203 protein-coding genes, 1 tRNA gene, 1 other RNA gene, 6 pseudogenes and 1 riboswitch (1 of these 212 cut by a window edge) are annotated in these 230686 nt (G+C 70.5%); of the genes and pseudogenes, 96 read left to right on the top strand and 115 right to left on the bottom strand.

From position 1 onward, the window contains the following. The 4 genes from IE262_RS08270 to IE262_RS08255 form a co-directional block, all read left to right on the top strand. Positions 1-430 carry the end of a glycosyltransferase gene (locus IE262_RS08270; RefSeq protein ID WP_189872410.1) on the top strand. 806 nt of this gene lie to the left of the window's left edge, so only the last 430 of its 1236 coding nucleotides appear in the window; its start codon lies beyond the left edge, outside the window; the stop codon is at positions 428-430. Between the two features lie 122 nt (positions 431-552). Continuing rightward, positions 553-981, top strand: coding sequence for a hypothetical protein (locus IE262_RS08265; protein WP_229877152.1), 429 nt, complete (start codon positions 553-555; stop codon positions 979-981). Between the two features lie 148 nt (positions 982-1129). Beyond that, positions 1130-1903, top strand: a complete 774-nt coding sequence (locus IE262_RS08260) for an IclR family transcriptional regulator (protein ID WP_134039917.1) — start codon at positions 1130-1132, stop codon at positions 1901-1903. Beyond that, positions 1900-2784: an SMP-30/gluconolactonase/LRE family protein gene (locus IE262_RS08255; RefSeq protein WP_189872409.1), complete on the top strand. Its 885-nt coding sequence runs from the start codon at positions 1900-1902 to the stop codon at positions 2782-2784. Before IE262_RS08260 ends, IE262_RS08255 begins: the two co-directional genes overlap by 4 nt. A 33-nt stretch (positions 2785-2817) precedes the next feature. Here the strand turns inward: IE262_RS08255 and IE262_RS08250 are convergent, their stop codons facing one another. The 4 genes from IE262_RS08250 to IE262_RS40170 all read right to left on the bottom strand — a co-directional run bounded on the left by IE262_RS08250 (position 2818) and on the right by IE262_RS40170 (position 6314). Next, a complete protein-coding gene (locus tag IE262_RS08250) occupies positions 2818-4218 on the bottom strand; it encodes an NAD(P)/FAD-dependent oxidoreductase (protein ID WP_189872407.1) in 1401 nt (466 codons plus the stop codon). Next, positions 4211-5512, bottom strand: coding sequence for an MAB_1171c family putative transporter (locus tag IE262_RS08245; protein ID WP_189872405.1), 1302 nt, complete (start codon positions 5510-5512; stop codon positions 4211-4213). Before IE262_RS08245 ends, IE262_RS08250 begins: the two co-directional genes overlap by 8 nt. Beyond that, complete coding sequence (locus IE262_RS08240; protein WP_373305008.1) at positions 5509-6072, bottom strand: toxin-antitoxin system, toxin component family protein; 564 nt, start codon at positions 6070-6072, stop codon at positions 5509-5511. The genes IE262_RS08245 and IE262_RS08240 overlap by 4 nt, the downstream gene beginning before the upstream one ends. Positions 6073-6191: 119 nt before the next feature. Beyond that, positions 6192-6314 carry a hypothetical protein gene (locus tag IE262_RS40170; RefSeq protein ID WP_268249563.1) on the bottom strand — a complete coding sequence of 41 codons (123 nt, stop codon included), beginning with the start codon at positions 6312-6314 and terminating at the stop codon, positions 6192-6194. Positions 6315-6634: 320 nt separating this feature from the next. Between IE262_RS40170 and arfA the strand changes: the two genes are divergently transcribed. Both arfA and IE262_RS08230 read left to right on the top strand, forming a co-directional pair. Further along, complete coding sequence (arfA, locus tag IE262_RS08235) at positions 6635-8149, top strand: arabinosylfuranosidase ArfA (protein WP_134039920.1); 1515 nt, start codon at positions 6635-6637, stop codon at positions 8147-8149. 185 nt (positions 8150-8334) lie between these two features. Continuing rightward, positions 8335-9249: a sulfite exporter TauE/SafE family protein gene (locus IE262_RS08230; RefSeq protein ID WP_189872401.1), complete on the top strand. Its 915-nt coding sequence runs from the start codon at positions 8335-8337 to the stop codon at positions 9247-9249. A 93-nt stretch (positions 9250-9342) separates the two neighbouring features. On the opposite strand, the gene IE262_RS08225 is transcribed toward IE262_RS08230, so the two are convergent. Next, entirely contained in the window at positions 9343-9753 is a 411-nt protein-coding gene (locus IE262_RS08225) for an ATP-binding protein (RefSeq protein WP_134039922.1), read from the bottom strand. Positions 9754-10050: 297 nt separating this feature from the next. On the opposite strand from IE262_RS08225, the gene IE262_RS08220 reads away from it, so the two are divergent. Then, a complete protein-coding gene (locus tag IE262_RS08220) occupies positions 10051-11052 on the top strand; it encodes an arabinan endo-1,5-alpha-L-arabinosidase (protein WP_189872399.1) in 1002 nt (333 codons plus the stop codon). Positions 11053-11072: 20 nt separating this feature from the next. On the opposite strand, the gene IE262_RS08215 is transcribed toward IE262_RS08220, so the two are convergent. From IE262_RS08215 to IE262_RS08180, 8 genes are all read right to left on the bottom strand, one after another. Continuing rightward, complete coding sequence (locus IE262_RS08215; protein WP_189872396.1) at positions 11073-12704, bottom strand: pyridoxal phosphate-dependent aminotransferase; 1632 nt, start codon at positions 12702-12704, stop codon at positions 11073-11075. Between the two features lie 162 nt (positions 12705-12866). Next, the gene (locus tag IE262_RS08210) at positions 12867-14024 is read right to left on the bottom strand and encodes an aldose epimerase family protein (protein ID WP_189872394.1); all 1158 of its coding nucleotides are present in this window, start codon (positions 14022-14024) and stop codon (positions 12867-12869) included. Positions 14025-14109: 85 nt separating this feature from the next. Further along, on the bottom strand, positions 14110-15354 hold the full coding sequence (gene mmsB / locus IE262_RS08205) for a multiple monosaccharide ABC transporter permease (protein ID WP_134039926.1): 1245 nt from the start codon (positions 15352-15354) through the stop codon (positions 14110-14112). Then, positions 15351-16901: a multiple monosaccharide ABC transporter ATP-binding protein gene (gene mmsA / locus IE262_RS08200; protein ID WP_134039927.1), complete on the bottom strand. Its 1551-nt coding sequence runs from the start codon at positions 16899-16901 to the stop codon at positions 15351-15353. Before mmsA ends, mmsB begins: the two co-directional genes overlap by 4 nt. Positions 16902-16959: 58 nt before the next feature. Beyond that, a complete protein-coding gene (gene chvE / locus IE262_RS08195; protein ID WP_189872392.1) occupies positions 16960-18072 on the bottom strand; it encodes a multiple monosaccharide ABC transporter substrate-binding protein in 1113 nt (370 codons plus the stop codon). Positions 18073-18214: 142 nt separating this feature from the next. Further along, positions 18215-19183, bottom strand: a complete 969-nt coding sequence (locus tag IE262_RS08190; RefSeq protein ID WP_134039929.1) for a glycosyltransferase family protein — start codon at positions 19181-19183, stop codon at positions 18215-18217. A 109-nt stretch (positions 19184-19292) separates the two neighbouring features. After that, a complete protein-coding gene (locus IE262_RS08185; protein ID WP_189872390.1) occupies positions 19293-20306 on the bottom strand; it encodes a zinc-dependent alcohol dehydrogenase in 1014 nt (337 codons plus the stop codon). Positions 20307-20337: 31 nt separating this feature from the next. Beyond that, positions 20338-21501 carry a mandelate racemase/muconate lactonizing enzyme family protein gene (locus tag IE262_RS08180; RefSeq protein WP_134039931.1) on the bottom strand — a complete coding sequence of 388 codons (1164 nt, stop codon included), beginning with the start codon at positions 21499-21501 and terminating at the stop codon, positions 20338-20340. A 300-nt stretch (positions 21502-21801) separates the two neighbouring features. Between IE262_RS08180 and IE262_RS08175 the strand changes: the two genes are divergently transcribed. After that, on the top strand, positions 21802-22563 hold the full coding sequence (locus IE262_RS08175; RefSeq protein WP_189872387.1) for an SCO2400 family protein: 762 nt from the start codon (positions 21802-21804) through the stop codon (positions 22561-22563). Between the two features lie 58 nt (positions 22564-22621). On the opposite strand, the gene IE262_RS08170 is transcribed toward IE262_RS08175, so the two are convergent. Continuing rightward, entirely contained in the window at positions 22622-23059 is a 438-nt protein-coding gene (locus tag IE262_RS08170) for a MarR family winged helix-turn-helix transcriptional regulator (RefSeq protein WP_134039934.1), read from the bottom strand. A gap of 104 nt (positions 23060-23163) precedes the next feature. Between IE262_RS08170 and IE262_RS08165 the strand changes: the two genes are divergently transcribed. Beyond that, positions 23164-24186: an NADP-dependent oxidoreductase gene (locus IE262_RS08165; protein WP_189872384.1), complete on the top strand. Its 1023-nt coding sequence runs from the start codon at positions 23164-23166 to the stop codon at positions 24184-24186. Positions 24187-24304: 118 nt separating this feature from the next. On the opposite strand, the gene IE262_RS08160 is transcribed toward IE262_RS08165, so the two are convergent. Further along, positions 24305-26833: a M14 family zinc carboxypeptidase gene (locus tag IE262_RS08160; protein WP_373305007.1), complete on the bottom strand. Its 2529-nt coding sequence runs from the start codon at positions 26831-26833 to the stop codon at positions 24305-24307. Positions 26834-27115: 282 nt separating this feature from the next. Here IE262_RS08160 and IE262_RS08155 point away from each other — a divergent pair, with 282 nt between their 5' ends. Next, the gene (locus IE262_RS08155; RefSeq protein WP_189872382.1) at positions 27116-27922 is read left to right on the top strand and encodes an EI24 domain-containing protein; all 807 of its coding nucleotides are present in this window, start codon (positions 27116-27118) and stop codon (positions 27920-27922) included. Here IE262_RS08155 and IE262_RS08150 read toward each other — a convergent pair. After that, entirely contained in the window at positions 27898-29205 is a 1308-nt protein-coding gene (locus tag IE262_RS08150) for a pyroglutamyl-peptidase I (protein ID WP_189872379.1), read from the bottom strand. The genes IE262_RS08155 and IE262_RS08150 overlap by 25 nt on opposite strands. 102 nt (positions 29206-29307) lie before the next feature. Next, positions 29308-30204, bottom strand: coding sequence for an SGNH/GDSL hydrolase family protein (locus IE262_RS08145; RefSeq protein ID WP_134039937.1), 897 nt, complete (start codon positions 30202-30204; stop codon positions 29308-29310). Positions 30205-30649: 445 nt separating this feature from the next. On the opposite strand from IE262_RS08145, the gene IE262_RS08140 reads away from it, so the two are divergent. Further along, positions 30650-31144 carry a DUF3145 domain-containing protein gene (locus IE262_RS08140; RefSeq protein WP_134039938.1) on the top strand — a complete coding sequence of 165 codons (495 nt, stop codon included), beginning with the start codon at positions 30650-30652 and terminating at the stop codon, positions 31142-31144. Between the two features lie 88 nt (positions 31145-31232). Here IE262_RS08140 and fabF read toward each other — a convergent pair whose 3' ends face one another. The 5 genes from fabF to IE262_RS08115 form a co-directional block, all read right to left on the bottom strand. Next, complete coding sequence (fabF, locus tag IE262_RS08135) at positions 31233-32507, bottom strand: beta-ketoacyl-ACP synthase II (protein WP_134039939.1); 1275 nt, start codon at positions 32505-32507, stop codon at positions 31233-31235. Positions 32508-32645: 138 nt separating this feature from the next. Beyond that, on the bottom strand, positions 32646-32894 hold the full coding sequence (locus IE262_RS08130; RefSeq protein WP_045557916.1) for an acyl carrier protein: 249 nt from the start codon (positions 32892-32894) through the stop codon (positions 32646-32648). A gap of 102 nt (positions 32895-32996) precedes the next feature. Then, positions 32997-34028: a ketoacyl-ACP synthase III gene (locus tag IE262_RS08125; RefSeq protein WP_189872377.1), complete on the bottom strand. Its 1032-nt coding sequence runs from the start codon at positions 34026-34028 to the stop codon at positions 32997-32999. Positions 34029-34042: 14 nt separating this feature from the next. Beyond that, positions 34043-34993 (bottom strand): ACP S-malonyltransferase, encoded by a 951-nt coding sequence (locus IE262_RS08120; protein ID WP_134039941.1) that lies wholly within the window; start codon positions 34991-34993, stop codon positions 34043-34045. Positions 34994-35082: 89 nt separating this feature from the next. Beyond that, positions 35083-36285: a PucR family transcriptional regulator gene (locus IE262_RS08115; protein WP_134039942.1), complete on the bottom strand. Its 1203-nt coding sequence runs from the start codon at positions 36283-36285 to the stop codon at positions 35083-35085. Between the two features lie 63 nt (positions 36286-36348). Here IE262_RS08115 and IE262_RS08110 point away from each other — a divergent pair, with 63 nt between their 5' ends. Next, positions 36349-37005, top strand: a complete 657-nt coding sequence (locus IE262_RS08110; protein ID WP_189872375.1) for a pirin family protein — start codon at positions 36349-36351, stop codon at positions 37003-37005. A 41-nt stretch (positions 37006-37046) separates the two neighbouring features. Here the strand turns inward: IE262_RS08110 and IE262_RS08105 are convergent, their stop codons facing one another. Beyond that, positions 37047-37907: an AAA family ATPase gene (locus IE262_RS08105; protein WP_229877151.1), complete on the bottom strand. Its 861-nt coding sequence runs from the start codon at positions 37905-37907 to the stop codon at positions 37047-37049. A gap of 296 nt (positions 37908-38203) precedes the next feature. After that, the gene (locus IE262_RS08100) at positions 38204-38815 is read right to left on the bottom strand and encodes a TetR/AcrR family transcriptional regulator (RefSeq protein WP_189872373.1); all 612 of its coding nucleotides are present in this window, start codon (positions 38813-38815) and stop codon (positions 38204-38206) included. Between the two features lie 142 nt (positions 38816-38957). On the opposite strand from IE262_RS08100, the gene IE262_RS08095 reads away from it, so the two are divergent. Beyond that, complete coding sequence (locus IE262_RS08095) at positions 38958-39644, top strand: SDR family oxidoreductase (protein ID WP_134039945.1); 687 nt, start codon at positions 38958-38960, stop codon at positions 39642-39644. A 27-nt stretch (positions 39645-39671) separates the two neighbouring features. On the opposite strand, the gene IE262_RS08090 is transcribed toward IE262_RS08095, so the two are convergent. Both IE262_RS08090 and IE262_RS08085 read right to left on the bottom strand, forming a co-directional pair. Further along, on the bottom strand, positions 39672-40493 hold the full coding sequence (locus IE262_RS08090; protein WP_189872370.1) for a serine hydrolase domain-containing protein: 822 nt from the start codon (positions 40491-40493) through the stop codon (positions 39672-39674). A gap of 19 nt (positions 40494-40512) precedes the next feature. Further along, the gene (locus IE262_RS08085) at positions 40513-40983 is read right to left on the bottom strand and encodes a GNAT family N-acetyltransferase (RefSeq protein WP_134039947.1); all 471 of its coding nucleotides are present in this window, start codon (positions 40981-40983) and stop codon (positions 40513-40515) included. Between the two features lie 107 nt (positions 40984-41090). Between IE262_RS08085 and IE262_RS08080 the strand changes: the two genes are divergently transcribed. After that, on the top strand, positions 41091-41555 hold the full coding sequence (locus IE262_RS08080; RefSeq protein WP_134039948.1) for a MerR family transcriptional regulator: 465 nt from the start codon (positions 41091-41093) through the stop codon (positions 41553-41555). Continuing rightward, complete coding sequence (locus IE262_RS08075) at positions 41552-42568, top strand: aldo/keto reductase (RefSeq protein ID WP_134039949.1); 1017 nt, start codon at positions 41552-41554, stop codon at positions 42566-42568. The genes IE262_RS08080 and IE262_RS08075 overlap by 4 nt, the downstream gene beginning before the upstream one ends. A 36-nt stretch (positions 42569-42604) precedes the next feature. Here the strand turns inward: IE262_RS08075 and IE262_RS08070 are convergent, their stop codons facing one another. The 5 genes and pseudogenes from IE262_RS08070 to IE262_RS08055 all read right to left on the bottom strand — a co-directional run bounded on the left by IE262_RS08070 (position 42605) and on the right by IE262_RS08055 (position 46583). Next, positions 42605-43303: a response regulator gene (locus IE262_RS08070; protein WP_134039950.1), complete on the bottom strand. Its 699-nt coding sequence runs from the start codon at positions 43301-43303 to the stop codon at positions 42605-42607. An 85-nt stretch (positions 43304-43388) separates the two neighbouring features. Continuing rightward, a pseudogene (locus tag IE262_RS39395) lies at positions 43389-43580 on the bottom strand (sensor histidine kinase); the annotation flags it as partial. Between the two features lie 96 nt (positions 43581-43676). Further along, positions 43677-44540 carry a DUF4429 domain-containing protein gene (locus IE262_RS08065; protein WP_189872368.1) on the bottom strand — a complete coding sequence of 288 codons (864 nt, stop codon included), beginning with the start codon at positions 44538-44540 and terminating at the stop codon, positions 43677-43679. A 67-nt stretch (positions 44541-44607) separates the two neighbouring features. Further along, positions 44608-45825: an alpha/beta hydrolase gene (locus IE262_RS08060; RefSeq protein WP_189872366.1), complete on the bottom strand. Its 1218-nt coding sequence runs from the start codon at positions 45823-45825 to the stop codon at positions 44608-44610. 116 nt (positions 45826-45941) lie between these two features. Beyond that, positions 45942-46583: a TetR/AcrR family transcriptional regulator gene (locus tag IE262_RS08055; RefSeq protein WP_134039953.1), complete on the bottom strand. Its 642-nt coding sequence runs from the start codon at positions 46581-46583 to the stop codon at positions 45942-45944. Between the two features lie 277 nt (positions 46584-46860). Between IE262_RS08055 and IE262_RS08050 the strand changes: the two genes are divergently transcribed. Next, complete coding sequence (locus IE262_RS08050) at positions 46861-48348, top strand: MFS transporter (RefSeq protein ID WP_373305006.1); 1488 nt, start codon at positions 46861-46863, stop codon at positions 48346-48348. 312 nt (positions 48349-48660) lie between these two features. Continuing rightward, on the top strand, positions 48661-48969 hold the full coding sequence (locus IE262_RS08045) for a small hydrophobic protein (RefSeq protein WP_134039976.1): 309 nt from the start codon (positions 48661-48663) through the stop codon (positions 48967-48969). 121 nt (positions 48970-49090) lie between these two features. Here IE262_RS08045 and aceE read toward each other — a convergent pair whose 3' ends face one another. Beyond that, the gene (gene aceE, locus IE262_RS08040) at positions 49091-51838 is read right to left on the bottom strand and encodes a pyruvate dehydrogenase (acetyl-transferring), homodimeric type (RefSeq protein ID WP_189872361.1); all 2748 of its coding nucleotides are present in this window, start codon (positions 51836-51838) and stop codon (positions 49091-49093) included. 438 nt (positions 51839-52276) lie between these two features. Between aceE and IE262_RS08035 the strand changes: the two genes are divergently transcribed. From IE262_RS08035 to IE262_RS08010, 6 genes are all read left to right on the top strand, one after another. After that, the gene (locus tag IE262_RS08035; RefSeq protein WP_166681740.1) at positions 52277-52714 is read left to right on the top strand and encodes a DUF3052 domain-containing protein; all 438 of its coding nucleotides are present in this window, start codon (positions 52277-52279) and stop codon (positions 52712-52714) included. Positions 52715-53263: 549 nt separating this feature from the next. Further along, complete coding sequence (locus IE262_RS08030) at positions 53264-53722, top strand: peroxiredoxin (protein WP_134039957.1); 459 nt, start codon at positions 53264-53266, stop codon at positions 53720-53722. A 113-nt stretch (positions 53723-53835) separates the two neighbouring features. Continuing rightward, on the top strand, positions 53836-54411 hold the full coding sequence (locus tag IE262_RS08025) for a TerD family protein (protein WP_134039958.1): 576 nt from the start codon (positions 53836-53838) through the stop codon (positions 54409-54411). 180 nt (positions 54412-54591) lie between these two features. Continuing rightward, entirely contained in the window at positions 54592-55167 is a 576-nt protein-coding gene (locus IE262_RS08020) for a TerD family protein (protein ID WP_134039959.1), read from the top strand. Between the two features lie 139 nt (positions 55168-55306). Continuing rightward, positions 55307-56455 carry a DUF475 domain-containing protein gene (locus tag IE262_RS08015; protein WP_134039960.1) on the top strand — a complete coding sequence of 383 codons (1149 nt, stop codon included), beginning with the start codon at positions 55307-55309 and terminating at the stop codon, positions 56453-56455. A 185-nt stretch (positions 56456-56640) separates the two neighbouring features. After that, the gene (locus tag IE262_RS08010; protein ID WP_134039977.1) at positions 56641-57375 is read left to right on the top strand and encodes a TerD family protein; all 735 of its coding nucleotides are present in this window, start codon (positions 56641-56643) and stop codon (positions 57373-57375) included. A gap of 247 nt (positions 57376-57622) precedes the next feature. On the opposite strand, the gene IE262_RS08005 is transcribed toward IE262_RS08010, so the two are convergent. Further along, complete coding sequence (locus tag IE262_RS08005; RefSeq protein ID WP_189872358.1) at positions 57623-58477, bottom strand: TerD family protein; 855 nt, start codon at positions 58475-58477, stop codon at positions 57623-57625. 190 nt (positions 58478-58667) lie between these two features. Between IE262_RS08005 and IE262_RS08000 the strand changes: the two genes are divergently transcribed. The 3 genes from IE262_RS08000 to IE262_RS07990 all read left to right on the top strand — a co-directional run bounded on the left by IE262_RS08000 (position 58668) and on the right by IE262_RS07990 (position 63212). Then, positions 58668-59834 (top strand): HpcH/HpaI aldolase/citrate lyase family protein, encoded by a 1167-nt coding sequence (locus IE262_RS08000; protein ID WP_134031704.1) that lies wholly within the window; start codon positions 58668-58670, stop codon positions 59832-59834. Between the two features lie 79 nt (positions 59835-59913). Continuing rightward, positions 59914-62409, top strand: coding sequence for a phosphoribosyltransferase (locus IE262_RS07995; RefSeq protein WP_189872355.1), 2496 nt, complete (start codon positions 59914-59916; stop codon positions 62407-62409). Next, positions 62409-63212, top strand: a complete 804-nt coding sequence (locus IE262_RS07990; RefSeq protein WP_189872352.1) for an HAD family hydrolase — start codon at positions 62409-62411, stop codon at positions 63210-63212. The genes IE262_RS07995 and IE262_RS07990 overlap by 1 nt, the downstream gene beginning before the upstream one ends. A gap of 59 nt (positions 63213-63271) precedes the next feature. Here the strand turns inward: IE262_RS07990 and IE262_RS07985 are convergent, their stop codons facing one another. Next, complete coding sequence (locus IE262_RS07985) at positions 63272-63487, bottom strand: FmdB family zinc ribbon protein (protein WP_189872349.1); 216 nt, start codon at positions 63485-63487, stop codon at positions 63272-63274. 300 nt (positions 63488-63787) lie between these two features. On the opposite strand from IE262_RS07985, the gene IE262_RS07980 reads away from it, so the two are divergent. The 3 genes from IE262_RS07980 (at position 63788) to IE262_RS07970 (ending at position 68769) form a co-directional block, all read left to right on the top strand. Continuing rightward, positions 63788-66040 carry a transglycosylase domain-containing protein gene (locus IE262_RS07980; protein ID WP_189872347.1) on the top strand — a complete coding sequence of 751 codons (2253 nt, stop codon included), beginning with the start codon at positions 63788-63790 and terminating at the stop codon, positions 66038-66040. Positions 66041-66253: 213 nt separating this feature from the next. Beyond that, on the top strand, positions 66254-67474 hold the full coding sequence (locus tag IE262_RS07975; RefSeq protein ID WP_229877190.1) for a polysaccharide deacetylase family protein: 1221 nt from the start codon (positions 66254-66256) through the stop codon (positions 67472-67474). Positions 67475-67566: 92 nt separating this feature from the next. Further along, positions 67567-68769 carry an amidase domain-containing protein gene (locus IE262_RS07970; protein ID WP_229877149.1) on the top strand — a complete coding sequence of 401 codons (1203 nt, stop codon included), beginning with the start codon at positions 67567-67569 and terminating at the stop codon, positions 68767-68769. Between the two features lies 1 nt (position 68770). Here the strand turns inward: IE262_RS07970 and IE262_RS07965 are convergent, their stop codons facing one another. Both IE262_RS07965 and IE262_RS07960 read right to left on the bottom strand, forming a co-directional pair. Then, positions 68771-69334 carry a DUF4383 domain-containing protein gene (locus IE262_RS07965; protein WP_134031723.1) on the bottom strand — a complete coding sequence of 188 codons (564 nt, stop codon included), beginning with the start codon at positions 69332-69334 and terminating at the stop codon, positions 68771-68773. 147 nt (positions 69335-69481) lie between these two features. Beyond that, positions 69482-70936, bottom strand: a complete 1455-nt coding sequence (locus IE262_RS07960) for a coiled-coil domain-containing protein (RefSeq protein WP_189872341.1) — start codon at positions 70934-70936, stop codon at positions 69482-69484. A 235-nt stretch (positions 70937-71171) separates the two neighbouring features. On the opposite strand from IE262_RS07960, the pseudogene IE262_RS07955 reads away from it, so the two are divergent. Both IE262_RS07955 and IE262_RS07950 read left to right on the top strand, forming a co-directional pair. Next, a pseudogene (locus IE262_RS07955) lies at positions 71172-72705 on the top strand (transposase family protein); the annotation flags it as partial. Between the two features lie 73 nt (positions 72706-72778). After that, positions 72779-72850: transfer RNA gene (locus IE262_RS07950), tRNA-Val, on the top strand. Between the two features lie 307 nt (positions 72851-73157). Here IE262_RS07950 and IE262_RS07945 read toward each other — a convergent pair. Both IE262_RS07945 and IE262_RS07940 read right to left on the bottom strand, forming a co-directional pair. Further along, entirely contained in the window at positions 73158-73385 is a 228-nt protein-coding gene (locus IE262_RS07945; RefSeq protein ID WP_189872339.1) for a hypothetical protein, read from the bottom strand. Positions 73386-73613: 228 nt separating this feature from the next. Next, a complete protein-coding gene (locus IE262_RS07940; protein WP_189872337.1) occupies positions 73614-73973 on the bottom strand; it encodes a DUF8825 domain-containing protein in 360 nt (119 codons plus the stop codon). Positions 73974-74145: 172 nt separating this feature from the next. Between IE262_RS07940 and IE262_RS07935 the strand changes: the two genes are divergently transcribed. Further along, entirely contained in the window at positions 74146-74844 is a 699-nt protein-coding gene (locus tag IE262_RS07935; RefSeq protein WP_189872867.1) for a class I SAM-dependent methyltransferase, read from the top strand. Between the two features lie 34 nt (positions 74845-74878). Continuing rightward, positions 74879-75109: a DUF2277 domain-containing protein gene (locus IE262_RS07930; RefSeq protein WP_134031735.1), complete on the top strand. Its 231-nt coding sequence runs from the start codon at positions 74879-74881 to the stop codon at positions 75107-75109. Between the two features lie 156 nt (positions 75110-75265). On the opposite strand, the gene IE262_RS07925 is transcribed toward IE262_RS07930, so the two are convergent. The 5 genes from IE262_RS07925 to IE262_RS07905 all read right to left on the bottom strand — a co-directional run bounded on the left by IE262_RS07925 (position 75266) and on the right by IE262_RS07905 (position 81397). After that, a complete protein-coding gene (locus IE262_RS07925; RefSeq protein ID WP_134031738.1) occupies positions 75266-75874 on the bottom strand; it encodes a DedA family protein in 609 nt (202 codons plus the stop codon). Between the two features lie 325 nt (positions 75875-76199). Next, complete coding sequence (locus tag IE262_RS07920) at positions 76200-76655, bottom strand: DoxX family protein (protein WP_134031741.1); 456 nt, start codon at positions 76653-76655, stop codon at positions 76200-76202. Between the two features lie 89 nt (positions 76656-76744). Further along, the gene (locus tag IE262_RS07915; protein ID WP_189872334.1) at positions 76745-78691 is read right to left on the bottom strand and encodes an FAD/NAD(P)-binding protein; all 1947 of its coding nucleotides are present in this window, start codon (positions 78689-78691) and stop codon (positions 76745-76747) included. Between the two features lie 218 nt (positions 78692-78909). Further along, positions 78910-80577, bottom strand: a complete 1668-nt coding sequence (locus tag IE262_RS07910) for an alkaline phosphatase D family protein (RefSeq protein ID WP_189872332.1) — start codon at positions 80575-80577, stop codon at positions 78910-78912. Positions 80578-80752: 175 nt separating this feature from the next. Continuing rightward, the gene (locus IE262_RS07905; protein WP_189872330.1) at positions 80753-81397 is read right to left on the bottom strand and encodes an HNH endonuclease family protein; all 645 of its coding nucleotides are present in this window, start codon (positions 81395-81397) and stop codon (positions 80753-80755) included. Between the two features lie 520 nt (positions 81398-81917). Here IE262_RS07905 and IE262_RS07900 point away from each other — a divergent pair. Beyond that, the gene (locus IE262_RS07900) at positions 81918-82577 is read left to right on the top strand and encodes an HAD family hydrolase (protein ID WP_189872328.1); all 660 of its coding nucleotides are present in this window, start codon (positions 81918-81920) and stop codon (positions 82575-82577) included. Between the two features lie 7 nt (positions 82578-82584). On the opposite strand, the gene IE262_RS39390 is transcribed toward IE262_RS07900, so the two are convergent. Beyond that, on the bottom strand, positions 82585-83172 hold the full coding sequence (locus IE262_RS39390) for a peptidoglycan-binding domain-containing protein (protein ID WP_229877148.1): 588 nt from the start codon (positions 83170-83172) through the stop codon (positions 82585-82587). Between the two features lie 634 nt (positions 83173-83806). Here IE262_RS39390 and IE262_RS07890 point away from each other — a divergent pair. Beyond that, positions 83807-86011, top strand: a complete 2205-nt coding sequence (locus IE262_RS07890; protein ID WP_229877147.1) for an MDR family MFS transporter — start codon at positions 83807-83809, stop codon at positions 86009-86011. Here IE262_RS07890 and IE262_RS07885 read toward each other — a convergent pair. Next, a complete protein-coding gene (locus IE262_RS07885) occupies positions 86008-86553 on the bottom strand; it encodes a GNAT family N-acetyltransferase (protein ID WP_373304988.1) in 546 nt (181 codons plus the stop codon). The two genes, IE262_RS07890 and IE262_RS07885, sit on opposite strands and share 4 nt — an antisense overlap. A gap of 74 nt (positions 86554-86627) precedes the next feature. Further along, complete coding sequence (locus IE262_RS07880) at positions 86628-87044, bottom strand: DnaJ family domain-containing protein (protein ID WP_189872323.1); 417 nt, start codon at positions 87042-87044, stop codon at positions 86628-86630. Between the two features lie 175 nt (positions 87045-87219). Here IE262_RS07880 and IE262_RS07875 point away from each other — a divergent pair, with 175 nt between their 5' ends. Next, complete coding sequence (locus IE262_RS07875) at positions 87220-87615, top strand: FHA domain-containing protein (RefSeq protein ID WP_134031771.1); 396 nt, start codon at positions 87220-87222, stop codon at positions 87613-87615. A 40-nt stretch (positions 87616-87655) separates the two neighbouring features. On the opposite strand, the gene IE262_RS07870 is transcribed toward IE262_RS07875, so the two are convergent. Next, positions 87656-88333, bottom strand: coding sequence for an O-methyltransferase (locus tag IE262_RS07870; RefSeq protein ID WP_134031774.1), 678 nt, complete (start codon positions 88331-88333; stop codon positions 87656-87658). Positions 88334-88609: 276 nt separating this feature from the next. Here IE262_RS07870 and IE262_RS07865 point away from each other — a divergent pair, with 276 nt between their 5' ends. Next, a complete protein-coding gene (locus IE262_RS07865) occupies positions 88610-90631 on the top strand; it encodes a bifunctional glycosyltransferase 87/phosphatase PAP2 family protein (protein ID WP_189872320.1) in 2022 nt (673 codons plus the stop codon). Here the strand turns inward: IE262_RS07865 and IE262_RS07860 are convergent. Together IE262_RS07860 and IE262_RS07855 are read right to left on the bottom strand one after the other, a co-directional pair. After that, positions 90588-92204 carry a DUF8823 domain-containing protein gene (locus tag IE262_RS07860; protein ID WP_189872318.1) on the bottom strand — a complete coding sequence of 539 codons (1617 nt, stop codon included), beginning with the start codon at positions 92202-92204 and terminating at the stop codon, positions 90588-90590. The genes IE262_RS07865 and IE262_RS07860 overlap by 44 nt on opposite strands. Positions 92205-92399: 195 nt before the next feature. Then, positions 92400-93635 carry a cytochrome P450 gene (locus tag IE262_RS07855; RefSeq protein ID WP_189872315.1) on the bottom strand — a complete coding sequence of 412 codons (1236 nt, stop codon included), beginning with the start codon at positions 93633-93635 and terminating at the stop codon, positions 92400-92402. Positions 93636-93920: 285 nt separating this feature from the next. On the opposite strand from IE262_RS07855, the gene IE262_RS07850 reads away from it, so the two are divergent. Then, positions 93921-95090 (top strand): steroid 3-ketoacyl-CoA thiolase, encoded by a 1170-nt coding sequence (locus tag IE262_RS07850; protein ID WP_134031786.1) that lies wholly within the window; start codon positions 93921-93923, stop codon positions 95088-95090. A 71-nt stretch (positions 95091-95161) separates the two neighbouring features. Here the strand turns inward: IE262_RS07850 and IE262_RS07845 are convergent, their stop codons facing one another. The 8 genes from IE262_RS07845 to IE262_RS07810 all read right to left on the bottom strand — a co-directional run bounded on the left by IE262_RS07845 (position 95162) and on the right by IE262_RS07810 (position 103735). Continuing rightward, positions 95162-95794 (bottom strand): hypothetical protein, encoded by a 633-nt coding sequence (locus IE262_RS07845; RefSeq protein WP_189872312.1) that lies wholly within the window; start codon positions 95792-95794, stop codon positions 95162-95164. A gap of 49 nt (positions 95795-95843) precedes the next feature. Then, on the bottom strand, positions 95844-96263 hold the full coding sequence (locus IE262_RS07840; protein ID WP_134032883.1) for an aggregation-promoting factor C-terminal-like domain-containing protein: 420 nt from the start codon (positions 96261-96263) through the stop codon (positions 95844-95846). Between the two features lie 317 nt (positions 96264-96580). Next, a complete protein-coding gene (locus IE262_RS07835) occupies positions 96581-97456 on the bottom strand; it encodes an ECF transporter S component (RefSeq protein ID WP_134031792.1) in 876 nt (291 codons plus the stop codon). Beyond that, positions 97453-99243, bottom strand: coding sequence for an ABC transporter ATP-binding protein (locus tag IE262_RS07830; RefSeq protein ID WP_189872309.1), 1791 nt, complete (start codon positions 99241-99243; stop codon positions 97453-97455). The genes IE262_RS07835 and IE262_RS07830 overlap by 4 nt, the downstream gene beginning before the upstream one ends. Further along, positions 99240-100358 (bottom strand): CbiQ family ECF transporter T component, encoded by a 1119-nt coding sequence (locus IE262_RS07825; RefSeq protein WP_189872306.1) that lies wholly within the window; start codon positions 100356-100358, stop codon positions 99240-99242. Before IE262_RS07825 ends, IE262_RS07830 begins: the two co-directional genes overlap by 4 nt. A 5-nt stretch (positions 100359-100363) precedes the next feature. Then, on the bottom strand, positions 100364-101089 hold the full coding sequence (locus tag IE262_RS07820; RefSeq protein WP_229877146.1) for an SCO2322 family protein: 726 nt from the start codon (positions 101087-101089) through the stop codon (positions 100364-100366). Beyond that, a complete protein-coding gene (locus IE262_RS07815; RefSeq protein WP_189872303.1) occupies positions 101086-102336 on the bottom strand; it encodes an SCO2321 family membrane protein in 1251 nt (416 codons plus the stop codon). Before IE262_RS07815 ends, IE262_RS07820 begins: the two co-directional genes overlap by 4 nt. 127 nt (positions 102337-102463) lie before the next feature. After that, a riboswitch (cobalamin riboswitch) is annotated at positions 102464-102544 on the bottom strand. A gap of 156 nt (positions 102545-102700) precedes the next feature. Continuing rightward, positions 102701-103735 (bottom strand): Strvi_7410 family MBL fold metallo-hydrolase, encoded by a 1035-nt coding sequence (locus IE262_RS07810; RefSeq protein ID WP_189872300.1) that lies wholly within the window; start codon positions 103733-103735, stop codon positions 102701-102703. A 259-nt stretch (positions 103736-103994) separates the two neighbouring features. Between IE262_RS07810 and IE262_RS07805 the strand changes: the two genes are divergently transcribed. Together IE262_RS07805 and IE262_RS07800 are read left to right on the top strand one after the other, a co-directional pair. Next, the gene (locus IE262_RS07805) at positions 103995-105452 is read left to right on the top strand and encodes an aldehyde dehydrogenase (protein ID WP_189872297.1); all 1458 of its coding nucleotides are present in this window, start codon (positions 103995-103997) and stop codon (positions 105450-105452) included. 2 nt (positions 105453-105454) lie between these two features. Then, positions 105455-105688: a ferredoxin gene (locus IE262_RS07800; RefSeq protein WP_189872294.1), complete on the top strand. Its 234-nt coding sequence runs from the start codon at positions 105455-105457 to the stop codon at positions 105686-105688. Positions 105689-105711: 23 nt separating this feature from the next. Here IE262_RS07800 and IE262_RS07795 read toward each other — a convergent pair whose 3' ends face one another. The 3 genes from IE262_RS07795 to IE262_RS07785 are packed head-to-tail and all read right to left on the bottom strand — an operon-like array spanning position 105712 to position 106827. Continuing rightward, positions 105712-105981, bottom strand: a complete 270-nt coding sequence (locus IE262_RS07795; protein WP_134031810.1) for a PIN domain-containing protein — start codon at positions 105979-105981, stop codon at positions 105712-105714. Then, positions 105978-106139 (bottom strand): hypothetical protein, encoded by a 162-nt coding sequence (locus tag IE262_RS07790; protein ID WP_166681562.1) that lies wholly within the window; start codon positions 106137-106139, stop codon positions 105978-105980. The genes IE262_RS07795 and IE262_RS07790 overlap by 4 nt, the downstream gene beginning before the upstream one ends. Before the next feature lie 40 nt (positions 106140-106179). Beyond that, a complete protein-coding gene (locus IE262_RS07785; RefSeq protein ID WP_134031813.1) occupies positions 106180-106827 on the bottom strand; it encodes a TetR family transcriptional regulator in 648 nt (215 codons plus the stop codon). Positions 106828-107091: 264 nt separating this feature from the next. On the opposite strand from IE262_RS07785, the gene IE262_RS07780 reads away from it, so the two are divergent. The 3 genes from IE262_RS07780 to IE262_RS07770 are packed head-to-tail and all read left to right on the top strand — an operon-like array spanning position 107092 to position 110428. Next, the gene (locus tag IE262_RS07780) at positions 107092-108603 is read left to right on the top strand and encodes a glycosyltransferase family 4 protein (RefSeq protein ID WP_189872291.1); all 1512 of its coding nucleotides are present in this window, start codon (positions 107092-107094) and stop codon (positions 108601-108603) included. Next, on the top strand, positions 108597-109364 hold the full coding sequence (locus IE262_RS07775) for a class I SAM-dependent methyltransferase (RefSeq protein WP_134031816.1): 768 nt from the start codon (positions 108597-108599) through the stop codon (positions 109362-109364). The genes IE262_RS07780 and IE262_RS07775 overlap by 7 nt, the downstream gene beginning before the upstream one ends. Then, positions 109361-110428 (top strand): prenyltransferase/squalene oxidase repeat-containing protein, encoded by a 1068-nt coding sequence (locus IE262_RS07770; protein ID WP_134031819.1) that lies wholly within the window; start codon positions 109361-109363, stop codon positions 110426-110428. Before IE262_RS07775 ends, IE262_RS07770 begins: the two co-directional genes overlap by 4 nt. Before the next feature lie 34 nt (positions 110429-110462). On the opposite strand, the gene IE262_RS07765 is transcribed toward IE262_RS07770, so the two are convergent. The 6 genes from IE262_RS07765 to IE262_RS07740 all read right to left on the bottom strand — a co-directional run bounded on the left by IE262_RS07765 (position 110463) and on the right by IE262_RS07740 (position 116542). Then, a complete protein-coding gene (locus IE262_RS07765) occupies positions 110463-110750 on the bottom strand; it encodes a hypothetical protein (protein WP_134031822.1) in 288 nt (95 codons plus the stop codon). Positions 110751-110846: 96 nt separating this feature from the next. After that, positions 110847-111857 (bottom strand): LLM class F420-dependent oxidoreductase, encoded by a 1011-nt coding sequence (locus IE262_RS07760; protein WP_189872288.1) that lies wholly within the window; start codon positions 111855-111857, stop codon positions 110847-110849. A 109-nt stretch (positions 111858-111966) separates the two neighbouring features. Continuing rightward, positions 111967-112785 carry a hypothetical protein gene (locus IE262_RS07755; RefSeq protein ID WP_134031828.1) on the bottom strand — a complete coding sequence of 273 codons (819 nt, stop codon included), beginning with the start codon at positions 112783-112785 and terminating at the stop codon, positions 111967-111969. A gap of 171 nt (positions 112786-112956) precedes the next feature. Further along, positions 112957-113919, bottom strand: a complete 963-nt coding sequence (locus IE262_RS07750) for an N-acetylmuramoyl-L-alanine amidase (RefSeq protein ID WP_189872285.1) — start codon at positions 113917-113919, stop codon at positions 112957-112959. A 135-nt stretch (positions 113920-114054) separates the two neighbouring features. Then, positions 114055-114705 carry a class I SAM-dependent methyltransferase gene (locus IE262_RS07745; protein WP_189872282.1) on the bottom strand — a complete coding sequence of 217 codons (651 nt, stop codon included), beginning with the start codon at positions 114703-114705 and terminating at the stop codon, positions 114055-114057. A 97-nt stretch (positions 114706-114802) separates the two neighbouring features. Then, entirely contained in the window at positions 114803-116542 is a 1740-nt protein-coding gene (locus IE262_RS07740) for an MFS transporter (protein WP_189872279.1), read from the bottom strand. A gap of 366 nt (positions 116543-116908) precedes the next feature. On the opposite strand from IE262_RS07740, the gene chsH3 reads away from it, so the two are divergent. The 4 genes from chsH3 to IE262_RS07720 all read left to right on the top strand — a co-directional run bounded on the left by chsH3 (position 116909) and on the right by IE262_RS07720 (position 120279). After that, the gene (gene chsH3, locus IE262_RS07735) at positions 116909-117802 is read left to right on the top strand and encodes an enoyl-CoA hydratase ChsH3 (RefSeq protein WP_189872276.1); all 894 of its coding nucleotides are present in this window, start codon (positions 116909-116911) and stop codon (positions 117800-117802) included. Positions 117803-117835: 33 nt separating this feature from the next. Then, positions 117836-118912 carry a Zn-dependent alcohol dehydrogenase gene (locus IE262_RS07730; RefSeq protein ID WP_189872274.1) on the top strand — a complete coding sequence of 359 codons (1077 nt, stop codon included), beginning with the start codon at positions 117836-117838 and terminating at the stop codon, positions 118910-118912. Between the two features lie 36 nt (positions 118913-118948). Then, positions 118949-119911, top strand: coding sequence for a 3-oxoacyl-ACP reductase (locus IE262_RS07725; RefSeq protein ID WP_189872271.1), 963 nt, complete (start codon positions 118949-118951; stop codon positions 119909-119911). 140 nt (positions 119912-120051) lie between these two features. Further along, positions 120052-120279, top strand: coding sequence for a hypothetical protein (locus tag IE262_RS07720; RefSeq protein ID WP_229877145.1), 228 nt, complete (start codon positions 120052-120054; stop codon positions 120277-120279). Between the two features lie 107 nt (positions 120280-120386). Here the strand turns inward: IE262_RS07720 and IE262_RS07715 are convergent, their stop codons facing one another. Further along, positions 120387-120965: a hypothetical protein gene (locus IE262_RS07715; protein ID WP_189872265.1), complete on the bottom strand. Its 579-nt coding sequence runs from the start codon at positions 120963-120965 to the stop codon at positions 120387-120389. Positions 120966-120977: 12 nt separating this feature from the next. Between IE262_RS07715 and IE262_RS07710 the strand changes: the two genes are divergently transcribed. From IE262_RS07710 to IE262_RS07700, 3 genes are all read left to right on the top strand, one after another. Beyond that, positions 120978-122582 carry a hypothetical protein gene (locus tag IE262_RS07710; RefSeq protein ID WP_189872262.1) on the top strand — a complete coding sequence of 535 codons (1605 nt, stop codon included), beginning with the start codon at positions 120978-120980 and terminating at the stop codon, positions 122580-122582. Then, positions 122579-123295: a hypothetical protein gene (locus IE262_RS07705; RefSeq protein ID WP_189872259.1), complete on the top strand. Its 717-nt coding sequence runs from the start codon at positions 122579-122581 to the stop codon at positions 123293-123295. The genes IE262_RS07710 and IE262_RS07705 overlap by 4 nt, the downstream gene beginning before the upstream one ends. A gap of 257 nt (positions 123296-123552) precedes the next feature. Next, positions 123553-123828 (top strand): hypothetical protein, encoded by a 276-nt coding sequence (locus IE262_RS07700; RefSeq protein WP_189872939.1) that lies wholly within the window; start codon positions 123553-123555, stop codon positions 123826-123828. Positions 123829-124022: 194 nt separating this feature from the next. Here the strand turns inward: IE262_RS07700 and IE262_RS07695 are convergent, their stop codons facing one another. Next, the gene (locus IE262_RS07695) at positions 124023-124181 is read right to left on the bottom strand and encodes a hypothetical protein (protein ID WP_189872256.1); all 159 of its coding nucleotides are present in this window, start codon (positions 124179-124181) and stop codon (positions 124023-124025) included. Positions 124182-124228: 47 nt separating this feature from the next. Then, entirely contained in the window at positions 124229-125533 is a 1305-nt protein-coding gene (locus tag IE262_RS07690; protein WP_229877144.1) for a hypothetical protein, read from the bottom strand. 230 nt (positions 125534-125763) lie between these two features. On the opposite strand from IE262_RS07690, the gene IE262_RS07685 reads away from it, so the two are divergent. The 4 genes from IE262_RS07685 (at position 125764) to IE262_RS07670 (ending at position 129893) form a co-directional block, all read left to right on the top strand. Further along, the gene (locus IE262_RS07685) at positions 125764-126828 is read left to right on the top strand and encodes an ABC transporter substrate-binding protein (protein ID WP_189872243.1); all 1065 of its coding nucleotides are present in this window, start codon (positions 125764-125766) and stop codon (positions 126826-126828) included. 134 nt (positions 126829-126962) lie between these two features. Then, complete coding sequence (locus tag IE262_RS07680; RefSeq protein ID WP_189872240.1) at positions 126963-127844, top strand: Nif3-like dinuclear metal center hexameric protein; 882 nt, start codon at positions 126963-126965, stop codon at positions 127842-127844. Continuing rightward, entirely contained in the window at positions 127841-128584 is a 744-nt protein-coding gene (locus tag IE262_RS07675) for a zinc ribbon domain-containing protein (RefSeq protein ID WP_189872861.1), read from the top strand. The genes IE262_RS07680 and IE262_RS07675 overlap by 4 nt, the downstream gene beginning before the upstream one ends. A 100-nt stretch (positions 128585-128684) precedes the next feature. Continuing rightward, positions 128685-129893 carry a bifunctional RNase H/acid phosphatase gene (locus tag IE262_RS07670; protein WP_189872230.1) on the top strand — a complete coding sequence of 403 codons (1209 nt, stop codon included), beginning with the start codon at positions 128685-128687 and terminating at the stop codon, positions 129891-129893. 79 nt (positions 129894-129972) lie between these two features. Here IE262_RS07670 and IE262_RS07665 read toward each other — a convergent pair whose 3' ends face one another. Together IE262_RS07665 and yaaA are read right to left on the bottom strand one after the other, a co-directional pair. Continuing rightward, on the bottom strand, positions 129973-130635 hold the full coding sequence (locus IE262_RS07665; protein ID WP_189872228.1) for a bifunctional 4-hydroxy-2-oxoglutarate aldolase/2-dehydro-3-deoxy-phosphogluconate aldolase: 663 nt from the start codon (positions 130633-130635) through the stop codon (positions 129973-129975). A gap of 174 nt (positions 130636-130809) precedes the next feature. After that, positions 130810-131625 (bottom strand): peroxide stress protein YaaA, encoded by an 816-nt coding sequence (gene yaaA, locus IE262_RS07660; RefSeq protein ID WP_189872226.1) that lies wholly within the window; start codon positions 131623-131625, stop codon positions 130810-130812. Between the two features lie 114 nt (positions 131626-131739). Between yaaA and IE262_RS07655 the strand changes: the two genes are divergently transcribed. Further along, positions 131740-133230 (top strand): RNB domain-containing ribonuclease, encoded by a 1491-nt coding sequence (locus IE262_RS07655; protein WP_189872224.1) that lies wholly within the window; start codon positions 131740-131742, stop codon positions 133228-133230. Here the strand turns inward: IE262_RS07655 and IE262_RS07650 are convergent. Both IE262_RS07650 and IE262_RS07645 read right to left on the bottom strand, forming a co-directional pair. After that, positions 133181-133822 carry a hypothetical protein gene (locus IE262_RS07650; protein ID WP_189872222.1) on the bottom strand — a complete coding sequence of 214 codons (642 nt, stop codon included), beginning with the start codon at positions 133820-133822 and terminating at the stop codon, positions 133181-133183. The genes IE262_RS07655 and IE262_RS07650 overlap by 50 nt on opposite strands. Beyond that, positions 133819-134601, bottom strand: a complete 783-nt coding sequence (locus tag IE262_RS07645) for a MerR family transcriptional regulator (protein ID WP_134031885.1) — start codon at positions 134599-134601, stop codon at positions 133819-133821. The genes IE262_RS07650 and IE262_RS07645 overlap by 4 nt, the downstream gene beginning before the upstream one ends. A 171-nt stretch (positions 134602-134772) precedes the next feature. On the opposite strand from IE262_RS07645, the gene IE262_RS07640 reads away from it, so the two are divergent. From IE262_RS07640 to IE262_RS07615, 6 genes and pseudogenes are all read left to right on the top strand, one after another. After that, complete coding sequence (locus tag IE262_RS07640; protein WP_189872213.1) at positions 134773-135351, top strand: Uma2 family endonuclease; 579 nt, start codon at positions 134773-134775, stop codon at positions 135349-135351. 70 nt (positions 135352-135421) lie between these two features. Beyond that, positions 135422-136252: an AraC family transcriptional regulator gene (locus IE262_RS07635; protein WP_189872211.1), complete on the top strand. Its 831-nt coding sequence runs from the start codon at positions 135422-135424 to the stop codon at positions 136250-136252. Positions 136253-136333: 81 nt separating this feature from the next. Then, a pseudogene (locus IE262_RS40520) lies at positions 136334-137113 on the top strand (DMT family transporter); the annotation flags it as partial. Positions 137114-137231: 118 nt separating this feature from the next. After that, an RNA gene (gene rnpB, locus IE262_RS07625) (RNase P RNA component class A) lies at positions 137232-137639 on the top strand. Between the two features lie 464 nt (positions 137640-138103). Further along, a complete protein-coding gene (locus IE262_RS07620) occupies positions 138104-139537 on the top strand; it encodes an ATP-binding protein (RefSeq protein WP_189872209.1) in 1434 nt (477 codons plus the stop codon). A gap of 635 nt (positions 139538-140172) precedes the next feature. Continuing rightward, on the top strand, positions 140173-141849 hold the full coding sequence (locus IE262_RS07615) for an SWIM zinc finger family protein (protein ID WP_189872207.1): 1677 nt from the start codon (positions 140173-140175) through the stop codon (positions 141847-141849). Between the two features lie 1020 nt (positions 141850-142869). On the opposite strand, the gene IE262_RS07610 is transcribed toward IE262_RS07615, so the two are convergent. From IE262_RS07610 to IE262_RS07585, 6 genes are all read right to left on the bottom strand, one after another. Further along, a complete protein-coding gene (locus IE262_RS07610; RefSeq protein ID WP_134031902.1) occupies positions 142870-143892 on the bottom strand; it encodes a LacI family DNA-binding transcriptional regulator in 1023 nt (340 codons plus the stop codon). A 63-nt stretch (positions 143893-143955) separates the two neighbouring features. Continuing rightward, positions 143956-144792 carry an ATP-binding cassette domain-containing protein gene (locus tag IE262_RS07605; protein ID WP_134031905.1) on the bottom strand — a complete coding sequence of 279 codons (837 nt, stop codon included), beginning with the start codon at positions 144790-144792 and terminating at the stop codon, positions 143956-143958. Next, entirely contained in the window at positions 144789-145784 is a 996-nt protein-coding gene (locus IE262_RS07600; RefSeq protein ID WP_189872205.1) for an ABC transporter permease, read from the bottom strand. The genes IE262_RS07605 and IE262_RS07600 overlap by 4 nt, the downstream gene beginning before the upstream one ends. 181 nt (positions 145785-145965) lie before the next feature. Then, positions 145966-146988, bottom strand: a complete 1023-nt coding sequence (locus IE262_RS07595) for a sugar ABC transporter substrate-binding protein (protein WP_189872203.1) — start codon at positions 146986-146988, stop codon at positions 145966-145968. A gap of 528 nt (positions 146989-147516) precedes the next feature. Beyond that, on the bottom strand, positions 147517-148449 hold the full coding sequence (locus IE262_RS07590; RefSeq protein ID WP_189872201.1) for an aminoglycoside phosphotransferase family protein: 933 nt from the start codon (positions 148447-148449) through the stop codon (positions 147517-147519). Positions 148450-148633: 184 nt separating this feature from the next. Beyond that, the gene (locus IE262_RS07585; protein WP_189872199.1) at positions 148634-151192 is read right to left on the bottom strand and encodes a glycoside hydrolase family 32 protein; all 2559 of its coding nucleotides are present in this window, start codon (positions 151190-151192) and stop codon (positions 148634-148636) included. 525 nt (positions 151193-151717) lie between these two features. Here IE262_RS07585 and IE262_RS07580 point away from each other — a divergent pair. The 7 genes from IE262_RS07580 to IE262_RS07550 all read left to right on the top strand — a co-directional run bounded on the left by IE262_RS07580 (position 151718) and on the right by IE262_RS07550 (position 163325). After that, a complete protein-coding gene (locus IE262_RS07580; RefSeq protein WP_189872197.1) occupies positions 151718-152725 on the top strand; it encodes a LacI family DNA-binding transcriptional regulator in 1008 nt (335 codons plus the stop codon). Positions 152726-153120: 395 nt separating this feature from the next. After that, on the top strand, positions 153121-154419 hold the full coding sequence (locus IE262_RS07575; RefSeq protein WP_189872195.1) for an extracellular solute-binding protein: 1299 nt from the start codon (positions 153121-153123) through the stop codon (positions 154417-154419). A 34-nt stretch (positions 154420-154453) separates the two neighbouring features. Then, positions 154454-155440, top strand: a complete 987-nt coding sequence (locus tag IE262_RS07570; protein ID WP_189872193.1) for a carbohydrate ABC transporter permease — start codon at positions 154454-154456, stop codon at positions 155438-155440. A gap of 6 nt (positions 155441-155446) precedes the next feature. After that, complete coding sequence (locus IE262_RS07565) at positions 155447-156334, top strand: carbohydrate ABC transporter permease (protein ID WP_134031929.1); 888 nt, start codon at positions 155447-155449, stop codon at positions 156332-156334. Between the two features lie 198 nt (positions 156335-156532). After that, on the top strand, positions 156533-158749 hold the full coding sequence (locus tag IE262_RS07560) for a glycoside hydrolase family 3 N-terminal domain-containing protein (protein ID WP_229877139.1): 2217 nt from the start codon (positions 156533-156535) through the stop codon (positions 158747-158749). A gap of 102 nt (positions 158750-158851) precedes the next feature. Next, positions 158852-160324 carry a glycoside hydrolase family 32 protein gene (locus IE262_RS07555; protein WP_189872190.1) on the top strand — a complete coding sequence of 491 codons (1473 nt, stop codon included), beginning with the start codon at positions 158852-158854 and terminating at the stop codon, positions 160322-160324. A 64-nt stretch (positions 160325-160388) separates the two neighbouring features. After that, positions 160389-163325, top strand: coding sequence for a discoidin domain-containing protein (locus tag IE262_RS07550; protein ID WP_189872188.1), 2937 nt, complete (start codon positions 160389-160391; stop codon positions 163323-163325). A gap of 187 nt (positions 163326-163512) precedes the next feature. Here the strand turns inward: IE262_RS07550 and IE262_RS07545 are convergent, their stop codons facing one another. From IE262_RS07545 to IE262_RS07520, 6 genes are all read right to left on the bottom strand, one after another. Then, positions 163513-164511, bottom strand: a complete 999-nt coding sequence (locus IE262_RS07545) for an NADP-dependent oxidoreductase (RefSeq protein ID WP_189872186.1) — start codon at positions 164509-164511, stop codon at positions 163513-163515. A 1072-nt stretch (positions 164512-165583) separates the two neighbouring features. Next, the gene (locus IE262_RS07540) at positions 165584-166156 is read right to left on the bottom strand and encodes a TetR/AcrR family transcriptional regulator (RefSeq protein ID WP_189872184.1); all 573 of its coding nucleotides are present in this window, start codon (positions 166154-166156) and stop codon (positions 165584-165586) included. Positions 166157-166586: 430 nt separating this feature from the next. Further along, positions 166587-167654 (bottom strand): alkene reductase, encoded by a 1068-nt coding sequence (locus IE262_RS07535; protein ID WP_134031944.1) that lies wholly within the window; start codon positions 167652-167654, stop codon positions 166587-166589. A gap of 605 nt (positions 167655-168259) precedes the next feature. After that, a complete protein-coding gene (locus IE262_RS07530) occupies positions 168260-168838 on the bottom strand; it encodes a TetR/AcrR family transcriptional regulator (RefSeq protein ID WP_229877138.1) in 579 nt (192 codons plus the stop codon). Positions 168839-168888: 50 nt separating this feature from the next. Then, on the bottom strand, positions 168889-169209 hold the full coding sequence (locus tag IE262_RS07525; protein WP_189872182.1) for a hypothetical protein: 321 nt from the start codon (positions 169207-169209) through the stop codon (positions 168889-168891). Between the two features lie 36 nt (positions 169210-169245). Next, positions 169246-170061 carry an oxidoreductase gene (locus IE262_RS07520; RefSeq protein ID WP_134031953.1) on the bottom strand — a complete coding sequence of 272 codons (816 nt, stop codon included), beginning with the start codon at positions 170059-170061 and terminating at the stop codon, positions 169246-169248. Positions 170062-170515: 454 nt separating this feature from the next. On the opposite strand from IE262_RS07520, the gene IE262_RS40165 reads away from it, so the two are divergent. Then, positions 170516-170641: a hypothetical protein gene (locus tag IE262_RS40165; RefSeq protein ID WP_268249562.1), complete on the top strand. Its 126-nt coding sequence runs from the start codon at positions 170516-170518 to the stop codon at positions 170639-170641. A 620-nt stretch (positions 170642-171261) separates the two neighbouring features. Beyond that, complete coding sequence (locus IE262_RS07510) at positions 171262-172008, top strand: dienelactone hydrolase family protein (RefSeq protein WP_189872180.1); 747 nt, start codon at positions 171262-171264, stop codon at positions 172006-172008. 681 nt (positions 172009-172689) lie between these two features. On the opposite strand, the gene IE262_RS07505 is transcribed toward IE262_RS07510, so the two are convergent. Continuing rightward, positions 172690-173388, bottom strand: a complete 699-nt coding sequence (locus IE262_RS07505; protein WP_189872178.1) for an SDR family oxidoreductase — start codon at positions 173386-173388, stop codon at positions 172690-172692. A gap of 620 nt (positions 173389-174008) precedes the next feature. On the opposite strand from IE262_RS07505, the pseudogene IE262_RS39375 reads away from it, so the two are divergent. Further along, positions 174009-174098 (top strand): annotated as a pseudogene (locus IE262_RS39375) (hypothetical protein); the annotation flags it as partial. On the opposite strand, the gene IE262_RS07495 reads toward IE262_RS39375, so the two are convergent. From IE262_RS07495 to IE262_RS07485, 3 genes are all read right to left on the bottom strand, one after another. After that, complete coding sequence (locus IE262_RS07495) at positions 174091-174909, bottom strand: TIGR01458 family HAD-type hydrolase (protein ID WP_189872176.1); 819 nt, start codon at positions 174907-174909, stop codon at positions 174091-174093. The pseudogene IE262_RS39375 and the gene IE262_RS07495 sit on opposite strands and share 8 nt — an antisense overlap. Positions 174910-174912: 3 nt before the next feature. Beyond that, positions 174913-175269, bottom strand: a complete 357-nt coding sequence (locus IE262_RS07490) for a MazG-like family protein (protein ID WP_134031965.1) — start codon at positions 175267-175269, stop codon at positions 174913-174915. Between the two features lie 69 nt (positions 175270-175338). Further along, positions 175339-175896: a DoxX family protein gene (locus tag IE262_RS07485; RefSeq protein WP_189872857.1), complete on the bottom strand. Its 558-nt coding sequence runs from the start codon at positions 175894-175896 to the stop codon at positions 175339-175341. A gap of 158 nt (positions 175897-176054) precedes the next feature. Between IE262_RS07485 and IE262_RS07480 the strand changes: the two genes are divergently transcribed. The 3 genes from IE262_RS07480 to IE262_RS07470 all read left to right on the top strand — a co-directional run bounded on the left by IE262_RS07480 (position 176055) and on the right by IE262_RS07470 (position 178823). Then, entirely contained in the window at positions 176055-176381 is a 327-nt protein-coding gene (locus IE262_RS07480; protein WP_134031968.1) for a nuclear transport factor 2 family protein, read from the top strand. A gap of 61 nt (positions 176382-176442) precedes the next feature. Beyond that, positions 176443-177444 (top strand): aldo/keto reductase, encoded by a 1002-nt coding sequence (locus tag IE262_RS07475; RefSeq protein ID WP_189872175.1) that lies wholly within the window; start codon positions 176443-176445, stop codon positions 177442-177444. A gap of 149 nt (positions 177445-177593) precedes the next feature. Further along, on the top strand, positions 177594-178823 hold the full coding sequence (locus tag IE262_RS07470; protein ID WP_189872173.1) for a D-alanyl-D-alanine carboxypeptidase family protein: 1230 nt from the start codon (positions 177594-177596) through the stop codon (positions 178821-178823). Between the two features lie 66 nt (positions 178824-178889). Here IE262_RS07470 and IE262_RS07465 read toward each other — a convergent pair whose 3' ends face one another. After that, positions 178890-179642: an SDR family oxidoreductase gene (locus tag IE262_RS07465; protein ID WP_134031977.1), complete on the bottom strand. Its 753-nt coding sequence runs from the start codon at positions 179640-179642 to the stop codon at positions 178890-178892. Positions 179643-179775: 133 nt separating this feature from the next. Between IE262_RS07465 and IE262_RS07460 the strand changes: the two genes are divergently transcribed. Next, positions 179776-181461, top strand: a complete 1686-nt coding sequence (locus IE262_RS07460) for an alkaline phosphatase D family protein (RefSeq protein ID WP_189872171.1) — start codon at positions 179776-179778, stop codon at positions 181459-181461. On the opposite strand, the gene IE262_RS07455 is transcribed toward IE262_RS07460, so the two are convergent. Next, positions 181448-182518: a Gfo/Idh/MocA family protein gene (locus IE262_RS07455; RefSeq protein WP_134031983.1), complete on the bottom strand. Its 1071-nt coding sequence runs from the start codon at positions 182516-182518 to the stop codon at positions 181448-181450. The two genes, IE262_RS07460 and IE262_RS07455, sit on opposite strands and share 14 nt — an antisense overlap. An 83-nt stretch (positions 182519-182601) precedes the next feature. Here IE262_RS07455 and IE262_RS07450 point away from each other — a divergent pair, with 83 nt between their 5' ends. Continuing rightward, entirely contained in the window at positions 182602-184029 is a 1428-nt protein-coding gene (locus tag IE262_RS07450) for a multidrug effflux MFS transporter (protein ID WP_229877137.1), read from the top strand. Further along, positions 183987-185219: a serine hydrolase domain-containing protein gene (locus tag IE262_RS07445; protein WP_373305005.1), complete on the top strand. Its 1233-nt coding sequence runs from the start codon at positions 183987-183989 to the stop codon at positions 185217-185219. The genes IE262_RS07450 and IE262_RS07445 overlap by 43 nt, the downstream gene beginning before the upstream one ends. 3 nt (positions 185220-185222) lie before the next feature. Here the strand turns inward: IE262_RS07445 and IE262_RS07440 are convergent, their stop codons facing one another. Further along, positions 185223-185990 carry an aminoglycoside 3'-phosphotransferase gene (locus tag IE262_RS07440; RefSeq protein ID WP_189872169.1) on the bottom strand — a complete coding sequence of 256 codons (768 nt, stop codon included), beginning with the start codon at positions 185988-185990 and terminating at the stop codon, positions 185223-185225. A gap of 111 nt (positions 185991-186101) precedes the next feature. Between IE262_RS07440 and IE262_RS07435 the strand changes: the two genes are divergently transcribed. Then, positions 186102-187109: a small ribosomal subunit Rsm22 family protein gene (locus IE262_RS07435; RefSeq protein ID WP_189872167.1), complete on the top strand. Its 1008-nt coding sequence runs from the start codon at positions 186102-186104 to the stop codon at positions 187107-187109. Positions 187110-187158: 49 nt separating this feature from the next. Here IE262_RS07435 and IE262_RS07430 read toward each other — a convergent pair whose 3' ends face one another. Beyond that, the gene (locus tag IE262_RS07430; RefSeq protein WP_134031992.1) at positions 187159-187341 is read right to left on the bottom strand and encodes a DUF6243 family protein; all 183 of its coding nucleotides are present in this window, start codon (positions 187339-187341) and stop codon (positions 187159-187161) included. Between the two features lie 98 nt (positions 187342-187439). Here IE262_RS07430 and IE262_RS07425 point away from each other — a divergent pair, with 98 nt between their 5' ends. Beyond that, positions 187440-188063, top strand: a complete 624-nt coding sequence (locus IE262_RS07425; protein ID WP_134031995.1) for a TetR/AcrR family transcriptional regulator — start codon at positions 187440-187442, stop codon at positions 188061-188063. A gap of 214 nt (positions 188064-188277) precedes the next feature. Then, positions 188278-189006, top strand: a complete 729-nt coding sequence (locus IE262_RS07420; protein WP_134031998.1) for a bifunctional DNA primase/polymerase — start codon at positions 188278-188280, stop codon at positions 189004-189006. Positions 189007-189031: 25 nt separating this feature from the next. Here the strand turns inward: IE262_RS07420 and IE262_RS07415 are convergent, their stop codons facing one another. The 4 genes from IE262_RS07415 to efeO all read right to left on the bottom strand — a co-directional run bounded on the left by IE262_RS07415 (position 189032) and on the right by efeO (position 193443). After that, complete coding sequence (locus IE262_RS07415; RefSeq protein WP_229877135.1) at positions 189032-190123, bottom strand: SCO2278 family lipoprotein; 1092 nt, start codon at positions 190121-190123, stop codon at positions 189032-189034. Then, complete coding sequence (efeU, locus tag IE262_RS07410) at positions 190080-190955, bottom strand: iron uptake transporter permease EfeU (RefSeq protein WP_134032001.1); 876 nt, start codon at positions 190953-190955, stop codon at positions 190080-190082. The genes IE262_RS07415 and efeU overlap by 44 nt, the downstream gene beginning before the upstream one ends. Before the next feature lie 4 nt (positions 190956-190959). Beyond that, positions 190960-192225, bottom strand: coding sequence for an iron uptake transporter deferrochelatase/peroxidase subunit (gene efeB / locus IE262_RS07405; protein ID WP_189872849.1), 1266 nt, complete (start codon positions 192223-192225; stop codon positions 190960-190962). Between the two features lie 63 nt (positions 192226-192288). Then, complete coding sequence (efeO, locus tag IE262_RS07400) at positions 192289-193443, bottom strand: iron uptake system protein EfeO (RefSeq protein ID WP_189872164.1); 1155 nt, start codon at positions 193441-193443, stop codon at positions 192289-192291. A 283-nt stretch (positions 193444-193726) separates the two neighbouring features. Here efeO and IE262_RS07395 point away from each other — a divergent pair, with 283 nt between their 5' ends. Beyond that, a complete protein-coding gene (locus tag IE262_RS07395; RefSeq protein WP_189872163.1) occupies positions 193727-194371 on the top strand; it encodes a PhzF family phenazine biosynthesis protein in 645 nt (214 codons plus the stop codon). Between the two features lie 49 nt (positions 194372-194420). Here IE262_RS07395 and IE262_RS07390 read toward each other — a convergent pair whose 3' ends face one another. Next, on the bottom strand, positions 194421-195068 hold the full coding sequence (locus IE262_RS07390; RefSeq protein ID WP_134032010.1) for a biliverdin-producing heme oxygenase: 648 nt from the start codon (positions 195066-195068) through the stop codon (positions 194421-194423). A gap of 215 nt (positions 195069-195283) precedes the next feature. Then, the gene (map, locus tag IE262_RS07385; RefSeq protein ID WP_189872161.1) at positions 195284-196141 is read right to left on the bottom strand and encodes a type I methionyl aminopeptidase; all 858 of its coding nucleotides are present in this window, start codon (positions 196139-196141) and stop codon (positions 195284-195286) included. A gap of 61 nt (positions 196142-196202) precedes the next feature. Here map and IE262_RS07380 point away from each other — a divergent pair, with 61 nt between their 5' ends. Further along, positions 196203-196433 carry a hypothetical protein gene (locus IE262_RS07380; RefSeq protein WP_189872160.1) on the top strand — a complete coding sequence of 77 codons (231 nt, stop codon included), beginning with the start codon at positions 196203-196205 and terminating at the stop codon, positions 196431-196433. Between the two features lie 120 nt (positions 196434-196553). Here the strand turns inward: IE262_RS07380 and IE262_RS07375 are convergent, their stop codons facing one another. After that, positions 196554-197156 (bottom strand): hypothetical protein, encoded by a 603-nt coding sequence (locus IE262_RS07375; RefSeq protein WP_134032019.1) that lies wholly within the window; start codon positions 197154-197156, stop codon positions 196554-196556. A 103-nt stretch (positions 197157-197259) separates the two neighbouring features. Between IE262_RS07375 and IE262_RS07370 the strand changes: the two genes are divergently transcribed. Together IE262_RS07370 and npdG are read left to right on the top strand one after the other, a co-directional pair. Further along, positions 197260-198357 carry a sialidase family protein gene (locus IE262_RS07370; RefSeq protein ID WP_189872158.1) on the top strand — a complete coding sequence of 366 codons (1098 nt, stop codon included), beginning with the start codon at positions 197260-197262 and terminating at the stop codon, positions 198355-198357. 58 nt (positions 198358-198415) lie between these two features. Beyond that, positions 198416-199132: an NADPH-dependent F420 reductase gene (gene npdG / locus IE262_RS07365; protein ID WP_134032025.1), complete on the top strand. Its 717-nt coding sequence runs from the start codon at positions 198416-198418 to the stop codon at positions 199130-199132. Between the two features lie 475 nt (positions 199133-199607). Here the strand turns inward: npdG and IE262_RS07360 are convergent, their stop codons facing one another. The 5 genes and pseudogenes from IE262_RS07360 to IE262_RS07340 all read right to left on the bottom strand — a co-directional run. Beyond that, positions 199608-200342: an oxygenase MpaB family protein gene (locus IE262_RS07360; RefSeq protein WP_189872156.1), complete on the bottom strand. Its 735-nt coding sequence runs from the start codon at positions 200340-200342 to the stop codon at positions 199608-199610. Further along, positions 200339-201577, bottom strand: coding sequence for an MAB_1171c family putative transporter (locus tag IE262_RS07355; RefSeq protein ID WP_134032030.1), 1239 nt, complete (start codon positions 201575-201577; stop codon positions 200339-200341). The genes IE262_RS07360 and IE262_RS07355 overlap by 4 nt, the downstream gene beginning before the upstream one ends. A 1-nt stretch (position 201578) precedes the next feature. Continuing rightward, positions 201579-202085: a hypothetical protein gene (locus IE262_RS07350; RefSeq protein ID WP_134032033.1), complete on the bottom strand. Its 507-nt coding sequence runs from the start codon at positions 202083-202085 to the stop codon at positions 201579-201581. Between the two features lie 56 nt (positions 202086-202141). Beyond that, the gene (locus IE262_RS07345) at positions 202142-202534 is read right to left on the bottom strand and encodes a helix-turn-helix domain-containing protein (protein ID WP_166681565.1); all 393 of its coding nucleotides are present in this window, start codon (positions 202532-202534) and stop codon (positions 202142-202144) included. A gap of 327 nt (positions 202535-202861) precedes the next feature. After that, positions 202862-203445 (bottom strand): annotated as a pseudogene (locus IE262_RS07340) (MmyB family transcriptional regulator); the annotation flags it as partial. Between the two features lie 70 nt (positions 203446-203515). Between IE262_RS07340 and IE262_RS07335 the strand changes: the two are divergent. Continuing rightward, positions 203516-203725: a hypothetical protein gene (locus tag IE262_RS07335; RefSeq protein ID WP_189872154.1), complete on the top strand. Its 210-nt coding sequence runs from the start codon at positions 203516-203518 to the stop codon at positions 203723-203725. Here the strand turns inward: IE262_RS07335 and IE262_RS07330 are convergent. After that, positions 203715-204512, bottom strand: a complete 798-nt coding sequence (locus IE262_RS07330; protein WP_189872152.1) for a site-2 protease family protein — start codon at positions 204510-204512, stop codon at positions 203715-203717. The two genes, IE262_RS07335 and IE262_RS07330, sit on opposite strands and share 11 nt — an antisense overlap. 154 nt (positions 204513-204666) lie before the next feature. On the opposite strand from IE262_RS07330, the gene IE262_RS07325 reads away from it, so the two are divergent. Further along, complete coding sequence (locus IE262_RS07325) at positions 204667-207957, top strand: AfsR/SARP family transcriptional regulator (protein ID WP_189872150.1); 3291 nt, start codon at positions 204667-204669, stop codon at positions 207955-207957. A gap of 27 nt (positions 207958-207984) precedes the next feature. On the opposite strand, the gene IE262_RS07320 is transcribed toward IE262_RS07325, so the two are convergent. From IE262_RS07320 to panB, 3 genes are all read right to left on the bottom strand, one after another. Beyond that, positions 207985-208791 carry an ABC transporter permease gene (locus IE262_RS07320; protein WP_134032051.1) on the bottom strand — a complete coding sequence of 269 codons (807 nt, stop codon included), beginning with the start codon at positions 208789-208791 and terminating at the stop codon, positions 207985-207987. Next, positions 208788-209813, bottom strand: coding sequence for an ATP-binding cassette domain-containing protein (locus IE262_RS07315; RefSeq protein ID WP_134032055.1), 1026 nt, complete (start codon positions 209811-209813; stop codon positions 208788-208790). The genes IE262_RS07320 and IE262_RS07315 overlap by 4 nt, the downstream gene beginning before the upstream one ends. A 167-nt stretch (positions 209814-209980) precedes the next feature. Continuing rightward, on the bottom strand, positions 209981-210877 hold the full coding sequence (gene panB, locus IE262_RS07310; protein WP_189872148.1) for a 3-methyl-2-oxobutanoate hydroxymethyltransferase: 897 nt from the start codon (positions 210875-210877) through the stop codon (positions 209981-209983). A gap of 241 nt (positions 210878-211118) precedes the next feature. Between panB and IE262_RS07305 the strand changes: the two genes are divergently transcribed. The 4 genes from IE262_RS07305 (at position 211119) to IE262_RS07290 (ending at position 216249) form a co-directional block, all read left to right on the top strand. After that, positions 211119-212711 (top strand): MFS transporter, encoded by a 1593-nt coding sequence (locus tag IE262_RS07305; protein WP_189872146.1) that lies wholly within the window; start codon positions 211119-211121, stop codon positions 212709-212711. Between the two features lie 142 nt (positions 212712-212853). Next, positions 212854-213495 (top strand): TetR/AcrR family transcriptional regulator, encoded by a 642-nt coding sequence (locus IE262_RS07300; protein ID WP_229877134.1) that lies wholly within the window; start codon positions 212854-212856, stop codon positions 213493-213495. Positions 213496-213872: 377 nt separating this feature from the next. Further along, complete coding sequence (locus tag IE262_RS07295; RefSeq protein WP_134032065.1) at positions 213873-214907, top strand: endonuclease/exonuclease/phosphatase family protein; 1035 nt, start codon at positions 213873-213875, stop codon at positions 214905-214907. 109 nt (positions 214908-215016) lie between these two features. After that, on the top strand, positions 215017-216249 hold the full coding sequence (locus tag IE262_RS07290) for an MFS transporter (protein ID WP_189872144.1): 1233 nt from the start codon (positions 215017-215019) through the stop codon (positions 216247-216249). Positions 216250-216336: 87 nt separating this feature from the next. Here the strand turns inward: IE262_RS07290 and IE262_RS07285 are convergent, their stop codons facing one another. From IE262_RS07285 to IE262_RS07275, 3 genes and pseudogenes are all read right to left on the bottom strand, one after another. After that, positions 216337-216957 (bottom strand): DUF305 domain-containing protein, encoded by a 621-nt coding sequence (locus tag IE262_RS07285; protein ID WP_134032071.1) that lies wholly within the window; start codon positions 216955-216957, stop codon positions 216337-216339. A 44-nt stretch (positions 216958-217001) separates the two neighbouring features. After that, positions 217002-217661, bottom strand: coding sequence for a thioredoxin-like domain-containing protein (locus IE262_RS07280; RefSeq protein ID WP_134032074.1), 660 nt, complete (start codon positions 217659-217661; stop codon positions 217002-217004). A gap of 90 nt (positions 217662-217751) precedes the next feature. Beyond that, positions 217752-218962, bottom strand: a pseudogene (locus IE262_RS07275) (RNA-guided endonuclease InsQ/TnpB family protein). Positions 218963-219164: 202 nt separating this feature from the next. Between IE262_RS07275 and IE262_RS07270 the strand changes: the two are divergent. Continuing rightward, on the top strand, positions 219165-219599 hold the full coding sequence (locus IE262_RS07270) for an RrF2 family transcriptional regulator (RefSeq protein ID WP_189872142.1): 435 nt from the start codon (positions 219165-219167) through the stop codon (positions 219597-219599). 15 nt (positions 219600-219614) lie between these two features. Here IE262_RS07270 and IE262_RS07265 read toward each other — a convergent pair whose 3' ends face one another. Next, positions 219615-220808 carry a globin domain-containing protein gene (locus IE262_RS07265; RefSeq protein ID WP_189872140.1) on the bottom strand — a complete coding sequence of 398 codons (1194 nt, stop codon included), beginning with the start codon at positions 220806-220808 and terminating at the stop codon, positions 219615-219617. Between the two features lie 343 nt (positions 220809-221151). Between IE262_RS07265 and glnA2 the strand changes: the two genes are divergently transcribed. From glnA2 to IE262_RS07245, 4 genes are all read left to right on the top strand, one after another. Continuing rightward, on the top strand, positions 221152-222513 hold the full coding sequence (glnA2, locus tag IE262_RS07260; RefSeq protein ID WP_134032081.1) for a gamma-glutamylpolyamine synthetase GlnA2: 1362 nt from the start codon (positions 221152-221154) through the stop codon (positions 222511-222513). 415 nt (positions 222514-222928) lie between these two features. Next, positions 222929-225931, top strand: a complete 3003-nt coding sequence (locus IE262_RS07255; protein ID WP_134032138.1) for a bifunctional [glutamine synthetase] adenylyltransferase/[glutamine synthetase]-adenylyl-L-tyrosine phosphorylase — start codon at positions 222929-222931, stop codon at positions 225929-225931. 94 nt (positions 225932-226025) lie between these two features. Then, positions 226026-226202 carry a hypothetical protein gene (locus IE262_RS07250; RefSeq protein ID WP_166681567.1) on the top strand — a complete coding sequence of 59 codons (177 nt, stop codon included), beginning with the start codon at positions 226026-226028 and terminating at the stop codon, positions 226200-226202. Beyond that, positions 226195-226926, top strand: a complete 732-nt coding sequence (locus IE262_RS07245; protein ID WP_189872138.1) for an RNA polymerase sigma factor — start codon at positions 226195-226197, stop codon at positions 226924-226926. Before IE262_RS07250 ends, IE262_RS07245 begins: the two co-directional genes overlap by 8 nt. Positions 226927-226935: 9 nt before the next feature. On the opposite strand, the gene IE262_RS07240 is transcribed toward IE262_RS07245, so the two are convergent. Together IE262_RS07240 and IE262_RS07235 are read right to left on the bottom strand one after the other, a co-directional pair. Further along, complete coding sequence (locus IE262_RS07240) at positions 226936-227760, bottom strand: phosphatase PAP2 family protein (RefSeq protein WP_189872136.1); 825 nt, start codon at positions 227758-227760, stop codon at positions 226936-226938. A 134-nt stretch (positions 227761-227894) separates the two neighbouring features. Next, positions 227895-228929, bottom strand: coding sequence for a LacI family DNA-binding transcriptional regulator (locus tag IE262_RS07235; protein ID WP_134032147.1), 1035 nt, complete (start codon positions 228927-228929; stop codon positions 227895-227897). A gap of 389 nt (positions 228930-229318) precedes the next feature. Between IE262_RS07235 and IE262_RS07230 the strand changes: the two genes are divergently transcribed. Next, entirely contained in the window at positions 229319-230590 is a 1272-nt protein-coding gene (locus IE262_RS07230; protein WP_134032150.1) for an extracellular solute-binding protein, read from the top strand. The last annotated feature ends 96 nt before the right edge of the window (positions 230591-230686 follow it).

Here is a 230686-nt window from a genome sequence, read left to right as displayed (position 1 = left end):
CGGCCGCCGCGTTCTCCTCGCCCGCGGCTGGGCCGACCTGGCCCCGATCGACGACCGGGACGACTGCTTCCTCGTCGGCGAGGTCAACCAGCAGGCGCTGTTCGGCCGGGTGGCCGCCGTCGTACACCACGGCGGCGCCGGCACCACGACGACGGCCGCTCTGGCCGGCGCGCCCCAGCTCGTGGTGCCCCAGATCGCGGACCAGCCGTACTGGGCCGCCCGGGTGGCCGAGCTGGGCATCGGCGCGGCACACGACGGTCCGACGCCGACCCTCGACTCCCTGTCGGCCGCGCTCACCACGGCCCTGACCCCCGAGACCCGAGCGCGGGCGAGGGCCGTGGCCGCCACGATCCGCACCGACGGGGCCACGGTGGCCGCGCACATGCTCCTCGACGCAGCCGACCGGGAAAGGCCGCCCGCGTCCGCGTGAACCACGGTGTGTGAAGGTGTGTGAAGTGTCGTCGTGGAGACTGTGACGTTTGTGACCGGAACTGCGCTTGGTCAGTGGGGGAGTGGACGCCGCTTTCCCTACAACGACCGAAGGGCGGGGGAATGTCCGGGTATGAGGGGCAGGGGTCGACCGCGGGCGGCATGCGGCGGTACGCCGCCGGGTTCGTCACCCGGCTGACGGAGAGGAACCGGCTGCCGCTGGACTACTCGGTCGCGAGCCTGCGGGTCGTCGACTTCCTTGTCGACGGGCTGCGCAAGGGGGCGGCGGACCGGGAGCGGGTGGCCGGGGCGCTGTTCGGGCTCGGGGCGTACGTCGGTGAGGTGCTGGTGCGCCGGGCCGGAGCGGTCTGGGTGGACTTCGACGCCGAGCAGCGTGCGTACTTCGGGCAGCCGGTCGGGGTGCGGATGCCGGACGGGCGGGTGTGGAATCCGCTGGGCAAGGTGGTGAACCGCTTCGAGGTGGGGCGGGAGGAGTCGTTGCAGACCTTCTATCTGCTTCTGCACGGGCGGGTCCGGCAGGAGGCCGCCTGAGGGGGGTGCCGCGGTCCGCCCCGGGTTTCCCGGTCACTGCCCGGCCATTGCCCGGTCGAGCTCACTGTGACTAGCCTGTGTTCGTCATGCCGATCGACTGTTGAAATCTCGAACGCAGTCACCAAGGACGCAAGGGAGGGGGCCGGTCGTGGGACGCCTAGTACCTGCCGTGACCAGGGCTCTCGACATACTGGAGCTCTTCCTGGACGGGGACGGCACGCTGTCCGCCCCCGACATCGTGCGCAAGCTACAGCTGCCGCGCACCACCGTGCACGAGCTGGTCACCACGCTCGCCGCCCGGTCGTACATCGTCCCGGTACCGGGACAACCGGGACGTTACCGGCTCGGTGTACGTCCGTACCAGCTCGGGAGCCGTTACGCCGAGCAGCTCGACCTCGCCGCCGAGGGCCAGCAGGTCGCCCGGTCCGTCGCCGAAACCTGCGACGAGACGGTGCACGTGGCGATCCTGGAGGGCGCGGACGTCATCTACATCGCCAAGGTCGACTCCACGCACGCCGTCCGCATGGTGTCCGCCGCCGGGCGCCGGCTGCCCGCGCACTGCACCTCGGTCGGCAAGATGCTCCTCGCCTCCCTTCCCGAGCACGAGCTCACCGTCCGCATCCCCGACGACGCGGACCTGGTCCGGATGACGCCCAACAGCATCACCGACCCGGCCGCCCTGCGCGAGGCCCTGACCGAGATCCGCCGGCGCGGGATCGCCGTGGAGAGCCGCGAGTCCAACCCGGACGTCTCCTGCGTGGCCGCCCCGGTCCACGACCGCACCGGCCGCGTCGTCGCCGCGCTCTCCATCTCCGTGCCCATGATCCGCTGGAGCGACGAGCGCCGCGCCGAGCTGGAGCAGCTCGCGGCCAAGGGCGCGGCGGAACTGTCGGAGCGCCTCGGACACAGGAGCGTGGCATGACGACCTCAACGGGCTACGAGATCGCGGTACGGGAACACGCGGCCCTCGGCGAGGGCCCCACCTGGGACACCGCCGCCCAGCGGCTGATCTGGGTCGACATCCTCGGCTCCCGCGTCCACACCTACGACCCCGTCTCCGGCCGCCGCACGGTCATGGTCACCGAACAGCACGTGGGCGCCGCGAAGCCGCGTGCGGGCGGCGGGCTGGTGCTCAACCTGCGGGACGGCGTGGGCCTGCACGACACCGACGGCGGTTTCCGCTGGCTGCACCACGACCCGGTCCCGGGCCGCCGCGCCAACGACGCCGCCGTGGCCCCCGACGGTTCCCTCTGGGCGGGCGCCATGCGCTATGACGAGGCCCCGGGCGGCGGGACGTTGTCCCATCTCACCGCCGACGGCACGGTCCGTACGGTCCTCGACGACGTCGCCGTCAGCAACGGCATCGGCTGGAGCCCGGATGGCCGCCTGATGTACTACATCGACTCCCCGACCCGTCGCGTCGACGTCTTCGACGTAGGAGTGGGAGAGGGAGGCGGACACGGAGAGGGAGAAGGGCAGATCTCCCGGCGGCGGTCCCTGGTGACCATCGAGGACGGCGCCGGGTTCCCCGACGGACTCACGGTCGACGCCGACGGCTGCGTCTGGGTGGCCCTCTGGGACGGCGGAGCGGTTCGCCGTTACACCCCCGACGGCACCCTCGACCGTGTCATCCCCCTCCCCGTCCCCCGCCCCACGGCCTGCGCCTTCGGCGGCCCCGGCCTGACGGACCTCTACATCACCACGGCCGCCACGGGCCTGACGGCACCTCCGCCCCTGTCGGGTTCGCTGCTGGTGATCCCGGGTGCGGGGAAGGGCGTGGAGCAGAAGGCGTTCGCGGGCTGAGCCCCGTGGGGGTCTGGCGCGCAGCCCCAGAAGTCAGCCCTCCACGGCCTTGCGCTCCTCGGCGGTCAAGGGTGGACCGGTGAGTGGTGGCCGCAGGGGGCCGACCACCGCGGCGAGCAGCACACTCGGCGCGAAGAGCACCTCCGCACCGCGCTCCAACGAGGTCACGTCCGTCAAGCGGCGCGCGATGCGGCCGTTGCCCATGGCGGTGCGGACGAGACGGTCGACGTACGACGCGGCCAGACGCTCCCGAAGGGTGGGCCCGTTCTCCGTCGCGCCCGGATAGAACAGGTCCTGCCCGGTGGCCAGGTCCCAGGCCGCGCTCACCGGCCGGGCCACCGCCCGCTGGACATGGCGGGCCAGCCCCGGCGTGCCCCAGCCGTGACGGTGGATCACCGAGCGGAGCGTCACCGCGCTGCGCGCGGCGACCGACATCCCGTGCCCGTAGACGGGGTTGTACGCGGCGAGCGCGTCGCCGAGGACGGTGAAGTTCTCGGGCCAGACCGGCATCCGCTCGTACAACCAACGCCGGTTGACGGTCGTGCGGGTGAACGTCACGTCCGTCAACGGCTCGGTGTTCGCGAGGAGTTCACCGACCAGCGGGTGGCGTACGTCCTCCAGGGCGAACCGCACGAAGTCGTCGTTCCCCGACGGGGGTTCGCCACCCCGGGTGCCGTGGAGGGTGACGAGCCACCGGCCGCCCTCGATGGGGAGGAGCACGGCACCCCGGCCGGGCACCCCGGCGCGCGGGTCGGCCTGCACATTGACGACCGGGTAGGCGCCCCGGGCCGTCTCGGGGGCGCGGTAGACGCGGCTGGCGTACGCGAGACCGGAGTCGACCTCCCGCCGCGCCGGTGCGGGCAGCCCGAGAGCGGTCAGCCACCGGGACGCCCGGGAGGTACGGCCCGTCGCGTCGACGACCAGGTCCGCCGCGAGGGTGCGCTCCGTGCCGTCGCCCGCGCGGACGCGTACCCCGGTGACCGCGCCGGCCGTGCCCTCCAGTCCCCGTACCTCGGTGCGTTCGACCAGGTGGACCCGGTCGTCGTCGAGGACCTGTGCCCGGATCGTCGCGTCCAGCAGGTCCCGGCTGGACAGCAGCATGTGGTGCGACTCGGGCCAGCGCCGGAACCAGCCCTGCGCGGACAGCGTGACCATGTCCGTCGTGACCGCCAGCCGGTGCGCCCCGGCCGCCAGCAACTGCTCGGTGGTGCCGGGCAGAAGGTCCTCGATGGCCCGGGCTCCGCCGGACCACAGCACGTGGGCGTGGCGTGCCTGGGGCAGGCCGCGGCGGGGCACGGGTCCGTCGGGCAGGGCGTCGCGCTCGACGACCGTCACCGAGTGCGCGTACCCGGCCAGGGCGCGGGCCGCGAGCATGCCGGTGAGCGACCCGCCGAGAACGACGGCGGACCGGGCGGGGCGAGGACGGTCAGTCATGTGCGGACACGCTCTCTGCTACTTCTGCTGCTACTACGGTTTCCGCCGCTGCGGCCGCCCGGGTGCGGACGGCCGCGATCTCCTCGGGGTGGCGGAGGACCCGGGACACGGCCTCGATCTCCCGCAGGAGGTCGGCGGTGTCCGGGGAGGCCGGTGCGTCACCGTCGACCGGGCACTTCCGCGCGGCTACGGCGTCCTGGACCGTCACGGCGGCGGCGAGCGCCCGGGCTCGGCCCGGCGCGTGGCCGAGGGCGACGGCCGCCGCGTAGGACCGGCGCCGTACGTCCTCGTCGAAGTGGCGGGCCAGTTGCAGCAGGGCGTCGCGGATGAAGGTCTCACGGCGCGTCAGGCGCAACTCCGGGCCGGCCCGCAGGGTGAAGGGCACACCGGAGCCGGTGACCGTGCGCAGCAGCAGGTACAGGGGCCGCAGCCGCCAGTGGCACAGCCGTACCCGCCAGCGGCCGTGGAGGTACTGGCCGGCGTGGGGAAGGATGAAGCCGATCGCGACGAGGATGGCGGAGAGGGCGGCCACGGGCGGCGCCAGGTCCGTGGACAGCCAGTCCAGGTCGTGGCCGGTCCAGCGGGCGACAACAGCGGTGATCTTGGCGGCGTCGTAGACCAGGTTCAGCGCGTAGCCGACGCCGAGGGACTTCAGGCCCCAGCGCAGCCAGGCGTCGAGTCCGTCCGTGCGGACCCAGTTGTGCACCAGCCGGTAGGTGATCAGTACGGCCACGGTGTGCGCGAGCAGGTAGAGGACGATCTCCTCACGCATGAAGGGCGTGGTGGCGTAGTACGTGTCGAGGTCGCGCAGCCGCTCCACAGGGGTGTCCGCCAGCGCGAACAGCACCCACAGGGCGACGATCACCGCGCTGTAGACACCGACCACCCACCGCATGGCGCGCCGGGTCGCCGCCGAGCGGTCGGACAGCCCGCCCCGCCACGCGATGATCAGCAGCAGACAGGACGCGCAGAACGCGGTGATCAGGGAGTACACCCAGGGCGCCGAGATGTTCGGCACGCCCGTGAGCCGGTTCACCCGGGCGATGGTCCCCGGCACCGCGAAGGTGAAGACCGCGCAGGCGAGCACCAGCAGTCCGCCGACGGCGCGCAGCAGCGGGTCCCGCCACAGTTTGACGATGCTCGGCAGCTTGATGACCAGGGCCGCGGTGAGCACGGCCGTCGGTATCCAGAAGGAGATGTACAGCTCACCGAGGAAGCCCGAGGGATCCAACGCCAGGTGCTGTGCCACCGCGCTCGCCGGAAGGCCCGCTGCCGGGCCCGTCGCGGAGGTCATCTCCGTGGCCCGCTTTGTGGCCCGCTCCGCCGACCGCCGTAACCGAGGTAGGCCTGGAGGGCTTTCCCGACCGGGTCGGCCGGCCGGTGACCGCCCTGTTCCGAACCGGCCATCCATGGACGGAGGCCGGTGGCGAGCCGGTGGCCGAAGTCCTCGGCCTCACGCTCGTCGGCCTCGTGGGAGCCGTTGCGGGCGGCCACGGCGAGCGCGTGCTCCCGCCAGCCGGGCTCGTCGGCCAGCGCGCGGACGGCTGCCGCGCCGGCCACGTGATGATGACAGTGCCCGGCGTGCATGTGCCACAACTCATGGCCCAGGATGACGAGTTGCTGCACCGCCTCGGCCCGCTCCTCGACGATGACCAGGTCGAAGTCCTGGAACTCCAGCCAGAGCCCGGTGACCTCGATCTCGTCCGGGAACCGTTCGAACCGCAGCTCGACCCGACGCCCGCCCCTGCGCTCGCTCATCGCCTCGCACAGGGCCCCGCACAACTCCCGTACCCCGACCGGCCCTTCGAGGCGCGTCTGGAGCCCGGCGGTGAGCTCCCCCGCGAGATCCCGCATCCCGGCCGTGATCCGCGAGGCGGTCAGGGCAGCCGCGACCCGGGCACCGGCCCGGGTGCCCGCGAGTGAGGTGAGGGCCCGGAGGGCGGCCCCACGGGCACGCGAACCGGAGCCGGCGCTCACCGGGCCTCCGCCGCTGCGTCCCCGGACAGGTCCCGTACGCCGGGACGTTCGGCCCGGTCGAGTCCGTTCTCGGCGCTCCACGCCTCGATGCGCGCGCAAGTCGCTGACAGAGCAAGCACGGCCCGACAGTACGCGCCCGTGACCGTTCACACCATGAAAATTCAACGATCGTTGCCTGGTGCGGAACGATCGCCGCCGCCCGCCGTCCTCACCCACCGCACACGAAAGTCCCGCCCGCCCCATTGACGCGCGGGCGCATCGAATTTTACGGTCCGTCCGAAGTTACGGCCATGATCCGAAATGTCGAACGGCGATGTCAGTCGTCGGACGGTGAACACGACGGAGCGACCCACGCGACCCACGCAACCAGCGCGACCCACGCGATGGTGACGATCCCCCTCACACGCCCACCGCACCGCACGCACCCCGAAGGGACCCCATGCGTACCGCCCGCTTCACCCTCGACCCCGCCTTCACCATCGGCGAGGTCAACCCCCGCCTCTTCGGCTCGTTCGTCGAGCACCTCGGCCGCTGCGTCTACACCGGCGTCCACGAGCCGGGCCACCCGTCGGCCGACGAGGCGGGACTCCGCACCGACGTGCTGGACCTCGTCCGCGAACTCGGCGTCACCACGATCCGCTACCCCGGCGGCAACTTCGTCTCCGGCTACAAGTGGGAGGACTCGGTGGGCCCGGTGGAGGAGCGCCCGCGCCGCCTCGACCTCGCCTGGCGCTCCACGGAGAGCAACCACTTCGGGCTCTCCGAGTACATCGCCTTCCTCAGGAAGATCGGCCCCCAGGCCGAGCCCATGATGGCCCTCAACCTCGGCACCCGAGGCGTGGCCGAGGCCCTGGAGCTCCAGGAGTACGCCAACCATCCCTCGGGCACGGCTCTTTCGGACCTCCGCGTCTCCCACGGCGACAAGGACCCCTTCGGCATCAGGCTGTGGTGCCTCGGGAACGAGATGGACGGCCCGTGGCAGACCGGGCACAAGACCGCCCACGAGTACGGCCGCCTCGCCGCCGAGACGGCCCGCGCCATGCGCCAGATCGACCCCTCGGTCCAGCTGGTCGTCTGCGGCTCCTCCAGCCAGTCGATGCCCACCTTCGCCGAGTGGGAGGCGACGGTCCTGGCGGAGACCTACGACCTCGTCGACTACGTCTCGCTGCACGCCTACTACTGGCCGACCGACGGCGACTTCGACTCCTTCCTCGCCTCCGCCGTCGACATGGAGTCCTTCATCGACAACGTCGTCGCCACCTGCGACCACGTCGGCGCCAGGCTCAAGTCGAAGAAGAAGATCAACCTCTCCTTCGACGAGTGGAACGTCTGGTACCTCCCGGGCTGGGAGGAGCACTCCGCGACCGCCGACCCCCGCGACTGGCCCGAGGCCCCGCGTCTGCTGGAGGACAACTACAGCGTCATGGACGCGGTCGTCTTCGGCTCCCTGCTCATCGCGCTGCTCCGGCACGCGGACCGGGTCACCGTCGCCTGCCTCGCCCAGCTCGTCAACGTCATCGCACCGATCATGACCGAGCCGGGCGGCCCCGCCTGGCGGCAGACCACGTTCTTCCCGTTCGCGCAGGCCTCCCGGTACGGGCGCGGCCAGGTCCTCGACGTACGGGTCGACTCCCCGACGTACGAGACGGCCAAGTACGGCGAGACGGACCTGCTGCACGCCACGGCCGTGCGCGGGGAGGACGGCTCGGTCACCGTCTTCGCCGTCAACCGCAGCCGCACCGAGTCGCTCCCCCTCGAAGTCGCCCTGAACGGGCTGGAACTGACCTCGGTCGTCGAGCACAGCGCGCTCGCGGACGCCGACCCGGACGCCCGGAACACCCTCGACGAGCCCGAACGCGTCACACCGCACACCGTCGCGGGCACGACCCTCCGCGACGGCACGCTGCAGGCCGTCCTGGAGCCGCTGTCGTGGAACGTGATCCGACTGCGTTAGCCGCACCGTGGTGTGAGGGGAGTGCCCGTAGTTCGTAGCCCGTGGCCCGTCACGCGCGGGCGCTCCCCCACAGGATCGTCACATCGCCCTCATGCGTTCCTCAGTTTCCCCTCTTATCGTCGGCCCGGCCAATCAATCCCTACCTAACCGGTGGGAAAACCAGGGAAAAGGGGAGGCGGACGCACATGCGGACGCTGGTACTGCTCGCGCTCGCGGGCCTCGGTGCCCAACTCGTGGACGGCAGTCTGGGCATGGCCTACGGCGTGACCTCCACCACCCTGCTGCTCGCGATGGGCACCAACCCGGCGGCGGCCTCGGCCACGGTCCACCTGGCCGAGATCGGCACCACGCTGATGTCGGGCGCCGCGCACTGGCGGTTCGGCAACGTGGACTGGAAGGTCGTGACGAAGATCGGGGTGCCGGGCGCGGTCGGCGCGTTCCTCGGGGCCACCGTGCTGTCCACCCTGTCCACCGAGGTCGCCGAGCCGGTCATGTCACTGATCCTGCTGGGGCTCGGGCTGTACGTCATGACCCGCTTCACCTTCCGTGGCCTGCCCAAGGGTCGGCTGGGCAAGCCGCTGCGGAAACGGTTCCTTTCACCGCTCGGGCTGGTCGCCGGGTTCCTGGACGCGACGGGCGGGGGCGGCTGGGGTCCGGTCGGTACACCGGCGCTGCTCGCCAGCGGCCGGATGGAGCCGCGCAAGGTGATCGGTTCCATCGACACGAGTGAGTTCCTGGTCGCGATCGCGGCCAGCTTCGGATTCCTGTTCTCGCTCGGCTCCCAGGGCATCGACTTCGCGTGGGTCCTGGCGTTCCTGCTGGGCGGCCTGGTCGCCGCGCCGATCGCGGCGTGGCTCGTGCGGTTGGTGCCGCCGCGGGTACTCGGTTCCGCGGTCGGCGGGGTCATCATCGTCACCAACGTCCGTACGCTGCTGAGGAGCGACTGGGCCGGGGCGACGGGGGCCGTGAGCACGGCCGTGTACGTGCTGCTGTATGTGCTGTGGGCCGCGGGGCTGGCCTACTCGATCCGGGCGTATCGGAGGGAGAAGGCGGCGGCCGCGGAGTCGGCGGTCGAGGAGCCGCAGACGGTGGGGGCGTGAGCGGCCCCGCAGGACCTCGGACCACGGCATGCGCCCGTACGCCCGTACGCCCGTACGCCCGTACGCCCGTAGGTCCGTAGGTCCGTAGGTCCGTCAGCGCAGGCGCATCGCCAGTGTCACCGCGGCTCCCGTCGCGCCCGCAGCGATGGAGAGACGGTCGGTGACCAGGCGGGCGAGCCAGAGGCCGCGGCCGGAGCGGGTGTCGTCGAGGCCGGGGAGGAGCTCGGGGATGGCGGGCGTGAAGCCGGGGCCGTTGTCGGTGATCCGGCACTCCAGCTCGTCGGTCAGGCGGCGGAGTTCGAGACGGCCGCGCCCGCCCGCGTGCTCGACGGCGTTGTTGGCGATCTCGCTGACGGCGAGGGTGAACTCGCCCAGCCGCACGCCCGCAAGGCCCTCGGCGGCCGCCGTGTCCTCCACCAGGGCGCGCAGCACGGACAGGTTCGCTCCTGTGAAGTGCCGCTTCAACAGGACCGTCTCGGAGCCCTCAAGGCCACTCAGCCGCATAAATCCACGCTAGCCCGGCCACGGGGATCCATGCGCGAAGTACCGGCGGGCGGCAGAGACCGGCCGGAGTTGTGCGTTCGTGATCGCGGAGTGACCGCTTCCGGTCAATGGCCGTTGCTCCCCTTCCCGGTTTCGGATCCCCGCGCAGGCGTTGACGCGCAAGCGCTTCGACTCTACGGTTCCCGGGCGCACGACTGTCCGACTGAACGGCCGCTGTTCGTCATACCGGACGCTCGGTGCCGGACGCTCTGTGCCGGGCAGCGGAGTCAGGTCACCCCCACTCCCAGGAGGTTCCGAATGAGCCGCACCTCCCGCACCTCCAGCACCGCCCGCATCCCCCGAAGAACCGCTCTCCTCGCCGTCCCCGCGGCCATCCTGCTCGCCCTCGTCCCCGGTACGGCGAACGCGTACCCGAACCCCGGGCGCGTCACCGGCTCGACGGTCGTCCACGACCCGACGATGATCCGTACCTCGTCCGGCCAGTACCTGCTGTACGCCACCGGCGGCGGCCTCACCAGCAAGACGTCCACCGACCGCATCGCCTTCAGCGCCGGCGCCGACGCCTTCCGCACGAAGCCGGGCTGGTGGTCCACCTACTCCTCCGTGCCGGAGGCGTGGGCGCCGGACATCTCGTACCACGGCGGCAAGTACCTGATGTACTACTCGGTCTCGTCCTTCGGCTCGCAGAACTCGGCGATCGGGCTGGCCGGCTCGACCACCGGAGCGCCGGGCAGCTGGACCGACTACGGCATCGTCTACACGTCCAACGCGTCCACCGACTACAACGCCATCGACCCCAACCTCTTCGTCGACGACGACGGCACGTGGTGGCTGTCCTTCGGCAGCTGGTGGTCCGGGATCAAGATGATCCAGATCAACCCCTCGACCGGCAAACAGCTCTCGTCCAACACCACGCGCTACTCGCTCGCCTCCCGCCCGACCGGCACCAAGGCCGTCGAGGCCCCGTTCATCGTCAAACGGAACGGCTCCTACTACCTCTTCGCCTCGTACGACACCTGCTGCGCCGGCACCAGCTCCACCTACAAGGTCAAGGTCGGCCGCGCCGGCAGTGTCACCGGGCCCTACCGCGACAGGAACGGCGTCGCCATGACGAACAACGGTGGCACGCCCGTGCTGGAGTCGCACGGCAGCGTCATCGGCCCCGGCGGCCAGTCGATCCTGGGCGACGTCGACGGCGACCTGATCGTCTACCACTACTACGACGGCAACGACAACGGGACGCCGAAACTCGGCGTCAACCTCCTGGACTGGAGCAGCGGCTGGCCCGTCGCCTACTGACCCTTTGACGCCGCGCTCGCTCAGATCGCCCCCGCCGCCGGCCAGCCCAGCGGCTCGGGCTCGCCCTCCGGTGCCGTGCGGCCACGCACCTGGGCCGCCGTGAGGCCCTGGGCGGCGCCCATCGCGCGGCGGTTGGCGGCGGCGGCCATACCGGGCATGCCGGTCTGGGCGACCGGCTGGAGGCCGGCGGCCGGAGCGGGGGCCATGCCGGGCATGCCGGGCATGGCGGCCACGTTCGGCAGCGAGGGCATCTGGGGTACCTGGGGTACCTGGGGCATCTGGGGCACCTGGGGCATCGACGCGGCGGCCGGAACCGGAGCTGGGGTCGGTAGGGGCGCAGGGGCGGGTGCGGGCGGCGGAGCGGGCGCCGGTGTGGGTATCGGGGCCGGGGCGGGCGCCGGAGCGGGCATTTCCATCGCCTGGGCGGCCACGCCCTGCAGGCCCGCGCCGTTGGTCTCGCTCATCAGCCGGTCCACGGCCGCCGTACCCGAGCTGTAGCTGGTCCCGGTGCCCAGCTCAGGTACGGCGGCTCCCCTCCTGGACCCGTAGAGCACCGACTCCAGGCCGGCCACCAGGCGACGCACGTCCACCTCGGGCCGGACCACGAGCCGCAGGAAGCGACTGGATGAGCCGATCTTGTTGCCGCACTCACGGACCAGTATCCGGTGCTCGGTGAGCAGCCGGTCCCGGACCACGGTGCCCTCGGCACCCACGGGAAGGCGCACGAAGAGGAAGTTGCCCTGCGACGGGTAGACCGTCAGACCGGGCAGGTTGGAGAGCAGACGGGCCATCTCCAGGCGGTCCCTGCGCACCTGGTGGAGGCTCTCCATGTATTCGGCACCGTGGTCCTTGAGCATGAACACCACGGTCTCCGCGAAGGAGTTGAGGTTCCACTTGGGCAGCATCGAGCGGACCTTCCCGGCGAGTGCCGGGTTGGCGACCATGTAGCCGAAGCGGATGCCGTGCAGACCGAAGTTCTTGCCGAGGCTGCGCAGCACGACGACGTTGGGCCGCATCACCGCGTCCGCGACCGTGCTCGGTTCGGCCTCGGCGTCGGCGAACTCCAGGAACGACTCGTCGATGACGACCAGGTCCAGGTCCGCCATCGCGTCCATGAACTGCACCAGCGCGTGGCGGTGGAGGAAGCCGCCGTCCGGGTTGTTCGGGTTGCAGATGACGGCGACCTTCGTGCCGCGCTGGCGGATGAACTCGGCGTACTGCGCGAGGTCCAGGGCGAAGCCGCTCGACTCCTGGAGGGGGAACATGTCGACGCGCTTGCCGGTCTCCATCGGCTGGTCGGTCCAGCGGCCGAAGGTGGGGACGGGGACGGCGAGGGACTCGCGGACCAGCAGGTGGTCGATCCAGGTGATGAGCTCGGTCGAGCCGTTGCCCATCGCCACGCACTGCGGCGGCAGCTGGAGGAGGTTGCAGAGCTCGGAGGTGATGGTGTCGGCGCTGCTCGGGTAGTACGTGATGATCTCGCGCAGCCGGCCCGCCAGGTCGTCGAACATGGCGGGGGTGGGGAAGTACGGGTTGCACGGGATGCAGAAGTCGATCGGGCCGGCGCCTTCTCCGCCCTCGCGCGTCAGCGCAGCCATCGAGGGGCTGTGCGCTGCCGTGCTGCGGAACAGCGAGGTGACGTTCCCGGCCATGAAACCTCCGTGGGGGGCGGGCCCGTTGGGGACGACCGGGCCCGACAACTATGGGTGGCCCGTGCGGGGGAGCACGGGCCACCCATGAGTACGGTGGCTTGGACGGCACTGTTCAACCGCTGAGAAAATGGTAAGAACCTGTGCGTCACCTGTGACGGCGGGTCAGTTGAAGGAGTGGACCGTCGTCGAGCGGTACACCTGCCCCGGCCGGAGCACCGTCGACGGGAAGTCCGGCTGGTTCGGCGAGTCCGGGAAGTGCTGTGTCTCCAGGCACAGGGCGTCGCCCTGGCGGTAGATGCGGCCGCCGGTGCCGGCGAACGTGCCGTCGAGGAAGTTCCCGGAGTAGAACTGCAGGCCCGGCTCGGTGGTCGCGATCCGCAGAGTACGGCCGGAGAACGGGTCCTTCAGGGCCGCGATCTGCTCGGGTCGCGCCGTGATGCCCTTGTCGAGCACCCAGTTGTGGTCGAAGCCCTGGCCGTACAGCAGCTGCTGGTGCGCCTCGCGGATGTCCTCGCCGACCGTCTTGTGCCGGCGGAAGTCGAAGGGGGTGCCCGCGACCGCGGCCAGCTCACCGGTGGGGATCAGGCCCGAGTCCACGGGGGTGTACCGGGAGGCGGCGATCTTCAGCTCGTGGTCGTAGACCGAGCCGCTGCCCTCGCCCGCGAGGTTCCAGTAGACGTGGCTGGTGAGGTTGACGACCGTGGCCTTGTCGGTGGTGGCCTCGTAGTCGACGCGCCAGTCGCCGTGCGCGGTGAGGGTGTACGTGACCTTCGCCTTGAGCGTGCCGGGGTAGCCCATCTCGCCGTCGACGCTCGTGTAGTACAGGTACAGGCCGACGTCGGAGCCCTTGGTGAACGGCTCGACGTCCCACACGCGCTTGTCGAAGCCCTGGGCGCCGCCGTGCAGGCTGTTCGCGCCGTCGTTGACGGAGAGCTGGTGGCTCTTGCCGTCGAGGGTGAACCGGCCCTTGTCGATGCGGTTGCCGTACCGGCCGATCAGGGCGCCGAAGTACGGGCTCTTGGCGACGTAGTCCTCGATGGTGGCGAAGCCCAGGGAGACGTTCGCGTACCGGCCCTTGCGGTCCGGTATCTCCAGGGACTGCACGATTCCGCCGTACGACAGGACCTTCATACGCGTGCCGCCGTTCGCCAGCGACCAGCTGTGGACGCTGGTGCCGTCGGCGAGCTTGCCGAAGAGCTTCTTCACGGGCTTCTGACTGCCTCCTTCGGCCTGTGCGGCCTGGGCCGTGCCGCCCAGCGCGGTGGCGGCCACACCCGCCGCCGCGGCTCCTGCGATGACCGTGCGTCTGTTCATTTCCATATGCGGCTCCACTGCTGTGTTGATCAGTGCGGGAAACTGCTGGGAAAGGAACCGGGCCCCGCCTTCCGGCGGGGCCCGGGTTCGTTCACGAACCGGACTTGCGCTTGTTCCACACGTCGAACCCGACCGCCGCCAACAGGGCCAGGCCCTTGATGACCTGCTGCCAGTCACTGCCGACGCCGAGGAGGTTCATACCGTTGTTCAGCACGCCGAGGACGAGACCACCGATGATCGCGCCGAGGACGGTACCGACACCGCCGCTCATGGACGCGCCACCGATGAACGCCGAGGCGATGGCCTCCAGTTCGAAGTTCAGTCCCGCCTTCGGACCGGCCGCGTTCAGACGGGCGGCGACGACCAGACCCGCCAGGGCCGCGAGCACGCCCATGTTCAGGAAGACCAGGAAGGTGACCTTCTTGTCCTTCACGCCGGACAGCTTCGCCGCCGGCAGGTTGCCGCCGATCGCGTAGATGTGACGGCCGAACACCGCGTTGCGCATGAGGTAGCCGTAACCGACCACCAGCGCACCCAGGATCAGCAGGATGATCGGCGCGCCCTTGTAGCTGGCGAGCAGCATCGTGACGACGAGGGCCGCGGCGACGATGGAGACGATCTTGAGCAGGAAGAGGTTCAGCGGCACCACGTCCAGCGAGAACTCCTGCTGGCGCTTGCGGTCGCGGAACTCCTGGAGGACCACGAAGACGATCAGCACGAGGCCCAGGAGCAGCGTGATGTTGTGGTAGTTCGTCTCCGGGCCGGCCTCGGGCAGGAAGCCGTTGCCGATCTTCTGCAGACCGTCGGGGAGGGGGCCGAGGGTCTGGCCCTCCAGCAGGATCTCCGTCGCGCCGCGGAAGACCAGCATCCCGGCGAGGGTGACGATGAACGACGGTATGCCCAGATACGCGATGAAGAACCCTTGTGCCGCGCCCGCCGCCGCGCCCACCAGCAGGCACAGCACCACGGCGACCGGCCACGACACACCCTGCTGCACCGTCAGTACGGCCGCGAACGCGCCCACGAACGCCGTCACCGAGCCCACCGACAGGTCGATGTGGCCCGCGATGATCACCAGCATCATGCCGATCGCGAGGATCAGCACATAGCTGTTCTGCAGGACCAGGTTGGAGACGTTGCGCGGCAGCAGCAGGTCGCCGTCGGTCCAGACCGCGAAGAGGGCGACGATCAGGCCGAGGGCGAGCAGCATGCCGTACTGGCGCATGTTGCGCCGCAGACCGTCCAGTACCAGCTGCAGCAGGCCCCCGCCCGTCCCCTCTCCGGTCTTGCCCGGCGGCGCCGGGGCCGGGGTCTTGGCGGTCACATCCGTGCTCATCGGGTTACCTCTTTGTCCTTCGTCATCTGGCGCATCAGCGATTCCTGCGTGGCCTCGGCCCGCGAGAACTCACCGGTCAGCCGCCCGGCGGCCATGGTGTAGATGCGGTCGCACATGCCGAGCAGCTCGGGCAGTTCGGAGGAGATGAAGACGACCGCCTTGCCCTCGGCCGCCAGTTGGTCGATGACCGTGTAGATCTCGTACTTGGCACCGACGTCGATGCCGCGCGTCGGCTCGTCCAGGATCAGCACGTCGGGACCCGCGAAGATCCACTTGCTGAGGACGACCTTCTGCTGGTTGCCGCCGGACAGCTTGCCCACCGGCTCGAAGACGGTCGGGGCCTTGATGTTCATGGACTTGCGGAAGCGCTCGGCGACCTTGCGCTCCTCGTGCTCGTCGACGACACCGCGCTTCGCGACCTTGTCCAGGGCGGTCAGCGAGATGTTGCGGTTGATGGTGTCTATGAGGTTGAGGCCGTAGTGCTTGCGGTCCTCGGTGACGTAGGCGATGCCGTGCTCGACCGCCTCGGCCACGTGCCGCGTCCGGATCTCCGTGCCGTCCTTGAGGACGGTGCCGCCCGCGTACCGGCCGTACGTCCGCCCGAAGACGCTCATCGCGAGCTCGGTGCGGCCGGCGCCCATGAGGCCCGCGATGCCGACGATCTCCCCGCGCCGCACACTGATCGACACATCGTCGACGACCTTGCGCTGCTGGTCGATCGGGTGGTTCACGGTCCAGTTGCGGATCTCCAGGGCGGGGGCCGCGTCCGCCTCCGCCTCGTGGGGGGTGCGCTCGGGGAAGCGGTTGTCGAGGTCGCGGCCGACCATGCCGCTGATGATGCGGTCCTCGGTGGTCTCGGCCGCCTTCACATCGAGGGTCTCGATGGACTTCCCGTCGCGGATGATCGTCACCGAGTCGGCGACCTTGCGGATCTCGTTGAGCTTGTGGGAGATGATGATCGAGGTGATGCCCTGCTTCTTCAGCTCCAGGATGAGTTCCAGGAGCTTGCCGCTGTCCTCGTCGTTCAGCGCGGCGGTCGGCTCGTCCAGGATGAGCAGCTTCACCTTCTTCGACAGGGCCTTCGCGATCTCGACGAGTTGCTGCTTGCCCACGCCGATGTCGGCGACACGGGTCTCCGGGTGGTCGGACAGACCTACCCGGCGCAGCAGTTCGCTGGCGTGCTTGAGGGTCTCGCGCCAGTCGATGAGCCCGCCCTTGGCGTGCTCGTTGCCGAGGAAGATGTTCTCCGCGAGGGAGAGGTACGGCACCAGCGCCAGCTCCTGGTGGATGATCACGATGCCGCGCTGCTCGCTCGCCCGGATGTCCTTGAAGCCGCAGACCTCTCCCTCGAAGAGGATCTCCCCCTCGTAGGTGCCGTGCGGGTGGACGCCGGAGAGGACCTTCATGAGGGTCGACTTGCCGGCGCCGTTCTCCCCGCAGATGGCGTGGACCTCGCCCTGCTGGACGGTCAGCGTGACGTCCGACAGCGCCTTGACGCCGGGAAAGGTCTTGACGATCGAGCGCATTTCCAGGACGGGTCCCGCCATGGTCTTGCCTTCCAGTCAGTCGTTCAGTCAGTCGTGAATCGTCGGTCGGTGGCGGCGGCTACTTGAGGTCGCTCTCCTTGATGTAGCCGGAGTCGACGACGACCTTCTGGTAGTTCGTCTTGTCGACGGCGATCGGCGTGAGCAGGTAGGCCGGGACGACCTTCGCGCCGTTGTCGTAGGTCTTGGTGTCGTTGACCTCGGGCTTCTCGTCGTTGAGGGCGTCGTCGACCATCGTCGAGGCCACCTTGGCGAGTTCGCGGGTGTCCTTGTAGACGGTCATCGCCTGCTGGTCCGCGACGATCGACTTCACCGAGGCGACCTCGGCGTCCTGACCGGTGACGACCGGCAGCGGCTTGCTCCCCGAGCCGTAGCCGTCCGACTTCAGCGCCGAGATGATGCCGATGGAGATGCCGTCGTACGGCGAGAGCACGGCGTCGACCTTGCCGCTCTTGTACGACTTGGTGAGGATGTCGTCCATGCGGCGCTGCGCGGTGGCGCCGTCCCAGCGGAGCGTGGTGACCTGGGTCAGCTCCGTCTGGCCGGACTTGACGACGAGCTGCTTCTTGTCGATGTACGGCTGAAGGACCTTCATGGCGCCGCCGAAGAAGTAGCGCGTGTTGTTGTCGTCGTTGGAGCCGGCGAAGAGCTCGATGTTGAACGGGCCCTTCTCGGAACCGTCCTTGAGGCCGAGCTTCTCGACGATGTAGGTGCCCTGGAGCTCGCCGACCTTCTCGTTGTCGAACGACGCGTAGTAGTCGACGTCCTTGGTGCCGAGGATGAGGCGGTCGTAGGAGATGACCGGGATGTCGGCGTCCTTGGCCTGCTGGAGCACGTTGTTCATCGACTTGTTGTCGATGGCCGCGATGATCAGGGCCTTCACACCCTGCGTGATCATGTTCTCGATCTGCGAGACCTGCTGGTCCGGGTCGTCCTCGCCGTAGACCAGCTTGGTCTTGTAGCCCTTCGACTCCAGGTCCTTGACGACGTTGTTGCCGTCCGCGATCCAGCGCTCGGAGGACTTGGTCGGCATTGAGATACCGATGGTGGCGCCCTTGGTGCTGCCCGAGTTCTCCTCGCTGCCGCCCTCGCTGTTCTGGCCGCAGGCGGACAGGGTGAGGGCGAGCGAGGCTGCCGTGGCTATGGCGGCGAGAGGTGCTTTACGAGTGCGCATGGTCATCTTCCTTGATGTGTGGACCGGGCTCGGTCTGCGATGCGCAGGTGCTCCGTAGTGCTGTGCGGGGAAAGACCGAGAAGAGGTGTGTGGGATTGTGTGCGGCTGCGTCGTCTTTTGTGAAGGGGGCTCGTCTGGAACGTTATGAGGGTGTGTCAAATCGCCTGAGCGTGCCCGGCAGTCGCGATCCGAGCGGCGCCATGTCGCCGTCCGCGCCGTGCCGTGCGAGCAGGTCCAGGGCGAGCCGGCCGCGCCGCACGCGTTCCCTGGCCGTGGCCAGGGTCAGTTCGCGCATGTGGTGCCCGTACGGGTAGATCCCGGGGGCCTTGGACAGGCCGAACTTCAGGTAGAGCGGTGCGCCGCGCCGGATCAGCTCGGCGACCTCGTACATCCGCACATAGCCGCCGAGATCGTCGGGGGCCTCGATGTACATGTCCATGGGGGCGCCCGACACCCGGCGGATCTCGGTGAGGTGGTCGAGCGTCAGATCGCTGGGCACGTTGACCGAGTCGGCGCCGAGGTTCTCGTACACGGCGTACGCGGCCGGGTTGACCGGGCCGATCAGCGCGGACACCTTCAGGGTGGTGTCGGCGGGGAGGATTCCGGCCACGCGCGCCCGGTGCAGGGTCCACAGCACCCCCTCGTCGGCGACGAGCAGGCACTTGACGCCCAGCTCCGTCGCGCGGACCGCGTCCTCCACGCACCCGGCGACCGCGTCATGGCCCCGGGCGCGCAGACCCGCCCCGCGCGAGTCGGTACGGGTCGAGCCGCCGATGTCCCAGGTGCCGCGCGGGCCGGTGAACAGGCAGAGCTCGATGTCACGTTCACCGGTGGCCTCGACCATCTCGGTGATCTCGGCGTCGGTCAGCATCCACACGCCGGAGCCCTGGCTGATCCGGTGGATCGGCACATCGAGCCGCGAGGACTCCTTGAGGACCACGGCCAGCGCCTCGGGCCCCTCGCACGAGGGGATCTCGGTGCGCCAGCGACCACCTCCGGGAAAGGTGTGCGGTGAGGCGTCGGCGGGGGACAGGTCGGGCGCGCCCAGGCCGAGCGTGGCGAGCGCCTGCTCGCCGGGTCGACGGGCTGTCGTGCCGGAAGCGTCGGTCACAGACTGTCCTTCATGTTCGGTGGATCGGACGGGGTTCGCGGCTCAGGGTGCACAGGGCGTTGGATGTACGCCGGTACGGGGCGTCAGGGTCCCCGTACCGGCGTACGGCTCAGGGGAGGGACGGCCGCAGCAGGACCTTTCCGACCTTCGGGTCACCGGATCCCACCAGCTCGATGGCGTGCGGGAACCCGTCGAGCGGCAGCTCATGCGTCACCAGCGGCAGCGGATCGAGCAGACCCGCCCCGAAGACCCGCACCGTGTGCGCCCAGGCGTCCGGCGGTGCCCCGAAGACGGTGTGCACCTCCAGCTGCCGTACGACGAGGTCGGTCGGGTCGAGTCCCTCGGCGCCCGGCGCCGGGATCCCGGTGAGGACCAGACGCCCGCCGCGCCGCAGCAGGGACGCGGCGGTACGCGCCGCGTCCGCGGACCCGGCCGTCTCGATCACGACATCGAAGCCGTCCGGGAGTTCCTGGTTCTTGGTACGGAAGTCCGTGGCACCGAAGTCCCGCGACATGCCCGCACGGTCCGGACGCGTACCGACGACCAGCAGTTCGGCCGGGGACGCCGCCTTCAGGAACTGAACGGCGAACATCCCGAGCGTTCCGGTGCCCACGACGGCCACCCGCTCGCCGGGCCGGGCGTTCGCCTTGAGCGCCGCGGCCGCGATGCAGGCGGCCGGCTCCAGCAGGGCGGCGGCCGTCAGATCGCAGTCGTCCGGCAGGACGTGCAGCAGACGGGCCGGAAGCGTCAGCGTGGTGGCCATCGCCCCGGGCTGGGTGAACCCGGTCTCCTCGTACCCGGCCGCGCACAGCGTGGTCTCGCCCGCATGACACCGGTCGCAGACCTGGCAGTTCCGGAAGCCCTCACCGACGACCTTGCGCCCTGCAAGAGCCGAAGGCACACCCGCCCCGACCGCCTCGACCGTCCCGGACCACTCATGGCCCGGAGTGAGCGGATACCGGACATAACCCTCCGGCCGGTTGCCCTGGTAGACCTCGCGGTCACTGCCGCAGATCCCCGCGGCGTGCACACGGACCAGCGCCTCACCGGCCTCCGGCTGCCGCGGCTCGTGAGGAACGAGCCGGTGCTCGCCCGGCGCTTCGATGACGACGGCTGTACTCACTGCGCCACCTCCTTACTCGACCGGCGGACGCTCACTTCGTGCCCTTGGGCTTGCGCTGCTCCCAGCCCTCGGCCCACAGGTCGAACCGGGCCTGCTGCTGCGGGAACTCGGCGGCCGCGTCCACGTCCAGCTCGACGCCCAGACCGGGTTCGTGGGAGAGGTGGAAGCAGCCGTCCTCGGGGTTCACCTGGGGCGCCCCCTTGACCACCTTCTTGATCTCCGCGTCCGCGAAGTCGTTGAAGTGCTCAAGGACCTTGAAGTTCGGTGCGGTGAAGCCGACTTGGAGCGAGGCGGCGGTCAGGACCGGCCCGCCCACGTTGTGCGGCGCGACGAGCATGTAGTGGGTCTCGGCGGTGGCGGCCAGCTTCCTGGTCTCCCAGATACCGCCGAGGTGGCCCACATCCGGCTGGATGATGTCCACGGCCTGGCTCTCGAAGAGCTCGCGGAACTCGATCCGGTCGTGGATGCGCTCACCCGTGGCCACGGGCATGTCGACCTTCGCGGCCACCTTCTCCAGCGCCTTCAGGTTCTCCGGCGGCACCGGCTCCTCCAGCCAGGCCGGCTTGAAGGGGGCGAGCTCCTTGGCGAGCCGTACGGCGGTGGCGGGGGAGAAGCGGCCGTGCATCTCCAGCATCAGCTCGGCCTCGGGGCCGATGGCGTCGCGCACGGCCTCGATCAGGGAGACGGCGTACAGGCTCTGCTCGTGGTCGAGCTCGAAGTGCCCGGTGCCGAAGGGGTCGATCTTCAGCGCCTTGTACCCGCGCTCCATGACCCCCTGGGCGGCCTTGTGGTACGCCTCGGGCGTGCGCTCCGTCGTGTACCAGCCGTTGGCGTACGCCTTGACCTTGTCGGTGACCTTGCCGCCGAGCAACTGCCACACCGGTACGCCGAGGGCCTTGCCCTTGATGTCCCAGCAGGCCATCTCGATGACCGCGATGCCGGACATCACGATCTCGCCCGCGCGCCCGAAGTCGCCGTACTTCATCCTCCGGACGAGATCCTCGACAGCGAACGGATCCGAGCCGAGAATGTGGTTGGTCTCCGCCTCCCGCAGATAGCCGATCAGCGCGTCCGTGTGTCCCAGCATCCGGGTCTCGCCCACTCCGGTCAGACCCTCGTCGGTGTGCACCTGGACGTAGGTCAGATTGCGCCACGGCGTACCGACCACGTGTGTGCTGATTCCGGTGATGCGCACGGCAGTGCCCCTCGCTGGATCGTCAGCGCCTCTTCAACGCTGTTCGAGATTTCGTCACTCGTTCGAAATGCTGGCGTGACAGTAAGGATGGTGCGAGGGGGGTGTCAATGGGGCGAACGCATAACGGTTTCGACAAGGGTTCTACGCGTGTGCGGGCGGGGGTGCCGCGGAATGACGGCGCGCGGCGGCGCATGGTGGTGCCTGCCCTCAACTCCCCAAACCGGAACAGGCAGTTCCCTACAGAACCTTCACAGCAACGTCTAGGAACACCGCCAGGTAAAACCTTAGTCTTCCCGCGTCATGGACTACTGCCACCCGTGCCGACGGCACCTCAACGGCGCCCTCGCCTGCCCGGGGTGCGGCACATCCGTCGAAGTGCTCCGCGCGTACGCGGACGATGCCGACACACGCCCGGACGAGGACGCGGTCGAGGAACCGCCGCACGAAGGCGATGTGGACGCCCCCCGCTCGCGCCGCCGGTCCGACCGGAGTGACCGCGGTGGCCGGAGCGATCGCCGCGGCCGGAGCGCCGGAGGCACCCGGGCGAGTCGCCGCGACCGCAAAGCCGCCGCACACCGCAGGCGCCGACGCAGGGTCCTGTTCATCGGCGCGGGGCTGCTCCTCGCCGCGGGCGGTCTGAGCCTGGCCGAACTCGGCATAGAGGCCCCGGGGTCGAACCCGGCCACGACGGCGTCGGGCCAGGGCGAGGCGGTGGACGGCTCCGCCTCCGAGGGCTCCTCCACCGGGGCGGGCGGCGCGGAGGACGGCTCCGGCCACAGCTCCCCGTCGACCTCCCCCGAGGACGCGGAGTCCCCGTCGGCGTCGAAGTCCCCCAAGGACAAGAAGCCCAAGGGTGACGACGCGGACGACGAGAACAAGGGCGACGAGAGCGGCGACCCCTCGTCGGGCGGCACCGTCCCCGACCGCACCCCCTCGGCACCCGGGGCCACCCCGGCCCCGGAGACGTCCACGGCCCCGAGCCCCGGCCCGACAGCCGAGGAACCGCCCCCGGCCCCTTCGCCCACGGAAACGTGTGAACGCTTCCTGTGGTGGTGCGCGTGACGCTCCGCTCGGGCAGGTAGCGCACGGGCGCCCCGGCCCGTTTCCCCGCCCGGCGGCCCTACGTGTCGAGCATCCGCCGCAGCAGATCCCGCAGCGACTCCCGTTCCTCGCGGGACAGTCCCGCCAGCGGCTCACGTGCGAAGTCCAGTGACTCCCGCAGCCCCCGGGCCAGTCGGCGGCCCTCCTCTGTCGCGGCGGCCAGCTTCACGCGCCGGTCCTTGGGGTCCGGCCGGCGTTCCACCAGTCCCCGCGCTTCCAGCCGGTCCACTATCCCGGTCACGTTGGACGGCTCGCATCTCAGCTTCTGGGCCAGCCGCCGCATGGGCAGCGGCTCCAGCGACAGCAGGCTCAGCAGCCGGGCCTGGGCTCCCGTCAGGGCGTGCTCGGCGGCGGCCTCCTCGTACTCGTCGTAGTAGCGGGCCACGACCGTGCCGATGAGGTCGACGACCTCCAGGGTCAGCGGGTCGGTGGGCGTTGTCGTCTTGTGCGTGGCCATGGGCTCCAGGCTACCCCGATACTTGACATCATGAAATATTCAGGCGCATGATTGTTTCAGGTAGTGAATTAAGTAGTGAATTGAACGCCCGCAGGAAGGTCCCCATGTCCGACACGCCCGCCCTCCCCGCCACCGGCCGCGAATGGCACCTGCTCAGCCGCCCCGTCGGCTGGCCCAAGCCGGAGGACTTCGGTCTGGTCGAGGCGGAGGTCCGCCGGCCCGGCCCGGACGAGGTCCTCGTACGGAACGAGTACCTCTCCGTCGACCCGTACATGCGCGGCCGCATGAGCGCCGCCAAGTCGTACGTCGCCCCCTTCGAGCTGGGCAAGGTCATGCAGGGCGGCGCCGTGGGCGAGGTGATCGCCTCGAACATCGACGGCATCGTGCCGGGCGACCACGTGCTCCACTTCGGCGGCTGGCGCGAGTACGCCACGGTCGACGCCCGGCAGACCGTCAAGGTCGACCCCGAGGCCGCGCCGCTCAGCACGTACCTCGGCGTGCTGGGCATGACCGGGCTCACCGCCTACGCCGGGCTCCTGCGCACCGCCTCCTTCAAGGAGGGTGACTCCGTCTTCGTCTCCGGCGCCGCCGGTGCCGTCGGCAGCCAGGTCGGCCAGATCGCGAAGCTCAAGGGCGCCTCCCGGGTCATCGGCTCCGCCGGGTCCGACGAGAAGGTGAAGCTGCTCGTCGAGGAGTACGGCTTCGACGCGGCCTTCAACTACAAGAAGGGACCGGTCGCCGAGCAGCTGCGCGAGGCCGCCCCCGACGGCGTCGACGTGTACTTCGACAACGTCGGCGGCGAGCACCTGGAGGCCGCGATCGGCTCCCTCAACCGCGGCGGACGGATCGCCGTCTGCGGAATGATCTCCGTCTACAACAACACCGAGCCCGCTCCCGGCCCGAAGAACCTCGCCCGGCTCATCCAGACCCGCGGCCGCATCGAGGGCTTCCTCGTCGGCGACCACTACGACCTCCAGCCGCAGTTCGTCCAGGAGGTCGGACCCTGGATCCGCTCCGGCGAGCTCAAGTACCGCGAGACCGTCGTCGAGGGCATCGAGAACAACCTGGAGGCGTTCTTCGGGGTCCTGCGCGGCGACAACATCGGCAAGATGATCGTCAAGCTCTGAAGACGGCCGACGAGGCGGGGCGGGCGCCCGTGACGCCCGCCCGGCCCGTTCGTTGCGCACGGCGGAGTTCGCACTCTTGGACGTGGGGTGCGGACTCCGCCGTGCGTCGGACGTGCGGTCAGGACGCCGACGCTGTCAGCAACGCCTTCCCCACGTGCGCGAATTCGCCCTTCGGATGGGCGCGGAAGAGCGGCTCCGTGCCGAAGAGGACGACGTTCGGCCCGCTGACGACGGAAGCCCGGCCCGCTGCCGCCGCAGGCCCGCCCGAGCCGTCCTCCGCAGGCCGCCAGTGGCCGGAGACGAGCGGGTTCCCGGTCGCGTAGGACTGCTCGACGGTGACGTCCGGGCCGAGATCGGTGAACCAGACGGGCGCGTACACGAAGCCGTGGTCGGGCGCCCCGGCCGTGACCCGGCCCGAGTTCACCACGCGCACCACACCGTTGGCGTCCCCGTTGCCCTCCACCGCCGTCGCCTTCAGCAGCCCGGCGGCGGCGTTGAGCGCGGCCCCGGCGGCCCCCCGGCCGACGAGACCGTGGGTGTCGAGGAAGGAGTCGAGGGCCGTCCGCGCGGCCGTGTTCAGCCGGTCGTACGAGAGCCCCGCGGACACGAACAGCACGTCCGCCGCCGACCAGTCGAAGCCCTCGTTGAGGACGGCCGTCGACACCGGAACGACGTCGAAGTTCATCTCCCGCAGCGCGAACAACTCACCCGGGGTGACGGCCGCGGCGACACGCACCCGCCTCAGCGGGGTGCCCCCGCGCGTCTTCGTCTCATCGAAGACCACGTCGTACGCCGTCGCCAGCGCCTGGGCGCTCCGGCGCGCCGAGGAGGGCACGAGAGCGCTGCCGTCGGATGCCTGCCGCACCGGAACGCCCTGCCGGAGCAGCGAGTTGAGCGCGGCGATCTCCTGCGGGCTGTCGAGCCGCAGCCGCAGGTCGCCGCGCGGGGCGACGTACCCGACGCGCGAGGCGGCCTGGACCGGCCGCGCCGGGACGTCCGCGAGCCGGCCGCTCTTCACCTCGTCCACCGTGGCGCCCCACAGCCGCCCCAGGCTCCACCCGGAGATGTCGTACATCACCGACACCTTGTCGCTGATGTCCCGACCGTCGGCCAGCAGCACGTTGGCGAGTCCGCGCTTGGGCTGGTGCATGTCGACGACGTACGAACCCTTCGGGTACGAACGGCCGCCGAGCCGGAAGTCGTGCGTCGCCCGGGTGACGCGTACGTCGTTGGCGAGCAGATGCTCGACCAGCCGTGCCGCGGCGGTGGCTGAGCGCTGCCGACCGCCGGCCGGGACGACGTACGCGCGCGGGAACTCGGTGGTGTAGACGTCCTCGGGGCCGATGCCCGGCACGCCCGGCACGGTCGCCTCCGAGACCGGGACCTGGGCGGCACCGGCTGCTCCCCGCCGGAACACCTCGATCTGGTCGGCGACGAGGGAGGTCCGGTTCTCCCGCACGAACGCCAGGGTCGCGCGCATGGCCGCCCCCGCGACGTCCACGTTGACGGCGGACCGGCGGCGGAGTTCGGCGACCGGAAGCGAGTCGTACGACGCGTTGTTCACCCGCAACGGGATCTCGACGGTGTGCGCGACGACCGTGCCGTGGAACGCCGCGTACTGCGGGGTGAAGATCGGCGGCCAGTCGTCCCAGCCCTCCTCCTGGTCGCGGAACGGGATCTGGGCGGGCTCGACACCGTCCCTGCCGGGCGTGTAGCCGAGGCCGTTGACGGCGGCCTCCATGCCGAGGGCGTTGGCGTAGGTGTTCTTCAGGAAGAGGTCGTACTCGTAGTTCTCGCCGTGCGGCGGGGTGGTCGGCTCGATCAGCGTGCCGTTGACGTACCCGTGCAGGTCCAGCATCACGGCCGGCTGCTTGTCGATCTCGATCTGCCGGATCGCGCGCGCCTCGGGCTGCGAGGCGGTGACGAGGTCCCGGTTGAGGTCGAAGCCGCCTCCGTTGGCGCGGGTGCCCGCGATACGGCCGTCGGGGTTGGCCGTGATGTTGAAGTAGAGCCGGTTGTGGGCGAGGAGGTCGGTGGTGTCCTCGTCCCGGGCGGTGGCGAGCCGTTCGATCAGCTTGAGGGCGGCGTCCGTGCCCTCCCACTCGTTGCCGTGGATGTTGTTGTTGAAGAAGACGGGCGTCTTGTAGGTCTTCTCGACGGCCGGGTCCTTCGCGGCCAGCTGGGGTGCGTTCTCGATGAGTTCGCGCATACGGTCCTGGGCGCGGGCCTGCTGTGCGGTCTCCGGCGCGGTGACGGTGACGAGGTAGAGCCGGTGCCCGCCGGCCGACCGTCCGGCGATCTCGACGCTCACCCGGTCGCCGAGCCGTTGCAGGGCGTTCAGCTTCGGAGCGATGCCGTGGTACGGGGTGAGCCCCAGCTTGATGGACTTGTCGGCGGGGTTCTCCGGGTCCGGGGAGAGGACCTGTTCCCGGGGGTAGCCGCGCGTGGCCGTGGTGCCGTCGGTGCCGTTGCCGGACAGATCGGTGACGGGTGCGGTGAGGGCCCGTTCCGTGGTGCTCTCGGGGGCCTTGGCGGCGCCCCGGGTGAGGGCGGAGCCCTCGCGGACCGGCGGGGTGTCGGAGTCGTCCGCGCCCGCGGGGAGCGGGCTGAGCAGCAGGGAACCGGCCGCGGTGGCGGCGACGGTCACGGTGGCGATCAGGGCGGTTCTCGGGGTGGAGCGCCGGGTCGGGTGCGGGGTCGGGTGCGGGGTGCTGGTGCTGCGTCTCGGCAGGAGCACGCGGTACCTCCAGGGGCAGGGGTGCCTCAGATGATCAATACAGCTCGGTACGGCGAGGTGTACCCGTTCGAATCCCGCGCAACAAGAGGGCGTCCCCACCCGGGCCTGCGCCTGCTCCGTACACACGGGAGAGCCCGAACCCTGGCGGGCGGGGGCGAACACCCTCCACGGACGTCCCGATAGAGTTCCCCCATGCGCGATCTCGGGGTTGGTTTCACGTACTTGGTGCAGGGTCAGCGATGGGTGGCCCGGCACGGCAGACAGTACGGGTTCGGGCTGCTGCCCGGTCTGATCACGCTCGTGCTGTACGCGGCGGCGATCGCCGCCCTGGCCGTGTGGGGCGCCGACTTCGTCGCCTGGTCGACCCCCTTCGCCGACGACTGGTCCAGCCCCTGGCCGGGCCTCTTCCGGGGCTTCCTGACCGCCGTCCTCTTCGGCCTCGGCCTGCTCCTCGCGGTCGTCACCTTCACCGCCGTGACCCTCGTCATCGGCCAGCCGTTCTACGAGAGCCTCTCGGAGAAGGTCGACCGCGACGTCTCCCCAGACGGCACGGCACCGGAGTCCGGCCTGTCCTTCGCCCGGGACCTGTGGATCTCGGCCTGCGACAGCCTCCGTATCGTCGTACGGGCCGCCCTGTGGGGCATCCTCCTCTTCGCGCTCGGGTTCCTCCCCGTCGTCGGACAGACCGTCGTCCCGGTGATCGGCTTCTTCGTCACCGGCTTCTTCCTCACCGAGGAGCTCACCGCCGTCGCCCTCCAGCGCCGCCGCGTCGAACTCCGCGAGCGCCTCGCCCTGCTCCGTGCCCGCAAGACCCTGGTCTGGGGCTTCGGCACCCCCCTGGCCGTCGCCTTCCTGGTCCCGGTCGTCGCCGTCTTCCTGATGCCCGGCGCGGTCGCGGGCGCCACGCTCATGGCCCGCGACCTGATGGGTGAGGAGACACGGGACGGCGACCGCGACCGGGAGGGCGCGGGAGATCAGGAAGCGGCGTCCGCTTCCTGACCCGGACCGGCTTCCGTGTCCTGACCCGGACCGGAGTCCTTCGCCGCCACCGCCACCGTCACGATCGCCCGCACCTGCGCGATGATGTCCAGCCGGTTGCGCACGAACTCGGGATCGGTCACCGCCCCCGTCGCCGGGTCCGTGTTGCCCGTCCCGAACTGCAGCACCGGCGTGTGCACATGCCCGGCGGGCAGCCGGTCGTGCAGCCCCAGCCGGTCGCGCAGCAGCGTCGCGCGGTACGCGATCTCGTTGGAGAGGTAGTCGCCGCCGCCTCCGGCACGGGCCGTGGAGCCGGGCGTCGGTCCGTCCGGCCGGACGACCGGGCCTGTCCCGCCTGCCGGGATCTCGGTCACGCTCGTGTTGTCGTACACCGGGAAACGCCCCGTGCTCGCGGCCACGATCCGCGCGTACGGCAGGGTCGTCGACGTCCACTGCGGCTGGGAGGCCGGGTCGGCGACCGGGACGGTCTCCGACCGCGAGAGGTTCTCGTTGTCGGCGAAGCCGCCGCGCCAGGCCCCGTTGGTCCGCTCGATGTCGATACGGCCGACCCGGCCCTGGCTCACCGTCGTCACCAGGTCCACCTTCGGCAGGTGCGGACGCAGTGTCCGTTCCACCGTGCCGTCGGCGAAGTCCTGCCAGCGGACCGGGAAGACGGCGGTCTCGACGCGCGCCGGGCCGTCCGCGGTCTCGATCACCGTGCCGTCGAGAGCGAGCGCGGTGGCGCCCGAGGGGTTCGAGATACGGACGTCCCGGTCCAGCGTGAACGGATCGAAGCCGGTCACCAGGACACGCTTCATGTCCTCGCCGTGCGGGTAACGGATGGCGTTCTGACCGCGCGAGGTCTGCTCCAGCCTGTCCAGCAGCCGAGCCCGCCCCGTCGCGCTCAGCCCGAACTCCGGCTCCCACCCCCGCACTTCACGCGTCATCCCCAACCGCGCCCAGTACAGGGGCCGGTCGTCGTCCCTGCTCAGGTCACCGCCCGCCGGGCCCCGCCCCTGCGCCCGGTCGACGGCACGCCGCCACAGCTCTGCCCCCTCACGTACGACGATCCGCTCGGCCTGCGCGTACGAGCGCGCCCCGGCGAGGGCCCGCGCGAACCCGGGTGCCACCGTGTCGAATCCGGAGCGCCGCAGGATCTCCTGCGGGGCGGCTCTGTCGAGCCGTCGCTCCTCGACGGTCGGAGGTGCCGCGGAGGTCCCGGTGGCCGAGGCGGTCGCTGGTGCGGCCAGGCCCGCCAGGAGGGCCAGACCGAGTATGCCGATCCGAACATGCTGGGAGGTCAAGGGAGTTCGGTTCCTTCCGTCGCCGAGGGTCTGCCGGACGGCGGCAGTATGCCCGTGACGGAAGAGGCGCACGCACGGTACTGGTACGAGACAGGAGAAGGATCAGGAGGGATCCTCGCGGGCCGTCACGTTGCGGTAGGCCATCTCCGCGAGCCTCGCCTGGCCGTTCCTGCTCGGGTGGAACCAGTCCCACTGGCTCAACTGCGCGGTCCCGAAGCGGTACTCGAAGACGGCGCCCCCGTCGAAGCGGCAGTAACGGTCCTTCGCGCACACGTCCTTCAGCACGTCGTTGTACGCCTCCACGCGGTCCTGCACCGTGTCGCGCCGCTGGGTCGCCGCCGCGTCCAGGGCGTCGGGGTCGCCCAGCATCGACGGGCAGATACCCAGCTTCCACACCTGCTTGCCGAGCGGGTTGGCACGGCCCTGGGACCACAGCCGCTTCAGGTCGGGCACGCTCGCCACATACACCTGGGCCTTGGCCGAGGTCTTGCGGAGTGTCTTCATGGCGTCCTCGAAGGAGGTGCGGAAGCCGTCGACGGACGTCATGGCGTCGGTCGTCGCGCGGCACGCGTCGTTCGCCCCGGCCATCACCGTCACCAACTCCGGCCGCCTGGCCGCCGCCTGGGCCATCTGATCCGGCAGATCGGCCATCCGGGACCCGGACACGGCGTAGTTCCAGCTGCGCTCGGCGGCTCCGGCCGCGCCCAGCAGCCGTACGGCGAGACTCTTGACCTTGCTGTCCGTGCCGGTCGCCCACGACACCTCCGGGCAGTCGGACAGCACCGAACACGCGTCGAACCCGCGGGTGATGGAGTCCCCGACGGCAGCGATCGAACGCGGCGTGCGGTCCCAACTGGGCGTGGGGGAGGGCCGCGCCTTCGCCTGGGTGCCCGAGGGGCCGGGTCCGTCGCCACCGGAGGCGTCACAAGCGGTCACTCCCAGCAGGGTTGCCGCCACGACGGAGAGAACCGCCCGTGATCGGTGGCGTCGGTGCCGCATGCGTCGGTCCCCTCGTCGGTCGTGCGATGGCCCCACCCCATCACAACGCGCGAAGGTTCCCAGGCGCGGCAACTGCAACTGTGGGGCCCGTTACACACGTCCCTTTGAGTGACCGGGTTGTCGAGTGGGCCACAGGAGCGACGGTCATCTCACGGCCCTACCCGGGTCGGGGGGCCTGACCGGAGGGCACCTGACCGGAGGTCGAATGCGCGTCCCCACGGGTGGCTGTGCTTTCCCGGGGGCAACCCCCGGACCCCCGGCCGGGGGGGGGCACCTGACCGGACGTCGAATGCGCGTCCCCACGGGTGAAACCTCGCCTTTTCCCGGCGTTGGCTCCGACTGTACGTCACACTCCTTGGCCCGCCGCACGATAGCCTCGCCCCGTGGCTGCCCCCGCCGCTCCCATTCCGCTAAGTTACAGATGTCCTGCTCTGTGGAGGCCCCGGTGACGACACGTGGAGTTCTGTACGTGCACTCCGCGCCGCGTGCGCTGTGCCCGCACGTCGAGTGGGCCGTCGCGAGCGTCCTCGGTACGCGCGTGAACCTCGACTGGATCAGACAGCCGGCGTCACCGGGCACCTGGAGATCCGAGTTCTCCTGGCAGGGCCAGGTCGGCACCGCCTCCAAGCTCGCCTCCGCGCTGCGCGGCTGGGACCTGCTCCGCTTCGAGGTCACCGCCGAACCGTGCCCGACCGCCGAGGGCGAGCGCTACAGCTGCACCCCCGACCTGGGCATCTTCCACGCGGTCACCGGCATCCACGGTGACATCCTGATCCCCGAGGACCGGCTGCGCGCCGCCCTGGCCCGTTCCCAGCACGGCGAGACCGACCTGGAGGCCGAACTCGCCAGGCTCCTCGGCAAGCCCTGGGACGACGAACTGGAGCCCTTCCGGTACGCGGGCGAGGGCGCCCCGGTCCGCTGGCTCCACCAGGTGGTCTGACCGAACCTCTGACGGACTCTCCGCTCCCCGCACGCACGAAGGGCGCCCACCGGCCGGTGGGCGCCCTCCGTACACGTACAGGCGTTGCTCAGACCGTTCGGAAGGCCAGCACCACGTTGTGCCCACCGAACCCGAACGAGTCGTTCAGCGCGGCGATCCGTCCCTCGACGGGCAGCTTCCGGGCCTCCCCGCGCACGATGTCCGCGTTGGCCTCGGCCTCGGGGTCGAGGTTCTCCACGTTGATCGTGGGCGGAGCCACCCGGTGGTACAGCGCGAGGACCGTCGCCACGGACTCGACGCCACCGGCACCACCCAGGAGATGACCGGTCATCGACTTCGTGGCGGAGACCGCGAAGTGGTCCGTGTCGTCGCCGAAGACCTTGCGCAGGGCCTTCAGTTCGGCGACGTCACCGGCCGGGGTCGAGGTCGCGTGCGCGTTGACGTGCACGATCTCGGCCGGGTCCAGGTCGTTGTTGTCCAGCAGGTTCTGCAGGGCGTGGGCGATGCCACGCCCCTCCGGCTCCGGCTGCACGATGTCGTGACTGTCCGCGGAGATGCCCTGGCCGACCGCCTCGGCGTACACCCGCGCACCGCGCCTGGCGGCGTGCTCGGCGGACTCCAGGACGATCACGCCGGCGCCCTCACCGAGGACGAAGCCGTCGCGGGCGACGTCGTAGGGACGCGAGGCGCCCTGCGGGTCGTCGTTGTTCTTGGACATCGCCATCATGTTGCCGAACGCGGCGATCGGCAGCGGATGGATGGCCGCCTCGGTGCCGCCGGCGACGACGATGTCGGCGCGGCCGGAGCGGATCATCTCGATGGCGTAGCCGATGGCCTCGGCGCCCGACGCGCAGGCCGAGACCGGGGTGTGCACACCGGCGCGGGCGCCGACGAGCAGACCCACGTTGGCGGACGGGCTGTTCGGCATCAGCATCGGCACGGTGTGCGGGGAGACACGGCGGACGCCCTTCTCCTTCAGCACGTCGTACTGGTCGAGCAGAGTCGTGACGCCGCCGATGCCGGAGGCGATGACCGTGCCCAGCCGGTCGGGGTCGACGTCCGAGCCCTCGGCGCCGGCCTTCTCGGTGAAACCGGCGTCCGCCCACGCCTGCTGGGCCGCGATCAGCGCGAACTGCGCCGAGCGGTCAAGGCGGCGGGCCTGCGGCCGGGGAATGACCTCGGTCGGCTCCACGGCGATCTGCGCGGCGATGCGGACCGCCTGATCGGCGGCCCACTCCTGCTCCAGCGGGCTGACACCGGAACGTCCGGCGATCAGGCCCTCCCAGGTAGAGGCCGCGTCGCCACCCAGCGGTGTGGTTGCGCCGATACCGGTGACGACCACGGTGCGATTGGTCGAGCTCACGGGAATTCTTTCTCCAACGGATGCGAGGAGGACAACCCCCGCGTCAGCGGGGACAACGGCGCCACCGCCGGGTGGCGGCAGTCAGCCCACGCACCTGTCCATCAGGAACGGGGCGGCCGGCCCGGGGTGATCGGTCGATCAGCCCTGGTGCTTGAGGATGTAGTCGGTCGCGTCGCCGACGGTCTTGAGGTTCTTGACGTCGTCGTCGGGGATCTTGACGTCGAAGCGCTCCTCGGCGGCGACGACGACCTCGACCATGGACAGCGAGTCGACGTCCAGGTCGTCGGTGAAGGACTTGTCCAGCTGGACGTCCTCAACCGGGATGCCGGCGATCTCGTTCACGATGTCGGCGAGACCGGCGACGATCTCTTCCTGAGTGGCGGCCATGTCAGGCGCTCCTTCGTTGGTTTATCCAGAGGGTGTGGCCCCCGCCGCGTGAGCGACGGGTGGTGCATTCCCGCACCGGAAGCATGATCCGGCACGGAGTGCCTAGGGGAGGGTAACGACCGTCGCGGCGTACACGAGACCCGCCCCGAAGCCGATGACGAGCGCGGTGTCGCCGCTCTTCGCCTCGCCGGTCGCCAGGAGCCGCTCCATCGCGAGCGGGATCGAGGCGGCCGAGGTGTTGCCGGTGGTACGGATGTCACGGGCGACCGTGACGTGCTCCGGCAGTTTGAGGGTCTTCACCATCGAGTCGATGATCCGCACATTGGCCTGGTGCGGGATGAAGACATCCAGGTCGTCCGGGGTGATCCCGGCCGCGTCCAGCGCCTGCTGGGCGACCTTCGCCATCTCGAACACGGCCCAGCGGAACACCGCCTGGCCCTCCTGCGTGATCGCGGGGAACTTGACGTTGCCCTTGCCGTCCAGCGGGAGTTGGGAGACGTCGCCGAGCCTGAACTCGTTCCACGGCACCGTCTGCTTGATCGTGTCGGACTTGTCGCCCTCGGAGCCCCACACGGTCGGGCCGATGTGCGGCTCCTCGGAGGGGCCGACGATCACGGCGCCCGCGCCGTCACCGAACAGGAAGGCCGTGGTCCGGTCCTCCAGGTCGGTCAGGTCGGACAGCCGCTCGACACCGATGACGAGCACGTACTCCGCCGAGCCGTCGACGACCATGCCCTTGGCGAGCGTGAGCGCGTACCCGAAGCCCGCGCAGCCCGCCGAGATGTCGAAGGCGGCGGCCTGGTTCGTGCCCAACTTGTCGGCGATCTCCGTGGCGACGGCCGGGGTCTGACTGAAGTGCGAGACGGTCGAGACGACCACGGCACCGATCTGCTCGGCCCTGATCCCCGCGTCGGCGATGGCCTTGCCGGACGCCTCGATCGACATCGCGGCGACGGTCTCCTCGTCGTTCGCCCAGTGCCGGGTCTCGATACCGGAGCGCGAACGGATCCATTCGTCGGACGAGTCGATCGTCTCCAGGATCACCTCGTTGGGCACCACCCGGGTCGGACGGTAGCCGCCGACGCCGAGGATGCGTGCGTAGGGTGCGCCCTTGCGTGTCTTGATCTTCGACATTGCTCTGGGGCTCCTTAGGCACCCACCGCGTCAGCGGCGGATGTCGCTGCCTCGGCGATGAGCTCGCGAGCAGCGTCGAGGTCGTCGGGGGTCTTCAGGGCCAGCGTCTTCACGCCGGGCAGCGCGCGCTTGGCGAGACCGGTGAGCGTGCCGCCGGGGCACACCTCGACGAGCGCGGTCACGCCCAGCTCCTTGAACGTCTCCATGCACAGGTCCCAGCGCACCGGGTTGGCGACCTGGCCGACCAGACGGGACAGCACCTCGGCGCCGGTGGCGACGGTCCGCCCGTCCTTGTTCGACACGTAGGTGACCTCGGGCTCGGCCGGCGTCAGGGACTCGGCGGCCTTGGCGAGCGCGTCGACCGCGGGCGCCATGTGGTGCGTGTGGAAGGCACCCGCGACCTTGAGGGGAACGACCCGGCGCACCCCCTCCGGCTTGTCCTGCTCCAGCGCGGCGAGCTGCTCCAGGGTGCCGGCGGCCACGATCTGTCCCGCGCCGTTCACGTTCGCCGGGGTCAGGCCCAGCTTCTCCAGGTGCGGGACCGTCGTCTCGGGGTCGCCGCCGAGCAGCGCGGACATGCCGGTCTCGGTGATCGCGGCGGCCTCGGCCATGGCCAGGCCCCGCTTGCGTACGAGGGCCAGGGCGGCGGTGTCGTCGAGGACGCCCGCGAACGCGGCCGCCGTGATCTCGCCGACGCTGTGGCCGGCGACCGCGTCGGGCGCGAGGTCACCGGTGATGTCACCCAGTGCCGCGGCGGACAGCAGGCCGGCCGCGACCAGCAGCGGCTGGGCCACCGCGGTGTCACGGATGGCGTCCGCGTCGGCCTGCGTGCCGTAGTGGGCGAGATCCAGCCCGATGGCGTCCGACCACATGCCGATGCGGTCGGCGGCGCCGGGCAGTTCGAGCCAGGGGGTCAGGAAGCCGGGCGTCTGGGCGCCCTGGCCGGGAGCGACGAGTACGAGCACTCTCACACTCTCTCTTGGGGACGGCCGGGGCCGCCCGTGGGGACAGGGACGAAGAACACGAGGGCGTTTTGTGGGCCCTCGACAAAACCCTAGGCCGGGGGGTCCCCGTCGACCAGGCGCCCCAGGATCAGTGCGATGCGTAGGGTGAACGCGGAGCGTACATCAGATGGTGACCATCCGGTGACGTCAGTCACACGTCGAAGCCGGTAGCGCACGGTGTTCGGGTGAACGAAAAGCATCCGTGCGGCCCCTTCCAGACTTGACGCCTGCTCCAGATACACACTGAGGGTTTCCAGGAGCGCCGAGCCGGCCTCCTCCAGTGGTCTGTAGATCTCCTCCACCAACTGCTCGCGAGCGCTCGGATCCCCGGCCATCGCGCGCTCCGGCAGCAGATCGTCCGCCAGAACGGGCCGGGGCGCGTCCTGCCAGGCGGAACACGCCTTGAGCCCGGCTGCGGCGGCCTGCGCCGACCGGGTGGCGGCCAGCAGATCGGGCACGATCGGCCCGGCCACCACGGGTCCCGCGGCATACGGTCCGATCAGCGACTTGGCCACCTGCAGCGGATCGTTGCTGCCACCGGCGATGACGACCAGCCGGTCACCGAGAACACCCGTGAGCACCTGGAGCTTGGCGTGCCGGGCCGCGCGCCGGATCGCCTCGACGGTCAGCTCGCTGTCACCGTCGGGGGCGGTCCCGAGGACCACGCACACGTGGTCGGGCGCGTTCCAGCCGAGCGCGGCGGCCCGCGACACGGCCCCCTCGTCGGCCTCGCCCGACAGCACGGCGTTCACCACGAGCGACTCCAGCCGGGCGTCCCACGCGCCGCGCGCCTCGGCGGCCTGGGCGTACACCTGGGCGGTGGCGAAGGCGATCTCGCGCGCGTACACGAGGAGCGCCTCGCGCAGCACGGACTCGTCCCCGGGAGCAGCCACTTCGTCAATGGCGCTCTCCATCACCTCGATGGTGGTCCGCACCATCTCGACGGTCTGCCGCAGGGTGATGGCCCGGGTCAGCTCGCGCGGAGCGGTCCCGAAGACATCGGTGGAGATGGCCTGCGGGGCGTCCGGATACCGGAACCACTCGGTGAAGGCGGCGATACCGGCCTGGGCGACCAGCCCGATCCACGACCGGTTCTCCGGAGGCATGGCCCGGTACCACGGCAGCGTCTCGTCCATGCGCGCGATGGCCTGGGCGGCGAGACTTCCGGACGACTTCTCCAGCCGCTTCAGCGTTCCGGCGTGCGGGTGGACGCGAGGGGCGTCGTGGGGCGAGGACTTACTGGGATCGGGCACGGGACAAGACTGCCTTATCGGAAAGCCGGGGTGGGGCGGTGGGTCGCTACCGTTGAGTATGTGATGGATGTACGGCGCGCCGGTGAGCGCTACAGCGGCGGGGACCTCGCAGCGGGGATCATTTCTTTCCACGCCTTCTCCTTCGGCCCGCACTACGATCCGGACAACCTCCGCTTCGGACCGCTGCTCGCCTGCAACGAGGAACGGCTCGCGCCCGGCGCCGGCTTCGACGAGCATCCCCACAGCCACACGGAGATCGTGACGTGGGTGGTGGAGGGCGAGCTGACGCACCGTGACTCCGCCGGCCACGAGACGCTGGTCCGCCCCGGGGATGTGCAGCGCCTCAGCTCGGCGGGCGGCGTCCGCCACGTGGAGCGCAACGACGGCTCCGTCCCCCTGACCTTCGTCCAGATGTGGCTGGCCCCTGGCCGGCCCGGCGGGGACCCGTCCTACGAGATCGTCCACGGCATCGCCGACGCCACGCCGTACGCGGTTCCGGAGGCCGGCGCCGTGCTGCACGTGCGGCGGTTGGCTGAGGGTGAGCGTACGGCGGTTCCGGTCGCGGCGTTCGTGTATGTGCACGTGGTGCGGGGTGAGGTGCGACTCGGCGGCGAGGAGCTGGCGGCCGGGGACGCGGCCCGGATCGCGGACGAGGCGGAGACGGACGTGTTGGCGGTTACGGCGGCGGAGTTGCTGATCTGGGAGATGGCCGCCGGGTGAGCGAGTGGGCGGGTGTACGCACGTGCGGCCGGACGGCTCGCTCACGCCTGGGCGTAGAGACCTGCCAGGTCGACGAGTTGAATGCTCGGCGAGCTCTCAGCGGCGGCGTGCGCCTTGTCGTTGAAGCCTGCTCCGCTGAAGCACAGCAAACGGGTGTGGGTGGTGTCGTAGCGGCCGCCCTGAGCGATGAGCTCGCGGATGTGCATGAGGCGTTCGATGTGAGCGACGCCCATCGTGTCGTTCCACTTGGCTTCACCGATGGCCAGGAGCGGCGGCTTGGCGTGGCCGTCGGCGATGCCGACAACGGCCACGTCGACCTCGTTGCCGGTGCGGGCTCTGGGGTCGTGGACCACTCCGTGGCCGACGCGGGCGGGCAAGCCGCCGAGCAGACCGGGGTCGGCGTGGTGCAGGGCCCAGTCGCGGCAGACCTGCTCGAAGTGGGGCCCCAGGACGTTGCTGACGAAGCGGCGGCGACTGGCCTGCCAGACTCGGGCGGCGCTGCCGGGGCGTTCCAACTGGTCCCATACCGGGCGCATGATGGCGTGGTAGAAGGCGGTCAACGGCTCGGCGATGCGGTATGTGGGCCGGTTTTCGCGGAAGGCGTCCGCATCGCGGTGGAGCAGGCCCGCGTCTTCGAGGACGTTGATGGGGTGTGCGATGTCGGTGGCCTTGCGTTCCAGGTAGCCGGCCATGCCCCCGCGGGTGGCGTTGCCGTCGGCGACGGCGGCGAGGACGGACAGGTGAAGAGCGGTGTCGCGAAGGTCGGGTTCTTCGGCCAGCAGATAGCGGGCCTCGCGGAAGAGGGGGGTCTCGGGATTGAGGACGGTGCGGACGACCCAGTCGTCGAAGTCGTCCGGCCCCTGGGGGGAGTCGCCGCGGGCGAACTCGCGCCGGTATGCCAAGGCTCTGGTCTACGTGGCCGCCTTCCAGCCCGACGAGGGCGAGAGCGACGGCGAGCCCGAGCCGCGCATCCTGCCTAGCGCTACCAGGACGTCATCGCCGGCGACCTGCCCGCAGAGATCACCGGCGTCCTCGCGGTCACCCAGCGCCCGGTACGCCAGCAGGCCCTGACGGGCACGTCGTGCGCGTGGAGGCGTCCCACGCGGTGTCCATCGCCGGCTGACCCTCTTCCCGGCGCCGCGACTGCGGCTTCCGGTTCCAGGGGGCGGAGGAGTAGCCGGAATGCCCCCCGACCTCGTCAGCCGAAGAGGATGTGCCGCAGGATGCGGGCGAGATGTTCGGTGAGCTGGTCCGGCGGCATCGACGCAAGGGGTTCGGTCCGGGCGATGTACCGGCTGAACGCCAGGCCGATCATCTGCGCCCCTACGAGCGCCACGCGTGCGTCCAGATCGTCCTCGGGCGGGGCAGGCGCACCGGCCGACAGGACGGACCGGTATGCGGCGGCGCTGTGCTCCTGCATGGCGAACAACAGGTGGGCGGCGGCGCGTTCGTCGGATGCGGCGCTGCGCAGGAGGATGATCAGCGGGTCGTTGACGGCATCGGTCTCCAGCCGCCGTACGAAGGCGTGGGCGATACGGTCAGGCAGCGTCGCCGGGTCGCCGGCCGCGACGCCTTCCAGGTCGCGATTGCCCGGCACGGCTGCGAGGAACAGCCGTTCCTTGGACGTGAAATGACGCGTGATCAGGCCATGGGTGACGCCGGCCCGGCGTGCGATTTCGCGGAGGGTCGTACGGGCGTATCCGCGCTCGGCGAAGGTGTGGCGAGCCGCCTCGATGATGGCCGCCCGGTGTCCCTCGGGGTCCCTCCGGCGCCTGCGCGGCTGTTCGTCGGCCGACTCTGCGTCGTTCACGGCACCTCCTTCAAGTGGTCACTCTACGGCGGCACAGGGCATCATCCGCCGCCACCGCTACGTTAATATCCAAGCGGATATTAACGATCGGGGAGGGGAACCCCCGCCTCCAGACCGCCGAACACGGAAGGACAGTCACAGCATGACCAGCACACTCATCGTCGGAGGCAGCGGCGGACTGGGCAGCGTCATCGCCGAGCACTTCGCGAGCCGTGGCGGCGACGTCATCATCACCGGCAGGGACAAGGCACGAGCCGAGAGCGTCGCCGCCCGGATCGGCGGGGGCACTCGCGGGCTGGCCCTCGACCTCGCAAGGCCTCAGACGCTCAGTGCCTCACTGGAGGACGTGACCGAGGTCGACCACCTCGTGATCACCGCTGTCGGCCAGGCGGCGAACACTCTGGCGCAGTTCAACATCACGGACGCGGTCTCCGCCGTGACCATGAAGCTCGTCGGCTACGCGGAGACCGTCCGCGTGTTGCGCGACCGGTTCACCCCGGACGCGTCGGTCGTGCTCTTCGGCGGGCTGGCCAAGGAGCGCCCCTATCCCGGCTCGACGATCGTCAGCACCTTCAACGCCGGGATCACCGGCCTGGTCAGGACGCTCGCCGTGGAAATCGCCCCGCACCGCGTCAACGCCCTGCACCCGGGCCTGATCGGCGACAGCCCCAGGTGGCGCGACGTCCCCAACCCTCCGCACTCCGCCCAGACACCGATCGGACGGCTGGTGACCATGGCCGAGATCGCCGACGCCACCGACTTCCTGCTCCGCAACACCGGTATCAACGCGCACGACCTGCACATGGACGGCGGCCTGCTCGCCACCTGATCAGTCAGGACCGGCCCGAGGGAGCCTTCAGCCCCGTACCTCCGCCAGCACGGCGTCCGTGAACGGCGTCCACGCTTCGACCGCCCACGGCCCGAAGGCACGGTCCGTCAGGGCCACGCATGCCGCATCCACCACCGGATCGATCCACAGGAACGTGCCCGACTGGCCGAAGTGACCGAAGGTGCCGGGCGACGACGAAGTCCCCGTCCAGTGCGGCGACTTGGAGTCGCGGATCTCGAAGCCCAGGCCCCAGTCGTTGGGGTTCTGGTGGCCGTACCCCGGCAGCACACCCTTCGTTCCCGGGTAATGCACGGTCATCGCCTCCGCCACCGTCCGGGGGTCGAGGAGCCGAGGAGCCTGCACCTCCGAGGCGAACCGCACGAGGTCGTCCACCGTCGACACCCCGTCCTTCGCGGGCGAGCCGTCGAGCGTCGTGGACGTCATCCCGAGGGGCTCCAGCACCGCCTGCCGCAGATACTCGGCGAAGGGGATGTCCGTCGCCTTCGCCACATGGTCCCCCAGCACCTCGAACCCCGCGTTCGAGTACAGCCGCCGCTCCCCGGGCGCGGACGTCACCCGGTGCTCGTCGAACGTCAGCCCGGAGGTGTGGGCGAGGAGATGCCGGACCGTGGAGCCGGTCGGGCCCGCCGGCTCGTCCAGCTCGACGGCGCCCTCCTCATACGCGACCAGCACGGCGTACGCGGTGAGCGGCTTCGTGACCGAGGCCAGCGGGAAACGGTGCCCCGTCGGGCCGTACGACCCGAGGACGGTGCCGTCCGCGCGTACGACGGCCGCCGCGGCCGTGGGCACCGGCCAGTTCTCGATCAACGTCAGGCTCTCAAGAGACATGTGTACGAGACTATGGTGCTCAGAAACGCAGCCGCATCAAGGGGTCCGGTGTGCGCTGGAAACCGAGCGAGGCGTACAGCGGCCGGGCCTCGGCGGAGGCGGTGAGGTCGACCTGACCCGCGCCTTTCTCGCGGAACCAGTCGAGGAGAACCTCCATGCAGGCGCGGGCGTGGCCCCGGCGCCGCTGGTCGGGGTCGGTGGCCACGCTGAACACGTACCCGATCGTGCCGTGCGGGTTCCGGGTCCGCCCGATCCGGTACTCGATCGTCCCGGCCACCAGCGCGGCGAGCGCCCCGGGACGCTCGGGATGGTCGACCACGAAGGCCGCGAAGTCCCCGTCCGCGTCGGCGAGCCTGGCGCGGATCGTCGGCAGGGATTCCGTCTGCCAGTCGGTGGACGTGTCCGCCCCACCCATCGCATCGATCATCACCTGCCGCAGACGCAGGACTTCCTCCGCGTCCTCGGCGACGGCACGGCGTACGGGACTCATGAGGTGCACGGTAGCCAGTGGAGCCGCGCGCCGGCGTCGGAATTTCCCGTTTGTTTCCCCAGGTTCCGCTTGCTTCGAGTCCACTCCAAGGTTCTAGCGTTGAGGTCATGACGGTGATGGAGACAACAGGCACCCGGACCGCCAGCTGTGCCGCCGCATGGCACGCCGACCGGCGGCCGGACGGTCAGGACAACTACACGATCAGCGAGGTCGCCGCCTTCACCGGCCTGACGGCGCACACCCTGCGCTGGTACGAGCGCATCGGGCTGATGCCGCACATCGACCGCTCCCACACCGGCCAGCGCCGCTACAGCAACCGCGACCTGGACTGGCTGGACCTCGTCGGCAAGCTCCGCCTCACCGGCATGCCGGTCGCGGACATGGTGCGGTACGCGGAACTGGTCCGCGAGGGCGACCACACCTACGGGGCGCGCTTCGCGCTGCTGAAGGCCACCCGGGAGGACGTGCTGGCCAGGATCGCCGAACTCCAGGGCACGCTCGCGGTGCTCGACCGGAAGATCGACTTCTACGCGGACGCCGAGCGTGCCTTGGCGTTGGAGGGTTCCCGATGACGAACGGCAGGATCACGAAGGTCGCGCTCGGCGAGGGCGGGCCCCAGGTCGGCGTACAGGGCCTCGGCTGCATGGGCATGAGTTTCGCCTACGGGCCCTCGGACGCCGGGGAGTCGCGGGCCACCCTGGAGCGGGCGCTGGAACTCGGCGTCACGCTCTACGACACGGCCGACGCGTACGGCGCGGGCGAGAACGAGACGTTCCTGTCCCCCTTCTTCAAGGCGCACCGGGACGAGGTGGTCATCGCCACGAAGTTCGCCCTCTCGATCCCGGCGGACGACCCCACGCGGCGGATCATCCGCAACGACCCGCCGTACATCCGCGCGGCCGTGGAGGCCAGCCTCAGGCGCCTGGACGTCGAGACGATCGACCTCTACTACATGCACCGGCGGGACCCGGACGTGCCGATCGAGGAGAGCGTCGGCACCATGGCCGAGCTGGTCCGCGAGGGCAAGGTGAAGTACCTCGGGCTGAGCGAGGTCACCGGCGACGAGCTGCGGGCCGCGCAGGCCGTGCACCCCATCGCGGCCGTGCAGTCGGAGTGGTCCCTGTTCAGCCGCGACATCGAGGCGGGCGTCGTACCGGCCGCCCGCGAGCTGGGCGTGGCCCTCGTGCCGTACTCACCGCTCGGCCGTGGCTTCCTGACGGGCTCCTTCTCGAACGCCGAGAAGGACCTGACCGACCAGGACTTCCGCCGTACGATGCCCCGCTTCACCGGCGACAACGCGGCCGCCAACAGGGCACTCCTGGAGCCGGTCCGTACCGTCGCCGAGGCCCACGGCGCCTCACCCGGCCAGATCGCCCTGGCCTGGGTCCAGCAGCAGGCGCGGGTGCACGACCTGCCGGTCGTCCCCATCCCGGGCACCCGCAGGCCCAGCCGGGTGGAGGAGAACGTGGCCGCGACGCGCATCGTCCTCACCGACGAGGAGCTGGCCCTGCTGGAGCCGATCGCCGCCAAGGTGGCGGGCGACCGCTACCCCGACATGTCGTTCACTTCGGCGGGCCGGGAGTAGGCGCCCCGGCCGTGCCACCACGTCCACGCCCGGCGGCTACCGGTCGCCGGGCGTGACCAGACCCGACTCATAGGCGAAGATCACGGCCTGGGCGCGGTCGCGCAGGTCCAGCTTGGCCAGGACGCGGCCGATGTGGGTCTTCACCGTCTGCTCGGCCAGCACCAGATGACCCGCTATCTCCTGGTTGGACAGACCGCGGGCGATCAGCTCCAGCACCTCCGTCTCGCGCGGGGTCAGGCCCTTCAGCCGCAGCGCCCGTTTCCTGCGCGGGGCGGGCCGCGTCTGCGCGAAGTCGGCGATCAGACGGCGCGTCACCTTCGGGGCGAGCAGCGCGTCCCCCGCCGCCACCACGCGCACCGCCGCGATCAGGTCGGCCGGGGGCGCGTCCTTGAGGAGGAACCCCGACGCTCCGGCGCGCAGCGCCTCGTACACGTAGTCGTCCACGTCGAAGGTGGTCAGCATCAGCACCTTCGGGCGGTGCGACTCGGCTTCCTGAGGGCCTCCCGGGTCGTCCGCCGGGCCGAGCAGCTCGCGGGCCGCCGCCAGACCGTCCATCTCGGGCATCCGTACGTCCATGAGGACGACGTCGGGGCGCGCTCGGCGTCCCAGCTCGACGCCCTGCCTGCCGTCCGCGGCCTCGCCCACGACCTCGATGTCGCTCTGCGCGGCCAGCAGGGCGGCGAACCCGGCGCGCACCATGGCCTGGTCGTCGACGATGATCACCCGGATGGTCATGGGGCGGACGGACTCCTCTTGTCGGGCTCGTCGGGCGTGCGCATCTCGTCGGGCGTGGGCATCTCGTCGGGCGTGGGCATCTCGTCGGGCGTGCCGGCAGCAGGAGCGCGGCCTGGGCGACGCCGAGCGCTCCCGCCAGGCCGCCGTTCACGCCGTAGTCGTTGCGGAGGACCTGGGTGGTGACGGGGACCAGGGTGGCGGTGAACCCCAGCACGACCACGTACGGCAACCGCCGCACCCACGGCCTGGACGCCCGCGCGAGCAGGGGCTCACCTGGTTCACGCCTCATGAGCCGCGCCCCGACAGGGGCGCGGGGAACTGCGCGACAAGCCACAGATAACCCGCATGAGACAACACGACCCCGCCCCAACGGCTAGAGCTCCGCCAACAGCTCAGCCTTCTTCGTACTGAACTCCTCGTCCGTCACCAGCCCCGCCTCGTGCAGCTCGCCGAGGTGCCGGATGCGGTCGGCTATGTCGGCGGGGTCGCGCCGCGGCCCAGCCGCAGGAACCGCACACGCCGGACCCGCGGACCGCACCGCCGCCAGGACCGCGGCCGCGAACGGCAGAGACTCGTGCACCGGCCCGTATCCGAGCCCGAACATGACAGCGGCGGGGTCCTGATCGGCCTGGGGCGGCGGAGTTCCGTCCGTATCGCGGCCGATCAGTCGCAGATGTCCTTCGAAGAGCTCGGGGGAGCGCCACTCGACCCCGCTCAGAGCGGCGACGGGAAACCTCTGGTCGCCGGCCTTCCACTTCGCCGAGGAGGCCCCCGTCCAGAACCATCGGAACGACACGGACTTCCCGTCGAAGGACGCCTTCGCGTCGTACGCCTTGAACTGCAGCGGCGCCTTGGGCGGAGCCACGAGGTACCGCTCCGCCGGGCTCTCGTCCTCGGTGAGCCGTGCGCGCAGCTCGTCCGCGTAGTACTCGGCGAGGGTCTCGCGCTCGGCGGGCAGGACCAGACGGTACGGGTCGGCGGCCTCCCTGAGCTGGCCCGCGGCCGCCTCCATCAGGGGGTCGGCGCCCGGCCGTGGCACGGCGTGCAGGACGACGGTCCCGCGCTTGCCCGGTGTCAGCGTCACCGCCCCGATCGCTTCCAGGGGGATGCGCCGCTCGCCGAGTGCCTGGAACAGCTTCGGCGTGCGGATCCCCCGTTCGAAGCGGATGAGTACGGAGTCCGACTCGAACTCCCAGGCGGCATGAAATCCAGCCAGAACGTCACCCATGCGGCTCATCGTATGCGTGAGGCGCGTCTTCGTCCCCTCCTCCGGCAGGCGGTGATGTCTTCGTCCTCTACGCGCGTCAGGCCGCGACAGCGGCTGACAATCCCTCCTGACACGCGTTTTCCTGGCGTACCTGCTGTGCGCAGTGCACCGCGCGATACGCGCCAACACCGATCTCGGCGAAATTGCGCAGGCTCTCGGTGCCGGGCTCGAAGTAGCCCGTGTGGCCCCGGGCGCCGTCCGCCGACAGTACCCGTGCCCCGAACGCCGCGGACACCGGGTCGGCGCCGTGGCCGAGGCCGCCGACCTCCAGGTACGGCACGTCCTGGATCCAGTCGTCGGCGTCCCGGGTCGCCCAGACCTGGGCCGAGGTGCGCAGCTGGGACGCCCTCTCGACGCGCATGCCGGGGCTGCCCGCCACCGCGATGTCGGAGACCCGGGCGGGCAGCCGGCGCGCTGCGACCCCGCACAGCACCGAGCCGTAGCTGTGGCAGTACAGCGCGACGGTCGAGTGGCCGGGCAGCGCGCGCACCAGCGCGTTGAGCCGGACCGCGCCCTGTTCGGCGCGCAGCGCGGTGGCCGCTTCCATGCCGAGCCCGCTGGGTGCCGTGTAGTCGGCCCAGGCGATCACCGCCGTACGGGTCGCGGGGGCGGCCGCGCGCTCGGCCGTATACAGGGCGCTCGCCATGCCGACGGGCGCCGAGTACCTGCGGACCGTGCGCTGGAAGGTGAGCACGTCGGTGTCGACGCCGGGCACGATCACCGAGACCCGTTCGGCCCTGGTGAGGTCGCCGAACACCTCGGCGACCCGGCCCGAGCCCTCCGGGTCGAAGGCGAGGATCCGCCGGCCCGGCCGCATCAGGTCCTCGAAGCGGTTCATCCGGCGACCCGCCTCGTACTGACCGTGGGAGGAGAGCCGTTTGTCGTGCGTCCGTTTGAGCTCGATGGCGCGCTGCTTCTCCAGCGCGACACGGTTCGCGTGGTAGCGCAGCTCGACGGGAGCGCCGTTCATGTTGCCGACCGCGAGCGGATAGCGGTCGGCGAGGTGGGTGCGCTGCCGTTCGGTGAGCGAGGCGAAGAAGTGGGCGAGCCGACCTGGGGAGGAGTCGGCGTCCGGCAGCGCACGGCCGTCGAGGTGCCCGTGGTTCCACGCGGAGAGCGAGGCCTGGAGCGGCGACGCCCCCCGGTGGTCGCGGAGCGCGGTCCAGCCGGTGGTCGCCAGCATCACGAACACGACGGCGAGCGCGAGCACTGCGCGCCAGACGTTGAGTTGGGGAGAGGTGTCGAAGGAAGTCACTGAAAGGACACACTAGGAGAACGGAAGGGTCTCGCGTTAACCAAGTGAGAGGGATCACGTTTTGGACCCAGGCGTTGCACGGACCCCTTGCGTTCACCGGCGTGTCGGCCGGCTTCTCACCCCGTACGCCACTTTTCCGCCAACACGGGCCCCATCGCGTCGAGATACCTGACCGTCAGCGCGCGGGTCTCGGTGGCGCCGAGGTCCTCGCTCAGCCCCCAGCGCCGCTCGGTGACCCTGATCACACCGGCGAAGACGGCCACGGCCACGCGTGGCCGCGGATCGGTGTCCACGTCGAGCCCCTCGCGTTCGGCGATGATCCGCGCGACCTCCTCGCCCGCCTCGTCGCTGCGGCGCAGGTGGGCGGCGAGGAGGGCGGGCGTCGACTCGGTCAGCCGGCACATGCGCAGGTAGAGGTCGATCGGCACGACCTGTTCGACGGCCTCGGCGATGGTGTCCCAGTCCTTCAGGACGGCGTTGCGCAGTGCCTCCAACGGGGTCTCGTCGAGCGGGCGTTCGCGCACGGCCACGGCGAACCGCGTGTGCGCGAGGTCCTGGACGGCGAACGCCGCGTCCTCCTTGCCCGCGAAGTACCGGAAGAAGGTGCGCTGCGAGACGTCGACGGCCTCGGTGATCTCGTCGACGGTCGTGTGCTCGTATCCCTGCGTGGTGAACAGTTCCAGGGCGGCCCGCAGCAGCGCGTCCCGGGTGCGTTGTTTCTTGCGCTCGCGCAGTCCCGGTCGGGTCACCGTGTTCATGAGCCCTCGTCTCCGACGGTCCGGTCGGCTTGTGGGTCGGCTCAGGTGGACGTTTCCCGAGCTCAGCCTATCTGTGAGTGACGTTACAGTTACCGAAATGTGAATTGGTTTGTCAATTGTCAGTGACTGTCACTAACCTCGGCGTATGACTAGTCAGACCACCATCGACACGACGGGGCCGGGGGACGGGATCCCGGTCGCCCCGTCGGAGCAGCAGCCCACCAAGGGCCTGCGCGGCCACCCCTGGTTCACTCTCATAACCGTGGCCGTGGGGGTCATGATGGTGGCCCTCGACGGCACCATCGTGGCGATCGCCAACCCGGCCATCCAGAAGGACCTGAACGCCAGTTTCGCCGATGTCCAGTGGATCACGAACGGCTACTTCCTCGCCCTCGCGGTCACCCTGATCACCGCGGGCAAGCTCGGTGACCGCTTCGGGCACCGTCAGACGTTCCTCATCGGCGTGGTCGGCTTCGCGCTCGCCTCCGGAGTCATCGGTCTGTCCGACTCCATCGCCATGGTCGTCACCTTCCGCGTCTTCCAGGGCCTGTTCGGCGCGCTGCTGATGCCGGCCGCACTCGGTCTGCTGCGCGCCACGTTCCCGGCCGAGAAGCTGAACATGGCGATCGGCATCTGGGGCATGGTCATCGGCGCCTCCACCGCGGGCGGCCCGATCCTCGGCGGCGTGCTGGTCGAGCACGTCAACTGGCAGTCGGTCTTCTTCATCAACGTCCCGGTCGGCGTCCTCGCCGTGGCCCTCGGCGCCTGGATACTGCTCGACCACCGCGCGCAGAACGCGCCGCGCTCCTTCGACATCCTGGGCATCGCCCTGCTGTCGGCCGCCATGTTCTGCCTGGTCTGGGCGCTCATCAAGGCCCCGGACTGGGGCTGGGGCGACGGCAAGACATGGGCCTTCGTCGGCGCGTCCGTACTGGGCTTCGCGCTCTTCGCCCTCTGGGAGACGAAGGTGAAGGAGCCGCTGATCCCGCTGGGCCTGTTCCGCTCGGTGCCGCTCTCGGCGGGCGTCGTCCTGATGGTCCTCATGGCCATCGCGTTCATGGGCGGCCTGTTCTTCGTCACGTTCTACCTCCAGAACGTGCACGGCATGACCCCCATCGACGCGGGCCTGCACCTGCTGCCGCTCACCGGCATGATGATCGTCGGCTCCCCGCTCGCGGGCGCTCTCATCACCAAGGCGGGACCGCGCGTTCCGCTGGCCGGCGGCATGGCGCTCACGGCGATCGCGATGTACGGGATGTCCACGCTGGCGACGGACACCGGCAGCGCCGTGATGTCGCTCTGGTTCGCGCTCCTCGGCCTCGGCCTCGCCCCCGTCATGGTGGGCGCCACCGAGGTCATCGTGGGCAACGCGGCGATGGAGCTCTCCGGTGTCGCCGGTGGTCTCCAGCAGGCCGCGATGCAGATCGGCGGCAGCCTCGGTACGGCGGTCCTGGGCGCCGTGATGGCCTCCAAGGTGGACAGCGACCTGCCGGGCAACTGGAAGGACGCGGGCCTGCCGCCCCTCACCGGGGCCCAGCTCGACCAGGCATCGGAGGCCGTTCAGGTCGGCATGGCACCCGTCGCCAAGGGCACGCCCGAGGAGATCGCCGCGAAGGTCACCGAGGTCGCGCACGACACGTTCATCTCCGGCATGAGCCTCGCCAGCCTCGTCGCCGCGGGCGTCGCGGGGGTCGCCGTTCTGGTGGCCTTCCTGACCAAGCGCGGCGAGAACGCCGAGGCGGGCGCGGGAGTCGGCCACATCTAGGCCACCACCAGGCCCCGTCCAGGGCCTCCGGGCCTGGGCCCCATCCGGGGCCTGGGCCTCATCCAGGCCACTCTTCTCCGGGCTGGTTTGGGAGCACTTTCCCTCATCAGGGTGACAACGCTAAAGATCCATCGCCCTCGGCACGTGCCGCAGGTCACAGTGTGTCAACCGGGCCGGTTCCCAGCCGGAATGGGGGGACGGACCGGTCCTGTGGCGCGCTGCCGGAGGGGGGTAGCGCGCCGATGGGTTCCAGGTTCACCACAGGGGGTACTCGCCGCATCGACCCGAACTGACGGCACCTTCCGGGAGTTGATGATGGCGGGCTTCGGGCACGGAACGCGCAGGCACCCCCGCTCACTTGGCCGGACGTGGCCAAGGACCGGGCCGGATCGCGCGACGCTGGGGATCATCGGTCTGGTCTGCGCGATCGCGGGCTTCTTCGTTCTCGGGATCGTCCTCGGTCCCGCCGCGATCGTCTGCGGCTGGCTCGCCATGGGCCGCAGCTGGACCGGCGCCCGCCCTGTCCCGGCAGTCGTCGCCGTCGTACTGGGCGCCCTCGACACACTCCTGGCGATCATCTGGCTCGCCGGGACCACAGCCCCCGGGAACGGATTGTTCTGATCCGCGGGGAGTGAGGGAGGAAAGGGGGCCCTCGGCAGACGCCGAGGGCCCCCTTCACGCTTCACTCGTGGGGGTGTGCCCCGCAAGGGGCGCGGCTGCGCACCCGCCCCGAGCGGAACGCCTACGCGTCGCCTCCGGCCACCCCCGGATCGGCGGCCGAAACGTCCAGCAACTGGTAGCGGTCGATCGCCTGCTTCAGCACCGACCGGTCGACCTTGCCCTCACGCGCCAGCTCGGTCAGCACCGCGACCACGATCGACTGCGCGTCGATGTGGAAGAAGCGCCGCGCAGCACCCCGGGTGTCGGCGAAGCCGAAGCCGTCCGCGCCCAGCGACTGGTACGTGCCCGGCACCCACCGCGCGATCTGGTCCGGAACGCTTCGCATCCAGTCGGAGACGGCCACGAACGGACCCTCGGCGCCCGTCAGCTTCCGCGTCACATACGGAACGCGCTGCTCCTCCTCCGGGTGGAGCAGATTGTGCCGCTCCACCTCGACGGCCTCGCGGCGCAGTTCGTTCCAGGAGGTCGCCGACCAGACGTCCGCCCTCACGTTCCACTCGGAGGCGAGGATCGCCTGCGCCTCGACCGCCCACGGCACGGCGACACCGGACGCGATGATCTGCGCCGGGATGCCGCCCGACTCGCCGGCCCTGAAGCGGTGGATGCCCTTGAGGATGCCCTCGACGTCCACGTCCTCCGGCTCGGCCGGGTGCGGGACCGGCTCGTTGTAGACGGTCAGGTAGTAGAAGACGTCCTCGCCGTGCGGGTGCTCCTCCGAGGAGCCGTACATCCGGCGCATACCGTCCTGCACGATGTGCGCGATCTCGAACCCGTACGCCGGGTCGTAGGCGACACACGCGGGGTTGGTGGAGGCCAGCAGCTGCGAGTGGCCGTCCGCGTGCTGGAGCCCCTCACCGGTCAGCGTCGTACGGCCGGCGGTCGCACCCAGTACGAAACCGCGCGCCAACTGGTCGCCCATCTGCCAGAACTGGTCGCCGGTCCGCTGGAAACCGAACATCGAGTAGAAGACGTACACCGGGATCAGCGGCTCGCCGTGGGTGGCGTACGACGAACCGGCGGCGATCAGCGAGGCGGTGCACCCCGCCTCCGAGATGCCGTCGTGCAGCAGCTGGCCGGTCGGCGACTCCTTGTACGTGAGAAGCAGATCGCGGTCCACCGACTCGTACTGCTGGCCGAGCGGGTTGTAGATCTTCGCGCTCGGGAAGAACGAGTCCATGCCGAAGGTGCGGTACTCGTCGGGCGCGATCAGCACGAACCGCTTGCCGATCTCCTTGTCCCGCATGAGGTCCTTCAGCAGCCGGACGAACGCCATGGTCGAGGCGATCGACTGCTGACCCGAGCCCTTCTTCACGCTCGCGTACGTCTTGTCGCCCGGCAGCGCGAGCGGCTTCGACCGCACGAGACGGGTCGGGACATACCCGTCAAGCCCCTTGCGGCGGTCGTGCATGTACTGGATCTCCTCGGAGTCCCGCCCCGGGTGGTAGTACGGCGGGAGACCGGACTCCAACTCCTTGTCGGAGATGGGCAGATGCAGCCGGTCACGGAAACCCTTGAGATCGGCGACCGTCAGCTTCTTCATCTGGTGCGTGGCGTTGCGGCCCTCGAAGTTCGGGCCGAGCGTCCAGCCCTTGACCGTCTTCGCGAGGATGACCGTCGGCTGGCCCTTGTGGGCGCGGGCCGCCGCGTACGCCGCGTAGATCTTGCGGTGGTCGTGACCGCCGCGGCCCAGGTGCAGGATCTGGTCGTCGGTCATCTCCGCGACCATAGCCCGCAGCCGGTGGTCGCCGCCGAAGAAGTGGTCGCGGATGTACGCGCCGGTCTCGGTGGCGTACGTCTGGAACTGGCCGTCCGGCGTGGTGTTCATCTTGTTGACCAGCACACCGTCGCGGTCCTGGGCGAGCAGCGGGTCCCACTTCCGGTCCCAGACCAGCTTGATCACGTTCCAGCCGGCGCCCCGGAAGACCGACTCCAGCTCCTGGATGATCTTGCCGTTGCCGCGTACCGGGCCGTCCAGCCGCTGGAGGTTGCAGTTGACGACGAAGGTCAGGTTGTCGAGGCCCTCGCGGGCGGCCAGGGTCAGCTGGCCGAGCGACTCCGGCTCGTCCATCTCGCCGTCGCCGAGGAACGCCCATACGTGGGACGCGGAGGTGTCCGCGATACCGCGCGCCTCCAGATAGCGGTTCATCCGCGCCTGGTAGATCGCGCCGATCGGGCCGAGGCCCATCGACACGGTCGGGAACTCCCAGAAGTCGGGCATCAGCCGCGGGTGCGGGTAGCTCGACAGTCCGTACGGCGTCTTGGACTTCTCCTGCCGGAACGCGTCGAGGTGCTGCTCACCGAGCCGGTCGAGGAGGAACGCGCGGGCGTAGATGCCGGGGGAGGCGTGTCCCTGGAAGAAGATCTGGTCGCCGCCGTCGCCCCGGTCCTTGCCGCGGAAGAAGTGGTTGAAGCCCACGTCGTACAGCGAGGCGGAGGAGGCGAAGGTGGCGATGTGCCCGCCGACGCCGATGCCGGGCCGCTGGGCCCGCGACACCATCACGGCGGCGTTCCACCGGGTGGCGTTGAGGATCTTCCGCTCGATGTCCTCATTGCCCGGGAAGAACGGCTCGTCCCTGGTGGCGATGGTGTTGACGTAGTCCGTGCTGCGCATCTCGGGCACGGCCACGCGCTTCTCGCGGGCCCGCTCGATCAGCCGGAGCATCAGGTAGCGCGCCCGCTCACGGCCGCGCTCGTCCACGGCGGCGTCGAGCGAGTCGAGCCACTCCTGGGTCTCCTCGGGATCGAAGTCAGGGACCTGACTCGGGAGGCCGCCAATGATGATCGGGTTGCGATCGGATCCGGAAGCCACGCTGTTCCTTCGCTGTCGGAGGGCCACTTTTCCACGTGCCTGCACCGCTCCCCATCGTGTACCTCGGGGGCGCGAAACGTCATCTCTACTGTGAGGTAACCAGGACGTTCGCCCGGACACCTCGGGCAGGAGCAACTGAAACGCAACGATACGCCCGAGCCCTGACATGTTCCGCAAACACGTTCGACTCTCGTACCCTCGGATCATGACTGAATGCACAAATCGGGCAGGATGATGTGGCGCGTGTCACCCTCTACTGTGGTTCCATGCCTGGAGTTGCGGCGACACGGCCGGGATCGTCACCGTTTCGGCGGTCTCGATGGCTGGGTACTTGCGCGATCCGTCCCGCCCGTGTGGACTACGGCCAACGCTTCGCGTACGCGCGTGGCTGAACTTCCCTGGGGGCGACCCCACCCGAACATGATCAGGAGGCAACCCGTGAGCGCGACCGCGGACCACGCGGAGGAGCGGACGAACCCTGCCGCGAGGCTGGGGTTCCAGCCCGAGCAGGTGGTCCAGGAGATCGGCTACGACGACGATGTCGACCAGGAGCTCCGCGAGGCCATCGAGGAAGTCATCGGCAGCGACCTCGTCGACGAGGACTATGACGACGTGGCCGATGCCGTGGTGCTGTGGTTCCGCGACGAGGACGGCGACCTGACCGATGTGCTGGTGGACGCCATCACGTACATCGAGGAGGGTGGCTCGATCCTGCTGCTGACGCCCAAGACGGGGCGGGACGGCTACGTGGAGCCGAGCGACATCTCCGAAGCCGCGACGACGGCGGGTCTGTCGGCGACCAAGAGTGTGAGCGTCGGCAAGGACTGGAGCGGGAGCCGTCTGGCGACCCCGAAGGGGGCCAAGTCCAAGAGGTGAGTGCCCTTCGGGGCATGGGTGTGCCGGGTGCGGGGCGCTGTCCCAGGACGCTTCCCCGCCCCCGCCGCCCCTACCCGTCCCACCCCCAGGGGCTCCGCCCCTATGACCCCACGTCAGGGGCTCCGCCCCCTGGCCCCCGGGGTGCGGTGTTTCGCCCCGTTGGCTCCGATGTTCGGGGCTCCGCCCCGTTGGCGCGGGGTTCAGTGCTTCCGTCTGTTGGCTCCGGCGTTCGGGGCTCCACTCCTTGGCCCCCGGCGTTCGGGGCTCCACCCCTTTGGCCCCCCGGCGTTCGGGGCTCCACCCCTTTGGCCCCCCGGGGTTCGGGGCTCCGCCCCGTTGGCTCCGGACCTCAGCGCTGGGCCCCTGGCCCTGCCCTTCGGGGCCGGTCGGCTGCCTGCCTCCACGCACATCACTCACCCCCACGGGGGGCTGGGGGCGGAGCCCCCGGGAGGGGACGGGTAGGGGCGGCGGGGGCGGGGATCTCGCGGTGGGGTGATCACTGCGTAGGCTGGGGCTGCCCCGAACAGCCCATGGAAGGGAACGCAGGACATGGCCATCCAGGTCGGCGACAAGGCCCCGGACTTCGAGCTCAAGGACAACCACGGCGCCAGCGTGAAGCTCTCGGACTTCCGCGGTGAGAAGAACGTGGTGCTCCTCTTCTACCCGTTCGCCTTCACCGGCGTCTGCACCGGCGAGCTGTGCGCGCTCCGCGACAACCTCCCGAAGTTCGTCAACGACGACGTCCAGCTCCTCGCCGTCTCGAACGACTCCATCCACACGCTGCGCGTCTTCGCCGAGCAGGAGGGCCTGGAGTACCCGCTGCTCTCGGACTTCTGGCCGCACGGCGACACCTCGCGCGCGTACGGCGTCTTCGACGAGGACAAGGGCTGCGCCGTACGCGGCACGTTCATCATCGACAAGGAGGGGGTCGTGCGCTGGAGCGTCGTGAACGCTCTGCCCGACGCCCGTGACCTGAACGAGTACGTGAAGGCGCTCGACACCTTGTGATTCTTGGCCCCCAGGGCCTGCGGCGGGCGGGAACCCCTCACTAGGATCGACTCGTTGATCTGATGGCAACGCACGACGGGGCTCCCCGCCCCTGGACACCAATGGGAGGACTCGTGGGAGTCAGCCTCAGCAAGGGCGGCAACGTATCGCTGACCAAGGAGGCCCCTGGCCTGACCGCGGTCATCGTCGGTCTGGGGTGGGACGTCCGCACCACGACCGGTACCGACTTCGACCTGGACGCCAGCGCCCTGCTGCTGGACACCTCGGGCAAGGTCGGCAACGACGCGAACTTCGTCTTCTTCAACAACCTCAAGAGCCCGGACGGCTCGGTCGAGCACACTGGCGACAACCTCACCGGTGAGGGCGAGGGCGACGACGAGCAGATCAAGGTCAATCTGGCCGGGGTCCCGGCCGAGATCGAGAAGATCGTCTTCCCCGTCTCCATCTACGACGCCGAGAACCGCCAGCAGTCCTTCGGTCAGGTGCGCAACGCTTTCATCCGCGTCGTGAACCAGGCCGGCGGCACCGAGATCGCCCGCTACGACCTGAGCGAGGACGCCTCCACGGAGACCGCCATGGTCTTCGGCGAGCTCTACCGCCACGGAGCGGAGTGGAAGTTCCGGGCCATCGGTCAGGGGTACGCGTCGGGCCTGCGCGGCATCGCCCAGGACTTCGGTGTGAACGTCTGAACCGTATCTGTACCTGCATCTGTAGCTGTATCCGTATCTGTATGTGATCGTCCGAGTCGTGTGCGTACGTCCGAAGTGCACACGTGGCTCACCCCGTCCGGCGCCGCACCTCTCAGTCGAGTGCGGCGCCGGACGTGCTCGCACCACACACCACAGCTCGACACGGGGAGGACCAGCACCATGGGCGTCACGCTCGCCAAGGGAGGCAATGTCTCCCTCTCCAAGGCCGCGCCGAACCTCACGCAGGTGATGATCGGGCTCGGCTGGGACGTCCGCACCACCACGGGCGCCGACTTCGACCTGGACGCCAGCGCCCTGCTGTGCAAGGCGGGCCGGGTCCTCGGCGACGAGTGGTTCGTCTTCTACAACAACCTCAGGAGTCCGGACGGCTCGGTGGAGCACACCGGCGACAACCTCACCGGTGAGGGCGAGGGCGACGACGAGTCGATCCTGATCGATCTGTCGAAGGTGCCGGCCCACTGCGACAAGATCGTCTTCCCGGTCTCCATCCACGACGCCGACAACCGCGGCCAGTCCTTCGGCCAGGTCAGCAACGCCTTCATCCGGGTCGTCAACCAGAGCGACGGCCAGGAACTCGCCCGCTACGACCTGAGCGAGGACGCCTCCAGCGAGACCGCGATGATCTTCGGCGAGGTGTACCGCTACGGGGGCGAGTGGAAGTTCCGGGCGGTGGGCCAGGGGTACGCGTCGGGGCTCCGGGGCATCGCACTGGACTTCGGGGTCAACGTCTCATAGCGCAAGTCTCCTGGCGCAATATGCGCTAAAGCGGGGGCCGTATGGGGTATGAGGCGTGCCGGACTAGACTTCGGGTTCAAAGTTTCGCAAAGCCGCGCGCGGCGCGGGGGAACCCCGTACTAACACGATTGGGTAGCCAGTGGTTCTGAAAACCTTCGGCTGGTCGTTCGCGGTCACCGCGCTCGGCTTGGTCGCAGCGGTTCTCTACGGCGGATGGACCGCGTTCGGGATCGTCGCGATCCTGTCCATCCTGGAGATCTCGCTGTCGTTCGACAACGCGGTGGTCAACGCCGGGATCCTGAAGAAGATGAACGCCTTCTGGCAGCGCATCTTCCTCACCATCGGCATCCTGATCGCGGTCTTCGGTATGCGGCTGGTCTTCCCCGTGGTGATCGTCGCCATCAGCGCCAAGCTGGGGCCCATCGAGGCCGTCAACCTCGCGCTCACCGACAAGGACCAGTACCAGCAGTACGTGACCGACGCCCACCCGTCGATCGCCGCCTTCGGTGGCATGTTCCTGCTGATGATCTTCCTGGACTTCGTCTTCGAGGACCGGGAGATCAAGTGGCTGGGCTGGCTGGAGCGTCCGCTGGCCAAGCTCGGCAAGATCGACATGCTGTCGGTCTGCATCGCGATGATCGTCCTGCTGATCAGCGCGATGACCTTCGCGACCCACGCGCACCAGCACGGCGGCACCTACGCCGACAAGACGCAGACCGTCCTGATCTCCGGCATCGCGGGTCTGATCACCTATCTCGTCGTCGGCGGCCTCTCCGGCTACTTCGAGGACAAGCTGGAGGAAGAGGAGGAGCGCGAACACGAGGAGGAGGAAGCGGCCAAGCGCAGCGGCAAGCCGGTCTCGGCCGTCAAGCTGGCCGGCAAGGCCGCGTTCTTCATGTTCCTCTACCTGGAGGTCCTGGACGCGTCCTTCTCCTTCGACGGTGTCATCGGCGCCTTCGCCATCACCAACGACATCGTCCTCATGGCGCTCGGCCTCGGCATCGGCGCCATGTACGTCCGGTCGCTCACGGTCTACCTGGTCCGTCAGGGCACCCTCGACGACTACGTGTACCTGGAGCACGGCGCGCACTACGCGATCGGCGCCCTCGCCGCGATCCTGCTGGTCACCATCCGGTACGAGATCAACGAGGTCATCACCGGCCTCATCGGCGTCGTCCTGATCGGCTGGTCCTTCTGGTCGTCCGTCCGCCGCAACAGGGCGCTCGCGGCAGCGGAGGGAAAAGCTGAGTCCTCGGACGACAAGTCGGAAGTCTCGTCCGGGGTCTGAGACCGGCGCGAGCCCGGAGGCGGGTGTGACCGGTTCCGCCGGTTCCGGTGTGTGACACCCCTCCTGGTGAGGAACGCTCTGAGCGGGGCGGCCGTTCGAGGACTCGTCCTCGAACGGCCGCCCCGCGGCGGTTTCGACGTACATGACGCACATACGGACACGGACACGGCAGTGTGGGGGCGGGAATGGGCTTCTTCGACGGTCTGCTGGGCGGACGCGCGCAGTTCGACTCGGGCAGTGCGGCGAGCAACTCCATCGAACTGGTCAAACGGCACCAGACGGTCTCACTCACCAAACAGGGCGCGGCCACCGGCAATCTGCGCATCAACCTGTCCTGGCGGATGCGCACCTCTGACATCGGCGCCCCCAGGCGCCAGAGCCTGCTGCGCCATCCCTTGCAGGCGCTCAAGCCGGACGAGGTCAAGGCGCACAGCCAGAGCATGGTCAACGTCGACCTCGACCTCGGGGTGCTGTACGAGCTCACCGACGGGTCCAAGGGTGTGGTCCAGCCCCTCGGCAGCTTCTTCGGTGACACCAACGCGCCGCCGTACGTGAAGTGCAGCGGAGACGACCGGTTCGGCTCCGGGTCGGGAGAGACGATCTACGTCAATCTCGATCACCGCGACGACATCAAGCGGCTTCTGGTCTTCGTCTACATCTACGACCAGACGCCGGCGTTCGACCGCACGCACGCGGTCGTCACGCTGTATCCGAGCAACGGTCCGCGCATCGAGATCGGCCTCGACGAGCGGCACCCCCAGGCTCGGTCCTGCGCGGTGGTGATGATCGAGAACGTGAAGGGGGAGATGATCGTCCGGCGCGAGGTGAAGTTCGTGTACGGGTTCCAGGCGGAGCTCGACCGGTTGTACGGGTGGGGGTTGCAGTGGGGGCGGGGGTACAAGTCCAAGGTGGATCGGTAGGACTCCGCCCGGAGCGGGCGCGCAGTTCTCCGCACCCCTGAAAGAGCAGTTCCCCGCGCCCCTGAACCCCCTAGGGCCTGTTGCGAAAGTCCCGCCTGCCCGGCGACGCCCGGCACGCCCTCTCGCCGCACCGGGCACAGGCCCAAGTACATCCAGTACGAGGGCCTGCGCCCGGCACGCCGAGAGCACGCACCGGACGCCGCCGGGCCCGCCCTTCGGGCGGACGACGGGACTTTCGCAACAGGCCCTAGCGGCCCATGAACTGCGGGCCCTGGGGCGGGAGTTTGAAGTCCGGGTCCGGTAGGGCTCCGGCTCCGGCCGGTGGTTGCAGGTAGTACGCCGGTGGGGCGCCCGCGGTCACCGGCTCCTGCTGGGGGTGCGGATAGCCGTACGCGGGCGGGCCCGCCGGCCGGCTGCCCGGCTGCGGATAGCCGTACCCGGGCTGGACCTGCTGTTGTGTGGTGGCCGCCGGGGGGTAGCCGTACCCGGGCTGCTGGGGTACCGCCGACGTCGGCTGCTCGGGCGGGAGGGGCGGGGAGGCGTCCGGTGCCGCGGCCTCCGACTCGTCCACCGAGATGCCGAACTCGGTCGCGAGTCCCTGCAGGCCGTTGCTGTAGCCCTCGCCGAGCGCGCGGAACTTCCAGCCGCCGCCGCGCCGGTAGAGCTCGCCGCAGATCAGCGCGGTCTCCTCGCCGGTCTCCGGCTTGACGTCGAAGTACGCCAGCGGTTCCGCGTCGGCGACCGTGGCGTCGTACAGCAGGATGCGCAGGGAACGTACGTGCTCGAAGGAGACGTCGTCGGCCGAGGCGACCAGCAGAATCCGTCCGACGGCGGACTCGACACCCGCCAGATCCGTCTGGATGGTGTCCGTGGGGCCCTCGGCGTCGCGCTTCTTGCCGAGCCGCCAGACCTTGCCGGAGGGGTGGCGGGGCTGGTTGTAGAAGATGAAGTCCTCGTCGGACCGTACGCGTCCGTCGGGGCCGAGGAGCAGCGCCGAGGCGTCGACATCCGGGACACCCTGCCCGGGGGTCCAGCGCAGCACGGCGCGCACCGCCGTGGCTTCCAGCGGGACGTTCGACCCCTTCAGCATCGCGTGCGTCATACGGATCATCCTGCCCTCTCGGTCCTGCTCACGACACAGCGGGGTCACGTTCGTCCGGCCGGGACCGACTGCCTTCGATGCGCCCGATTTACCAGAACTTCATGCCCAGCGGGAACCCACGACATGGATCTCTACGTACTATTACCGGCCACCCTTTTACCAGGCCGACCAGCCGCCACGGGGGACTCATATGCGTCATTTCAGGCACCTCGCCCCTGAGGAGCGTCAGCGTCTCTTCCACCAGGAGCCCGGTTTCTTCACCGCCGACTCCCCGGCCAGGGTGCTCGCGGCGGCCCTCGGGGCCACGCTCTACAGCCCCGCCACCAGGGCCAGGCTGGCCGACGACGTGGTGAAGCAGGCCGGCCGAGGTGTGGTCTCCATGGTGCTCTGCCTGGAGGACTCGATCGACGACGCCGAGGTCGCGGGCGCCGAGGAGAACCTGGTCCGGCAGTTCACCGACCTCGCCGGACGGCCGGACACCGAGCTGCCGCTGCTGTTCATCCGGGTCCGGGCGCCGGAGCAGATACCGGACCTGGTGCGGCGGCTCGGACCGGCCGTCCGGCTGTTGTCCGGATTCGTGCTGCCGAAGTTCACCGAGGAGCGGGGCGTCCCGTTCCTGGAGGCGCTCACGGCGGCCGAGGCGTCGAGCGGGCGCCGGCTGTTCGCGATGCCCGTCCTGGAGTCGCCCGAGCTGCTGTACCTGGAGACGCGGGGCGAGGCCCTCCAGGGGATCTTCCGCACGGTCGACAAGTACCGCGACCGTGTGCTCGCCCTGCGCCTCGGCGTCACCGACTTCTGCTCCTCGTACGCCCTGCGCCGGGCGCCCGACATGACCGCGTACGACGTGCAGATCGTGGCCTCCGTGATCGCCGACGTGGTGAACGTCCTCGGGCGGGCCGACGGCACCGGCTTCACCGTGACCGGACCGGTCTGGGAGTACTTCCGCGTCCAGGAGCGCATGTTCAAGCCGCAGTTGCGCACCAGCCCCTTCCTTGAGGTGCGGGCCACCCGGCTGCGCGAGACGCTGATCGAGCACGCGATGGACGGCCTGCTGCGGGAGATCTCCCTGGACCAGGCCAACGGCCTCCTCGGCAAGACCTGCATCCACCCCTCGCACGTGCTGCCCGTGCACGCGCTGTCCGTGGTCAGCCATGAGGAGTTCAGCGACGCCCGGGACATCCTCAGACCCGAGCGCGACGGCGGGGGCGTGCTGCGGTCCGCCTACACCAACAAGATGAACGAGGTGAAGCCGCACCGTGCCTGGGCCGAGCGCGTCCTGACGCGCGCCGAGGTTTTCGGCGTCGCCAACGAGGACATCGGCTTCGTGGAGCTGCTGGCGGCGGGCCGGCCCGACTGACCGGGCCGGCGGGGACGGCTCGCTGTCGTACCGACGAGGACTGCCGCCTTCCGACTGCCGCCTTACCGACAAGGAATCGATGAAGAACAACGAGGTCTGGTCCGGGAGCTGGGTCGCCGAGCGGCTCGGCGTCGAGCTGATCGGCGACGAGCCGCTGGGCGACCTGCTGGGACTCGCGCTGCGCCGCAACCCCCGGCGGGCGCACCTGCTGGTGTCGAACGTGCTGGGCAAGCATGTGCCGCAGTCGCCGTCCGTCGTGTACGGGTACGGGTTCGCCCTCGGCCGCCGGGTGCGCGAACTGCTGGGCGACCAGGCGGGCGAGGCCGTCGTGCTCGGGTACGCCGAGACGGCCACCGGGCTCGGCCACTCGGTCGCGGACGGTGTGGTGTTCGCCCCGTACCTGCACTCCACCCGGCGGCCCGTCGAGGGTGTCGACCGGGCCGGAGGCTTCGAGGAGTCCCACTCCCACGCCACCTCCCACCTGCTGCTGCCGGAGGACCCGGCACTGCTCGCGGGCGACGGGCCGCTGGTGCTGGTCGACGACGAGTTCTCCACCGGGAACACGATCATGAACACCATCCGCGAGCTGCACGCCCGCTACCCGCGCGAACGGTATGTGATCGTCGCGCTGGTCGACATGCGGTCGGCCGCCGACCTCGGGCGCCTGGAGGAGTTCGCCGCCGAGATCGGCGCCCGCGTCGACCTGGTGGCGGCGGCCTCCGGGACCGTACGGCTGCCGGAGGGGGTGCTGGAGAAGGGGCAGGCGCTGGTCGCGGAGTACGAGGCGGCCGGTGAGCCCGTTCCGGCGGCTGCCACCGCGGCCCACGTCGCCCGCGTCGAGCTCGGCTGGCCTCGCGGTGTCCCCGACGGCGGGCGGCACGGCTTCACCCGTGAGCACCGGGCCCGCCTGGAGGAGGCGCTGCCCGCCATGGCCGCCCGGATCGCGGGCGCGCTGCCGGAGGGCGCGCGGAGCGTGCTCGTGCTCGGCTTCGAAGAGCTGATGTACGCGCCGCTCAGGCTGGCCCGGGCGCTGGAGAAGGTGATCGACGCCGAGGTGCGGTACTCCACCACCACCCGCTCACCGGTCCTCGCGGTCGACGATCCCGGCTACGCGATCCGCAGCCGAATCGTTTTCCCGGCCCATGACGACCCCGACGACGGCCCCGGCCCGCGCTACGCCTACAACGTCGCCGGCGCCGGCTTCGACGCGGTCGTCGCCGTCGTCGACTCGGCGGCCGACACCCCCGCGCTCCGCGCCGCCGACGGACTGCTGGCCCAGCTGGCCCTGCACGCGCCGAGCGTGCTGCTCGCGGTCGTGCCCTCGTATGTGCCGGCGCACGCGACCGCGCACGCCACCCGCCACGCCACCCCACGCTCCACCCCGCACGCCGCCTCGCGTGGCACTGAAAGGCCCCTCATGCTGCCCGAGCCCCTCCGCGGCCCCGCCTTCTCCTCGTACGCGCCCGACGAGGTCGGCTGGCTGCTGCGGGACCTCTCGGACGTCACACTGGAGGCGCCCACCGAGGAGCGCGAGGAGGCCGTCCAGAGCGGCGGCGCGCACTACGCGGAGTCGCTGCCGGTGGAGTACCAGCCGAGCGAGCGGTACCAGGCCCTCTTCCACGGCGCGCTGGAGGAGTCGGCGGCCCGCATAGCCCAGGCCGTGGGGGTGGTGACGGAGACGGTGCTGGCCGAGCGGTCACCGCGGCCCGTGCTCGTGTCGCTCGCCCGCGCGGGCACCCCCGTCGGCGTCCTGATGCGCCGCTGGGCGCTGCGGCGGCACGGGCTCGACCTGGCGCACTACGCCGTCTCGATCGTGCGCGGACGGGGCATCGACGCCAACGCGCTGCGCTGGCTGGCCGACCACCACGACCCGGCCGACGTCGTGTTCGTCGACGGCTGGACCGGCAAGGGCGCCATCACCCGTGAACTGGCCGACGCCCTGCGGGAGTTCGAGGACTCCGACGGCATCACCGGCTTCCACCCGGAGATCGCGGTGCTGGCCGACCCGGGGTCGTGCGTACGGACGTACGGCACCCGTGAGGACTTCCTCATCCCCTCCGCGTGCCTCAACTCGACGGTCTCCGGGCTGATTTCCCGTACGGTGCTGCGCTCGGACCTGGTCGGCCCGAACGACTACCACGGCGCGAAGTTCTACCGTGAACTCGCCGGTTCCGACGTGTCGAACGACTTCCTGGACGCCGTCTCGGACCGCTTCACGGAGGTCGCGGACGCGGTGGACGCGCAGGCCAAGGAGCTCCTCGCCGCCGACCGCACCCCGACCTGGGAGGGCTGGGCCGCCGTCGAGCGGATCAGCGAGGAGTACGGCATCCACGACGTCAACCTCGTCAAGCCCGGTGTCGGCGAGACCACCCGGGTGCTGCTGCGCCGCGTACCGTGGAGGATCCTCGCGCGGGCCGGGGCGGGGGCCGACCTCGACCACGTACGCCTGCTGGCCGAGCAGCGCGGGGTGCCGGTGGAAGAGGTGGCCGAACTGCCCTACACCTGCGTCGGATTGATCCACCCCAAATACACACGGGGCGCCACCGGCGCCGACGGGAAGGCGGTGGCCCTCTGATGACCGTTCTGGTGGCGAGCGACCTCGACCGTACGCTCATCTACTCCGCGGCGGCGCTGGCGCTGACCATGCCGGACGCGCGGGCACCGAGGCTGCTGTGCGTCGAGGTGCACGAGAGCAGACCGCTGTCGTACATGACGGAGACCGCGTCCGGGCTGCTCACCGATCTCGGGGACGCGGCGGTGTTCGTGCCGACGACGACCCGTACGCGCAAGCAGTACCAGCGCATCAACCTGCCGGGCCCCGCGCCCGAGTACGCGATCTGCGCGAACGGCGGGCACATCCTGGTGGACGGGGTGGCGGACCCGGTATGGCACGCGCGGGTGCTGGCCCGGCTGGCGGACGAGTGCGCTCCGCTGGACGAGGTACGCCAGTACCTGGCGGCCACGTCCGACCCGTCCTGGGTGCGCAAGCACCGGGTGGCCGAGGACCTCTTCGCGTACCTCGTCGTGGAGCGTGAGCTGCTGCCCGAGGACTGGGTGAAGGAGCTGGCGGTCTGGGCGGAGAACCGTGGCTGGACGGTCTCGCTCCAGGGCCGGAAGATCTACGCCGTGCCGAAGCCGCTCACCAAGAGCGCGGCCGTGCGGGAGATCGCCCGGCGCACCGGGGCCGAGCTCACCCTCGCGGCCGGTGACTCGCTGCTGGACGCCGATCTGCTGCTCGCGGCCGACCGGGGCTGGCGCCCCGGGCACGGCGAGCTGGCCGACACGGGCTGGGCCGCACCCGCGGTCACCGCCCTCCCGGAACGGGGGGTCGCGGCCGGGGAGCGGATCCTGCGGGAGTTCCTCAAGGAGTGCCGGTAGGGCGTGCGTCCGGGCGTGTGTCCGGGGTGTGTGTCCGACACACGCCCCAGGCGCTCCCCTCAGCCGCAGCAACCCCCGCCGCAGCAGCCGCCACCACCACCGGCCACACGGGGTGCCGGGGCGGACGCGGAGCCGCCCACGGCGACCGTCGACAGCAGCTTGACCGTGTCGGTGTGGCCGGCGGGGCAGCCCGCGGGGGCGGAGGACTCCGCCATGGGGCGGCTCAGTTCGAAGGTGTCGCCGCAGGTCCGGCAGCGGTACTCGTAGCGAGGCATGCGCACAGGTTAACCGGCGGCCCCGGCAGGACGGCAGAGCCAGTCAACCGCCCCTTGGCGCCGACCGGAGTGTCTGAATGTGGCCGGGTTTGGTGACAGGACGCACATGGCTCTTTCTGGCCGGTTCCCGATCGGGGAACTTGTGAAAACGGCTGATAATTTGTGGACGCCGTGTGGAGGCCGGAAGGCCGGGGGAAACAGGGGGAACGTGGTCGCGTCTTCGGCGGCTGCGTCTGTCCACGCGTGCGATTCCATGTGCGGAGGGAGACGCAGTTGTGACCACCGCTCGGCATCGGACCAATGCCGTGCACCCCTTGGACCGTCCGGGCCCCGGAGCCCGCCGTGGCTAGCCGGGACAGCGGTCGCTCAGGCCGCCGTCGGGCCGCACCGACGCGCTGGTGGCGGCGCGGTACCCCGACCGCTGCGGCGACCGGCACGGGGACCGCCGGCCCGACCGGCACGGGGACTGGCTCCACGCTCGGCTTACCGGAGACGCAAACGGGGCGAACCGTGCGCCGGCCGGCCACGCAGGGGACGGGATCGCGCCATCGCGGCACCCGCCGCAGACCGGCCCCTCCGCCGGCCCCCTTACGCCTCGTCCAGCGCTGGGCGCCGGCCGCCCGCCGGCTCCGCCCGAGGTATCCACGGCCGGGCCGCACCGGCTGGCGCCGCTGGGTGCCCTCCTGGCGCCAGTCGCTGGGCGCCGCGCTGGTGTCCGCCGGGTTCAGTGGCGCGCTCCTGACCGCCGCCTACGCCGCCACGGACATCCCCGCGGACCTGAACACCTTCGCCACGCAGCAGGACAACGTCTACTTCTGGTCGGACGGCACCCCCATGGCCCGTACCGGCTGGGTGCGGCGGCAGGCCATGCCACTGAAGGACATCCCCGAGGACGTCCGCTGGGCGGTCCTGGCGGCGGAGAACGCCAGCTTCTACTCCGACCCGGGCATCTCCTTCGGCGGACTGACCCGCGCCCTGTGGCGCACCGTCGGCGAGGGCGACACACAGGGCGGCTCCACCATCACCCAGCAGTACGTCAAGAACGTCTACCTCTCCCAGGACCGTTCGGTCGGCCGCAAGCTCACCGAGGCGATGATCGCCCTCAAGCTCGACAGCCGGACGAGCAAGGACACCATCCTGGAGGGCTACCTCAACACCAGCTGGTTCGGCCGCGGCACCTACGGCATCCAGCGGGCCGCGCAGGCGTACTACGGCAAGGACGTCGGCGAACTCAACGTCAGCGAGGCCGCGTTCCTCGCCTCCCTCCTCAAGGGCGCCGGCCTCTACGACCCGGCGCTCGGCGAGGCCAACCAGGCACGGGCCGAGGAACGCTGGTCCTGGATCCTGGACCGCATGGTCGGCATCGGCCGGCTGACGAAGACCGAGCGCGCCAAGTACCGCACCTTCCCCCAGCCGCTGGACCAGTCCCAGGCGTACGACACCGGCCGGCAGAGCGACTACCTGGTCGAACTGGCCGCCCAGTACGCCAAGAAGGCCGCACGCATCCCCGAGAAGGACTTCGACCGGGGCGGCTACCAGATCTACACGACCTTCGACCGCAAACGGGTCACCGCCCTGACCGAGGCCGTGACCAAGGCCCGCGAGAAGGCGATCGAGAACTCCCCGGGCAAGGCGAAGGCCGCGCACTACGGAGCCGCCTCGGTGGCCGCCGACGGCCGTATCCTCGCCGTCCACGGCGGACCGGACCACCGCGAGCAGGGCTTCAACGAGTCCAACGCCACCACCGTTCCGGCCGGTTCGGCGTTCCTGCCGCTCGTGTACGCGGCGGGCCTGGAGCACGGAGTCAGCGAGGAGCGCGGCGCCCCGAGGACACGTGTCACTCCGCAGTCCGTCTACGACGGCGACGACGGCATCCCGGTCACCACACCCGAGGGGCCCTACTGGGACCGCAGCGGCAACAAGGTCATCGCCCGCAACGACGGCGGGAAGTCCTGGGGGAACATCACCCTGCGCACGGCGCTCGCCCGGTCCGTGAACACCCCCTTCATGCAACTCGGCATGGACACGGGCCTGGACAGGGTGCGCGAGACCGCCGAGGCGATCGGCCTGCTGCCCGCCAGCATGGGACCGCAGGTGCCCGCGCTGTCCCTGGGCACCTCCACACCGAGCGCGATCCGCATGGCGAGTTCGTATGCCACGTTCGCCGCCGGCGGGACGCACACCGAGCCGTACTCCGTGCGCAGGATCACCCGCAACGGCTCCCGGGTCGTACTGGAGGCGCCCGAGCGGCGCCGCGCGGTGCGCCCCGAGGTGGCCCGCCAGGTCACCGAGGCGCTCACCGACTCCTTCCGCGGCGCACACCCCACCGCGGCCCCCGCCTCGGCACAGGTCGCCGGGAAGGCCGGCACCACCGAGGACGACACCGCGGCCTGGTACGTCGGCACGAACCGCTCGGTGTCGACCGCGGTCGTCGTCTACCGCATGGACCTGACCAAGAGTCTCGAACCGCTGCCGCTCAAGGGCATCGCCGGCGCGTCTGCCGCCGACGTTCCCTACCGCATCTGGTCGAGCGCCATGCGTCCGCTCGGCTGACGCCGACGGCTCGCGCGCAGTACCGCACCACCGCACCCCCCACCCCCCTCGCAGATTGAGCTCCGCATGAAGTCGAAGCCGCGTATCCACGCGCAGCATCAGGAGAGTGCGCAGTCGTCATCCGGCCGTGGCCGTTCCCCCGGCCGTTCCCGTGGCCACCGCGGTCGCCGCCGGGCACGCCCGCCCCGCAGCCCCCGCCCCGGCTTCCTGGCCATGGCGGTCCTCCTCGTCGCCGCCTCCACGGCCGCGGCCTTCGTGGGACTGAACCGCTCCGACAGCACCGCACCCACCGCCGCCGCCGACAAACAGCCCCGCGCCGACGGCCGGGTGCCCTCCCCCGGGGCGACCGGGGAACCCGCCTGGGACGGCCGGACCAAGCTGATCGGCGACGGCTCCACCTCGTACACCGGCCCACAGAAAGGGCAGTTGAAGCCGGAGCCGCTGAAGCCGGGGGAGAAGCCGCCCCAGTTCGTCGTCTTCTCCTGGGACGGCGCGCTGGAGGGCGACGACCGGCTGTTCTCGCACTACCGGGAGCTCGCCAGGAAGTACGACGCCCACATGACGTTCTTCCTCACCGGGATCTATCTGCTGCCCAAGGACAAGAAGACGCTCTACGACCCGCCGCGGCACGAGAAGGGGTCCGCGGCGATCAGCTACCCCACCGACGAGCACATCCGCACCACGCTGGAGCAACTCGGCAGGGCGTGGCAGGACGGCAACGAGATCGGCTCCCACTTCAACGGCCACTTCTGCGGCGACAAGGGCGGCGAGGACTGGAGCGTCGAGGAGTGGAAGACCGAGATCGACGAGTTCGACTCCTTCGTGCGGAACTGGAAGACCAACACCGGCTACAAGGACCTGCCCGCGCTGCCCTTCGACGTGAACAAGGAGATCGTCGGCGGGCGCGCACCCTGCCTGGAGGGCCAGGAGAACCTGCTCAAGGCCGCCAAGGACCACGGCTACCGCTACGACGCCAGCTCGAAGGGCGACTTCCAGATATGGCCGGGCAAGAAGAACGGCATCTGGGACTTCCCGCTGCAACTGCTCCCGTACGAGAGGGGCGAGTACCAGGGCCTGTCCATGGACTTCAACTTCCTCTACAACCAGTCCGACGGGCAGGTCGAGGGCGACCCGGCCCAGTACCCGCGCTGGGAGGAGGAGACCGTCGACACCTACATGGCCGGCTTCAACCGCGTGTACTACGGCAGCCGGGCGCCGCTGTTCATCGGCAACCACTTCGAGAACTGGAACGGCGGCATCTACATGCGGGCCGTCGACCGGACCATCGAGACCGTGTGCACCAAGAAGGACGTGCGCTGCGTGTCCTTCCGTGAACTGGCCGACTGGCTCGACGTGCAGAAACCCGAAACCCTGCAGCGGCTGCGCACCCTGGACCCCGCCCAGTCACCGGACTGGTCGACGCTCGTGAAATGACGCGAGCGACCCCTGGCGTGGAGGGATTGAGGAGGACATGTAAAGATGCCCTCCCCGGGGCCCGACCACCCCGGGGTCAAGGAGAACTCCCCGTGAAAACAAGGACGTTGAGCCCCCGCTACGCCACCCTGGCGGCGGTGACCCTCTCCACCACCCTGCTCCCCGTGGCCACCGCGCACGCCGCCGACGAGCCGGCACCCCAGGCTCCCCGCGTCACCAGCGCGACCACCGACACCTTCGGCCGCATGGCGGACGCCGTACTCACCGACCGTACGGCCGCCCTGCTCGACGAGGGCCAGGCTCCCCGGACGGCCCTGAAGGCGACGGGCGGCGCACGCCTGTCCGCCGCCGTCAGCCGCACGGAGGGGACCGCGCTGACCGCCCTGCGCGACACCCGGTCCCGTCTCGCGGCGCTCGGCGAGGCGTACACCGACGCCGACACCGACGTCACCGTGGACAGCACCCAGGTGCGGGGACAGCAGGCCACGGTCCGGGTCACCGAGACCACGACCCTGACCTACGCGAAGCTCCGTGGCGACGAGCCCGCCACGACCGGCTTCCGGGCCCACCACGAGCTCACCTTCACCGCACAGCCCGACGGCACCTGGCAGCTGTCCGGCCTGCGCACGACGGACAACGGCCCCCGGCCGATCAACGACCCCGCCGCGGCGACGAGCGCCGGCCGGCCCGGGACGGCGAGCAGCGCCTCCCGGGCCCCGGGCGCCCCCGCTGCCCCCGTCTCTACGTTTGCCATCATCGACGCCCCCAAGGCCGCCACCACCCTCCCGGCGCCCGCCAAGCCCAAGAACCTCACGGGCGGCACATACGACTACGCGGCGATGGCCACGTACACCGAGAAGTACTGGAAGGACTACAACCCCGCGTACCGCAAGTACAACTCGCTCGGCGGGGACTGCACCAACTACCTCAGCCAGGGCCTGCTGGCCGGTGGCTGGAAGCAGATCTCCACGGTCACACCCGAGGAGTACGACACCTGGTACTACGCGTCGAACGGTACGGCCGACGCCTGGATCGGCGTCAACGAGTGGTCCTGGTTCACACAGACCGCCAAGCGGACCACCCCGCTCGCGAACGTCTACCAGATGGACGTCGGTGACGTGATGCAGATCGACTTCAACAAGGACGGGTCCAAGGACCACTCCATGATGACGACGTACCGCAGCTCCAGCGGTGTGCCGTATCTGACGTACCACGACGCGGACACCTACCGCAGGTCGGTCGCGAGCATCATCGCCCAGTACCCGACCTCGGTGTACTTCGCCTACCGCACCTGAGTCAGGGGCCGGCGTCCTCTCCTCGCGGGAGGGCGCCGGCATCCGCCGCGGTCTCCGCATGTTCCTCCCACCCCGGATGGCGGGCCTTCCAGTACGGGTTGTCGTGCGGCAGGGCGGTCCCCACCCGCCCGTACATGCCGAAGGTCATCAGCAGCACCCCGTACACGAAGCTGAAGATGACGTTCTGCATGTGGAAGGCGAGGAAGTTGTAGTTCGAGTCCAGCAGGCCCAGATTCACGAAGCCGCTCAGGATGAACGCGACGCCGAGCACCATGTTGAGCGTGGACGCGAAATTGCCGCCGATCACCATGCCCACGAAGAGCAGCACACCGATGCAGATGGACAGGACGCTGAGCGTGCCGTTCGTGTTCAGCCCCGCCACCGTGGCCCCGCCCGTGCTGAAGAAGCCCACCTTGTTGATGAGGCCCAGGATGCCGAAGGCCAGCAGCACGAGCCCCATGAGGCCCGCTCCGACCCGGTAGACCGTACTGAGCCGGTGATCGACCGGCAGATGCTCGTCGAGCCGGATCCGCGGCCTGGGCTCGGGGTGCGCGTGCGTGGCCATGTCCGCCTCCCTCAGGCGTGGTGGAGGCCGTACGTACTTTCTTTCCTTCAACCCTTCCTTCCATAGTCGCCCGCCAGGGCCGTGGAGCCAACAGCGCGCACCACCCCACACGCACTGCCCCACAGGCACTGCCTCACCCGCAGTGCCTCAGGCGCCGCCCGCACCCCGTTCCCCGCGGATCTGGGACACCACCCTGGCCGCCGTCGCCCGGACGGCCTCCGTCTCCGTCAGGAAGTGCCAGTAGTCGGGATGCCGCCCCTCCAGCGTGGCGACCGCGCGCTCCAGGCGGGCCACCGAGTCGTCCAGCGGGCGGGCGTGCCGGGGGTCGGGCGTGGAGCGGCCCGCCATGGCCAGGCGCTGGGCGTCGCGGAGCGCGAACCGGGTGCGGTCGATCTCCGCTTGCGGGTCCTTCTGCACGGCGTTCAGCCGCCGGAGCCGGTCACCGGCCGCCGAGACCGCCTCGTCCGTGCTGTTCAGCAACGCCCGTACCGTCGACAGCAGCGAGGTGGCGTCCGGCCAGCGCTGCTTCTCCCGCGCGGCCTGCGCCTCCCGCAGCTTCAGCTCGGCCTGCGCGACGCTCCGAACGGCCTGTTCCGGCACCTGCTGGAGGTCCTGCCAGCACGCGGTCGTGAACCGCCTGCGCAGCTCGCTCAACACGGGCTCCACCTGCCCGGACCGGGTGCGCAGCGCCTCCGCACGCGTACGCAGCGACACCAGCCGGTGGTCGATCTCCGCGGCCCGCTCCGGGAGCCGCTCGGCCTCGGCGCGCACCGCCTCGGCGTCCCGCACGACCCGGTCGGCACGCTCCAGCGTCTGCTGCACACCGTGCTGTCCGGCGCCCTGGTTCAGCTTCGTCAGCTCGGGGCCGAGGGCGGCCAGACGGGCGGCGAGGTCCTCGGCCCTGAGCCCAGAACTCCGCACGGCGTCAAGTGCGTTGGTGGCGGCGAGCAGGGCCTGCCGGGCGCGCTCCACGGCCGGGGCGAGCCGGGCCAGCTGGGTCTCGGCCTTACCGAGCAGCGGGGCGAGCCCCTCGGCGAAGCGGTCCAGCTCCCGCTTGACCCGGGTCAGCTCGTCCTTCGCGGTGGTCAGCTCCGCCCGCGCACGCGAGGCGACCGCGGCCTCCAGGTCGTCCCGGTCGAGGTCATGGGCGTCGACGGCGTTGATGTACTGGTGGCTGACCTCGTCGATGCGCCGCCCCAGCGCGTCGAAGTCCGACACGGCACGGCGGGCGGCGGGGGAGTCGTCGACGGCCGTGATGGTCTCTATCGAGATCCGCAGATCGCGCTGCGCGGTGTCGAGTTCGTAGAAGGCCGCCGCCGCGGCGTCCTTCGCGGCCTGCGCCTCGGCCCGCTGGCTCTCGGCCCGCCCTCCGAACCACCGCCGCGTGCCGCCGCCGGCGAAGGCCGCGGGCAGGGCGAGGGCGGCGAGCACGGGGAGCGCCGCGAGGGTCAGCAGGTCACGGGCGGCACCGGCGGCACCGGACGGCCCGCGACGGCGCCCGGCCGCGTCACGGTCCGGGGACGGCCTCTCCGGGCGGGGACACGCTGGGTGCTGCGCGCGTGACGCGAACAGTGTGTCCGGCCGCCGTGGTATCGCCGTCACATCCCTCTCCCGTGCTGTGATCCGCTCCGCCAGGTGTCATTCTCCCACCTGGCAAGGACGAACACACGGGGCGTTCAGTTCGCGGTCCGCACGGTGACCGAGCCATTGGCGACCATCGCAGGTGAACGGCGACGGGGATTGAAAGCACAGAATGGCAGTTCTCGTATCGAATGCGTGACCTTCGGATCCAGGGTCGTTGGACAGGTGAGGGGTCTTCGACGCCGGGGGTGAAGGGGTGGGCGGACTGCGGGAGGTCGGTGCATTCCTCGGCTCGCTGGCATCGCGGGATCCAGCAGTGCGCTCCCGACAGGGACCGGCACACGATACGGACGCCTGGGCGGTCCGCAAGCGGGAGCTGTCCGGGGTCTCGTCGGCCCGGTGGGCGGGCAGCATCACCAAGGCCACACATGACCAGTGGGCACTGGCCCGGCGCGGCCGAGCCGCTCACATGACGTGTCTGCGTGGTCAGATCGCCGCGCTCGATGCCCGGCTGGCCCGTCCGCTGGGTGCCAAGGCGAACAAGCGGGAGGGGCTGCCTCGCGGGTACGGCTCGCGGGTGGAGTGGCATGCCAAGTCCCGCCGCCTCTACGCGTTGAAGGCTCGGCTGGACAGGCTGGAGGCGGACTGGGCCGCGGGCGGTGTGCGCGTGGTGCGCGGCGGCAAGAAGCTCGTACACCTGCGCCACCATCTGGACGAGGCCGGGCTGGACGAGCGCGGGTGGCGGGAGCGGTGGCAGGCGTCGCGGATGTTCCTGGCCGCTGACGGAGAGTCCGGCAAGCGTTTGGGCAACGAGACCATCCGTATCACCGAGAACGGGCAGGTCTCGATCAAGCTTCCGGCCGCCCTGACACATCTGGCCAACGCCCCGCACGGCCGCTACCTGCTGGACGCCACCGCTGCGTTCAAGCACCGCGGCGAGGAATGGCTGGACCGGATCAGCGACAACCGGGCGGTGGCCTACCGCATCCACCACGACCCGCTACGCGGCCGCTGGTACGTGACTGCGTCCTGGCAGCGCAGGCCTGCTGCGGTCCTGTCGCTGGAAGCAGCCCTCGCCACGGGCGTGGTGGCGGTGGACATGAACGACGGCCACCTCGTCGCCTGGCACCTGGACATCCATGGCAACCCGGTCGGCGAACCCCGCCGCATCTTCTACGACCTGTCGGGCAGCACCGCGCACCGGGACGCCCAACTCCGGCACGCGCTCACCCGGCTGCTACACCACACCCGCCGCTGTGGGGCGACGGCGATCGCGATCGAGGACCTCGACTTCAGCGACGGCAAGACGCGGGAGAAGCACGGCCGCAACAAGCGGTTCCGACGTCTGATCTCCCGCTTCCCCACCGCCAAGCTCAAGGCCCGGCTGGTGGCGACGGCCGCCGAGCAGAACATCGCGCTGGTCGCGGTGGATCCGGCCTATACCTCCTGGTGGGGTGCTCAGCACTGGACGGCGCCGCTGACCACCCCCACCCGCCGGGTGTCCCGGCACGATGCGGCCGGCATCGCGATCGGGCGACGCGCCCTTGGGTATCCGATCCGGCGACGGACGGCACCGCCCCCACACGACCGGAGTGATCGTGCGGGGCATCGGACCGACCAGGCCCGATCGGAGACTCCGCGGCGTGAGGAAACCCGCCCGCCTTCCCGGACCACGATCGCGAGTCGTGCCGCCCGGCAGCGGAGCGAAAGTGGGTGACCAGCGTGCCCGACACCGCAGGGGGCACGCGGCTGAGCATGGGTTCTGGTCCCAGGACGCACGCCCGCTCAGTCGTTGGAAACGGCTATCCTCCGATACGGGTTTGCGGCGCATACCGCCAGGCAAGGTAGGCTGTCGACTCGTCCGGGCGCGTAGCTCAGCGGTAGAGCGCCTGCCTTACAAGCAGGATGTCGGCGGTTCGAAACCGTCCGTGCCCACCGAAGTTAAGTAGCAGGTCAGCGGCCTTCCGGAATGTTCTCCGGGAGGCTGTACCTGTAATCGGAGTCCACATGGAATCCACATCCGGATGATCAGGCACAGTGGCCGATCGGGGACTGTGCCTGATCATCCGGATGTGGGCCTGGACGATGCGCGTGCCGATGTTCCGCGCCTTCGGGGCCTCCCGCCGCGACGCGCATGGCGAATCGCTGGTCAGGCGGTTTCGTCTGAATCCGCGTCCCCAGGCAGCCCGGTGCTGACCGGGAGCTGGGGACGCGGCGTGGTGTTCACGGACGCAGGGTCCTGTCAGCCGGAGCTGTTGCTCGCCGAGGCGCAGCTGCCGGTGCTCTGGTTGCCCGTGGAGTTGAGGCTGATGGGAATGTTCAGCAGGTCGACGTCGGTGCCGCACACGCCGATCGGAATCTGGATGGTGCTGTTGACCCCGAAATCGTCGTCGGCCAGTGCCGAGCCTGCCGTGCCGGCGAACGCCGCTGCTGTCAGTGCGGTGGCGGCCAGAATGGTACGGATGCGCATGTAGAACCCTTTCTCTCAAGGGGGACCGTCTGTCGCGGTCCCCGTATGAGAAGGGGAAAACACGGGCAACAAGGCGGCCACCTGGCGTCAGCTGAGCGGCGGTCCGGGATCACGCGAACGGTGCTTGGACGGTCCTCAGGCGGCCGAAGGGGTGAATGATGGCGGGCGCCCAGCCCTGGTCCGTCCGATAATCCGAACGAAACCGCAAGATCATGTCCCTTCCCGGGTTCATGTGCCTTCCGCGGTTCCGTCCGGGGTCTTCGTCGTCTCGTGGGCGTGCTTGAGGCGCATGCGGGCGTCGACCTTGTGCTGGGTGTCGACCTCGGCCCAGAAGCGGTGGCAGGTGACGAAGACGGCGAGCTCGCGCTCGCGCTCACGCAGCTTCTCGACCTCGGCCTGCTCGTCGGTCGTCCAGCCCGGGGACGCGGGGCGCTCGATCCTGCGCCAGCCATGGTCGTCGCTGAAGCCGTCCAGCGGCTCGACCGACCAGGGGAGCCGCTTCAGCAGGGCCAGCAGCTCGGCCCGGACCTGATGCAGCTCCTCCTGGCCGGCCAGGAGGTCACTCGGAAAGTCATAGGTCTCAGCCACGCGGCAATGCTACGCCTGTTCGATTTTGGGATGCGAGTTCCTTCTGTGGCCGGGTCTGGTTCTGCCGGCGGCCATGCGGTGGCGGTTGACCTTGCCTCAGGGGCAGACCTGATGATCCGAGTCGGGAATCCCACCAGGGGAAGGAGCGCCCGTGGCGCCATCGGACAGCCACTTGCACGACCACCAGTGGTCTGAGGACACGCAGGCGACGAGAGGGACGGAAGAGGACGCCCTTCTGGCGGAGCAGCTCGCCTACTACCGCGCGGGTGCCGCCGTATACGACCGGCCCTATGCGGAGCGCGCGGCCCTGCAGCGGTTGCTGACCGCAGTCGACGATCTTCCGGTCGTCGGGGACGTGCTGGAGCTGGCCTGCGGAACGGGCCAGTGGACCTCGTTGCTCGCCGCCCGCGCGCGTTCGGTGACGGCCGTCGACGCATCCGCCGAGGTGTTGGCCATCGCTCGTGCGCGTACTCCGTCCCCCAACGTCCAGTTCCTCCAGGCCGATCTGTTCGAGTGGCGGCCGTCGCGGCGCTACGACACGGTGTTCTTCGCCTTCTGGCTCTCCCATGTCCCGCCGACACGGTTGCCCGACTTCTGGAACTCCGTCGCCGCCATGCTGGCGCCCGGTGGCAAAGCGATCTTCGTCGACGACGGTCCGGGCGCGGCCGCGAGCGAGGAAGTCCTCACGGAGGGGCCTGTCCCCGCTGTGCTGCGCCGTCTCGACGACGGCAGCGAGTACCGCGTCGTGAAGGTGTTCCACGATGCCGGGACCCTTGCGCGCGACCTCACAGCGCTGGGCTGGTCGGTCCGCGTCCGGCCCTCGGGGGAGAACCTCATCGGCATCGCAGGACCGCCGGCCGGCCCGACCTGAGGAACTTGGGGATGCTCAGGTGCAGACTGGGCGTATGTGCCGCAGCATCAAGACTCTCCGTCCGCCCGTCCTCCCCGAAGAAGCCACGGAGGACGAGATCCGGGCCGCCGCCCTCCAGTACGTGCGCAAGGTGTCCGGTTTCCGGGCTCCGGCCGCCCACAACCGTGAGGTGTTCGACCGCGCGGTGGACGCCGTGGCCGCGGCCACGGCGGAGTTGTTGGCGGGGCTGGAGGTGCGGGGGAGTCGCGCGCCCGCGTCGCGCTGAGCCGGGCGGCGGGCTTTCCCGCCGCTGTGGCTTGGGCGCCTGCGCGGTGCAGTCGCGGTGCCGGGTGCGCGTCAGGCTTTCACTGGCGCGGGGAACCGCGCGACCAGCCACAACCAACCCGCAGACGCCCACATACAGAAACCCGGCAGACGCGACCTACCGGCCCCCAGCGGAGCGTTCCCGCATCAGGAACGCCGCCCCGGCACCCGCACCGAACAGGGCCCCCACGGACACGGCGGTGGCGATCCATGTCGCGCCCAGCCAGTGCGCGCCGAAGTAGCCGAGGGCGACGCTGAACGTGGCCCAGGTGATGCCGGCCAGGACGGACCAGGGCAGGAAGTCGCGGACGCGGCGGCCCGCGGCGCCGGCGCTCAGGGAGACGACCGAGCGGCCGGCGGGTGCGAAGCGGGCGAGGACGACGAGGGCGCCGCCACCCCGGGCGAGGGCCGCGCCGAGTCGTTCCTGCGCGGTGGTGAGGCGACGGGAGCGTGCGATGGCGCGGTCCAGGCGCTCGCCGCCGCTGCGGGCCACGCGGTACGCCACCAGGTCGCCGAGCACGGAGGCGGTCGCCGCGGAGAGGAGGAGGGCGAGGATGTCCGGGACGTCGTTCGCACCCGTCGCCGTGCCCGCCGCTGCCGCCGTCGCCGCCGTGATGACCAGGACGCCGCTCGGCAGGATCGGGACGAACACGTCCAGGAGGACGGAGACGGCCACCACGGCATAGATCCATGGGCCGGCCGTCAGCGACCCCACGCTCTCCAGCACCGACAACTCCCCTGACTCCCCCGTGGGCCGCCGGTCACCGGGAACACCGGGGCGGCCTGCAACAGCCAGACAGCGTACGCCCCGGGTGTGACGGACGGCTCACAGGGGCTCGGGTGCCCGTCACGCCCCGTTCACGCGGCTGTCGCCCTGGAAGGGCGGAACGTTCCCCGAAGGTGCAGCGGTCGCGGATTCCGCTTGTGAGAAAGCCGAGATCAGGATGTGGCTGGACTTCACCGCTGATGCCGCCGGGGCAGGCGGGGCGGTGGCATGCGGCGGCGCCCGCCTCCAGGGGCGGAGACGGGCGCCGGAGTGAGTGGTGCGCGGGTCAGGCCGCCACGGCTGCCTGGTCCGAGGCGGGCTTCTTCGCGGACGCGGCCGAACGGCTCGCGAGGAACCGGTCGATACCGAAGGCGCCCGAACCCGTGAAGACCAGCAGGAACATCGACCAGCAGTACATCGCGGCGCCCTCGCCCTTGTTCTCGATGGGCCACAGGGCTTGGGGCTGGTGGACCTTGAAGTACGCGTAGGCCATGGCGCCGGAGGCGATGAACGCCGCGGCACGGGTGCCGAGGCCGAGCAGGACGAGGCTGCCGCCGATGAGTTCGATGACGGCCGCGTACCAGTTGGGCCAGGCGCCGGCCTCGGCGGTGGCGCCGTTGCCGTCCACGCCGCCGAAGGCGCCGAAGAGTGCCATGGCGCCGTGGCAGGCGAACAGCAGGCCGATGACGATGCGGAACAGGCCGATGGCGTAAGGCTGGGCGCTGTTGAGGCGTCCGGTCATGTGGGGGACTCCCTCGGTCTGGTTTCCCGGTCCTCTTGGTGAAGGGCCGGTGGGGACGGATACCGATCGGTAGCCCACGTTAGGTCGACCTAATCTATGCTTGCAAGTTCAACATTCGGCCATGCCTGCGTCTCTGCGCGGCCTTCCGCTTGCTGGTCGAGCGCGTGCAGTGCCGCTCGGGCCACGGCGTCGGCGTCGGACAGTGTGACCGAATCCACGCCCGGTCTGGCCCCGGCCGCGGTCACCCAGTGCACGCCCTCCGTGGGCACACCGAACGCGAACCGCCGTGTGTGCACGGCTCCGTGACGGTCGATCAGACGATACGGGCGCCGTGTTACGTCCAGCCCTCCGGTTTCGTAACCGTCGACGGTGTGCGGGCGCGCCTGACCCGCCTTCAGCAACCGGGCCAGGAGTTCGTCCGCGGTCCGGCGCAGGTCCGGTTCCGGGAGGCGCGCCTCGATGAGGGTGGTCGCGCGCACGGCCGAGCCGGGGACATCGGGGGAGTGCGCGTGCCAGGCCCCGTCCCGCGGCACCACGTGGAGGCGGGGGCCCACCACCGTCAGGACCCCGGCCTCGATCAGGGCCGCCATCTCCTCGATGCGGCTGCGGGGCGGGCCGATGGACAGGAACGCGTTGAGCGGCGTGTACCAGCCGTCCAGGTGGTCGCGGCGGGAGACGCCGCTCAGGCCGCCGTGGTCGACGATCAGCCGGAGCTCGTTGCGCAGGTCCCGCAGCACGTCGAGGGCGGCCTTGAGCGGGCCGTCGACGTTGCCGAGCGCGGCCTGGGCCGCGTCCTCGGCGAGGTACGCGAGCAGCCAGCTCCGCCAGGCGCCGGGGTCGGGGAAGACCTGGTCGCCGTACGGCCGCGCGACACGGTTCCAGGACCAGCGGCCCGCGTGCGGTACGCCGAACTCGTCGAGGACCGCGGTCTCCTGAGGGCTGCGATGGGGGGCGGAGAGGAAGCGGTCGAGGAAGGCGGCGAGGGCGGGGCTGTCCCTGAGTACCCCTTCGTAGTAGACCGTTTCGACCTCCTTCGCCACCAGCGGCCATATCTCCGTCAGGAAGTCGGGGGCCTCGCCCGAGTCCGCGCGTTTACGGAAGCCCGCTATCACCTCGGGGGTGAGGACGAGCGGGGTGTGACGGCCGTACGGGCCCTTCGCGTTGTCGCCGCGCGCTTGGTACGGGATGCCGCGCCGGGAGCCCGCGTACAGGCGCGGCTCACGGCCCGACGGGAGATAGCGCAGACCTCGCGGCCCGTGGACGAAGCGGCCGCCCCGCCCGGTGGTCAACAGCGCCATGTGGTCGAAGAAGTTGAGGCCGAGGCCGCGCAGGAGGACGGGCTCGCCGGGGGTGAGCGGATCGAGGTCGACGTCGGCCGGGTTGGCGGGCGGGATGTGGCGCAGGCCGTGCCGGCCGGCGTACGACGCGAGGTCGCGCTGGGGGCGGTCGGGGACCGTGGGCAGATGGCCCTGGGCGAGGACCACGGCGGACAGGCCGGTCAGGGTGCGGCCGGTGGAGAGGGCGAGGGTCTGGCGGCCGTCGGGGGCGTCGTCCAGACGGACCGCGCGGGCCGTGTGCACCTCGACCCGTATCGCGGGCGGCGCCTCGCGCACCACCTCGCTGAAGACCCACTCCAGGTAACGGCCGTACTGGGCGCGGGTCGGGTACGCGTCGGGGCCCAGCTCGCCGGCCGCCCACGCGTGGAGGCTCGGCCCCGGGCGGATCGGGCCCGAGCAGTCCACGCTGTCGTCGGTGAACAGGGTCACCTGCGAGGCCACGGTGTTCATGAGCAGGTGAGGGGACTGGGCGGTGCGCCAGACCAGGCCCGGTCCCGGGGGAGCGGGGTCGACGACATGGACGGTCAGGCGGGTTCCCGGCCGCAGCAGCTCGGGCGCGGAGGCGCACAGGCGCTCCAGGACGCTGGTGCCGCGCGGGCCCGCGCCGACGAGGGCGAGGGAGACGGAGAGGGCCTCGGGGGAGCCCTCAGCGGGGTCCTCGGAGGGGCCCTCGGCGGGGGCGGCGGTCGCTGCGGACAAGGCGTGTGACTCCCGTGCATGGAGGGCGCGATACGGAGAACCGTCCGCTGGAAGCGGACGGTCCGCCTCATCATGCCGTCGTCCGGGGCCGGAGCCGAGACCTGAGGACACCGGGTGTGGGATGCCTCACGAGCATCAGGGGCAACAGAACTGACACATGAACGTATGAGGCAAACGGGCGCAAGACGGTTATCGGGGGTCGAGTTATCGGGGCCGAGTTATCGGGGGTGAGTTATAGAGGGTGAGGTATCGGGGGCGAGTTCGTACTCCGTCACCGTCTCCAGGCGGGGTCTGCCGTTCCGGGACGCCCGGGCCTGGTCGAGCCGCAGCCGGGCCGAGCGGCCGCGCAGGGTCAGGGTCATCAACTGGTTGCCGAACCACGGCCCGCCCGTCCGCCGCCAGTCGATGGAGGGCCGCTCACCGCGACCGTGCCGCGCGAACCAGCGGCCCAGGGCGCGCCCCACACCGCTCCAGCCGAAGCGGAAGCCGAGCCGGATCGACAGCGGGATCGAGTTGTGCACGGGCGAGCAGGTCAGCTGGAGCACACGGGAGCCGGGGCCGCCCCCCTCGGGCCAGGAGGGTTCCGCGACGTACGCGTGGTGCACGTCGCCGGAGAGCACGCACACGGTCGCCGGGGCCCGCTCGCCCGACCCCGCCTCGGCGACGAGCCCGGCCAGCGCCTCGAACGACGCCGGGAACGCGGCCCAGTGCTCCAGGTCCGCCCGCCGCCGCAGATCCTCCCCGAACCGCGCCCAGCGCCCGCCGCGCTCGCCCCGGCACAGGGCGGCGTTCCACGCCTCGGCGTCGTGCACGAGGTGGGGCAGCAGCCAGGGCAGGGAGGTGCCGATGAGGAGGTGGTCGTACGAGCCGGGTGTGTCCAGCACCTGCTCGCGCAGCCACCGTTCCTCGGCCGGGTGCAGCATCGACCGGCTGCCCTCCTCCAGGACGCGCGCCGCCCGGGTGTCGACCATGACCACCCGGACCCGCCCGAAGTCGCGCCGGTAGCTCCAGCGGACCGCGGAGGGGTCCTTGTCGGCCAGGGAGGCGTGCGCGCGCAGCAGGTCCGTGGCGTCGGCGGACGCGCGGACGGCGGCGTACAGCGGGTCGGCGGCCAGCTCGGCGGGGGACAGGTTGCCGAGGTGCTGGTGCACCCAGTACGACACCAGGCCGCTCAGCAGCCGCTCGCGCCACCAGGGGGTGGCCCGCATGTCGGCGAGCCAGGAGGCGCTGGTGTTCCAGTCGTCGATGACGTCGTGGTCGTCGAAGATCATGCAGCTGGGAACGGTGGACAGCAGCCAGCGCACCTCCGGGTCGAGCCAGGACTCGTAGTAGAGATGCGTGTACTCCTCGTAGTCCGCGACCTGGTCGCCGGGCGGTTCGGTGAGGTCGCGGCGGGCGGCGAGCCAGCGGCGGGTGGCGTCGGACGTCTCGTCCGCGTACACCTGGTCGCCCAGCAGCAGGAGCACATCGGGGCGTGTCGCCGTGGGGTCGGCGGCGATACGGGCGGCGAGGGTGTCCAGGGCGTCCGGGCCCACCGGGTCCGCCTCATGGGCGGGAGGGGCGGCCCAGCGGCAGGAGCCGAAGGCGACGCGGAGACCGTCCCCGTCGGGCGTGCGGATCTCGGAGGGCGGGAAGGGCGAGTCGGGCAGGGGCCACACGGGGGTGCCGTCGAGGAGGACCTCGTACGTCGACGCCGTGCCGGGACGCAGACCGGTCACCGGGACCAACGCGTAGTGGTGGCCCGCCACTTGGAAGGTGCGGGCCTCGCCGTGTGTTCCGTCGGCGCAGCGCACCTCGGCGGTGCACGGACGGCTCGTCTCGATCCATACGGTCGCGGACGAGCCGTCCACGTATCTCAGCAGCGGCCCCAGTCGCAGCCCCGCCATCGGCGATCACCTTCCTTCGTCGACCCGTACGGTACGGAACGACGGAGTGGAGCGGGGAGGTTCCGCCGGTGCCGACTGCCGGGTGAGGCCCGGGCGGGCGCAGGGAAGGCCCGGGCTCACCGCGGCGTCACGGTCCGGACGGGCTCGGCGCCCGGCCGGGGGGTGGAGGAACGGTTCAGCAGCCGGCCAGGTAGTTGGTCAGCGCGCTCTTCTCGGCCGAGTCGACCGACAGGTTGTAGTAGTACTTCACCTGGACCCAGGCGCGGGCGTAGGTGCAGCGGTACGCGGTGCGCGAGGGCATCCAGGTGGCCGGGTCCTGGTCGCCCTTCGCCTGGTTCACGTTGTCCGTGACGGCGATGAGCTGGGGGCGGGTCAGGTCGTTGGCGAACGACTGGCGCTGGGAGGTGCTCCACCTGCTCGCGCCGGAGTCCCAGGCCTCGGCGAGCGGCACCACGTGGTCGATGTCGACGTCGGAGGCGGCGGACCAGGTGGCGCCGTCGTACGGGGAGTACCAGCTGCCGCTGGTGGCGGCGCAGGCGGAGTCGGTGACGACGTTCGAGCCGTCGCGCTTGAGGACCGTCTCGCGGGTGTTGCAGGCGCCGCTGATGGTGATCCAGTGCGGGAACAGGTCACGGCTGTAGCCCGTGCGGTCCTCGGTCGCCACGTTCAGGGAGGCGAGGTAGGACCGGGCGGTGGCGCCGCTGACCGGGGTCGGGAGCGCGGCGGAGGCGCTCGGGCTGTTGAAAAGGCCCGCCATGGCGACGAGGCCGGTGATGGCAGCGAGTACACTGAGCCGTCGACGCGCGTAGAACTTGCGCATGCGAACTCCCTTGGGGGTGAGGGTGGTTAGGTGTGAGCACCGGAACTCTCGCGGCGCTCTGTTTCCTTCGGGTAAGCGTTCGGTGAGAAGTTAGTGACGCGCTCATGACAGAAACAAGCCCTTGGCGTGTGCAGGTTCCTGTCGGATTTCGGGGCGAGCCTCTGACATGCCACTTCGCCGCGGGCGGGAAGGCGCGGTAGGGGTTTCGGGGCGCGGGTGCGGGTGCGGGTGCTGAGCTGAGCCGGCGTCCGGCGGTGGACCCGTGACGGGAACGCGGCGGACAGGGTGGGTGCGCTGCCGGCTGCGGCGGGGGGCTGCCCGGTCCGCGGGTGAGCTCGTGGGTGAACTCGGCGTGCGCCTTCCGTGAAAGCCCAGGTCGGGAGTGGTGGCGTGGTGCGGCTCCATTTTGTATCGTGAAGGAACAAAGTGGCCCTCGCCCGTTTTCCCTGACCGGCGGGCGGGGTCACCTTGTCCTTCCGGGGCCGTTCGCGGCCCCCTTCCCGTCTCCTGGAGCACGCCGATGACGGCCACCACCGTTCTGACCGCCCGCGCCCTCCTGCTCGACATGGACGGCACCCTCGTCAACTCGGACGCCGTCGTGGAGCGGATCTGGCGCCGCTGGGCCGATCGGCACGGGCTCGACGGCGACGAGGTCATGAAGGTGGTGCACGGGCGGCAGGGGTACGCCTCGATGGCCGTCCTGCTGCCGCACCGGCCCATGGAGCAGAACCACGCGGACAACGCGCGGATGCTCGCCGAGGAGACCGCGGACGTGGACGGTGTCGTGGAGATTCCGGGGGCGGCGGCGTTCCTGGCCTCGCTGACCGATGTGCCGCATGCGCTCGTGACCTCGGCGAATGTCGCGTTGGCCACCGCGCGGATGGGCGCCGCCGGGTTGCCGATGCCAGGTGTGCGGGTCACCGCGGAGTCCGTGGGGGCGAGCAAGCCCGACCCCGAGGGGTTCCTGAAGGGGGCCGCCGAGTTGGGGGTCGCTCCAGCGGACTGTCTGGTCTTCGAGGATTCGGCGGCGGGCATCTCGGCGGGGCGCTCCGCGGGGATGCGCGTGGTCGGCGTGGGGCCCCGGTCCCGGGTTCACCGGCCGGATGTGTGGGTGCCGGATCTCACGGGGGTGACGGTGGACGTGTCCGACGGGGCCGGGATACGGGTGCGGGTGGGGTGACCCCTGCCTAGGGCTCCTCGGTTTCCGACTCCAGCCGCTCCCTCGTCGCCGCGCCGTACACGCCCCGGTCGTCCTCGTCGATGTCACGGGTGAACTGGTACCGGCGTACCGCTGCTTCGACCTGTTCGTCGAAGCTCTCGTCGATGTCGCCGAAGTAGACGGCCACCTGCCGGAGGCGGAGCTGGAGCTCGCTGACCTCGGGGCCGTCGTCGCCGAGACGCAGCGTCCGGGAGCTGCGTTCTTCGCCGACCTCCTCGGAACCGGGGGACTCCGAGGAGGTGACGCTGGGGGAGGGGGCGCTCGGCGTCGGGCTCGGCGAGGAGGAGGGGCGTGCCGAGCCGTCGGGCGTGGACGGGGACGCGCTCGGGCTCGTGGGCGAAGGCGCGGGCGGGGCGTTCGTCGCGGGGGCCCCCGATGGCGTCGCCCCGGAGGGTTCCGACGATGCCTCGTCGTCCGCCGACGTGTCCGGGACGCTCGCCCGCAGGTCGTCCGGCAGCGCGTGGTCGCGGGTGGGTGTGTCGTACGAGAAGAGACCCCCGGCGAAGCCCGCGGCGGCCAGCACGGTCGCGACGGCTCCGGCGAGGGCGAGCGGCACGCGGCGATTGCGCGGGGGGCGTGCTCGGGAGGCGACGGGGGCGTGGCCTCCGTGTGCCCGGGCTTGGCGGACCCGGTCTCGGGCTCGGGTTCGGGCTCGGCGGGTTCCGGGGTGCTGTGCTCGAAGAGGCGTACGTCGGCCGAGTCGGGGCGGGTCGTCGTGGACGCCACCGGCATGGCCAGGGTGGGGACGTCGTCGGGTTGCCGCGCGGTCGACGGGGGCGCGTCGGCCGGGGTTTTCTCCGGCTCGCCGCCCAGTTCGACGTACGGGCGTATGCGTAACGGGTCGAAGTCCTCGGCTGCCGCCGCCTCCGCCGTGCGCGCGTCGCGCAGGGCCTCCGAGGCGCGGCGGTTGCACGAGCAGGACGGAGTGCCGTCCAGCGTGCGCGGCGCCGCGCACTTCGGGCAGATGCGGCGGTGCGGATCGCCGCCGTTGCCGCTTGCTTCACTCACGTGTGGTCCCTCCCCGCGCGATCTCCAGAGATTATGCAGATCTCGCCCACAGAATCTCCCAGACATCCCGGAATCACAGACTCCGCCGGGGCTCAACAGGCCATAACCGGTCACACCGGCCACGATGGAGGAAGAAGCCCGGGACCGGGCTCCGCAGGACGCTCGCGCCTCGGGAGGTGTTCATGACGTCAGGAACGCCGGGAACCTCGGGTGCGTCCGGCGCGTCGGGCGCCTCGGAGGCATCCGGCACGTCGGGTGCGTCGCCTCCGTCGGGCGCGTCGCCTGGCTCGGAGGTGACCGGCGGGGCCGCCGGGAGCGCGAGCACCTCCCCGGTGCGGCCCGGGGCCGCCACCACGGAACGCACGAACCGCGGTGTCCTCGTCTCCATCAGTGCCCTGCTGCTGGGCCTGCTGCTCGCCGCGCTCGATCAGACCATCGTGTCGACCGCGCTGCCGACGATCGTCAGCGATCTGGGCGGCCTGGAGCACCTGTCCTGGGTGGTCACCGCGTATCTGCTGGCCTCGACCGCGGCCACGCCGCTGTGGGGGAAGCTCGGTGACCAGTACGGCCGCAAGCGGCTGTTCCAGACGGCCATCGTCATCTTCCTCGTCGGGTCCGCGCTGTGCGGAATGGCGCAGAGCATGCCCCAGCTGATCGGCTTCCGGGCGCTCCAGGGACTCGGTGGCGGCGGGCTCATCGTGCTGTCCATGGCGATCGTCGGCGACATCGTCCCACCGCGTGAACGAGGCAAGTACCAGGGGCTGTTCGGGGCTGTGTTCGGCGCGACCAGCGTGCTCGGGCCGCTGCTCGGAGGGCTGTTCACCGAGCATCTGAGCTGGCGCTGGGTGTTCTACGTCAACCTGCCGGTCGGGATCGTCGCGCTCGTCGTGATCGCCACCGTGCTGCGTGTGCCCGTCGGCGCCGCACGGCACGTCATCGACTACCTCGGTACGTTCCTCATCGCGTCCGTCGCCACCTGCCTGGTGCTCGTCGCCTCCCTCGGCGGCACCACCTGGGGATGGGGGTCGCCGCAGATCATCGCGCTGGCCGTGCTCGGGGTGGTCCTCGCCGCCTGCTTCGTCGCCGTGGAGCGCCGGGCCGCCGAGCCCGTCCTGCCGCTGAAGCTGTTCCGGATCCGGACGTTCACGCTGTCCGCCGTCATCAGTTTCGTCGTCGGCTTCGCCATGTTCGGCGCGCTGACGTACCTGCCGACGTTCCTCCAGGTCGTCCACGGCGTCTCGCCGACCATGTCCGGCGTCCACATGCTGCCGATGGTGCTGGGCATGCTGCTGGCCTCCACCACCTCCGGGCAGCTCGTCAGCCGAACCGGCCGCTGGAAGGTGTTCCCGATCGCGGGCACCGCCGTCACGACCGTCGGTCTGCTGCTGCTCCACCAGCTCGACGAGTACAGCTCCGTCGGCGAGACCAGCGCGTACTTCTTCGTCTTCGGAGTGGGCCTCGGCCTCGTCATGCAGGTACTGGTGCTGATCGTGCAGAACGCGGTGCCGTACGAGGACCTGGGCGTCGCCACGTCCGGCGCGACCTTCTTCCGCGCCATCGGGGCCTCCTTCGGCGTGGCCATCTTCGGCACGGTCTTCGCGAGCCGCCTGGGCGACAAGCTCGCGGCGGCGCTCGGAGGCGCCCGTCTGCCGCCCGGCGTCACTCCGGCCACGCTGCGCGCCGACCCGCACGGCATCGCCAAACTCCCGCCCGCCCTCCGCGCCGACGCCCTCCACGCGTTCTCGTCCTCGATCACCGCGGTCTTCGTGTACGCGGTGCCGGTCACCTTCCTCGGCTTCGTGCTGGCCTGGTTCCTGCACGAGGACCGGCTGCGGGGCTCGGTGACGGCGCCGGACATCAGCGAGACGCTCGCGACCAACCCGGTCCAGAGGTCGTCGTACGACGAGGTGTGCCGGGCCCTGTCGCTGCTCGGGTCCCGGGAGGGGCGGCGGGAGATCTACGAGAAGATCACCGCGCGAGCGGGCTACGACCTGCTGCCGGCGGCGAGCTGGCTGCTGCTGCGGATCAGGAAGTACGGCCGGGCCGAGCCCGCGCTGCTGGCCGAGGGCCGCACCGTGCCGCTGGACGTCGTCCTCGCCGCGTCCCGTCAGGTCGAGGAGCGCCGTCTCGTCCGCCGCCAGGGGCTCGAACTGGAGCTCACCGACACCGGCCTTGAGGCCGCCGACCGGCTGGTCCGGGCCCGCGAGGAGTCCCTCGCCGAACTCCTCGGCGACTGGTGGGGGCCGGACCGCCCCACCGACCTCGCGCAGCTGGTGGCGGAACTGAACGCCGAGCTGTGCGGCTCCGACGAGGAACGGCCCCACGACGGCCCGGGCAGCCGACCGCACGGCGGGGCCAAGCGCCGCCCCATCGGTGACAACCTCTAGAGGTCGTTTCGCAACAGGTCCTTCCGGAACAGGTCCTTCCGGAACCAGTGCTCGGCGTAGAGTTGCTGGTTGTGGGGCTCGGTCTCCTCGTAGCCGAGCCGGGTGTACAGGGCGCGGGCCTCCACCAGGTCGTTGCGGGTGTCCAGCACCATCCGCTCGGCACCCAGGTCGCGGGCCGCGTCCTCGGCGGCGGTCACGAGCAGCGCGGCCCCGCCCCTGCCCCGCGCCCGCTCGTGCAGGAAGACCCGCTTGAGCTCCGCCGTGACCGGGTCCAGCATCCGTACGCCCGCGGTGCCCAGGGGCTCGCCCCCGTACCGCGCCACCAGCAGCAGCCCGCCGGGCGGGGCCAGGTAGTCCCCGCTGTCCGCCGCGACCTCGCGCTCCAGCTCGTCCGGGTCCGTCCGGCGCCCCTCGTGCAGCAGGTACCAGCGGTCGCTGACCTCCGTGTAGTACGCCCGCCAGAGCGCGACGGCGGCGGGGGAGTCATGGGGCTCCGGGGCGATGGACCAGGCGGTGGTCGTGGTGGAGGACATGCGGGTCATTGTCGGGAGGGTGCACCGATCGACCGCAAACGATTATTCGCCGACCGGGAGCGGGGCACGCACTGACCGCGCGCTCAGCTCTCGCCGCGCTCCCGCCCACGGCGCTCGCGCCACTGCCGGACGAGTTCTTCCACGTCGTACGGCTTGAGGCCCAGGGGCGGGCCCGGTGGGGGCTTGAACATCATGTCGCGGATCTTCGTGTTGACCTCAGTGATGATCTTCCGCACGAGCCGTTCGGAGGGGGCCGACGCGGCGGCCGCGAGCGCGTCCTCGGCCTCCTTGCGCAGGGCGAGTGTCGGCGGCAGGACCGACATGCCCTCGCGGGCCATCTTCTGCTTGATCCACCACAGTTCGTCGTACGACGTGTCGTCGCCGCTCAGTGGTTTCCCGGCGCCGGGAAGCGTCGCGAACTCGCCGCGCGCCTGCGCGTCCCGGATCTGTTTGTCGACAAAGGACTCGAAGCTGACACCCGGTGGCTTTCGCTCGGTCATGCCCCCATTGTGCCCGAGTCGCCGGGCCCTTCTGATGGATCTCAAGGGCCCGGGCCGCCGAGTCGGCGATTTATCATGCGGCGGCGGTGCGCGGAGCGTGCGCCGCGAAGCGATTATCGGATCCTCTGGGCTGCGGGACGCGCAGACCGGAACCCGTGACCCAGAAGGAGCGCACGTGCTCGAACTCACCATGGCCTCGGTCTCCGAGGAGGACACCGGGGCGACGGCCGGGATGCTGATGGCCGAAGCGCCCAGCGAACCGGGCACGGTGCTGCGGGTGGGCCGCGACAAGACCGTGTGCCGGCTCGCCACACCCGACGACTGGCTGTTCGTCTCCCGGGTCCACCTGGAGTTCCTGTGCGGGCCCGACGGCGGCTGGCAGGTGACCTGGCTGCGCGGCACGCACGCCGAGCCGTCCTCCGAGGTGAGCCTGACGCCGGCCGGCCGGCAGGCGCAGCCGCTGCCGTACGGCGGCACCGTCACGCTCCCGCGCGGCAGCTCGGGCGAACTCGTCATCCGGGACCGCACCGCCCCGCGCAGCGTCAATGTGGGCTTCTACCACGAGGCCTGAGAAGGTCGGGAGGCTTGAGAAGGCCGGGAGGGCCCGCGCTTCAGTCCAGCACCCGGGCCAGCGCGAAGCCGTCGTGCCCCTTGCTGCCCACCGTCTGCACCGCCGTGCCGCTCACCCTCGGGTGGGAGGCGATCAGCTCCAGTGCGGCCCGGGTGCCACGGATGCCGGGGTCGTCGCTGCCGGCGTCGGCGATGCGGCCACCGCGGACGACGTTGTCGAGGACGATCAGCGCGCCGGGACGGGTGAGCTTGAGGGCCCACTCGACGTAGTTCCGGTTGTTGGCCTTGTCGGCGTCGATGAAGACGAAGTCGAACGGCTCCGGGTTCTCGTCGGCCAGTTTCGGCAGCGACTCCAGAGCGGGGCCCACCCGCACCTCGACGAGCCGGCTGAGACCGGCGCGGTCCAGGTTGCGGCGGGCCACCTCCGCGTGCCGGACCTCGTACTCGAAGCTGATCAGCCGGCCGTCCTCGGGAAGCGCGCGGGCCAGCCAGATCGTGCTGTAGCCGCCGAGTGTGCCGAACTCCAGGATGCGGCGAGCGCCCTGGACCTGGGCCAGGAGCTGGAGCAACTTGCCCTGGTTGGGGGCGACGTTGATGTGCGGGAGCCCGGCCGCGTCGCTGTCGCGCAGCGCGGCGGTCAGCGCCTCGTCCTCCGGTGCGAGAAGGGTGGAGAAGTAGGCGTCGACGTCGTTCCAGAGCTTCGACTCGCTGCTGCTCATGCACCATGCCTTTCGTCCGTCCGGTCAGCGTGGCCGGCTTTCTCTCGCCGGGGCGCGACCCGCGCCCCGGGGCGCCCCGCTGTGATCTGTGTCGCCTCGCATGGGTGAACGCAACCCTCCGCGCACTATCGTCATCCGGACCAAAGCGGGGAAGACGTCAGGTGAAGTGGGGGTTGCCTGCGTCTCACACCTGGGGCAGTGCGAGGCTCTGAGGTAGTTCTTAGGGTGCGCACATCGTGGCATACGGGATAAGCGGGGCGGGAGGGTCGACGGGGCGTGGCGAACGCGGAGCAGAGCAGACCGGGGAGTGCCTTCGGGGCGGGCGTGGTGGCGACGAGGCTGGGGGCGGTCCGTGCCGTCCTGTGGCTCGTCGTCGCCGTCCTGACTGTGCGTCAGGTCGCCGTCGTGCTGAGTACGCCCAAGGGGGAGCGGCTGACGGATCTGGAGACCTGGGTCGGTCCCGACGGCGTACTCCATGTGACGGGCTCGCTGTACGACTCGACCCGGTTCACGGGCACACCGTTCGGCGGGCTCGTCCTCAAACCGCTGACCCGTTCCGCTGAGCAGGCCCTCGGCTGGGGCTGGACCTTCGGCACACTGCTCCTGGTCGTCGCCCTGGGCCTGATCGCGGCCCGCGCCCTGCCGGGGCCCACCTCCCGCCGTACCGCCCTGCTCGCCGCGCCCGTCGCGGTCAGCCTGCTTCTGCTGTCGCTGCCGGTGCGCAACGCCCTGTATCTGGGCCAGACCAGCATCATCCCGGTGCTGCTCGTGCTGGCCGGGTGCTTCGCCGTCCGGGGGGAGCGGACGAGCGGGGTGCTCATAGGGGTCGCGGCCGCCTTCCAGCCGACCGTGCTGCTGTTCACGGGGCTGCTGTGGTTCACCGGGCGCCGGCGTGCCGCCGCGTCCACCGGGATCACGTTCGCCGCATGCACCGCGCTCGCCTGGGCGGCGATGCCGCAGGACTCGTACACCTACTGGGTGCACCACCTCGCGGGTGTCGGCCTCGGTGGCGCGGCGGACGACCTCGCCAACCAGTCCCTGCACGGCGCGCTGCTCAGGCTCGGCCTCACCGGCCCGCTGGAGATCGGCCTGTTCCTGGTGCTGGGCGCCGCCGTCGCCGTGGCCGGCCTGCGGCGGGCCGTGCGGTACGCACGCGACGGGCAGCTGCTGCTCGCGGTCGCGATCACCGGCTGTGTCGCGATCGCCGTGTCGCCCACGACCTGGCAGCACCAGCTGCTGTGGGTGCTGCTCGCGGTGGTCGGCCGGGTGGGCCGGAAGGCCTCCGACCGGTACCTGTGGCCGGTCGCCGTCATCCTCGTGATGACGCTGCCCGCCAAGATGATGCTGCCGAACATGGCGGCCCTGTACCCGCTGCGTGACAACGTCGTCCTGCTGGCCGCGCTCGCCGCCGCCCTGGTCGTGCCGTTCCTGTCCCGGACCTCGCCCCACTACCAGTCGCCGATCCCGACCGACTACGCGGCACCGGTCCCCACGCGCTTCCAGCACGTCCCGCTCCTGCCGTTCCTGCGCCGCGTCCTCACCCGCCCGAACCTGCTGCTCGAACTGCTGCTGATCCGCGTCACCTACGCCGCCTACTCGCAGGTCCGGCTCGCGGCGACCGGCGGACGGGCCACCGCCGAGGAACACGGCCAGGAGATCCTCGACATCGAGAAGGCCCTGTTCATCGACATCGAGTACTGGGTCAACCACACCGTGGTGAAGATCGACTGGCTGCGGGGCTTCTTCGACTTCTACTACACGTCGTTCCACTTCGTCGTGCCGCTGGCGGTCCTCGCCGTCCTCTACGTCCGCCGCCCGGTCGACTACCGCTGGGCGCGCTCGTCCCTCGGCTTCGCCACCCTGCTCGCGCTGCTCGGCTTCTGGCTGTACCCGCTGGCGCCGCCGCGCCTGATGCCGAACCTCGGGATCATCGACACCGTGCACGGCGTGCAGGACTTCTCCCAGCCCGACTACGGCTCGCTGACCGCGCTGACGAACCAGTACGCGGCGATGCCGTCGCTGCACTTCGGCTGGTCCCTGTGGTGCGGTCTGGTGATCGCGATGCTGGTGCCCAAGTGGTGGATGAAGGCGCTGGGTCTGCTGCACCCGTTCTTCACGGCCCTGGCGATCGTGGCGACCGGCAACCACTGGGTGCTGGACGCGGTCGGCGGCGCGGTCGTGGTGGGCGGCGGCTTCGGGCTGACGTACCTGCTCCAGGGCCCGCGCGCCCGTACGGTGACGAAGACGGCGGAGGTCAGCAGCGACCGGGAGACGGCGATGGACCGTACTCCGAGCTGATCCGGTACGCGCCCGGCTCGGTCACCGTCAGCCGTGTGAACTCGCCGTCCCGCGTCAGGCATCCGCCGTCGACGCGCAGCCATGGCGAGTACGCCACCCGCACGGTCACCGAACCGGAGCGCGCCATCCGCAGGTCGACGGAGGCGCTCGTGGTCCGTACGACGGTCGCGGGGGCCGAGACGAGCGGTACGGCCCCGCGCACCCGGTACACCCGCCAGTGCGCGTCCCGCCACACCGGCTCCAGCCAGTCGGGCCGCTCCTCACGCACCAGCCGCGCCTCGTCCTCGGCGAACCCGTCCGGCTTGCCCAGCGGCAGGACGACGAAGCCAACGGCCCAGCGGTCAAGCCAGGCGCGGTAGGTGGCCTCCGAGAAGGTGCCGTCGTAGAAGAGACGGCCGCGCTCCATGTCGAGCTGGCGGTTCCAGCCGCGCGCCAGGTTCATGTGCGGAGCGAGAGCGGTGGCCTCGCGGTGGTTGCGGGCGGGGACCACCTCGACGCGGGTGCGGTCGGCGCCGGCCCGCTTCAGCGCCTGGACGACGCCCCGGGTGTCGGCGGCCCACGCGGGCACGGTCGTGGACACCTTCAGGTCGTCGACCGTCTTCTTGCCGACCCAGCCCACGGCGAAAACGAGGACCGCGATCAGCAGATTCCGGCGCAGTCCCCGCACCGTGAGCAGCGCGGCGAGCAGCACGGCCGGCGCGAACAGCTCGGCGAACCGCTCGACGTTCGTGCCGATGGGGGAGGCGACCAGGTACACGAGCACGGTCCCGGTCGCGTAGACGACCCCGGACCATCGCGCCACCCGCCAGCTCCGCGGGGCCAGCGCCGTCACGGTCAGCCCGAGCAGTACGGGCGGCCAGATCCGCCCGGGCGGCATCAACTGCTCGCCGGTGAACGGGAAGAACAGCGTGGTCGCCCCCACGACCACCGCCGGCGGCACCAGCAGCGCCGCGGCCCGCCCCCAGTCCCGTACGACGAGGAAACCCGTGCCCACCACCGCCAGGAACAGACCCGCCACCGGGCTCGCCATCGTCGCGAGCGCCGCGTAGGCCGCCGCTAGCACGACCCGCCGCTCGCGGGTCAGCAGCAGGCAGGCGGCGAGGCCGAGGGCGGTGCCCAGCGCGAAGGTGGAGCGGCCGGAGGCGACGTTGCACCACAGCGCGAGCGACGCCAGGAGCGCGGGGCCCACGGGCCGCCGTACGCCCGCCCGTTCGACGAGGACGGCCGCGAGCCAGGACGCGACCAGACCGGACACCACGGTGACCGTGCGCACCCCGGCCGCGGCCATCAGATAGGGCGAGATCAGGCTGTAGTTGGCGGTGTGCATCCCCCCGTACCAGAAGAGGTTGTACGCCGATCCGCCGTGCCGTGACACGAACTCCGCCCACGCCTGCTGGGCCGCGAGGTCCCCGCCGCCGGTGGCGAGGAACAGGTACCACACCGCGTACAGCGGGAGCGTGGGGGCCGTGGCCAGGAACGGCACGCGGTAGCGCTCCCACAGGGTGCGGAAGGGACGCTTCCAGCGCGTGGCCGTGAGGTCCGGCCGGACGACGGAGAGTTCGGCAGGGGCCACGGCTCAGGGGTTCCGTTCGGGGTCTTCGAGATGACGGGTGTGACGATGCCACAGTCGAAGACGTGGAACGGCGTCAGATCGTTCACGGTCGTGCGTGTTTGACGTGAACAGGGTGCTCTGGTTCTCGTCCGGCTCTGGCGTGCGGGCCGACGGAGCCGGGAAGCCGTCGGCCCGGGTACGGGTGACCTGAGCCGCTCAGTCCGCGCTGACCTGGAGTTCCTTGATGCCGTTGATCCAGGCGGAGCGCAGGCGCCGCGGGTCGCCCGCGGGCCTGAGGTTCGGCAGCGCGTCGGCGACCGCGTGGAAGATCAGGTCGATCTCCAGGACGGCCAGGGACTTGCCGAGGCAGAAGTGCGGGCCTCCGCCGCCGAAACCGAGGTGCGGGTTGGGGTCGCGGGTGATGTCGAAGGCGTCCGGGTTCTCGAAGACCTCGGGGTCGTGGTTGGCGGCGGCGTAGAAGAGCCCGACCCGGTCGCCCTTCCTGATCAGCTGCCCGCCGAGTTCGGTGTCCTGGGTGGCGGTGCGCTGGAAGGAGTTCACCGGGGTGGCCCAGCGGACGATCTCCTCGGCGGCCGTCGCCGGGCGCTCCCGTTTGTAGAGCTCCCACTGGTCGGGGTGGGTGAGGAAGGCGTGCATGCCGTGGGTGATGGCGTTGCGGGTGGTCTCGTTGCCCGCGACGGCCAGCATCAGGACGAAGAAGCCGAACTCGTCCGAGGCGAGGTTGCCCTCGTCCTCGGCGGCCACCAGCGTGGTGACGATGTCCTCGGCCGGGCACTGCTTGCGGTCGGCGGCCATGTTCATGGCGTAGGCGATGAGTTCGGTGGCGGACTCCTGGCCGACCTCCTCGGTGATCGCGTACTCCGGATCGTCGTACGCGATCATCTTGTTGGACCAGTCGAAGATCTTGGCGCGGTCGTCCTGCGGGATGCCGATGAGCTCGGCGATGGCCTGGAGGGGCAGTTCGCAGGCGATCCGGGTGACGAAGTCGAACGGTCCGGGCTGCGCCAGCGCGTCCTGGGCGATGCTGTGGGCGCGGGTGCGCAGGGCGTCCTCCAGGGCGCGGATGGCGCGCGGGGTGAAGACGCGCTGCACGATCTGGCGGACCCGGGTGTGCTCGGGCGGGTCCATGTTGAGCAGGATCAGGCGCTGGGCGTCGATGGCGTCGCGTTCGATGTGCTCGTTGAAGCGGATGATCGCCGTGTTGAGGTACGAGGAGAAGAGCTCCGGGTGCGTGGAGACGTACTTGACGTCCGCGTGCCGGGTGACGGCCCAGTAGCCGTCGTCGTCGAAGCCGGCCAGGCCGTGCGGCTGTGCGATCCAGCGGACCGGTTCGGCCCGGCGCAGTTCGGCGTACTCCGGCAGCGGAACGCGGTGGTGCAGCAGATCGGGGTCGGTGAAGTCGAACCCGTCGGGCAGCGCTGGACAGGGCATGCGCGACTCCCGTCGTTCTGACGGCCCATCAGTTAGGAGGATGTGCGGAGACGGTAGTAACCGGTTCTACAAGTCGCAAGAGGCGTGGGTGCCTCAATTGCGTGCGGAACTCGTGCAGATCAAGCCATCGGAGCCTGCTGGAGCCCGCTGGTGGCTGCACGACCCTTGCGGCGGCGGACACGCCGTCAGCACACTGCCAACAGAACTAGAACGCGTACTAGTTCTGCGTGGCGGGTCGGGCCGGGACGCCCCGCGCCGCGCGGGTAACCGAGCAGAGGAGCCCCCATGGCCGCGGAACCCGTGATCGTCGAAGCCGTACGCACCCCCATCGGCAAGCGCGGCGGCGCGCTCGCCAACCTGCACCCCGCCTATCTCCTGGGCGAGACCTACCGCGAACTCCTCGGCCGTACCGGCATCCAGGCCGACTGCGTCGAGCAGATCGTCGGCGGCACGGTGACCCACGCCGGCGAGCAGTCCATGAACCCGGCGCGGACGGCCTGGCTGACCATGGGCCTGCCGTACGAGACCGCGGCGACGACGGTGGACTGCCAGTGCGGCTCCTCGCAGCAGGCCTCCCACATGGTGGCCAACATGGTCGCCGCGGGCGTGATCGATGTGGGCATTTCGTGCGGTGTCGAGGCGATGTCTCGGGTGCCGCTGGGATCGGCGTCCAAGCACGGTCCGGGCAAGCCCTTCCCCGACGAGTGGAACGTGGACCTGCCCAACCAGTTCGAGGCGGCGGAGCGGATCGCCCGGAACCGGGGGCTGACGCGGGAGAACGTCGACGCGCTGGGGCTGCTGTCCCAGGAGCGGGCGGCCGTCGCCTGGGCGGAGGAGCGCTTCAAACGGGAGACGTTCGCCGTGCAGGTGCCCACCACGGAGGACGAACAGCGGGCAGGGCAGGGCATGTGGCGCCTCGTCGACCGGGACGAGGGGCTGCGCGACACGTCGCGGGAAGCGCTGGCGCGCCTGAAGCCGATCATGCCGACGGCGGTGCACACGGCGGGCAACTCGTCGCAGATCAGCGATGGCGCGGCCGCGCTCCTGTGGACCTCGAAGCGGATGGCGCGGGCGCTGAAGCTCCGGCCGCGGGCACGTGTGGTCGCGCAGGCGCTGGTGGGGTCGGACCCGCACTTCCACCTCGACGGGCCGATCGACGCGACGCGGGCGGTGCTGGGGAAGGCCGGGATGTCGCTCAAGGACATCGACGTGGTCGAGATCAACGAGGCGTTCGCGTCCGTGGTGCTGAGCTGGGCACAGGTCTTCGAGCAGGACCTGGCGAAGGTGAACGTGAACGGCGGCGCGATCGCGCTGGGTCACCCCGTGGGGGCGACGGGCGCACGGCTCATCACGACCGCACTGCACGAACTGGAGCGCACGGACAGGGAGTTCGCGCTGATCACGATGTGCGCGGGCGGGGGACTGGCCACGGGGACGATCATTCAGCGGTTGTAGCGGTTGTAGCGGTTGTAGCGGCTGTAGCGCTGGCCGGTGGAGCGCCGGGGCAGGGGCCGGGCCAGGCCGGGTCAGTACAGGAACCGGTGGAGGGGCTCGGACTCCGTCAGGAGCATGGTGACCCGGTGGGCGAGACGCTGCCACGCGTCCTCCTGCGCGGAGGTCAGCCGTACGTCCTCGCCCCCGGCTGCCTCCAGCGCCGCGAAGAGGACGGCTGTGTCGGCATCGGGGACCAGATCCACCAGCGCGAGCACCCGCGCCAGCGCGCCGACCAGGCCGGCCGCGGTGTCCGCACCCGGCCCGTCTGCCGACGGGATCGTGCCGCGCAACGCCGCGACGGTCCCCGAGGCGTCCCGGAGGCCCGGAATGTCCGTCGGTGAGGCGAGGGCCGCGGACAGTTCACGCAGCAGCGCGTACAGCACGTCCGTTTCCCTCGCCGGTATGTCGGCGATGCGCAGGCCCACGTGCTCCCAGCGGCCGTTCGGCGTCCACACCCGCGGCCCCCGGGCCACGGCCTCGGCGAGTTCCGCACGGATCCGCCGAAAAGCCGCGAGCCCGTCGGTGAACAGTGCGTGATCGTGGGTCCCACGGGGCGATTCGGCCAAGGGTGCCAGAAGGTGGTGCTCCGCCCGGTCGCACTGGGCGCCGAGGTCCGGGTCGACGACGACGATGCGGGCCGACGCGCGCTGCGCTCGCTGTTCCATGCCGGTCAGCCTGCCAGCCGCCACCGACAACCGGGCGGAGTGACCGTGCTCAGTACCAGCCGTTGGCCCGCCAGAACCTCCAGGCGCCGCACGGGCTGCCGTAGCGGTTGTTCATGTATCTCATACCCCATTTGATCTGGGTGGCCGGGTTGGTTCTCCAGTCCCGGCCCGCCGAGGCCATCTTCGAGCCGGGCAGGGCCTGGACGAGACCGTAGGCGCCGCTGGAGGCGTTGGTCGCGGTCACGCGCCAGTCGCTCTCGCGGTCGACGATCCTGGCGAAGCACCGGTACTGGTCCCGCTCGCCGATCATCTTCTTCGCGACCGCCCGGGACCGGGCGGGAGAGTTCTCCGGCGCGGCCTGCGCGGGTGTGGCGGTGAGCAGGGTGCCGGCGGCGGTGGCTGCCGCCGCTGCGACGGCGAGGGCCTTCTTCGGGGTGGTGGCGGGACGGAGGACGGTCGAGACGGACATCGGGATGCCTTTCGTCGGGAACAGGACTGTCGCCGGCATGCCCGCGCCGCGTGGTCGGTGTGCCCGTGCGGCGCGGTCATGCGCCGACGCCGTGGCCCGGGTGGGGCGAGTCGGCGCCGCGCGACGCCCACTAGAAAAGCGGGTCGGGCACATGTCCGTGATCTACGCTTTTGGGCTAGTTAGAGTCGCGTGCTCAGCGAAGGGTGACAGGGAACTTGACTCTCTATGCGCAGGTCACACTGGGTGCGGGCGCCCATGTGCCACCCTTGGCGATCTACGACCCTGCTTCGTTTGTGATCTGTGTGCTGTGGGGCGGTTCACGCATTGGGCCCGCAGCCAGTCGGCTCGAATGTGACCGGAGCCTCGAATGCGGCCCGGCGTGTGGCACGGCGCAGGGCCTTGAGGACGGGCGCGCCGAGGGAGAGGGTCAGGGCGACGGTGACGGCGGCCCTGCCCAGGTCCCAGCCGAGCGATGTGGCCAGACAGTACGCGAGGAAGCGGGTCAGGTTCGTGCCGAGCGCGGCGTCCGGGGCGAAGGCGACCGTGGACGCGAGCTGGTGCAGGAAGGGCCAGCCGGCGAGGTTCATGACGGTGCCGTAGGCGAAGGCGGCGAGGAACCCGTACACGGCGAGGAGGGCGAGTTCGGACCGGCCCCGGAGGCGGTCCGGGCCCGGCAGCAGGCCCGCCCCCATCGTGAACCAGCCCATGGCGAGCATCTGGAAGGGCATCCAGGGGCCCATCCCGCCGGTGAGCAGCGCTGACGCGAACATCGTGACCGATCCGAGGACGAAGCCGAAGCCCGGACCGAGGACACGGCCGCTCAGCACCATCAGGAAGAACATCGGCTCGATCCCGGCGGTTCCGGCCCCGAGCGGCCGCAGCGCCGCCCCCGCCGCGGCCAGTACCCCGAGCATGGCGACCGCCTTCGGCCCGAGCCCCGACTCCGCGATCGTGGCGGCGACGACGGCCACCAGCAGGACCAGCAGGCCCGCGAAGAGCCAGGGGGCGTCCTGGGCGTGGGCGTTCACCTGCGCGTCGGGCGGCGCGAGGAAGGGCCAGCCGAAGCCGGCGACCCCCACGGCGCTGACGAGGAGGAGAGCGGCCACGGAGCGGGGGCCCAGACGGACGGGGCGGGCCCGAGCAGCTTCCCGGAGGTTTCTCGCAGTGGTGGTGGCCCGAGTGGTCGCCGTCATGCCAGTGCCTTACGTACCTGAGTGACCGTGAGCCACTTCTGCGGGGCCAGGATCTTGGCGACCTGGGGGGCGAAGGACGGGGAGGTGACCACCACGTCCGCCGCGGGGCCGTCGGCGATCACCTCGCCGTCCGCGAGCAGGACCACCCGGTGGGCGAGTTCGGCGGCCAGTTCCACATCGTGTGTGGCCAGCACGATGGAGTGCCCCTCGGCCGCCAGCGAGCGCAGGACCCCGACCAGGCGGGCCTTCGCCGCGTAGTCCAGGCCGCGGGTCGGCTCGTCGAGCAGCAGCAGGGGCGGGCGGGCCGTCAGGATCACCGCCAGGGCGAGGGAGAGGCGCTGGCCCTCCGACAGGTCCCGCGGGTGTGTGTCGTCGCCGATGCCGGGGAGTAGACCGGTGACCAGCGTCCGGCATGCGCCCGGAGCGGCGCCCGCGTCCCGGTCGGCCGCCGCGCACTCGGCGGCCACCGTGTCGGCGTACAGCAGGTCCCGCGGCTCCTGCGGTACGAGGCCGACGCGGCGGACGAGGTCGCGCGGGGGCGTGCGGTGGGGAACCGCCCCGCCCACACGCACCGTTCCGGCGGACGGCTCCACCAGGCCCGCCAGTGCGCCGAGCAGCGTGGACTTTCCCGCCCCGTTGCGGCCCATCAGGGCGATCGTCTCGCCGGGGGCGACGGTGAGGCCGACGCGGCGGAGCGCCTCGACGCGGCCGCGTCGGACGGTGAGTGCGTGGGCCACCGCCGGGTGGGCGGGAACCGGGCCGTCCATGGCGGGGGGTGAGGGCTTGCGGAGGAAACGGAGGCGGCGGGACGGCTTCCGGGAAGCCGTGGGCAGCGGCGGCTCCGGCACGGTCCCGCCGGTCCTCACGCCCTCGGCGCCGGGCGCCATCGGGACACCCTCAGCGCCGGGCGTCGTCGGGACCTCCACAGCGCCGGGCGTCGTCGGGACCTCCACAGCGCCCGGCGCCGTCGCACGACCGAGCCGCTCCCGCAGGATCCCCGCCCGCCGCCGCGCGTCCCGTACCGTGAGCGGCAGCGGCGTCCAGCCCGCCAGCCGCCCGAGGTCCACCACCGGCGGGTACACCGGAGACACCGCCATCACCTCCGACGGCGTGCCGAGGACCAGGGGCGCGCCCGGAGAGGGCAGCAGGGCCACCTGGTCCGCGTACTGGATGACGCGCTCCAGACGGTGTTCGGCCATCAGCACGGTCGTCCCCAGGTCGTGGACGAGCCGTTGGAGCACGGCCAGCACCTCCTCCGCGGCGGCGGGGTCCAGCGCGGACGTCGGCTCGTCGAGGACCAGGACCCGGGGGTGCGGGGTGAGGACGGAGCCGATGGCGACGCGCTGCCGCTGACCGCCGGACAGGGTGGCGATGGGGCGGTCCCGGAGGGCGGCCAGGCCGAGCAGGTCCAGGGTCTCCTCCACCCGCCTGCGCATCACGTCCGGTGCGAGGCCCAGCGACTCCATGCCGTAGGCGAGCTCGTCCTCGACCGTGTCCGTCACGAAGTGGGCGAGGGGGTCCTGGCCCACCGTGCCCACCACGTCGGCGAGTTCACGTGGCTTGTGGGTGCGGGTGTCGCGGCCCGCGACGGTCACCCGGCCCCGCAGCGTACCGCCCGTGAAGTGCGGCACGAGACCGCTCACCGCGCCCAGCACGGTCGACTTGCCGACCCCCGAGGGGCCGGCCAGGAGGACGAGTTCACCCTCGGGGACCTCGAAGTCGACGCCCCGGACGGTGGGTCCGGCCGCTCCCTCGTACGTCACGGAGACATCCTCGAAGCGGATCATGCGGGTTCCTCGGAAGTCGGGGGTGCCGTCAGGGCGCCCTTCAGCGGGGCCGGCACCGTGAACGCGGGCAGCAGACCCAGCAGGATCGCCGCCATGGGCCACAGAGGGAGCGTCGGCGCCGCCAGCGGCACGACACCGGGATGCAGCGCGGACGGTTCGTACGCGGCGGCGACGACCAGCAGGGCCGCCACCGCGACCCCGGACGCGGACACCAGCCAGGCGCGCGGCCCCCACGCATCCGGCCGGTAGCGCGTGCGCGGCGAGCGGCGGCCGCCCAGCCACAGCCCGGCGAGCGCGACGGTGAGCCCCGCGAACAGGACGGGCAGACCGTAGCCGCCGCCCTCGGCGGTGAGGACGCCGTACGTTCCCGCGCAGACGCCGAGCAGGCCGCCGAGGGTGAGCGCGGCCGTGGTGCGGCGCACGGCGGGCGCCACCTCGGCACTGCGGCCGTACCCCCGCGCGTCCATCGCCGCCGCGAGGGCCACCGAACGTTCCAACGCGCCCTCCAGCACCGGCAGCACCACCTGGGCCAGCCCGCGCAGTCCCCGGTCCGGGCGCCCGCGCAGCCGCCGTGCCGCCCGCAGCCGCCCCACGTCCGCGACGAGATGCGGTGCGAACGTCATCGCCACGACCACCGCCACGCCCACCTCGTACAGCGCGGCCGGCAGCGACTTCAGCAGCCGCGCCGGGTTCGCGAGGGCGTTCGCCGCACCCACGCAGACGAGCAGCGCGGCCAGCTTCAGACCGTCGTACAGCGCGAAGACCAGGCCCTCCGCGGTGACCCGGCCGCCGACGCGGACACCCTGCGCCCAGTGGGGGAGCGGGAGTTCGGGGAGCGTGACGATCGTGTGGCTGCCGGGGACGGGCGAGCCGAGGACGACGGCGAAGGCGAGCCGGAGCAGGAGGACGGCCAGGGCGAGCCGGACGAAGGCGGCGTACGAACGGGACCAGGGGGCGTCCGTGCGGTGGGTGGCCACCACGTAACCGGCCACCGCGACGAGAAGCGTGAGCAGGAGGGGGTTGGTGGTGCGGGAGGCGGCGGTGCCGAGGCCCAGAGCCCAGACCCACCAGGCGCCGGGGTGCAGCGTCCGGGTCCCCGTCGTCCTCGTCCGCATGGTCCTCAGCCCCTGCGGCGGCGCGCCTGCCACACCGCCGCCGCGCCCAGCAACGCCACGACACCGGCACCTGCGAACAGGCCGAGGGACGGGCCTCCGGAGGAGCCGTCCTCACTGCCGGACGCGGACGCGGGCGCGGACGTTTGCGGATCCTCGTCCGAGGTGCCCGCCCCGGTGTCCTGGACCGGCTCGCCGCAGCCCTTCTCCGGGTAGTCCGCGATGGCGCACAGCAGGGCGTTCGTGTCGTAGCGGAGCGGGCCCGCCACGGCAGCCAGGGCGTCGGCGGTCGTGGCGTCCTCCGGCACGCGGGCGCAGGCCGTCCGCGGTGCGGGGGGCGTCTCACCGGACGGGGCGTCCGCCGCCGTACCGAAGTCGATGACGAGGGCCACGCGCTTGTGGCCCTCGCGCGGGGGCGTCCGCGCACAGAGGGACGCGAAGTCCGCCGCACCACGCGGCCCGGCCGCGTCGTCGGCATCCTGACTGACCGTGAAACGGAAGCCCTGGACGTCGCCGTCGGAGGGCCGGGCGGTCGACGGGCCCTGCGTGGCGTACGTCCAGGCCGAACCACCGTCCCGCCCGCCGTCCCGCTCCCAGAACGACCAGTAGCGGTAGCCGGCGGCCCGCGCCGGGTCGGCACCCCCGACAACGAGGACGAGGGCGGAGACGAGCAGGAACAGGAACCGGAACGGGAATGGGAACAGGCTCGCGAGGGACGTACGACGACGGATCACAGCTGCTGCTTCTTCGTGCGGCCGCTGAGCAGGAACCCGACACCGATACCGGCGACCAGGCATGTCCCGACGACCCACCACACGCCGAACACGGGGCCGTCGTCCTGCCCCTTCTCGTCCGCGTCGGTCGTGGTGGAGCGGACCGTCTCCTCGGGGGCGGGGCCGGTCGCGTTCAGCTTCTCGACGAGGTCGGTGCCGCCGAAGTCGCGCGGGTCGGTGCCGGTGGCGTGGGCGGCGAGGATGAGCTGGGAGTACGCGGCCGGGCCCGCCCCGGCCGCCCAGGGGCCGGAGTTCTTCTCCAGCCAGGCCAGCGGCCGCGCGGTGCTGTCCTTCTGGCCGGCGGCGGCGAGTGCCACGACCGCGTCGGCCGTGTTGCCGTGGTCGGGCTGGTCCTCGGCGCCCGCGAGGGAGGACTTCAGATAGCCGTCCTTGGCGAGGGCCTTGGCCAGGTGGAGGGCCCCGTTGCGGGCCGCGTCCTCGGGTGAGAAGTCGTCACCGCCGACGCACTCGGCGGCCGTACCGGCGTCGCCCGCACCGGGCTTCGGCACGAACCCCTGGCCGAGAGCGCCCAGCACCGCGGCCGCCGTGGCGTCGGCGTTCGCGGTCAGCTTCCCCTTCTTGTCGGGCTGGAAGGCGAAGGCGCCGGCGCCGTCCTCGGCGCAGGGCACGGACAGGGCGCGCAGTGCCTCGTACGGGGAGTACCCGCCCTTCTTCTGGTCCCCGGGCTCGTCGCCGGCGGCCACGAAGGCACCGATGACGACGGACGTGGAGTTCGCGTCGCTCGCGCCACCCGGCTGGTAGCCCCACCCCCCGTCCTCGTTCTGCACACCCTTCAGCCAGCGCACGGCCTGGCCGATCTCGCCGTCATGCCCGCCGAGAGCGGCGAGGGCCTGCACGGCCGCCGCGGTGCTGTTGGTGTCGACCGGCGTCCTGTCGTCGCACTTCGCGGAGGCGTCGGCACGGTACGGCGCGAACGCCCCGCTGTCGCACTGCTGCCCCACCAGCCAGTCCACCGCCTCGGCGGCGGGCTTCACGCCCACGGTGTCCTGGGCGAGCAGGGCGAGGGACTGGCGCCAGACACCGTCGTACGTCGGATCGGCGGAGCCGTACAGCCCTCGGGGGGCCGCCCGGGACGGGGAGGCGGAGGGCGAGGAGTCGTCGGCGAGGGCGGTGACCGGCACGGCCCCGGTACCGAGTACGGCCACGGCTGTGGCGGCGAGTATCGCGGCGCTGCGACGGATGTTCATGACGGGCGGTGCCTCCCCCGATAGGGGAGCCGGACAGCACGGCACAGCCGGGCGGCTCGGCTCCGTATGCCTCGACGGCGCCGTCACCGGCGGGTTGCCGGTGATGCGAGCCGGTCACGTCCGTACGGGGCATTCCGACTTGCCACCCCTTTCGGGCTCGGAGCGGCTCACGGTTGCGGGTCAGCGCCGGATTTGCACCGGCTTCCCCCCGTACGGGTGTGATGACGACCGGCACACTCTACCTGCCCGCGGTGACATGCCCATGGGGTGGCTTGTCGGTGCGGGTGCGGGTGCGGGTGCGGGTGCGGGTGCGGGTGCGGGTGCGAGTGCGAGTGCGGGTGGCGGCCCCGCGGGCCCGCGGGGTTCACACGGACACGTACGTCACCGGGTCCGTGCCCGGCACCGCCTCCGCGCGGCCCAGTTTGACCAGGCGGCGCAGATGGGCCTCGACTTCCGAGACAGCGATGTTCCTGGAGCCGTGGGGGATGTCGGCCCAGGGCCGGTTCCACTCCGTGCGCTCGGCGAGCTGCCACAGGGTCAGCGGGTCCGAGAGGAGGGTCAGGAGCCCGGCGAGGCGCTGCTCGTGGTGGGTGAGCAACTCACCCACACGGGACAGGGCGTGGGTGAAGGCGTACTGGTGGGCCGGGAGGATCTCGGCAGCCGCGAGCCGGCCGACGCGTTCGAGGGAGTCGAGGTAGTCGCCGAGGGGATCGGTGACCGTGGCGTCGTCCGGGTCCTCGTACAGGCCGATGTGCGGGGAGATCTCCGGGAGCAGATGGTCACCGGAGAACAGGCGGCCGTGGCCGGGGAGTTGGGCGGGATGGGACTCCTCCAGGTGGAGGCAGACGTGGCCGGGGGTGTGGCCCGGGGTCCAGATCGCGCGGAGGCGGCGGCCGGGGAGGTCGAGGAGTTCGCCGGGGACGATCTCGCGGTCGGGGAGCGCGGGGGAGAGGCCCGGCAGCGTGCGGGGCTCGGAGGTGCGCAGCGGCGCCACGTGCTCCTCGGGGGCGCCCGCGGCCGTGAGCTTGGCCGTCATGTAGGTGAACCACCGGCCCGGCCTGGTCTCACGGGTCCGGCGGACGATCGCGAGGTCGGCCGCGTGCATCGCCACCCAGGCACCGGAGGCCTCGCGCACCCGGCCCGACAGGCCGTGGTGGTCGGGGTGGTGGTGGGTGACGAGGACGCCGTACAGCTCGCCGACGGACGTACCGCAGGCGGTCAGGCCCTCGGTGAGCGTGTCCCAGGAGGCCGGGTCGTCCCAGCCGGCGTCGATCAGTACGGGACCGCGGTCGGTGTCGACCACGTACACGAGCGTGTGGCCGAGGGGGTTGTCCGGGATGGGCACCTGGATGCTCCACACGCCCCCACCGTGATCGGTCACCCGCGTACTCGCCGCCATGAGGTCCCCCATCGCCGTGTCCGGGCACAACTATAACTAGAACAAGTTTCGATGAGACCCCGAGTCGACCCCTCGTGCGCCTGTCCCGTACCCGCCGCGTACCCGCTGCGTACCCGTCCCGTACCCGTCCCGGCCGTGGACTCCTCCCACTGGAACTGGTATCAGTTCCCATGTCTGATGGTTCGTCAGAGGAATACCAGAGGAATCCCAGCGACATACCAGCGGAATACCAGAGGGACACCCGGGGAGGCAGTCGACCATGGCCGAGCTCGTGGAACACGGACAGCTGTTCATCGGCGGGGAGTTGACGGACCCCCTCGGCGAGGACGTCATCGAGGTGGTCTCGCCGCACACCGGGGCGGTCATCGGCCGTGTGCCGCACGCCTCCAGGGCGGACGTGGACCGGGCGGTGGCGGCCGCGCGCAGGGCGTTCGACGAGGGGCCCTGGCCGCGTGCGACGCTGGACGAGCGCATCGAGGTCGTCACCCGGATCAAGGACGCGATAGCGGTCCGCCACGAGGAGATCGCCCGTGTGATCTCCGCCCAGAACGGCACCCCCTACACCTCGTCGATCATGGTGCAGGCGCTCGCCTCGATGATGGTGTGGGACGCGGCGATCACGACCGCGCGCGGCTTCACCTACGAGGAGAAGCGGGACGGTGTGCTCGGCAAACTGCTGGTGCGGCGGGAGCCCGTCGGGGTGGTCGCGGCCGTCGTGCCGTGGAACGTGCCGCAGTTCACCGCCGCCGCCAAGCTCGCGCCCGCGCTGCTCGCGGGCTGCACCGCGGTGCTGAAGGTGTCGCCGGAAACACCGCTCGACGCCTACCTGCTGGGGGAGATCGCCGCCGAGGCGGGGCTGCCCGAGGGCGTGCTGTCGATCCTGCCCGCCGACCGTGAGGTCAGCGAGTACCTGGTGGGGCACGAGGGCGTGGACAAGGTGTCCTTCACGGGCTCGGTCGCCGCGGGCAAGCGGGTCATGGAGGTCTGTGCGCGCAACCTGACCCGCGTCACTCTCGAACTGGGCGGCAAGTCCGCGGCGGTGATCCTGCCGGACGCCGACGCGCAGACCGCCGTCGCGGGCATCGCCCCCTTCGCCTGGATGATCAACGGCCAGGCGTGTGTGGCCCAGACCCGCATCCTCGTCCCGCGCACCCGCTACGACGAGTTCGCCGGGGCCTTCGCCGCCGCCGCGAGTGCCTTGAAGGTCGGTGACCCGCTCGACCCGGCCACGGAGCTCGGCCCCCTGGTCGCCCGCCGCCAGCAGCAACGCTCCCTCGACTACATCCGCATCGGCCAGGAGGAGGGCGCCAAGCTCCTCACCGGCGGCGGGCGTCCGGCCGGCTTCGAGCAGGGCTGGTACGTCGAGCCGACCCTCTTCGGTGACGTCGACAACGCCATGCGCATCGCCCGCGAGGAGATCTTCGGCCCGGTCATCTGCCTCATCCCGTACGGCGACGAGAGCGAGGCGGTGAAGATCGCCAACGACTCCGAGTACGGGCTGAGCGGCAGCGTGTGGACCGCGGACACCGAGCGTGGCATCGAGGTCGCCCGGCAGGTCCGTACGGGCACGTACTCCGTCAACACCTTCAGCCTCGACATGCTCGGCCCGTTCGGCGGCTACAAGAACTCGGGCCTGGGGCGCGAGTTCGGGCCCGAGGGGTACGGCGAGTACTTCGAGCACAAGATGATCCACCTGCCCGCGGGCTGGGAGGCGTGAGGATGGGCGACCGCTGGCACGTCGAGGTCGACCGCTCCCTGTGCATCGGCTCGGCCCAGTGCGTGCACCACGCCCCGGACGGCTTCCACCTCGATGCGGGCCGCCAGTCCCACCCCGCCGCCCCCGACACCGACGCCAACGAGAAGATCCTGGAGGCCGCGGAGAGCTGCCCGGTGGAGGCCATCGCGATCACGCTGCTGGCGAGTGGGGAGGCGGTGTTCCCGCCGGAGGAGTAGGCGCCGGGCGCGGGCAGCCCGGCTCAGTCGGCGTCGTCGGGCAGGATGCGGAAGTACGTGTACGTGCTGCCGATCGGTCGTATGGCGCGGAAGTCCCTCAGGTCGCGGGTGAGGACGGCGTTGGCCACGGCCCGCCCGGCGCGGGCCGTGGCCACGTGGCGCACCTCGGTGAGGCTGAGTGGGGTCGCGACGAGGAGACTGCACCGGCCCACGGACTTCCGTGCTGCCGGGTGGTCGGAGTCGGAGCGGTTGAACAGCGTCAGCAGTCCGGACGTTTCGGCGACGGCGATCACCCGGATCGCTCTTCGTTGCGCCGCTCGCGAGCTTCGTAGCCCGCCCGCACGGCGGCGCGCACGTCGTCCCGGGTGACGGGGCCGCCCAGGTCGACCGTCTCCTCGTCGGTGACGAACGGTTCGTCCCAGATGCGGGTGCACGTGCGCTTCAGTCCCATACCGGCAAGGTACAGGTCGTGCAGCAGTCGGCTCTCCGGGTCAGTCCCGTGGTGCCGGAGGACTCGTCAGGTCGATCAGCCGGCACACCGTCTCGATGTCGATCTTCACCTGGGCGATCGACGCACGGCCCGAGAGCCAGGTGATGAGGGCCGAGTGCCAGGTGTGTTCGATGACGCGGACCGCGGAGAGCTGGTCGGGAGTGGGATTCTCCAGGCCCATGGCGTCGAGGATGATCGCCGTGGTCTGGCGGGAGACCTGGTCGACCTCCGGGCTGACGCTGCGGTCCGCGAACGTCAGGGCGCGCACCATGGCGTCGGCGAGGTGCGGCTCGCGCTGCAGGGCGCGGAAGGCGCGCATCAGGGTCTGCGCCACCCGCTCCGCCGCCGTCTCGCCCTGCGGCGGCTTCTTCCGCAGCGTGCCGTGCATGTGCTCCAACTGGCTCTGCATCGTGGCGACCAGCAGATGGACCTTGGACGGGAAGTAGCGGTACAGCGTGCCGAGCGCCACCTGGGAGGACTCCGCGACCTCACGCATCTGGACCGCGTCGAAACCGCCCCGGCTCGCCAACTGCGCGCTCGCGTGCAGGATGCGGCGCCGGCGTGCCTCCTGCCGCTCGGTGAGGGCAGGGGTGTCGGACTGCGCCGCTGAGCGCGAGGTACTGGCTTCCACCTTGGCTTCCGCAGGCATGGGTCCCGTTCCGTGACAGTTCGGCGAGAGGAACGACGCATCAGCATGGCAGGGCATCCGGGTGCCGCGCGAATCGGTGGATTACGTGACGCACACCATGGATGCATGCCACCCCGTCGTGGCGTGAATCACCTGACCCACCGCCCACGGCGGGGCTACCTGCCGGTAGATTCGAAGCCTCCTGAACGATCAACTCTGTAACTTGTTCTAGATTACCGTCCCGACGTACCCTCGCGGGAAAGTGCGGGGAGAAGGGGGCCCGGAGTGACCGCTGAGGCCAGGGAGGCGGGTCCCCAGGAGGGCCCTGCCGCCGACGGCATGCGACCGCTCGACATCGCGCTCCTCACCTATAAAGGGAACCCGTTCTGCGGGGGTCAGGGCGTCTACGTACGGCATCTCTCGCGCGAGCTGGCCCGGCTCGGCCACCGCGTCGAGGTCATCGGCGCCCAGCCGTACCCCGTGCTCGACGTACTGGGCGGACTCGACGAGAACCGCACCGACGGCCCCGGCCGGCTCTCCCTCACCGAGCTGCCCAGCCTCGACCTGTACCGCCAGCCCGACCCCTTCCGCACCCCGAAGCGGGACGAGTACCGCGACTGGATCGACGCCCTGGAGGTCGCCACGATGTGGACCGGCGGCTTCCCCGAGCCGCTGACCTTCAGCCTGCGCGCCCGCCGCCATCTGCGCGCCCGGCGCGGCGAGTTCGACGTCGTGCACGACAACCAGACGCTCGGATACGGGCTGCTGGGCGATGTCGGCGCCCCACTCGTCACCACCGTCCACCACCCCATCACCGTGGACCGGCAACTGGAGCTGGACGCGGCCGAGGGCTGGCGGCGGAAGACGTCGGTACGGCGCTGGTACGGGTTCACCCGCATGCAGAAGCGGGTCGCGCGCCGTCTGCCGTCCGTGCTCACCGTCTCGGGCACGTCCCGTCAGGAGATCGTCGACCACCTGGGGGTCGCCGAGTCCCGTGTCCACGTCGTGCACATAGGCGCCGACACGGACCTCTTCTCACCCGACCCGTCCGTACCGCAGACACCCGGCCGGATCGTCACCACCTCCAGCGCGGACGTCCCCCTCAAGGGCCTGGTCCACCTCATCGAGGCGCTCGCCAAGGTGCGGACCGAGCACGCCCGCGCGCATCTCGTCGTCGTCGGCAAACGCGCCGAGGACGGGCCCGTCGCGCAGGCCATCGAGCGGTACGGCCTCGAAGGCGCCGTCGAGTTCGTCAAGGGCATCTCCGACGCGGAACTGGTCGACCTGGTGCGGTCGGCCGAGGTGGCGTGCGTGCCGTCGCTGTACGAGGGGTTCTCGCTGCCCGCCGCCGAGGCGATGGCCACGGGGACGCCGCTGGTCGCCACCACCGGCGGGGCGATCCCGGAGGTCGCCGGCCCCGACGGGGAGACCTGCCTCGCGGTGCCCCCCGGTGACGCGGGCGCGCTGGCCGCCGCGCTGAGCCGGCTCCTGGGCGACCCGGAACTGCGCGTCCGGCTCGGCGCGGCCGGCCGGGAGCGGGTGCTGTCCCGCTTCACCTGGGCCAGGGCGGCGGAGGGCACGGTGGCCCACTACCGCGAGGCGATCGCACGGGCGGCCGCGGGCCGGGACGTACCCGCCGCAACAAGCGCAACAAGCAACGCAACAAGCGCAACGGGCGTAACGGGCCTGACCAGCGCGGGCGCACCGGCCGCAGCAGCCCCAGCAGGCGACGTAGGCGAAGCAGTCGAAGTAGCCGAAGTAGTCGAACCCGATCCCGAAAGCAGGGCCACGTGCTGACCGTCGACTTCTCCCGGTTCCCGCTCGCCCCGGGGGACCGTGTCCTGGACCTCGGCTGCGGAGCGGGACGGCACGCCTTCGAGTGCTACCGGCGGGGCGCCCGGGTGGTGGCGCTCGACCGGAACGGCGAGGAGATCCGCGAGGTCGCGAAGTGGTTCGCGGCCATGAGGGAGGCGGGGGAGGCCCCGGCCGGGGCGACAGCCACCGCTATGGAGGGCGACGCGCTCGCCCTGCCCTTCCCGGACGCCTCCTTCGACGTCGTCATCATCTCCGAGGTCATGGAGCACATACCCGACGACAAGGGCGTACTCGCCGAGATGGTGCGCGTACTGAAGCCCGGCGGACGCATAGCGGTCACCGTCCCGCGCCACGGCCCCGAGAAGGTCTGCTGGGCGCTCTCCGACGCGTACCACGAGGTCGAGGGCGGCCACATCCGCATCTACAAGGCGGACGAACTGCTGGCGAAGATGCGCGAGGCCGGCCTGCGCCCGTACGGCACCCACCACGCCCACGCCCTGCACTCGCCGTACTGGTGGCTGAAGTGCGCGTTCGGCGTCGACAACGACAAGGCGCTGCCGGTGCGGGCGTACCACAAGCTGCTCGTCTGGGACATCATGAAGAAGCCGCTGGCCACCCGGGTCGCCGAACAGGCGCTGAACCCGCTGATCGGCAAGAGCTTCGTGGCGTACGCGACCAAGCCCCACCTGCCCCGCCTGCCCCAGCCCCGCCTCTCCGAGAAGACCGAGGCGGCCGCCGAGTGACCACCCCCCGGACAGAACACCTCGTCCTGCCCGGGGTCCTCACCGCGCAGGAGGCCGCCGAGACCGTCCGGGGCATCCTCGCCGGGCAACGGGAGGACGGTGCCATCCCGTGGTTCCGCGGGCACCACCTCGACCCGTGGGACCACACCGAGGCCGCCATGGCCCTCGACGCGGCGGGCGAACACGAGGCCGCCGAGCGGGCGTACGACTGGCTGCGCCGGCACCAGAACGAGGACGGCTCCTGGTACGCGGCGTACGCCGACGGCGACCCGGACGACGTCACGGACCGCGGCCGGGAGACCAACTTCGTCGCGTACGTGGCCGTGGGCGTCTGGCACCACTACCTGTCCACGGGCGACGACATGTTCCTGGACCGCATGTGGCCGACCGTGTACGCGGCGGTGGAGTTCGTGCTGGGCCTCCAGCAGGCCGGCGGCCAGATCGGCTGGCGGCAGGACGACGACGGCACGCGGACCACCGACGCGCTCCTCACGGGCTCGTCCTCCGTCCACCACGCGCTGCGCTGCGCCCTGGCCATCGCCGAGCAGCGGGAAGAGCCGCAGCCGGACTGGGAGCTGGCGGCGGGCACGCTGCGGCACGCGATACGGCGCCACCCCGAGCGGTTCCTGAACAAGGACCGCTACTCGATGGACTGGTACTACCCGGTGCTGGGCGGCGCACTCAGCGGCCCGGAGGCCAAGTCCCGCATGGAGGAGGGCTGGGACCGCTTCGTGGTCCCCGGCCTCGGGGTGCGCTGTGTGGTCCCCAACCCGTGGGTGACGGGCGGCGAGTCCGCCGAACTCGCCCTGGCCCTGTGGGCGATGGGCGAGTCCGACCGCGCACTGGAGATCCTCCAGTCGATCCAGCACCTGCGCGATGAGAGGACCGGCCTGTACTGGACGGGCTACGTCTTCGAGGACCGCAGGATCTGGCCCGAGGAACTCACCACCTGGACGGCCGGCTCCCTGCTCCTGGCGGTGGCCGCCCTGGGCGGCGACGAACCGACGTGTGCGGTGTTCGGCGGCGAGCGCCTGCCGCGCGGGCTCGACACGGAGTGCTGTTAGGCGCGACCGTGCGGGCGGGCGAGAACAGTGGCTCTCAGTGCCGGTAGATCCGGTTGGCGATGGTGTGCCCCACGATGAGGTACACCACTGCGGCGAGCCCGTAGCCCGCGACCACACGTGCCCAGGCCTCGTCGAAGGTGAACAGGTCATGGGACCAGCCCGCCAGCCAGCGGGCCGTGTCGTGGATGAACTGCACGAAGTCGTTCGCGCGGTTCGCGTCCAGCAGGTACATCAGGATCCACAAGCCGAGGATGAAGGCCATGACGTCCGCGATGACCGCGATGATCCTCCCGGCCCGGGTGGCGCGATAATGAGGGGACATGGTCTGCGAGTAGCCCTCGAAGCGAGGACGAAACCAGAACAGTCCTGCTGCGCCACAGGAGTTGGGAGTCCGGAATTGGGAGTCCGGAGTCGGGAGTCAGGAGTTGAGCTCCGCCAGCACTCGCAGCGTATGGCGGTCAGGGGACAGGAGCAGCAGGTCCGTCACCGGGCCCTTGCGCCATGACTCCAGGCGTTCGGCGATCCGTTCCCTCGGGCCGACCAGGGAGATCTCGTCCGCGAAGGCGTCCGGGACGGCGAGAACGGCCTCCTCGCGGCGGCCCTCCAGGAACAGTTGCTGGATGTGCCGGGCCTCCTCCTCGTACCCCATGCGCGCCATGAGGTCGGCGTGGAAGTTCCGCTTGGCGTGGCCCATGCCGCCGATGTAGAAGCCGAGCATCGTCTTCACCGGCAGCAGCCCCTCCGCCACGTCGTCGCAGACCTGGGCACGGGCCATGGGCGCGACGACAAAGCCCTCGGGCGCGCCGGCGAGCGGGGCCTCGTACACCTCCGTACGCGTCGGCGACCAGTACAGCGGCAGCCAGCCGTCCGCGATGCGCGCGGTCTGCGCGATGTTCTTCGGGCCCTCCGCGCCCAGCAGGACCGGGAGGTCGCGGCGGAGGGGGTGCGTGATCGGCTTCAGGGGCTTGCCGAGGCCGGTGCCGTCCTCGCCGCGGTACGGGTGGGAGTGGAAGCGCCCGTCCAGTGCGACGGGGGCCTCGCGCCGCAGCACCTGGCGTACGACGTCGACGTACTCCCTGGTCGCGGTGAGCGGCGACGACGGGAACGGGCGCCCGTACCAGCCCTCGACGACCTGCGGGCCGGAGAGCCCGAGGCCCAGCAGCATCCGGCCGCCGGAGAGGTGGTCCAGGGTGAGGGCGTGCATCGCGGTGGTCGTGGGCGAGCGGGCCGCCATCTGGGCAACCGCCGTGCCCAGCTTGATCCTTGAGGTGCGGGCCGCGATCCAGGTCAGCGGGGTGAAGGCGTCCGAGCCCCAGGACTCCGCCGTCCACACGGAGTCGTAGCCGAGCCGCTCGGCCTCCTGCGCGAGCGGCACATGGTCCGGCGAGGGGCCGCGGCCCCAGTAGCCGAGGGCGAGACCGAGCCGCATGCGCCTACCTCCTGACGGTCCGTCAGATTCCCTGGCCGCGAGGATGACTGTACGACAACGGCCCCTCGCCCGGAAGGGGCGAAGGGCCGTACGGGTGCGGGCCGACGCGTCAGCCGCGCTGGATGCCGCTCGTGTCCTGGAGGACACCCCGGCGGCCGTCCTGCGTCTGCGCGACCAGCGCCGGACCGCGCTGCTCGACCGCCAGGTACCAGGTGCCCGGCGCCAGCTCCGCGATCGTCGACTGCGTGCCGTCCTCCGCGAACAGCGGGCGGGGCACCGGCACCGCGAACCAGAACGGCGAGAAGTCGCTCGGCGCCGGCTGCGGGGCCTGCGTCTGCTGCGGCTGGGCCCCGTACGGCTGGCCCGGCTGGCCGCCGTAGGGCTGACCCGGACCCGGCTGCTGGGCGCCCGGGTAGCCGTAGCCGGCGGGCGGCTGCGCGCCGTACGGCTGCGGGGCCTGCGGGCGCGGGGCGGGGATGAGGGCGGCCTTCAGAGCCGGGACGAGGGGGGTGGCGACCGCCCCGGCGGCCATGACCAGGGTGGCGATGAGGGCGAGGATCACGCCGGTGCCGGGGCTGATGCCGAGGTCCGCGCTGCTGCCGTTGTCGGTGCCGCCCATCACGTCGAAGATGTTGCCCAGCGCGCTCCACGCGGCGAAGATCGTGAACGCGACGCCGAACTGACCGAGGTCGAGGCCGGCGACCTTGGGCACCTGCGGCACGTTCCGCGTGACGACGACGAGCGCGGCGCCGATGATCCCCGCCAGGACGACGCTGAGCACGACCGGCCCGCTGCCCCAGAGGCTCGGGAGGTCGGCACTGTCGGGAGCCTCGTCGACGGAGTAGAGATCGAGGAACGACGCGATGAACAGCAACACCGCTGCTCCGATCACCACGCCGTCGCCTCTAGTGAGGGAGCGGATATTCACTTCAGCTGGTCCTTCGTCAGTCGGCACGTCATCGGTGGAGGCGTCGCTGACACCAGGTCGCCGTGCGGCCGTGGTGTGAAGCGCAGAGGTGGCCCCTCATCGTAGGGACGACACTATCGTCCGATCAGTCACAGTGTCCGTCGGGATCAGCCCGCTGAACACGGCTCCCCGTTACTTGCGCACGAAACTCACGATTCCCTCAGAGATGCCCTGCGCCGCCTTCTGTCGCCAGGCGCCGCTGGTGAGGAGTGCCGCGTCCTTGCTGTCGCGCATGTTGCCGCACTCGATGAACACCTTGGGAACGGTCGACAGATTGAGACCGCCCAGGTCCTTGCGCGTGACGAGACCGGTGCCGTCGCCGATGTAGTTGGAGGGTGCGCTGCCCGTGTTGCGGACGAACCTGCCCGCGACCCGCTCGCCCAGGTCGCGGGAGGGGGCGACGATCGGCCGGGTGTCGGCGGCGCCCTCGTGCACCGCGCCCGGGAGGATCACATGGAATCCGCGGTTCCCGGCGCCCGAGCCGTCCGCGTGGACGGACACGACGGCGTCGGCGTGCGCCTCGTTCCCGATCCGGGCCCGCTCGTCCACGCACGGCCCCCACGGCCGGTTCCCGTCCTGCGTGAACTTCACCGTGGCGCCCTGCTCTTCGAGGATCTTCCGTGCACGCCGCGCCACGTCGAGCGTGAAGTCGGCCTCCGTGTAGCCGGAGTTGGTGGAGGTCCCCGTTGTGTCGCATTCCTTGCGGTTTGTTCCGATGTCCACCTTGCGGTTGATCTCGGTGGTGTGCTGGAAGTTACCGGGGTTGTGGCCGGGGTCGATGACGACGACCTTGCCCGAGAGGGGGCCGGAGGCGGCGGGAACGGAGGGCGAGGACGACGAGGACGGGTCGGAGGCCGAGGGGGTGGGGACCTTGTCGTCGTCGCCCGATCCGGTGGAGGCGGTCTTCCCGGTGGAAGACGCCCCCGCCGCCACGCCGCCGGACCCGCCCGCCTCGCCCCCGCTCCCCGTGGCCTGCCACAGCAGCCACCCTGCCAGCGCCCCTGGCACCAACGCGGCGGCCGCGACCACCAACGGGCGGCGCAGCGGGGAACGGCGGGGCTGGGGCGGATCGAAGTCCGGGCCTACGTACGACACGACCGTCACCTTACGGGGCGCTCCCGGGGCCCGCAGGCCGTCGGTGTCGCTCGGGTGACGGCCGTGCGGGTGGTGAGCGCCGTGCGGCTGGTGAGCTCCCTGCGGGTGGTGAGCTCCCTGCGGGTGGTGTCCGCCTCAGATCCCCGTCCCCGTCCGCCGCAGCACCCGCAGTGAGCCGCTCACCGAGATCTCCGTGAACGCGCCGGACTCCAGGGCCCTGAGGTAGACGCGGTACGGGGCCTGGCCGGTGAACTCGTCCACCGGGTCCGGGAACACGTCGTGGATGAGGAGCAGGCCGCTCTCGGCCACATGAGGTGCCCAGCCCTCGTAGTCGGCGCTCGCGTGCTCGTCGGTGTGGCCGCCGTCGATGAAGACCAGGGCGAGAGGGGTGCTCCAGATCTTCGCGATCTGCGGGGAACGGCCGACCAGGGCGACGATGTGCTCCTCCAGTCCCGCCCTGTGGAGCGTGCGGCGGAAGGTGGGCAGGGTGTCCATCAGGCCGAGCTCGGGGTCGACCGTCTCCGGGTCGTGGTACTCCCAGCCGGGCTGCTGCTCCTCGCTGCCCCGGTGGTGGTCGACCGTCAGCGCGGTGACCCCGGCCGCCCGGGCCGCGTCGGCGAGCAGGATCGTGGACCGTCCGCAGTACGTGCCCACCTCCAGGAGGGGGAGTCCGAGCCGGCCCGCCTCGACGGCCGCCGCGTACAGCGCGAGCCCCTCGTCGGTGGGCATGAATCCCTTGGCGGCCTCGAACGCGGCCAGGGTCTCCGGCTGGGGTGCGGTGGTCATGAGGCTCCTTCGGGTCGTACGTCCGGCCTGGCGCCGATGCTGCCGTACCCCCGCGCCGGAGACGGGGCGGGGGTACAGGTTGAGCCGGGGAATCGGGTCAGGCCTTCACGGTCGCGGTCGGCAGGGGCAGGTCCACGTCGACCGGGTCGGCGTCGCCCGTGTGGGTCGCGGACGAGGCGAGCGGGCCGTGGCCGGTGGCGCGGGCCGCCAGCACGTAGGTGCCCTCGGCGGGGACCGCGAGGGCGTACGAGCCGTCCTCGGCGGTGACCGTCGCGCCCGCCCGGCGTCCGCGCGGGTCGATCAGCGTGACCTTGGCGCGGGCGACCGGGGCACCCCCGGCGTCCAGGACCCGGCCGCGAAAGCCGCCCAGCACCTCGGTGGCCCGCCGCAGGGACGCGTCCTCCTCGCTGCTCGCGCGCAGCTGGGGCCTGCTCGTGGGGCGGCTGCCCGGCAGGAACAGGGCGAGGGCCAGGCCCAGGACGACGGCGGCCGTGGCGATCAGGAAGGAGACCCGGAAGCCGTGCATGGTGGGGATCGCGACGCCGTTCACGGTGTTCGCGGTGTCGGCGAGGACCATGCCGATGACGGCGCTCGACACCGACGTACCGATGGAGCGCATGAGAGTGTTCAGGCCGTTGGCCGCGCCCGTCTCGGAGGCCGGGACCGCGCCGATGATCAGCGCGGGGAGCGAGGAGTACGCGAGACCTATGCCGGCGCCCAGGACCACCGCGATGACGAGGCTCTGCCAGGCGGCGCTCATCAGGCCGAGACCGGCGCCGTAGCCGATGGCGATGATCAGCATGCCGAGGATCAGGGTGACCTTGGGGCCGTACTTCGCCGACAGCCGGGCGTAGACGGGCGCCGTGAACATCATCGTCAGGCCCAGCGGGGCCACGATCAGGCCCGCGGCGACCATCGACTGGCCGAGGCCGTAGCCGGTGGACTTCGGCAGTTGGAGCAGCTGGGGGAGGACGAGGGAGACGACGTAGAAGCTGACGCCGACCATGATCGAGGCGAGGTTGGTGAAGAGGACGGCGGGGCGGGCCGTGGTGCGCAGGTCGACGAGGGGCGCCTGCACACGCAGCTCCATCACGCCCCACAGGACGAGGACGACCGCCGACGCGGCGAACAGACCGAGCGTCGTGCCCGAGGCCCAGCCCCAGTCGCTGCCCTTGGTGATCGGCAGGAGGAAGAGGACGAGACCGGTGGACAGGCCGAGTGCACCGAGGTAATCGAAGCTGCCCTCGGCGCGCATCGGGGACTCCGGTACGGCGAGGAGGGTGAGGGCGATCGAGAGGATGCCGAGGCCGGCGGCGCCGTAGAAGAGGGTGTGCCAGTCGGTGTGCTGGGCGACCAGGGCCGCGGCGGGCAGCGCGAGGCCGCCGCCGACGCCGATCGAGGAGCTCATCAGGGCCATCGCCGAGCCGAGCCGCTCACGCGGCAGCATGTCGCGCATCAGGCCGATACCGAGGGGTATCGCGCCCATGGCGAAGCCCTGGAGGGTGCGGCCGACGATCATCGGGAGCAGTGTGCTGGAGAACGCGCTGACCAGCGCGCCGCCCACCATGATGGCGAGGCTGAGGACCAGCAGGCGCCGCTTGCCGTAGAGGTCGCCGAGGCGGCCCATGATCGGCGTCGCCACGGCGCCCGAGAGCAGCGTCGAGGTCAGGACCCAGGTGGCGTTGCTCGGGGCGGTGTCCAGCAGCGCCGGCAGGTCCTTGATGACCGGTACGAGCAGGGTCTGCATCACCGCGACAACGATCCCCGCGAAGGCCAGTACCGGGACGATCACTCCGGTCGGCCTCCGGGAGGGCCGGTCTGCGGTCGTGTGCGTCATTGCGTGGGGCCTCCAGGCCGGGTGGGAAGAGGGGGTGCGTGGATGGAGTACGCGGATGGCTACGTGGATGCTGAACCCCGTGTACCTGGGCAACTATTCCGATGTTTTGGGTACCTAACGAATTCTTGACCTTCGCATGGGTATCTGACGTGGCGTCAGCAGTCTTCACAAGTGCATGCGGCTGAGCTATACAGAGGTCGCCGGACTGGAACGCGTTCTAGGGATGAGGGCGGGTTCGCCGGCCCCGTGACGACCTCGGTGCGGCCGATGGTGCGGACGGCCGTGCCGAGGTCTCTTCCCACCGACGAGCCGTCCCCGCACCGCAGCCGTCCCCGCACCCCAGTCGCCGCCCCGATCAGGAGCCCCATGCCCATCGACGCAGCCCTGGCCCTCGCGGCCGAGCCCCGGTCCGGGGAGATCTCCTGGACCCCGAAGGACGTCCAGCTGTACCACCTCGGCGTGGGAGCCGGCGCGAACCCGGACAAACACAGCCCGGCCACCGACCCCGACGAACTGCGCTACACCCTGGAGTCCCGGCTGCACGTCCTGCCGAGCTTCGCCACCGTCGCCGGTGCCGGTTCACCCGGGGTGATCAGCGGCCTGTCCATGCCCGGCGTCGACGTCGACCTGGCCCGTGTCCTGCACGGCGGCCAGACCATCGAGATCCACCGTCCCCTCCCGGTCGAGGGAACCGCGACCGCCACCTCCCGTATCGCCGCCGTGTACGACAAGGGCAAGGCGGCCGTCCTCGTCATGCGCACCGAAGTCACCGGAGCCGAGGGCCCGTTGTGGACCAACGACGCGCAGATCTTCGTACGGGGGGAGGGCGGCTGGGGCGGAGACCGCGGACCGTCCGCCCGCCTCGAACCGCCCGCCGGCGAGCCCGACAAGGTCGTCGAGCGCCCGATCCGCGAGGACCAGGCACTGCTCTACCGCCTCTCCGGCGACCGGAACCCGCTGCACGCCGATCCGGAGTTCGCCAAGGTCGCCGGGTTCGAACGGCCCATCCTGCACGGGCTGTGCACCTACGGCATGACCCTCAAGGCCGTCGTCGACACGCTGCTCGGCGGTGACGTGGGCCGGGTGCGCTCGTACACCACGCGATTCGCCGGGGTCGTGTATCCGGGGGAGACGTTGCGCATCCGCATGTGGCGCGGGGACGGCAGGGTCCAGGTGTCGGTGACGGCCGTCGACCGGGACGACGCCCCCGTGCTCGCCGACACTCTCGTGCTCGCCGACACCCTCGTCGAACACTCCTGAGCAGCCCAGCACACTCCTGAGGGGAGCCGCACCATGCGCGCAGCCGTACTGCACGAGATCGGCCAGGACAAGCTCGACGTCCTCGACGACGTCGAGGCGGTGGGCTTCGGGCCCGGCAGGGTGAGGATCCGGGTACGGGCCACGGGCCTGTGCCACTCCGACCTGTCCGCGATGGCCGGGGTGCTGCCGCAGCCCGCGCCGTTCGTGCTCGGTCACGAGGGGGCGGGCGAGATCCTCGAAGTCGGGGAAGGCGTCAGCCACGTGAAGGCGGGCGACCGGGTGATCGTCTGCTGGCTGCCGGCCTGCGGCACATGCCCCGCCTGCAAACGCGGTCAGACCGAACTGTGCCTGGCCGGGTTCATGAACGCGGGCACCCCCAACTTCAAGCGGCCCGGCGGGGACGTCTTCGGCTTCGCGGGCACCGGTACCTTCACCGAGGAGGTCGTCGTCGACGCGGGCTGCGCGGTGCCGATCCCCGACGACGTGCCCTTCGACATCGCCGCCCTCATCGGCTGCGGCGTCACCACCGGGCTCGGCGCCGCGCTCAACACGGCGGACGTGGAGGCGGGTTCGTCGGTCGCCGTCATCGGCTGCGGGGGAGTGGGTATCTCCGCGATCCAGGGCGCACGGCTCAAGGGGGCCGCCGAGATCATCGCCGTCGATCCGGTCGCCTCCCGGCGGGAGTCCGCGCTGAAGTTCGGCGCGACGAAGGCGGTGGCGCCGGAGGAACTGGCCGACACCAAACAGTCGGTGACGGGTGGCGAGGGCTTCGACTACGTCTTCGAGGTGGTCGGCAGGTCCGCGACCGCACGGACGGCGTACGACATGACGCGGCGCGGCGGCACGCTGGTCGTCGTGGGCGCGGGCGCCATGGACGACTTCCTCCAGTTCAACATGTTCGAGCTGTTCTTCGACGAGAAGCGCATCCTGCCGTCGATGTACGGAGGCGGGGACGTGGTGCGGTCGTACGAGCGGACCATCGCGCTGTGGCGCGCCGGGCGCATCGACCTCTCGGGCCTGATCACCCACCGGGTGCCGCTGGCCGACGTCAACGAGGCGCTGCAGCAGATGCGGACGGGCACGGCACTGCGGACGTGCGTAGAGATCTGAGAACGCGAGCACCCGAGAACCCGAGGACGAACTCTGATGCCACTGCCACTTGAGGGACGGTCCGCGATCGTCACGGGCGCGGGTCGCGGACTGGGCCGGGCCGAGGCGCTGGAACTCGCCCGGCTCGGCGCCGCGGTGGTCGTCAACGACTACGGGCAGCCGGGCCGCGACGGTTCGGGCGAGGCGTCCACCGGGCCGGCCGAGGAGGTCGCCGCCGAGATCCGGGCGGCGGGCGGCGCGGCCGTCACCCACACTGGAGACGTGGCGGACCACGAACAGGCCCGGGAACTGGTCGAGTTGGCGATCACGGAGTTCGGGAAGCTGGACATCCTCGTCAACAACGCGGGCATCCTGCGCGACCGGATGGTCTTCTCGATGTCGGAGGACGAGTGGGACGCCGTCATCCGGGTCCATTTGAAAGGCCACTTCAACACGACGCACTTCGCGGCGGCGCACTGGCGGGCGCGCAGCAAGGCGGAGGGCGGGCGGCCGGTGTACGGGCGGATCGTGAACACCTCGTCGGAGGCGTTCCTGGCGGGCTCGGCGGGACAGCCCAACTACGCGGCGGCGAAAGGCGGAATCGTCGGCCTGACCACGTCGACGGCGGCCGCCCTCGCCAAGTACGGCGTGACGGCGAACGCGATCTGCCCGCGGGCGCGGACGAGGATGACGGCGGACGTGTTCGCGGGCGTGGAGCAGCCCGGGGACGCCGGTACCGATGGCGTGGTACTGGACCCGCTGGCTCCCGAGCATGTCGCGCCGCTCGTCGGGTACTTGGCGTCGCCCGCGGCCGCGCAGGTGAACGGGCAGCTCCTCGTGGTGCACGGGGGGATGGTCGCGGTCGTCGAACGGCCCCGGGTGGCCGCCCAGTTCGACACCGAGCAGGACGCTTTCACGTACGAGGAACTGGACGCCGCGCTCAGCCCGTACTACGCCGGGCGGCCGAGGAGCGAGACGTTCGCGGCGGTGGAGGTGCTGGGGCTCAGACGGGGACGCTGAGGGGCCGTACGGAACGCAACGACACACGGGGGTAGGACGTGTCAACCGGGACGGAAATCGAGGATCCGGCAGCCCTCAATCGTGCGGGCACGGGTGCGCGCGAGATCGAGAGGGACACACGAACTGCCGGTGCTCATCCGGTGGACGAGACGCGTACGGCATCCCGGGACTTCGGCAACGGCAACTGGGACGGTGGGCTGGGCGGGGCGCTTACCGGCCTGGCGGAGACCTGGTCAGCTCAGGTCTCCGCACTCGCGGGCAAGTGTGACAGCCTCGCCGGCCAGTGCGGAGTTTCGGGAGTGCTGTATCAGCGCACGGAAGCCGCGAACGCGCAAACCATGAACTCTCTGGCGAGTGACTTCGGCTGAACCAGGCATTCCATCCCACCGCCACCGCGCCAACCAGACAAGACTCACGACGTCACGGGGACCCGCCGAGCTCATGCCGACGTACGAGCAGCTGTACCACCTCAAGCTCAGCCCTCAAAACGGCCGCTGAGCGCTGGGAGGAGACCGTCACCAAGTTCAAGGGGCTGCACACCGCGTACGGCGATCGGGTCGCCAGCCCCTTCCGGCAGGCAAGCTGGACCCAGCCGGTCCTGACGGCGGCCAAAGCCGACAACGACGTACGCGCCGCCCACCAGGAGTTCGAGGACGCCCACAAGGAGGCGAAGGGCGTCGCCGGTGTCCTCACGACCCTGCATGCCGAGCTGAAGAAGGCGAAGAACGACCTCCACCACCTCGCCGACGTCGAGGCCAAGCAGCAGGATCTCCTCGTCAGCCCCACCGGCACCGTCACCCCGCGCTACGACCTCTCCCAGGACGTCGGCGCCCTCCACGACCCCGACGGCCAGGGCGCCATCCGCGAACAGCAGTAAGCCTGCGACGCCTTCGCTCGCCGCATCGACCGCGTTCTGCAGCGCGCCGCCGACGCCGACGACACCGCCTGCTGGGCCCTGCGCCGCGACCTCGGCGGAGACAAGACCGACTTCAACTCCAAGGTCGTCACCTCCCTCGACGACGCCGACGCCACCCGCGCCTTGGAACTGGCGCAAAAGGGCTCGGACATGTCGGACAGTGAACTCCGGAAGTTCAACGAGCTGTTGCGGGCCAACAAGAACGACAAGGAGTTCGCCGAGAAGTTCACCACAGGAATGGGCGGCCGGGGGACGCTGGAGTTCTGGGAGGGCATGGATCTCCACGGCGATCCGGCCCCCGAGGGCGCCCGCAAGGAGCTCCTGGAGCAGACTCGCAGCCAGCTCGGTGGGACCCTCGCCACCGCCACCGAGTCCGACAGCAGGGCGATGCGGGAGTGGAAGGAGGACGTGATCGCCGCAGGCCCCTACCCGCTCGATCACGACCTCAACAAGCCCAGGGGATTCCAGGTGATGTCGGACCTGATGAACTCGGGCCGCTACGACAGCGCATTCCTGAAGGACTACGGGAACGCCCTGATCGACTACGAGAAGGACGCCACCAAGAACGGCAACTCTCTGAGCGAGGAGTACCTCGGCAAGACCATCCCCGGCAGCGGCCTGGACGGCGGCGACATCGACCTCACCAACGACTGGGGCACCGACCCCATGACCGGCTACATGAACGCCCTCGGCCACAACCACCAGGCCTCCACCGAATTCTTCTCCGACAAGGGCAACTTCGACTACGTGGTGGGCGGTGATGGAGTCAAGGGTGCCCGCGACTGGCCCGAGGACGCTCACCCGCAGTACGAGAACGGCACTTCCCGTGGCTACAACGCTCTCGGCCACGCCCTGGAATCCGCCACCACGGGGAGCGATTACGGCGCCGCCAAACCCGAACTCCACCGGGGTGAGGAGGAACGCGCCGTCATGCAGCGGGTCATGGAACGCTACGGGGATCCCGAGCTGGAGCTGATGGACAAGCAGACGGGCATCTCCGACAGTATGGGCCGCATCGGCGCCGCCTACATCGACGACCTCAACTACGGCATTTCGGGACTGGATGCCTCCGACCAACGCCAGCGAGGTATGGAGGAGCTGTTCGGCGTCAAGGACGAGAACCGGATCGAACCGGTCACGGCCAAGCAGTTCGTCCGTGAACTCGGCAACGACGAGACCTCGCACGGCATCATGTCCCAGGCTCAGCAGGCGTTCACTACCAGCCGTATCCACGCCCACGAAGGCACCTCTGAGGCTTATCGGGCCGCCGAGTGGGGGATGACGATGCACGGTGCCCTCGATGAGGCGCGCGCCGAACAGATCGGCCGCGACTACCGTGAGAGCGACGAGGACTACAACCACGAGCTCGCGAAGTCCGCCGCCTGGAAGCAAGCGGGAGTCTCCATTACCGTGGGCGGTGCCACAACCGGGGTCGAAGCAGCTGCCACCATCTTGGCCCCGCAAGCAGCGCCCATCATCCTTCCCATCGCCGAGGCCGCTGGCTCAGCTGTGGAAACCGGCCTGGGCAACGAGATCGCCGACTCCCTCAAGGAAAACGAGCGGGACAGCACCGGCAAGGCCATCAACAGCATCGATGAATTCGACTACGAATCCAAGAAACAGGCCAGAACAGGTATCGACAACTACATGGACAGCCAAGGCGTGGTGGGTGCATCGCGGGACACCCGGAACACGGCACTCGACGCCGCATACGCCCGGGGTAGTCGCATAGCAGATACGGACAACTCCCGATGACCCCGAAGCCTCACCGTCATCAAGCCACGGTTGCAGTTCTGGCGCTTGCCGCCCTCATCACCGCCTGCACTGCTTCACCGAATGAGCCCAAACCCGCCCCCATCAAGCCAGTCGCGGCGGACGAGATCTGTGGCGGCATGTTCGGCAGCAGCACAATGCGAGACCTTCAGCAGTTGCTCGTCGGCCGGAAGGAGTTCTATCCGCGTACGCGATCCGAGGGGACGAGAGTCGAGCGGGTCGCAGAGCAAATGCGTAAGGAAGCCCCAGGCAGCAGCAAGCCGAACTACACCAGAGCCTCCTCCGTCTGTTCCTTCCTGCTGTGCAAGGAAGATGTGCGAACGCCGTGCGGTGGCCAAAGGGAAATCGACTTCTACTTCGGCTGGACCCGGCACCCGTACTTCACCAAAGAGGAGAAGTCTGAAACCCTCAATTTCACCGTAAGCGATGCGGAGATGACGCGCGCTGTGGACGACCTCCGGCGTTCAACAGCACGCTTCGCATGCAGGCTTCCGAGTGGCCACGACGGTGCCGTACAAGGCTACTTTGAGGGGTATTGGGACAACGACCTCGACGACGTAACCAAGCAGAGCAATACTCGACTCAGAGTGTTGCTCTCAGCCGCATCCAAGGTAAGTAAGTCCTTGGGCTGCACGAACAGTCCTAACCTCTCGCCCTCTGGCGTCGAGGAGTCTCGCCAGAATGAGACCACTTGACCATGGTTTCGTGAGAGCGGGGTGGACGGGTTCACCGCTCCTTGTGCAGCTCTCTGCTACTGGCGCGGTGAGCACTACCCGGCAGGTCCATCCGGCGCCGCCGCGACGCCTTCGGTCACGCCTGGCTCCAGCGACCGGGCGTGCCGGAGTGCGGGGCACTGCTCACCGGCGCAGCGGGGCTCGCATGCCTGCGGACCGTGGGGCATGACGGCCCGCACCGCGACGTCACCGATCACGAGTGGGCAGGTGTGTGCGAGATGTGCGGGTCGACCGAGCAGCCGTACGCGACCGTCACCACGGACAGCGGGGGAAGCGTCCGGCACCGGCAGGTCTGCCAGCGGTGCGCCCGCTGCGATGCGTCGGCCGTCGTACGTAGGCCCGTGCGGATGTGCGTGCGCTGCGACCGGACCACCGACACCCCCGTCATCGTCTCCGAGGTGCACCAGAACTCCGGGCCGGGATTCAACGTGTACGCGTGCCGCGACTGCGCGTCCCACTTCCCGCCACAGCCCGACGTGATCGACCTCTTGTAAGACCAGGCGCCGGGGGCCTCACCTGGCGGAGCGACGGGGTGGACGGCCATACGACGGCCCCGGAAGTATCGCGCTGGCGGGGCCGTGTGCCGCGCGCCTCGCACTGTGCAAGCAGTGCGAGGCGCGCGGTGTGCTGTTTCTTCTGGCTGGCTCGACGTTGGCCGACTTGACGTTTCAGAAGAGCTGAACGTCGGTCAGGCAGCCGCTTCCGTCTGCTCGGACTGCCTGCGGTGCCGGCCTCGAGGGGTCGCCTCGGAGTCGTTCACCGAGACCGGTCCGCGATGCTTGCCGTGGCCGGAGGCCTCGTGGGCGGCGTCGGCAGCGGGCAGTTCCGTGGTGTGTGCGTCGCTCATGTGGAAGTGTTCACCCCGTCAGCGAGATCTTCGTACAAGCGGTGAGTCTAACGGGCCGGTGTGACAACTGTGATGGCGGACACGGGCGTTGGAGAGCCTGCCTCCGCCCCTGTCTGCCCCCTCAACGGCGCTTCCCGCAACGGCACCGGACGTGCGGCGACGGGCTCCGACGGCTCCGGAAGTGGTAGCGACTCCGGCGGGGACGTATCACCTGACGTAGACGTAGGCACAGGCCTCCGCATAGACACAGGCCCCCGCGTAGGCACAGACACAGGCACATGCGTAGGCACACCGGCTGAGGCAGAAAGCGTGCACTCCTGCACACCCCCGGGCACCTCCACCCGCGCCACCCCGCACGGCACCACCCCCGTCGCATACGGCAGCTGAAGCACCCCGGCCCTGCTCCACTGCCCCGCCCCCGCCAACCACCCCTCAGGCGCCGCGAGATGATGGACCTGCCGCTCGGCAGGGCGCCAGACCCCCACCCAACTGCCGACCGCCCCGTCCATCCGAAGAGCCACCGCACAGCTCTCCGGCGTAAGCACCTGCCCGGGCTGAATCGCGAACGGCGTCACCACACAGTCCCGCAACCGCAGACACTCGGGAAACCGGACCGGCAACGTACTGCCCAACACCCCCCAGCCGAGTCGCCCGCGGCCGGGCGAGGGCGCGTCCGAGCGGATCAGCAGCAGCCCGCTGTCGGGGTCGGCGAGCAGCAGCCGATCGTCACTGTCCTCGGCGATCTGGAGCAGCGGAGACACCGAGCCGCCGTCCTCCAGGTCCACCACCACCGTCTTCGTCCGCCCGCCCAGCGACCGGTCCAGGGCGAGCATCCGCCCCGTACCGTCCAGCCACACGCCCCCCGAGCAACGCCCCGGCACCTCCGCCAGCCGCTCCGGACCGAACGAACCGCCCGCCACCAGCCACACCACCGACGAACTCCGCCCCACGGCAAGGGCGTACGCGTACCCCCCGCGCGGCGCCGGCGGCAGCAACCGCACCCGGTCCGACGGGTCCCGGCACTCGACCGCGCCGAGGAGCAGCTCACCGGTTCCCGGGCCCGTCGGATAGAGAAGCGAGAACAGATGCCGCCCGCCCGCGATCCGGTGGATCAGCACCCGCCCGTCACTTATCGGCAGCACCTCGGTGCCGGGCTCCTCCGGCTGGTTCCCGGGCAACGGCACCGCGTACGGTTCGGGGCCGTCCAGTGTCCAGCGCTCCGGGAACCAGGACTTCCCGGCGCGGGCCAGGCGTGCCGCGTACGTCCCGTCGGCGGTGATCACACATCCGGGCCGTGGGGCTCCGCCGTCGTTGGCGTTCCTCGCGGCCACCTCGGTGGCACAGACCGTCATTGTTCGGTCACCTCCGGCGACGAAGGTAGTTTTCGTACGCACAGACGTGGCACCGGCGGGCCGCTGCTTCACACATAAGGGTGTCGGTCTCGCGGTTCACCTGAGGTGACGGGGGTGGGTGTGCTGGAGGCGGGAGGCGGTTTAAGGTTAGCCTCACCTAAGCGCGGCCGCCTCCGAGTCGGAGTCCAGTCCCGCGAGGGCCGCCCGAGTCCGAACCCCAGGAGTCACCCATGTCCGTCCGCCACCGCCGCGGGACCACTGCCGTCGCCCTCGCCTTTGTCGCCGCGCTCTCCCTCGCTGCCTGCGGGTCCGGGTCAGGATCGGGATCGGGTTCGGGGGAGGGCGGCTCGGGGTCGGGGAAGTCCGACAACGGCGGCGGCAGCAAGTCCGTCGCCCAGGGCGGCGAGGACTTCGCGAAGGCGGCCGAGGAGACGGCGAAGATGGGGACCACGGCCAAGGCCGGGGAATTCCCGCGGACCATCAAGCACGCCATGGGCGAGACCGAACTCAAGGCCCGCCCCACCCGGGTCGTCGTCCTCGACGTCGGCGAACTGGACAACGTCGTCTCGCTGGGTGTGAAGCCCGTGGGGTACGCGCCGACCGAGGGCTCCGCCGCCATCCCCTCGTACCTGAAGAAGGACGCGGGCAACCCCGAGAACGTCGGCACGATCAACTCCCTCAACCTGGAGGCGATCGCGAACCTCGAACCCGACCTGATCCTCGGCAGCGAACTGCGCGCCGCGAAGCTGTACCCGCAGCTCTCCGAGATCGCCCCCACCGTGTTCTCCATCCGCCCGGGCTTCACCTGGAAGGAGAACTACCGCCTCAACGCCGCCGCCCTGGACCGGACGGCGGAGGCGAAGGCCGAACTCGACGCGTACGAGAAGAAGGCGCAGCGGCTCGGCGAGGACCTCGGCGCCGACAAGCCGACCGTCACCATGCTCCGGTACATGCCGGGCATGATCCGCCTCTACGCGAAGGCTTCGTTCATCGGCACCATCCTCGAAGACGTCGGTATCCCCCGTCCCAAGAACCAGCAGGTCAACGACCTCGCGGTGGAGATCAGCCCGGAGCGGATCGACGAGGCCGACGCCGACTGGATCTTCACGGGTGTGTACGGCGACGACAAGAAGACGGACCGCTCGACCGTCCAGGACAACCCGCTCTGGAAGAAGCTGGACGCGGTGAAGGGCGGCCAGGCCAAGGACGTACCGGACGAGACCTGGTACCTCGGCCTGGGCGTCACGGCCGCGAACAAGGTCCTCGACGACCTCAGGACCAACCTCGCCAAGTGACCACCCGGCCGCCGGACCGGATGGTCCGCCGGACTGGATGGTGGGGTGCCCGGGTGGTTGTGCGGCCCGGTGACTGCCTGATCAAGTGACCCGCGGCCGGTGGGGTACGGGCGCAGGGCAGGTAGCCTTTGTTCGTGCCCCGTCTGTCTGAAGTCATCGCCGCGCTCGACGTCCTCTGGCCCCCCGAGAGGGCCGAGGGATGGGACGCGGTCGGGACGGTCTGCGGAGACCCCGACCAGGAGGTCTCGCGCGTCATGTTCGCCGTCGACCCCGTCCAGGACATCGTGGACGAGGCGGTGAAACGGGGCGCCGACCTGCTGGTCACCCACCACCCGCTCTATCTGCGCGGCACGACGACGGTGGCGGCCTCCACCTTCAAGGGCCGTGTCGTACACACCCTCATCAAGCACGACATCGCGCTGCACGTCGCCCACACCAACGCCGACACCGCCGATCCGGGAGTGAGCGACGCCCTGGCCGGGGCGCTGGACCTGCGGGTCGTACGCCCTCTCGTGCCGGACCCCTCCGACCCCGACGGCCGCCGTGGCCTCGGCCGCGTCTGCGAGCTGGACCACCCGCTGACCGTACGGGAGTTCGCGGCCCGCGCGGCCGAGCGGCTGCCCGCCACCGCGCAGGGCATCCGTGTGGCCGGCGACCCCGAGGCGCTCGTCCGCACGGTCGCCGTGAGCGGCGGCAGCGGCGACAGCCTGTTCGAGGACGTACGCGCCGCCGGAGTCGACGCGTTCCTCACCGCGGACCTGCGCCACCACCCAGCCTCCGAGGCCCGCGCCCAGAGCCCGCTCGCGCTGCTCGACGCGGCGCACTGGGCCACCGAGTGGCCCTGGTGCGAGCTGGCCGCCGCCCAGCTCGACGAGATCTCCGACCGGAAGGGATGGGGCCTGAGGGTCCACGTCTCGAAGACGGTCACCGACCCCTGGACCGCCCACGCGGCGTCCGCCTCCTCCGCCTCCTCCGCGTCCTCCGCCTCTTCTGACCCCCTGGGAGCCCCCAACTGAACGCCGCGCCCGCCGACCAGATCCGACTCCTCGACGTCCAGGCCCTCGACGTACGCCTGCAGCAGCTCGCGCACAAGCGGAGGTCGCTGCCCGAGCACGCCGAGATCGAGTCGCTGACCAAGGACCTCACGCAGCTGCGCGACCTGCTCGTGGCCGCGCAGACCGAGGAGAGCGACACTGCCCGCGAGCAGACCAAGGCCGAGCAGGACGTGGACCAGGTGCGCCAGCGCGCGGTCCGCGACCAGCAGCGCCTGGACTCGGGTGCGGTCACCTCCCCCAAGGACCTGGAGAACCTCCAGCGGGAGATCGCCTCCCTCGCCAAGCGGCAGGGTGATCTGGAGGACATCGTCCTGGAGGTCATGGAGCGCCGGGAGTCCGTGCAGGAGCGGGTGGCCGAGCTGACCGAGCGGGTCGCCTCGGTGCAGTCGAAGATCGACGATGCCACGGCGCGCCGGGACGCGGCCTTCGACGAACTCGACGGCGAGGCGGCCGCGGTGACGAAGGAGCGCGAGGTCATCGCGGCCGCCGTCCCCGCCGATCTCCTCAAGCTCTACGACAAGCTGCGCGAGCAGCAGGGCGGTATCGGCGCGGCCAAGCTGTACCAGCGGACCTGCCAGGGCTGCCGCCAGGAGCTGGCGATCACCGAGCTCGCCGAGGTCCGCGCGGCGGCACCCGACACGGTGGTGCGCTGCGAGAACTGCCGCCGCATCCTGGTGCGCACGTCCGAGTCGGGCCTGTAGGCGCCGACGGGCCGAGGGCCGGAGGGGCCGAGGCGATCGTCGCGGCGCAGGGAGCAGCGTAAGGACGGTAAGGACAGTAAGGACGGTAAGGACGGACGGCGTGCGGGAGTTCATCGTCGAGGCCGACGGGGGGTCCCGGGGCAACCCGGGGCCCGCGGGCTACGGCGCGGTCGTCATCGACGCGGCGTCGGGCGGAACGCTGGCGGAGGCGGCCGAGTACATCGGGGTCGCGACGAACAACGTGGCCGAGTACCGGGGCCTGCTCGCCGGGCTGAAGGCGGCCCGTGAACTCGACCCCACCGCCACCGTCCGCGTCCGCATGGACTCCAAGCTCGTCGTGGAACAGATGTCGGGCCGCTGGAAGATCAAGCACCCCGACATGAAGCCCCTCGCCCTGGAGGCCGCCGGCGTCTTCCCCGCCTCCCAGGTCACCTACGAGTGGGTCCCGCGAGAACAGAACAAGCACGCGGACCGTCTGGCCAACGAGGCGATGGACGCGGGGCGTCGGGGCGAGCAGTGGTCCCCGTCGGTGTCGACCGCCGACCTGGACGCGGGGTCGACGAGCACGCCGACGCCCCCGACGCCGCCGACGGCGGCACGGGAGCCGGGAGACAGAGCCGCGAAGGCCGAGGCGGACCTGCGTGCCGCGCGGAACGTGGCGGCGGCCGGGCCCGAGCCCGACCTCGGGGCGCCCGCCACCCTCGTACTGCTGCGGCACGGGGAGACGCCGTTGACGCCTACGAAGCGGTTCTCGGGGAGCGGCGGGTCGGACCCGGCGTTGTCCGACATCGGCCGGTACCAGGCGGAACGGGTCGCCGCCGCCCTGGCCGCCCGCGGCACCATCCAGGCGATCGTGTCCTCGCCACTCGCCCGCTGCCGCGAGACCGCCGCGATCGTCGCGGCCCGGCTCGGGCTCCAGGTGGCTGTCGACGACGGCCTGCGGGAGACCGGCTTCGGCGCCTGGGAAGGGCTCACCTTCGGCGAGGTGCGCGAACGGTACCCCGAGGACCTCGACGCCTGGCTCGCCTCGCCCGGGGCCCGGCCCACCGGCGGCGGCGAGAGCTTCGAGGCCGTGGCCCAGCGCGTCGCCGCGACCCGGGACAAGCTTCTCGCGGCGTACGCGGGCCGCACCGTCCTGCTCGTCAGCCACGTCACGCCGATCAAGACCCTCGTACGGCTGGTCCTCGGCGCACCCCCGGAGTCCCTGTTCCGCATGGAACTGGCTGCCGCCTCGCTGTCGGCGGTGGCGTACTACGTCGACGGGAACGCATCGCTCCGGCTCCTCAACGACACGTCCCACCTGCGCTGAACGGCTCCGTTCGCAGGCCGGGGGAGTCGGCCGGCCGGGTAGCCGGGTAGCCGGGTAGCCGGGTAGCCGGGTAGCCGGGTCAGCCCCGCAGCGCCGCCGCGTCCCGCGCCAGCTTCTCGATCCGTCCCCAGTCCCGCGCCGCCAGCGCGTCCTCGGGAACCAGCCAGGTCCCGCCCACACACGGCACGTTGGGCAGCGCCAGGTACTCCGGCGCCGAGGCCGGCCTGATTCCTCCGGTCGGGCAGAAGCGCGCCTGCGGCAACGGTCCGGCCAGCGACTTCAGGTATGCCGTACCGCCCGCCGCCTCCGCCGGGAAGAACTTCATCTCCCGCACCCCGCGCTCCAGCAGTGCCACCACCTCCGAGGTGGTCGACACCCCCGGCAGGAACGGCACACCGGACGCCCGCATCGCCTCCAGCAGCACGTCCGTCCAGCCGGGGCTGACCAGGAACCGGGCACCCGCCTCCACCGACTGCGTGACGTGCTCCGGTGAGATGACGGTGCCCGCCCCGACCACCGCCTCCGGCACCTGCGCGGCGATCGCACGGATCGCGTCGAGCGCCACCGGCGTCCGCAACGTCACCTCGATCGCGGGCAGCCCACCCGCGACCAGCGCCCGCGCGAGCGGTACGGCGTCACCGGCGTCCTCCACGACCACCACGGGGATGACGGGGGCGAGGTCCAGCACGGAAGGGGGGAGGGGCGAGGAGGAAGGCGCAGGCGAAGGCGTGGGCGAAGTCATGACGCCATCCTGCCGAGCGTCCGCATCATGCGCAAAGGGCGTTGCGCATGATGCAACGGCAAGGGATTTCGACGAATCTCGACGAATCTCGGCGATTCTCAGCGAATCCCAGTGAATCCCAGTGAATCCCAGTGAAGCCAAAGTGGATCTCAGCGGGATCTCAGTCGTGGGATCTCAGTGGATCTCCTTCACCACCACGTCCAGCGCCCACGCCCTCCCCGCCCGCGCGGGCGCCTCCGCCTCCACCACGTACCCCAGGTCCCGCAGCGCCTCGACGAGCTCCGCCGGGTTCCCGGGCACCGCACCAGCCGTCAGCAGGGACCGGACGATCCGGCCCTTCGTCGCCTTGTTGAAGTGGCTGACGACGGACCGCTTCTCGACGCCGGTCGATTCGTCGACCTGGGCGTGCAGGACCCGGACGGTCGCCGTCCGCCCCGCGACCTCGCCCTTCGGCTTCCAGGCGGCCGAGTACGCCGACGAGCGCAGATCGAGGACGAGTCCGTCACCGGCCGCCTCGGGCAGGGCGGTGGCCATCGGCTCGCGCCAGTACGCGCCCAACGCTCCCAGTCCGGGCAGCTTCACGCCCATCGAGCAGCGGTACGAGGGGATCCGGTCGGTCACGCGCACGGCGCCCCACAGGCCGGAGAAGACCAGCAGCGAGCGCCCGGCCCGGCGCTTCGCCGCCGTGTCGAGGGACGCCAGGTCCAGCGCGTCGTACAGCACACCGGTGTAGATCTCCCCGGCGGGGCGCGCCCCCGCCGTCCGCAGCCCGGCGTTCTTGGCGACCTCGCCGCGCAGGCCCTCGCTCAGCCCGAGCACCTCGCGCGCCTTGTCGTTCTCGTCCGGGTCTCCCGCGCACAGCTCGACCAGTTCGCCGAGAACGGCCTCGCGTGCCCGCGTGATCGCCGGCAGCGACAGCGACTCCAGCTTCACCGGGGCGCCGCGGCCGGAGGCGGCCTTGCCTTCGGAGGGCGGCAGCAGGACGAGCATGGTTCTCCTAGCGGTACGTGAGGGGAGGGCTCGCGTCAGGTTACGGGTCGCCGGTACCGGACCACCGCCCCGCCTGCGGATGCCACCCCGCCCGCCCCGCCCTACGCTCGACCCATGCCCCGCCGCCACCTACGCGTCACCGGCGACCCGGAGTCCCCCTTGCGGGTGGCCCTGCGGGCCCTGCGCACCGAACTCGGCGTGCCCGCGGGCTTCCCACCGGACGCGCTCGCCGAGGCAGAACGGGCCGCGCGGGCTCCCACCGTGGCGTCGTACGACTCCTACGACGGGTACGACGAAACGGACATCCCCTTCTTCACCATCGCCCCGCCCGGCTCCACCGACCTCGAACAGGCGCTGCACCTGTCCCGCAGGACCGGTGGCCACGGCGGTCACGGCGGCTACCGCGTCCGGTACGCCGTCGCCGACATCGCCGCCTTCGTCGCCCCCGGCTCCGCCCTCGACGCCGAGACCCATCGCCGGGTGACGACCCTGTACTTCCCCGACGGGACGGTGCCCCTGCACCCGCCCCGGCTCTCCAAGGACGCCGCCGGCCTGCTCCCGGAGCGGACGCGTCCCGCCGTGCTGTGGACCGTCGACCTCGACACGGACGGCCGCGTACAGGCCACCGACGTGCACCGCGCCCTCGTCCGCAGCCGCGCCCGGCTGAGCCACGAGGACGTGCGGAAGCAGATCGACACGGGGACCGCCGGAGAGCCGGTCGCCCTCCTGGCGGAGATCGGGCGACTGCGCGAGCGGCTGGAGGTCGAGCGCGGCGGCGTCTCCCTCACCGTGCCCGAACAGGAGATCGTCGAGCGGGACCGCGAGTACGCGCTCACCTACCGTGCCCCGTTCCCGACCGAGGGCTGGCACGCGCAGATCTCCCAGCTCACCGGCATGGCCGCGGCCGACCTGATGCTCGCCCACGGCACCGGCGTCCTGCGTACGCTCCCGGCCGCGCCCCGCGGGGATGTGGGCCGGCTGCGCCGTACCGCGACGGCCCTGCACGTGGACTGGCCGCACCACGTCTCGTACGCCCGGCTCGTCCGCTCCCTCGACCCGCACGAGCCGCGCCACGCGGCCTTCCTCCTGGAGTGCACGACACTGCTGCGCGGCGCGGGCTACACCGTCTTCAGGAACGGCGCCCTGCCCGGCATCACCACGCACTCCGCCGTCGCCGCCCCCTACGCCCACTGCACGGCCCCGCTCCGCCGTCTCGTCGACCGGTACACCGCCGAGATCTGCCTCGCGGCGGCCGCGGGCGGGGAGATCCCCGACTGGGTGCTCGCCGCCCTCGACGCGCTGCCCGGGGAGATGGCCGAGGGCACCCGTCGGGCGGACGCCGTCGAGCGCGCGTGCGTGGACATCGTCGAGGCCGCGCTGCTCCGGGACCGGGTGGGGGACGTCTTCGACGGGTACGTGGTGGACCTGGCGGAACGCCGGCCCACCGTGGGCACCGTCCAGTTGGAGACCCCCACGATCGTCGGGCGCGTCGAGGGCGGCGGCGAGGAGTTGCCGCTGGGGGAGCCGCTGCGGGTACGGCTCACCCGGGCGGACCTCACGCCGACGGATCCGGAAGCGGCGAAGGTGCTGTTCGCCCCGGCTTGAGCGCCTGCCCGAGCGCCTGCCTGAGCTCCGCCACCAGGACGTCCGGCTCGTCCGCGTGGAAGCGCACCAGCCGCACGGTCCGGCTCCGCCCGAGGAAGGTCCGGTACGTGACGGGCTCGGCCAGTTCGAGGCTGATGGACGTCTGTGAGCCGATCACCAGGTCGAGTTCGCCCTCCCGCTTCGTGTGCGTGGTGCGCAGCTCACGGTGCACGGCGGCGACGGAGCCGAGGGGCACGCTCAGGTCGACGGTGGCGAACCGGCGCAGCCGCAGCGCCGTGGCGCCGAGGACGTGCGGGCGGGTCACGGAGGCCGCGTGCAGCCCGACGACGATCAGGATCGTGTAGAGGTCGACGACCAGGAAGACCAGGTGCAGGAGCGGAAAACCACGCAACAGCACCGACAACGCGACCGTCTCGATCACGCACACGAACCCGAACCCGAACAGCATGGCCCCCTGCCCGCGCGCGTACCCGAACCCCCGCCGGCCGTCACCGACACCGTGGGGCCGCCGGCCCAGCCACCGCACGATGGCGGCCAGCAACAGCAGTTCATGCCGTACGAGGGCATGGGCGATGCGCGCGCCGGCCCTCATCGACGTCCCTCCGTAACCCCCGTGACGATCCGCAGCGTCCGGCGGACTGCCTCGGCCTGGGCCGGGGCGAAGTCGGCGTAGAAGGCGCGCAGGAAGCTGTCGCGCCCGTCGGCGTCGGCGCCGTCCGGGACCAGGGCCTCAGGGATGCACTCGGCGAGCGCCAGGGCCGCCTCCTCCACGCGCGGATCGCCGGGGTCGGCGTCGGCGAGGGCGTCCAGCAGCGCGTACGCCCGGTGCGCCCGCTCCACCGCGCCCGGCGCCTCGAACGCGGCCCGCATCGAGGCCAGCAGCGTCTCCCGGACCTCCGGAGGCGCTCCGGTCTCGATGAGCGCCAGGATCTCGCGGTCCTTGGCAGCCATGGCCGACGCGTACCCTTCGCCGTCCTGCTCCGCCACCTCCCGGAAAAAGGCGGTGAGTTCGGGCGAGACGGGCCCCTCCGCGGGCAGCCGCCCCTGTTCGGCGTCGGCCATGAGCACACGCAGCCGTTCCCGCCGCTCCCGGATCGCGGCCTCCTGCCGCGCCAGGTCCTCGTCCAGCTCCCCGAGCACCTCGGCGAGGTCGCGCCCCGCGTCGTCCGCGAGCACGTCCCGCACCTCGGCGAGACCGAGCCCCAACTCGGTCAGCCGCCGGATCCGCGCGAGCACGACCGCGTGCCGCAGCGAGTAGTCCCGATACCCGTTCGACCGCCGCTCCGGCTCAGGCAACAGCCCCAGGTGGTGGTAGTGCCGCACCGTACGTGTGGTGACTCCGACTGCCGTGGCCAGTTCTCCGATCCGCATGCCCTCAGTAGAAACGTTGACGTTGCGGCAGGGTCAAGCGAGCGGCGCGCGGGGGCGAAGCCTGACGACGGCCGTGACCGTGTGCCACGATCGAGGGAACGGTTCCCGATCTCACGGACAGGTGATCCGGCGATGTCCGAGTCTGGCGAGCGACAGAAGGAGGGGCGTGACATGACTGCCATGGCCCATGAGCCGCTCACGCAGGAAGAGGTCCTGCTGGAGGGCTTTCTCGCCCTGGACACCCCGGAGGGTTTCCGGGCCGAGTTGGTCGAGGGGGAGATCGTTGTGACACCGCCGCCGGACGGGGAGCACGAGCACTACATCAGCCGGATTGCGAGGCAGGTGATCAGGCGGTCTCGCGTCGACATGGATTTCTCCGGTAACAAGGGCCTGAAGCTGAAGAGCGGGGAAGCCTGCCCGAAGAATCACGTGATCCCAGATGTCACCTTCGCCTCCCTGAAGCTGGACCTCTTCCTAGGCGCAGGTGCCTGGATGCCCTGCGACGGCGTCGCCATGGTCCTGGAGGTGACGTCGACCAAGCCCAAGGCCGACCGCGAGGCCAAACGCCGCTGCTACGCCCGCGGAGGCATCCCTCTCTACTTGCTGGTCGACCGCGAAGCCTCCTCGGTCACCCTGTTCAGCGACCCGGAGAAGGACGACTACCGCCAGCACTGCACCGTCCCCTTCGGCAAACCGATCACCCTCCCGGAACCCTTCGCCTTCGACCTGGAGACTTCGGACTTCCGCTGAGCCTCACTCCAAACCGCCGGGCGTAGCCTGGGCCGGCCGGTGGAGGAACCGGCGAAGGAAGGAGCGCGAGGTGAGCGGACGCGAGCAGGCCCTCTCGTCGAGTTGGACCCGGGCCACCCTCGGCCGCGACGGCGGCCCCCTCGACCTGCTGACCGCCCGCTTCGCCCGCCACCGTTACGCCCCGCACGCGCACGACGAGTTCAGCGTGGGCATCTGTACGACAGGCGCGTCCTTCATCGACTACCGGGGCGGCGGCGTCCACGCGGGCCCGGGCGCGATCGTCGTCCTGGCTCCCGGCGAGGCGCACACCGGCATCTCCGACCCGCACGGTTACGCGTACCGCGCCCTGTACCCGGCCCCGTCCCTCCTGGCCGACGGCACGCTCACCGGCATCCCCCACTTCCGCGACCCCCTCATCGACGACCCCGAACTGTCCGCGGCCCTGCGCACCACGCACGCCGAACTCAGCGCCTGCCCCGACCCGTTGGAGACGGAATCCCGTCTCCCCTGGCTGCTCACCGCCCTCGCCCGCCGCCACTCCACGGCCCGCCCCGCCCCGGACACGATCCCCGGAGCGGGCACCATCGCCCGCGCCGTACGCGACCGCCTCGCCGACGAACTCCTCGCCCCGCCCTCCCTCGCTGCCCTCGCCGCCGACCTGGGCCTGTCCCGCTACCAGCTCCTGCGCGCCTTCCGTACGACGACGGGGATGCCCCCGTACGCCTGGCTCGCCCAGTACCGGGTCACACGGGCCCGCGGCCTGCTGGAGGCGGGCGGACGCCCCGCGGAGGTGGCCGGGCAGGTGGGCTTCGCGGACCAGGCGCACATGACGAGATGGTTCAGGCGGGTGCTGGGGGTGACACCGGCGGCGTACCGCAAGGGGGTGTCCTCGAAGCCGTAGGGGCGGCGTGGCTGGGGGCCGGGGGCTGGGGGGCGCAACAGCGTTCAAGACGCAGACGCCCCCGCGTCCGAAACTCACCGTATGACTGTACGAGGCTGGCTCCTGTTCTCCCTGATGGGAGTCCTCTGGGGCATCCCCTACCTGATGATCAAAGTGGCGGTGGACGCCGTATCGCCGTCGATGGTGGTGTTCACGCGCTGCGCGCTGGGAGCGGCCCTCCTGCTCCCCTTCGCCGTACGCCAAGGCGGACTGGCCCGGACCGTGCGCACCCACTGGCGCCCCATGCTCGCCTTCTCCGTCATCGAGATCATCGGCCCCTGGTGGACCCTGACCGACGCCGAACGCCACCTCTCCAGCTCAACAGCGGGGCTGCTGATAGCGGGCGTACCCATCGTCGGAGTCGTCCTCGCCCGCTTCTTCGGCGACACGGAGAGGCTGGGCGCACGCCGGATGGTGGGGCTGGCCCTGGGCCTGGCCGGAGTAGCGGTCCTCACCGCCCCGCACCTCACCGGCGGCGACGCGCGCTCCCTGGCGGAGGTGGGGGTCACGGTCCTGGGCTACGCCACGGCCCCGCTGATCATCGTCCGCCACCTGAAGCAGGTCCCCACACTCCAGCTGATCGCGCCCTGCCTCGCCCTGGCGGCCTTGGTCTACGCCCCCGCGGCAGCGGCGACGTGGCCGACATCGATGCCCACGCCCTCGGTCCTGGCTTCCCTCCTCGGCCTGGGCGTGATCTGCACGGCACTGGCCTTCGTCGTCTTCCTGGAACTGATCCGCGAAGTGGGCCCGACCCGTTCCACCGTCTTCACGTACGTCAACCCGGCGGTGGCGGTCGCGGCAGGCGCCGTGTTCCTGGGCGAACAGCTCACGGCAGCCGTACTCGTCTCCTTCGCCCTCATCCTGGCGGGCTCGTTCCTGGCCACGGCGGCAGCCGGACCGAGACGGGGCCCACGCCGGGTAGCATGGTCGACACGGCAGACGAGCCGGGCGGACGGCCGCGTGGAGTCCCCCTGACGGGGTGCTTCCCGAGGAACGTCCGGGCTCCACAGGGCAGGGTGATGGCTAACGGCCACCCGGGGTGACCCGCGGGACAGTGCCACAGAAAGCAAACCGCCGAGAGCTCCGGCTCTCGGTAAGGGTGAAACGGTGGTGTAAGAGACCACCAGTGCCCAGGGTGACCTGGGCAGCTCGGTAAACCCCACCCGGAGCAAGGTCAAGAGGAGCGCCGTAAGAAGCGCTCTGCGCGGACGTTCGAGGGCTGCCCGCCCGAGTCCGCGGGTAGACCGCACGAGGCCGGCGGCAACGCCGGCCCTAGATGGATGGCCGTCACCGAGGGGTTCGCGAGAACCCCTCGGAACAGAACCCGGCGTACAGCCCGACTCGTCTGCTTTTGTGGCTTTGACCTGGGGGTTCACCCGGGCAGGGCAAGCGCTTGGCGGGCGGGGGGACTTGGCTCGTCGGACGGGGTGCCGAGCGAGTGCTGCGCAGGTTCGAGTCCCCGGCGGGGGACTCGGAGCATGGGCAGAGGGACGACCGCTGGGTGGGGACGGGCAGCTGGTGATCGAGACGGTTGTCCGGGTGAATCGGTAGGTCGGCGGCAATTGACCGCAGGTTTCCCGCAGGAGCCGCAAGCGAGGGCTGGTCGTGCCGGGCCGCCGGCTGTGACCTGCGGGATTCTCTGGTGGGACCGATGTCGGCCCATCTGTCCAAGCCTGAAATGGTGTGGGCGCACTCGTCTGTGCTTCCGGCGAGTCCGTGATGGCACACGCGGCACCCGAAGCGAGCTATCGTCTAAGTTAGATTCAATCTACGTAATATCGAAACTAAGTTTCGGTCGAGAGGGGGTCGCCTGTGGAGTTCAAAGGGAGGGCGGCTGACCTGGACCTGCTGTCTCGACAACTGGACCTGGTGATCGAGGGCGAGGGCGCCACCCGAGGGCGGGCCGTCATCATGACCGGGCGGCGCCGGGTGGGGAAGTCTCGCCTGGTCCAGGAGTTCTGTGACCGGTCCCGGGTTCCGTACGTGGTCTTCCAGGCGACCCGGGGCCGCAACGCCGTGGCCGAGCGGGCGGACTTCACCGGGGCGCTCGCCCAGTCCGCCCTACCGGGGGCGGAGCTGGTGGCCGGGCTGCAGGCCTCGGATTGGAATCAGGCGCTGCGCTCACTGGCCGTCGCGGTTCCGGACGACGCCCCGAGCATCGCGGTGATCGACGAGGTGCCGTGGCTGGTGGAGCAGGACGCGGAGTTCGAGGGGGCTCTGCAGACCGTCTGGGACCGTCACCTGTCCGCCAAGCCGGTCCTGCTCATCCTGGTCGGCAGCGACATGTCGGTGATGGAGGCGCTGCAATCGTACGGCCGCCCGTTCTTCGGGCGGGCGGCGAAGATGACCGTACGGCCGCTGCACCTGGGCGATGTACAGGCCATGACCGGGCTGGATGCGGCGGACGCGGTGGACGCGCTGCTGATCACGGGAGGCTTTCCGGAAATCGTCCAGTCGTGGCGGCCAGGGGTGCGCCGGGCGGACTTCCTACGTGAGGCGGTGGCGAATCCGCTGTCTCCGCTGCTGGTGGCGGGCGAGCTGTCGCTGCTGGGGGAGTTCCCCGAGGCGTCGCACTCGCGGGCGGTTCTGGAGGCGGTGGGCAGCGGAGAGCGGACCTTCTCCACCATCGCGGCACAGGCCGGGGGAACAGGTGCCCTGCCATCGGGCACGCTGTCCCCGCTGCTGAACACCCTGCAGGCCAAGCGGGTTCTGGCGGCCGACCTGCCGCTGTCCGCGAAGGCCGACACCAAGAACAAGCGCTACCGCATCGCGGATCCGTATCTCCGGTTCTGGTTGGCCTTCCTGCAGCGGGGCATCCCGCTCATCGAGCGCGGCCGGGGCGATCTTGCCCTTGAGCGCATCGAGCGTTCCTGGCCCGCCTGGCGGGGGCGTGCGGTCGAGCCGCTCATCCGTGAGTCGCTGCTGCGGCTGTTGCCCGACGAGCGATGGCCGGAGACAGAGGCTGTCGGCGGCTGGTGGAACCGGCAGAACAACCCCGAGATCGACCTGGTCGGCACCGACCGTGAACCCGTGGCGGGCGCGGTGCACTTCGTCGGCTCCATCAAGTGGCTGGAGTCCCAGCCGTTCGGCCGGCGCGAATACGACGCCCTGGCCCGGGACGTACTCGCGGTGCCCGGTGCCGGGCCGGACACCCCGCTGGTCGCGGTGTCCCGCAGCGGTGTCGTCGGCAGTCTGCCGCTTGCGGCCCACTGGGGACCTGAAGATCTGGTCCGCGCCTGGCAATAGCGGAGAGACGGTGAGGCATGAGGTACGTGGCTCAGGATGCCCAGTGCCGGCAGGTCTCCAGCCGGGCCCACCCCTCAGGCGCGGGTCCGGGCAGCGGCAGGCTGAGGAGGCCGATCCCCTGACGGTACCGACCGCGTCCGCACGCACAGGGCGACGATGCCGCTGCCGGACCGGAGCCGGACGGTGGTGACGGTTACGGTGACGTCGAGCACGGCTATGTCGATCGTTCGGCGCTGGAGTCGGAGGCGGTATGGGGGGAGGGCTGCCGCCCAAGCCTGTGATCGACCTGCCGCCGAAGGACGACGCGCAGGAGCGCGAGGGGGAGGAGACCGAGAAGGACAGGCCCGCGGCGGAGCCGGCGGTCGCGACTGCGCGACGAACAGACAGGGAATGGGGTGTCACCGGAGACTGTGGCGGTCCAACCACGCCGGAGGAAGCGGCGGTTGCCGTCGGGCTGAGGGGCGCGGGCGCTGCCGTCGGCGATGAGGCTCGCGTGAAAGGCCTCGACGACGAACCTGGGGCCTCGTGGGTCGGCTGTGGATCGGCGGTCGAAGTGCCGAACTGTCGCACCTGCACCTCCTTGCAGCCCTAGGCTGGCGGGCTGTCACGTGCAAAATCTGGAGCAGGCGGAAACCATGGGCAGTCTCACCGAGGCCAACCTCAGGGCACTGGCCGGTGCCCGTTCCTACGAGCGCGCGCTCGGGTACCTGGAAGCGGTGTCCGGAGTCGAGGTAGGTGACGGCTGGGTCACCGCGAGCGTTCACGGCACGGAGCGGTACGAGGTCGAGCTGACACTGGAGGGGCCCGGAGGACTGGCCGGCACATGCGACTGTCCGTACGGCCTGGAGGGCAACTTCTGCAAGCACCTGGTCGCCCTCGGCCTGAGGGTGCTCGCCCAGCGGGAGAGCCTGCCACGGCAGCGGGAGGCGGCCCAGGAGCGTGCGCAGGGCCTCGACCGGTGGCTGTCCGCCCTGTCCAAGGACGAGTTGCTGGCTCTGCTGCGGGAACAGATCGACGAGGACCGGCAGGTGCGGCGGCGCCTGGAATTGCGGGCCGCAAGCGTCCGCGGGGACCTCGCCACGCTCCGGTCCGGTATCCGCGACCTGTTCGACGTCGGCTCTTTCGCCCGGTATGGGTACGTCGAGTACGCAGATGCCCGCGCCTACGCCGACCAGGCCGGGCAGGCGGTGTCCTCGATCAGGGCGCTGACCGGCTCGGGGCGGGCTGCTGACGCGATCACGCTGGCGTCGGAGGCGATGCGGCTGCTGGCCGAGGCGGTGGAGAGCGTCGACGACTCGGACGGTTGGCTCAGCCAGATCGGTGCGGGCCTTGCCGACGCACACCTCGACGCGTGCCGCGCAGCACGCCCCGATCCCGAGGAACTCGCGCGCTGGCTGGTCGGCCATGCACTCGGCGACCTCGACGACGGCCTGACCGACATCGATCCCCTCGATTACGAGGATGTCCTCGGAGAAGACGGAATGGCCGCCCTGCGGAAGCTGGCCGTGGAGGCATGGCGGGGCAACCGTCGCGGCTGGGCGGAGAAGTACCTGATGGAGCGTCTGGCCAAGGCGGGAGGCGATGTCGACGCGGTGATCGCCGTGCACGCGGCCGACCTCGCGTCGAACGGCCACACGCATCTGGTCATCGCCCGCGAGCTGGACACCGCCCAACGCTCCGGAGAGGCCCTGCGCTGGGCGGAACGCGGCATCCGGGACACCCGGGACCTCGCCGCCGTCGACACCGCTCTCGTCGACTACCTCTGCGACCTCTACACCCAGGCGGACCGTCTGACGGATGCCCTCACCGTGCGCCGCGACCACTTCCGTGCCCGCCGCACCCGGCTCACCTATCAGCAGTTGCGCGCCGCCGCGCAGGCCGCGGACTGCTGGCCGGCCGAGCGTGGGGGAGCCCTTGCCCTGCTACGTGACGACGCGGAACGACGGCGAGAGGGCTGGTACAGCGGCCCCGTCCTGGTCGACGCCCTGCTCGATGACAAGGATTTCGACGCCGCCTGGCAGGCATCCACCGAAACCGGCGCCGACGACCGGCAGTGGCTCACCCTCGCCGACCAGGCACCTGCCGACCGTTCCGCCGACGCGCTCGGCGTCTACCTCCGCCTGGCCGAGCCGCTGCTCAAGCAGACCGGCAACACGGTCTACGAGCAAATCGTCAGCCTCCTGCTACGCATCCGCGACTGCCACCGTCGCCTGGGAACGTCACACGAGTTCACGGCGTACGTCACGGCCCTGCGCACTGCCCAGAAACGCAAGCGGAACCTGATGCGCCTCATGAACGAACACGGGCTGTGAGGCCATGGGCGACGAACTCGGCAACTGGGTGTACGGCTCCTGCTTCACGAGCCGCCGGACCCGCCCGGCAGCCTGCACCCGCAACCCCTCGGCCTGTTGGCCGCCGGCTACCCTGGAGTAGCTGGCGAAGTCGCTGAGGTCGCGCAGGCTTCCCGTTCATTGAACCTTGACGCCCGAGGCGGCGCGGATGCTGGCGGAACTGATCGCGCGGCTGCGCAGCAGCGATGAAGACGGGCACCGATGCGTTTGATGGCGGAGGCGGAAACTGCACATCGGAGTACGTCGGCTGCCTGCTCAAGCCACTGCCAGTCAAACGAAACGCGGGTTCGCAGGCTCGATTCGAGTACACGGCGGGGCACTCGGAGCGTGCGGACGGAAAATTCCGCACGCCAATGCGGGCGCGTTGACCCTTCAGTCGGCCATCCGGCTCAAGCGGTGGACCGGAGCGCTTTCCCGGTCGGCTTCCGGCCCAGCCACGGCTTGAACACCGGTTCTGCACCCATGGCGCGACCATTACGCAGTACTGGCGGATGTCATGGCAGGCCGCGGATGGGGCCGTCCCCGTGCAGTGCTTCGATGCCGACCCGGAGGACATGGGGCCGTCGCCGGCAGCGGTCGACGACGTGGGGATGGATCTGTGGGAGGGGAGACATGAGCACCTAGCCCCGCCTCCCCTTGCTCGCCGACGAGGCGCGGGCAACCCGCCCCGCCGACGCGCTCGGCGTTTACCTGCGGCCCACTCGCCGCGGTTGATCCGCGGGTGGACGACTTCCAGCAGCGTGGCCGCGAAGGTGAATGCTCTCGACCTGCCGGGTCCGAGGAAGGATCCCTGAGGCCCGGCAGCGAGCCAGGCGTGGTGGCGGACAGTGAGCCGGCTCTGGGCCAGGGCTCCGGCCGTGCAGGTGTGGAAGACCTCTTCCCGATCTGGATGCCGAAGGGCACGCCCGCCCCCGGCTACCGTAGGCTCCGCGAGGACGCCTGGGCGTGATCCCGGGGTGTCGGCCGACATGGGCAAGCTGGCTACGGTGTGGGCGCGGGTTGCTCTCCCGAGCCTCGGACGATCAGCCGGGTGGGCACAGTGATGGTGCGGGCCCGTGAGCGGTCGCCGTCGAGGCGGGACAGGGCGGTGGCCGCGGCGCTGCGGCCGATTTCTTCGGGGTCCTGGGCCACGACGGTCAGGGCGGGCTCCAGTGCTTCGGCGAGGGAGACGTCGTCGAAGGCGACGACGGCTACGTCCTTGCGCTTGCTGCGGGCGAGTTCGGCGACGATTCCGAGCGCCATGATGTTGTTGCCGGCGAACAGGGCCGTGGGGGGATCGGCCAGTTCGAGGAGTCGGGAGGTCGCGGCCTCGGCGCCTGGCTGGTCATGGGCGTTGGCGACGAGCGAGCGGTCGTAGGCGATGTCGGCTTCTTGCAGGGCCGCGCGGTATCCGGCGAGGCGTTCGCGGCGGGTGTAGAGCTTGACGGGCAGGTCGCCGACGAATCCGATGCGACGGTGGCCGTGGGCGATCAGGTGGGCGACGCCGTCCTGGGCCCCCGCACGGTTGGAGCTGACGATGCTGTCCGTGGACAGGCCGACTCCCGGGCGGTCCAGGAAAACGATGGGCAGACCCGCCGTACGGTGCGATTTGAGGTCGGAGTGGTCTGCGCCGACGGACGGCACGACGATCAGGATGCTGACTCGCCGGGCGAGGAACTTGTCCGTCAGCGCGCGTTCGCGGTCGGGGTCATCCGCGGAGGAGCCCATGAGCAAGGTCAGTCCGCGTTCGCGGACGGTGTCCTCGATGCCGCGGGCAACGGCTCCGAAGAAGGGGTTGGCGAGGTCGGGGATGACCAGTCCGATGGTGGTGTCCGGGCCGCCGACGCGGATGTTGCGTGCCATGAGGTTCGGCTGGAAGCCGAGCTTGGCCACGGCGGCGAGAACCTGTTCCCTGGTCTGTTCCGAGGCGTACCCGTCCTCGTTGAGCACCCGGGAGACGGTCTTGGCGCTGACGCCCACTTCTCGGGCGACGTCTGCCATGGTCGGGCGGCGGTTCGCTGCCATGGAGGAAACGGGCTCCTGTCTCGTCGGTTCCGGTCGCGGCCTCGGCCGGCCCCTGTGAGTGCTTCAGTTGGCCTGAACTCCCGCGGCCTTCGCCGCCTCGGAATCCGCTACGACAGTACCTCCGGCCTCGTCGACGCTGAGCGCGCCGGTCATGATGGCGACGACCTCCGCCATGGAGTAGTCCGACGGCTTGATCACAGCAGCGCGCTTGCCCAGGCGGTGGACGTGGATCCGGTCGGCGATCTCGAAGACGTGCGGCATGTTGTGGCTGATCAGGACGACCGGCATGCCCTTGTCCCGGACGCGGCGGATGAGGTCGAGGACCTGCCCGGACTCCTTGACGCCGAGGGCGGCGGTGGGTTCGTCCATGACGACGACGCTGCGGGCCCAGGCGACGGCGCGGGCGACGGCGACGGCCTGCCGCTGTCCGCCGGAGAGGGTCTCGACCGACTGGGTCAGCGAGCGCAGGCCGATCTTCAGGTCGGCCATGTGCTCGGCGGCCTCCTTCCGCATGCGCTTCTTGTCGAGCATGCGGAAGGCGCTGCCGAGGATTCCGGGGCGGCGTAGTTCGCGGCCGAGGAACATGTTGGAGGCGATGTCCATGGAGGCGGCGACGGCGAGGTCCTGGTAGACCGTCTCGATGCCGTGGGCGCGTGCGCTCTGCGGGCCGGAGAAGGTGATGGGTTCGCCATTGAGGCGTATGTCGCCCGCGTCGGGGACCACTGCCCCGGTGAGGGCCTTGATGAGGCTGGTCTTGCCGGCGCCGTTGTCGCCGATGACCGCGAGGACCTCGCCGGGCAGGAGGTCGAAGTCGGCCCCGTCGATGGCGGTGACGTGGCCGTAGCGCTTGACCAGACCGCGGGCCTGCAGGACGGGGGTGGGGGAGGAGGTGGTGGTCATCGCGCCTTCTTCCGGGAGATCTGGTCGACGGTCACCGCGAGGATCACCAGGACACCGGTGATGAGGGTCTGGTAGATGGAGGCGACGCCCATCAGCTGAAGGCCGTTGCGGAAGACGCCGACGATGAGGACGCCGATGAACGTGCCCAGGACCGAGCCGCGTCCGCCGAAGAGGCTGGTGCCGCCGAGGACCACGGCGGTGATGCTGTCGAGGTTGTCGGTCTGTCCGGCCTGAGGGTCGCCGACTCCGGTGCGGGAGATGAGCAGGAGGGCGGCGACGCCGTACAGCAGGCCGGCCACGGTGTAGACGCCGATGGTCAGCCGGGAGGTGCGGATGCCGTTCAGTCGTGCCGCTTCCGGGCTGTTGCCCAGGGCGTAGACGTGCCGGCCCCAGCTGGTGTTGCTCAGGGCGTAGGCGAGGAGGAGGAACAGGGCGATGGTGACCAGGGAGCCGTAGGTGATGTCGGTGTTGCCGAGCGGGAAGGTCTGGCCGAGGGCGGTCAGCGGGCCGGGCAGGTTGGTGACCGTCTGCTCCTCGGAGTAGATGTGGGTCAGCGCGAACGCCACGTTGAGCATGCCGAGCGTGACGATGAACGGCGGCAGCGGGATCTTCTGCACCAGCGCCCCGTTGAGCAGGCCGAAGCCGCCGCAGACGACCAGGCCCAGCGCTATCGCGGCGAGCGGGGGCAGGGAGCCCTCGGCGGCCATCTTGGCGATCATGATGCTGCCGAACGCCATCACTGCTCCGCAGGACAGGTCGATGCCCGCGGTGAGGATGATCAGGGTCTGGCCGATGGCGAGGGTGCCGACGACCATGACCTGCTGCACGATCAGCGAGAAGTTCCCGCCGGTGAGGAACTGGTCGGTCGAGACGGAGAAGAAGACACAGGCCAGGAGGAGCGCGGCCAGCGGGCCGGTGGTCGGTTGCGTGAGCAGTCTGCGGACCGTGGCCGGTGCTTTGAGCTCCGCGTACGGCGTGGACGTGGCAGTCATGCGAAGTCCTTGTCGGAAGACATGAGTCCTTGTCGGTCCCGGTCAGTCCTTGTCGGACGGGACGGCAGGAGGACGAGGGGCAGCCGACCCCGGTCGGGACGAGGGGCAGCCGACCCCGGTCGGGAGGAGGGCCGGCCGCCCCGCTGAGGGGTGTCGAACGGCGGCAGCTGGAGGCGGCGGCTCAGCCCCAGCAGTTCTCCAGGCCGTAGGCGGTGTCCTTGGACGTGACCCCGTCCTGCGCCTTGTCGGTGATCAGGGTGACGCCGGTGTCTGTGTAACCGGACGCCTTCTTGCCGTCCTTGGCGTACGTCGCGACGGCCTTGACACCCTCGGCGGCCATCTTCAGCGGGTACTGCTGCGAGGTCGCCGCGATCTTGCCGTCCTTGACGGCTTGCGTGCCGGTGCAGCCGCCGTCGACGGAGACGATCAGCACGTTCTTCTCCCGGCCCTTGGCCTTCAGCGCGGTGTACGCGCCCAGCGCGGCGGGCTCGTTGATGGTGTAGACGACGTTGATGTCGGGCGACTTCTGCAGGCAGTTCTCCATCGCAGTCTGGCCCTTGGCCTGGTCGCCGCCGGTGTCCTGGGAGCAGACGATGGAGGGGTCGCCCTCCTCGACGCCGAAGCCCTTGAGGAAGCCGTTGTGCCGCTGGACGCCGACCGAGACGCCCGGCGCGAGGTCGAGGGTGGCTATCTTCGCCGACTTGCCCTTCATGGCGGCCTTGGCGTACTCGCCGATCAGCTCACCGGCCTTGTGGTTGTCGGTGGCGAAGAGGGCGTCGACCGCGCTCTCCGGGTCGGTCGGGGTGTCCAGGGCGATGACCAGGACGCCCTTGGCCTTGGCCTTCTCGATCGCCGGCACGATCGCCTTGGAGTCGCTCGGCGTGATCAGGATGCCCTTCACCCCTGCGGCGACCATGTTTTCGATGGCGGTGACCTGACCGGCGTTGTCCCCGTCGAACTTGCCCGCCGCGGTGGACAGTTCGACACCGTTCTCCTTGGCGGCCTTCTCCGCGCCCTCCTTCATCTTCACGAAGAACGGGTTGGTGTCGGTCTTGGTGATCAGACCGACCTTGACGCTGCCCGATCCGGTGCTCGCGCTGCCCGATCCCGATCCGGATCCACAGGCGGTCAGCGTGAGGGCCGCGACGCCCGTGCACGCGGCGGCTCTGAGCAAGGAGGAGGGCAGACGAGAGATGCGTGACATGAACGACTCCTGCGGGATTGCGGGCGAGCGGCCGGCATCGAGGCATGCCGTCCCGAGGTGTCATCGTTGACTTGTGTCATCGTTGACACTGCTTGGCGAGGATGATGGACTCCGGTCCCCGGCAACGTCAATGCCTTGCAGCCGTCACATATCGGCAACGCCCGTGGACGTCGTCCGCCCGAAGCTGTTCAGCGCATGCCCGCGAGGTGCCCGTTTTGCCCGCGCGATCTCAGAGAAGAGCAGCCCATGACAGATCACCGGCCTGGGAGAGTGTGCCGCCGACGCGTCAACCGAACCCGCACCGTAGAAGACACGTTGCGGTCAGGTCGAACGGCCAAGTAGCCCGTCGGGTCGGACAGTCCCGCAGCGGACGCCGACGACGCCGGTTCACCGCGTCCACGCGCGACAACTCGACGCATGCCCCTGCGCGATCCACCCCGTCGGCCGACCACACAGTACTCCAGCACCCCAGCTTCCCCTCAGTGGCCGCACTCGTTCACCCACCGGCCCCGGCGGCACCATCACGCTCTACGAGCGTTCTGTGAGCAACTCGGCCAGTCGGTCGGCGAATTCGGTGAGCCAGTCCAGCCGTGGTCCGCTGCGGGCGATACGAAAACCATGGCGCCGACCCCAGAACGCGGCCTGGACGGCATGGAACTGGGCCCACCGCTGGACGCGTTCACGGTCGAGTTCCGCGGCCTCGGCGAAGACATCCAAGACGCGGTGGACGGCCTTGCGCAGGTCATCCGCTTCGAGAAGCGTCAGCGCGCGGGACTTCAGCAGCGTGCCGCCGTCGTAGGCAGGATCTCCCACGTACCCCTTGGGGTCGACAGCCAGCCACGGCTCTCGGTCGGCACGCAGGATGTTCCGGGCGTGGAAGTCGCCATGGACGAGGGTGTCCGGCTGGGCCCGACCCAGCTCCCGAACGGTCGCAAGGGCGGCATCCAGCACCTGACGCGGCAGCGCATGCGGCAGTTCCTCGGCGTCCTCGTAAAGCTGCTCCTCCCAGGCAACGGCCCGCTCACGCAGCCGGGGCAGGCCGGGCGGTGCGGGGATGGCCAGGCGGCGATTGAGCCGCCCGGCGACCGTCACCACCTCGTCGCTGTCCTCGGCCTCGGCCAGAGTCGACGGCTGAACCCGCTCCAGCAGCATCGCGAACCGTTCGTCGTCGCGCTCATGCAGCAGGACGGCGCCGCACCCGCCCCACGCATCGAAGGCATCCGGCTCATGGACGTTGCCGGGATGTGGAAACGACACTTTCAGCACGGCGCTCTGCTCGGCCCGCCGCCGTACCGGAACGATGACGCCGACGCCCCCGTGCATGACCTCGCCGTCCGGCACGCACCCCCAGCGCCCCAGCAACTCCTCCACGATCCCGGGCAGCTCGGCGATCCACGTCGCCCCGGCCTCCCCGTCGCGGGCGACGGTGCTCTGTGCGAACTCCTCTGGTACCGCAATCATCCCGGCACCCTACGCGTCGGCCCGCCGCGGCCATCAAACCCAAGCCGGCCGCTGCCGCCGCCCGGCAGACCGCGCCCTGAGAAGATCGCGCTCCACAACTGGAGTGTTACTGGAACATGGGCTGGGTCGAGGGCTCGCACGCCGAAGCCGCTCCTGGCCGACCGGCGCTTGGACCCCCGGCACGTCACCGCCAGATGGACTTCAGCGGCCACGCCTGCATGCGGTCGAGGGTGGCGGCGCCGCCCTCGGCGAAGACCTGGACGCCGGTGCTGGAGGGGTCGGGGAAGATCTGGTCGGTGATCACTGCCTCGCCGTTGCCGCCGAAGACCTCGACGGACGACCAGTCGACCAGGATCCGCAGCTTGACCTTGCCGTTCTTGGCCTTCAACGGTGCGGTTTGGACGCCGGGGAAGGTGCTGTTGAAGTCTCCGGCGCCCGAGCGGCTGCGGTCGACGTACAGCTCCTGGGTCGTGGTGTCGTAGCCGATGACGGTCTCCTCGCCGCCTGCTCCGGTGCGCACCTTCAGGCCGAAGCGGTCGGCGTCCCTGGGGGAGAAGGTCGCCTCGATGTCGAGTGCCCTGCCCTTGGCCGCCGGGGCGATCAGGGGGGTGGAGGTGCTCGTGACCGTGACGCCGGCCGCGGTCGCAGGGCGCTTCTCACGCAGGGACTTCACGCTGTTCACCGGCTTGCTCGTCAGCCGGACGCGGCCGTCGACGGTGCGCAGGGCCATCTCGCGGGGGATGCTCTGGGCACCGCGCCAGGGGGAGGTGGGGATGGAGCCGGCGTAGTCCCAGTTGTTCATCCAGCCGATCATGTAGCGCTTGCCGCCCGGTGCGTTCTCCCAGGACACCGCCGCGTAGTAGTCCTTGCCGTAGTCGGTCCAGTCGGCGAGCTGGACGGCGGACTTGGCGGGCTTGTCAGCGGCGGTGAACTGGTCGGCCATGACGTGGCCCCAGCCGGCGGTGTTCATGTCGACGACCTGGATCTGCGCCTTCTTGCCGACGTACGGGCGCATGTCGAAGGACGCCCAGTCCAGGCTCTCGCTGTCGGCGCCCGTGGCGCTGCGGACGATCTTGCCGTCGATGAGCAGGTTGACGGACGTCTCCTGGGAGACGGGCGGGGCCTTGGTGTCGGACATCACGATGTGGTCGACGTTGAGGTGGCCCCAGCCGCCGCTGTTGTTGTCGACGATCTTGATCTGCGCCTTCTTACCGGCGAGGTCGCTGACGTCCCAGGAGGCCCAGTTGAGCGCTTCGGCGTCCCTGCCGGTGGCGCTGCGGACGACTTGGCCGTCGACGAGGAGTTCGACGGCGGTCGGGTTGTCGGAGTCGGCCGGGTGGTTGCCGCCGCCGATGAGGAAGTTGATGTGCTTCTTGTCGATGGTGAATGCGGGTGAGGTGAGGGTGCCGGTGGTGGCGTCGCCGTTCAGGTAGGTATTGGCCAGCCCTTCTCCCAGGAAGCCGGAGACCTGTCCCTGGTCGGGGAGGGTGCCGGTGGCCGGTGCGGTGCCGAAGGCGTCCCCGGTCGCCGTCCAGTCGCCGTAGGTTCCGCCTTCGAAGTCGGCGAGGACCGTGCCCTCGGGGGGAGTCCTGTCCATGACGGTTCCGGCCTCGTGCGGATGCCGCCCGCCACCGATCTTGAAGTTCAGGTAGGGGCTGTCGACGGTGAAGGAGGGGGAGGCGAGGACGCCGGTGGCGCCGTCACCGCCGTGGAAGCTGTTGGCGAGGCCCTTGCCGTCGAAGCCGGAGACCGCCCCCTGCCAGTCCACCGCACCGGTTGCCGGTCCTTGGCCGAACGCGGTGCCGGTGGTCGTCCACGAACCGAAATCGGTGCCCTCGAAGTCCTGCAGCACCGTGCCGGTGGGTGGGGTGTAGGTGCCCTTGTCCTCGGCGGTGAACCGCTTGCCGTCGAAGTCGCCGATGAAGTACTGCGAGCCCGAACCGCCCGCGATGCCTCCGGGGTTGATGTTGACGACCAGCACCCACTTGATGTTGTTCTTGTCCCCGTCGACCGCGAGGGGGAACAGGTCGGGGCACTCCCACACGCCCGCCGTCGAACCAGCGGGCCCGAACTCGCTGAGCAGCTCCCAGTCCTTGAGGTTCTTGGACGAGTAGAACCGCACCTTGTGCTCTCTGGACAGTGAGACCGTCATGAGCCAGCTCTTGGTCGGCGCGTACCACTGGACCTTGGGGTCGCGGAAGTCCTTGGAGCCGATGTCGATGACGGGATTGCCCTGGTACTTGGTCCAGGTGCGGCCGCGGTCGGTGCTGTAGGCGAGCGACTGGGCCTGCCTGCTGCCGTCCTTGTAGGCGCTGGTGTAGATCGCCACCATGGGCGGGTTCTTCTTCGTACCGAAACCGGTGGTGTTGTTCCGGTCGACGACCGCGCTGCCGGAGAACACCAACTCCTCGTCGTCGTGCGGCAGGGCGAGCGGCAGTTCCTCCCAGTGCACGAGGTCCTTGCTCACCGCGTGCCCCCAGGAGATGTCGCCGAAGGAGTTGCCGTTCGGGTTGTGCTGGTAGAAGAGGTGGTATTCGCCCTTGTAGTACACGAGGCCGTTGGGGTCGTTCATCCAGTTCTTCTCCGGAGTGAAGTGGAACTGGGGTCTGTAGGTCTCGGTGTACGGCGGGGTGTCGGCAGCGACGGACTGGGGAGCGAGCGGCGCGGCGGACAGGGCGCAGACCGTTGCCACCGCCGCTGTCAACCGCATGCGGGCATGCCGGGATACGCGTGCAGAGCTCATGGTGTCTCCTAGTCCCGCGGCCGTCCGCGCAGCGGTGACTGCGGCCCTGGCGCGGACGGGCCGAAAAGTGAGGCCCCGGGCCGGCGTTGACAGCCGTGCCGTCGCCCAGGGGTGTCATCGTTGACTTGTGTCATCGATGACAGCGAGTGCCCGATTATGAAGCGCACTCCGGCCTGTGCGTCAACGGTGCGGGCGCGATTGCTTCGTGCGGCCCACCGCCCATCAGGCGTCGGCGGGGTCGTGACCTGCGTAAACGGGTTCGGTCATGGCGGGTTGGGGTCGGCGTTCGCGCAGGTCGGGTCGGGCGGCGTACCTTCGCGGGCTTCCGTGGCTCGTCGAGATGTGTGAACGAGTTGTTTCCGGTGTGTTGACCGGTTGGCTCTCTCGGTGCTTCACTTCCGGAACCGGTACCGGAACCGGTTTCGGGATCGATTCCGGTACCGGTTCCACGAGTCTTTGTACGATCGGCCCTTCGGCGCGGGAGGACGTCTTCCCGCCTCTGGATGAAGGGAGGGGAGGTGAGACATGGGCGTCACCATCGCTGACGTCGCCGCACATGCCGGGGTCAGCAAGACGACGGTCTCGCGGGTACTGAACGGCAAGGGCGAGATCAACGAGAACACCGTCCTGAAGGTCCGCGAGTCCATCTCGTCGCTCGGCTATGTGCCGAGCGCCGGGGCAGTGGGGCTCGCACGCGGCACGACCCAGATGATCGGCATGCTGGTCCCTGACATGGCCTGGGCCTGGGCCGGCATCGTGCAGGCGGTGGTCGAAACGCTGGAGACCGAGGGCTTCGGACTGCGCATGCTGACCGTGAACCACGGTGAGGAGTCACTGCGCAGGCTGGGCCTGCAGGTCGCCGCCAAGTCGTTCGACGGTCTGCTGGTGATAGAGCCCGAGGGGGCCCTGGGAGCCATCACGGAACTGCACGAAGCCGGACTGCCGGTGGTGCTGATCGACGACCGCTTCCAGCGGCCGGGATTCCCGTACGTGGCCACCACCAACCGGGAGGGTGGTGAGCAGGCGGCGCGCCACCTGCTGGACCTCGGGCGCCGTCGCCCTCTGGTGGTGACCGGTCCCGAGGGGTACGGCTGTACTCAGGAACGCCTGGGCGGCTTCGTCGACGTCTATGCGCGGGCCGGGATCGAGCTCGACCAACGCCGCATCACTGACGGAGACTTCCTCTTCGACAGCAGCCGGAACGCGGTCGCACAAGCTCTCGCGGACGGCGTGGAGTTCGACGCGGTCTTCGGGCACAACGACCCCTCGGCGGCCGGCGTGCTCGCGGCCTTGCACGAGGCCGGCCTGCGGATTCCGCAGGATGTCGCCGTGGTGGGATTCGATGACATCGAGCTGGCGTCGTACACGTATCCGGCACTGACCACCATCCGCCAGCCGATGCGGGAAATGGGTGAGGCAGCGGCCCGTCTGCTGCTCGACCACGTGCGCAGATCGCCGGAGGCCGCACCCTCACGCATCATTCCCACCAGCCTCGTGATCCGTGGCTCGACGTTAGAGCCGAGCTCGAACTGAGGTGACGTCATCGCGATGCGCACGTGATGGCGCCTCGCCACCGGGCGGTGCGTTGCCGGCGACGCACCGCCCCCGCCTCCTTGGAGTCTCGGCGACCTTCTTCGGTCTCGCCTTCCTCACGAATCCCGGCGGCCGCACCCGCGTTCACGCGGCACCGCCCACATGCACCTTTCCGCCCGTGCGTTCCCGATCCGGGACATCGAACGACGCGTCCGGCACACCCCACCCGGCCGCTCCCCACTCCGCGCCGGACGCTCCCAGCGCGCCGCGCGACTGACCGCCGACGCCGCTGTCACCGCAGACGGTCTCCCCTCGTGCGCTGACTCATCCGGGCGCCCGCCCGCCCTCACCCTTCGCCCCCGCGTCTGTATCGCCCAACGGCAAGGAGCCGCATCATGCGTATCACCACCCGTCACACTGTCAGAACCGTCCAGACCCTGTGCCTCACCGTCACGGCAGCCCTGGTGGCCACCGGCTGTGGCCGGAGCGAGGATTCCGGCCCCGGTAAGGACGCGCCCGCCGAGATCGGCGCGGGCAAGGCCAAGGGGACGGTGGTCATGTGGAACCTGGGCGATATCGAACCCGCCCTGAAGGACCTGGCCAAGAAGTTCGAGCAGGAGAACCCGGACGCCGACGTCAAGATCACCGCGGTCCCGTGGGACGGCGCCCACGACAAGCTGACCACCGCGATAGCCGGCGGCAACACGCCGGACATGTCCATGATCGGGAGCACCTGGATGGCCGAGATGGCCGCCATGAACGGCTTCCAGGCCACCCCGACGTCGATCAAGTCGTCGGATTTCTACCCCGGCCAGTGGGACACCACCAAGTACAAGAACACCTCCTACGGCGTCCCGTTCACCGCCGACACCACGGTCGTCTACTACCGGACCGACCTCACCGAGAAGGCCGGCATCAAGGGCCCCCTGGCCGGCGACCGGGAGGGATACCTGAAGGACCTCAAGGCCATCCAGGCCACCGCCGGGGAGCAGAACCCCAAGCTGCGCCATGCCACCGGGCTGGTGATGGGCTTCAACTCCTGGGTTTTCTGGGTGCCGATGGTCTGGCAGCAGGGCGGTGACATCTACGACGCCAAGACCAAGAAGTTCACCTTCGACACGCCCGAGGTCGCCAAGGCTATGGAGTACTGGGCAAGCGTCCCGAAGGAGGGCCTGGCGCCGACCGACAGGTCGGACAACGTGCAGGGCTTCCGGGACGGGCTGATCGCCACCTATCAGGAGGCCGCGTGGGCCGGTGCCAGCTTCCACAAGGACGCCCCGGAGCTGGACGGCAAGTGGAAGACCATGCCGGTGCCGTACACCGAGCAGCCCGCCGGGTTCGCCGGCGGCACCGACCTGGCGGTGTTCAAGGAGTCCGAGAACCCCGACGCGGCATGGAAGTTCGCCCGGTTCCTGACCGAGCCCGACAACCTCTCGGCCTATGTCAAGGCCACCGGCGGTCTGCCTGCTTCGCCCCAGGCGTGGTCGGAAGGGAACCTGAGCGCGGACGAGAACATGAAGCCGTTCGACGAGCAGCTCAAGGTCAGCAAGGCGCCGCCCGCCATCACGACCTGGCAGCAGATCGCCGACGCCATCGACTCCGAACTGGAGAAGCTGGCCCTCGGCAAGGCCACCGTCGCCGAGGTGCAGAAGGCGCTGCAGTCCAAGGCCACCAGCATCGGCACCGGCCGCTGAGCGCCACCGCCATGAGCACCCCTGGTACGGACGGATGACATCCATGTCCACGAAAACGCTCCCCGGGCGGGGCGACACCGACCAGCAGAGCACCGCGGGACCGGAGCGGAGCGCCGAATGCCGGCACCTCCCGCTCCGGGGCAGGGCGCGCGGCAGACGGGCCCGGGCGGCCTGGATCCTCGCCGCGCCCTTCCTCGCCCTGTTCGCGACCTTCATGCTCCTGCCGTTGGTCTGGTCGCTGCTGATGAGCCTGACCGACACCAGTAGCGCCGACCTGCGCACACCCCTGAACGTGTCGTTCATCGGCCTCGACAACTACGTGCGGCTCTTCCAGGACGAGCAGTTCTTCACGGCCCTGCGCAACACGGCCGTGTTCGTCCTGGTGGCCCTGCCCCTGACGCTGGCCGCCGGGCTTGCCGCGGCGGTCGCCCTCGACCGCGGTGTCCGGCGCTTCCGGGCCGTCTTCCGGGTCGGCTTCTACCTGCCGGTGATCACCAGCATCGTGGCCGTCGCCGTGGTGTGGAAGACGCTCCTCGAACCTCGCGCGGGCCTGGTGAACCTCGTCCTGGGCTGGTTCGGGATCGACGGACCGGCCTGGCTTGCGGACACCCGCTTCGCTCTGCCCGTCATGATCGTGATGGCGGTGTGGCGCAACCTCGGCACCGTCATGATCATCATGCTGGCGGGTCTGCAGTCCGTCCCCCAGTCCCTGATGGAGGCGGCCGAACTCGACGGCGCCGGGGCGTGGCAGCGGTTCTGGCGGGTCACCTTCCCGCTCCTGCGTCCGGCCCTGTTGCTGACCGCCGTGACCACGGGCATCGGCTATCTGCAGTTCTTCGACGAGCCGTTCGTGATGACCGACGGAGGACCGCTGGACTCCACCCTGTCGGCCACGTTGTACGCCTACAAGCAGTTCGGCAACGGCAATTACGAGATGGCGTCGGCCGCCAGCTACGTCATCTTCGTCCTCATCGTGGCGCTGACCGTGCTGCAGTTCCGCGTGCTGCGAGACAAGGACTGACGACCCATGAGCACCCTCTCCACTCTCCCAACGCCACGCCCGCGCACGGACCGTGTACTGAGGCGCCGCCGCATCCGCCAGACCTGGGGCCAGACCTGGCTGTATCTTCCGCTCGCCGGCGCCCTGCTGCTGATGATCGCGCCGTTCCTGTGGATGCTGTCCGGCTCCTTCAAACCCGAGGCCGACATCCGCAGAGTGCCGCCCGTCCTGATACCCACGGCACCCACGACCGCCAACTACGGCGAGTTGTTCAGCACGCTCGACTTCACGAGCATGTTCACCAACTCCGTGATCGTGGCCCTCGCCGTCACCGCGGGCAACCTGATCTTCTGCTCGATGCTCGGATACGCCCTGGCCAAGCTGGAGTTCCGCGGACAGCGCGCCGTTTTCCTGCTGGTCATGGGGACGCTCATGATCCCCGGCCTGGTCACCTTCGTCCCCCTGTACGTGCTGGTGTCCAACATGCAGCTGACCGGCTCCCTGCTGGGGCTGATCCTGCCGTTCCTGGCCGGCCCCTTCGGGGTGTTCCTGATGCGGCAGTTCATCTCCACCCTGCCCGACGAACTCATCGACGCCGCCCGCGTCGACGGCTGCCGCGAACTCGCCATCTTCTGGAAGATCATCCTGCCGCTGACCAAACCAGCCCTCGCCACCCTCGGGATCATCACCTTCCTCGGCTCCTGGAACAACTTCCTGTGGCCCCTGGTCGTGGCCCAGAACGAGAGCCAGTACACCCTCCCCGTCGGCCTCGCCCTGGCCAGCAGCGGACAGTCCTTCACCCGCTTCGGCGTCCTCCTCGCGGGCGCCGTCGTCGTCCTGCTGCCAGTGATGATCGTCTTCCTGATCTTCCAGCGCCAGTTCGTGGCCGGCATCGCCACCACCGGCCTGAAGTGACACCAGGCTCGCTCCCGCCCCGACCCCTTGAGTGCGGTTCGGCAGCGCCCTGAAGAGGCGCGCGCTCGCCGCCGATCAACCCTCTTACCCCGTACGACTCATCACTTGGAGAACACAGTGGGACAGCCGGTCCGCTCCGCGGCGTACCTGGATCCGGAAGCTTCCGTGGAAGCGAGGATCGAGGACTTGCTGTCACGGATGACCCTTCCGGAAAAGGTCGGGCAGTTGCTGATGCTCGACGCGCAACACGGGGACCTGGCGGACATCGTGTCGGCCAAACTGGCCGGATCGGTCCTGCATGTGTCTCCCGACGTGATGCCTCAGGCCATGGAACTGGCCCGGCGGACAAGGCTCGGCATTCCGTTGCTCACAGCCGACGACGGCATCCACGGTCACTCGTTCTGGCCGGGCGCGACCATCTTTCCGACCCAGCTGGCCATGGCCTGCACCTGGGACCCGTCCTTGCTCCACCAAGTGGCCCGAGCCGCCGCGACGGAAATCGCGGCGACCGGAATCCACGGGACCTTCTCCCCGGTGCTGTGCATCACCCGGGACCTGCGCTGGGGCCGGATCAACGAGACGTTCGGCGAGGACCCGTTCCTGATCGGTGAACTCGGGGCCGCGATGGTGCGCGGCTATCAGGGTGAGGGTCTCGGCGACCCGACCGCCGTGCTGGCGTACGCCAAGCACTTCGCGGGTTACTCCGAAACCCTCGGCGGGCGCGACGCGAGCGAAGCCGATCTCAGCCCGCGCAAACTGCGCTCATGGTTCCTGCCCCCGTTCGAGCAGGCGGCGCGGGCCGGCTGCCGCGCTTTCATGCTCGGCTACCAGTCGATCGACGGGGTGCCCATCACCGCGAACGAATGGCTGATCAACGATGTACTCAAGGGCGAGTGGGGCTTCACCGGCACCCTGGTGACCGACTGGGACAACGTCGGCCGGATGGTCTACGACCAGCGGACCTGCGCCGACTACGCCGAGGCGGCGGCGGTCGCCGTCAACGCCGGCAACGACCTCATCATGGCCACACCCGCGTTCTTCGAGGGGGCCCAGGAGGCGGTCGCCCGCGGCCTGATCGAAGAGAAGCAGATCGATGACGCGGTACGGCGGGTTCTGCGGCTGAAGTTCGAGCTCGGGCTCTTCGAGGACCCCCGCACCCCCGACCCCGAGCGGCAGGCCCAGGTGATCGGCTGCCGTGAGCACGCCGACCTCAACCTGGAGACCGCCCGTCGTTCCCTGGTGCTGCTGCGCAACGAGGGCATCCTGCCCCTCGAAGGCGGGCTGACCGCGGACGGAGCCGGCCGCGCCGCGAGCCAGGGCACCCCGCGGACGATCGCGGTGATCGGCCCCAACGCCGACAGCACGGAAGCCATGCTCGGCGACTGGGCGGGCGCCACCGGCCAGGTCCCCTGGATGCCCGAAGGACATCCCCGCGAGTCGGTGGAGACAGTGCTCGACGGCCTTCGCGCCGTCGCACCCGCCGACTGGACCATCACGCACGCCCGCGGAGCCGACATCGCAAGCCCCGCTTCCAACTCCGAGTGGTCCCTCGGGCCCGACGGCCAGCCACAGCCGCCCGTTTTCACCCCCGCCCCGGTCTGCCCGGCGCAACTCCGGGAGGCCACCGCAGCCGTGGAGGCCTCCGACTACGCCGTCGTGGTCGTGGGGGACACCATCGACCTCACCGGCGAGGTGCGCTCCACGGCGACGCTCGACCTCCAGGGCGGCCAGATCGCTCTGCTGGACGCGGTCGCCGCCACCGGCACACCGATGATCGTCGTGCTCGCCCAGTCCAAGCCGAGCACCCTCCCGGACTCGGCACTGAACGCGGCAGCACTCATCGAGGCGTTCAACCCGGGCATGCGCGGTGGCCGCGCGATCGCCGAACTCCTCCTCGGACTCATCGAACCCAGCGGCCGGCTCCCGGTCTCCTTCGCCCGCCACGTCGGACAGCAGCCGGTCTTCTACAACCAGGTGCGAGGCCAGCACGGGAACCGCTACGCGGATCTCACCCAGGATCCCCTGTTCGCGTTCGGCGAGGGCCTCACCTACACCACCGTCGCCTACTCCGACCTGGTCGTGCACGACCCGGACGTCACGGTTGACGGCACAATCAACGCCACAGTGCGGCTTACCAACAGCGGCAGCCGTCCGGCCCTGGAAACGGTCCAGGCGTACATCAGCGACCTGACCACCACCGTCACGTGGGCAGAGCAGGAGCTGAAGGGTTTCACCCAGGTCCACATCCCTCCCGGTGAAAGCCTGGACGTCCGCATCGGTATCCCTGCCTCGCAGTGCTCACTCGTCACGGCCGACAACCGCCGAGTGGTCGAACCAGGCGAGTTCGCCCTCCGCGTCGGCCCCAGCTCACGACGGGAGCAGCAGCTGAGCGCACAATTCCGCATCCGGACCTGAAGCCCGCGTACAGGCTCGAAGACTCCCGCTCCGCCGGCCTGCCGCCCCGCAGAACCCAGGGCCGGCGGGGCGGGCCCATCTGGCATACCGAAAGGCACGCGTGTGTCCACCACACCCCGCGATCCGCACCGCCCCGTGGCGCACCTGCGCCCGCCCCGCAACTGGATCAACGACCCCAACGGGCTGGTCTTCCACGACGGCCACTACCACGTGTACTACCAGTACAACCCGTACGGAGCGACCCACGCGAACCTGCACTGGGGCCACTTCCGCAGCCCCGACCTGCTGACCTGGGAGCCGCAGCCGATCGCCCTCGCCCCGACCTCCGATGGCGTGGACACCGACGGCTGCTTCTCCGGCAACGCCGTCTCCGACGGCGACCGTCTCGTCGCCTTCTACTCCGCCCACCGCGAGGACCGCTCGTTCCAGCACCAGCCGGTCACCTGCGCCGTCTCCCACGACGGCGGCAGAAGCTTCCGCCCGCGGGGCGAACTGCTCATCCCCGAGCTGCCCGAGGGCTGCACCATGTACCGCGACCCGTACGTCTGGCAGGACGGCGAGGGCTGGTGGATGCTGGTCGGCGCCGCCCTCGCGGACGGTCGCGCTGCCGCCCTCCTGTACGACTCGCCCGACCTGGAGAACTGGACGTACCGAGGGCCCTTCGCGGCCCGCGAGAAGGAGCCGGTCAGTGGCACCGACCTGCTCACCGGCGAGGGCTGGGAGTGCCCCCAGTACCTCCCGGCAGCCGACGGACGCGGCGCCCTCATCTTCAGCGCGTGGAACCTGCCGACCGGCCCGCAGAGCGTCGCAGCCCTGATCGGTGAAGAGCACGACGGCCGCTTCAGGGCCGGCCCAGCGGTACCCGCCGACCACGGCCCCGACTGCTACGCCCCCGCCCTCCTGCGTGCACCGGGCAACCGGTGGCTGCTGTGGGGCTGGTCGTGGGAAGCCCGCGACGAAGCCTGGGCCGTCGCGGACGGATGGGCCGGCGTCCTCACCCTGCCCCGCGAGATCCATGTCGACGGCGACGGCACGCTGCGCCAGCAGCCCGCCACCGAACTGCTCGCCCTGCGCGGCGGGCACATCATCCACGCCGAGGGCGAGACGCACGGCCCGCAGCCGGTGGACCTCGGCAGCGTGGGCCGCGCGTTCGACCTGACGGCCCGTCTGGAGGCGACCGGAGACGCCGGTCTGCGGCTGCTCACCACCCTGGACGGCTCCGAGTACCTCGACATCCGCCTCGATGCCGACGCGGGTGAACTGGTCGTCGACCGTGACCACGCCTCACTGGACCCCCGGGCCCGCGGCGGTTCCTACCGGATGCCCTGTCCAGCCGACCGGCCCGTCGGCCTGCGCGTGGTCGTCGACCACTCCATCGCCGAAGTCTTTCTGACCACCACCGGCCAGGTCCTCACGTTGCGCTGCTATCCGACGGGACAGGGCCCGTGGCGACTGCGGGCCCGGACCGCACCTGGTACGTGCCTCGGCTATGCGATCGACGCGTGGGAGCTGCACCCGCTCGTGATCAAGGAGCCGAACACCGGTGCCGCAGAGCCGGTGCCGACGTCGCCGTAGAGACCACTCCCACCCCGCCCGCCTTTCCACGTACTGAACAAGCTGGTCCTGAGGAGGATCTTCCATGAGCCCGTACGGTCTCGGTCGACGTCAGTTCCTGGCCACCGCCGTTGGTGTCGGCGCCGCCTGGACCCAGGTTTCCGGGAACGCCATCGCCGCCCCGCAGCCGAAGAAAGCCTCACCTGGCAACTCCGTGCACGTTTGGCTGACAGACATATCGGCCAACACGTGGGTTGCCAGTCAAAGCGATGTGCTGTTCAAGACGGAGAAAACGGCCAATCCGCTGACAATCAGGATCGACGACAGCGTCAAGTATCAAGAGGTCCAGGGTTTCGGTGCGGCTATGACCGACTCCTCGGCCTGGCTCATCGACAAGCTGTCCGAAGCTGACCGCACCAAGCTGATGCAGAAGCTGTTTGACCCCTCGAAGGGCATCGGCCTCAGCCTGCTCCGTTCTCCGATGGGCGCCACGGATTTCAACGCGTCCGGGAATTACTCCTACAACGACATGCCGGCGGGGCAGACGGATCCGACGCTGTCCCACTTCTCCATCCAGCACGATGAGCCGTACATCATTCCGGCACTGCGGCAGGCCCTCTCACTCAACCCGTCCGTCAAGGTCATGGCCAATCCGTGGAGCCCACCAGGCTGGATGAAGACCTCCGACTCCATGATAGGAGGCACTCTCAAGAGTGAGTACACGTCTGCGCTGGCCAACTACTTCGTAAAGTTCATTCAAGCCTACGGCGAAGCCGGTGTGCCCATCTCCTACATTTCGCCGCAAAACGAACCTATGGGCACTCCCTCCTGGCCCGGCATGTTCCTGTCCGCTTACCAGGAATCCGAGTTGATCCAGGAGCTCGGCAAGGCGTTCGAGGCCAACGGAATCTCCACCAAGATCCTGGCTTGGGACCACAACTGGGATGTGCCCTCGTATCCCGAGACAATTTTCAGCGACCCCGCTGCCTCTGAGTACACCGCGGGAACCGGATGGCACATCTACAGCGGCGACCCGACCTCCCAGGCTCAGGTCCACAACGACTACCCGGGCAAAGAAAACTACATCACGGAAGCCACTGGAGGTGTCTGGCAGGACAGCAAGCAGACAGCGTTCAGTGAGGCACTTGGTACCTGGATCATCAAGGGCGTGCGCAATTGGGCGAACGGGGTGATGCTGTGGAACATCGCACTCGACCCCGATCTGGGTCCGCTCAACAGCGACACCGGCGGTATACCCATGTGCCGGGGCTTGCTCACGATCGATCCGGCCGACGGACGGGTGTCCTGCAACGTGGACTACTACGCCCTCGCTCACGCCAGCAAGTTCGTCAGGCCCGGAGCACGTCGCATCTACTCGAACACCTTCGGGGAAGGAAGCATAGAGAACGTCGCGTTCCAGAACCCGGACGGGTCGAAGGTCCTGATCGCGTACAACTCGGGGAGCGCCGCGAAAACCTTCAGCGTTGCCGACGGGACGCAATCGTTCGACTACAGCCTGAACGCCGGTGACGCGGTCACCTTCACGTACTCCGGGCCTACACAAAAGGGCCGCACCCTTGCCGCGACCAAGGTTTCGGACCCGACACACGACTTCACGTTCAGGTCGCCGTCCGGTCCGGTCACCGTCACGTACGATCCGGCGCTCCTGCCCTACCAGAATTCCCTCCGTACCGGAAACAAGCTGCTCACGTACTCCCTTCCGATCGGAGCTTCCATCCAGACGACGGGAAGGACGCTGAGTCGTAGCAAGTGGACTGCCACGGCTTCGTCGCAGCCGGATTGGGGCGTGGCCGCGAACGCGATCGACGGCGACATCAACACCAGGTGGAGTCTCGGGCACGGGACGACGAGCGGCGACTGGTTCCAGATCGATCTGGGCAGCCCCACGAGCTTCAACAAGATCGTCCTCGATACCGGCGTGAACAACTCGTTCGACTACGTCACCAAGTACCAGATATATGTGTCGAACGACGGTGTCGATTGGGGCAGCGCGATCGCAAGCGGCTGCGGGGCCATAGGGAAGGTAGCCGTCACGTTGCCCACCCGGACGGCGCGGTACATCCGCATCGTCAGCACCGCGGCATCCGGTTTCTGGTGGGCCATCGGCGATATCGAGGTGTACGGGGCTTCGCGTGGAACCGGTTCGATCACAGCTCCGACAGCGGTATCAAACGGCCTCCAGCTGAAGACCTGGACCAGCAAGGAAGGGGCACAGGTCACCGTGGTGTTCAACGGGACCGCCGACAGCAAGAGTTTCAAGATGTCCACCGACGGCTCGTACACCTATACGCTGCCGAGCGGGACCTCGGCGATGTTCACCACCAAGAAGCTGTCGAGCTTCCCGACGCCGGTCTTCAGCGGTGCGACGCCGGACCAAGGCATGCCGCGCTCCAAGTTCACCCTTCGCGGTTCTGGTTTCGGTGACACGCAAGGGCTGGGTACGGTCTCTTTCGGATCAAGCTATGCCGAGATAGACAGCTGGTCGGACACGAGCATCAGCGCTTACGTTCCGAAGGGGCTTCGGTCGGGGAAGGTCACGGTTTCCGTGAAGGGAACCAGCGGTGTGGATGCGGGTCGATCTTCGTTCGACGTCATAGACCTGGGTCCTGCGCTGCCGCGGACAGGTTGGACCGTAAAGGCTTCGGATGCAAGTCCGTCGGACGCACCCGGAAACATGCTGGATGGCGATTCCGGCAGTCGGTACAGCTCCGGAACGGGACAGTACGATGGGCTCTGGATCCAAGTGGACATGGGACAGGCGCAAACCTTCGACAAGATTGTGCTGGATGCCGGCGGCAGTATCAACGACTATGCGCGAAGCGCAGACGTGTACGTATCCGCAGACGGAACCGACTGGACCAAGGTCTCTTCCGTAACGGACGGCCAACGAGTCCACCTCGTTTCCTTCCCGACGCAGACAGCTCGCTACATCAAGGTCGTCAATACCGGCAATGTCGCGCGTAGCTGGTGGTCCATCGCAGAATTCAACGTCTACAACTGACCCCGGGCTTTCACCTGGGGCGATCATGGCGAGGAAATGGTCAGGAGCTTCGGTGGTGCTGCGCGTCCGGGCGACGGGATCGCGCTCGACGGGCGTATCCACATCTCGCAGCTCGCGACGGGCTGGAGGCCGGTTATGGTCGGCTTCACCGGTGGCCGACGTCGCGTGTCGTCACGTGCAGGTAAGGCTAGTCGAGCGTGACGACGACCTTGCCCTTGGCGCGGCCCTGGTCGACGTATGCGAGCGCGTCGAGCGTCGCGTCGAACGGGAACGCCCGGTCCACGACCGGGTGCAGGTGTCCGGCCTCGATGAGCGTGGTCAGTTCTCGCAGCTGTGCCCCGTTGGCCCGCATGAACAGGAACGAGTACCGAACGCCCCGCCGCTTCGCCTGCCGCCGGATGCGGTGGCTCAGCAGGGTCATGGCCATGCGCAGCAGCCATGAGGCTCCGATCCGCTGGGCGAAGGCGGGATCCGGCGGGCCGCTGATGCCGATCGCCAGGCCGCCGGGCTTCAGCACCGTCAGTGACTTGGCGAGGGTCTGGCCGCCCAGGGGGTCCAGCACGACGTCGTAGTCGGTGAGGACCGTGGCGAAGTCCGCGTGCTTGTAGTCGATGACGATGTCGGCGCCGAGGCTCTTGACCCAGTCCACGTTCGCGGTGCTCGTTGTCGTCGCGACGGTGGCGCCCAGATGCTTGGCGAGCTGGATCGCCATCGTGCCCACGCCGCCGGAGCCGGCGTGGATGAGGACCTTCTGGCCGGCGGTCACGTTGGCCCGCTCGACAAGTGCCTGCCATGCGGTGAGGGCGACCAGGGGCACCGCGGCGGCTTCCGGCATGGACAGCGAGGCGGGTTTGAGCGCGACGTCGTCCTGGTCGATCGTGATGAGCTCCGCGAAGGTCCCGATGCGGTGGTCGCGAGGTCGGGCGTAGACCTCGTCGCCCGCTTTGAACCTGTGCACCGCGGGTCCGACGCGGCTGACGACGCCTGCGACGTCGTGCCCGAGCGTGAACGGCGGACGGTACGGCAGGATGAGCCTGAACTCCCCGTTCCGGACCTTCGAGTCCAGCGGGTTGACACCGGCGGCGTGGACCCGGACCAGGACGTCGCTGTCGCCCGGCTGGGGTTCCGGTACCTCGGTAGCCCGAAGGCCGTCCTTGTGATAGCGCTCGACGACGAAGGCTTTCATGTCCGCCTGCTCTCCCGACTCATCCGGCCCACGGGGACCGGTGGCAATTTGAATTACGACCGTACTATAATTTCGGAGCGGTGCGCATGGCGAGCTTGATCAGACCGGTGGGCCCCGGCGGGGATACGCGGGTCGCTGCCCGTTTCGTGGTGCCGGTGGTGGTAAGTGAGCCGGTCACGGACTTGGTGGACGTCCAGGGGCCTGGCCGGTCGGTCGCGGCGGCGTCCAGGTTCAGCGGGTGATGCCGACGGCATTGTCGTGGGCGGAGACGGCCCGCACCGCCACGCGATCATCAGACCCCGCTCAACCATCGTGCCGCACTTGTGGCCTGGCTCCTTTTCGCCGCGTCCCGTCCGGTCGTGTCCGCGGGCACCCGGTGGCCGTGTGCGGGCTCTGGGTGTCGAGTGGATCTCCTCCTCCCGTGCGGGTGTCGCGTCAACGGCGAGGTGTCGGCGCGGTGTGTGTGGGTGGTGCGGAGGGCGAGCGGCGTGCGCCCCGCAGTTTCCGCGCCGGTCGGCGAGGCCCGTGAGAGCTGGGGTGTTTCGGCCATCATGGTGTAAGCGCTGAGTGTCTTGGTGCGGACCGAGAGCGGGTCATCCGGCGCCGGGCGGGCGGCGATGCCGTCGGCGACCATCAGTACGCCGTCGGTGTACGTCTGCTTGGCCGGGTGTGTGTGCGGGGCCCCTTCTCGTCGAGCAGGGCGGCGGAGGGGCAGCCGGCGCCGCGGCTGTCGCGCCCCGACGCCGGCCACGGCGGCATCTTCCAGTTCCATGAACAGTGCGTGCGGACGGTTCTCGGGTTCCTCGAACGGCCGAAGGCCCGCAGTGCGGTCGGTGCTCGGGTCGAGGGTGTTGGCTCGGAGCCGTGACGCCCGGTGGGTGGGCGGCTTGAGCCATCTCCTGGCTGCTCGTACGAGGCGGGGTCGGGCAACCCGCTGAGCGGCCGGGGCGGCCGTGAGTCGTCCCGCTCGCCGCATATGGGATCGGTGAACAGCGGTCGCATGTGGACACGACGTCACACGCAGGGCGTGGCAGCGGCAGGCGGTCACCCGGCCGGGGATCGACCGTCCCCCTCAGTGCATGAAGGTGAGGGCGTTCTCGATTCCCTGCTCAAGGACCTCGTCGGAGAACTGCCGGTCGGAGAGGGCGCGGGACAGCTGCAACGTTCCCACGATCACGGTGAAAAGCCCGATGGCCTTACCACGGGCGGACTGCGGATCCTCGGGTGTCAGGCGGGCTGCGAGTTCTTCCAGGATGGCCCTGGCGCCCTCGGTGTAGGCGTCCTTGGTTCCGTCGCCGCAGCGGCCGATCTCGTCGAGCAGGGCGGCGGTCGGGCATCCGTCGCCGGGGTTGTCCCGGTGCTTGGGCGACAGATACCCGCGAACGAAATCCTCAAGTCCCTCACGGCCGGGCCGCAGCGTGCCGTACCTCTCCACCTGCCTGCGCAGCTGGTCGGCGACAACGTTGGCAACGAGGTCGTCCTTGGACTCGAAGTGGGCGTAGAAGGCTCCGTTGGTGAGTCCGGCGTCCGACATCAGCGTGGAGATGCCGGAGCCGTCTATGCCGTCCAGCTTGAACCGGTGACCGGCCCGCTCGATGATCCGTTGCCGCGTCACCTGCTTGTGCTCCTTGGTGTAGCGCGCCACAGGGTTCCTCCGTCAACTCCGCCGGGCCATTGCCTCTTATTCCCATCCTAATCTATAGTCTGACGCATGTAATATTACGGTCGACAGGTGATTTCACGGCCCATCCGCCGCCCCGGGACGCCGTCGGCTTCCTCAAGGCCGGTGCCGTGGTCGTGCCGCTGAACGTACTGCTGAGGTCCCGAGAGATCGCCACCGTCCGCACCTGGAGAACCAGGAGCGCGATGATGCTCAGCCCGTGCCGCAATGCCCGGTGCGGCGAGTGGGGGTACCTCCCACGCCCTTGAGGCAGTGGGGGAGCGTCGCCCACGACGCGACGTGCTTCGCCGGATCCCGACGACGTACTGGGGTCTGCTCGCGCTCCGCCTTGCTGTGCCGTGCGTACGCCGAAGCGCCCGAGGGAGGCGATTCCCTCGGGCGCCGGGTGCTCTTGTCAGGCGGCGTAGGTGGGGTAGTCGGTGTAGCCGGCCGCGCCGCCGCCGTAGAAGGTGGCGGGGTCGGGGGTGTTCAGGGGTGCGCCGGTACGTATGCGCTCGACCAGGTCGGGGTTGGCGAGTGCCATCGAGCCCACCGTGATGACGTCGGCGAGGCCGTTCTCGATGTCCTTGGCGCGGGTGGCGATGTCGGCGCCGGCGCGGTTGAGGAGCAGCGTGTTCGGCCACAGCTCGCGCAGCGTGCCCAGGAGTTCCTCGTCGCCGCCGTGGCCGATGTGCAGGTAGGCGAGGTCGAGGGGTGCGAGGGCGCGCAGGAGGTGCGGGTAGAGCTCGTGGGGGTCGTCCTCCACGAGGTCGTTGAGCTGGAAGGGGTTGCCGGGGGAGATCCGGATGCCGGTGCGGTCGGCTCCGATCTCGTCGGCCACGGCCGTGGCGACCTCCACCGCGAAGCGGACGCGGTTGTCGAGGGAGCCGCCGTAACGGTCGGTGCGCTGGTTGGTGCTGGGGAAGAGGAACTGGTTGACGAGGTAGCCGTTGGCTCCGTGGATCTCGACGCCGTCGGCGCCGGCCGTGATGGCGGCCGCTGCGGCGCGGCGGAAGTCGTCGACCGTCGCGGCGACCTCCTCGGTGGACAGCGCGCGCGGTACCGGCATCTCCTGGAGTCCGGACGCGGTGAACGTGGTGCCCGTCGGCTTGATCGCGGAGGGGGCCACGGGCTGCCGGTGGTGGGGGGTGTTGTCGGGGTGGGCGATGCGCCCGGCGTGCATGAGCTGGATGACGATGAGTCCGTCGGCCTGGTGTACGGCGTCGGTGACCTTGCGCCAGCCGGCGATGTGCTCGTCGGTGTAGATGCCCGGCGTCACCGGGTAGCCCTGGCCGTCGGCGGAGGGCTGCGTGCCCTCGGTGATGATCAGTGCGTGCGAGGCGCGCTGGGCGTAGTACTCGGCGTTCAGCTCGGTCGGCACGCCTTCCGGAGTGGCCCGGCTGCGGGTCAGGGGGGCCATGGCCAGGCGGTGCGGCAGGGAGAGCTTTCCGGCGACAGTCGGGGTCCACAGGCTGTTGAGCATGCGTGATTCCTCAGGTTATGGGTGGCGGACGGCCGGAAGTGGGGTGGTCGCCGTGTCGGTGCGGTCGGCCGTGCGTTCCGGGCTGTGAGTCCGATGAGGCGTCCGCCATGAGCAGACGCATAGTATTACGTACGTAATACTATGGTGAGCGGCGGACCGGTGCAAGCGAGGATCTTTGGTGTCCGGGGTGTCCCCACGGCTGCTCACCGCCGTGACGGTCACGGTTGGTCGCATCGTCAGGCTGGGGTCCCTCCTGTGTTCGGGCGCCGAACGGCCTCCATGAGCAGGTCGACCATGCGGCCCGGCCGTTGGCTCGGTCGTCGGCTCCCGGTCGACCGGCACCTCAAGGCCGTGCCCCGTGAGGCATGGGGCTCCGGGTCCTCTGGGTCCTCTGGGTCCTCCGGGGGCGGGCTCGCCATGCGCGGCGGGCTGCTTCGGCCGGGTGCCGGCGGCGGGGCTGCCGTCGAGGCTTACCCGGACGGGTGATCAGGGGGTCTCGTTGACCCGGCCGCGCGGCAGTTGCAAGATCCGCGCCTGCCGGATCGGGACGGTGGACGGACGCCGCAGGAACAACAGCTCACCGACTGAAGCAACGATCAGTTGTGCTACTCGGCATCCAGGAGCGCGAGGGCGTTGCGGATGCCCTGTTCGAGGAGTTGGTCGGCAAGCTGCCTATTGGTCAGGGCGCGGGAGAGCTGCATTGTCCCGGCCAGCATCCCGAGGAGGCTCAGTGACTTCAGACGCGCCGACGGCGGATCGTGGGGTGCCAGGCGGACGGCGAAGCCGTCGATGAGGACCAGCGCGCCGTCGGTGTACGCCTGCCTGGTGCGATCGGTGGAGCGTCCGATCTCGTCGAGCAGGGCGGCGTTGGGGCAGCCGTTCTCGATGCTGTCGCGCTGCTCGGTGGAGAAGTACCAGCGCACCATCTGCTCAAGTCCGGCACGGCCGGGCGCCGCCTGCGCGACGATGTTCTCGTGCTGTGTGCGCATCTGGTCGGCGACCGCGGTGGCGACGAGTTCGTCCTTGGACGCGAAGTAGGCGTAGAAGGCGCCGTTGGTCAGTCCCGCGTCCTTCATGAGCGTCGCGACCCCGGAGCCGTCGATGCCGTTGCGCTTGAGTCGGCGGCCGGCCGTCGCGATGATCCGCTTCCTTGTCTCCTGCTTGTGTTCTTTGGCGTACCGCACTCTGCGTTCCTCCATCGCAGCCGGGGCTTGTGCCCCGGCTGCCGTCCTGGTCAGGTCAGTGGGCCGCGTCGGCAGGGAGAGCGGCGAGGTTGATCCGCCCGTCCGCGGTTTGTGATGGGTACCCGCAGCAGCGTTCCCTGGTTGAAGTTGCTGACCCGCAGGGCGCCGTTGTGGAACCTGAGGCGGTTGGCGCCGATCAGCGGGGCTTCGGTCGGCACCGGCGCGAGGGCGACGTCGGTCAGCCACGGGGTCGCTGATCCGCCCGAGACCGGAACGGACCAGATGATGCCCTTCAGACTGTCCGCGATGTAGAGGGTGCGTCCGGCCGAGTCGATGGCCAGCCCGTTGGGGCCCGAGCACGATGGAGGCATTCGGGTGTGATCGGCGCCGTTGAAGCCGGACCGATGTCAGGCGGGCATGCGGTTGTTCTTGCGGATCTGCTTGTCGAACACTCCGGCGGGGACGAGGCGGCGCGCCGTGGTGACGCGTGAGGCCAGCGGGCCGGCGGGGTAGCGCAGCTTCGGCTTCTTGTCCGTGGCCGCGGTGACGATCACTTTGGCGACGACGGCGGGGTCGTCGCCGTCCCTCATCGCCTCCGCGATCACCTCGTCGAAGATGCGCCGCCGCTCCGCGTACAAGGGCAGCGGGGTGTCGGGCTGCGCGGCGTTGGTGTCGAAGCTGGTCTTGGTGTAGGCAGGCTGGACGAGCAGGACCCGGACGCCGTGCTCGCGAACCTCGTGGTCCAGCGACTCGGAGTAGCCCTCGATGGCGTGCTTCGACGCGACGTAGAGGGCCATGAAGGGCTGAGGGGCGACCCCGAGGACGGACGAGATGTTGATGACGCGTCCGCCACCCTGGGCGCGCATGTGCGGCAGGACGGCCTTCGTCATGCGGATGACACCGAGGACGTTGACGTTCAGGATGTTCTGGGCCTGGGTGACGGAGTTCTCCTCGACGGCGCCCGCCGAGCCGATGCCCGCGTTGTTGACCAGGACGTCGATGCGCCCGAACCGGTCGATCACCTCTGTGACCACGGCGGTGACCGAGTCGTCACTGGCCACGTCGAGATCGAGGTACGTCACACCGGCGGGCGGGGTGAGTCCAGAGGTCTTGCGGCCGGTTCCGATCACCTCGAAGCCCGCCGTGGCGAGGGCGCGGGCCGTCTCCTTGCCGATTCCCGATGAGGCACCTGTCACGAGCGCCACCGGCCGAGTTGTCGCCATGACGGACTCCCTTGCTTTGAATTACGTTCGTATGTCTTACGGTCGTACGACCATATGGTGGTTGTCGATCGACGGCAAGAGGTCACGTCCCGCGATCTGAGAAGGATCCGGGGAACGTGGGGTGCGGTACGGGGAAGACCGCCAGCGGACGACGAGCAGTTGACCGAGGCGGCCGGTCTCGCATCACCCGAGACGGAAAGTGAACGGTTCGGGCTCACCACGGGTGGCGCAGGGGGGCGCCACCGGGTACAGCTGGTGGCGCGGTTTTGGCTGTTGTGAGGCTGCTCGGGCTGGTCGCGGGGCAGTGCCCAGCATGTAGATCGTCGGGCAGGTCGGTTGCTCTGTTCCGGTCCGCTGCCTCGTTCCCGTCCTTACGATCCGGCGCATGGTGGATCCGAAGGTGTAGGAGCGGATCGCGGTACGTCGCGCGGAACTGGATGATCTGGAAGAACAGTTGGTCAGGCAGTTGGCGGAGGTGCGGGCCGAGCGGGCGGACCTCGCCGTGGCCGAGCGGATTCTGGCCCTGATGGGTGAGCAGATCGGCGTCGAGCGGGCCGCAGCGGCGCCGGCTCCTCCATAGCAGCACCGGCGCACGGCCGCTCCACCGGAATCACCGAACCGCGGTTGGACTGGCAGGTCTGACGGCTCCCGGTAGCCATGGCCTCATGGCCTTGGGCTAAAGGCCGGGGTTCCTGCAAGATCACGCTGATGCGACGCATGCGTAGGCAGCCGCGGCGGCCTTGGTGTCTGCCGGAAGGCGCCCCTGGGCGATGTCGCTCGGCCAGGGCGACGACGCCGACGTTCCTGTGCGTCCTGGGGCCTCCGCCACCTTGAAGTCGCAGGTCAAAGGCTGGTGTGACCGGTGCTCAGGGTGCTCACGCTGATCATGGGCGGCTGTCTGAGCAGTAGATCGTCCGTCAGCGGTTGGTTGCCGGTTTCCGGTGCCCGAATCGGTGGCGGACGTGCGCTTCCCGACCAGTGACAGGCTGACTCCGACGCCGCGGTGTTCGGCCACAGAGCCTCCGCAAAAACCCGTTGGCGGAACCGCGGCATCCACCGCTACGTTTCCGGAGGCCGTGCAAGAGAGCGAGGAGGTGGTCACCCGTGAACGTATCGACATGGGTGCTCCCCTCCGGGGTCACGGTCGGGCGATAGGTCGTCCGGGAGCGCCGTTCAATGGCACTCCCGAAAGGCACGACCGTGCAATTCACTTCTGAACAGCGTCTCGACGACGCTGTCCGCGAGCGCGAATTCACCCTCGGCGAGATCCCCGGCATCCTGTGGACTCCCGCATCCGCATCCGCATCCGCATCCGCACCGGCGCCGCTGATCCTGCTCAGCCCCCCTCCTCTCGGGCTGCGCAAGACGTACCCCCGACTGCTGGCCCGAGCCCGGCACTCCGCGGCGGACGGCTTCGCCACGGCCACCATCGAGCTCCCCGGAAGCGGCGACCGGCCCCGTTGGCCCGCCGCCGAGCAGGCCCTCGCCGGCCTGCGCCTGGCCATGGAGGCCGACGAGCCGGTCAGCGACGAGATCATCGACGCCCTCATCCTCCCCCTGGTCGACAAGGCGGTCCCGGAATGGCAGGCCGCCCTGGACGCTCTCCTTTCGCTGCCCGAGGTCGGCGGCCCGGTCGGGTACTCGGGGGGAGTGATCTCCATCGGGGTCCGGCTGGCGGTGGTCGAGCCACGCATCTCGGCCGCCGTTCTGTTCGCGGGGAGTTTCGTCCCTCGCGTCATGTTCGAGGAGGCCCGCCAGGTCACCATTCCGCTGCACGTCCTGCTGCAGTGGGACGACGAAGGGAACGACCGGCAGGCGGCCCTGGACCTGTTCGACGCCTTCGGCTCCAAGGAGAAGACGCTGCACGCCAATATGGGCGGGCACACCGGCGTCCCGAAGTTCGCGGGGGACGCCGCGGCCCAATTCTTCACCCGACACCTGAAGTGACGCCGGGCCGTCAGGCCACCAGCAGACGGTAGCCGTGTCGGCCCGGATGCTGCTCATCCAGGGACAGGTCCCGGCCCTCCTCGGCTCTCTACACCACGGGCCCCTGCCAGACTCCTGGCAGGGGCCCGTGCTGCCCGAAGCCATGAATTGCTCGACGTCTGCGGAGCTTCGAGTGCTGTCCAAGCTCGTGTGCAGGTGCTGTCGGCTCGTGAGCAAAGCCACTCGGGCACACCCTTTTCCGGAAAACCCCACCAACGGGCTTCTACGATCTGTGCACGCTGGATCCCGAGCTACTGGAACGGGTCACCGCGCGGCGCGCGGAACTGGACGAAGCGGCCTGGCCGCCGCCCCAACGAACCGGTGGCCCACCGAACTACCTGCTCGCCAACGGATTCCGGCACGAGCCGACTGGCTGATCTCGCTGTACGGCCACGACCAGCCGTACCGCCCGTGGCCCTGGACCGGTGTGGCGCATCGTGCGGACGCGTGAGGCCTGCCCCGACGGTCGACGCGGTCACGACCCGGGGTCGGTGTTACGCGACGATTGCCCTGACGACGGTTGAGCGGTCCTCGCCGCCCTGTGCTGTCGCTGCCCTCACATCGATGGCGCGACGGCGCGGGTGTGCGACAGCGAGCAGCGGCATCGAGCGGGTTCGGTGCGGGTTTTTTGGCGGTCGGCTCTCAGGGGAGTTGCGGGTAGAGCGCGGAGACGCCTCCGGCCAGTGCGGCCTGCGCTTGGCGGGAGGCGTTGTCGGCGAGGATCTCGTAGGCGCCTGCGGCGATGCCGTCGACGGCGATTCGCGCGATGTCGGCGGGGTCGGACTTTTCCGCGTCGACGGCCCGGACCATGTCGGTGTCCATGTAGCCGACGTGCAGTCCGGCCACTCGGATGCCCTGGTCGGCGAGTTGGATGCGCAGGGTGTTGGTGAGTGACCACTCCGCGGACTTGGCGGCGCAGTAGGCGCCGAATTCCGGCAAGCTGACCCAGGACAGGCCGGACAAGACGTTCAGGACAGCCCCGCCGCCGTTGGCCGCGATCTGGGGTGCGAAGGCGCGGACGACGGAAAGTGTGCCGAGGTAGTGGGTGTTCATCTCCAGGCGGATGTCGTCGAGGTCGGCTGCGAGCAGGTCGGCACCGGTGCTCGACCCCGCGTTGTTGATCAGGACGGTCACATCGCCTGTGGCCTTGGCGGCGGCCGCGACGGAGGCGGGGTCGGTGATGTCGAGTGCGATCGGCTTGGCGCCGGGCAGGTCGACCTGGTCGGGGTTGCGTGCGCCGGCGTAGACGGTGGCGCCGCGGCTGAGCAGTTCGGCGGCGAGCGCGCGGCCGAATCCCCGGTTGGCTCCGGTGACAAGGGCGGTGCTGGTGGAGAGGTCCATGGAGAGTTCCTGGTGAAGTGAGAAGGGCTCGCTGCTCGAACCAACCACGCCGCCGGTGTGTGGTGTTGCCGTAGGGCAGGTGGTCAGGCCGTTATTGCGGGCGGAGTGGTGGCTGGTGAGGGTCAGGGGGGCGGGGTGGGAAGGAATTGCAGGCCGGGGCGGTGTGTGATCTGGCGGTAACTTTGAATTATGAACGTAATGCTATGTGGGGACTTCGATAATCGCAAGCGCTCTGCGCGGAGAAGGGGGCGTGTGGTGTGCCTTGTGGGATAGAACGCAAGGTGGGCCGCCGCATCTTCGACCGCCCTGCGGGGATCATCGATGTCGGGCACCCGATCGATGCGCCACCGAGCCGAAGCGACACTCGCGGACGGCGGCGCCGAGTTCGGTGGTCTTGCGAGTGAGGGACCCGCTGTGTGCGCAGTTGATCCCTCGGCCAGCTCCCTGAGGGGCAGGCTCGGAGCTTGCCGGGCCCCGCGCGGGCGGGCCGCGGCGGGGACGCTACGGGGCGCAGCCGCCGTGGCGCATGACGGCGGGCGGCTACGAGTACCTCGCGACGCGCGGAACCCCAGGGCACACCACCGCTTCCGCTCAGCGGCACAGTCGTCGAGGCGACGTGGGGCGCGGAAATGGCCCCGGCCATGAAGTCCCTGGGCGCCGCCCTGCACGAGGAGGCGGCGCTGGACCTCCTCCTGGACGACCTCAGGTGAGTGGGTGGGGGCCGCTACGGCCGGTGGCGGACTCCAGCAGCCCCGGAAGATCCGCGAACGAGTTCAGCACGTGGTCCGGTTCCGCGCTCGCGGCCCGGTGGGTCTCCGGCTGGTACTTGCCCGTTCTGACGAGGACGCCGGTGATGCCCGTGCGCTGGGCCGCCAGGACGTCCGACTCGATGTCGTCGCCGACCATCACCGTATGGCCGGGCTCGGCGCCGAGGTGGGACAGGGCGGTTTCGAAGAACGCGGGTGCGGGTTTGCCCGTGATCTGCGCCTGTGTGCGGGCGGCCTTCTCCAGGCCCGTCAGGAAGGCGCCCGTGTCCAGTTGCAGGCCCTGGTCCGTGCGCCAGTAGAGGTTGCGGTGCATGGCCACGAGCGTCGCGCCCCGCTGGAGGTGGCCGAAGGCGCGGTTCAGCGCGGCGTAGTCGAACTCCGGGCCCGCGCCGCCCACCACGACCACGTCCGGCACGGTCGCGGTGTCGTCGGCGTCGACGAGGTCCACCTCCGTGAGGTCCTCACGGATGTCGCCGCTGTTGAGGAGGGAACACCTCGCGCCGGGGAAGTGCTCGGACAGGTACGCCGCCGTCGCCGCCGGTGCCGTGAGGATGTCCTCCGCCGTCACCGGGAAGCCCGCCCCGGCCAGCGTGCCGGCGATGGACGCGCGGGTGCGCGATGTCGTGTTGGTGAGCAGGGCGACGTCCAGACCCGAGGACCGCAGGTGTCGCAGCGCCTCCACCGCACCCGGCAGCGGCTTCCACGAGACCGTGAGGACGCCGTCGATGTCGATCAGAACCGCTCGGACGCGCATCGCTCACCGTCCTTGGGGAGAGGCCAGCGACCGTTCCCTGACGGCCGCCAAGCGGGCCGTGAACACCTCTCGGGCCTCGGGAGTGAGCGTGCGCAGGGCCACCAGAGCCGTGATGATCACGTCGCAGAGTTCCGCCTGTACGTCGTCCCAGGTGTGGGTCGTGCCCTTGCGAGGGTTCTGGCCGGTCGCGCCGATGACCGCCTGCGCGACCTCGCCGACCTCCTCCGAGAGCTTCAGTATCCGTAGCAGCAGGCCCTCTTGGCCGTCGTGACGGCGGTTCTCGTCCAGCCAGGTCTGGAGGAGGGCGATGGACTCCCAGAGGTCCGGGTCGCCGGTGCCGGGTTCGACGCGATCGTTCATGGGCGCAGACTGCCATGGCCGCGCCCCGGACGACAGACGCCCCCGGTCCCCGGCCGAGCCGCTCGCTCCTTACTCCTCGAACAACGGCTCCTGCTCGCTCTCACCCTCGCTGTCCTTCGCCTTGCGTACCCGCCTGTTCCGCGCCCCCACGACCAGCGCCGCCACCGCCACCGCTCCGGCCAGTGCCGTCGGGACCATCCAGTCGCGGTCGAGGACGTGCCCGAAGGCGTGGTCCAGGGACAGCCGGCCCGGTCCCGCGATCGCCAGCCCGGCGGCGACCAGGCCGAGGGTCGCCGGGTACTCGTAGCCGCCGTCCTGGCTGAAGAACCCGTTGGGCGCCAGCACCGCGGCGGCGCCCGCCATCCCTCCGGCGGCGGCCGCACCGGCCGCGGGCGTCGCCAGGCCCAGCGCCAGCAGCGTGCCGCCGCCCGCCTCGGCCAGCCCCGCTGCCGTCGCGCTCGCCCTGCCCGGCGTGTACCCGACGGACTCCATGAACGCGCCCGTGCCCCCCAGACCGCCCCCGCCGAACCAGCCGAAGAGCTTCTGCGTGCCGTGCGCGACGAGCACGCCGCCCGTGCCCAGGCGGAGCAGCAGCAGTCCCAGATCGCGTCGGTCGAAAGAGGTCACGTTCGGTACGTGGGTCGCCTTGGTCATGGCTCCACCGTCGCACCGATGACACCGACCCGGCCGCTCCGCGCGGCCGATCGGGTGCCGTCACCCCCGCGGGCCTCCCGTACGGACCTCCCGGGTGGCGAGGCCCCGGCCCCGGTGTGAGGCTGACGGCCATGACGATTCAGGTAGCCAGGCTCAAGGACCCCACGGTCCGTGCCTTCGTCAGCGCCGTGAACGCGCATGACCGTGACGCCTTCCAGGCGCTCCTCGCCCCGGGCGCGACCATGTCCGACGACGGCTCCGACCGCGACCTCGACGACTGGACGGAACGGGAGATCTTCTCCACCCACGGCCACATGGACGTCGACAACGAGTCCAGGGGCGGCCGCGCCCTCATCGCCCGCTACAGCAACGACACCTGGGGCGAGATGCGCACGAGGTGGAGCTTCACCGTGGGCGACGACGGCAGGATCACCCGCTTCGAGACGAGCCAGGCCTGAACTCGTCGTCCAGAAACCGGCCTTGCCTTCGAGTGCACATCACCTCCTACCGTCCTCAGGCATGGAGAGCATTGAGCACAAGGCGACACGCACCCTGGGACGCAGCGGCATCCAGGTCAGCGCCCTCGGCTTCGGCTGCTGGGCCATCGGCGGGGAGTGGTGGTCCCCCGAGGGGCAGCCCCTGGGCTGGGGCAAGGTCGACGACGAGGAGTCCGTACGGGCGATCCGGCGCGCCCTCGACCTGGGCGTCACCTTCTTCGACACGGCCGACGCCTACGGGACGGGGCACAGCGAGCGGCTGCTCGGCAGGGCACTCGGCAAGCGCCGGGACGAGGTCGTCATCGCCACGAAGTGGGGGAACCTCTTCGACGAGGGCACCCGGACCCGCGTAGGACAGGACGATTCCCCGGAGTATGCGCGCCGGGCGCTGATCGCGTCCCTCGAACGCCTCGGCACCGACCACATCGACCTCTACCAGTTCCACATCAGCGACGGCGACCCCGAGCGTGCCGCCCAACTACGCGGCCTCTGCGAGGAGTTCGTCCGGGAGGGGCTCGTCCGCGCGTACGCCTGGAGCACCGACGACCCCGGGCGGGCGGCCGTGTTCGCCGAGGGCCCGCACTGCACGGCCGTGCAGCACACGATGAACCTGATGCAGGACGCTCCCGAACTCATCGCGCTCTGCGAGGAGTTCAACCTCGCCAGCGTCAACCGCAGCCCGCTCGCCATGGGATTGCTGACGGGCAAGCACACGGCCGGCACACCGCTGGAGGCCGGGGACATCCGCAGCGCGCCGCCCGCCTGGCTGCCCGGGTTCACCGAGGGCACGGGCGCGGACGCGGACTGGCTGCGGCGCGTCGAGTCGCTGCGGGACATCCTCACCAGCGAGGGCCGTACGCTCGCGCAGGGCGCCCTCGCCTGGCTGTGGGCCCGCAGCCCCCTCACCGTTCCGATCCCCGGCTTCCGCTCGGTCGCCCAGGCCGAGGAGAACGCGGGCGCCCTCGCGAAAGGGCCGCTCACCGCCGCGCAGATGGTGGAGGTGGAGCAGGTGCTCGGCCGCTGAGCGCGCCGGTCGGCAGCACACATGTGTGGTCCTGCTCACGTCACGACCCTTCGAGCAGCACCCGGCTTTCCTCTTCCGTGCCCCGGCCATGACCGTCCCTTTACCGCACCTTTGTCGGTGGCCGTAGATCGCCTTGTACGGTTCCCGAAATGCGCGCATCCTCAACGCATCCCCCGAGTACCAGCGGCCCGCGTACCGCTCAGGTGTCCCGCCGTGCCGCCCTCGGTCTCGGCCTCGGCCTCGGCGCGGCCCTGCCCTCGGTGGCGGCCGCGCCCGCCCCGGCCGCCACCGGAGCAGCCGGATCAGCAGGGACAGCCGTCGGCGGCGAACGGCTCGCCCGTGACGGTGTCCAGGTGAGCGGTGCCTCCAGGCCGCCCGCCGTCACGGCCCGTGCCTGGCTGGTGGCCGACGGGAAGAGCGGCGAGGTGCTCGCCTCCTACCGTGCGCACCGGCGGCTGGCGCCCGCCTCCACGCTGAAGATGCTCTTCGCGGACACCGTGCTGACCAGGTTCGAGCGGACCGCGAAGCACAAGGTGACCGCGGCCGACCTCGCCGACATCCCGGCGGGCTCCAGCCTCGTCGGCATCCAGCCCGGCATCACGTACACCGTCGAGCAGCTGTGGCAGGGCGTGTTCCTGCGCTCGGGCAACGACGCGGTGCACGTGCTGAGCCATATGAACGGCGGTGTCGCAAGGACGGTCGCCCAGATGCAGGCCAGGGCCAGGGACCTCCAGGCCCTGGACACCCACGTGGTCAGCCCGGACGGCTTCGACCACCCGGGGCAGCTCTCCTCGGCGTACGACCTGACGCTGTTCGCCCGCCACGGGCTGCGGAACGCCGACTTCCGTGCGTACTGCTCCACGAAGACGGCCGACTTCCCGGCGGGCGGCGGGAAGACCTTCCAGATCCAGAACACCGACCGCCTGCTGACGGGCGCGTGGGGGATGCCCGCGTTCGCGGGCCTGATCGGCGTCAAGAACGGTTACACCAGTGACGCGGGCAACACCTTCACCGGCGCCGCCACCCGCGACGGGCGCACCCTCCTCGTCACCGTCCTGAATCCCGGGCTCGCCGGGAACGGCGTGTACGAGGAGACGGCCGCGCTGCTCGACTGGGGGTTCCGGGCGGCCGGACGCGCCAAGCCCGTCGGCACGCTGGTCGAGCCCATCAGCGAGGGCGGGGCGACGGGCGGGGACAGCAACGCGCCGGCGCCGAAGGCGGGCAGGACCGCGGCGGCCGGCGCCACCGGCGGCCCCTCGCCGTGGAGGCTGGCGGAGGGGGCCGCGGGCACGGCCGCCCTGCTGGGCGCCGGGGTGTACGCGCTGCGCAACCGCGGGCGCGGGGAAGCGACCCGGGCGGGCGGCCGGCACCGGCGCTGAACCACGGCCCGGCCGCCAGTCCGTCGACGTACCGCGCCCCGTGAGGGGCGTGGGGGCTGTGCGCGCTCAGCCGCGGCCCACGTACGGCATCGCCGTCGCCAGGACCGTCGCGAACTGCACGTTCGCCTCCAGCGGCAGCTCCGCCATGTGCCGTACCGTGCGCGCCACGTCGGCCGCGTCCATCACGGGCTCGGCCGCGAGCTGCCCGTTCGCCTGCGGCACGCCCCGCTGCATGCGCTCGGTCATGTCGGTCGCCGCGTTGCCGATGTCGATCTGGCCGACGGCGATGCCGTACGGCCGGCCGTCCAGGGACAGCGACTTGGTGAGGCCGGTCAGGGCGTGCTTGGTCGCCGTGTACGCGACGGAGTGCGGGCGGGGCGCGTGCGCGGAGATGGAGCCGTTGTTGATGATCCGTCCGCCCTGAGGGTCCTGTTCCTTCATCTGACGGTACGCCGCCTGCGCGCACAGGAACGCGCCGTTGAGGTTGGTGTCCACCACGTGCCGCCAGGCCGAGTACTCCAGCTCCTCGACGGGCACGCCGCCGGGCCCGAACGTCCCCGCGTTGTTGAAGAGCAGGTCGAGCCGGCCGAACCGGTCGCGCACGGCGGCGAAGAGCGCCGCGACGTCCTCGGGCCGTGAGACGTCCGCGCGGACGACCAGAGCCTCGGGGTGACCGGCCGCGGTCTCGGCCAGTTTCTCCTCACGGCGGCCCGCGAGCGCCACCGACCAGCCCGTCCGCAGCAGTTCCTCCGAGACGGCACGACCGATTCCGGAGCCCGCGCCTGTCACGATCGCGATCTTCGTATGCGTAATCTTCATGAGCTCTCAGCGTAAGCGAGGGGCCGCCATACGGAACTCATCAGTCCGACATCTGAGTGTTGTGTACGTGACAGGTCCGCGTTGACCCTGGCCACTCCAATGCCTGGTACAACCACCGTCAGGGGAGGGCCAGATGACACCCGCAGCCCATCAGCCACCGCACGCCCCCTCACCGCACGCTCCCTCAGCGTACGACTCCTCGCGGCACGACCACGAGCTCCGTGCCGCCGCACGCCACCTGGGGCGCCGCCGGTTCCTCACCGTCACCGGTGCCGCCGCCGCGCTCGCCTTCGCCACCAACCTGCCGACCGCCGGTGTGGCGAGCGCCGCCGAACTCGACGCGGCACGGATCACCGAGAACCCGTTCACGCTCGGCGTGGCCTCCGGCGACCCGCTCTCCGACTCCGTGCTCCTGTGGACGCGGCTCGCCCCGTCGCCGTACGAGGCCGACGGCGGACTGCCCGCCGAACGGGTCACCGTGCACTGGGAACTGGCCCACGACGAACTGTTCCGACGCATCGTCAGACGCGGCGCCGCCACCGCCCACCCCGAGTTCCAGCACAGCGTGCACGTCGAGGTCGGGTTCCTGGATCCCGGACGCGTGTACTACTACCGTTTCCGCGCGGGCGACTGGATCAGCGAGACGGGCCGTACGCGCACCGCCCCCGGCCGCTTCGGCCTCACCACCCCGCTCACCTTCGCGGCCGTGTCCTGCCAGGCGTACCACGACGGCTACTTCACCGCGTACCAGCACCTGGCGGCCGACGACGTCGACGTGGTCTTCCACCTCGGCGACTACCTGTACGAGTACGCGGTGAACTCCGTCGGCGGCAACCGCAGGTACACCGACCGCACCCTGCCCGACGTCTTCAACCGCGAGACGGTCACCCTGGAGGACTACCGCCTGCGGTACGCCCTCTACAAGACCGACCCCGACCTGCGGGCCGCCCACGCGGCGCACCCCTTCGTCGTCACCTGGGACGACCACGAGACCGAGAACAACTACGCCGGCGACACCCCCGAGAACTCCGTACCCCCCGAGGAGTTCCTGCTGCGCCGCGCCGCCGCGTACCGCGCGTACTGGGAGAACCAGCCGCTGCGCCGCCCGCAGCGCCCCGACGGCCCCGACATGAAGCTCTACCGCCGCCTGCAGTGGGGCCGCCTCGCCCAGTTCGACATCCTCGACACCCGCCAGTACCGCTCCGACCAGGCGTACGGGGACGGCTGGCAGTACCCGGGACCCGAGTCCGAGGACCCCTCGCGCACCCTGACCGGCGCCACCCAGGAGCGCTGGCTGCTGGACGGCTGGCACACCTCCCGCGCCGTGTGGAACGTCGTCCCGCAGCAGGTCACCTTCTCCCAGCGCCGCAACGCCACCGGTGACACCTACAAGCTCTCGATGGACTCCTGGGACGGCTACCCGGCCTCACGGGAGCGGCTGCTGGCGGGCGCCGACGCGGCCGGCGTGGAGAACCTGATGGTCCTGACCGGAGACGTGCACGTCGGCTACGCCTTCGACATCAAGCGCGACTTCGACGACCGCTCCTCCCGGACGGTCGGCACGGAACTCGTCGCCACGTCCATCACCAGCGGCGGCAACGGATCGGACAAGCCCGCCAACTGGGACACGTACATGACGGCCAACCCGCACATGAGGTTCTACAACGGGCGGCGCGGCTACACGACCGTGTCCCTGGACGAGGACGCCGCACGGGCCGACTTCAAGACCCTGCCCGCGGTGACCACTCCGGGGGCGGCGATCACCACGGTCGCGTCCTTCGTGACGGAGGCGGGGAACCCGGGGCTCAAGCCGGCGTAGCCACCGGCTCGTTCTCCTCCGGCTGGTCCCCCTGGGCGCCCAGCCGCTCGCCCCGCCGGTCGTCCTCGCCCGGGTAGCGGACGCCGACGCGGTCCCGTATCGCGTCGAGCGTCCGCATCACGGCGAGGGTGCCCTCCAGGGGGACCAGGGGCGACTCGGTCTCGCCGGCCCGCAGGGCGCGCATGACCTCCCGGGCCTCGTGCTTGAGGCTGTTGCGGGGGCCCGCGGACGGCTCGGCGCGGAAGGTCTCCGGGTCCCGGCCGTCGCGGTGCAGCACGAAGTGGTCCGGGAAGAAGAAGCCGTACGGGATGTCGATACGGCCCTGGGAGCCGGTGACCGACGCGGACGTGGCCGTGCCGCCGATGACGGAGCAGTGCACCGAGGCGAGAGCACCGCTCTCCCACGAGAGCAGTGCACCTGTCTGCAGATCGACGCCCTCTTCGGAGAGCACCGCTCGCGCTGTCACGTCCGAGGGCTCTCCGAGCAGGAGGTGGGCGAAGGAGACCGGATAGACGCCGAGGTCCAGCAGCGCGCCCCCGCCCTGTGCCGGGTCGCGCAGCCGGTGCGAGGGAGGGAACGGACCGGCCAGCCCGAAGTCCGCCTGCACGGTACGGACCTCACCGATCACTCCGTCCCGCACCATGTCGGCCAGGCGCCGTACCAGCGGGTTGCAGTACATCCACATGGCCTCCATGAGGAAGCTCCCGCGCTCCCTCGCCAGCGCGACCAGTTCCCCGGCCTCCCGAGCGTTCAGCGCGAACGCCTTCTCGCACAGCACGTTCCGCCCGGCCTCCAGGCACAACCCGGCGGCGGCCCGGTGCGCGGAGTGAGGTGTGGCGACGTACACCACGTCCACGTCCGTGTCCTCGGCGAGGGCGCCCCACTCGCCGTACGCCCGCGCTATCCCGAACCGCTCCGCGAACGCCTTCGCCGACTCGGCGCTCCGCGAGGCCACCGCCACGACCTCGGCGTCCGGCAGGTCCACCAGGTCGGCCGTGAACGACGCGGCGATCCCTCCGGTCGCCAGGATTCCCCACCGCACCGGCCGGTCCGCCATGTCCCACCCCTTGATCTGTGACCCCGAACACCCCGTTCGAACTGAGAGCATAGGCGGCGGACCGAACAGAGAGGGAGGGGCACATGCCCGAGCGTGGCCGTACCACGCGGGACCAGGACGTCCCGGAGGGGCACATACCGAGCACGGCGGTGGCGGAACCGGCGGGAGGCACGGCCGGGACCACGGCCACGGCTGGGACCACGACCACAACCGGGACCACGGACACAGTCAAGGACCCGGCAGCCGGGAAGCCCGGGGCGTCACGGAGCGGACCCGACCCCGTCGCCCTCCGCCGCACCGGCATCCTCGTCACCCTCATCCTCGGCGGCCTCACCGCCACGCCCCCGCTGGCGATGGACATGTACCTCCCGTCACTGCCGGAGGTCACCACGTCCCTGAACGCGCCCGCCACCACCGTGCAGCTCACGCTCACCGCCTGCCTCGCCGGCATGGCGCTGGGCCAGCTGGTCGTCGGCCCGATGAGCGACCGCTGGGGCCGCAGGCGACCGCTGCTCGCCGGACTGGCCGTGTACGTCCTCGCCACCGCGCTGTGCGCGCTCGCGCCCACGGTGGAGGCCCTCATCGCCTTCCGGCTCGTCCAGGGCCTCGCGGGATCGGCCGGGATCGTGATCGCACGGGCGGTGGTCCGCGACCTGTACGACGGCGTGGCGATGGCCCGCTTCTTCTCCACCCTCATGCTGGTCTCCGGGGTGGCGCCGATCGTCGCGCCGCTGATCGGCGGCCAGATCCTGCGGGTCACGGACTGGCGAGGCGTCTTCGTGGTCCTGATCGCCATCGGCGTCGCGCTGACCGCCGTCGTCTGGTGGCGGCTGCCCGAGACCCTGGCCCCCGGCCACCGGCACGCGGGAGGCGTGGGCGAGGCCCTGCGCGCGATGCGCGGGCTGCTCGCCGACCGGGTCTTCACCGGCTACATGCTGGCGGGCGGCTTCACGTTCGCCGCGCTGTTCGCGTACATCAGTGCCTCCCCCTTCGTGATCCAGGAGATCTACGGCGCCTCCCCGCAGACGTTCAGCCTGCTCTTCGGCGTCAACTCCGTCGGCCTGGTGATCGCCGGTCAGATCAACGGCAAGGTCCTGGTCGGCCGCGTCGGACTGGACAAGGTGCTGGCGACGGGCCTCGCGATCGTGACGCTCTCCGCGACCGCACTGCTGCTGATGTCGGCCGGGGTCTTCGGCGAGGTGGGGCTCTGGCCCGTGGCGGCGGGCCTGTTCGTCCTCATGTCCGCGATGGGCATCACCCTGCCCAACACCCAGACGCTCGCCCTGGTACGGGTACGGCACGCGGCCGGTTCGGCGTCCGCGCTGCTCGGCACGTCCTCGTTCCTCATCGGCGCGATCGCCTCGCCGCTCGTCGGGATCGCGGGCGAGGACACCGCCGTCCCGATGGCCGTCGTCCAACTGGCCGCCGCGCTGGTGGGCGTCGCCTGTTTCGTGGCACTCTGCCGCCCCTGGACCACACGACCGGCCGAGAGCTTGGGGGAAGAACGCTGAGCGTCCCGAGACTGCGCGCCGGCACCCCGGAGCGGGCCGGCCTCGACGCCGGCCAACTGCGTCTCCTCGTACGCGAGATCCGGGCCTGTACGGGAGACGCGGCGGAGGCGGGGGAGGCCGAGGCGGCCGAGGCGGGCCCCATCGGGGCCGAGGGCGAGCGCCCTTGGGCGGCGGGTGCCGTCGTGATCGCGGGGCGCGGCCCGGTCATCGCGGTGGAGGAGGCCATGGGCTGGGCGGTGCGGTACACGTCCTACGACGAGACGAGCGACACGGCCGTCGAACTGCCGCCCGAGGACCGTGTGCCGGTGACCGTGGACACCCCCTTCGACCTGGCCTCCCTCACCAAGCTCTTCACGGCGGTGGCGGCGGCCCAGCAACTGGAGCGCGGCACCCTCGGGATCGACGCGCGCGTGGGGGCCTACCTGCCGGACTTCACGGGCGCCGCCGAGCACGGCGTGACCGTACGCCAGCTCCTCACCCACACCTCGGGCCTGCGCCCCGAACTCCCGCTGTACGACTGCCCGACGGACCAGGCCCGCCTCGCCATGCTCCGCGCGGAGACGCCGACGACACGGCCGGGCACGGCGTACTGCTACTCGGACCTGAACATGCTCCTGTTGCAGCACGTCCTGGAACGCGTCACGGGCCGGGGACTGGACGTCCTGATCCGCGACGGCATCACCCGCCCCCTGGGCATGACGTCGACGGCCTTCGGCCCCTGCCCGGGTGCGGCGGCGACCGAGGACCAGCGGCGCCCCTGGGCGAAGGCGGACCGCGGCATGCTCCGTGGCGTGGTCCACGACGAGAACGCCTGGGCCCTCGGCGGGGTCGCGGGCCACGCGGGCCTCTTCGCCACGGCCCGGGACCTGGCGGTCTTCTGCCGCACGCTGCTCGCGGGCGGCTCCTACGGGCCCGCCCGCGTCCTCGGCCCCGACCTCGTCGACCTCATGCTCACCCCACCGGGCCTGGGCCTTGCCGTCGACCAGCCGTGGTTCATGGGGGAGTTGGCGGGGCGCGGTGCGGCGGGCCACACGGGCTTCACGGGGACGTCGCTGGTCCTGGACCGGGCCACGGACACGTACCTGGTACTGCTGGCGAACACGGTGCACCCCCGCCGCCGTGTACTCCCGGACAACCGAGTGAGGGCGGGGGCGGCGACGCGGCTGGCCCGGGCGGTCCAGGGGGCCTGACCCTCACGTCACGCTCCAGATGCGCCGATAGAACGCGATCCGGTCGGGATCGGGGGCGATGCCGTAGGCGTCGAGGAGAGGCTCCTCCCACCCGGGGCCGTAGTTCCACCGCGTGCTCCAGGTGGCGACGGCCAGGTCGGCCCACCGGTCGGCGACGCCGAGAGCGCCCATGTCGACGTGACCGGACCACGAGCCGTCGTCGCCGAGCAGCGTGTTCGGCGCGCAGGCGTCGCCATGGCACACGACGAGCCGGTCCACGGGCGGCGCCTCGGGGAGATCGGCCGGGACCTCGATCCCCGCGCGCCGGGCGCGCCCCAGACGCCGCTCGACCGACCAGCTGAACGGACACTCCTCCACGGGCAGGCTCTCGTGCAGCCGCCGCAGCCCCACTCCCAGCGCGCGGACGGCGGTGGCGGGATCGGCCTTCCACCGTGGGCTGACGGCACTGTCGCCCCGCAGCTCATGGGTGACGAGCCAGGCACCGTCCTCGCTCGCCCCCTGGTCCAGGACGCGGGGCACGGGCGTGAATCCGCCAGCCCACCGCAAGCGCTCCGCCTCGGCCGCCAGATCCAGCCCGGAGCCGGCCGGAGCCCACTTCGCGAACAGCCGCCCCTCCCCGTCACCGTCCCCTTCCCCGTCCCCGTCCCCGATCCGGAAGGTCAGCCCGCCCAACTCGTTCCGCCACACGGGAAGCAGCGGCCGGTCCCCGGCCAGCGAGGCGATCGGCGGGGGCACATGCACGACGCCCTGCGGCGGCCCGGCGTAAGACATGCGACCAGCCTCCCCCGCACCTCACCCCGCAGGCGAACGGTTTTCCGGCCTCGCCCTCGACCGGACCGAGCCGGGCTCCGGGCCGTCGGCCACCCCCCATAGAATCGCCACGTGAACGCCCCCGTCTCCCCAGCCGACTCCCTGCGTGCCGCCCTGGCCGGGCTGCTCGACGGGCTGCCGCCGAAGGCGGCCTCACAGGCGGTCGAGCGGCTGATCGCGAACTACCGGGGGCGGACGCCGACGGACGCGCCGGTACTGCGGGACCGTTCGGACGTCGTCGCGTACGCCGCGTACCGGATGCCGGCGACGTTCGAGGCGGTGTGCTCGGCGCTGGATGCCTTCGCGGAGACCGTGCCCGCGTGGGTGCCGGACAGCCATGTGGACATCGGGGGCGGTACCGGCGCGGCGACCTGGGCCGTCAACGCCGTCTGGGCGGGGGAGCGGCCGGTCACGGTGCTCGACTGGGCCGAGCCCGCGCTCGCTCTCGGGCGGGAGATCGCCGCGCGCAACCCGGAGCTGAAGGGCGCCGAGTGGCGGCGCTCTCGTATCGGAGCGGCGCTCACCGTCGAGAGCACTGATCTCGTCACCGTCTCCTACGTCCTCGGCGAGCTGACCGAGACCGACCGTGCCGCCGTCGTGGACGCCGCCGGGGGAGCCGCACGCTCCGTGGTGATCGTCGAGCCGGGCACTCCCGGCGGTCACGCCCGCGTCATCGAGGCCCGCAACCGGCTCGTCCGTGCCGGGTTCCGTATCGCCGCCCCCTGCCCGCACAGCGCGGCCTGCCCCATCGTGCCCGGTGAGGACTGGTGTCACTTCTCCGCCCGGGTCAGCCGGTCCTCGCTGCACCGCCAGGTCAAGGGCGGGTCACTCGCGTACGAGGACGAGAAGTTCAGCTACGTCGCCGCCGTACGGGGGCCGGAGGCCGCCCCGGCGCCCTCCCGCGTCGTCCGCAGGCCCCAGATCCGCAAGGGTCAGGTGCTCCTGGACCTGTGCGAGGCCGAGCCCTCCCTCCTCCGCCGCACCACCGTCACCAAGCGCCACGGGCCGCTCTACAGGGCCGCCCGTGACGCCGACTGGGGGGACGCCTGGCCGCCGGCCGGGGAACGGGACCCGGAGTAGGAAGGCCCCCGCCGCCATCCCCGCCCTGTCCCTGGCGGCCCCGGCCCGGTCACGACTGCTTGTCGGTCGCGCGTCCCTCCTGGAGCCTGCGCAACAGCTCCCGTTTCTGGGCCTGCGGGCTCCGACCGCCGCCGACCGCGCCTGCGCGGCCTCCTCCCCGCAGCGCCCCGCGGCTGAGCTTGCTGCGGGTGCCGCCGACTCCCAGCATGTTTCCGGCTCCACCTCGGGCCATGGCACATCTCCCTTCGTATGACGATACGTATCGTCTCGTACGTCGCTCCCCCAGGCTGCGGCGAGACGCACCGTCTTGTCAACTGATAATTTGGCCGCATGGTCCAGAAGCCCGCCCCCGACTCCACCCGCCGCAGCGAGAAGTCACGCCGCGCCATCTACGACGCCGCTCTCGCTCTCGTCGTGGAGGCCGGTTACGCGAAGACAACCATCGAGGGCATCGCCGCCCGCGCCGGAGTCGGCAAACAGACGATCTACCGGTGGTGGTCGTCGAAGGCGGACGTGCTGCTGGAGGCCTTCCTCGACCTGAGCGAGCAGTACGCCGAGGCCGTGGCCACGCCGGAGGAGTTGCAGTACGGGATCCCGGACACCGGTGACCTGGCCGCCGACCTCAAGTACGTCCTGCGGGCCACGGTCGACCAACTGCTGGAACCGAAGTTCGAGGCGCCCTCCCGCGCCCTGGCCGCCGAGGGGGTCGTCGACGCGCAGTTCGCCGCACAGGTCGTCTCCCGGCTGCTCGAACCCCAACTCCAGCTCTACGTCCAGCGGTTGAAGGCCGCGCAGGACGCCGGTGACGTACGTCACGACATCGACCCGCGCATCGCCCTCGAGCTCTTCGTCTCCCCGCTCGCCCAGCGCTGGCTCCAGCGCACCGCCCCCATCTCGTACGAGTACACGGACGCCCTCGTGGACTACGCCCTCTATGGACTGGCCCCTCGCTGAGCTTCAGCCGAAGGTGTGACGAAAGCGACCGCGACGGCCCTGCAACGCCCCGGAAGGGGGTGGCAAATCACGGCAAAGCGCTCAATAACCCTTGATCCCCGCCGGGGGTCGGCATCGCCCCACCTACCCGGGATGCGGTCTCCGGCCACCCGGAGCGCAGGATGGTGGGACCATGGGGGCATGCTGTCCGCACAACGGCAAGGCGAGGGGATACATGAGCGCTGAGTTCGGCCGCCGCTCCGGCGGGCAGGGCAGGATCTCCCAGTGGCTGCGCGGTCGTCGCACCGAACGGGAGGCCGAAGACAGCGGTCGCGAAACCCTGTTGCTCGCCGCTGCCGCCGCGGGACTCCCGCTCGCACCGGCCGCGTACCCGTCCGCCTACCGGTGTTCGTGCGACCGGGTCGGCTGTCCCACGCCCGCGCGCCACCCCGTCTCGTTCGCCTGGCAGACGCAGTCCACCACCGACCAGGCCCAGATCGAGCGCTGGGCCCGCCACCAGCCGCAGGCCAACTTCATCACCGCGACCGGCATGGTGCACGACGTACTCGACGTGCCGCTCGACGCGGGACGCGAGGCGCTGGAGCGACTCCTCGCCTCCGGGACCGAGGTCGGGCCGGTGGCCGAGACCGGCGACGGGCGCATGCTGTTCTTCACCCTCACCCGCGGCACGCCCGAGGACGAGGACGAGTGGTGGCCCTGCGAACTGGACTGCCACCCCGAGACCATGGACGAGCACCCCGGCCTGCGCTGGCACTGCCGCGGTTCCTACGTCCTCGTGCCGCCCGCGCGGCTCCCCGGTGACCTCACCGTCCAGTGGGTGCGCGGCCTCGAACACCCGCTCCCCGACCCGCTGAGCCTGCTGGAGATCCTCACCGACGCATGCTCCCGGCACGCGGGGGAGGAACCGGACCACACGACGGCGGCCTGGCCCCTCCGCGGCTGAGGCTCTCCCCGGAGCCCTACTGGGCCTACTCGCCCTTCACGCTCGTCAGCCCGTCCACCCGGTTCAGGAACGTCACCCGCTGGTCCGACGCCGACTTCGGCGGATCCAGCACCACTCCGTTGGACACGCGCTGCAACGTCAGCGAGGACTTCACCTCGCCGGTCAGCAGGGGCCGGGCGCTGGGGTGGATGTCGAGGTCGACACCCGGTGCGGCCGTCTGCTTCTCGTAGTGGTGCGTGGCGAAGAAGACCATGGCTCCGCCGTCCGTCGTGCGCAGGCCCACCGGGGCGTAGTCGCCCTTCGACAGCGGCTCGTCGACGTACTGGCGGGCGAGCCCCGGCTGCGCCGACTTCTTCTCGCGGTCGGCCCGCCACTCGGAGGTGTGGGGGCCGGGCGCGAAGACCTCGCCGCCGGAACCGCCCGAACCGCCCGAAGGCTTGGCCTTCAGGTACGTCGCATACGCCTTGCCCAGCTCACGCGGTGCCACCGCCAGTGCCGCGTCGTCCGCCGGGACCGTCTGCGCGAACCCGTCCGCGTTCTTCTTGAACTTCGGTATGGCAGCGGCTTGGACGATCGTCAGGTACGACACCGCCCACACGTCGTCCGCGTCGGAGCGGGTGAACACCATCAGCCAACGGGTGTTCTTGAAGCCCTTGTTGGCGGCCGTGTCCGCGACGAACCAGCGTGGCCAGCCCGCCTTCTCGGGGATCGTGAAATTCGGGTCGGTCAGCTTCAGCGGCGAGTGCGCCGGATTGCCGTCCGGGTTGTTCTTGCGGCCCGCCCTCAGCTTCGCCCCGTCGATGTCGGCGAGCGCGCCGGTCACCCGCTCCGCGTCCGCGGCCTGGTCGTACGTCTTGTCGGCCTTGTTGTACGCGGCGGTGAACTCCTTGAGCGCGCGGGCGGCATCGGCCCGCGTCACCGTCGGAACGATCTCCCGCTCGCCATGGACGACCACGCAGCCGCTCGCCGTCACGGACAGCACGGCCACCGACGCGGTCACCAGGGCGAACCGGCCGTGCCCGCCGAGACGCCGAGGGCGGCCGTACGTGCCGAGCCGCCGAAAGGCCGTGTACTCACTGAGCCTTCGAGGGCTGAGAACCCCGCGATCCCTGCTCATCAGGTCCCTTCACCTTCCCCTTCCCGGAGGCGAACCCTACCGGGGCGAGAAACAGTGCGAGCGTCGGGATCAGGTACAGGAGCCATACCGTGACCTGGAGCACGGTCGGATCGGGCTGGAAGTTGAAGATTCCCTTCAGCAGCGCCCCGTACCAACTGGACGGGTCCACGATGTGACTGATGTCGAACGCCTGGTTCGTCAGACCAGGCAGGAAGTCCGCCTCCTGCAGGTCGTGGAAGCCGTACGCGAGCACGCCGGCCGCCACCACGACCAGCATGCCGCCGGTCCACGTGAAGAACTTGGAGAGGTTGATGCGCAAAGCACCCCGGTAGAAGAGCCAGCCCAGCACGACGGCCGTGGCGATGCCCAACAGCACGCCGATCAGCGGACCCTGGGTGCCGTCACTGGACGCACGCACCGACGCCCACACGAACAGGGCCGTCTCCAGGCCCTCCCGGCCCACCGCAAGGAACGCCGTGGCGACCAGCGCGCCCGTGCCCATCCGCAGCGCCGCGTCCAGCCTGCCGTGGAGTTCGGACCTCAGATGCCGGGCGGTACGCCGCATCCAGAAGACCATCCACGTCACCAGGACCACCGCGATGATCGACAGTGAGCCGCCGAGCGCCTCCTGCGCCTCGAACGTCAGCTCCTGCGAACCGAATTCGAGAACGCAGCCGAAGGCGAGAGCGAGCCCGACCGCGACGCCGATACCGGTCCAGACGGGCCTCAGCGCGTCCCGGCGGTCCGTCTTCACCAGGTACGCGATGAGGATGCAGACGACGAGGCTCGCCTCCAGGCCCTCGCGCAGACCGATCAGATAGTTCGCGAACACGCCGCTAGGCTCCCTTCGTCGAGGAGAACGTCGAGGAGAACAGCGTCCGGCCCCACCAGTCGTCCGCGTCCCGGACGCCCGGCGGCACCGCGAAGATCGCCGAACCCACGTGCTGGATGTACTCGTTGAGCGCGTCCTTGGCGAGGCTGCGCTGGATCGGGATGAACCCCGTGCGCACGTCACGCTGGTACGCGAGGAAGAACAGGCCCGCGTCGAGGCGGCCGAGGCCGTCCGTGCCGTCGGTGAAGGAGTAGCCGCGACGCAGGATCTTCGCCCCGTTGTTGGAGTCCGGGTGCGCGAGCCGTACATGCGCGTCCGGCAGCATCGCCTTCAGGAACGGCTCGTCATGCTCCTTCGCCCTGCCCACGGGTGCGCCCTCGGCCTTGTCGCGGCCGAAGACGTCCTCCTGCTCCCGCAGCGAGGCACGGTCCCAGGGCTCGATGTGCATCCGGATGCGCCGCGCCACCAGGTACGATCCGCCGGCCATCCAGGCCGGGCCGTCGGACCCCGCCACCCACACATGCTTGTCCAGCCCGGCCGTGTCCGTGCCCGCGATGTTGCGGGTGCCGTCCTTGAAGCCCATGAGGTTGCGCGGGGTCCGGTCCTCCGGAGTGGTCGACGAGGTCTTGCCGAATCCGAGCTGGGACCAGCGGACGGACACCTTGCCGAAGCCGATCCGGGCGAGGTTGCGGATCGCGTGCACCGCGACCTGCGGGTCGTCCGCGCACGCCTGCACACACAGATCGCCGCCGCTGCGGGCCCTGTCCAGGTTGTCGCCCGCGAACTGCGGCAGGTCCACCAGCGCCTCGGGCCGCGCGTCCGCAAGGCCGAACTTCTCGAAGAGCGAGGGCCCGAAGCCGATGGTGAGGGTGAGCCGGGACGGCTTCAGCCCCAGCGCCTCGCCGGTGTCGTCCGGCGGCGCCTCGGCCGGCCCACCGTACGCGCCCTCGCCGACCGCCTTCCCGGCCGTCATCCGCCGCGCGGCCGCCGTCCAGTCCTTGAGCATCCGCACGAACTCGGCGCGGTCCTCCGTCTTCACGTCGAACGCGGCGAAGTGCAGCCGGTCCTGCACGGCGGTGGCGATGCCGGCCTGGTGCGCGCCGTGGAAGGCGACCGGGGCCCCGGCGTCGGCGCCGGCCGGTGAGGCATCGCCGCCCGTCGTGGCCACGGCCACCGCGCCACCGGCCGCGGCGGCCCCCAGCGCGAGCCCGGCTCCGCCCCAGCCGATCAGCGAACGCCTGGACGGCGCACGGGAGGTGCCCTCGGTCATCGTCGTGCTCTCGGTGATCTCTATTTCGGTGCTGTCCGTCATCTGGGCCGGCCCTCGTTCCCGCTACTTCACGACGGCGGCGGCGAGCCGGGACAGCGGCTCGGCGAGCGCGTTCACCGCGTCCGAGAGCTCCTTGCGCTCGTCCTTGCCGACCTTGTCGTAGGAGACGAAGTCGTAGCCGTTCTTGTCCTCGCGGTACTGGTCGAGGAGCGTGTTCAGCGCCGCGAACTGCTTGTCGAGCTCCTTCGCCAGCGCCGGGTCGTTCTCGGCGGCGACCGGCTTCAGCAGCTCGTAGGACTTCTCGGCGCCCTCGACGTTCCCCTTGAAGTCGACCAGGTCGGTGTGCGAGTAGCGCTCCTCCTCGCCGGTGACCTTGCCGGTGGCGACCTCGTCGAGGAGCTCCTTGGCGCCGTTGGCCATGGAGGTCGGGGTGATCTCGGCCCGGCCGACCCGGCTCCGCCAGTCCTGAAGGTCCTTCACGAGCTGGTCGGCGAGCGCGGAGTCGTGGTCGGTGAGCTTGCCGTCCTTCCACAGCGAGCGCTCCAGCCGGTGCCAGCCGGTCCAGTCCTTCTCCGGGTCCTGACCGTCCTCCAGGCCGTCCTCGCGCACGTCGACCTTCGGGTCGATGTCACCGAAGGACTCGGCGACCGGCTCGGTGCGCTCCCAGCCGACGCGTGAGGGCGCGTACGCCTTCTTCGCGGCCTCGATGTCGCCGTCCTTGATGGCCTCGGCGAACGTCTCGACCTGCGGGATGGTCGCGTCGGCCTGCTCCTGGGCGTACTCGCGGTAGGCGGCGACGGCCTTGTCCAGGCGCGGGTCGTGCTCGACGGCCTTGCCGGTGCCGGTGGCGGTGACGTCCTGGCGGATGCCGTCGCCCTTCATGCCCGGCTTGCAGGCGATCCGGTAGTCGCCCGCCTTCACCTCGGCCGTGACCTTCTGCCGGGTGCCGGGGCCGATGTTCTCGCGCTCGGCCACCACCCGGTCGTCCGGGAAGAGGAGGTAGACCTCGGTGACCTTGGAACCCTTGTTCTCGACGGCGAGTTCGACGTGCCCTGCCGGGAACTCCTTCTTCGACACCTCGCACGTGGTGTCGGTGGCGGTCACCTCGATGACGCCGTCGCCGCCCTTGGCGCTGCTCTTCTCGGTGCAGCCGGTGACGGCGGTCAGGGCCGCCACGGTGGCGGCGGCGGTGACGGCGGACAGTCTGAGGGGGCGCATGTCGGCTCCAGAGAAGGACACAGGGGACGCACAGATGAGGTGAGGCTTGCCCAACTTATCTGAGGCTTACCTCACCAATTCCTGCTCGTTCAGTGAATCTCCTCTCATCGGGGGCGTACGAGCACGGCCTGATCACGGTGGCCTAAAACGGCCGTGATGATTCGGTCAAGCGGGCGTAAAGAGCACAAGGCGCGGGTCAAGAGCCCGGGTGGGGAGCCAGGGGCCGAAGTCGCCGCTCGGTGATCTTTCTCCGTGGCGTTTCTCGGTGATGTTCAATGCCCAGGTGACTGATTACGACGTGCTGAGGGTCTTCTGCGGGCCCGAGGGTGGCTACGGCAACGAGCTGGGTGTCGTCCGGGACGGCTCGGTCCTGCCGGAACCCGCCGACCGGCAGGCCCTCGCCGCCAAACTCGGCTTCAGCGAGACCGTGTTCGTCGACGACCCCGAGCGCGGGATCATCGACATCTACACGCCCACCCTCCGCCTGCCCTTCGCCGGGCACCCCTGCGTGGGCACGGCCTGGCTCCTGGACGTCCCCGAACTGGTCACCCCCGCAGGGATCGTCGGCACCCGCCTGGACGGCGAGTTCACCTGGATCGAGGCCCGGGCGGAGTGGGCACCGCCGCGCACGCTCCGCCAGTACGGCTCAGCGGCCGAGGTCGACGCCCTCCCCGTCCCGCCGCCGGGGGAGTGGATCTACGCCTGGGCCTGGGAGGACGAGGCCGCGGGTCGCGTCCGTGCCCGCGCCTTCCCCGGCCGCGGCGACGGCATCGACGAGGACGAGGCCACGGGCGCGGCGGCCCTGCTCCTCACGGACCAGCTGGGCCGCGCCCTGAACATCACGCAGGGAGCGGGCTCGCAGATCCTCACGGCACCGCAGCCGCAGGGATGGGTGGAGGTGGGAGGCCGGGTGTCGCTGGAGCGCTGAGGCCGCCGCGGTCGCGCATCGCGCTGCGCGTCGAGGCCCCCTGAAACGGTCACGCACTCAGCGGGAACTCCTCGCCCAGCGCGCCGAGCATCGCGATGTTCAGCGCGAACGCCCTCTTGCACTCCGTGATGATCCGCTGCCTCTCCAGGTCGTCCGCCCGCACCCGGTCGAGCAGCTCGCGGTAGCCCCGCTTGAAGGCGGCCGGGTTGGCGATGTCCTCGAAGACGTAGAAGCGCACTCCGTCGCCCTTCCTGGCGAAGCCCCACGTCTTCTCGGCCGTGTCGCGGACGACCTGGCCGCCGGAGAGGTCACCGAGATAGCGGGTGTAGTGGTGGGCGACGTACCCGGCCGGCCACATGTGCGCGCACTCCGTGATCCGCCGCGCGTACGTCTCCGTCACCGGCAGGGCGGCCAGCATCGAGCGCCAGTGCGGGCCCCGCAGATGCGCCAGGTCCTGCTCCAGCGCGGCCAGACGCATCAGCTCGGGCTGGACGAACGGCCCCGCCACCGGGTCGTCGGCCAGCTCCCACGCACAGCCCTCCAGCGCCTCGTACACGAACCACAGCTGCTCCGTGTACCGCGTGTACGCGTCGAGACCGAGCCGACCGCCGAGCAGGCCGCTCATGAACGTCGAATGGTGCGCGGTCGCGTGCTGCTCGCGCGACGCGGTGCGGAGGAGCGTCGAGAACGAGTCCATGGGGTCTCCGGTGGCAGGGCGGGAGAGAGTCGCCAACCGCTTTGCTTTGGTTAGCTTTGCCTAAGTCGATGAGTTACCGACGCCCTGTCGGTAAAGGTATACCCAGAAACTTCACCCGCCCCACGCAATGCGCACAAAAAGGCCCGCCCTCCTGAGAGAGCGGGCCACGGGGGCGGGGCCGACGACGAGCGCGGTGCGTTGGCCTCCGCGGACTGCTACGGCAGCGTGAGGATGTCGGCGCCCGTGTCCGTCACGACCAGTGTGTGCTCGAACTGGGCCGTCCGCTTCCGGTCCTTGGTCAGGACCGTCCAGCCGTCGTCCCACATGTCGTAGTCGTACGCCCCGAGCGTGAGCATCGGCTCGATCGTGAACGTCATCCCGGGCTGCATGACGGTCGTCGCGTGCGGGCTGTCGTAGTGCGGGATGATCAGCCCGGAGTGGAAGGACGAGTTGATCCCGTGCCCGGTGAAGTCCCGCACGACGCCGTACCCGAAGCGCTTCGCGTACGACTCGATCACACGCCCGATGATGTTGATCTGCCGTCCCGGCCTGACCGCCTTGATCGCCCGGTTGAGGGACTCACGGGTCCGCTCCACCAGCAGCCTGGACTCCTCGTCGACGTCTCCGACGAGGTACGTGGCGTTGTTGTCGCCGTGCACGCCGCCGATGTACGCCGTGACGTCCAGGTTGATGATGTCGCCGTCGCGCAGGACCGTGGAGTCCGGGATGCCGTGGCAGATCACCTCGTTGACCGAGGTGCACAGCGACTTGGGGAAGCCCCGGTAGCCGAGGGTGGAGGGGTAGGCGCCGTGGTCGCACATGTACTCGTGCGCGATGCGGTCCAGTTCGTCCGTCGTCACGCCGGGCGCGATGGCCTTCGCGGCCTCCTCCATCGCCCGCGCGGCGATCCGCCCGGCGGTCCGCATCGCCTCGATCGTCTCGGGCGTCTGGATCTCCGGGCCGGTGTACGGGGTGGGGGCGGGCTTGCCCACGTACTCGGGCCGGCGGATGTGTCCCGGCACGGTACGGGCGGGGGAGATCCTCCCCGGGGCGAGCAGCGACTGGGCAGACATGTCAGCGAGTTTAACCAGCGGGTGTGGGGGACGATGTCCCTGGCGAAAGGAGCCGCGAGTCATGGCCCTGTTCAAGAAGCGCAAGGCGGTCGGGAAGCCGGGCGAGTGGTACTACTGCCTGGAGCACAAGAAGGTCGAGGAGGGGCCCGAGTGCCCCAACAAGGACCGTATGGGGCCCTACGCCTCCCCGGACGAGGCCGCCCACGCGATGGAGACGGCCCGCGAACGCAACATCGCGTGGGAGGGGGACCCACGCTGGCAGAACGGTGCCGCACGGGAGGCCGACGACTGAGGGCTCGGGTTTCCCGGCGTCGGTGAGGCTGTCCTCCGCCGGGAGCGCCCGTCGTTCCCCACCCGCTCGCCTCTTTGAGGGGCGGCGGGTGGGGGGAACCTCCTCCAAACAGCCGCGCGGCTACCACAGGGTCGGCGGCGGAGCCGTCAACTCGTCCGCCAGCCGGGCCAGGCGGTCCCGCAGGCGTCGTCGGCCTCTCCGTTCCGGCAGCGCGTTCTCACCCGCCGCCGCGCTCACCAGGTGCTGGACCGTGTCGAGGTCCAGGTCGGTCTCCGGTGGCACGGCCAGCGACTCGTGCGCCATCGCACCCAGATCGCGGTCACCGGAGTCGAGCGCGAGCACCCGCGCCCCGGCCCGCCGGGCGTCGTGCACCCGCTCCAGCAGCGCGCCGCCCGGCGCGGACGGGGACACCACGAGCAGCGTCTCGCCCCGCCGGGCCGCCGACACGCGGCCAAGCCCCACCGCCAGATGCGCGGGATCGCTGGGGCGCGCCCCGTGCCGTACGAGCGTCGGGGAGAGTTCCGGAGTGCCCGACCACGCCGCCTCGTCCACGAGGTGCGCGGCCAGATGCCACGGTTCGTACTCCGCCGTGCCCACGAGCAGCAACCCGCCGCCGTACGACACGACAGAGCCCCTGAGTGCCCTCGCGAACCGGCGGGTGGCGACCGGCCACTCCGTCCCGGCGAGCACTTCCCGCAACAACGCGACCCGTACGGCGTCCATGCGCAGGCATCCTGCCGCACACCACCACTCGTGACGTGACGTTCACCCCGAATTCGCCCGAGCGGGGCACGGGCTGGTTCCCACCGCCCCAAGGAGCCCGCCCATGACGGAGAACAACACCGCGAGCAGCACCGAGAGCAGCATCCCCTTCCGCGCCGGCGAAGAGGGGTACGCGAGCTTCCGTATCCCGGCCGTCGTCGCCACCGCCGACGGCACCCTGCTGGCCTTCTGCGAGGGCAGGGTCGGCTCGGGGGCCGACTTCGGGAACATCGACGTCGTGCTGAAGCGGTCCACGGACGGCGGCCGCACCTGGGGCCCGCTGGAGGTGGCCGCGCAGAACGGCGACGACCTCGCGGGCAACCCGGCCCCCGTCGTCCTCGACGGGGGCCGCGTCCTGCTCGTCCACGTACGCAACGCGGCCCACGCCACCGAGGACGCCATCCGCCGCGGCCAGGTGAGCGCCGCGGACGGCCGCCGCGTGTGGGTGCAGTACAGCGACGACGAAGGGCGCACCTGGTCCACGCCCAAGGAGATCACCGAGACGGCGAAGAGAGCCGACTGGCGGTGGTACGCCACCACACCCGGCCACGCCCTCCGGCTGAGCACCGGCCGGGTCGTCGTCCCCGCCAACCACTCACTCCCCCCGGGCGGCCAGGACACCGGCACGGAGGGCAAGTACAACGGCGGTCACTGCCTGCTGAGCGACGACCGCGGCACGACCTGGCGCATCGGATACGTGGACGACAACACCGACGGCTACATCAACGTCAACGAGACCACCGCCGCCGAACTCCCCGACGGCCGCGTCTACTTCAACACCCGCAACGACTCCCCGTCGCCCGGCACCCGCGCCGACGCCCACTCCGCCGACGGCGGCACCACCCTCGTCAAGCCCTTCCGCCCCCAGGCCGGCCTCGTCACCCCCGTCTGCGAGGGCAGCGTCCTCCAACTCCGCGACCCCGACCTGCTCCTGTACTCCGGCCCGGCCGACCCCGGCTTCCGCGCGCTGATGACCGTACGGGTCTCCGAGGACGGCGGTACGACATGGCGGTCCGCGCACACCGTCGACGGGCTGCCCGCCGCGTACTCCGACCTCGTCCGGGTCGACGCGGACACCGTCGGACTGCTGTACGAGACGGGCGACTTCAGCGCGTACGAGACGATCACGTTCCGCCGGATCCCTGTGAACGCGCTCACGTAAGGCGTGCCCACCCGGGCCGCGCGCCCGCCCGCGCGCCCCGCGCACGTACAGTCGGCCCATGACCTCTACTGACAGTGGACAGACGGCCCCCGCCAAGGCTCCCGCCAAGGACCCGTGGGACCTTCCCGACGTGTCCGAGCTCGTCGTCGGCGTGCTCGGCGGCACCGGGCCGCAGGGCAAGGGCCTCGCGTACCGCCTCGCCAGGGCCGGGCAGAAGGTGATCATCGGCTCGCGGGTCGCCGACCGTGCGCGGGCCGCCGCCGAGGAACTCGGGCACGGCGTCGAGGGCGCCGACAACGCCGAGACGGCCCGCCGCAGCGACCTCGTCATCGTCGCGGTGCCCTGGGACGGCCACGGCAAGACGCTTGAGGCGCTGCGCGAGGAACTGGCCGGCAAGCTCGTCGTCGACTGCGTCAACCCCCTCGGCTTCGACAAGTCGGGCGCCTACGCCCTGAAGCCGGAGGAGGGCAGCGCCGCCGAGCAGGCCGCCGCGCTGCTGCCGGACTCACGGGTCACCGCCGCCTTCCACCACCTCTCCGCCGTCCTCCTCCAGGACCCGGAGATCGAGCAGATCGACACCGATGTGATGGTGCTCGGCGAGGTGCGGGCCGACGTCGAGATCGTGCAGGCGCTGGCGGGCCGTATCCCCGGCATGCGCGGGATCTTCGCCGGCCGTCTGCGCAACGCCCACCAGGTCGAGTCCCTGGTCGCCAACCTGATCTCCGTGAACCGCCGGTACAAGGCCCACGCGGGGCTGCGGCTGACCGACGTCTAGGGTCTGTTTTCAAAGTGGATCAAGGTTGTGTCGTGATCGCGTCTTGTGGTTCTGGGTGATCTGACAGATGCGCAGTGGGCGGTACTGGAGCCGTCCTTGCCGAAGGGCAGGAAACCGGGCCGCCCGCCGCTGCCGGGGAAGCGGGGGGCCGCCTGTCATCTGCTCCGGCCGCAGCGAAGAGCTGATCGCCCCGCTGATCGAGCAGTCGGAGCAGGCGACCGGCGCGAAGGCCGAGGTCCGTTACGGGGACAGCGCCGAACTCAGCGGCGGAGTCCGCACCTTCGGAGCCCTTGCTGTCCGAGCCACAGGCGGCCACCAGCGGCGCCGCGGCGGTCAGGGCAGGGAGCGGGGAATACGGCGACGGTGCGAACGCCTCATGGCCAAGCCTTCCTCTGGTCGGAGTCAGGGGCGTCCAAGGTCAGCCTTGCCTAATATAGTCAAGCGGATCTTTGATGCCGGGCCGACAGCGACGACGTCAGGAATGCTGCCGCCGGGCAGTGCCTGCCCGGGACCGTAGCGCGCGGGTCACCAGAATGCGCACCGGCGCGGGCGGGCGGCGTACACCCAGGGCCGTACGCAGAGGCCGGTCCAGCAGTGACGCGGCCACCGCCGGCGCGAGCGCGGCCAGCGGAGCGGGCAACCTGGCTGCCAACAGGCCCTTGCTGGTGGCCTCCCAGAGCGCGCGACCCGCCTCGCTGGGGGCGAAGTGACGGCTCTCGTAGTCGCGCATCCAGCTCTCCACGCGCGCCAGGTCGTGGTGACCGTCCGGAGCGTCGGGCAGACCCAGGGCGTCCGACAGGCCTCGATGGAACGCGTACGCGGCGTCCCGCTCCTCGTCCGTGACCGCCCGGTGCCCGTGGTCGTCGATGAACCGCAGCGGGCACACGGTGAAGCAGGCCAGGACGTACGCCATCAACTCGGCGGTGATGTCGGGCCGGTCGTGGATCCGGCGCAGACCCTCGACGACCCGCCGCCCCTCGGTACTGTCGAGCCCTTGTCCGATCAGCGCGAACATGGCCACCCCCGTGGCCTTGGCCCGGCCGCGCGGGTCGTCGGTCATCCGGCCGGTGCCGTGCAGCACCCGGGCGATCTCGGGGATGCCGAAGGTCCTGACGAAGCCCAGGGTGAGTCCGACCCGGGACTCCTCCGGCATCGTCTCCAGGACCAGCCGTGCGTAGGCTTGGTGGGCGCCGGGCATCGCGGCGGTCATCCGGTCGTGGTGGCGGCGGTCAGTGCCTCGCCGGTCAGGGGCGCGTACAGGTAGCGGGCGACCCGCACCAGGTGGGCCCGTTCGTCGGCCGGTCCCGCGTCGAGGCCCGGCAGCGGAACCTGGTCCTCGCGGGGGCGCGGCGCGGTCCCCTCGTTCAGTGCCGCGGCGGCGCCGCGCAGGGCGGCGGCCACGATCAGTGCCGCCCGGTCCTCGTCGTCCAGGCCGGCCCGCCGGGCGACCAGCGCGGCGGCGGTGACCACCTCGGGATCGGCCCAGGGGCGCAGCGTCAACTGGCCGTCGCGGATCTCCAGTCCGCGCCGGGCGGTACGCCACTCCAGGTCCCGGAACGCGAGCCGCTCGGTCCAGGCCGACGGCGGCGCTTCCAGGGCCAGGCGCCGGTCCGCCCGGTACACCAAGTCCCACAGCGGGCGCAGGGCCTGGTAGTCGCGGCGCCTGCGGGCCCAGGCGGAGGCGGCCGGTCCGGCGAAGCCCGCGGTGATCAGCACGGCTCCGAGCGCGGCGAAGGCGGGGCCGAGGGCGGTGCTCAGCCACTCCGTCCCGGCGACCTCCGCGAAGGCCGCTCCGATCGCGATGAGCTTGCACAGGACGTATCCGCAGGCGATCAACCCGCCGAGGACGATCAGCCGGATGCCACTGCGCAGCGGCCCGGTCGGCAGCCGGGAGGCGTGCCCGAAGCACACCCTGCTGATGTCGACGAGCGCGAAGCCGAACAGGGCCTGGTAGAGGACCAGGAACAGCGCGATCTGTGGAATCGTGGCGAAGGTGGTGTCGAACGTGAGCGGTGTCTCCGGAGCGGTGGCTCCCCCGGTAAAGAACAGGACGGTCATCACCGGCACCAGAACGGCGAACACCGCGAGGCGCCGCCGCACCTCGTGCCAGGTGTCCGCGGTGGCCCCGTCCCACACCTGCGCGTCCCCGCGTTCCTTCGGCGGGGTCCACATACGGGCCAGCACCACGGCGGCCGCGGAGAAACCCGTGATGCCCAGATAGACCAGCAGAGTGGCCAGATTGCCGCGGTGCGCGACCCGGTCGATCAGCCGGTACAGCACCGGGGCGGCCACCAAGAAAGCGGTCGCGGGGGCCGCGATGGTCAGAGCGACGACGAGCAGGCCGGGGGACGGATCCCGGCGCCACGCCCGGATCTTCAGGCCGGCCACGCCCCAGGCCACCGTGCCGATACCGAGGTAGACCAGATTGAACGGCGCTTCGGACATCTCAGACATGCTGCCCTTTACGGTGTTCCAGCGCGGGTGCCAGCTGGGACGTGGTTCCGGCCCCGGGCGCCAGCACGAGGGTGCGCGTCAACTCGGCCCCCAGGATCTCCGCTTCCTCCTCCGCCGCGCCCTCGTAGTGGGAACGGCCGAGGACCAGCCGGATCATGTCCGCGTCGATGGTCTCCAACTCCACCTGCGCCGCCTCCTCGTCGGCGGACGGGGCCTCCGCCAGGTGCCCGCACAGAAGGTGCGCGAGTTCATGGCAGATGATGTGGGCCTGATGCAGGCCCGAGGTCTCCTGCTCGAAATGGATCACGTCGGCGTCCGCACGGCGTTCGACGAATCCCGACGGCTCGCCCACCCGCATCCGCCGCGGAACCAGTCGTACCGGACGCCCCACCCGGTCGGCGACCGCCGCGCACAACTCCTCCACCGAACTCATCCGGGGCAGGTCCAGCTGTCTGACCATGGCCCGCATCCGGCGGCGGGTACGTCCAAGATCTCGCACATCGGTCTCCTCAGCCGACAGCCGCCAGTGCCCCAACGTCGTTTGGCGGTAGTCGGTCACGCCTCGGGGCGGCCGTCGGGCAGTCCCACCGCTCTGCGCAATTGTTCCACTACGGTGAGGGCGGCGTCCTGCATCTCGGGCGGCAGGCCGGCCGCCCGCATCGCGATGCGCTCCACCCGGGCGTCCCGGAGCGCCTCGATCTTCCGCAGGTCCCGCTCGACGGCCTGAGCGGTGGCGGAGTCGCTGAAGTAATCCAGCGGAACACCGAAGAACTTGGCGATCTTCACGGCGTTCTCCAGGCTGGGCTTCTGGACGCCCTTGCGGAGGTTCCCGATGTAGGTACCGCTCAGACCGGTCCCTTCGGCGATCTCCGAGTCGCGCCAGGGGCGGCCCAGATCCTTCGGATAGATCACCGAGATCACCCGCCGGAAGCGACCGGCGAAGTCCATGGGGTCCGACGGCTCTCCACCTTCGCCAGATCGAAGAGCCGACGCTTCTGGGTTTGGAGAATCGGAGGCCATGCGTCGGATCATAGAACTCTTCGGCCTGCGGCGGGGATCTCGTCGCCGTGATGAACTACACGATCGTTGCGGCCAGATCCGGCTAAATCACCTATCAACGACCAAAACGCTGTCGAGGATTCGCCAAGTAATCAACAGTAGTTGACTTCCCTCCGGCGCACGTACAGGATCGACCACGCCAGCGCCGGGCGCAGCTGCCCCACGGGGGTGGGCAACGGCGCCCCGCGCTGGGTGCCCCCAGTGAGCCTCGCCGGCTCACACCTGCCGCGCCGCCCCCGCGCTCATGGCGTCCGTACCCCAGCCGGCGAGCGGCCGCAGCGCCTCGGCGGACGGCGAACCCGGCTCCGCCTGGTGGATGATCAGGGCCTGTTCATGATCGTCCGGAAGTTTCATGGTCTCGTGCGACAGCGTCAGCGCGCCCACCAGCGGGTGCCGCAACCGCTTGGCACCGTGGGCTCTTCTCCGTCACCCGGTCTCCTTCGAGGATGCCCCCCGTTCAAGCGGGGGAGTTCCCCAGTCGACCGCCGAGGCCGTCCCGTTCCGGGCGAGGAAGTCGGAGCGACGGCCGGTCACATGGGCGGGGACACCCTCGATGGCCGCCAGGAGCTGACGCAGCCCGCCGCGCACCTGCTGCGGTCGGCCGGCGGTCTGCTTCTTCTGGCGCTTGGGGCTGGCGAGACGGGTGAGGTGGGCATGCTCGGCGTCCGAGAGCCGTGGGCGCGGGCGATCGAGTCGAGCACCTCCGCCGACACATCGCGCCCGTTGCCCTGCTCCAGGCGGGTGTAGTAGGGCGGCTGCGGGCATGAGGGACACTGGGTGCCGTACCACCGTCGGTGACGTCACGGCCAGTGCCGTCGTCGCCACCACTGACGTCCGACCGTCCGATTGTCCTGTCAGGAGCCGACCCCCATGCCCGCCTCGCCCGCACCCGCCCCGGCCCGGCGACTCGCCGTCTACACCCTCGCCGTCTGCCTGCTCTCCGTGGCCGCCGCCGTGGTTTCCTTCGTCCAGGGCAGCTGGCTGGGGATCGTCTGGGTGCTGCTGGCCGGGCTGTCGTCCAACATGACCTGGTACTACGCGCGGCGCGCGAGGGCGGGACGCGGCTCCGTCACGGAGTGACGCACACGTTGCTGCCCTCCTGCCAGAAGCGGTAGAGGTCCTGGCCGCAGTAGGTGTCGAGGTCGCTGATGCCCAGGCCGCGCAGCACGGCGTCGACCGCGCCGAAGAACGTGGCGTTCACCTGCGGGATCCACAGCACCGCGAACACCAGCAGCAGCCCGAACGGCGCGAGCGGCTCCACCTGGCGGCGGGCCCTGTGCGACAGCCAGGGCTCGATCACCCCGTAGCCGTCCAGGCCCGGCACCGGCAGGAAGTTCAGGATCGCGGCCGTGACCTGGAGCAGCGCCAGGAACGCCAGCGCGTAACGGAACTCCTCCGGGACCCCGCCCAGCGCGTCCAGCCAGAACGGCGCCGTGCACACCACCGCGAAGGCCACATTCGTCAGCGGGCCCGCCGCCGAGATCAGGCTGTGCCGCCAGCGGCCCCGGATGCGCCCGCGCTCGATGAACACCGCACCGCCCGGCAGACCGATCCCGCCCATGATCACGAAGAGGACGGGCAGCACGATGCTGAGCAGCGCATGGGTGTACTTCAGCGGATTGAGGGTCAGGTATCCCTTCGCGCCGATCGAGATGTCGCCGCTGTGCAGGGCCGTGCGCGCGTGGGCGTACTCGTGCAGACACAGGGAGACGATCCAGGCCGCCGTCACGAAGAGGAAGACCGCGATCCCGGGCTGCTCGGCGAAGCCGGTCCACGTGGCCCAGCCCGTGACCGCCGTCACGGCCACGATGCCCAGGAAGACAGGACTGATCCTTCGCTCGCTCCGGCGGGACGTGGCGATGGCCATGGGGCGTGCTCCCTGGTGTGGGCTGCGGTGACGGTCGACTGCGGGTCCGACCGTATCGGTGCTGTGGGGGCAACGTCCCGCGGGCGGTGTGAGGTTCCTGCGGCTCCTACGGGTCGGAAACCCGCCAGGCGGTGCCGGGCCGCCGCCGGAGACAATGGACCGCGTGCGCTACCGCATCCTCGGCACCACCCAGGCGTTCCGCCCCGACGGCTCCCCCGCTCCGGTCGGCGGGGCGCGGCTGCGTGCCCTGCTGACCGTGCTCGCGCTGCGGCCCGGGCGTACGGTGCCCGTGACCGTGCTGGTCGACGAGGTGTGGGACGGCGACCCGCCCGCGGACGCGTCCGGTGCCGTGCAGGCGCTGGTCGGCCGGTTGCGCCGGGCGCTCGGTGCGGACGCGGTCGCCTCGGCGGACGGCGGCTACCGGCTGGTCGCGGGCGCGGACGACATCGACCTCCACCGCTTCGAGCGGCTCGCCGACGAAGGCGCGCGCGCCCTGGCCGACGGTGACGCGGCGAAGGCGGCCGTGCTGCTGGACGACGCCCTGGCCCTCTGGCGGGGACCGGCCCTCGCCGACCTCCCCGACCGTACGGCCGCGGCGGCCCGCTGGGAGGCGCGCCGGCTCGACGCCCGCCGCGCCCGTCTCACCGCGGCCCTCGCCCTGGGCCAGGCCGAGCGGCACCTCCCCGAACTCACGGCGCTCTGCGACGCCCACCCGCTGGACGAGCCCCTCCAGGCCCTGCGGCTGCGGGCCCTGCGCGACGCCGGGCGCACGGCTCAGGCGCTGGCCGCCTACGAGGGCGTACGGCGACTGCTGGCGGAGCGGCTGGGCGCGGATCCCGGTGCCGAACTGAGGGCGTTGCACGGGGAGTTGCTGGGGCCCGGCGGGGTGTCGGGCGAGAGTGGTGACCCGGAGGTCTCCTCGCCCTCGCGGGGCCGGAACCCGGGGCCGGGCAACCTCCGTGCCCGGCTCACCTCCTTCGTCGGGCGGGACGCCGACATCGACGCCATCCGGGGTGACCTGACGGCGGCCCGGCTCGTGACCCTGCTGGGCCCCGGCGGAGCGGGCAAGACCCGGCTGTCGCAGGAGGCGGGGGAGGCCGTGGCCGAGAGCGTCCCCGACGGCGTCTGGCTGGCCGAACTGGCGCCGGTCGACGACCCTGAGAACGTCCCTGAGGCTGTACTCACCGCCCTCGGCGCCCGCGAGACCGTCCTGAGGGGAGCCGGCGCCGAGGAGATGCGGGCCATGGCCGACCGGCACGACGACCCGTTCAGCCGCCTCGTCGAGCACTGCGCCCGACGCCGCATGCTGATCGTCCTCGACAACTGCGAGCACGTGGTCGACGCCGCCGCCCGCCTCGTCGAGCGGCTGCTGGAGCGCTGCCCCGGACTGACCGTGCTCGCCACGAGCCGCGAACCCCTCGGCGTACCGGGGGAGTTGCTGCGCCCCGTGGAACCGCTGCCGCAGCCGTACGCACTGCGGCTGCTCGCCGACCGCGGCGCCGCCGCCCGCCCCGGCTTCGACCCCGCGGACGATCCGGAGGCGGCGGCCGAGATCTGCCGGCGCCTCGACGGACTGCCGCTCGCCATCGAGCTGGCGGCCGCCCGGCTCCGGATGCTGACGCCGCGCCAGGTCGCGGAGCGGCTCGACGACCGGTTCCGGCTCCTCACCAGCGGCAGCCGGACCGTACTGCCCCGCCAGCAGACCCTGCGTGCCGTCGTCGACTGGTCCTGGGACCTCCTCGACGAGGACGAACGGGACGTCCTGCGGCGGCTGTCGGTGTTCGCGGGCGGCTGCGACCTCGCCGCCGCCGAGGCCGTCTGCGGCCCCGCCGCGCTGGATTCGCTCGGTTCGCTCGTCGACAAGTCCCTCGTGGTGGCGACCCCCGTCGGTGACGACGCGATGCGCTACCGGCTCCTGGAGACCGTCGCCGAGTACGCCCGCGAGCGCCTCGACGAGACGGGCGCGCGGGCCGCCGCCGAGCGCGCCCACCTCACGTACTACCGCGAACTCGCCCGCACCACCGACCCGTTGCTGCGCGGCCCCGGCCAGCGCACGGCGATCGCGCTGCTGGAGCGGGAGTACGAGAACATCCGCACGGCCCTCCGCCACGCCGTCACCGAACGCGACGAGCAGGAGGCCCTCAGCCTGCTGCTGTCACTGTCCTGGTACTGGCAGATGCGCGACCTGCGCAGCGAGGCCCGCACCTGGTCCACCGAGATCAAGGAGCTCGGCCCCGACCCCTTCACCGCGCCCCCGCGCCCCGTCCCGGACCTGCTCGAACGTCCCACGGACAGCCCGCCGCCGATGAGCCCCGAGGTCCTCGCGGAGGCCCGGCGCGGGGTGCACCTCGTCCACCTCGCCTGCATGGACATGGACGTGAGGGCCTGGGAAACCCCCCAGGCCAAGGAGAAGCTGCGCGTCATCAGCGAGGCCTACCGGCCGGGTCAGCCGCAGACCTGCCGTTTCCCCGGCTCCATGTGGTTCTTCGCGGTCCTGCTCAGTGCCGACCTGGAGCGCACCCGTCAGATCATGGACGAGACCGTGAACACCAGCCGTGAGCTCGGCTACACCTGGGAGCTGGCCCAGGCCCTCCAGATGCGCGCCAACATCCTCGCCAACCGCACGGACTGGGCGGGCAGCGCCACCCGTGACGCCGAGGAGGCGCTGGAGCTGTTCACCCGGATCGGCGACGCCTGGGGCGTGGCGGAGGCGTTCTCCGCGCGCGGTGAGGCCCAGGAGCGCAGGGGCGACTTCACGGGTGCCGCCGCGGATTTCGAGCGGGCCCTGGGGCACGCCGAACGGCTGGGCGCCCGCGCCCAGCTGGGTGTCCTCAAGGCCCGTCTCGGCGGTGTGCTCATCGAGGGCGAGGACGCCGAGCGGGGCGAGAAGATCCTGTTCGAGGTGCTGGAGAACGTTCACGGCAGCACCAACGAGGCCATGCCGGCCGCCCGGCTCTTCCTCTCGACCTGGCTCGGCCGCTGCGGGCGCTTCGAGGAGGCCCGGGAGCAGATCCGGCTGCTGAGGGAGGACTTCGACGCGGTCAACTTCGTGCTCTTCTCCAGCTTCGTCACCGGAGTCGAGGGCTGGCTCGCGGCGCTGGAGGGCCGCTACGAGGAGTCCCTGGCCAAGATGCGTGAGGCGCTGGAACGGGCCACGGACCCGCTCACCCGCACCATCGCACCCCACTTCGTCTCCGTACAGCTCACCGGAGCCGCCATCGCCGTCGCCGGCGTGGACGGCGGCAGCCGGGCACGGGACGCGGCCCGGCTCCTCGGAGCCGCCGACGCGATGCTGCCGCGGGGCCACTTCTCCAGCCCTGTGGAGGCCGAGACCCGCAGCCGGGCCGAGTCCGCGGCGCGGGCCGTCCTGGACGACGCGGCGTACGAGACGGCGTACGCCGAGGGCGGCGCGCTCTCCGTGGAGGAGGCCACCGCCCTGCTCTGAACCGTCGTCCGGCCCGGTGCCCGCGCGTCAGCTCTTCGTACGGAACTTGTGGATCGCGACCGGCGCCATCACCGCGGTGATCGCCACCGACCAGGCCACCGTCACCCACAGGTCGTGTGCGACCGGGCCGCCCACCATGAGGCCGCGCGCCGCGTCGGCGAGCGTGGACAGCGGGTTGTAGTCGGTGAACGCCTGCAACCAGCCGGGCATCGACTGGGTCGGCGCGAAGATCGACGAGCCGAACTGCAACGGGAACAGCACCAGGAAGCCCATCGCCTGCACGGACTGCGCGTTCTTCAGGACCACGCCCAGGGTGAGGAACACCCACATGATCGACGAAGCGAACACCGCGGACAGACCGACGGCCGCGAACAGGCCGCCCCAGTGGTTGATGTCGAAGCCGACGAGGACGGCGACGATCATCAGCACGGCCGTCGCGAAGAGCATCCGCGCCAGCTCCACCGTGATCTTCGCGAACAGCACCGAGCCGCGCCCGATCGGCAGGGACCGGAAGCGGTCCATGACACCGGAGTTGAAGTCCTGACTGAACCCGGTGCCGACGCCCTGGGACAGCGTCATGCTCATCATCGCGATCATGCCGGGGATCACGTACTGCACGTACCCGTCCTGCCCGCCGCCCAGGGCCTGCCCGATCGAGCCGCCGAAGACGTACACGAACAGCAGGGTGAAGACGACCGGCATCAGCAGCGCGTCGAACATCGACTCGGGGTCCTGCCGGATCCACAGCAGATTGCGGCGGATGAGGGCGCCGGTGTGGCGCAGATGGCCGCGCAGCGGAATACGCGCGTCGGCTGTGGCTGTGGTGGCGCTCATACGGCGACCTCCTCGCGGGTGTCGGCGGGCACGGCGTCCTGCGGGGCACTGGCGCGATGGCCGGTGAGGGACAGGAACACCTCGTCCAGACTGGGCAGTTCGGTGGTGATGGAGCTGATCGTGAGGGAGCGCGCGGTGACCGCGCCGACCACGGCGGTCAGCTGCTCGTCGCTGAGGATCGGGACGAGCACGGCACCGCCCTCGGTGTCGACGGTCGTGGTGGCGAGCCCCGTGATGCCGAGCTCGTCGAGGGCGGAGGCGAGTGGCCGCAGGTGCTGCGGATCGGCGGGCCGCACCCGCAGCGTCCGCCCCCCGACCTTGGCCTTGAGCTCGTCGATGGCGCCGCCCGCGATGACCTTCCCGCGGTCGACGACGGTCAGCTCGGAGGCGAGCTGCTCGGCCTCCTCCATGTACTGGGTGGTGAGCAGCACGGTCACTCCCTCGCCGACCATGGCCTTGACCTCGTCCCACACCTCGTTGCGGGTACGGGGGTCGAGCCCGGTGGTCGGCTCGTCGAGGAACAGCACCTGGGGCCGCCCGATCAAGGAGGCGGCGAGGTCGAGCCGCCGCCGCATGCCGCCGGAGTACGTGCTCGCGGGCCGCATGGCGGCCTCCGTGAGCGAGAACCGCTCCAGCAACTCGTCGGCGCGAGCGCGGGCGTCCTTCCGCGGCAGATCGAGCAACCGCCCGATCATGTAGAGGTTCTCCCAGCCCGGGAGCTTCTCGTCGACCGATGCGTACTGACCGGTGAGCCCGATCACCCGGCGCAGCTGCCGGGGCTGCCGTACGACGTCGTATCCGGCGACGGTCGCCTGTCCCGCGTCGGGCGCGAGCAGGGTGGACAGAATGCGTACGAGAGTGGTCTTGCCGGCCCCGTTCGGCCCGAGCACACCCCTCACGGTGCCCTCGCGCACGTCCAGGTCGACGCCGTCCAGCGCCTTGGTCTCGCCGTAGTGCTTGACCAGCCCCCGGACGGTGACGGCCCCGTTCGGGCCGCCTGGGTTCTTGTCGTTTCGCGTCATGGGGACGACGGTGCCAGAGCCCACCGACAAACGACCGACAGCCCACCGACAACCACACCGACAGCAGCCGACAGACTGCCGACACAGCACGGTCGGACCTGCCAAAAAGCCCGGCAGCCCGCCGACGGGGGAAGATCGGCGGGCTGCGGGGGTGGTGCCGTGGTGGATCAGTGGACGGAGTGTTCCTTCTGCGGGAACGTTCCGCCGATGACGTCCTCGGCGAAGGACCGGGCCGCGCCGGCCATGACCTCGCGGAGGTCGGCGTACTGCTTCACGAACTTCGGTACCCGCCCCCCGGTCAGCCCGAGCATGTCCGTCCAGACCAGGACCTGCGCGTCCGTCTCGGGGCCCGCGCCGATACCGACCGTCGGGATGTGGAGCACGCGCGTCACCTCGGCCGCCAGCTCGGCCGGAACCAGTTCGAGGACGACGGCGAAGGCACCGGCGTCCTGCACGGCCTTCGCGTCCCGCAACAGCTGCGCGGCCGCCTCCTCGCCACGCCCCTGCACGCGGTAGCCCATCGCGTTGACCGACTGCGGGGTCAGCCCGATGTGCGCCATGACGGGGATGCCGGACTCCACGAGGAGCTCGATCTGGCGGTGGGAGCGTTCGCCGCCCTCCAGCTTGACCGCCCCGACGCCCGCCTCCTTGACCAGGCGCGTCGCCGAGCGCAGGGCCTGGACGGGGCCCTCCTGGTACGACCCGAAGGGCAGATCGCCGACGATCAGGGCACGCCGGGTGCCGCGGACGACCGCCGCCGACAGCATCGTCATCTCGTCGAGGGTGACGGGCACGGTGGTCTCGTACCCCAGGTGGCAGTTGCCCGCCGAGTCGCCGACGAGCATCACCGGAATACCGGCCTCGTCGAAGACGGACGCGGTCAGCGCGTCGTACGCGGTGAGCATGGGCCACTTCTCGCCGCGCTCCTTGGCGGCGGCAATGTCGCGCACGGTGATCCGCCGGGTGCTCTTGCCGCCGTACAGCGCCCTGCTGCTGTCGGAGGGCTTGAGCGCACCCTGTGCGGGCTGCTCGGGCTGCTTGGGGGCAGCCGGAAGCTGCGTCATCGCAACGGCTCCTTCTGTCATCTCGAGGCGCCCTCACGGCGTCCCCGGACCGTTTCCATGGTGGCACCTCGTGCCGGACCCGGCCAGACCGGGGCGGGGAATGTCTGTCACGTACGGCCGCAGGGCGGTCAAGGCGAACAAGCGATACCTGAGCCCCATGCCCTGGGCCCGCGCTTAAGGGCTCCGTAAAGGATTTCAATACGAGACGGGTCCGTATCGAAAGCCGGTTAGGGTCGTACGCATGACGTCTCCTGCTGTCCCTGCTCAGCGGCGGGTCCCGGAAGCCGTGCACAGGCGCCGCTGGGCCATCCTCGGCGTACTGATGTTGAGCCTGCTGATCGTGGTGCTCGACAACTCGATCCTGAACGTGGCCATCAAGACGATCTCCACGCCCGCGCCGACCGGTCTCGGCGCCACCCAGAGCGAGCTGGAGTGGGCGATCAACGCCTACACGCTCGTCTTCGCCGGGCTGCTGTTCAGCGCGGGGCTGCTGGGGGACCGGCTCGGGCGGAAGAAGGTGCTGCTCGCGGGGCTCGTGGTGTTCGGCATCGGGTCGGCGCTGGCGGCCCAGTCGGGTTCCCCCGCCGAACTCATCGCGTTCCGTGCCGTGATGGCCCTCGGGGCCGCGTTCGTGATGCCGGCCACCCTCGCCGTCCTGATGAACGTCTTCGAACGGGACGAGCAGGCCAAGGCCATCGGCATCTGGGCGGGCGGCGTCGGACTCGCCATCGCCATCGGGCCCATCACCGGAGGCGTCCTTCTCGACCACTTCTGGTGGGGGTCCGTCTTCCTCATCAACGTGCCGATAGTCGTCCTCGCGCTGGCGCTGATGCTGTGGCTGGTGCCCGACTCACGGGACCCGAACCCGGGGCGCGTCGACCCCCTCGGTGTCGCGCTCTCCGTCGTCGGGCTCGTCCTGCTCGTGTACGGCATCATCAAGGGCGGCCAGCTCGCCGACTTCACGAACGCCACCGTGCTCGCGACCATAGGCGCCGGACTCGCGGTGCTCGCCGTCTTCGTCCTGTTCGAGAAGCGCAGCGACCATCCGTCCATCGACGTCACCTACTTCAAGAACAAGGTCTTCTCGGCGGCCATCGGCGCCATCGCGCTCGTGTTCTTCGCGCTCATGGGCGTGACCTTCTTCTCCGTCTTCTACACCCAGAGCGTGCGCGGCTACTCGCCCCTGCACGCCGGCCTGTTGCTGCTGCCGCTGGCCGTCGCACAGATGGTGTTCGCGCCGCGGGCCCGGCTGGTCGTGGACCGGTTCGGCAACAAGGCGGTGTGTACGGCGGGGCTGTTGACCGTCGCGGCGATGCTGGCCGCTTTCACGGCACTGGAGGCGGACACGCCGATCTGGGTCCTCGAAGTGATCTTCTTCTTCATGGGGACCGGCATGGCACACATCATGACCCCGGTGAGCGTGGTCATCATGCAGGCGCTGCCGCGCGAGAAGGCCGGCTCGGCGTCCGCGCTCAGCAACACCTTCCGCCAGGTCGGCGGCGCCCTCGGCATCGCGGTCCTCGGCTCGGTGCTGTCGACGGTGTACCGCTCCGGCATCGAGGACAGGCTGCCGCCCGCCGCCCGGCACGAGGCGGGCGAGTCCATCGAGGCCACCCTCGGCTTCGCCGCGAAGCTCGGCCCCAGGGGCGAGACCCTGATCGCCCCGGCCCACGACGCCTTCCTGCACGCGATGCACGTCACCGCGCTGTTCGGGGCGGCAGTGGCCGTGTTCGGGGCGGTGGTGGTGGCGGTGTTCCTGCCGGGAAAGCCGCCACAGGCACAGCGGGAGCCCGGGGAAACGGAGTTGGTGACGGCTGATCAAGGGGATGAATAAGGGGACCAACAAGGGGACCAACAGGGCGGCCATGGTGCCGTTCCACGGACGTCAAGGGCCCAAGTCCGGGCATCGCGTGTCCCTCACGGTCGTTCAGGCGGGAGAATCGCTCCACGACGACGACACAGGGACGGAGCCGATCGTGAGTCTCGCCGAGAGCCGAGCCAGGGAAGGGGGCCAGGAGCCGGGGACCGGGAGTCCCGTCCGGGGACGCCCGCGCAGCGAGGCCGTGGAACGCTCCATCATCGAAGGGATGATGAAGCTCCTTGAGGACGGCGTGCCGCTCGCGGAGTTGTCCATCGAGCGCGTGGCGCGCACCGCGGGCGTCGGCAAGGCCACCATCTACCGCCGCTGGAGCGGCAAGGACGAACTCTTCGTCGACGTCGTGCGCGCGGCCGAACCCCCGGACCCCGTGCTCCCCGGCACCTCCGTGCGCGACGACCTCGTCGCCCTGCTGGAATCGATGCGCCGGCGCGGTCTGATGAGGCGTTCCTCGGCGATCCTGCACAACGTCCACGCGCAGATGAAGAGCAGCCCGAAGATCTGGGCCGCGTACCACGCCGTCGTGATCGAACCCCGGCGCCGCACCACCTTCGAGGTACTGCGCCGCGGCCGGGAGAACGGCGAACTCCGGGCCGACCTCGACATCGAACTGGTCAGCGATCTGTTCGTGGGCCCCATGATCGTACGCACCGTCATGCGCCCGGACGCCGCACTCGACGAGGACCTGGCGGAACACATCGTGGACACGGTCCTGGCGGGACTGCGGCCGGACGACGCGTAGCCCTTTCTCGCGATGTCCCGCGATGTCCGGCGATGTCCCGCGACTCCTCGCCGACGGCCCGTTCCCGCAGGGGTGACATTTCTCGCAGAGCCCGGCGCGGCATCGTCCTCCGGCCGGAGTTCTTCTCGACGTTTCGACGCTCCGAAGTGCGAACGTCTCCCTGAGACGACGTCACAAACCACCACCTCACCACTGCCTGGCGGTGTGCGCGTTTCGTCACAGAGGGCGTTCTCCGGCCGCCGGTTCGGAACTTCGGGAGCCGGGATCTTCGTCATCGTCCCCGTACGGCCGTCACGGGACGGCGGGAAGGCCGACGATCATCCCCTAGGGTCGTAGGCGCGGGTGACGACGTGCACGGCAGGTTGTGAGGCGACGGTATGGCGCAGGCGTACATGACGGAGACGGGCGGCGGCACGGGTGCGGGCCGTGAGCGATCCCGGTTCCGGCGCCTGTGGGGCGGCCCGGGGGGCGACCGGGGGATCTGGCGCCGCGGCATCGTGATCGCGGCCCTCGCGGTGGTTCTCGCGCTGATGATGGTGCTGCACGTGCGGATCCCCAACAGGATCGGCAACCTCGGCAGCCTCACCGACACGTTCCTGCCCTGGCTCGGGGTGTTCGTCCCGGTCCTGCTGGTCCTCGCGCTCATCCGCCGGTCCGCGACCGCGCTCATCGCCGTGCTGCTGCCCACGGCCGTCTGGCTGAACCTCTTCGGCGGGCTGGTCACCGACAAGGCCAGCAGCGGCGGTGACCTGACCGTCGCCACGCACAACGTCAACGCGGAGAACCCGGACCCGTCCGGCACGGCCCGCGACGTGGCCGCCTCCGGGGCGGACCTGGTGGCGCTGGAGGAACTGACCGAGGACGCCGTGCCGGTCTACGAGAAGGCGCTGGAGCCGACGTACAAGTACCACGAGGTGGTCGGCACCGTCGGGCTGTGGAGCAAGTACCCGATGAACGACACCAAGGCCGTCGACATCAAGCTGGGCTGGGAGCGCGCGATGCGCTCGACCGTGACGACACCGGAGGGTGAGGTCGCCGTCTACGTCGCCCATCTGCCCTCGGTGCGGGTGAAGCTGGAGGCCGGGTTCACCGCGCGGCAGCGCGACAAGAGCGCCAACGCCCTGGGCGCGGCCATCGCGGACGAGCCCATCAGGCAGGTCGTCCTGCTCGGTGACCTCAACGGCACGATGAACGACCGTGCGCTCAACGCCGTCACCGCGCAGATGCGTTCCACGCAGGGCGCGGCGGGCAGCGGCTTCGGCTTCAGCTGGCCGGCGTCGTTCCCGATGGCCCGCATCGACCAGATCCTGGTGCGGGACGCCGAACCGGAGGCGTCGTGGACGCTGCCGGCGACGGCGAGCGACCATCTGCCGGTCGCGGCACGTGTGAAGCTCGGCACATCGGGCCCCTGATCACCTGGTGGAAACCGGGGCGTCATCCGCTGGAATGCTGGGCCGGGGATAATTTGTTCCGCAGTTGAACATACGACGGAACGAAACCCTCCCTCCGAAAGGCCCATCCATGCCCCTCGCCCTGCTCGCCCTTGCCGTGGGCGCGTTCGGGATCGGTACGACCGAGTTCGTGATGATGGGCCTGCTGCCCGACGTCGCGGTCGACCTGCGCGTCTCCCTCCCCACCGCCGGGCATCTCGTCTCGGCGTACGCGCTGGGCGTGGTGATCGGTGCTCCGCTGCTGGCCGCGGTGACGGCCCGCATGCCCCGCCGCACGGTCCTGATCGCCCTGATGGCGCTGTTCGTGTTCAGCAACGCCCTGTCGGCCCTCGCGCCCGACGCGCACTGGCTGCTGGCCGCCCGTTTCCTGAGCGGGCTGCCGCACGGCGCCTTCTTCGGTGTGGGCGCCGTCGTCGCCACGAACCTGGTGGCGCCCGAGCGCAAGGCCCGTTCGGTCTCGCTGATGTTCCTGGGCCTGACGGTCGCGAACGTCGCGGGGGTGCCCGCGGCCACCCTCGTGGGGCAGCACCTCGGCTGGCGTGCCGCGTTCCTGGGGGTCAGCGTGATCGGGCTGGCGGCGATCGGCTCCCTGGCACTGCTGCTGCCCCGCGACCAGGCCCACGACGGGACGCCGGGTGGCGGCCTGCGCGGTGAACTGGCCGCCCTCCGCTCGCTGCCCGTCTGGCTGGCGCTCGGCACGACCGTCGCCGGCTTCGGCGCCCTCTTCGCCGCGTACAGCTACATCGCGCCCATGCTGACGGCGGCCGCCGGGTACGCGGAGACGAGCGTCACGCTGCTGCTGGCACTGTTCGGCGTGGGCGCGACGGTGGGCAACCTCCTGGGGGGCCGGCTCGCGGACCGCTCGCTGCGGGGGACACTGTTCGGCGGCCTGGTCTCGCTGGCCGTGGTGCTGGCCCTGTTCCCGCTGCTGATGGAGTCGGCGTGGACGGCGGCCCTCGCCGTGACGCTGCTCGGCACGGCGGCCTTCGCCACCGGCTCACCCCTCCAGCTCATGGTCATGGACAAGGCGTCCACGGCCCCGTCCCTGGCCTCCTCCGCCAACCAGGCGGCCTTCAACCTGGCCAACGCGGGCGGTGCGTGGATCGGCGGGCTGACGCTCGCCGCAGGCTTCGGGGTGACGTCTCCGGCGGTCGCGGGCGCCGGACTGGCGCTGCTGGGGCTGGCGGTCGCGGCCGTGGCGTACGCGGTCGACGTCCGGCGGGGTGCCGCCGTACGGCGGAGTGGTCCGGGGCGCCTGGTGGCGTCGCATGTCCCGCGGGGATCGGACTCGGTGGCCCGCTGAGGACACCGAAGTGCACTGAGGGACCCCGAGCCGGCGCAGGGCCACCGTGGGCGGCCCCGCGCCAGGAGGAACAGCACAGGGACCGCCCTAACGCGGCGTCGCGCCCCGCTCCTTGAGCATGCCGGTCATCAGCTGGATCTCCGACTCCTGCCCGGCGACCATGCCCTGCGCGAGCTTCTTCTCCACGCCGACCGTGCACTTGGAGACGCAGCCCCGCGCCATGTGGATGCCGCCCTTGTGGTGGTCGGTCATCAGCTGGAGGTAGAAGATCTCCGCCTCCTTGCCGCTGAGCTTGCCGAGCTTCTCCAGCTCGGTGTTGGTCGCCATGCCCGGCATCAGCGAGCCGTCCTTGCCGGAGGCCATGTCGCCCATGCCCATCCACGTCATGGGCGCGTCCGACGACACCTTCGGCAGCGCCCACAGGTCGAGCCAGCCGATCATCATGCCGCGCTGGTTGGCCTGGGTCTGCGCGATGTCGTACGCGAGCCGCCGCACGTCCTCGTCGTCGGTGCGGTCGCGGACGATGTACGACATCTCGACGGCCTGCTGGTGATGGACCGCCATGTCCCGGGCGAAGCCCGCGTCCGCGGAGTCCGCGGCGGGCACCTTCGCGGCGGAGTCGTCGCCGTCGGCGACCGCGTACGTGATCGCCCCGGCCGCGACGAGCGCCGCCGCGGCCCCGGAGGCGATCCAGACTATGTGCTTCATCTTCCCCACTGTGTCAGGCAGTTGCTGTCGGAGACCAGCAATGGCTAGGAGAGGCCGTTGGTGCAGGCCGCACCCGGCTCCGGGGTCTGCTCGCCCTGCACGTACGTCTCGAAGAACGTGCCGACGTTCGGGTCGCTCGCGCTCGTCACCGTGCGCTGGTGCCCCCACGCGGTCAGCATGAGCGGGTCCTTCTGGTCGTCGACCGGGCTCATCAGCGTGTACGGGGTCTGCTTGACCTTCTCCGCGAGCGCCTTGATGTCGTCCTCGGACGCCTCGCTGTTGTACGTCACCCAGACCGCGCCGTGCTCCAGCGAGTGCACGGCGTTCTCGTTCTTGATCGCCTTGTCGTAGACGTCGCCGTTGCAGTTCTGCCACACCGGGTTGTGGTCGCCGCCGACCGGCGGTTCCACCGGGTACGTCACGGACTTGGTCACGTGGGTCTGGGCCAGCTTGCCCTCCCACTTCTTCACCCCGTCCTTGCCGGTGACGAACTTCCCGGAGGCGGCCTTCGTGTCACCGGCGGCATCGCTGTCGTCGGACTGCGAGCGGATGAGGAACGTCCCGCCGACGACGAGGCCGGCGACGATGACCACGCTCGCGCCGATCGTGAGGATGCGGTTGCGGCGCTCGCGGGCGCGCTCGGCACGACGCATCTCCTCTATTCGCGCCTTGCGCGCCGCGGAGCTGCTCTTCTTGGCGGACATGTCGTTGAGTCCTTATGGGGATGGGACGGTCGGGTCCGCTGATCGTAATTTGAATCCTCCCCTCCCTGAAGTGCAGGGGGGATTTCTGGCTCAGGCCGCCTCCTGGAGCGGCGCTCCAGGAGGTCTTCCGCCATCGGCACCAGCCGGGTTGAGACCAGCCCGGACGAGCATGACGCGTGCGGAGTTCTTGTCGCGTGGGCAGACGGTTCCGCATGCGGTGCAGGTGTAGGTGCGCTCACCAGCGGCAGTACGTGCTTGGCTCTCGCATCGCAGTGCGCGCAGTCCATCGTGGTGTGCGCGGGGTGGACGAGGCGGATGTCCCGCCCGTGCTTGCGGCCCATCTCGATCAGGGCGGCCTTGGTGGCGCCGATGGCGGCGTCCGCGGCCTTGCGGGCCATGGTGCTCCTGGCCAGGAACTTCGGACGGAAGTCCTCCACGGCGATGGCGTCATGGTCGCGGACTACCTTCTTGGCCCACTTGCGGCCGGTGTCCTCACGCTGCCTCGCGACCTTCTTGTGTGCCTTCGCCCGCAGTTTCTTCGCCTCGCGGTAACCCTTCGATCCGGGCTGACCCTTCTTCGGCTTGCGGCGGGCCATCATCCGGTCGTACCGGGTCAGCTTCTTCTTGGCCTTCTTGCCGTGCTCGGCGTGGGGGAGGTCGTGCGCGTCGGATGTGGTGGTCGCGGTCTCCTTCACGCCCCAGTCGACACCGAGTACGCGGCCGGTCTCCGGCAGCGTCTGCACCTCGAAGGGCACGACGAAGGAGCAGTACCAGTGCCCGAGGCTGTCCTGGTACACGCGCACCGAGGACGGCTCAGCCGGCAGGTCACGCGACCACACCACCACCACGACGATGCCGCCCGCCAGGTGCAGCCGGCCGTCCTTCAACCGGAACCCGCGCTGTGTGTAGTTGAGGGTCGGCAGTGCCTCGCGCTTGGTCTTCCACTTCGGCATCCCCGCCCGCTGCCGAACCGGCAGGCCTTCCCGGATGTCCTTCTGCGCCTTGGCCCGGGACTTGCCGAAGTCACGGATGACCTGCTGCTGAGGAACCGACGAACCTCCACGCAGCCACGGCGTCGTTTTCCGGGCTTCGGTCAGCATCCTGTCGAGCTGAGCCGGGCCGCATGTCTTCTTCTCCCCTGTCGCCCTGTTGTGCAGATGCACGGCTCTGGACTTGGCGGCACATTCGTTCCACACCCACCGGCACCGGTCCCACTCCGCCAACAGGACGGTGCGGGCAGCGGACGACACGCGCAGCCGATAGGCGTACCGGGCGTGCCCAGCTTCCGCAGCCGCCCTCACTGTGTGATCTCGCCCCTCACGATCCCCGGCAGTAACGCCATGGCATTCCTGAATCCCTCCATGGGACCGTACGTGCGACCGCCACACACACGGACCCCGATCCCCTAGCGGCCACCCCAACCAGCGATCTTGGGCACGCGTGTTAGTACCCACGCGCCTCGGATAAATTGAACGCAAGATGCGCATTATCTATGCTTCCGGCATGCGGCTCCTGCGCTCCACCGACCTGGCTCTGCGCGTCCTGATGCGGCTCGCCGTCTCGGGCGAGTCCAGTCCGACGACCCGTCAGGTCGCCGAGGACATGGAAGTGCCGTACACGCACGCGGCGAAGATCGTGGCCGGGCTCCAGCACATGGGTCTGGTGTCCGCGCGGCGCGGCAGGGGCGGCGGCCTCGCCCTGAGCGAGAAGGGGCGCACCGCGTCGGTCGGTGCCGTCGTCCGCGCCTTCGAGGGGGACGGTGACATTGTCGACTGCGAGGCTGCGACGCCGTGCCCCCTCCACTCCGGGTGCCGTTTGCGTGCCGCCCTGCGGCGGGCCCAGGAGGCCTTCTACGCCTCACTGGACCCGGTGACGGTGGCGGACATGGTGGCGGAGCCGACAGGTCCGTTACTGCTGGAGATCTCCCGTACGCCATAGGCCCCCGGGGGCGGCTCAGTCCCGGGCGAGCCAGAGGTCCGGCCCGAACACCTCGTAGTGAATGTCGGCCGGCGCGACGCCTTTGCCGATCAGCTGGGCCCGTACCGCGCGCATGAAGGGCAGCGGACCGCACAGGTACGCGCGCGTACCGGACGGGACGTCGAGTGCGGACAGATCCACCAGTCCCGTGCGGTCGGCGGGGTGGCCCGGCTCCGGCTGTTCGTACCAGACGTGCACGGAGGCGTCCGGGAGCTTCGCCGCGAACCCCTCGTGGTCGGCGCGCAGGGCGTGCCCGGCGGGGGAGCGGTCGGCGTGTACGACGGTGACCGGGGCGTCGTGCCCGCGGAGCACGAGCTGCTCCAGCATGGCGACCATGGGTGTCACCCCGATGCCCGCGGAGGCGAGCAGCAGGGGCGCGTCCGTGTCCTGGTCGAGGACGAGATCGCCGTACGGGGCCGACACGCGCAGCCGGTCACCGACGTGCACGTGCGCGTGGAGGTGGTTCGAGACCTCGCCGTCCGGTGTGCCGCCGCCGTGGACCCGCTTCACGCCGATGCGGAGCGTGGCCGATCCGGGCGCGCCGGCCACGCTGTACTGCCGTATCTGCCGGGCCCCGTCCGGGAGCGTGACCTGCACGGACACGTACTGCCCCGCGCAGTGCACGGGCACGGGCCCGCCGTCGCCCGGCCGCAGCTCGAAGGCGACGACGTCAGCCGTCTCCTCGGCGCGCCCGACGACCTCCCACTCGCGCCACCCGCCCCCGGTGCCGCCCTTCTCGTACAGCTGCCGCTCGATCGCGATCAGCGCGTTCGCCATCAGCCAGTAGACCTCGCCCCAGGCGGCCGCCACCGCGGGGGTGACGGCCTCGCCGAGTACCGCGGCGATGGCGGCGAAGAGATGCTCGTGGACGACCTCGTACTGCTCCGGGGCGATGCCCAGCGAGGGGTGCTTGTGGGCGATGCGGCGCAGCATCGCGTCGGGCCGGTCGCCCGGACGTTCCACGAGGTGGGCGGCGAAGGCGGCGATGGAGCCCGCGAGGGCCTGCCGCTGGGTGCCCGCTGCCTGGTTGCCGCGGTTGAAGAGGTCGCGCAGCAGCTCGGGGTGGGCCGTGAACAGCCTGTCGTAGAAGCACGCGCTGATCTCGCCGATGGCCGCCCCTACGGCGGGGAGGGTGGCGCGCACGGTGGCGGCGGACTGCTGGGTCAGCATCGGGACTCCTCGGGCTCGACAGCGCCGTGACCGCACAGCACGGTAATAAAACTTGCATTTGAGATGCAAATTAAAGCGGGCGGGGAAGCGTCCGGGCGGGATGGGGAGCACCCGGGCATTACGGATGGGCGGCCGAGCAGGCACTATGGGCGTCAGAGCGATACATCTGACGCACGAGCCGTCCACCTGCCGTGCGCGAGGCGTTCCCCCCGAGGTCGGTCGAACGATCAAGGTCCGCAACGCGCATGAAATGGTGGTGTGGTGGGATGCTCAGGTGCCGGACCGTTTCCCGTGTGGCTCGGGACCAGGCGGCCTGACCAGCAAGGATGGGTGGAAGCTAGACATGGACAAGCAGCAGGAGTTCGTGCTCCGCACCTTGGAGGAGCGCGACATCCGGTTCGTACGCCTGTGGTTCACGGACGTGCTGGGCTTCCTCAAGTCCGTGGCCGTGGCCCCCGCCGAGCTGGAACAGGCCTTTGACGAGGGCATCGGCTTCGACGGCTCGGCCATCGAGGGCTTCGCCCGCGTCTACGAGTCCGACATGATCGCCAAGCCGGACCCCTCGACGTTCCAGGTCCTGCCGTGGCGCGCGGAGGCGCCCGGGACGGCCCGTATGTTCTGCGACATCCTCATGCCGGACGGTTCGCCCTCCTTCGCGGACCCGCGCTACGTCCTCAAGCGCGCCCTGGCCCGCACCTCCGACCTGGGCTTCACCTTCTACACCCACCCGGAGATCGAGTTCTTCCTCCTGAAGGACCGCCCGCTCGACGGCTCCCGCCCCACCCCGGCCGACAACTCGGGCTACTTCGACCACACCCCGACCCACGTCGGCATGGACTTCCGCCGCCAGGCGATCACCATGCTGGAGTCCATGGGTATCTCGGTGGAGTTCTCCCACCACGAGGGCGCCCCCGGCCAGCAGGAGATCGACCTGCGCTACGCCGACGCGCTCTCCACGGCCGACAACATCATGACGTTCCGCCTGGTCATGAAGCAGGTCGCGCTGGAGCAGGGCGTCCAGGCGACGTTCATGCCGAAGCCGTTCTCGGAGCACCCGGGCAGTGGCATGCACACGCACCTCTCCCTCTTCGAGGGCGACAGGAACGCGTTCTACGAGTCGGGCGCGGAGTACCAGCTCTCCAAGGTCGGCCGCTCCTTCATCGCGGGCCTGCTCCGGCACGCGGGGGAGATCGCGGCCGTCACCAACCAGTGGGTCAACTCCTACAAGCGCATCTGGGGCGGCGCCGAGCGCACCGCCGGCGCGGGCGGCGAGGCCCCCTCGTACATCTGCTGGGGCCACAACAACCGCTCGGCCCTGGTCCGCGTCCCCATGTACAAGCCCGGCAAGACGGGCTCGGCCCGCATCGAGTTCCGCTCCCTGGACTCCGGCGCCAACCCGTACCTGGCGTACGCGGTGCTGCTGGCCGCCGGCCTCAAGGGCATCGAGGAGGGCTACGAGCTCCCGCCGGGCGCCGAGGACGACGTCTGGGCCCTGTCGAACTCCGAGCGCCGCGCGATGGGCATCGAACCGCTGCCCCAGAACCTCGGTGAGGCCCTGTCCCTGATGGAGCGCAGCGACCTCGTCGCCGACACCCTCGGCGAGCACGTCTTCGACTTCTTCCTGCGCAACAAGAAGCAGGAGTGGGAGGAGTACCGCAGCGAGGTCACGGCGTTCGAGCTGCGGAAGAACCTGCCGGTGCTGTGACGCTCCGCTGAGGGTGCCGTTGGGGGTGCGGTCGTTGTCTGGCTGCGGGTTCGTTGTGGCTGGTCGCGCAGTTCCTCGCGCCCCTGAAAGACACGGCCGCGCGCCCCGGCATCGCAACGTGCCCGAAGCCCCACCGGCCCGCAGACGCCTACGCACGGCAGGGAGTGTGCCGGGAGGTGTCCGCCCGCAGCGGCCGGCGTCCGCCACCGAGGGGCTGACCCGCCACAGACCCGCCGGACCGAGGACGGAGACCTCCCGGTACGCCCCCGACACACCAACAAACGCGTAGGCGTCCGAGCCACGGTCATGGGAAACCCGCCGACGGCGATCCGCCCCCCACAACAGAGCCCAGCACACGAGCCCCCGTCGGGGTTAGGCTCAACGCCGTACGACCTTGATCCGAGGGAGGCCGGGGATGACGGCGCCGGGGCGCAGGAGCAGTACCTTCTCTCGGCTGCTGCGGCACGGCTTCACCGATCCGTCGGCCGCCGAGCGGCTCCTGGAGAGCATCGAGCTGGCGGCCATAAGGAACGACCCGGTCCTCCTCGACGCGCTCGGCGCCACCGCCGACCCCGACCTCGCGCTCCTCGGCTTCGTCCGGCTGCTGGAGGCCCAGCCCGACCCGACCGCGCGGCGTGGACTGCTGGACACGGTGATCGCGGCCAAGCCGCTCAGGGACCGGCTCCTCGGAGTGCTCGGCGCGTCGGCCGCGCTCGGCGACCACCTCGCCCGGCACCCGCACGACTGGCAGGCACTCGTCATGTACGAGCCGGAGGACCTGCACCCGGGCGTCGAGGAGTTCGAGCGGGGCCTCGCCGAGGCCACCGACCCCGTCTCCCTCCGTGTCGCCTACCGCCGCTGCCTGCTCTCCATCGCCGCCCGTGACGTGTGCGGCACCACCGACGTCGCCCAGACCGCCGCCGAGCTCGCCGACCTCGCCACCGCCACCCTCCGTGCCGCCCTCGCTCTCGCCCGCGCGGCCGCCCCCGAGGACGCCGCGCTGTGCCGGCTCGCGGTCATCGCGATGGGCAAGTGCGGCGGCCACGAGCTGAACTACGTGTCCGACGTCGACGTCATCTTCGTCGGCGAGGCCGCCGACTCCGCCGACGAGCAGAAGGCCCTGCAGGCGGCCACCCGGCTCGCCTCCCATCTGATGCGGATCTGCTCGGAGTCGACCGTCGAGGGCACCATCTGGCCCGTCGACGCCAACCTCCGCCCCGAGGGACGCAACGGACCGCTCGTGCGGACCCTCAGCAGTCACCTCGCCTACTACCAGCGCTGGGCCAAGACGTGGGAGTTCCAGGCCCTGCTGAAAGCACGGCCCGTCGCGGGCGACATCGAACTCGGCGAGGAGTACATCGCCGCGCTCGACCCTCTCGTCTGGCAGGCCGCCGAGCGCGAGAACTTCGTCGCCGACGTGCAGAAGATGCGGCGCAGGGTCGTCGAGAACATTCCCGCAGCCGAGATCGAGCGCGAGCTGAAGCTCGGCCCCGGCGGCCTGCGCGACGTCGAGTTCGCCGTGCAACTCCTCCAGCTCGTGCACGGGCGCGGAGACACCTCACTGCGCAGTGGCACCACCCTCGACGCGCTGCGGGCCCTCGCCGCGGGCGGGTACGTGGGGCGGGCCGACGCCGTGCAGCTCGACGAGGCCTACCGTTTCCTGCGGACCATGGAGCACCGCATCCAGCTCTTCCGGCTGCGCCGCACCCACCTCGTCCCCGCGGCCGAGGACGACCAGCGGCGCATCGGCCGGTCCCTGGGGCTGCGCACGGATCCGGTCGCCGAGCTGAACCGCGAGTGGAAGCGGCACGCGGCCGTCGTACGGCGCCTGCACGAGAAGCTGTTCTACCGGCCGCTGCTCGACGCCGTCGCCCAACTCGCCCCGGGCGAGAGCCGGTTGCGCGCCGACGCGGCCCGCGAGCGGCTGGTCGCCCTCGGCTACGCGGACCCGGCGTCGGCGCTCAGACACCTGGAGGCGCTCGCCTCGGGCGTCACCCGTAAGGCCGCGATCCAGCGCACCCTGCTGCCCGTCCTGCTGGGCTGGTTCGCGGACTCGGCCGACCCGGACGCGGGGCTGCTGAACTTCCGCAAGGTGTCGGACGCGCTGGGCAAGACCCCCTGGTACCTGCGGCTCCTCAGGGACGAGGGAGCCGCCGCCGAGAATCTCGCCCGCGTGCTGTCGGCCGGACGGCTCGCCCCCGACCTGCTGCTGCGCGCCCCCGAGGCCGTCGCCCTGCTCGGTGACGGCGACGGCAGCGGCGGCGGCCTCGGACCCCGCGAACGCGACCATCTGGAACAGGAGATCCTCGCCGCCGTAGGACGCTCCGAGAACGACACGCAGGCGGTCACCTTCGCCCGCGGAGTGCGCCGGCGCGAGCTGTTCCGCACGGCCGCCGCCGACATCGTCGCCTCCTACGGCACCGAGGAGGCACCCGGCGACGCCGACCAGGGCGCGCTGGTGGAGCTGGTGGGCGGCGCGGTGTCGGACCTCACCGCGGCCACCCTCGCGGGGACCCTGCGGGCGGTGGTACGCGACCGCTGGGGCGACACCCTGCCCACCCGGTTCGCGATCATCGGCATGGGCCGGTTCGGCGGCCACGAACTGGGCTACGGCTCCGACGCGGACGTCCTCTTCGTGCACGAACCGCGCGACGGGGTCGAGGAGCAGGAGGCCGCACGGGCCGCCAACACCGTCGTCGCGGAGATGCGCCGGCTGCTCCAGCTCCCCAGCACCGACCCGCCGCTGCTGATCGACGCCGACCTGCGGCCCGAGGGCAAGTCCGGTCCGCTCGTCAGGACGCTGACGTCGTACGAGGCGTACTACCGCCGCTGGTCGCTGGTGTGGGAGTCACAGGCGCTGCTGCGCGCCGAGCCCGTCGCGGGCGACGACGACCTGGGCCGCCGCTTCATCGAGCTCGTCGATCCGCTGCGGTACCCGGCCGAGGGGCTGGGCGACGACGCCGTACGGGAGATCCGGCGGCTCAAGGCGCGGATGGAGTCGGAGCGGCTGCCACGCGGCGCCGATCCCACGCTGCACACCAAGCTGGGCCGTGGCGGGCTGTCCGACGTGGAGTGGACCGTGCAGCTCCTCCAGCTCCGGCACGGCTGGGCGGAGCCGGGGCTGCGCACCACGCGGACCCGTCGCGCCCTGGCCGCCGCGTGCGCCGCGGGGCTGATCTCCGCGGAGGACGCGGCGACCCTGGACGAGGCGTGGGTGCTCGCCACGCGGGTGCGGAACGCCGTGATGCTCGTGCGAGGGCGGGCCGGGGACATGTTCCCGTCGGGCGGCCGCGAGCTCGCCGCCATCGGACGCTACCTGGGCTACGGCCCCGGCCACGTGGGGGACATGCTCGACGACTACCGGCGTACGACGCGCAGGGCTCGCTCGGTCATGGAGGAGCTGTTCTACGGGACGTGAGGTGTCGTGTCATGAGACGCCGGAGCTTGTCCCTCTTCAAGGGTGACGGCCGCCCCCAGCGCGGGCGATCAGGCCGCTACCCGAAGGAGAAGAGTTGGACGCCATCACCGTGGTGCTCGTTGTTCTGGGATTCCTGCTGCCGAGCGTCACCGGACTGATCAACAGTGCGGCGGACAGAAACCGCGACGCCGGGAAGGCGGGGATCATCGCCGCTCAGCGCGGTGACCGGTATCCCTGCTGTCAGCGGGGGAGGGGACGGCGCGATGTCTGAGGCAGGGCGTGGCGTGGGCCTCACCTTGGGTGAGGTCCACGCCTGCTACTACGGTGAGATGGTGGGCAGCGCCCGCAATGCGCTGCGCGAGGCCGGGGTGCCGGAGTCCCATATCGGGGCGGAGGACATCGTCCAGAACGCCTTCGCCAAGGCGTATCGGGATCCGGGCCGCATCCGGCAACCGCGTGCCTACCTCTACACGGTGATCAGGCGTGAGGTCCAGGAACAGGCCGCCCGTGCGCGCCGAGCCCGCGCCCACACGTACACGGACGTGCCCGTGCCCGCGCCGGACTGCGGTGACATGGTCGTCGAAGTCTGCGACGTGCGGCGGGCACTGAGCAGCCTGCCGGTGCAGCAGCGTGCGGCGGTGTGGGCGACCAAGGCCGTCGACTGGTCCCAGGCCGAATACGCGCAGCGGGTGGGCAAGCATCCCGGGACGGTCGCCACCCACGTCTCGCGTGCCGTGGCCGTGCTGAAGACCAAGCTCGCGGTGGCCACCGTCGTAGCGGCGGTGGCGCTGTGCTCGGCGGGCACGGCGACCATCCGCCGTCACAGCCCGGCGAGCCGGCCCGGCCCTTCATTTCCCGATCTTCCCGATCTGAATGCCGACCACCTGTATGCCGTCCTGGCGTCCGCCCTGACGGCTTTCGCGGTCCTCCCGCTCCTGTCTCGGGCGTGGTATCTCCTGCGGCGCTCGCGTACGGCGCCGCCGAAGCGAAGGTAGCGATTGCTTCTACGGAACCCAGCGCGGCAGCGAGAACGGCAGCGCCCCGTACCAGAGGCGGGCCACCAGGTAGCCGAAGGCGAGGCAGAGCAGACCGCCGACGGCGTCGAGCCAGAAGTGGTTGGCGGTGGCGACGATGACGACGAGAGTGGTCGCCGGGTAGAGGAAGCCCAGCAGGCGGGCCCACGGGACCGAGGCGAGCGCGGAGATCGTCAGCCCGCACCACACGGACCAGCCGATGTGCATGGAGGGCATCGCGGCGTACTGGTTCGACATGTGCTTCAGATCCCCGGAGGCCATGGAGCCCCAGGTCTGGTGGACCAGGACCGTGTCGACGAAGCCGCCGTTCGTCATCAGGCGGGGCGGGGCCAGCGGGTAGAAGTAGTAGCCCACCAGCGCCACGGCCGTCGTCGCGAACAGCACCAGGCGCGTGGCCGCGTAACGACCGGGGTGACGGCGGTAGAGCCAGACAAGGACGCCGAGCGTCACCACGAAGTGCAGGGTCGCGTAGTAGTAGTTCATGCCGACGACCAGCCACTTCACCGAGTTCACGGCGTGGTTCACCGAGTCCTCGACCGCGATCCCGAGGCGTTGCTCGACCTTCCAGATCCACTCGGCGTTGCTGAGGGCCTGGTCCTTCTGCTCCGGCACCGCGTTGCGGATCAGTGAGTAGGTCCAGTAGCTCACCGCGATCAGCAGGATCTCGAACCAGAAGCGGGGGCGGCGTGGGGTGCGCGGCCGGACCAGAACGGACCGCCGCGTCGACTCGTCCGCGACGGGCCGTGGAGCGACGGACTCCCGGCCACTCGGGGTCGTCGCGGTCGTGTCACCCATGGGCACAGAGTCTGCCAGAAGAGGCTTCTCCCGTAGATCATCCCTGGGTCGGGTCCCGGACGCACGGTGTTCGCCGTAGACGGCCAGGGGCGCCTCCTGCCTGCGTACCAGTGCGGCCCCCCGGGGCCTCCAACCTACGGACGAGACCGGTCCCCAGGGGCCGAAGCGGTCGAACCGCGCACCACCAGCTCCGGCATGAACACGAACTCGCTGTGGGGTGCCGGTGTCCCGCCGATCTCCTCCAGGAGGGTGCGGACGGCGGCCTGGCCCATGGCCGGGACCGGCTTGCGGATCGTGGTCAGCGGCGGGTCCGTGAAGGCGATCAGCGGGGAGTCGTCGAAGCCGACGACCGAGATGTCCCGTGGCACGTCCAGGCCCCGCTGCCGCGCCGCCCGTATCGCACCCAGCGCCATCATGTCGCTCGCGCACACCACCGCCGTGCAGTCCCGGTCGATGAGCGCGGTCGCCGCCGCCTGGCCGCCCTCCAGGGTGTACAGCGAGTGCTGGACGAGTTCCGTCTCGATGGTCTCGGCGGACAGGCCGAGCTGCTCCTGCATCGTGCGGACGAAGCCCTCGATCTTGCGCTGCACCGGCACGAAGCGCTTCGGTCCCAGCGCGAGACCGATGCGGGTGTGGCCGAGGGACACGAGGTGGGTGACCGCGAGGGCCATGGCCGCCCGGTCGTCGGGCGAGATGAAGGGGGCCTGAACCTTCGGCGAGAAACCGTCCACGAGGACGAACGGGACGCCCTGGGCGCGCAGTTGCTCGTAGCGCTGCATGTCGGCGGTCGTGTCCGCGTGCAGCCCCGAGACATAGATGATCCCGGCGACGCCGCGGTCCACCAGCATCTCCGTCAGCTCGTCCTCGGTGGAGCCGCCGGGTGTCTGGGTGGCCAGCACCGGGGTGTAGCCCTGCCGGGTCAGCGCCTGGCCGATGACCTGGGCCAGCGCCGGGAATATCGGGTTCTCCAGCTCCGGGGTGATCAGGCCCACCAGACCCGCGCTGCGCTGCCGCAGCCGCACGGGCCGCTCATAGCCCAGGACGTCGAGCGCGGCGAGCACGGACTGGCGGGTGGTCGCGGCGACGCCCGGCTTCCCGTTCAGGACGCGACTGACCGTCGCCTCGCTGACCCCTGCCTGGGCCGCGATGTCGGCAAGCCGTGTGGTCACAGCACCGGACTGTACCGGCCGGGTCTCCGCTTGCCCACCGGCCCGGCGCCGGGTGCGGGCGGGGGTGCGGCCCGCTGCGGGCTGCTGCGTCATCGCGGTCCCTCGTGATTCTGGTCGTGGTCCGGTCCGCAACGGATGATTCCCGTCCCGGAAACGTATGGCAAGTACTTGCAGAGCCTTGCGGAAGGGGACGACAACCCGCCGAGCCCGAGAATCCCGGTCTCGAAGCGGTCGATGGCGGGTCACGCGCAGGTAACTCTCGCGATCCCTTGCACTTTTTTGCTGCAAGGTCTTTCGCGGCGATTGCAACGCTGTTACGTTCACGTCGCCCGGCGGCCTCCCCCCTCCCTCGATGACGAACGGGGGGACCTCACCCTCAAGGAGAACTCATGCGGCGTGGCATAGCGTCCACCGCGCTGGTGGCGTCCCTCGCCCTGGCGGCGACGGCCTGCGGCGGAACCGACAGCGGCGGCGACGCCGACGGTCCGGTCACCATCACCTGGTGGGACACCTCCAACGCCACCAATGAGGCGCCGACGTACAAGGCCCTGGTCAAGGAGTTCGAGAAGGCCAACAAGGACATCAAGGTCGAGTTCGTCAACGTCCCCTTCGACCAGGCGCAGAACAAGTTCGACACGGCCGCCGGCTCCAAGGGCGCCCCCGACGTGCTGCGCTCCGAGGTCGGCTGGACGCCCGCCTTCGCCAAGAAGGGCTTCTTCCTGCCGCTCGACGGCACCGAGGCACTCGCCGACCGGAGCAAGTTCCAGGCCAGCCTGATCGAGCAGGCCACGTACGAGGGCAAGACGTACGGCGTCCCGTTCACCACCGACACCCTCGCGCTCGTTTACAACAAGGCCCTCTTCGAGAAGGCCGGCATCAAGGAAGCCCCCAAGACCTGGGACGACCTGAAGAAGGCCGCCGCCACGATCAAGGACAAGACGGGCGTCGACGGCTACTGGGGCTCCACCCAGGCCTACTACGCCCAGAGCTTCCTCTACGGCGAGGGCGCCGACACCGTCGACGCCGACGCCAAGAAGATCACCGTCACCTCGCCCGCCGCCAAGAAGGGCTACGAGACCTGGCAGGGCCTCTTCGACGGCAAGGGCCTGCACAAGGCCGACACCACCGCCGACGCCTACGCCCACATCCAGGAGGCGTTCGTCAGCGGCAAGGTCGCCTCGATCATCCAGGGCCCCTGGGAGATCACGAACTTCTACAAGGGCTCGGCCTTCAAGGACAAGGCCAACCTCGGCATCGCCACCGTCCCGGCCGGCTCCACCGGCAAGGCGGGCGCCCCGACCGGCGGCCACAACCTCTCCGTGTACGCGGGCTCGGACAAGGCCCACCAGCAGGCCGCGCTGAAGCTCGTGAAGTTCATGACCTCGGCGAAGGCCCAGGAGACCATCGCCCTGAAGAACTCCACGCTCCCCACGCGGGACGACGCCTACACCGCCGAGGTCAAGGCCGACCCGGGCATCGCCGGCTACCAGGCCGTCCTCCCTGCCGCCCAGCCGCGCCCGGCCCTGCCCGAGTACAGCTCCCTCTGGGGCCCCCTCGACACCGAGCTGAACCAGATCGCCGGCGGCAAGGAGTCCCTCGACAAGGGCCTGAGCAACGCCGAGACCGCGATCGCGAAGCTGGTCCCGGACTTCAGCAAGTGACTCCGAGTGGCCGCCGGGTCCGCCTTTCGGGGGACGGACCCGGCGGTCACCGGTCCGTACGCGGGCTCTCTGTACGCGGGCTCCACCACGTGATCT

The sequence above is a fragment of the Streptomyces bluensis genome, from assembly GCF_014650715.1.
GTDB classification, from domain to species: Bacteria; Actinomycetota; Actinomycetes; order Streptomycetales; family Streptomycetaceae; genus Streptomyces; species Streptomyces bluensis.
Note: the sequence above shows the minus strand (reverse complement) of the source record. Positions and strands in the feature narration are given on the sequence as shown.

Coding starts and splice junctions, on each gene's coding strand:
- IE262_RS08265 (WP_229877152.1), top strand. CDS start 553: ATGTCCGGGTATGAGGGGCAGGGGTCGACCGCGGGCGGCATGCGGCGG.
- IE262_RS08255 (WP_189872409.1), top strand. CDS start 1,900: ATGACGACCTCAACGGGCTACGAGATCGCGGTACGGGAACACGCGGCC.
- IE262_RS08250 (WP_189872407.1), bottom strand. CDS start 4,218: ATGACTGACCGTCCTCGCCCCGCCCGGTCCGCCGTCGTTCTCGGCGGG.
- IE262_RS08245 (WP_189872405.1), bottom strand. CDS start 5,512: ATGACCTCCGCGACGGGCCCGGCAGCGGGCCTTCCGGCGAGCGCGGTG.
- IE262_RS08240 (WP_373305008.1), bottom strand. CDS start 6,072: ATGCGGGATCTCGCGGGGGAGCTCACCGCCGGGCTCCAGACGCGCCTC.
- arfA (WP_134039920.1), top strand. CDS start 6,635: ATGCGTACCGCCCGCTTCACCCTCGACCCCGCCTTCACCATCGGCGAG.
- IE262_RS08230 (WP_189872401.1), top strand. CDS start 8,335: ATGCGGACGCTGGTACTGCTCGCGCTCGCGGGCCTCGGTGCCCAACTC.
- IE262_RS08225 (WP_134039922.1), bottom strand. CDS start 9,753: ATGCGGCTGAGTGGCCTTGAGGGCTCCGAGACGGTCCTGTTGAAGCGG.
- IE262_RS08220 (WP_189872399.1), top strand. CDS start 10,051: ATGAGCCGCACCTCCCGCACCTCCAGCACCGCCCGCATCCCCCGAAGA.
- IE262_RS08215 (WP_189872396.1), bottom strand. CDS start 12,704: ATGGCCGGGAACGTCACCTCGCTGTTCCGCAGCACGGCAGCGCACAGC.
- IE262_RS08210 (WP_189872394.1), bottom strand. CDS start 14,024: ATGGAAATGAACAGACGCACGGTCATCGCAGGAGCCGCGGCGGCGGGT.
- mmsB (WP_134039926.1), bottom strand. CDS start 15,354: ATGAGCACGGATGTGACCGCCAAGACCCCGGCCCCGGCGCCGCCGGGC.
- mmsA (WP_134039927.1), bottom strand. CDS start 16,901: ATGGCGGGACCCGTCCTGGAAATGCGCTCGATCGTCAAGACCTTTCCC.
- chvE (WP_189872392.1), bottom strand. CDS start 18,072: ATGCGCACTCGTAAAGCACCTCTCGCCGCCATAGCCACGGCAGCCTCG.
- IE262_RS08175 (WP_189872387.1), top strand. CDS start 21,802: ATGGACTACTGCCACCCGTGCCGACGGCACCTCAACGGCGCCCTCGCC.
- IE262_RS08170 (WP_134039934.1), bottom strand. CDS start 23,059: ATGGCCACGCACAAGACGACAACGCCCACCGACCCGCTGACCCTGGAG.
- IE262_RS08165 (WP_189872384.1), top strand. CDS start 23,164: ATGTCCGACACGCCCGCCCTCCCCGCCACCGGCCGCGAATGGCACCTG.
- IE262_RS08155 (WP_189872382.1), top strand. CDS start 27,116: ATGCGCGATCTCGGGGTTGGTTTCACGTACTTGGTGCAGGGTCAGCGA.
- IE262_RS08145 (WP_134039937.1), bottom strand. CDS start 30,204: ATGCGGCACCGACGCCACCGATCACGGGCGGTTCTCTCCGTCGTGGCG.
- IE262_RS08130 (WP_045557916.1), bottom strand. CDS start 32,894: ATGGCCGCCACTCAGGAAGAGATCGTCGCCGGTCTCGCCGACATCGTG.
- IE262_RS08125 (WP_189872377.1), bottom strand. CDS start 34,028: ATGTCGAAGATCAAGACACGCAAGGGCGCACCCTACGCACGCATCCTC.
- IE262_RS08110 (WP_189872375.1), top strand. CDS start 36,349: ATGGATGTACGGCGCGCCGGTGAGCGCTACAGCGGCGGGGACCTCGCA.
- IE262_RS08095 (WP_134039945.1), top strand. CDS start 38,958: ATGACCAGCACACTCATCGTCGGAGGCAGCGGCGGACTGGGCAGCGTC.
- IE262_RS08090 (WP_189872370.1), bottom strand. CDS start 40,493: ATGTCTCTTGAGAGCCTGACGTTGATCGAGAACTGGCCGGTGCCCACG.
- IE262_RS08085 (WP_134039947.1), bottom strand. CDS start 40,983: ATGAGTCCCGTACGCCGTGCCGTCGCCGAGGACGCGGAGGAAGTCCTG.
- IE262_RS08080 (WP_134039948.1), top strand. CDS start 41,091: ATGACGGTGATGGAGACAACAGGCACCCGGACCGCCAGCTGTGCCGCC.
- IE262_RS08075 (WP_134039949.1), top strand. CDS start 41,552: ATGACGAACGGCAGGATCACGAAGGTCGCGCTCGGCGAGGGCGGGCCC.
- IE262_RS08070 (WP_134039950.1), bottom strand. CDS start 43,303: ATGACCATCCGGGTGATCATCGTCGACGACCAGGCCATGGTGCGCGCC.
- IE262_RS08065 (WP_189872368.1), bottom strand. CDS start 44,540: ATGAGCCGCATGGGTGACGTTCTGGCTGGATTTCATGCCGCCTGGGAG.
- IE262_RS08055 (WP_134039953.1), bottom strand. CDS start 46,583: ATGAACACGGTGACCCGACCGGGACTGCGCGAGCGCAAGAAACAACGC.
- IE262_RS08050 (WP_373305006.1), top strand. CDS start 46,861: ATGATGGTGGCCCTCGACGGCACCATCGTGGCGATCGCCAACCCGGCC.
- IE262_RS08045 (WP_134039976.1), top strand. CDS start 48,661: ATGATGGCGGGCTTCGGGCACGGAACGCGCAGGCACCCCCGCTCACTT.
- IE262_RS08030 (WP_134039957.1), top strand. CDS start 53,264: ATGGCCATCCAGGTCGGCGACAAGGCCCCGGACTTCGAGCTCAAGGAC.
- IE262_RS08020 (WP_134039959.1), top strand. CDS start 54,592: ATGGGCGTCACGCTCGCCAAGGGAGGCAATGTCTCCCTCTCCAAGGCC.
- IE262_RS08010 (WP_134039977.1), top strand. CDS start 56,641: ATGGGCTTCTTCGACGGTCTGCTGGGCGGACGCGCGCAGTTCGACTCG.
- IE262_RS08005 (WP_189872358.1), bottom strand. CDS start 58,477: ATGACGCACGCGATGCTGAAGGGGTCGAACGTCCCGCTGGAAGCCACG.
- IE262_RS08000 (WP_134031704.1), top strand. CDS start 58,668: ATGCGTCATTTCAGGCACCTCGCCCCTGAGGAGCGTCAGCGTCTCTTC.
- IE262_RS07995 (WP_189872355.1), top strand. CDS start 59,914: ATGAAGAACAACGAGGTCTGGTCCGGGAGCTGGGTCGCCGAGCGGCTC.
- IE262_RS07990 (WP_189872352.1), top strand. CDS start 62,409: ATGACCGTTCTGGTGGCGAGCGACCTCGACCGTACGCTCATCTACTCC.
- IE262_RS07985 (WP_189872349.1), bottom strand. CDS start 63,487: ATGCCTCGCTACGAGTACCGCTGCCGGACCTGCGGCGACACCTTCGAA.
- IE262_RS07980 (WP_189872347.1), top strand. CDS start 63,788: ATGCCGTGCACCCCTTGGACCGTCCGGGCCCCGGAGCCCGCCGTGGCT.
- IE262_RS07975 (WP_229877190.1), top strand. CDS start 66,254: ATGGCGGTCCTCCTCGTCGCCGCCTCCACGGCCGCGGCCTTCGTGGGA.
- IE262_RS07965 (WP_134031723.1), bottom strand. CDS start 69,334: ATGGCCACGCACGCGCACCCCGAGCCCAGGCCGCGGATCCGGCTCGAC.
- IE262_RS07945 (WP_189872339.1), bottom strand. CDS start 73,385: ATGCGCATCCGTACCATTCTGGCCGCCACCGCACTGACAGCAGCGGCG.
- IE262_RS07930 (WP_134031735.1), top strand. CDS start 74,879: ATGTGCCGCAGCATCAAGACTCTCCGTCCGCCCGTCCTCCCCGAAGAA.
- IE262_RS07920 (WP_134031741.1), bottom strand. CDS start 76,655: ATGACCGGACGCCTCAACAGCGCCCAGCCTTACGCCATCGGCCTGTTC.
- IE262_RS07910 (WP_189872332.1), bottom strand. CDS start 80,577: ATGGCGGGGCTGCGACTGGGGCCGCTGCTGAGATACGTGGACGGCTCG.
- IE262_RS07905 (WP_189872330.1), bottom strand. CDS start 81,397: ATGCGCAAGTTCTACGCGCGTCGACGGCTCAGTGTACTCGCTGCCATC.
- IE262_RS07900 (WP_189872328.1), top strand. CDS start 81,918: ATGACGGCCACCACCGTTCTGACCGCCCGCGCCCTCCTGCTCGACATG.
- IE262_RS07890 (WP_229877147.1), top strand. CDS start 83,807: ATGACGTCAGGAACGCCGGGAACCTCGGGTGCGTCCGGCGCGTCGGGC.
- IE262_RS07885 (WP_373304988.1), bottom strand. CDS start 86,553: ATGACCCGCATGTCCTCCACCACGACCACCGCCTGGTCCATCGCCCCG.
- IE262_RS07880 (WP_189872323.1), bottom strand. CDS start 87,044: ATGACCGAGCGAAAGCCACCGGGTGTCAGCTTCGAGTCCTTTGTCGAC.
- IE262_RS07870 (WP_134031774.1), bottom strand. CDS start 88,333: ATGAGCAGCAGCGAGTCGAAGCTCTGGAACGACGTCGACGCCTACTTC.
- IE262_RS07855 (WP_189872315.1), bottom strand. CDS start 93,635: ATGCCCTGTCCAGCGCTGCCCGACGGGTTCGACTTCACCGACCCCGAT.
- IE262_RS07850 (WP_134031786.1), top strand. CDS start 93,921: ATGGCCGCGGAACCCGTGATCGTCGAAGCCGTACGCACCCCCATCGGC.
- IE262_RS07845 (WP_189872312.1), bottom strand. CDS start 95,794: ATGGAACAGCGAGCGCAGCGCGCGTCGGCCCGCATCGTCGTCGTCGAC.
- IE262_RS07840 (WP_134032883.1), bottom strand. CDS start 96,263: ATGTCCGTCTCGACCGTCCTCCGTCCCGCCACCACCCCGAAGAAGGCC.
- IE262_RS07835 (WP_134031792.1), bottom strand. CDS start 97,456: ATGACGGCGACCACTCGGGCCACCACCACTGCGAGAAACCTCCGGGAA.
- IE262_RS07830 (WP_189872309.1), bottom strand. CDS start 99,243: ATGATCCGCTTCGAGGATGTCTCCGTGACGTACGAGGGAGCGGCCGGA.
- IE262_RS07825 (WP_189872306.1), bottom strand. CDS start 100,358: ATGCGGACGAGGACGACGGGGACCCGGACGCTGCACCCCGGCGCCTGG.
- IE262_RS07815 (WP_189872303.1), bottom strand. CDS start 102,336: ATGAACATCCGTCGCAGCGCCGCGATACTCGCCGCCACAGCCGTGGCC.
- IE262_RS07810 (WP_189872300.1), bottom strand. CDS start 103,735: ATGGCGGCGAGTACGCGGGTGACCGATCACGGTGGGGGCGTGTGGAGC.
- IE262_RS07805 (WP_189872297.1), top strand. CDS start 103,995: ATGGCCGAGCTCGTGGAACACGGACAGCTGTTCATCGGCGGGGAGTTG.
- IE262_RS07800 (WP_189872294.1), top strand. CDS start 105,455: ATGGGCGACCGCTGGCACGTCGAGGTCGACCGCTCCCTGTGCATCGGC.
- IE262_RS07790 (WP_166681562.1), bottom strand. CDS start 106,139: ATGGGACTGAAGCGCACGTGCACCCGCATCTGGGACGAACCGTTCGTC.
- IE262_RS07785 (WP_134031813.1), bottom strand. CDS start 106,827: ATGCCTGCGGAAGCCAAGGTGGAAGCCAGTACCTCGCGCTCAGCGGCG.
- IE262_RS07765 (WP_134031822.1), bottom strand. CDS start 110,750: ATGTCCCCTCATTATCGCGCCACCCGGGCCGGGAGGATCATCGCGGTC.
- IE262_RS07760 (WP_189872288.1), bottom strand. CDS start 111,857: ATGCGGCTCGGTCTCGCCCTCGGCTACTGGGGCCGCGGCCCCTCGCCG.
- IE262_RS07745 (WP_189872282.1), bottom strand. CDS start 114,705: ATGACCACCGCACCCCAGCCGGAGACCCTGGCCGCGTTCGAGGCCGCC.
- IE262_RS07740 (WP_189872279.1), bottom strand. CDS start 116,542: ATGACGCACACGACCGCAGACCGGCCCTCCCGGAGGCCGACCGGAGTG.
- chsH3 (WP_189872276.1), top strand. CDS start 116,909: ATGCCCATCGACGCAGCCCTGGCCCTCGCGGCCGAGCCCCGGTCCGGG.
- IE262_RS07730 (WP_189872274.1), top strand. CDS start 117,836: ATGCGCGCAGCCGTACTGCACGAGATCGGCCAGGACAAGCTCGACGTC.
- IE262_RS07725 (WP_189872271.1), top strand. CDS start 118,949: ATGCCACTGCCACTTGAGGGACGGTCCGCGATCGTCACGGGCGCGGGT.
- IE262_RS07710 (WP_189872262.1), top strand. CDS start 120,978: ATGTCGGACAGTGAACTCCGGAAGTTCAACGAGCTGTTGCGGGCCAAC.
- IE262_RS07705 (WP_189872259.1), top strand. CDS start 122,579: ATGACCCCGAAGCCTCACCGTCATCAAGCCACGGTTGCAGTTCTGGCG.
- IE262_RS07700 (WP_189872939.1), top strand. CDS start 123,553: ATGTGCGGGTCGACCGAGCAGCCGTACGCGACCGTCACCACGGACAGC.
- IE262_RS07695 (WP_189872256.1), bottom strand. CDS start 124,181: ATGAGCGACGCACACACCACGGAACTGCCCGCTGCCGACGCCGCCCAC.
- IE262_RS07690 (WP_229877144.1), bottom strand. CDS start 125,533: ATGACGGTCTGTGCCACCGAGGTGGCCGCGAGGAACGCCAACGACGGC.
- IE262_RS07685 (WP_189872243.1), top strand. CDS start 125,764: ATGTCCGTCCGCCACCGCCGCGGGACCACTGCCGTCGCCCTCGCCTTT.
- IE262_RS07665 (WP_189872228.1), bottom strand. CDS start 130,635: ATGACTTCGCCCACGCCTTCGCCTGCGCCTTCCTCCTCGCCCCTCCCC.
- yaaA (WP_189872226.1), bottom strand. CDS start 131,625: ATGCTCGTCCTGCTGCCGCCCTCCGAAGGCAAGGCCGCCTCCGGCCGC.
- IE262_RS07655 (WP_189872224.1), top strand. CDS start 131,740: ATGCCCCGCCGCCACCTACGCGTCACCGGCGACCCGGAGTCCCCCTTG.
- IE262_RS07650 (WP_189872222.1), bottom strand. CDS start 133,822: ATGAGGGCCGGCGCGCGCATCGCCCATGCCCTCGTACGGCATGAACTG.
- IE262_RS07645 (WP_134031885.1), bottom strand. CDS start 134,601: ATGCGGATCGGAGAACTGGCCACGGCAGTCGGAGTCACCACACGTACG.
- IE262_RS07640 (WP_189872213.1), top strand. CDS start 134,773: ATGACTGCCATGGCCCATGAGCCGCTCACGCAGGAAGAGGTCCTGCTG.
- IE262_RS07615 (WP_189872207.1), top strand. CDS start 140,173: ATGGGCAGTCTCACCGAGGCCAACCTCAGGGCACTGGCCGGTGCCCGT.
- IE262_RS07610 (WP_134031902.1), bottom strand. CDS start 143,892: ATGGCAGCGAACCGCCGCCCGACCATGGCAGACGTCGCCCGAGAAGTG.
- IE262_RS07605 (WP_134031905.1), bottom strand. CDS start 144,792: ATGACCACCACCTCCTCCCCCACCCCCGTCCTGCAGGCCCGCGGTCTG.
- IE262_RS07600 (WP_189872205.1), bottom strand. CDS start 145,784: ATGACTGCCACGTCCACGCCGTACGCGGAGCTCAAAGCACCGGCCACG.
- IE262_RS07595 (WP_189872203.1), bottom strand. CDS start 146,988: ATGTCACGCATCTCTCGTCTGCCCTCCTCCTTGCTCAGAGCCGCCGCG.
- IE262_RS07590 (WP_189872201.1), bottom strand. CDS start 148,449: ATGATTGCGGTACCAGAGGAGTTCGCACAGAGCACCGTCGCCCGCGAC.
- IE262_RS07585 (WP_189872199.1), bottom strand. CDS start 151,192: ATGAGCTCTGCACGCGTATCCCGGCATGCCCGCATGCGGTTGACAGCG.
- IE262_RS07580 (WP_189872197.1), top strand. CDS start 151,718: ATGGGCGTCACCATCGCTGACGTCGCCGCACATGCCGGGGTCAGCAAG.
- IE262_RS07575 (WP_189872195.1), top strand. CDS start 153,121: ATGCGTATCACCACCCGTCACACTGTCAGAACCGTCCAGACCCTGTGC.
- IE262_RS07570 (WP_189872193.1), top strand. CDS start 154,454: ATGACATCCATGTCCACGAAAACGCTCCCCGGGCGGGGCGACACCGAC.
- IE262_RS07565 (WP_134031929.1), top strand. CDS start 155,447: ATGAGCACCCTCTCCACTCTCCCAACGCCACGCCCGCGCACGGACCGT.
- IE262_RS07560 (WP_229877139.1), top strand. CDS start 156,533: ATGACCCTTCCGGAAAAGGTCGGGCAGTTGCTGATGCTCGACGCGCAA.
- IE262_RS07550 (WP_189872188.1), top strand. CDS start 160,389: ATGAGCCCGTACGGTCTCGGTCGACGTCAGTTCCTGGCCACCGCCGTT.
- IE262_RS07545 (WP_189872186.1), bottom strand. CDS start 164,511: ATGAAAGCCTTCGTCGTCGAGCGCTATCACAAGGACGGCCTTCGGGCT.
- IE262_RS07535 (WP_134031944.1), bottom strand. CDS start 167,654: ATGCTCAACAGCCTGTGGACCCCGACTGTCGCCGGAAAGCTCTCCCTG.
- IE262_RS07525 (WP_189872182.1), bottom strand. CDS start 169,209: ATGCCTCCATCGTGCTCGGGCCCCAACGGGCTGGCCATCGACTCGGCC.
- IE262_RS07520 (WP_134031953.1), bottom strand. CDS start 170,061: ATGGCGACAACTCGGCCGGTGGCGCTCGTGACAGGTGCCTCATCGGGA.
- IE262_RS07505 (WP_189872178.1), bottom strand. CDS start 173,388: ATGGACCTCTCCACCAGCACCGCCCTTGTCACCGGAGCCAACCGGGGA.
- IE262_RS07495 (WP_189872176.1), bottom strand. CDS start 174,909: ATGCGCGTCCGAGCGGTTCTGATCGACATCGACGGCGTCCTCACGGTC.
- IE262_RS07490 (WP_134031965.1), bottom strand. CDS start 175,269: ATGAACGATCGCGTCGAACCCGGCACCGGCGACCCGGACCTCTGGGAG.
- IE262_RS07480 (WP_134031968.1), top strand. CDS start 176,055: ATGACGATTCAGGTAGCCAGGCTCAAGGACCCCACGGTCCGTGCCTTC.
- IE262_RS07475 (WP_189872175.1), top strand. CDS start 176,443: ATGGAGAGCATTGAGCACAAGGCGACACGCACCCTGGGACGCAGCGGC.
- IE262_RS07470 (WP_189872173.1), top strand. CDS start 177,594: ATGCGCGCATCCTCAACGCATCCCCCGAGTACCAGCGGCCCGCGTACC.
- IE262_RS07465 (WP_134031977.1), bottom strand. CDS start 179,642: ATGAAGATTACGCATACGAAGATCGCGATCGTGACAGGCGCGGGCTCC.
- IE262_RS07460 (WP_189872171.1), top strand. CDS start 179,776: ATGACACCCGCAGCCCATCAGCCACCGCACGCCCCCTCACCGCACGCT.
- IE262_RS07455 (WP_134031983.1), bottom strand. CDS start 182,518: ATGGCGGACCGGCCGGTGCGGTGGGGAATCCTGGCGACCGGAGGGATC.
- IE262_RS07450 (WP_229877137.1), top strand. CDS start 182,602: ATGCCCGAGCGTGGCCGTACCACGCGGGACCAGGACGTCCCGGAGGGG.
- IE262_RS07440 (WP_189872169.1), bottom strand. CDS start 185,990: ATGTCTTACGCCGGGCCGCCGCAGGGCGTCGTGCATGTGCCCCCGCCG.
- IE262_RS07430 (WP_134031992.1), bottom strand. CDS start 187,341: ATGGCCCGAGGTGGAGCCGGAAACATGCTGGGAGTCGGCGGCACCCGC.
- IE262_RS07425 (WP_134031995.1), top strand. CDS start 187,440: ATGGTCCAGAAGCCCGCCCCCGACTCCACCCGCCGCAGCGAGAAGTCA.
- IE262_RS07420 (WP_134031998.1), top strand. CDS start 188,278: ATGAGCGCTGAGTTCGGCCGCCGCTCCGGCGGGCAGGGCAGGATCTCC.
- IE262_RS07415 (WP_229877135.1), bottom strand. CDS start 190,123: ATGAGCAGGGATCGCGGGGTTCTCAGCCCTCGAAGGCTCAGTGAGTAC.
- efeB (WP_189872849.1), bottom strand. CDS start 192,225: ATGACCGAGGGCACCTCCCGTGCGCCGTCCAGGCGTTCGCTGATCGGC.
- efeO (WP_189872164.1), bottom strand. CDS start 193,443: ATGCGCCCCCTCAGACTGTCCGCCGTCACCGCCGCCGCCACCGTGGCG.
- IE262_RS07390 (WP_134032010.1), bottom strand. CDS start 195,068: ATGGACTCGTTCTCGACGCTCCTCCGCACCGCGTCGCGCGAGCAGCAC.
- map (WP_189872161.1), bottom strand. CDS start 196,141: ATGTCTGCCCAGTCGCTGCTCGCCCCGGGGAGGATCTCCCCCGCCCGT.
- IE262_RS07380 (WP_189872160.1), top strand. CDS start 196,203: ATGGCCCTGTTCAAGAAGCGCAAGGCGGTCGGGAAGCCGGGCGAGTGG.
- IE262_RS07375 (WP_134032019.1), bottom strand. CDS start 197,156: ATGGACGCCGTACGGGTCGCGTTGTTGCGGGAAGTGCTCGCCGGGACG.
- IE262_RS07370 (WP_189872158.1), top strand. CDS start 197,260: ATGACGGAGAACAACACCGCGAGCAGCACCGAGAGCAGCATCCCCTTC.
- npdG (WP_134032025.1), top strand. CDS start 198,416: ATGACCTCTACTGACAGTGGACAGACGGCCCCCGCCAAGGCTCCCGCC.
- IE262_RS07360 (WP_189872156.1), bottom strand. CDS start 200,342: ATGACCGCCGCGATGCCCGGCGCCCACCAAGCCTACGCACGGCTGGTC.
- IE262_RS07355 (WP_134032030.1), bottom strand. CDS start 201,577: ATGTCCGAAGCGCCGTTCAATCTGGTCTACCTCGGTATCGGCACGGTG.
- IE262_RS07345 (WP_166681565.1), bottom strand. CDS start 202,534: ATGGACTTCGCCGGTCGCTTCCGGCGGGTGATCTCGGTGATCTATCCG.
- IE262_RS07335 (WP_189872154.1), top strand. CDS start 203,516: ATGCCCGCCTCGCCCGCACCCGCCCCGGCCCGGCGACTCGCCGTCTAC.
- IE262_RS07330 (WP_189872152.1), bottom strand. CDS start 204,512: ATGGCCATCGCCACGTCCCGCCGGAGCGAGCGAAGGATCAGTCCTGTC.
- IE262_RS07325 (WP_189872150.1), top strand. CDS start 204,667: ATGGACCGCGTGCGCTACCGCATCCTCGGCACCACCCAGGCGTTCCGC.
- IE262_RS07320 (WP_134032051.1), bottom strand. CDS start 208,791: ATGAGCGCCACCACAGCCACAGCCGACGCGCGTATTCCGCTGCGCGGC.
- IE262_RS07315 (WP_134032055.1), bottom strand. CDS start 209,813: ATGACGCGAAACGACAAGAACCCAGGCGGCCCGAACGGGGCCGTCACC.
- panB (WP_189872148.1), bottom strand. CDS start 210,877: ATGACGCAGCTTCCGGCTGCCCCCAAGCAGCCCGAGCAGCCCGCACAG.
- IE262_RS07305 (WP_189872146.1), top strand. CDS start 211,119: ATGACGTCTCCTGCTGTCCCTGCTCAGCGGCGGGTCCCGGAAGCCGTG.
- IE262_RS07295 (WP_134032065.1), top strand. CDS start 213,873: ATGGCGCAGGCGTACATGACGGAGACGGGCGGCGGCACGGGTGCGGGC.
- IE262_RS07290 (WP_189872144.1), top strand. CDS start 215,017: ATGCCCCTCGCCCTGCTCGCCCTTGCCGTGGGCGCGTTCGGGATCGGT.
- IE262_RS07285 (WP_134032071.1), bottom strand. CDS start 216,957: ATGAAGCACATAGTCTGGATCGCCTCCGGGGCCGCGGCGGCGCTCGTC.
- IE262_RS07280 (WP_134032074.1), bottom strand. CDS start 217,661: ATGTCCGCCAAGAAGAGCAGCTCCGCGGCGCGCAAGGCGCGAATAGAG.
- IE262_RS07270 (WP_189872142.1), top strand. CDS start 219,165: ATGCGGCTCCTGCGCTCCACCGACCTGGCTCTGCGCGTCCTGATGCGG.
- IE262_RS07265 (WP_189872140.1), bottom strand. CDS start 220,808: ATGCTGACCCAGCAGTCCGCCGCCACCGTGCGCGCCACCCTCCCCGCC.
- glnA2 (WP_134032081.1), top strand. CDS start 221,152: ATGGACAAGCAGCAGGAGTTCGTGCTCCGCACCTTGGAGGAGCGCGAC.
- IE262_RS07255 (WP_134032138.1), top strand. CDS start 222,929: ATGACGGCGCCGGGGCGCAGGAGCAGTACCTTCTCTCGGCTGCTGCGG.
- IE262_RS07245 (WP_189872138.1), top strand. CDS start 226,195: ATGTCTGAGGCAGGGCGTGGCGTGGGCCTCACCTTGGGTGAGGTCCAC.
- IE262_RS07240 (WP_189872136.1), bottom strand. CDS start 227,760: ATGGGTGACACGACCGCGACGACCCCGAGTGGCCGGGAGTCCGTCGCT.
- IE262_RS07230 (WP_134032150.1), top strand. CDS start 229,319: ATGCGGCGTGGCATAGCGTCCACCGCGCTGGTGGCGTCCCTCGCCCTG.